211 protein-coding genes, 1 tRNA gene and 2 pseudogenes (1 of these 214 running past the window's edge) are annotated in these 225,311 nt (G+C 75.3%); 116 read left to right on the forward strand and 98 right to left on the reverse strand.

The genetic code is table 11. The features are described 5' to 3' along the window. The coding region (locus tag LPA54_RS03185; protein WP_228973535.1) for a polysaccharide pyruvyl transferase family protein at positions 1–1,226 on the forward strand (1,226 nt) is incomplete at its 5' end. Between the two features lie 79 nt (positions 1,227–1,305). Here the strand turns inward: LPA54_RS03185 and LPA54_RS03190 are convergent. The 8 genes and pseudogenes from LPA54_RS03190 to LPA54_RS42825 form a co-directional block, all read right to left on the reverse strand. Next, complete coding sequence (locus LPA54_RS03190; RefSeq protein ID WP_228973536.1) at positions 1,306–1,755, reverse strand: peptidase inhibitor family I36 protein; 450 nt, start codon at positions 1,753–1,755, stop codon at positions 1,306–1,308. 98 nt (positions 1,756–1,853) lie between these two features. Then, positions 1,854–2,294 carry a peptidase inhibitor family I36 protein gene (locus LPA54_RS03195; protein WP_228973537.1) on the reverse strand — a complete coding sequence of 147 codons (441 nt, stop codon included), beginning with the start codon at positions 2,292–2,294 and terminating at the stop codon, positions 1,854–1,856. 263 nt (positions 2,295–2,557) lie between these two features. Further along, positions 2,558–3,844, reverse strand: coding sequence for a hypothetical protein (locus LPA54_RS03200; RefSeq protein WP_228973538.1), 1,287 nt, complete (start codon positions 3,842–3,844; stop codon positions 2,558–2,560). A gap of 133 nt (positions 3,845–3,977) precedes the next feature. After that, complete coding sequence (locus LPA54_RS03205; RefSeq protein WP_228973539.1) at positions 3,978–4,793, reverse strand: CdaR family transcriptional regulator; 816 nt, start codon at positions 4,791–4,793, stop codon at positions 3,978–3,980. Between the two features lie 177 nt (positions 4,794–4,970). Next, on the reverse strand, positions 4,971–6,263 hold the full coding sequence (locus tag LPA54_RS03210; protein WP_228973540.1) for a CdaR family transcriptional regulator: 1,293 nt from the start codon (positions 6,261–6,263) through the stop codon (positions 4,971–4,973). 467 nt (positions 6,264–6,730) lie between these two features. Continuing rightward, positions 6,731–7,249, reverse strand: coding sequence for a GNAT family N-acetyltransferase (locus tag LPA54_RS03215; RefSeq protein WP_228973541.1), 519 nt, complete (start codon positions 7,247–7,249; stop codon positions 6,731–6,733). Beyond that, positions 7,246–7,848 carry a hypothetical protein gene (locus tag LPA54_RS42820; protein WP_228973915.1) on the reverse strand — a complete coding sequence of 201 codons (603 nt, stop codon included), beginning with the start codon at positions 7,846–7,848 and terminating at the stop codon, positions 7,246–7,248. The genes LPA54_RS03215 and LPA54_RS42820 overlap by 4 nt, the downstream gene beginning before the upstream one ends. Before the next feature lie 354 nt (positions 7,849–8,202). After that, positions 8,203–8,463 (reverse strand): annotated as a pseudogene (locus LPA54_RS42825) (hypothetical protein); the annotation flags it as partial. Positions 8,464–8,675: 212 nt separating this feature from the next. On the opposite strand from LPA54_RS42825, the gene gcl reads away from it, so the two are divergent. After that, entirely contained in the window at positions 8,676–10,460 is a 1,785-nt protein-coding gene (gene gcl, locus LPA54_RS03230; protein WP_228973542.1) for a glyoxylate carboligase, read from the forward strand. A gap of 139 nt (positions 10,461–10,599) precedes the next feature. Further along, on the forward strand, positions 10,600–10,761 hold the full coding sequence (locus LPA54_RS03235) for a hypothetical protein (protein ID WP_228973543.1): 162 nt from the start codon (positions 10,600–10,602) through the stop codon (positions 10,759–10,761). Between the two features lie 996 nt (positions 10,762–11,757). Here the strand turns inward: LPA54_RS03235 and LPA54_RS03240 are convergent. From LPA54_RS03240 to LPA54_RS03250, 3 genes are all read right to left on the reverse strand, one after another. Further along, entirely contained in the window at positions 11,758–13,215 is a 1,458-nt protein-coding gene (locus tag LPA54_RS03240; RefSeq protein ID WP_228973544.1) for a catalase, read from the reverse strand. Between the two features lie 230 nt (positions 13,216–13,445). Beyond that, positions 13,446–14,336 carry a 2-hydroxy-3-oxopropionate reductase gene (locus tag LPA54_RS03245; protein ID WP_228973545.1) on the reverse strand — a complete coding sequence of 297 codons (891 nt, stop codon included), beginning with the start codon at positions 14,334–14,336 and terminating at the stop codon, positions 13,446–13,448. Positions 14,337–14,368: 32 nt separating this feature from the next. After that, on the reverse strand, positions 14,369–15,226 hold the full coding sequence (locus LPA54_RS03250; RefSeq protein WP_228973546.1) for a TIM barrel protein: 858 nt from the start codon (positions 15,224–15,226) through the stop codon (positions 14,369–14,371). Positions 15,227–15,354: 128 nt separating this feature from the next. Between LPA54_RS03250 and LPA54_RS03255 the strand changes: the two genes are divergently transcribed. The 7 genes from LPA54_RS03255 (at position 15,355) to LPA54_RS03285 (ending at position 21,429) form a co-directional block, all read left to right on the forward strand. Continuing rightward, on the forward strand, positions 15,355–15,609 hold the full coding sequence (locus LPA54_RS03255) for a hypothetical protein (protein ID WP_058940227.1): 255 nt from the start codon (positions 15,355–15,357) through the stop codon (positions 15,607–15,609). Continuing rightward, positions 15,606–15,992 carry a helix-turn-helix domain-containing protein gene (locus LPA54_RS03260; RefSeq protein WP_228973547.1) on the forward strand — a complete coding sequence of 129 codons (387 nt, stop codon included), beginning with the start codon at positions 15,606–15,608 and terminating at the stop codon, positions 15,990–15,992. The genes LPA54_RS03255 and LPA54_RS03260 overlap by 4 nt, the downstream gene beginning before the upstream one ends. Positions 15,993–16,182: 190 nt before the next feature. Continuing rightward, positions 16,183–16,698: a 2-oxo-4-hydroxy-4-carboxy-5-ureidoimidazoline decarboxylase gene (gene uraD, locus LPA54_RS03265; protein WP_228973548.1), complete on the forward strand. Its 516-nt coding sequence runs from the start codon at positions 16,183–16,185 to the stop codon at positions 16,696–16,698. After that, positions 16,695–17,084 (forward strand): hydroxyisourate hydrolase, encoded by a 390-nt coding sequence (gene uraH, locus LPA54_RS03270; protein WP_228973549.1) that lies wholly within the window; start codon positions 16,695–16,697, stop codon positions 17,082–17,084. The genes uraD and uraH overlap by 4 nt, the downstream gene beginning before the upstream one ends. 8 nt (positions 17,085–17,092) lie before the next feature. Further along, the gene (gene pucL, locus LPA54_RS03275) at positions 17,093–18,016 is read left to right on the forward strand and encodes a factor-independent urate hydroxylase (RefSeq protein WP_228973550.1); all 924 of its coding nucleotides are present in this window, start codon (positions 17,093–17,095) and stop codon (positions 18,014–18,016) included. A gap of 167 nt (positions 18,017–18,183) precedes the next feature. Further along, complete coding sequence (locus tag LPA54_RS03280) at positions 18,184–19,569, forward strand: 8-oxoguanine deaminase (protein WP_228973551.1); 1,386 nt, start codon at positions 18,184–18,186, stop codon at positions 19,567–19,569. A 504-nt stretch (positions 19,570–20,073) separates the two neighbouring features. Next, on the forward strand, positions 20,074–21,429 hold the full coding sequence (locus LPA54_RS03285; RefSeq protein ID WP_228973917.1) for a nucleobase:cation symporter-2 family protein: 1,356 nt from the start codon (positions 20,074–20,076) through the stop codon (positions 21,427–21,429). A 188-nt stretch (positions 21,430–21,617) separates the two neighbouring features. Here LPA54_RS03285 and LPA54_RS03290 read toward each other — a convergent pair whose 3' ends face one another. The 3 genes from LPA54_RS03290 to LPA54_RS03300 all read right to left on the reverse strand — a co-directional run bounded on the left by LPA54_RS03290 (position 21,618) and on the right by LPA54_RS03300 (position 23,570). Then, entirely contained in the window at positions 21,618–22,214 is a 597-nt protein-coding gene (locus tag LPA54_RS03290) for an exonuclease (protein WP_228973552.1), read from the reverse strand. A gap of 72 nt (positions 22,215–22,286) precedes the next feature. Continuing rightward, complete coding sequence (locus LPA54_RS03295; RefSeq protein WP_228973553.1) at positions 22,287–22,910, reverse strand: TIGR03086 family metal-binding protein; 624 nt, start codon at positions 22,908–22,910, stop codon at positions 22,287–22,289. 78 nt (positions 22,911–22,988) lie between these two features. Beyond that, positions 22,989–23,570 (reverse strand): hypothetical protein, encoded by a 582-nt coding sequence (locus LPA54_RS03300; RefSeq protein ID WP_228973554.1) that lies wholly within the window; start codon positions 23,568–23,570, stop codon positions 22,989–22,991. Positions 23,571–23,819: 249 nt separating this feature from the next. Between LPA54_RS03300 and LPA54_RS03305 the strand changes: the two genes are divergently transcribed. Continuing rightward, positions 23,820–25,391: an NnrS multi-domain protein gene (locus LPA54_RS03305; protein WP_228973555.1), complete on the forward strand. Its 1,572-nt coding sequence runs from the start codon at positions 23,820–23,822 to the stop codon at positions 25,389–25,391. Positions 25,392–25,615: 224 nt separating this feature from the next. Here the strand turns inward: LPA54_RS03305 and LPA54_RS03310 are convergent, their stop codons facing one another. Together LPA54_RS03310 and LPA54_RS03315 are read right to left on the reverse strand one after the other, a co-directional pair. After that, positions 25,616–25,822 (reverse strand): DUF397 domain-containing protein, encoded by a 207-nt coding sequence (locus LPA54_RS03310; RefSeq protein WP_228973556.1) that lies wholly within the window; start codon positions 25,820–25,822, stop codon positions 25,616–25,618. Beyond that, entirely contained in the window at positions 25,819–26,676 is an 858-nt protein-coding gene (locus LPA54_RS03315; protein ID WP_228973557.1) for a helix-turn-helix transcriptional regulator, read from the reverse strand. Before LPA54_RS03315 ends, LPA54_RS03310 begins: the two co-directional genes overlap by 4 nt. Positions 26,677–26,812: 136 nt before the next feature. Here LPA54_RS03315 and LPA54_RS03320 point away from each other — a divergent pair, with 136 nt between their 5' ends. Continuing rightward, positions 26,813–27,262 (forward strand): ATP-binding protein, encoded by a 450-nt coding sequence (locus LPA54_RS03320; protein ID WP_228973558.1) that lies wholly within the window; start codon positions 26,813–26,815, stop codon positions 27,260–27,262. Between the two features lie 339 nt (positions 27,263–27,601). On the opposite strand, the gene aceB is transcribed toward LPA54_RS03320, so the two are convergent. Together aceB and LPA54_RS03330 are read right to left on the reverse strand one after the other, a co-directional pair. Then, positions 27,602–29,224 (reverse strand): malate synthase A, encoded by a 1,623-nt coding sequence (aceB, locus tag LPA54_RS03325; protein ID WP_228973559.1) that lies wholly within the window; start codon positions 29,222–29,224, stop codon positions 27,602–27,604. Between the two features lie 284 nt (positions 29,225–29,508). Further along, positions 29,509–30,135 (reverse strand): NTP transferase domain-containing protein, encoded by a 627-nt coding sequence (locus tag LPA54_RS03330; protein WP_228973919.1) that lies wholly within the window; start codon positions 30,133–30,135, stop codon positions 29,509–29,511. Between the two features lie 142 nt (positions 30,136–30,277). Here LPA54_RS03330 and LPA54_RS03335 point away from each other — a divergent pair, with 142 nt between their 5' ends. Further along, a complete protein-coding gene (locus LPA54_RS03335) occupies positions 30,278–32,203 on the forward strand; it encodes a serine/threonine-protein kinase (RefSeq protein ID WP_228973560.1) in 1,926 nt (641 codons plus the stop codon). 2 nt (positions 32,204–32,205) lie between these two features. Continuing rightward, the gene (locus LPA54_RS03340) at positions 32,206–32,529 is read left to right on the forward strand and encodes a DUF5955 family protein (protein ID WP_228973561.1); all 324 of its coding nucleotides are present in this window, start codon (positions 32,206–32,208) and stop codon (positions 32,527–32,529) included. A gap of 254 nt (positions 32,530–32,783) precedes the next feature. Here LPA54_RS03340 and LPA54_RS03345 read toward each other — a convergent pair whose 3' ends face one another. Beyond that, positions 32,784–33,413, reverse strand: coding sequence for a response regulator transcription factor (locus LPA54_RS03345; protein ID WP_228973562.1), 630 nt, complete (start codon positions 33,411–33,413; stop codon positions 32,784–32,786). Continuing rightward, positions 33,410–34,603: a sensor histidine kinase gene (locus tag LPA54_RS03350; RefSeq protein ID WP_228973921.1), complete on the reverse strand. Its 1,194-nt coding sequence runs from the start codon at positions 34,601–34,603 to the stop codon at positions 33,410–33,412. The genes LPA54_RS03345 and LPA54_RS03350 overlap by 4 nt, the downstream gene beginning before the upstream one ends. 282 nt (positions 34,604–34,885) lie before the next feature. Between LPA54_RS03350 and LPA54_RS03355 the strand changes: the two genes are divergently transcribed. Together LPA54_RS03355 and LPA54_RS03360 are read left to right on the forward strand one after the other, a co-directional pair. Further along, positions 34,886–35,959 carry an ABC transporter permease gene (locus tag LPA54_RS03355; RefSeq protein ID WP_228973563.1) on the forward strand — a complete coding sequence of 358 codons (1,074 nt, stop codon included), beginning with the start codon at positions 34,886–34,888 and terminating at the stop codon, positions 35,957–35,959. Next, positions 35,956–36,639 carry an ABC transporter ATP-binding protein gene (locus LPA54_RS03360; protein WP_228973564.1) on the forward strand — a complete coding sequence of 228 codons (684 nt, stop codon included), beginning with the start codon at positions 35,956–35,958 and terminating at the stop codon, positions 36,637–36,639. The genes LPA54_RS03355 and LPA54_RS03360 overlap by 4 nt, the downstream gene beginning before the upstream one ends. A 121-nt stretch (positions 36,640–36,760) precedes the next feature. On the opposite strand, the gene LPA54_RS03365 is transcribed toward LPA54_RS03360, so the two are convergent. Continuing rightward, on the reverse strand, positions 36,761–37,570 hold the full coding sequence (locus LPA54_RS03365; RefSeq protein ID WP_228973565.1) for an IclR family transcriptional regulator: 810 nt from the start codon (positions 37,568–37,570) through the stop codon (positions 36,761–36,763). Between the two features lie 349 nt (positions 37,571–37,919). Between LPA54_RS03365 and allB the strand changes: the two genes are divergently transcribed. The 3 genes from allB to LPA54_RS03380 all read left to right on the forward strand — a co-directional run bounded on the left by allB (position 37,920) and on the right by LPA54_RS03380 (position 41,269). Continuing rightward, positions 37,920–39,272 carry an allantoinase AllB gene (allB, locus tag LPA54_RS03370; protein WP_228973923.1) on the forward strand — a complete coding sequence of 451 codons (1,353 nt, stop codon included), beginning with the start codon at positions 37,920–37,922 and terminating at the stop codon, positions 39,270–39,272. Positions 39,273–39,277: 5 nt separating this feature from the next. Then, positions 39,278–40,399, forward strand: a complete 1,122-nt coding sequence (alc, locus tag LPA54_RS03375; RefSeq protein ID WP_228973566.1) for an allantoicase — start codon at positions 39,278–39,280, stop codon at positions 40,397–40,399. Between the two features lie 255 nt (positions 40,400–40,654). Continuing rightward, positions 40,655–41,269 (forward strand): dihydrofolate reductase family protein, encoded by a 615-nt coding sequence (locus LPA54_RS03380; RefSeq protein WP_228973567.1) that lies wholly within the window; start codon positions 40,655–40,657, stop codon positions 41,267–41,269. 88 nt (positions 41,270–41,357) lie between these two features. Here the strand turns inward: LPA54_RS03380 and LPA54_RS03385 are convergent, their stop codons facing one another. After that, the gene (locus LPA54_RS03385) at positions 41,358–42,374 is read right to left on the reverse strand and encodes a Gfo/Idh/MocA family oxidoreductase (RefSeq protein WP_228973568.1); all 1,017 of its coding nucleotides are present in this window, start codon (positions 42,372–42,374) and stop codon (positions 41,358–41,360) included. Between the two features lie 155 nt (positions 42,375–42,529). On the opposite strand from LPA54_RS03385, the gene LPA54_RS03390 reads away from it, so the two are divergent. The 12 genes from LPA54_RS03390 to LPA54_RS03445 all read left to right on the forward strand — a co-directional run bounded on the left by LPA54_RS03390 (position 42,530) and on the right by LPA54_RS03445 (position 54,078). Then, complete coding sequence (locus tag LPA54_RS03390; RefSeq protein ID WP_308112797.1) at positions 42,530–43,249, forward strand: GntR family transcriptional regulator; 720 nt, start codon at positions 42,530–42,532, stop codon at positions 43,247–43,249. A gap of 153 nt (positions 43,250–43,402) precedes the next feature. Next, on the forward strand, positions 43,403–44,422 hold the full coding sequence (locus LPA54_RS03395; protein ID WP_228973570.1) for a sugar ABC transporter substrate-binding protein: 1,020 nt from the start codon (positions 43,403–43,405) through the stop codon (positions 44,420–44,422). Next, positions 44,419–45,468 (forward strand): ABC transporter permease, encoded by a 1,050-nt coding sequence (locus LPA54_RS03400; protein WP_228973571.1) that lies wholly within the window; start codon positions 44,419–44,421, stop codon positions 45,466–45,468. The genes LPA54_RS03395 and LPA54_RS03400 overlap by 4 nt, the downstream gene beginning before the upstream one ends. After that, positions 45,465–46,334: an ATP-binding cassette domain-containing protein gene (locus LPA54_RS03405; RefSeq protein ID WP_228973572.1), complete on the forward strand. Its 870-nt coding sequence runs from the start codon at positions 45,465–45,467 to the stop codon at positions 46,332–46,334. Before LPA54_RS03400 ends, LPA54_RS03405 begins: the two co-directional genes overlap by 4 nt. After that, entirely contained in the window at positions 46,331–47,509 is a 1,179-nt protein-coding gene (locus LPA54_RS03410; RefSeq protein WP_228973573.1) for an ROK family glucokinase, read from the forward strand. The genes LPA54_RS03405 and LPA54_RS03410 overlap by 4 nt, the downstream gene beginning before the upstream one ends. Before the next feature lie 203 nt (positions 47,510–47,712). After that, complete coding sequence (locus tag LPA54_RS03415) at positions 47,713–48,189, forward strand: hypothetical protein (RefSeq protein ID WP_228973925.1); 477 nt, start codon at positions 47,713–47,715, stop codon at positions 48,187–48,189. Between the two features lie 420 nt (positions 48,190–48,609). Next, entirely contained in the window at positions 48,610–50,103 is a 1,494-nt protein-coding gene (locus LPA54_RS03420; protein ID WP_228973574.1) for a hypothetical protein, read from the forward strand. Between the two features lie 286 nt (positions 50,104–50,389). Next, a complete protein-coding gene (locus LPA54_RS42830; protein ID WP_228973951.1) occupies positions 50,390–50,695 on the forward strand; it encodes a hypothetical protein in 306 nt (101 codons plus the stop codon). Then, positions 50,677–51,030: a hypothetical protein gene (locus LPA54_RS42835; protein ID WP_228973927.1), complete on the forward strand. Its 354-nt coding sequence runs from the start codon at positions 50,677–50,679 to the stop codon at positions 51,028–51,030. Before LPA54_RS42830 ends, LPA54_RS42835 begins: the two co-directional genes overlap by 19 nt. Next, complete coding sequence (locus tag LPA54_RS03435; RefSeq protein WP_228973575.1) at positions 51,005–51,253, forward strand: hypothetical protein; 249 nt, start codon at positions 51,005–51,007, stop codon at positions 51,251–51,253. The genes LPA54_RS42835 and LPA54_RS03435 overlap by 26 nt, the downstream gene beginning before the upstream one ends. 189 nt (positions 51,254–51,442) lie before the next feature. Further along, positions 51,443–53,695 (forward strand): acetoacetate decarboxylase family protein, encoded by a 2,253-nt coding sequence (locus tag LPA54_RS03440; RefSeq protein WP_228973576.1) that lies wholly within the window; start codon positions 51,443–51,445, stop codon positions 53,693–53,695. A gap of 80 nt (positions 53,696–53,775) precedes the next feature. Further along, positions 53,776–54,078 carry a hypothetical protein gene (locus LPA54_RS03445; RefSeq protein WP_228973577.1) on the forward strand — a complete coding sequence of 101 codons (303 nt, stop codon included), beginning with the start codon at positions 53,776–53,778 and terminating at the stop codon, positions 54,076–54,078. 180 nt (positions 54,079–54,258) lie between these two features. Here LPA54_RS03445 and LPA54_RS03450 read toward each other — a convergent pair whose 3' ends face one another. Continuing rightward, on the reverse strand, positions 54,259–55,491 hold the full coding sequence (locus tag LPA54_RS03450) for a beta-ketoacyl synthase (protein WP_228973578.1): 1,233 nt from the start codon (positions 55,489–55,491) through the stop codon (positions 54,259–54,261). A gap of 211 nt (positions 55,492–55,702) precedes the next feature. After that, entirely contained in the window at positions 55,703–56,734 is a 1,032-nt protein-coding gene (locus tag LPA54_RS03455) for an acyl-CoA desaturase (RefSeq protein WP_228973579.1), read from the reverse strand. Between the two features lie 214 nt (positions 56,735–56,948). On the opposite strand from LPA54_RS03455, the gene LPA54_RS03460 reads away from it, so the two are divergent. The 4 genes from LPA54_RS03460 (at position 56,949) to LPA54_RS03475 (ending at position 61,879) form a co-directional block, all read left to right on the forward strand. Next, positions 56,949–58,265, forward strand: coding sequence for a cytochrome P450 (locus LPA54_RS03460; RefSeq protein WP_228973580.1), 1,317 nt, complete (start codon positions 56,949–56,951; stop codon positions 58,263–58,265). A 41-nt stretch (positions 58,266–58,306) separates the two neighbouring features. Further along, positions 58,307–59,902 carry a peroxidase family protein gene (locus LPA54_RS03465; RefSeq protein ID WP_228973581.1) on the forward strand — a complete coding sequence of 532 codons (1,596 nt, stop codon included), beginning with the start codon at positions 58,307–58,309 and terminating at the stop codon, positions 59,900–59,902. A gap of 323 nt (positions 59,903–60,225) precedes the next feature. Then, entirely contained in the window at positions 60,226–60,522 is a 297-nt protein-coding gene (locus tag LPA54_RS03470; protein ID WP_228973582.1) for a PRC-barrel domain-containing protein, read from the forward strand. A gap of 295 nt (positions 60,523–60,817) precedes the next feature. Continuing rightward, the gene (locus LPA54_RS03475; protein ID WP_228973583.1) at positions 60,818–61,879 is read left to right on the forward strand and encodes an ABC transporter permease; all 1,062 of its coding nucleotides are present in this window, start codon (positions 60,818–60,820) and stop codon (positions 61,877–61,879) included. A gap of 249 nt (positions 61,880–62,128) precedes the next feature. Here the strand turns inward: LPA54_RS03475 and LPA54_RS03480 are convergent, their stop codons facing one another. Then, entirely contained in the window at positions 62,129–63,577 is a 1,449-nt protein-coding gene (locus LPA54_RS03480) for a sodium:alanine symporter family protein (RefSeq protein ID WP_228973584.1), read from the reverse strand. 367 nt (positions 63,578–63,944) lie between these two features. Here LPA54_RS03480 and pcaC point away from each other — a divergent pair, with 367 nt between their 5' ends. The 4 genes from pcaC to LPA54_RS03500 all read left to right on the forward strand — a co-directional run bounded on the left by pcaC (position 63,945) and on the right by LPA54_RS03500 (position 67,305). After that, the gene (pcaC, locus tag LPA54_RS03485; protein WP_228973586.1) at positions 63,945–65,240 is read left to right on the forward strand and encodes a 4-carboxymuconolactone decarboxylase; all 1,296 of its coding nucleotides are present in this window, start codon (positions 63,945–63,947) and stop codon (positions 65,238–65,240) included. 42 nt (positions 65,241–65,282) lie between these two features. After that, positions 65,283–65,915 (forward strand): MBL fold metallo-hydrolase, encoded by a 633-nt coding sequence (locus LPA54_RS03490; protein ID WP_228973588.1) that lies wholly within the window; start codon positions 65,283–65,285, stop codon positions 65,913–65,915. A 36-nt stretch (positions 65,916–65,951) separates the two neighbouring features. Next, positions 65,952–66,731, forward strand: a complete 780-nt coding sequence (locus LPA54_RS03495) for an exodeoxyribonuclease III (protein ID WP_228973590.1) — start codon at positions 65,952–65,954, stop codon at positions 66,729–66,731. Between the two features lie 130 nt (positions 66,732–66,861). Next, on the forward strand, positions 66,862–67,305 hold the full coding sequence (locus LPA54_RS03500) for a DUF6278 family protein (protein WP_228973592.1): 444 nt from the start codon (positions 66,862–66,864) through the stop codon (positions 67,303–67,305). A gap of 383 nt (positions 67,306–67,688) precedes the next feature. Here LPA54_RS03500 and LPA54_RS03505 read toward each other — a convergent pair whose 3' ends face one another. The 3 genes and pseudogenes from LPA54_RS03505 to LPA54_RS03515 form a co-directional block, all read right to left on the reverse strand. After that, complete coding sequence (locus tag LPA54_RS03505) at positions 67,689–69,290, reverse strand: alpha/beta fold hydrolase (protein ID WP_228973593.1); 1,602 nt, start codon at positions 69,288–69,290, stop codon at positions 67,689–67,691. Positions 69,291–69,430: 140 nt separating this feature from the next. Continuing rightward, positions 69,431–70,624: an Ig-like domain-containing protein gene (locus LPA54_RS03510; RefSeq protein ID WP_228973595.1), complete on the reverse strand. Its 1,194-nt coding sequence runs from the start codon at positions 70,622–70,624 to the stop codon at positions 69,431–69,433. A 381-nt stretch (positions 70,625–71,005) separates the two neighbouring features. After that, a pseudogene (locus LPA54_RS03515) lies at positions 71,006–71,710 on the reverse strand (hypothetical protein); the annotation flags it as partial. 81 nt (positions 71,711–71,791) lie between these two features. Between LPA54_RS03515 and ggt the strand changes: the two are divergent. The 9 genes from ggt (at position 71,792) to LPA54_RS03560 (ending at position 80,723) form a co-directional block, all read left to right on the forward strand. Next, positions 71,792–73,612, forward strand: a complete 1,821-nt coding sequence (gene ggt / locus LPA54_RS03520; protein WP_228973598.1) for a gamma-glutamyltransferase — start codon at positions 71,792–71,794, stop codon at positions 73,610–73,612. A 325-nt stretch (positions 73,613–73,937) separates the two neighbouring features. Beyond that, a complete protein-coding gene (locus LPA54_RS03525) occupies positions 73,938–74,780 on the forward strand; it encodes a nitrilase-related carbon-nitrogen hydrolase (RefSeq protein WP_228973600.1) in 843 nt (280 codons plus the stop codon). An 83-nt stretch (positions 74,781–74,863) separates the two neighbouring features. After that, on the forward strand, positions 74,864–76,078 hold the full coding sequence (locus LPA54_RS03530; protein WP_228973928.1) for an aspartate aminotransferase family protein: 1,215 nt from the start codon (positions 74,864–74,866) through the stop codon (positions 76,076–76,078). A gap of 34 nt (positions 76,079–76,112) precedes the next feature. Further along, the gene (gene hydA / locus LPA54_RS03535; RefSeq protein WP_228973602.1) at positions 76,113–77,516 is read left to right on the forward strand and encodes a dihydropyrimidinase; all 1,404 of its coding nucleotides are present in this window, start codon (positions 76,113–76,115) and stop codon (positions 77,514–77,516) included. An 11-nt stretch (positions 77,517–77,527) separates the two neighbouring features. Continuing rightward, a complete protein-coding gene (locus LPA54_RS03540) occupies positions 77,528–78,529 on the forward strand; it encodes a TIGR03842 family LLM class F420-dependent oxidoreductase (RefSeq protein WP_228973605.1) in 1,002 nt (333 codons plus the stop codon). Positions 78,530–78,929: 400 nt separating this feature from the next. Then, the gene (locus LPA54_RS03545) at positions 78,930–79,316 is read left to right on the forward strand and encodes a hypothetical protein (RefSeq protein WP_228973607.1); all 387 of its coding nucleotides are present in this window, start codon (positions 78,930–78,932) and stop codon (positions 79,314–79,316) included. An 86-nt stretch (positions 79,317–79,402) separates the two neighbouring features. Beyond that, on the forward strand, positions 79,403–80,131 hold the full coding sequence (locus LPA54_RS03550; protein WP_228973608.1) for a DUF6766 family protein: 729 nt from the start codon (positions 79,403–79,405) through the stop codon (positions 80,129–80,131). A gap of 156 nt (positions 80,132–80,287) precedes the next feature. Further along, positions 80,288–80,479: a hypothetical protein gene (locus tag LPA54_RS03555; protein ID WP_228973610.1), complete on the forward strand. Its 192-nt coding sequence runs from the start codon at positions 80,288–80,290 to the stop codon at positions 80,477–80,479. 67 nt (positions 80,480–80,546) lie between these two features. Beyond that, on the forward strand, positions 80,547–80,723 hold the full coding sequence (locus tag LPA54_RS03560; RefSeq protein WP_228973612.1) for a hypothetical protein: 177 nt from the start codon (positions 80,547–80,549) through the stop codon (positions 80,721–80,723). 177 nt (positions 80,724–80,900) lie between these two features. Here the strand turns inward: LPA54_RS03560 and LPA54_RS03565 are convergent, their stop codons facing one another. Then, the gene (locus tag LPA54_RS03565) at positions 80,901–81,806 is read right to left on the reverse strand and encodes a polysaccharide pyruvyl transferase family protein (protein WP_228973614.1); all 906 of its coding nucleotides are present in this window, start codon (positions 81,804–81,806) and stop codon (positions 80,901–80,903) included. Between the two features lie 346 nt (positions 81,807–82,152). On the opposite strand from LPA54_RS03565, the gene LPA54_RS03570 reads away from it, so the two are divergent. Continuing rightward, the gene (locus tag LPA54_RS03570; protein ID WP_228973616.1) at positions 82,153–83,589 is read left to right on the forward strand and encodes an amidase; all 1,437 of its coding nucleotides are present in this window, start codon (positions 82,153–82,155) and stop codon (positions 83,587–83,589) included. Here the strand turns inward: LPA54_RS03570 and LPA54_RS03575 are convergent. Continuing rightward, positions 83,561–88,189 (reverse strand): hypothetical protein, encoded by a 4,629-nt coding sequence (locus LPA54_RS03575; protein WP_228973618.1) that lies wholly within the window; start codon positions 88,187–88,189, stop codon positions 83,561–83,563. The two genes, LPA54_RS03570 and LPA54_RS03575, sit on opposite strands and share 29 nt — an antisense overlap. A gap of 218 nt (positions 88,190–88,407) precedes the next feature. On the opposite strand from LPA54_RS03575, the gene LPA54_RS03580 reads away from it, so the two are divergent. From LPA54_RS03580 to LPA54_RS03590, 3 genes are all read left to right on the forward strand, one after another. Continuing rightward, the gene (locus LPA54_RS03580) at positions 88,408–89,241 is read left to right on the forward strand and encodes an inositol monophosphatase family protein (RefSeq protein WP_228973620.1); all 834 of its coding nucleotides are present in this window, start codon (positions 88,408–88,410) and stop codon (positions 89,239–89,241) included. Between the two features lie 157 nt (positions 89,242–89,398). After that, positions 89,399–90,820 carry an NAD(P)/FAD-dependent oxidoreductase gene (locus LPA54_RS03585; protein WP_228973622.1) on the forward strand — a complete coding sequence of 474 codons (1,422 nt, stop codon included), beginning with the start codon at positions 89,399–89,401 and terminating at the stop codon, positions 90,818–90,820. A 28-nt stretch (positions 90,821–90,848) separates the two neighbouring features. After that, positions 90,849–91,364, forward strand: a complete 516-nt coding sequence (locus tag LPA54_RS03590; RefSeq protein ID WP_228973624.1) for an O-acetyl-ADP-ribose deacetylase — start codon at positions 90,849–90,851, stop codon at positions 91,362–91,364. A 171-nt stretch (positions 91,365–91,535) separates the two neighbouring features. On the opposite strand, the gene LPA54_RS03595 is transcribed toward LPA54_RS03590, so the two are convergent. Next, entirely contained in the window at positions 91,536–93,017 is a 1,482-nt protein-coding gene (locus LPA54_RS03595) for a trypsin-like serine protease (RefSeq protein WP_228973627.1), read from the reverse strand. 408 nt (positions 93,018–93,425) lie between these two features. Next, a complete protein-coding gene (locus tag LPA54_RS03600) occupies positions 93,426–94,058 on the reverse strand; it encodes a TetR/AcrR family transcriptional regulator (protein WP_228973628.1) in 633 nt (210 codons plus the stop codon). Between the two features lie 119 nt (positions 94,059–94,177). On the opposite strand from LPA54_RS03600, the gene LPA54_RS03605 reads away from it, so the two are divergent. The 3 genes from LPA54_RS03605 (at position 94,178) to LPA54_RS03615 (ending at position 97,005) form a co-directional block, all read left to right on the forward strand. Continuing rightward, on the forward strand, positions 94,178–94,741 hold the full coding sequence (locus LPA54_RS03605) for an NAD(P)H-dependent oxidoreductase (RefSeq protein ID WP_228973630.1): 564 nt from the start codon (positions 94,178–94,180) through the stop codon (positions 94,739–94,741). A 283-nt stretch (positions 94,742–95,024) separates the two neighbouring features. Beyond that, entirely contained in the window at positions 95,025–96,500 is a 1,476-nt protein-coding gene (locus LPA54_RS03610) for a DNA-3-methyladenine glycosylase 2 (protein WP_228973631.1), read from the forward strand. Positions 96,501–96,510: 10 nt separating this feature from the next. Next, positions 96,511–97,005, forward strand: a complete 495-nt coding sequence (locus tag LPA54_RS03615; protein WP_228973632.1) for a methylated-DNA--[protein]-cysteine S-methyltransferase — start codon at positions 96,511–96,513, stop codon at positions 97,003–97,005. Between the two features lie 45 nt (positions 97,006–97,050). Here the strand turns inward: LPA54_RS03615 and LPA54_RS03620 are convergent, their stop codons facing one another. Continuing rightward, positions 97,051–97,767 carry a Sir2 family NAD-dependent protein deacetylase gene (locus tag LPA54_RS03620; RefSeq protein ID WP_228973634.1) on the reverse strand — a complete coding sequence of 239 codons (717 nt, stop codon included), beginning with the start codon at positions 97,765–97,767 and terminating at the stop codon, positions 97,051–97,053. A 70-nt stretch (positions 97,768–97,837) separates the two neighbouring features. Between LPA54_RS03620 and LPA54_RS03625 the strand changes: the two genes are divergently transcribed. Continuing rightward, positions 97,838–98,038 (forward strand): type II toxin-antitoxin system VapB family antitoxin, encoded by a 201-nt coding sequence (locus LPA54_RS03625; RefSeq protein WP_228973637.1) that lies wholly within the window; start codon positions 97,838–97,840, stop codon positions 98,036–98,038. A gap of 33 nt (positions 98,039–98,071) precedes the next feature. On the opposite strand, the gene LPA54_RS03630 is transcribed toward LPA54_RS03625, so the two are convergent. Both LPA54_RS03630 and LPA54_RS03635 read right to left on the reverse strand, forming a co-directional pair. Further along, positions 98,072–98,563 carry an NUDIX hydrolase gene (locus tag LPA54_RS03630; protein ID WP_228973640.1) on the reverse strand — a complete coding sequence of 164 codons (492 nt, stop codon included), beginning with the start codon at positions 98,561–98,563 and terminating at the stop codon, positions 98,072–98,074. Between the two features lie 277 nt (positions 98,564–98,840). After that, entirely contained in the window at positions 98,841–100,547 is a 1,707-nt protein-coding gene (locus tag LPA54_RS03635; protein ID WP_228973642.1) for a BCCT family transporter, read from the reverse strand. Between the two features lie 112 nt (positions 100,548–100,659). On the opposite strand from LPA54_RS03635, the gene LPA54_RS03640 reads away from it, so the two are divergent. Next, complete coding sequence (locus tag LPA54_RS03640) at positions 100,660–101,814, forward strand: glycerate kinase (protein WP_228973644.1); 1,155 nt, start codon at positions 100,660–100,662, stop codon at positions 101,812–101,814. A 162-nt stretch (positions 101,815–101,976) separates the two neighbouring features. Then, complete coding sequence (locus tag LPA54_RS03645; RefSeq protein ID WP_306806452.1) at positions 101,977–102,636, forward strand: GNAT family N-acetyltransferase; 660 nt, start codon at positions 101,977–101,979, stop codon at positions 102,634–102,636. 189 nt (positions 102,637–102,825) lie between these two features. Here LPA54_RS03645 and pssA read toward each other — a convergent pair whose 3' ends face one another. From pssA to LPA54_RS03695, 10 genes are all read right to left on the reverse strand, one after another. Beyond that, a complete protein-coding gene (pssA, locus tag LPA54_RS03650; protein WP_228973646.1) occupies positions 102,826–103,701 on the reverse strand; it encodes a CDP-diacylglycerol--serine O-phosphatidyltransferase in 876 nt (291 codons plus the stop codon). Continuing rightward, the gene (locus LPA54_RS03655) at positions 103,688–104,344 is read right to left on the reverse strand and encodes a phosphatidylserine decarboxylase (protein ID WP_058940172.1); all 657 of its coding nucleotides are present in this window, start codon (positions 104,342–104,344) and stop codon (positions 103,688–103,690) included. The genes pssA and LPA54_RS03655 overlap by 14 nt, the downstream gene beginning before the upstream one ends. Positions 104,345–104,527: 183 nt before the next feature. Further along, a complete protein-coding gene (locus tag LPA54_RS03660; protein ID WP_228973648.1) occupies positions 104,528–105,733 on the reverse strand; it encodes an acyl-CoA dehydrogenase family protein in 1,206 nt (401 codons plus the stop codon). Between the two features lie 2 nt (positions 105,734–105,735). Continuing rightward, positions 105,736–106,248 carry a MaoC family dehydratase gene (locus tag LPA54_RS03665; protein ID WP_228973650.1) on the reverse strand — a complete coding sequence of 171 codons (513 nt, stop codon included), beginning with the start codon at positions 106,246–106,248 and terminating at the stop codon, positions 105,736–105,738. 4 nt (positions 106,249–106,252) lie between these two features. Then, entirely contained in the window at positions 106,253–107,233 is a 981-nt protein-coding gene (locus LPA54_RS03670) for a CoA ester lyase (protein ID WP_228973652.1), read from the reverse strand. Then, the gene (locus tag LPA54_RS03675) at positions 107,230–109,278 is read right to left on the reverse strand and encodes a protein meaA (RefSeq protein WP_228973653.1); all 2,049 of its coding nucleotides are present in this window, start codon (positions 109,276–109,278) and stop codon (positions 107,230–107,232) included. Before LPA54_RS03675 ends, LPA54_RS03670 begins: the two co-directional genes overlap by 4 nt. A gap of 30 nt (positions 109,279–109,308) precedes the next feature. Then, a complete protein-coding gene (ccrA, locus tag LPA54_RS03680; protein ID WP_228973654.1) occupies positions 109,309–110,646 on the reverse strand; it encodes a crotonyl-CoA carboxylase/reductase in 1,338 nt (445 codons plus the stop codon). A gap of 367 nt (positions 110,647–111,013) precedes the next feature. Further along, positions 111,014–112,723: a hypothetical protein gene (locus LPA54_RS03685; RefSeq protein WP_228973656.1), complete on the reverse strand. Its 1,710-nt coding sequence runs from the start codon at positions 112,721–112,723 to the stop codon at positions 111,014–111,016. A gap of 302 nt (positions 112,724–113,025) precedes the next feature. Next, positions 113,026–113,853, reverse strand: a complete 828-nt coding sequence (locus LPA54_RS03690) for a TetR family transcriptional regulator (RefSeq protein WP_228973658.1) — start codon at positions 113,851–113,853, stop codon at positions 113,026–113,028. Between the two features lie 124 nt (positions 113,854–113,977). Next, entirely contained in the window at positions 113,978–115,762 is a 1,785-nt protein-coding gene (locus tag LPA54_RS03695; protein WP_228973659.1) for a 3-hydroxyacyl-CoA dehydrogenase family protein, read from the reverse strand. Positions 115,763–116,114: 352 nt separating this feature from the next. Here LPA54_RS03695 and LPA54_RS03700 point away from each other — a divergent pair, with 352 nt between their 5' ends. Further along, entirely contained in the window at positions 116,115–116,687 is a 573-nt protein-coding gene (locus LPA54_RS03700; protein ID WP_228973660.1) for a HEAT repeat domain-containing protein, read from the forward strand. 128 nt (positions 116,688–116,815) lie between these two features. On the opposite strand, the gene LPA54_RS03705 is transcribed toward LPA54_RS03700, so the two are convergent. The 4 genes from LPA54_RS03705 to LPA54_RS03720 form a co-directional block, all read right to left on the reverse strand. Further along, positions 116,816–117,349 carry a GNAT family N-acetyltransferase gene (locus LPA54_RS03705; RefSeq protein ID WP_228973661.1) on the reverse strand — a complete coding sequence of 178 codons (534 nt, stop codon included), beginning with the start codon at positions 117,347–117,349 and terminating at the stop codon, positions 116,816–116,818. Next, positions 117,346–117,756 (reverse strand): RidA family protein, encoded by a 411-nt coding sequence (locus tag LPA54_RS03710; protein ID WP_228973662.1) that lies wholly within the window; start codon positions 117,754–117,756, stop codon positions 117,346–117,348. Before LPA54_RS03710 ends, LPA54_RS03705 begins: the two co-directional genes overlap by 4 nt. Positions 117,757–117,793: 37 nt before the next feature. Further along, positions 117,794–119,380 (reverse strand): alpha/beta hydrolase, encoded by a 1,587-nt coding sequence (locus LPA54_RS03715; protein ID WP_228973664.1) that lies wholly within the window; start codon positions 119,378–119,380, stop codon positions 117,794–117,796. Between the two features lie 155 nt (positions 119,381–119,535). Beyond that, entirely contained in the window at positions 119,536–120,579 is a 1,044-nt protein-coding gene (locus LPA54_RS03720; RefSeq protein ID WP_228973666.1) for an Rv2578c family radical SAM protein, read from the reverse strand. A 141-nt stretch (positions 120,580–120,720) separates the two neighbouring features. Here LPA54_RS03720 and LPA54_RS03725 point away from each other — a divergent pair, with 141 nt between their 5' ends. Both LPA54_RS03725 and LPA54_RS03730 read left to right on the forward strand, forming a co-directional pair. Continuing rightward, positions 120,721–121,164 (forward strand): SRPBCC family protein, encoded by a 444-nt coding sequence (locus LPA54_RS03725; RefSeq protein ID WP_228973668.1) that lies wholly within the window; start codon positions 120,721–120,723, stop codon positions 121,162–121,164. Between the two features lie 435 nt (positions 121,165–121,599). Continuing rightward, positions 121,600–124,014 (forward strand): MFS transporter, encoded by a 2,415-nt coding sequence (locus LPA54_RS03730; RefSeq protein ID WP_228973932.1) that lies wholly within the window; start codon positions 121,600–121,602, stop codon positions 124,012–124,014. Between the two features lie 192 nt (positions 124,015–124,206). Here LPA54_RS03730 and LPA54_RS03735 read toward each other — a convergent pair whose 3' ends face one another. Beyond that, positions 124,207–124,770 (reverse strand): hemerythrin domain-containing protein, encoded by a 564-nt coding sequence (locus tag LPA54_RS03735; RefSeq protein WP_228973669.1) that lies wholly within the window; start codon positions 124,768–124,770, stop codon positions 124,207–124,209. A gap of 131 nt (positions 124,771–124,901) precedes the next feature. Here LPA54_RS03735 and LPA54_RS03740 point away from each other — a divergent pair, with 131 nt between their 5' ends. Then, complete coding sequence (locus LPA54_RS03740) at positions 124,902–125,411, forward strand: hypothetical protein (RefSeq protein ID WP_228973933.1); 510 nt, start codon at positions 124,902–124,904, stop codon at positions 125,409–125,411. Between the two features lie 121 nt (positions 125,412–125,532). Here LPA54_RS03740 and LPA54_RS03745 read toward each other — a convergent pair whose 3' ends face one another. Together LPA54_RS03745 and LPA54_RS42205 are read right to left on the reverse strand one after the other, a co-directional pair. Beyond that, the gene (locus tag LPA54_RS03745) at positions 125,533–126,756 is read right to left on the reverse strand and encodes an aromatic amino acid transaminase (protein WP_228973935.1); all 1,224 of its coding nucleotides are present in this window, start codon (positions 126,754–126,756) and stop codon (positions 125,533–125,535) included. Next, positions 126,749–127,807: a DMT family transporter gene (locus LPA54_RS42205; protein ID WP_308112794.1), complete on the reverse strand. Its 1,059-nt coding sequence runs from the start codon at positions 127,805–127,807 to the stop codon at positions 126,749–126,751. The genes LPA54_RS03745 and LPA54_RS42205 overlap by 8 nt, the downstream gene beginning before the upstream one ends. Before the next feature lie 177 nt (positions 127,808–127,984). On the opposite strand from LPA54_RS42205, the gene LPA54_RS03755 reads away from it, so the two are divergent. From LPA54_RS03755 to LPA54_RS03775, 5 genes are all read left to right on the forward strand, one after another. After that, entirely contained in the window at positions 127,985–128,452 is a 468-nt protein-coding gene (locus LPA54_RS03755; RefSeq protein ID WP_228973670.1) for an Lrp/AsnC family transcriptional regulator, read from the forward strand. A gap of 70 nt (positions 128,453–128,522) precedes the next feature. Then, complete coding sequence (locus LPA54_RS03760; protein WP_228973671.1) at positions 128,523–129,356, forward strand: M55 family metallopeptidase; 834 nt, start codon at positions 128,523–128,525, stop codon at positions 129,354–129,356. Then, complete coding sequence (locus tag LPA54_RS03765; protein ID WP_228973673.1) at positions 129,349–130,776, forward strand: M20/M25/M40 family metallo-hydrolase; 1,428 nt, start codon at positions 129,349–129,351, stop codon at positions 130,774–130,776. The genes LPA54_RS03760 and LPA54_RS03765 overlap by 8 nt, the downstream gene beginning before the upstream one ends. A gap of 20 nt (positions 130,777–130,796) precedes the next feature. Further along, positions 130,797–132,785 carry a prolyl oligopeptidase family serine peptidase gene (locus LPA54_RS03770; protein WP_228973675.1) on the forward strand — a complete coding sequence of 663 codons (1,989 nt, stop codon included), beginning with the start codon at positions 130,797–130,799 and terminating at the stop codon, positions 132,783–132,785. Positions 132,786–132,943: 158 nt separating this feature from the next. Beyond that, entirely contained in the window at positions 132,944–133,843 is a 900-nt protein-coding gene (locus LPA54_RS03775) for an LD-carboxypeptidase (RefSeq protein ID WP_228973937.1), read from the forward strand. A gap of 66 nt (positions 133,844–133,909) precedes the next feature. Here LPA54_RS03775 and LPA54_RS03780 read toward each other — a convergent pair whose 3' ends face one another. Together LPA54_RS03780 and LPA54_RS03785 are read right to left on the reverse strand one after the other, a co-directional pair. Next, positions 133,910–135,007, reverse strand: a complete 1,098-nt coding sequence (locus LPA54_RS03780; RefSeq protein ID WP_228973677.1) for an adenosine deaminase — start codon at positions 135,005–135,007, stop codon at positions 133,910–133,912. A gap of 71 nt (positions 135,008–135,078) precedes the next feature. Further along, positions 135,079–135,825 carry a GntR family transcriptional regulator gene (locus LPA54_RS03785; protein ID WP_228973679.1) on the reverse strand — a complete coding sequence of 249 codons (747 nt, stop codon included), beginning with the start codon at positions 135,823–135,825 and terminating at the stop codon, positions 135,079–135,081. Between the two features lie 260 nt (positions 135,826–136,085). Here LPA54_RS03785 and LPA54_RS03790 point away from each other — a divergent pair, with 260 nt between their 5' ends. After that, positions 136,086–137,549 carry an MFS transporter gene (locus LPA54_RS03790; RefSeq protein ID WP_228973681.1) on the forward strand — a complete coding sequence of 488 codons (1,464 nt, stop codon included), beginning with the start codon at positions 136,086–136,088 and terminating at the stop codon, positions 137,547–137,549. Between the two features lie 28 nt (positions 137,550–137,577). Then, positions 137,578–138,159: a GNAT family N-acetyltransferase gene (locus LPA54_RS03795; protein WP_228973682.1), complete on the forward strand. Its 582-nt coding sequence runs from the start codon at positions 137,578–137,580 to the stop codon at positions 138,157–138,159. On the opposite strand, the gene LPA54_RS03800 is transcribed toward LPA54_RS03795, so the two are convergent. The 3 genes from LPA54_RS03800 to LPA54_RS03810 form a co-directional block, all read right to left on the reverse strand. Further along, positions 138,113–138,475, reverse strand: a complete 363-nt coding sequence (locus tag LPA54_RS03800; protein WP_228973684.1) for a DUF6204 family protein — start codon at positions 138,473–138,475, stop codon at positions 138,113–138,115. The genes LPA54_RS03795 and LPA54_RS03800 overlap by 47 nt on opposite strands. A gap of 402 nt (positions 138,476–138,877) precedes the next feature. Further along, entirely contained in the window at positions 138,878–139,228 is a 351-nt protein-coding gene (locus LPA54_RS03805) for a VOC family protein (RefSeq protein WP_228973686.1), read from the reverse strand. A gap of 25 nt (positions 139,229–139,253) precedes the next feature. Continuing rightward, positions 139,254–140,057 carry a methyltransferase domain-containing protein gene (locus tag LPA54_RS03810; protein ID WP_228973688.1) on the reverse strand — a complete coding sequence of 268 codons (804 nt, stop codon included), beginning with the start codon at positions 140,055–140,057 and terminating at the stop codon, positions 139,254–139,256. 137 nt (positions 140,058–140,194) lie between these two features. On the opposite strand from LPA54_RS03810, the gene LPA54_RS03815 reads away from it, so the two are divergent. From LPA54_RS03815 to LPA54_RS03825, 3 genes are read left to right on the forward strand one after another with little or no spacing between them, the layout of a single operon-like run. Continuing rightward, complete coding sequence (locus LPA54_RS03815; RefSeq protein WP_228973690.1) at positions 140,195–140,647, forward strand: hypothetical protein; 453 nt, start codon at positions 140,195–140,197, stop codon at positions 140,645–140,647. Positions 140,648–140,672: 25 nt separating this feature from the next. After that, positions 140,673–142,013: an NAD(P)/FAD-dependent oxidoreductase gene (locus LPA54_RS03820; protein WP_228973692.1), complete on the forward strand. Its 1,341-nt coding sequence runs from the start codon at positions 140,673–140,675 to the stop codon at positions 142,011–142,013. A 7-nt stretch (positions 142,014–142,020) separates the two neighbouring features. Then, complete coding sequence (locus tag LPA54_RS03825) at positions 142,021–143,865, forward strand: transketolase (RefSeq protein WP_228973693.1); 1,845 nt, start codon at positions 142,021–142,023, stop codon at positions 143,863–143,865. 109 nt (positions 143,866–143,974) lie between these two features. Here LPA54_RS03825 and LPA54_RS03830 read toward each other — a convergent pair whose 3' ends face one another. Further along, on the reverse strand, positions 143,975–145,138 hold the full coding sequence (locus tag LPA54_RS03830) for a Vms1/Ankzf1 family peptidyl-tRNA hydrolase (RefSeq protein ID WP_228973694.1): 1,164 nt from the start codon (positions 145,136–145,138) through the stop codon (positions 143,975–143,977). 132 nt (positions 145,139–145,270) lie between these two features. Between LPA54_RS03830 and LPA54_RS03835 the strand changes: the two genes are divergently transcribed. Beyond that, the gene (locus LPA54_RS03835) at positions 145,271–145,846 is read left to right on the forward strand and encodes a TIGR03086 family metal-binding protein (RefSeq protein ID WP_228973695.1); all 576 of its coding nucleotides are present in this window, start codon (positions 145,271–145,273) and stop codon (positions 145,844–145,846) included. A gap of 87 nt (positions 145,847–145,933) precedes the next feature. On the opposite strand, the gene LPA54_RS03840 is transcribed toward LPA54_RS03835, so the two are convergent. Genes LPA54_RS03840 through LPA54_RS03850 form a run of 3 tightly spaced genes read right to left on the reverse strand, consistent with a single transcriptional unit; the run spans position 145,934 to position 147,304 of the window. Further along, entirely contained in the window at positions 145,934–146,494 is a 561-nt protein-coding gene (locus tag LPA54_RS03840; RefSeq protein ID WP_228973698.1) for a type 1 glutamine amidotransferase domain-containing protein, read from the reverse strand. Between the two features lie 4 nt (positions 146,495–146,498). Continuing rightward, positions 146,499–146,990 (reverse strand): CBS domain-containing protein, encoded by a 492-nt coding sequence (locus LPA54_RS03845; RefSeq protein WP_228973700.1) that lies wholly within the window; start codon positions 146,988–146,990, stop codon positions 146,499–146,501. Then, on the reverse strand, positions 146,987–147,304 hold the full coding sequence (locus tag LPA54_RS03850) for a DUF2795 domain-containing protein (protein WP_306806453.1): 318 nt from the start codon (positions 147,302–147,304) through the stop codon (positions 146,987–146,989). The genes LPA54_RS03845 and LPA54_RS03850 overlap by 4 nt, the downstream gene beginning before the upstream one ends. A 387-nt stretch (positions 147,305–147,691) precedes the next feature. Between LPA54_RS03850 and LPA54_RS03855 the strand changes: the two genes are divergently transcribed. Both LPA54_RS03855 and LPA54_RS03860 read left to right on the forward strand, forming a co-directional pair. After that, complete coding sequence (locus LPA54_RS03855) at positions 147,692–147,919, forward strand: hypothetical protein (RefSeq protein WP_228973702.1); 228 nt, start codon at positions 147,692–147,694, stop codon at positions 147,917–147,919. A 512-nt stretch (positions 147,920–148,431) separates the two neighbouring features. Beyond that, the gene (locus LPA54_RS03860) at positions 148,432–149,223 is read left to right on the forward strand and encodes an RNA polymerase sigma factor SigF (RefSeq protein ID WP_228973703.1); all 792 of its coding nucleotides are present in this window, start codon (positions 148,432–148,434) and stop codon (positions 149,221–149,223) included. 9 nt (positions 149,224–149,232) lie between these two features. Here the strand turns inward: LPA54_RS03860 and LPA54_RS03865 are convergent, their stop codons facing one another. Then, entirely contained in the window at positions 149,233–150,555 is a 1,323-nt protein-coding gene (locus LPA54_RS03865) for a PAS domain-containing protein (RefSeq protein WP_228973706.1), read from the reverse strand. Between the two features lie 259 nt (positions 150,556–150,814). On the opposite strand from LPA54_RS03865, the gene LPA54_RS03870 reads away from it, so the two are divergent. Genes LPA54_RS03870 through LPA54_RS03880 form a run of 3 tightly spaced genes read left to right on the forward strand, consistent with a single transcriptional unit; the run spans position 150,815 to position 154,019 of the window. Next, positions 150,815–151,699 (forward strand): ANTAR domain-containing protein, encoded by an 885-nt coding sequence (locus tag LPA54_RS03870; RefSeq protein ID WP_228973709.1) that lies wholly within the window; start codon positions 150,815–150,817, stop codon positions 151,697–151,699. 35 nt (positions 151,700–151,734) lie between these two features. After that, entirely contained in the window at positions 151,735–152,994 is a 1,260-nt protein-coding gene (locus LPA54_RS03875) for an aminotransferase class I/II-fold pyridoxal phosphate-dependent enzyme (RefSeq protein WP_228973939.1), read from the forward strand. Next, a complete protein-coding gene (locus tag LPA54_RS03880; RefSeq protein WP_228973710.1) occupies positions 152,991–154,019 on the forward strand; it encodes an MBL fold metallo-hydrolase in 1,029 nt (342 codons plus the stop codon). The genes LPA54_RS03875 and LPA54_RS03880 overlap by 4 nt, the downstream gene beginning before the upstream one ends. A gap of 97 nt (positions 154,020–154,116) precedes the next feature. On the opposite strand, the gene LPA54_RS03885 is transcribed toward LPA54_RS03880, so the two are convergent. Both LPA54_RS03885 and LPA54_RS03890 read right to left on the reverse strand, forming a co-directional pair. Next, entirely contained in the window at positions 154,117–154,752 is a 636-nt protein-coding gene (locus tag LPA54_RS03885; protein WP_228973712.1) for a DedA family protein, read from the reverse strand. Beyond that, on the reverse strand, positions 154,749–155,516 hold the full coding sequence (locus LPA54_RS03890; RefSeq protein ID WP_228973714.1) for an MBL fold metallo-hydrolase: 768 nt from the start codon (positions 155,514–155,516) through the stop codon (positions 154,749–154,751). Before LPA54_RS03890 ends, LPA54_RS03885 begins: the two co-directional genes overlap by 4 nt. Before the next feature lie 358 nt (positions 155,517–155,874). Between LPA54_RS03890 and LPA54_RS03895 the strand changes: the two genes are divergently transcribed. The 4 genes from LPA54_RS03895 (at position 155,875) to LPA54_RS03910 (ending at position 160,337) form a co-directional block, all read left to right on the forward strand. Continuing rightward, positions 155,875–157,989: a phage holin family protein gene (locus LPA54_RS03895; RefSeq protein ID WP_228973715.1), complete on the forward strand. Its 2,115-nt coding sequence runs from the start codon at positions 155,875–155,877 to the stop codon at positions 157,987–157,989. A gap of 68 nt (positions 157,990–158,057) precedes the next feature. After that, positions 158,058–159,545, forward strand: a complete 1,488-nt coding sequence (locus LPA54_RS03900) for an amino acid permease (RefSeq protein WP_228973717.1) — start codon at positions 158,058–158,060, stop codon at positions 159,543–159,545. Between the two features lie 181 nt (positions 159,546–159,726). Next, entirely contained in the window at positions 159,727–160,086 is a 360-nt protein-coding gene (locus LPA54_RS03905) for a hypothetical protein (RefSeq protein WP_228973953.1), read from the forward strand. Between the two features lie 68 nt (positions 160,087–160,154). Further along, entirely contained in the window at positions 160,155–160,337 is a 183-nt protein-coding gene (locus LPA54_RS03910; protein WP_228973718.1) for a hypothetical protein, read from the forward strand. On the opposite strand, the gene LPA54_RS03915 is transcribed toward LPA54_RS03910, so the two are convergent. From LPA54_RS03915 to tdh, 3 genes are all read right to left on the reverse strand, one after another. After that, a complete protein-coding gene (locus tag LPA54_RS03915; RefSeq protein WP_228973720.1) occupies positions 160,334–161,305 on the reverse strand; it encodes a LysR family transcriptional regulator in 972 nt (323 codons plus the stop codon). The genes LPA54_RS03910 and LPA54_RS03915 overlap by 4 nt on opposite strands. A gap of 33 nt (positions 161,306–161,338) precedes the next feature. Then, a complete protein-coding gene (locus tag LPA54_RS03920; RefSeq protein WP_228973722.1) occupies positions 161,339–162,532 on the reverse strand; it encodes a glycine C-acetyltransferase in 1,194 nt (397 codons plus the stop codon). Between the two features lie 75 nt (positions 162,533–162,607). Continuing rightward, positions 162,608–163,636: an L-threonine 3-dehydrogenase gene (gene tdh, locus LPA54_RS03925; RefSeq protein ID WP_228973724.1), complete on the reverse strand. Its 1,029-nt coding sequence runs from the start codon at positions 163,634–163,636 to the stop codon at positions 162,608–162,610. A 354-nt stretch (positions 163,637–163,990) separates the two neighbouring features. On the opposite strand from tdh, the gene LPA54_RS03930 reads away from it, so the two are divergent. Next, positions 163,991–164,419 carry a hypothetical protein gene (locus tag LPA54_RS03930; RefSeq protein ID WP_228973726.1) on the forward strand — a complete coding sequence of 143 codons (429 nt, stop codon included), beginning with the start codon at positions 163,991–163,993 and terminating at the stop codon, positions 164,417–164,419. 66 nt (positions 164,420–164,485) lie between these two features. Here LPA54_RS03930 and LPA54_RS03935 read toward each other — a convergent pair whose 3' ends face one another. Further along, positions 164,486–165,307 (reverse strand): helix-turn-helix domain-containing protein, encoded by an 822-nt coding sequence (locus LPA54_RS03935; RefSeq protein ID WP_228973727.1) that lies wholly within the window; start codon positions 165,305–165,307, stop codon positions 164,486–164,488. A 111-nt stretch (positions 165,308–165,418) separates the two neighbouring features. Here LPA54_RS03935 and LPA54_RS03940 point away from each other — a divergent pair, with 111 nt between their 5' ends. The 4 genes from LPA54_RS03940 to LPA54_RS03955 all read left to right on the forward strand — a co-directional run bounded on the left by LPA54_RS03940 (position 165,419) and on the right by LPA54_RS03955 (position 168,902). Beyond that, entirely contained in the window at positions 165,419–165,724 is a 306-nt protein-coding gene (locus LPA54_RS03940; protein ID WP_228973729.1) for a 4a-hydroxytetrahydrobiopterin dehydratase, read from the forward strand. Positions 165,725–165,801: 77 nt separating this feature from the next. After that, on the forward strand, positions 165,802–166,656 hold the full coding sequence (locus tag LPA54_RS03945) for a trans-aconitate 2-methyltransferase (RefSeq protein WP_228973730.1): 855 nt from the start codon (positions 165,802–165,804) through the stop codon (positions 166,654–166,656). Between the two features lie 156 nt (positions 166,657–166,812). After that, positions 166,813–168,099, forward strand: a complete 1,287-nt coding sequence (locus LPA54_RS03950) for a VWA domain-containing protein (protein WP_228973732.1) — start codon at positions 166,813–166,815, stop codon at positions 168,097–168,099. Then, the gene (locus LPA54_RS03955) at positions 168,099–168,902 is read left to right on the forward strand and encodes a hypothetical protein (RefSeq protein ID WP_228973733.1); all 804 of its coding nucleotides are present in this window, start codon (positions 168,099–168,101) and stop codon (positions 168,900–168,902) included. The genes LPA54_RS03950 and LPA54_RS03955 overlap by 1 nt, the downstream gene beginning before the upstream one ends. A gap of 97 nt (positions 168,903–168,999) precedes the next feature. On the opposite strand, the gene LPA54_RS03960 is transcribed toward LPA54_RS03955, so the two are convergent. Further along, positions 169,000–170,799, reverse strand: coding sequence for a long-chain fatty acid--CoA ligase (locus LPA54_RS03960; RefSeq protein WP_228973940.1), 1,800 nt, complete (start codon positions 170,797–170,799; stop codon positions 169,000–169,002). A gap of 552 nt (positions 170,800–171,351) precedes the next feature. On the opposite strand from LPA54_RS03960, the gene LPA54_RS03965 reads away from it, so the two are divergent. Next, positions 171,352–171,753 carry a (2Fe-2S) ferredoxin domain-containing protein gene (locus tag LPA54_RS03965; protein WP_228973735.1) on the forward strand — a complete coding sequence of 134 codons (402 nt, stop codon included), beginning with the start codon at positions 171,352–171,354 and terminating at the stop codon, positions 171,751–171,753. 29 nt (positions 171,754–171,782) lie between these two features. Here the strand turns inward: LPA54_RS03965 and fdhD are convergent, their stop codons facing one another. After that, a complete protein-coding gene (fdhD, locus tag LPA54_RS03970) occupies positions 171,783–172,634 on the reverse strand; it encodes a formate dehydrogenase accessory sulfurtransferase FdhD (protein WP_228973737.1) in 852 nt (283 codons plus the stop codon). A gap of 253 nt (positions 172,635–172,887) precedes the next feature. Here fdhD and LPA54_RS03975 point away from each other — a divergent pair, with 253 nt between their 5' ends. The 4 genes from LPA54_RS03975 (at position 172,888) to LPA54_RS03990 (ending at position 176,511) form a co-directional block, all read left to right on the forward strand. Further along, positions 172,888–173,832: a beta-ketoacyl-ACP synthase III gene (locus LPA54_RS03975; RefSeq protein ID WP_228973739.1), complete on the forward strand. Its 945-nt coding sequence runs from the start codon at positions 172,888–172,890 to the stop codon at positions 173,830–173,832. Between the two features lie 185 nt (positions 173,833–174,017). Then, positions 174,018–174,102: transfer RNA gene (locus LPA54_RS03980), tRNA-Leu, on the forward strand. 161 nt (positions 174,103–174,263) lie between these two features. Beyond that, positions 174,264–175,214 carry a hypothetical protein gene (locus LPA54_RS03985; protein WP_228973741.1) on the forward strand — a complete coding sequence of 317 codons (951 nt, stop codon included), beginning with the start codon at positions 174,264–174,266 and terminating at the stop codon, positions 175,212–175,214. A 157-nt stretch (positions 175,215–175,371) separates the two neighbouring features. Beyond that, the gene (locus tag LPA54_RS03990) at positions 175,372–176,511 is read left to right on the forward strand and encodes a hypothetical protein (protein WP_228973743.1); all 1,140 of its coding nucleotides are present in this window, start codon (positions 175,372–175,374) and stop codon (positions 176,509–176,511) included. Between the two features lie 38 nt (positions 176,512–176,549). On the opposite strand, the gene LPA54_RS03995 is transcribed toward LPA54_RS03990, so the two are convergent. Continuing rightward, the gene (locus LPA54_RS03995; RefSeq protein ID WP_228973745.1) at positions 176,550–177,398 is read right to left on the reverse strand and encodes a class I SAM-dependent methyltransferase; all 849 of its coding nucleotides are present in this window, start codon (positions 177,396–177,398) and stop codon (positions 176,550–176,552) included. 77 nt (positions 177,399–177,475) lie between these two features. After that, the gene (locus tag LPA54_RS04000) at positions 177,476–178,180 is read right to left on the reverse strand and encodes a hypothetical protein (protein ID WP_228973746.1); all 705 of its coding nucleotides are present in this window, start codon (positions 178,178–178,180) and stop codon (positions 177,476–177,478) included. 306 nt (positions 178,181–178,486) lie between these two features. On the opposite strand from LPA54_RS04000, the gene LPA54_RS04005 reads away from it, so the two are divergent. After that, entirely contained in the window at positions 178,487–178,657 is a 171-nt protein-coding gene (locus LPA54_RS04005) for a hypothetical protein (RefSeq protein ID WP_228973748.1), read from the forward strand. Here the strand turns inward: LPA54_RS04005 and LPA54_RS04010 are convergent. Beyond that, on the reverse strand, positions 178,644–179,162 hold the full coding sequence (locus LPA54_RS04010; RefSeq protein ID WP_228973750.1) for a pyridoxamine 5'-phosphate oxidase family protein: 519 nt from the start codon (positions 179,160–179,162) through the stop codon (positions 178,644–178,646). The genes LPA54_RS04005 and LPA54_RS04010 overlap by 14 nt on opposite strands. Positions 179,163–179,502: 340 nt before the next feature. On the opposite strand from LPA54_RS04010, the gene LPA54_RS04015 reads away from it, so the two are divergent. After that, positions 179,503–179,751: a hypothetical protein gene (locus LPA54_RS04015; protein WP_228973753.1), complete on the forward strand. Its 249-nt coding sequence runs from the start codon at positions 179,503–179,505 to the stop codon at positions 179,749–179,751. Between the two features lie 34 nt (positions 179,752–179,785). Here the strand turns inward: LPA54_RS04015 and LPA54_RS04020 are convergent, their stop codons facing one another. The 6 genes from LPA54_RS04020 to LPA54_RS04045 all read right to left on the reverse strand — a co-directional run bounded on the left by LPA54_RS04020 (position 179,786) and on the right by LPA54_RS04045 (position 184,874). Beyond that, complete coding sequence (locus LPA54_RS04020) at positions 179,786–180,835, reverse strand: aldo/keto reductase (protein WP_228973754.1); 1,050 nt, start codon at positions 180,833–180,835, stop codon at positions 179,786–179,788. 133 nt (positions 180,836–180,968) lie between these two features. Continuing rightward, the gene (locus LPA54_RS04025; protein ID WP_228973756.1) at positions 180,969–182,132 is read right to left on the reverse strand and encodes an oxygenase MpaB family protein; all 1,164 of its coding nucleotides are present in this window, start codon (positions 182,130–182,132) and stop codon (positions 180,969–180,971) included. Between the two features lie 14 nt (positions 182,133–182,146). After that, positions 182,147–183,202, reverse strand: a complete 1,056-nt coding sequence (locus LPA54_RS04030; RefSeq protein ID WP_228973757.1) for a polyprenyl synthetase family protein — start codon at positions 183,200–183,202, stop codon at positions 182,147–182,149. Further along, positions 183,186–183,470 carry a polyprenyl synthetase gene (locus LPA54_RS04035; RefSeq protein ID WP_228973759.1) on the reverse strand — a complete coding sequence of 95 codons (285 nt, stop codon included), beginning with the start codon at positions 183,468–183,470 and terminating at the stop codon, positions 183,186–183,188. Before LPA54_RS04035 ends, LPA54_RS04030 begins: the two co-directional genes overlap by 17 nt. Before the next feature lie 221 nt (positions 183,471–183,691). After that, a complete protein-coding gene (locus tag LPA54_RS04040; protein ID WP_228973761.1) occupies positions 183,692–183,904 on the reverse strand; it encodes a hypothetical protein in 213 nt (70 codons plus the stop codon). 259 nt (positions 183,905–184,163) lie between these two features. Then, complete coding sequence (locus LPA54_RS04045; protein ID WP_228973763.1) at positions 184,164–184,874, reverse strand: Clp protease N-terminal domain-containing protein; 711 nt, start codon at positions 184,872–184,874, stop codon at positions 184,164–184,166. A gap of 435 nt (positions 184,875–185,309) precedes the next feature. Here LPA54_RS04045 and LPA54_RS04050 point away from each other — a divergent pair, with 435 nt between their 5' ends. Continuing rightward, positions 185,310–185,804, forward strand: a complete 495-nt coding sequence (locus LPA54_RS04050; RefSeq protein WP_228973765.1) for a hypothetical protein — start codon at positions 185,310–185,312, stop codon at positions 185,802–185,804. A gap of 82 nt (positions 185,805–185,886) precedes the next feature. Here the strand turns inward: LPA54_RS04050 and LPA54_RS04055 are convergent, their stop codons facing one another. Continuing rightward, positions 185,887–186,975 carry a LacI family DNA-binding transcriptional regulator gene (locus tag LPA54_RS04055; RefSeq protein WP_228973767.1) on the reverse strand — a complete coding sequence of 363 codons (1,089 nt, stop codon included), beginning with the start codon at positions 186,973–186,975 and terminating at the stop codon, positions 185,887–185,889. 274 nt (positions 186,976–187,249) lie between these two features. Further along, positions 187,250–188,164 carry a homocysteine S-methyltransferase gene (mmuM, locus tag LPA54_RS04060; protein ID WP_228973768.1) on the reverse strand — a complete coding sequence of 305 codons (915 nt, stop codon included), beginning with the start codon at positions 188,162–188,164 and terminating at the stop codon, positions 187,250–187,252. Positions 188,165–188,291: 127 nt separating this feature from the next. Between mmuM and LPA54_RS04065 the strand changes: the two genes are divergently transcribed. Then, positions 188,292–189,416 (forward strand): family 43 glycosylhydrolase, encoded by a 1,125-nt coding sequence (locus tag LPA54_RS04065; RefSeq protein WP_228973769.1) that lies wholly within the window; start codon positions 188,292–188,294, stop codon positions 189,414–189,416. Positions 189,417–189,611: 195 nt separating this feature from the next. On the opposite strand, the gene LPA54_RS04070 is transcribed toward LPA54_RS04065, so the two are convergent. Then, complete coding sequence (locus tag LPA54_RS04070; RefSeq protein ID WP_228973771.1) at positions 189,612–190,055, reverse strand: hypothetical protein; 444 nt, start codon at positions 190,053–190,055, stop codon at positions 189,612–189,614. Next, positions 190,049–190,594, reverse strand: a complete 546-nt coding sequence (locus LPA54_RS04075) for an ATP-binding protein (RefSeq protein WP_228973774.1) — start codon at positions 190,592–190,594, stop codon at positions 190,049–190,051. Before LPA54_RS04075 ends, LPA54_RS04070 begins: the two co-directional genes overlap by 7 nt. A 215-nt stretch (positions 190,595–190,809) precedes the next feature. Here LPA54_RS04075 and LPA54_RS04080 point away from each other — a divergent pair, with 215 nt between their 5' ends. The 3 genes from LPA54_RS04080 (at position 190,810) to LPA54_RS04090 (ending at position 192,941) form a co-directional block, all read left to right on the forward strand. After that, the gene (locus LPA54_RS04080) at positions 190,810–191,676 is read left to right on the forward strand and encodes a helix-turn-helix transcriptional regulator (protein WP_228973776.1); all 867 of its coding nucleotides are present in this window, start codon (positions 190,810–190,812) and stop codon (positions 191,674–191,676) included. Further along, a complete protein-coding gene (locus tag LPA54_RS04085) occupies positions 191,677–191,913 on the forward strand; it encodes a DUF397 domain-containing protein (RefSeq protein ID WP_228973777.1) in 237 nt (78 codons plus the stop codon). 197 nt (positions 191,914–192,110) lie between these two features. After that, positions 192,111–192,941, forward strand: a complete 831-nt coding sequence (locus LPA54_RS04090) for an SAM-dependent methyltransferase (protein WP_228973779.1) — start codon at positions 192,111–192,113, stop codon at positions 192,939–192,941. A gap of 264 nt (positions 192,942–193,205) precedes the next feature. On the opposite strand, the gene LPA54_RS04095 is transcribed toward LPA54_RS04090, so the two are convergent. Together LPA54_RS04095 and LPA54_RS04100 are read right to left on the reverse strand one after the other, a co-directional pair. Continuing rightward, the gene (locus LPA54_RS04095) at positions 193,206–194,549 is read right to left on the reverse strand and encodes a 6-phospho-beta-glucosidase (protein ID WP_228973781.1); all 1,344 of its coding nucleotides are present in this window, start codon (positions 194,547–194,549) and stop codon (positions 193,206–193,208) included. Between the two features lie 135 nt (positions 194,550–194,684). After that, on the reverse strand, positions 194,685–196,472 hold the full coding sequence (locus tag LPA54_RS04100; RefSeq protein ID WP_228973783.1) for an FAD-dependent oxidoreductase: 1,788 nt from the start codon (positions 196,470–196,472) through the stop codon (positions 194,685–194,687). Positions 196,473–196,613: 141 nt separating this feature from the next. Between LPA54_RS04100 and LPA54_RS04105 the strand changes: the two genes are divergently transcribed. Then, the gene (locus LPA54_RS04105) at positions 196,614–197,069 is read left to right on the forward strand and encodes a YchJ family metal-binding protein (RefSeq protein ID WP_228973784.1); all 456 of its coding nucleotides are present in this window, start codon (positions 196,614–196,616) and stop codon (positions 197,067–197,069) included. 92 nt (positions 197,070–197,161) lie between these two features. On the opposite strand, the gene LPA54_RS04110 is transcribed toward LPA54_RS04105, so the two are convergent. After that, on the reverse strand, positions 197,162–197,422 hold the full coding sequence (locus LPA54_RS04110; protein ID WP_228973786.1) for a hypothetical protein: 261 nt from the start codon (positions 197,420–197,422) through the stop codon (positions 197,162–197,164). Positions 197,423–197,594: 172 nt separating this feature from the next. Between LPA54_RS04110 and LPA54_RS04115 the strand changes: the two genes are divergently transcribed. Then, positions 197,595–197,807 (forward strand): hypothetical protein, encoded by a 213-nt coding sequence (locus LPA54_RS04115; protein WP_228973788.1) that lies wholly within the window; start codon positions 197,595–197,597, stop codon positions 197,805–197,807. A 152-nt stretch (positions 197,808–197,959) separates the two neighbouring features. On the opposite strand, the gene LPA54_RS04120 is transcribed toward LPA54_RS04115, so the two are convergent. After that, positions 197,960–199,024: an ATP-dependent DNA ligase gene (locus LPA54_RS04120; protein WP_228973790.1), complete on the reverse strand. Its 1,065-nt coding sequence runs from the start codon at positions 199,022–199,024 to the stop codon at positions 197,960–197,962. Between the two features lie 65 nt (positions 199,025–199,089). On the opposite strand from LPA54_RS04120, the gene ligD reads away from it, so the two are divergent. The 3 genes from ligD to LPA54_RS04135 all read left to right on the forward strand — a co-directional run bounded on the left by ligD (position 199,090) and on the right by LPA54_RS04135 (position 201,380). After that, positions 199,090–200,097 (forward strand): non-homologous end-joining DNA ligase, encoded by a 1,008-nt coding sequence (ligD, locus tag LPA54_RS04125; RefSeq protein WP_228973791.1) that lies wholly within the window; start codon positions 199,090–199,092, stop codon positions 200,095–200,097. A 6-nt stretch (positions 200,098–200,103) separates the two neighbouring features. Then, positions 200,104–200,910 (forward strand): VOC family protein, encoded by an 807-nt coding sequence (locus LPA54_RS04130; protein WP_228973793.1) that lies wholly within the window; start codon positions 200,104–200,106, stop codon positions 200,908–200,910. 173 nt (positions 200,911–201,083) lie between these two features. Further along, a complete protein-coding gene (locus tag LPA54_RS04135) occupies positions 201,084–201,380 on the forward strand; it encodes a WhiB family transcriptional regulator (RefSeq protein WP_228973795.1) in 297 nt (98 codons plus the stop codon). A gap of 140 nt (positions 201,381–201,520) precedes the next feature. Here LPA54_RS04135 and LPA54_RS04140 read toward each other — a convergent pair whose 3' ends face one another. The 3 genes from LPA54_RS04140 to LPA54_RS04150 form a co-directional block, all read right to left on the reverse strand. Then, positions 201,521–202,495 carry an acyl-ACP desaturase gene (locus tag LPA54_RS04140; protein ID WP_228973797.1) on the reverse strand — a complete coding sequence of 325 codons (975 nt, stop codon included), beginning with the start codon at positions 202,493–202,495 and terminating at the stop codon, positions 201,521–201,523. Positions 202,496–202,601: 106 nt separating this feature from the next. Continuing rightward, entirely contained in the window at positions 202,602–204,215 is a 1,614-nt protein-coding gene (locus LPA54_RS04145; protein WP_228973799.1) for an ABC-F family ATP-binding cassette domain-containing protein, read from the reverse strand. Between the two features lie 317 nt (positions 204,216–204,532). Next, the gene (locus tag LPA54_RS04150) at positions 204,533–204,949 is read right to left on the reverse strand and encodes an SsgA family sporulation/cell division regulator (protein WP_228973801.1); all 417 of its coding nucleotides are present in this window, start codon (positions 204,947–204,949) and stop codon (positions 204,533–204,535) included. A 141-nt stretch (positions 204,950–205,090) separates the two neighbouring features. Here LPA54_RS04150 and LPA54_RS04155 point away from each other — a divergent pair, with 141 nt between their 5' ends. The 3 genes from LPA54_RS04155 (at position 205,091) to LPA54_RS04165 (ending at position 207,393) form a co-directional block, all read left to right on the forward strand. Next, entirely contained in the window at positions 205,091–206,218 is a 1,128-nt protein-coding gene (locus tag LPA54_RS04155) for an oxidoreductase (protein ID WP_228973803.1), read from the forward strand. Between the two features lie 93 nt (positions 206,219–206,311). Continuing rightward, entirely contained in the window at positions 206,312–207,019 is a 708-nt protein-coding gene (locus LPA54_RS04160; RefSeq protein WP_228973805.1) for an endonuclease V, read from the forward strand. Then, the gene (locus LPA54_RS04165) at positions 207,016–207,393 is read left to right on the forward strand and encodes a VOC family protein (RefSeq protein ID WP_228973807.1); all 378 of its coding nucleotides are present in this window, start codon (positions 207,016–207,018) and stop codon (positions 207,391–207,393) included. Before LPA54_RS04160 ends, LPA54_RS04165 begins: the two co-directional genes overlap by 4 nt. Before the next feature lie 228 nt (positions 207,394–207,621). Here LPA54_RS04165 and LPA54_RS04170 read toward each other — a convergent pair whose 3' ends face one another. After that, positions 207,622–208,815 (reverse strand): trans-acting enoyl reductase family protein, encoded by a 1,194-nt coding sequence (locus tag LPA54_RS04170; RefSeq protein WP_228973808.1) that lies wholly within the window; start codon positions 208,813–208,815, stop codon positions 207,622–207,624. A 179-nt stretch (positions 208,816–208,994) separates the two neighbouring features. Between LPA54_RS04170 and LPA54_RS04175 the strand changes: the two genes are divergently transcribed. From LPA54_RS04175 to LPA54_RS04190, 4 genes are read left to right on the forward strand one after another with little or no spacing between them, the layout of a single operon-like run. Beyond that, a complete protein-coding gene (locus tag LPA54_RS04175) occupies positions 208,995–210,257 on the forward strand; it encodes a CaiB/BaiF CoA-transferase family protein (protein WP_228973810.1) in 1,263 nt (420 codons plus the stop codon). Beyond that, positions 210,254–211,396, forward strand: coding sequence for an acyl-CoA dehydrogenase family protein (locus LPA54_RS04180; RefSeq protein WP_228973811.1), 1,143 nt, complete (start codon positions 210,254–210,256; stop codon positions 211,394–211,396). The genes LPA54_RS04175 and LPA54_RS04180 overlap by 4 nt, the downstream gene beginning before the upstream one ends. Before the next feature lie 51 nt (positions 211,397–211,447). Next, entirely contained in the window at positions 211,448–212,662 is a 1,215-nt protein-coding gene (locus tag LPA54_RS04185) for an acetyl-CoA C-acetyltransferase (protein ID WP_228973813.1), read from the forward strand. A gap of 48 nt (positions 212,663–212,710) precedes the next feature. After that, complete coding sequence (locus LPA54_RS04190; RefSeq protein WP_306806454.1) at positions 212,711–214,891, forward strand: 3-hydroxyacyl-CoA dehydrogenase NAD-binding domain-containing protein; 2,181 nt, start codon at positions 212,711–212,713, stop codon at positions 214,889–214,891. Between the two features lie 57 nt (positions 214,892–214,948). Here LPA54_RS04190 and LPA54_RS04195 read toward each other — a convergent pair whose 3' ends face one another. Both LPA54_RS04195 and LPA54_RS04200 read right to left on the reverse strand, forming a co-directional pair. Beyond that, entirely contained in the window at positions 214,949–215,689 is a 741-nt protein-coding gene (locus LPA54_RS04195; RefSeq protein ID WP_228973814.1) for a MerR family transcriptional regulator, read from the reverse strand. Positions 215,690–215,776: 87 nt separating this feature from the next. Further along, positions 215,777–216,106, reverse strand: coding sequence for a hypothetical protein (locus tag LPA54_RS04200; protein ID WP_228973817.1), 330 nt, complete (start codon positions 216,104–216,106; stop codon positions 215,777–215,779). A 107-nt stretch (positions 216,107–216,213) separates the two neighbouring features. Here LPA54_RS04200 and LPA54_RS04205 point away from each other — a divergent pair, with 107 nt between their 5' ends. Further along, positions 216,214–216,990 carry a GNAT family N-acetyltransferase gene (locus tag LPA54_RS04205; RefSeq protein ID WP_228973819.1) on the forward strand — a complete coding sequence of 259 codons (777 nt, stop codon included), beginning with the start codon at positions 216,214–216,216 and terminating at the stop codon, positions 216,988–216,990. Positions 216,991–217,055: 65 nt separating this feature from the next. Here the strand turns inward: LPA54_RS04205 and LPA54_RS04210 are convergent, their stop codons facing one another. Then, on the reverse strand, positions 217,056–218,018 hold the full coding sequence (locus LPA54_RS04210; protein WP_228973821.1) for a DMT family transporter: 963 nt from the start codon (positions 218,016–218,018) through the stop codon (positions 217,056–217,058). 250 nt (positions 218,019–218,268) lie between these two features. Here LPA54_RS04210 and LPA54_RS04215 point away from each other — a divergent pair, with 250 nt between their 5' ends. From LPA54_RS04215 to LPA54_RS04225, 3 genes are all read left to right on the forward strand, one after another. After that, the gene (locus tag LPA54_RS04215) at positions 218,269–218,880 is read left to right on the forward strand and encodes a GNAT family N-acetyltransferase (RefSeq protein WP_228973823.1); all 612 of its coding nucleotides are present in this window, start codon (positions 218,269–218,271) and stop codon (positions 218,878–218,880) included. Between the two features lie 111 nt (positions 218,881–218,991). Continuing rightward, positions 218,992–219,609, forward strand: a complete 618-nt coding sequence (locus tag LPA54_RS04220; RefSeq protein WP_228973824.1) for a dihydrofolate reductase family protein — start codon at positions 218,992–218,994, stop codon at positions 219,607–219,609. Between the two features lie 4 nt (positions 219,610–219,613). Further along, positions 219,614–220,456 carry an alpha/beta fold hydrolase gene (locus LPA54_RS04225; protein WP_228973826.1) on the forward strand — a complete coding sequence of 281 codons (843 nt, stop codon included), beginning with the start codon at positions 219,614–219,616 and terminating at the stop codon, positions 220,454–220,456. 166 nt (positions 220,457–220,622) lie between these two features. On the opposite strand, the gene sph is transcribed toward LPA54_RS04225, so the two are convergent. Next, on the reverse strand, positions 220,623–221,585 hold the full coding sequence (gene sph / locus LPA54_RS04230) for a sphingomyelin phosphodiesterase (RefSeq protein WP_228973945.1): 963 nt from the start codon (positions 221,583–221,585) through the stop codon (positions 220,623–220,625). A gap of 332 nt (positions 221,586–221,917) precedes the next feature. Here sph and LPA54_RS04235 point away from each other — a divergent pair, with 332 nt between their 5' ends. Next, positions 221,918–222,823 carry an oxygenase MpaB family protein gene (locus tag LPA54_RS04235; protein WP_228973828.1) on the forward strand — a complete coding sequence of 302 codons (906 nt, stop codon included), beginning with the start codon at positions 221,918–221,920 and terminating at the stop codon, positions 222,821–222,823. Here the strand turns inward: LPA54_RS04235 and LPA54_RS04240 are convergent. The 3 genes from LPA54_RS04240 to LPA54_RS04250 form a co-directional block, all read right to left on the reverse strand. Continuing rightward, the gene (locus LPA54_RS04240) at positions 222,795–224,195 is read right to left on the reverse strand and encodes a GH1 family beta-glucosidase (RefSeq protein WP_228973830.1); all 1,401 of its coding nucleotides are present in this window, start codon (positions 224,193–224,195) and stop codon (positions 222,795–222,797) included. The genes LPA54_RS04235 and LPA54_RS04240 overlap by 29 nt on opposite strands. A gap of 120 nt (positions 224,196–224,315) precedes the next feature. After that, positions 224,316–225,152: a carbohydrate ABC transporter permease gene (locus LPA54_RS04245; RefSeq protein ID WP_228973831.1), complete on the reverse strand. Its 837-nt coding sequence runs from the start codon at positions 225,150–225,152 to the stop codon at positions 224,316–224,318. Continuing rightward, on the reverse strand, positions 225,149–225,311 hold the final stretch of the coding sequence (locus LPA54_RS04250) for a carbohydrate ABC transporter permease (protein ID WP_228973947.1). 734 nt of this gene lie beyond the right edge of the window; 163 of the gene's 897 nt are visible here — the last part of the coding sequence; its start codon lies off the right edge, out of view; it ends in the stop codon at positions 225,149–225,151. The genes LPA54_RS04245 and LPA54_RS04250 overlap by 4 nt, the downstream gene beginning before the upstream one ends.

The raw sequence follows: 225,311 nt of genomic DNA on the forward strand, positions 1-225,311 counted from the left end.
GCCCCGATACCGCCCCCGCCCCCGCCCCCGCCCCGGACCCCGGTACCGTCCCAGGCCCCGGTACCGCCCCGGGTGACGTGCCCGCTCCCGACCCGGGCGACGCCCCCGACCCTTCGGCCGTGCGCCACCAGCTCCGTCGTCTGCTGCGGGACCGGCCCGCGCGCCCGTGGCCCGGCCGTCCAGCCCGCCCCGCCCGCGCCCTGCTGGTGGGCAACTACGGCAACGGCAACGCCGGTGACGAGTCCATCCTCGCCTCCCTCGCGGACCTGGCGGGCGGCCACCGCGACCGGCTCACCGTCGTCAGCCGCGACCCGGACGCCGTCACCGCCCTCCACGGCCTGCGCGCCGTCCGCACCACGTCCCCGGGCGCCGTGGCGGCGTTCCTCCGGGCGGACGCCGTCGCCGTCGGAGGGGGCGGCATGTTCGGACGCGGACTCCCGCCGCTCGTACGGGTCCTGCCCGCCGTGCTGCTCGCCGCCAGGCTCCTCGGCAAGGAGGTCCACCTGGTCGCCCTGGGCGCGTACCCCGACACACCGCCCGCGACCCGGTACCTCCTGCGGCGCGCCGCCCGCGGCGCCGCCGCCGTGACGGTCCGGGACACGGCCACGCGCCGGGTGCTGTCCAGCGGTCCGGCGCGGCGGGTGCGCCCCGTCCTCGTGCCCGACCCGGCGACCGCACTCGCCCCGGCGGAACCCGCCCGGGTCGAGGCCGACACCGGTGTCGACCCCGCGTCCCGCCCCCTGGTGGTCAACCTCAAGGCCATGCCGGACCGTACCGCCCTGGACCAGGCGGTCGACGCGCTGGCGCGGGCGCTGGCGGCGTGGGGCGGCGAGGTGCCCGTGGTGCTCCTCGGGATGTCCGACCGGGGCGACTACGGGCTAGGGCCCGGCCACTGCGACCTCGCCCTGGCCGCCGAACTGGCGCGGCGGGCCGGCTGGTCCACCGGACGCGGGGGGCGCGCGGTGGGCGGGGGGCGACGGGTGACAGCCGTGGGGCCCGGCCTGCACCCGTCCGTCACCAAGGCGCTGCTGGGCGCCGCGCGCGGCGTGGTCGCCATGCGGCTGCACGCCCAGATCCACGCCGTCGCGCAGCACACGGCGCTCTTCGCCGTCGCCTTCGAACCCAAGTCGTTCTCCTTCCTGTCGGCCGCGGGGGTGCCGGCCCACCGGCCCGGCCGGTTCTCGACCGCCGACGTCGCGGCCTGGCTCGACGCACTGCCCCGCTGACACGGCGGAGGGCCGCCACCCCGTCGGGGGTGGCGGCCCTGGTGCGTGCCCGGCGTGCCGGCGCGGCCGGCGGGGCGGGTCAGCGGCAGTGCATCTGCTCGCGCGTGGCGACCGACGAGATCCGCCTGTCGAGCGCCAGTTCCTTCAGCCGCGGCTCGCTGGAGTACGCCTGGAGGTCCGCGCAGCGCCCGCGGAAGTCGGAGTCCTCGTAGAGGTGGACCGCCTTGCGGGTGTTGTTGAAGACCGAGGACGCGCGGTCGTCGGCGCTCCGGTCCATCTCGTAGACCGTCCCGTAGTAGGCCCAGACGGCGCCGCCTCGCGGGTTGTCCCGGTTGAAGTTCTCGAACTCGTACAGGCAGTACGCGTCGACCGGGCAGACGGCCAGGCCGCGGCCGCGCAGCGTCTGGTCCGGCGGCTCCTCCGCCGCCGCGACCGCGGAGGCGGTGGCCGGCAGGAAGGCGGCGGCGGCCAGGGCGACGCCGAGCACCGAGGCGAGGCGCGAGCGGCGGGGGGTGGGGTTGGTGCGCATGTGGTGTCTCCTTCTACTGGTTCGGTGGGTGTGCGGGGTCCTTCCCGGGGCCCGCCCCGCGGGGCGGCGGCCGGGTCCGTGCCCCCGGAGGGACGGCCTCAGGAGCGGCAGGACAGGGAGGGCAGCGTCGACGTGGACGAGATGCTGTCGGCGATGTCCAGGACGCGCAGGTCGCGGTGGACCGAGAAGGGCGGCAGGGTCAGGCACTGGGTGGTCGAGTGCAGCCAGTCGCGGAAGACGCTGACGGTGCCGTCGGTGTTGTTGTAGATCGAGGCGGCCGCGTCGTGTCCGACCGGCAGGGACTTGAAGGTGCCGGTGAAGTACCAGATCTTGCCGCCGTTCGGGACGTCCTTGTTGAAGTCCGCGTGGTCGAACAGGCAGTACGTGTTCTCGGGGCAGGCGTCCGGGCCGATGCCGGTCTTCTCGCCCCAGGTGGCGGCCGGAGGGCCGATCTCCGCGACCGCGGGCGCGGCGGCGGCTCCGGCGCACAGGAGAGCGGCTCCGGCGGCCAGGGCCAGCCTGCGCAGTGAGCTTCCCATGGGAGGGTCCTTCCTCTTGGAGGTCGCGGCCGGTGGCCCGGCCGCGCTTGCTCCCAGGAGAAGGCTCCGGCCGGGGACGCGCCAAGGAACGGCCGCCCGCACGGGCCGACATGGCCAACGCCCCGGCCCGGCCGTCGGCGGCCTTCCCGCCGCGGCGGGCGTGCCGCGGGACTGCCGCGGCCCCGGCGGCACGGCGGCGGCCCGGACCCTCACGGGGCCCGGGCCGCCTGCCGTTCCCGCGCCGGGACGGGTGTGGCGCTCGCCTACTTCTCGGTGCCACCCGGCACGTTGTACTCGCTGTCACCGCGGGCGAAGGCGGGCGAACCCAGCTCGAAGGTGGCCTTCAGCTGGGTGCCCGGCTTCACGTCGCTGTTCACCTTGGTGGTGACCCACAGCTTCGCCTTGACCCGCGGGTCGATGTTCAGCGGCACCTCGTCGCAGGTCAGCTTCGTCTTGTCGGCGGAGCGGACGCACTCGTGGCTCGTCTGGCCGCCGTTGACCCACCACGACAGCTTGGTGCCGGCGATCAGCGTGCCCGGCCCGGCCGTCACCACGACCGGCTCTGAACCGATGCGCCGCGCACCGGTGTTGGTGACCTTCACCGCCGGGTGGGCGAACTCGCCGGGCTTGGTGGCGCCGGCGCCCTCCGACGTCACCTCGGCCGTGTGCCGCACCGGCGGGGCCGCCAGGTGGTCCACCGCCCACAGCTTCGCGTTGCCGCTGCCGTTGGTGGTCAGGTGGAGGCGGCCCTTCTCGTCGAGCGCCAGGCCGTCGGCACCGTCGAGGTTGACGGCCACGTCCGACGTGGCGCCCGTCTTCAGGTCCACCTTGACGATCTTGTCTCCGTCGTGGGAGGCGACGAACGCCTGGCCCGCTCCGTCGAGGACCAGTCCGTCCGGGTCCTTGAGGCCGCTGGCGACGGTGGTGAGGCGGCCCGACTTCAGCTCCACCCGGTAGAGCTTGTCGTCGTCGTAGGTGGTGACGTAGGCGTTGCCCGCGTCGTCGAGCTTGAGGCCGACCGCGTCGATGTTGGTGGCGACCTTGACCGTGGCGCCCGTCTTGAGGTCCACCTCGTACAGGGTGTTGTGCGAGGGCGAGGAGACGTACGCCTTCGAGCCGTCCCCGCTCACGGCCACGCCGTAGGGGTCGCTGATCTCGGAGGTGACCGTGGTGAGCCGACCGTTCGCCAGGTTCAGCTCGTGGAGCTTGTCGGTGTCCTGGTCCGTGACGAACAGCGTGTCCTTCCCGTGCAGGGCGACGCCGTAGGCGTCGAGCTTCTCCTTCACCTTCTTCTTGGTGCCGGAGGCCACGTCCACCTCGTAGACGATGTTGTCGTAGGCATCGGCCACGTACGCCTTCCCGCCCTGCGGGTCCACCGCCAGCCCCTGCGGGTTGCCGAAACCGCTCGCGACCTCGAAGCAGGCCCGCGCGGGGCAACGGTAGGCGGGGGACTCCGCCGCCGTGACCGTGCTCGCGCCCGCGGTGAGGACGGCCCCCGCCGCCAGTGCGGTGGCCAGGGCGGTGGTGCTCCGCCGGTAACGCTTACCCATGTCCGACTCCCATCGGTCCGTCCGTGCCGCTCCCTGCGGCACGCTCGCAGGATGCGGCGCGGGGCGATACGAGCGGAATGCCGGGAAAGGGACGCTGGCCGACCTGGCGGGTCGACCCGCCACCCGGGCCGCCTCAGTCGCCGGTCATCAGGAGGGCGAGCTCCGCCCGCAGCCGGTGGAGCGGGTGGCCGAGGTCCAGTCCGGTGAGGTGCCGGACGCGGCGCAGCCGGTACTCCAGGGTGTGACGGTGGACGAACAGGCTCCGTGCCGCGGCCGCCGTGCACATGCCGTGCCGGAGGTAGGCCGCGAGGGTGGCCAGGAGGTGGGCGTGCCGGCGCTCGTCCCGCAGCGGGCCCAGGCACTGCGAGAGGAAGGTCTCGCGCTCCCGGTCGCCCTGCGACAACACGCTGAGCAGGGGCATGACCTCCCCCGCCTCCAGGTTGTCGAGCCGGTACGCGCGGGCGACGGCGAGCGTCTGCAGCGCCGTACGGTACGCCTGCGCGGTGTCGCCGTCCCGTACGGGGGCCACCGCGTACACGGCGCGCAGGGCGTCGCACGCGGGCGGGGCCGCCCGGTACATCACGAGGCGGCCGCCGAGCGCGGCGGTGAGCGCGCGCGGGTTGTCCGCGCGGAGCCGGGCCAGGGCCGGGCCCAACTCGGCGTCCTCCAGTACCCCGCTCACCAGGCAGTGGGTGAGGCCGGCGGCGGCGTCCTCATGTGCTGCCCGCGGCGCGCCCGCCATCGGCCGTTCCCGACCGCCCGCCGCCGATCCGTCCGGGGCCGCCGGGGCGGGCCGTTCCCCGCCGCCGCCCGCCGCCGCGACCAGTCGTTCCTCCCGGGGGCCCGGTGCCCTGCTCGCGGTGGCGCCGGCAAGGGAGCGGACGACTCCGGTGAGTTCGTCGTCCCCCGTCGGTGGCAGCTGTTGTCCGGGGGGACATGCGCTGAGCATGGCTTCACCTCTCACTCGACTGTTCTGGCGTGACGTGTGGGGGGAGGCGCCGTACCCGTGCCCATCCACGGGGCAGGCGCGGCGCCTCGGGCGCCGGTCACTACGATAAGTGACTTCGGTCACTGATTGTGAGGGCCAATCGAGTGTGTTAGCGAAGTGGGCAGAGGTGATCGGCCGTCAGGCGGACCGCTGCCGGGGCACGGTCCACCCCGACGACCGGCTGAGGATGAGCGTGAGTTCGGCCCGCATGCGGTCGAAGGCGTTGCCCAGGTCCAGCCCCGTCAGGTTCTCGATGGTCCGCAACCGGTAGGTGAGCGTGTGCCGGTGGACGTACAGGCTCCGCGCGGCGGCGGTGACGCAGAGGTTGTGCGCGAGGTACGTGCTGAGCGTCTCCAGCAGGTAGCGGTGGCGCACGTCGGTGTGGAGCGGGCCGAGGCACGCGGCGACGAACGTCTCGCGCTCCTCCGGCGGCAGGTCGAGGGCGGCGATGAGCGGGAGCGCCTGGCGGGTGTCGACGCGCACCCCGTAGTGCCGGGCGACGATCGCCGCCAGGGCCGCCCGGCGCGCGGCCCGCGCGGTGTCGCCGTCCTCGATCGCCACCACGCCGTAGGGGCCCAGCACGTCGGGCATGTTGGGGTGCTGGTGGGTGAAGGCGGTGACGTTGGTCCCCGTGACGGCGATCAGCGCCTGCGGGTTGGCGGCTCGGAAGCGCTGGAGGGCGGCCTTGGCGCCGTGGCCGAGCTGGGTGGCCGCCAGGCACCACCGGGGGGCCGGTGCGGAGCGGGAGGTGGTGCAGGACCTGGCCGTTCCCGCCGGGGCGGACGTGTGGGACGGGCGGGCCGTGCGTGTCGGGTGCTGCGCGGGATGCGCGGAGCGGTTCGGGTGCGCCGGATGCGTCGGGTGGGGCGGGTGTACGGGATGGGACGCGCATGCCTGATGGGCCGTGCGCGATGTGGACGCCGGCGGACGCGGGTGGTGCTCCGGGCCGTCGGTGCAGGAGTCGGCGGCGTCCTCCGCGGGGGTGCGGTAGTACCGGACGACGGCGGCGGTCGCGATCCGCAGGGCCTCCAGGGCCCGTTCGCGCAGGACGTGCGGTGCGGGTCCGGGCCCGGCCGCGCCGGGCGCCTCGCCCGTCATCGCGTGCAGCAGGACGGTGGCGCAGGCGTGCTGCTGGAGGACGGCCTCCTCGCACCGCAGGCCGAGGGCGGCGTGGGCCGTCGCCCGGGCCTGGAAGACACGCTCCACCTCCTCGGCCGACGGCGGGTCGGCGAGGGCCACCGTCCACACGCGGAGGTCGTCGCCCACCACCCGCTCGTGGTCCGGGCGGATCGGCATGCCGGTCAGCGACGGATCGGCCAGGACCTCCCTGGCCAGCTCGGCGGTCCGCTCGTCGAGAGCGGGGACGGCGTCGTCGGCGGCCGGGTCTTGTCCTGCGGTGGCCGCGGCGTCCGGGCGTTCCGTGAATTCCATGGGTGACTCCCTGTGGGGGGTACTGCGTTCGTCAACCAGCCTGGGTTCATCCGTCACGGAAGAGCAATGGACACTGTGCAGCAAACCATGGTCGGGGAAAGCGACACTTTCCGACACCCTGTCCCAAGCCCGCTGTTCATCCCGCGGCGATTCCACGCGGCTCGCATGAACGACGCAATCCCCGGGAAGCACTGCTGGGTTGCCGACCCCCAGGGCCTGTCCCGGCGGTCGGGTCGCCGCCGGCCGGGTACGCGGGGCGGCCTCGGGCGGCCGGTAGGGCCGGGCGTGGGCGAAATCCGGTGGGGAATTTCCCGCGAAGGAAGTGAGGAAAGCATTCTGCAAGGAATGGCGACCCGTATTGCGGAAGTCGGCGGCGGGTGATTTCCCGCCGTGCCCTTCCCTTCCCTTCCCCCTCCCGTGCTCCTGCCGTGTCCTGGACGCGTCGGCTGCCGGCGGGGTGCGGGGCCTCAGAGGCGGGACAGTTCGCGGCGCATGCAGACGCGGGGCCACCGGTCCAGGCCGTGCGCCGCCTCGGCGTCGCGGATCCGGCGCAGGCCCTGCGTCAGCTCCGCCTCCACCAGGACGCGGAAGCCGATGCGGGCGTAGTACGGCGCGTTCCACGGTACGTCCCGGAACGTCGTGAGCGTCAGCGCCGCGACGCCCCGGCCCGCCGCTTCCGCCGCCAACGACTCGATGAGCGCCCGCCCCAGCCCCCGGCGGGCGGCGTCCGGGTGGACGCTCACCTGCTCGATGTGGGCGGCGCCGTCCACCTCGTCCCACAGCAGGTACGCCACGGCGGGACCCCCCTCGTCGCCGACGAGGGCCCGGCCGGAGGCCCGGTACTCCTCCAGGGAGGCGAGCGGCGGCGGGGCGTCGTCGGCGACGGCGTCCATGCCGAGGGCGCGGAACGGTTCGCCGGCGGCGAGCTCCACGTCCCGCAGGCGCGGCAGGTCGGTCCGGTGGGCGGGGCGGATCCGCACGGTCACGCCCCGCGCGCGAGGAGGTCGTCGGCGGGGGAGTTGACCGGCTGGGGCATGCCCGTGAGGTCCATGACGAACAGGGGCAGCCCCACCCCGTCGGCGCGGGCGCGGGCCTTGTCCTCGTACCCGGCGAGGGAGAAGCACACGGCGACCGCCGCCGCGGCCAGTCCTTCCAGCCACAGGCACTCCACGGCGCGCAGGGAGACGGGCCGGGTGGTCGGGTCGACCTGCGCGACCAGTCCGGGCCCGCGCAGCTCGATGCCGGTCGACACGGCCGCGCGGCGCTCCTCGGGCTGGACGACCTCCCGGAAGCCGAGCCACCGCAGGTACAGCGCGGCCGTGCTCACCGCGTCCCGGGCGGTGCGGATGGTGACCGGGTGGAAGGCGGGACGGATGACGGGCGGGGGCGGGGCCGGTACGGGGGCGGCGGCGCGGACCGTGGAGACGCCCGTGGTGGACGCGGTCGCCTCGGGAGGCCCGGCCGGCTCCTGGCCGGCGCTCGACGCCCCGGAGCCACCGGAGCCGCCGCCGACGCCACTGGCGGTACCGCCGGCGGCGTCCCCGGCGGTCGCCGGTCCGGCCGCGGTGGCGTCGGGGCCGGTCACCGCGTCGGGGCCGGGCGCGTCGGGGCCGGTCGGCCCGCGCTCGCCGGCGGACCCGCGCCGGGCGGCGGACCCGGCCGAATCCCCTCCCGCGGACGCGCCCGCGGACCTGTCCCGTCCGGCGGACGTGCCCCCGGGCCGATCCCGCTGCTCCGGTGCGCCCCCGGCCGCATCGCGTCCCGCGCGGTCCTGTCCGGTGGGCCTCCCCGCGGCCGGGTCGCGACCCGCCGCACCGGCGTCCTGGGGGTCGAAGCGCACGGCCGCACCGGGTCCGCCCAGTGCCCCGGGCCCGCCCGGCCCGCAGAATCCGCCCGTCCCACCGCCCCCACCGGGGCGCGGCGCCGGGCCCGTCGCCGTGACCGGCCGTACCGGAATCCGCAGCACGGCCCCGCAGGGGCAGCCGAGCTCCGGCTGCGGCCACTGGCCCAGTCGGCGGCAGGCGCCGCAGCGGACGGTGACCCACTCGTCGGTCCAGGTGCGGCGCGTGATCGGCTCGGCGGGGGCGCCGCGCACCAGGGGAGGCGCCACCGGCGCCCCGCAGGCGCACGGATAGACGGGTGCTGTGTACGCGTGTGCGCGGCGGCAGGCCGGGCAGCGCACCGGCACGTTCTCTCCCACGGCGATCGGCCCCCTTCTTCGCGCCCCCCATGGTCCACCACGCGCCCGCGCTTGGGGAGCCATTCGGCCATCCCTTGACGGGTTCCGGCGACCCCGCCTACATTGCTTCCGTATAACAGAAACAGTATTCCGCAATACGGAAGACGAGAACGGATCGACGCTCTCAGGTGGCGCGACAGAGCCGGATCCGCCAGGCCGAAGCAGGAGCACCCATGCCTCGAATGACCGCCGCCCGAGCGGCAGTTGAGATCCTCAAGCGCGAAGGCGTCACCAACGCGTTCGGTGTGCCGGGCGCGGCGATCAACCCCTTCTACAAGGCCCTCCAGGCGGGCGGCGGGATCGACCACACCCTCGCCCGCCACGTCGAGGGCGCCTCGCACATGGCCGAGGGGTACACCCGCACCCACCCGGGCAACATCGGCGTCTGCATCGGTACGTCCGGCCCCGCCGGCACCGACATGATCACCGGCCTGTACTCGGCCATCGGTGACTCGATCCCGATCCTCTGCATCACCGGCCAGGCCCCCACCTCGGTGATCCACAAGGAGGACTTCCAGGCCGTCGACATCGCGTCGATCGCCAAGCCGGTCACCAAGGCGGCCACCACCGTCCTGGAGGCCGCGCAGGTCCCCGGCGTCTTCCAGCAGGCGTTCCACCTCATGCGCTCCGGACGCCCCGGGCCGGTCCTCATCGACCTGCCGATCGACGTGCAGCTCACCGAGATCGAGTTCGACCCCGACACGTACGAGCCGCTGCCGGTCTACAAGCCGGCCGCGACCCGCGCGCAGATCGAGAAGGCCCTCTCCCTCTTCCTGGAGTCGGAGCGCCCGGTCATCGTCGCCGGCGGCGGCATCATCAGCGCCGACGCCTCCGACCTGCTGGTCGAGTTCGCCGAGCTGACGAACACACCGGTCATCCCCACCCTCATGGGCTGGGGCACCCTCCCCGACGACCACGGCCTCAACGCCGGCATGGTCGGCGTCCAGACCTCGCACCGCTACGGCAACGCGAACTTCCTGGAGTCGGACTTCGTCCTCGGCATCGGCAACCGCTGGGCCAACCGCCACACCGGCTACAAGCTCGACGTGTACACCCGGGGCCGGACGTTCGTCCACGTCGACATCGAGCCCACCCAGATCGGCAAGATCTTCGCCCCGGACTACGGCATCGCCTCCGACGCCAAGGCGGCCCTGGAGCTCTTCGTGGAGGTCGCCAAGGAGCTGAAGGCGGCCGGCAAGCTCCCCGACCGCTCGGCGTGGGTCGCCTCCACGCAGGAGCGCAAGGCCACGCTGCTGCGCCGTACGCACTTCGACAACGTGCCGCTGAAGCCGCAGCGCGTCTACGAGGAGATGAACCGGGCGTTCGGCCCGGAGACCCGCTACGTCACCACCATCGGCCTCTCCCAGATCGCCGGCGCGCAGATGCTGCACGTGTACAAGCCGCGCCACTGGATCAACTGCGGCCAGGCCGGCCCCCTCGGCTGGACCATCCCCGCCGCGCTCGGCGTCGCCAAGGCCGACCCCGAGGCGCAGGTCGTCGCGCTCTCCGGCGACTACGACTTCCAGTTCATGATCGAGGAACTGGCGGTCGGCGCGCAGCACCGCATCCCGTACGTCCACGTCCTGGTCAACAACTCCTACCTGGGCCTGATCCGCCAGGCGCAGGCCGGCCTGGACATCAACTTCCAGGTGAACCTGGAGTTCGAGAACCTCAACTCCCCGGAGCTCGGCGTCTACGGCGTCGACCACGTGAAGGTCGTCGAGGGCCTCGGCTGCAAGGCGATCCGCGTCACCGAGCCCGACCAGCTGCTGCCGGCCTTCGAGGAGGCCAAGAAGCTGGCCGCCGAGTACCGGGTGCCGGTCGTCGTGGAGGCGATCCTGGAGCGGGTCACCAACATCTCGATGAGCCGCACCATGGACATCAGCGACATCACCGAGTGGGAGGAGCTGGCCACCGAGCCCGGCCACGCCCCGACGGCGGTCCGCCCCCTCGCCTGACACACCCGTCACACGGGTGGCCCACGGCTCCCGTCCCCGGCACGACCGGGGGCGGGAGCCGTGGCGTTTCCCCGGCCCTCCGGGGCGGCCGTGCCGGGTCCGCGCGCGACAACCCGCGAATCCGGGGTACCCGCCTCCCATGGCAGAGGTAGTGGACGCTGACGAACTGCTCCGCCGCATCCGGGTGACCCGGGACTGGGCGCACCGGCAGGAGCAGCAAGCACCGGACGAGATGACGGCGGCGGCGTACGAGGCGGTCCGGAGGGCCCTGGACAAGCTGATCGACCCGTCCTCCCACTAGGTCCCGTCCGGAAGGTCCCGCCCGGGCCGCGACCCGGACGGCGCCGATCTCCGGACAGGAGCCAGGACCTGCCGCGCACCGCGGACGGATGGGCGGCAGCCGTGGCCGCCGTGTGCGGAGGACGGAGCCCCGGCCCTCCGGCGCCGTCGACGGCCCCCAGCCGGGCGGTACGGGCCCCGCCCGCGCGGGCCGGCGCGGAGCCTGGCGGGCGGGTGCGCGGCCGGGTCCTCGGCAGGCCCTCGGCACCCCCATGCCCGCCGCGCCCTCCGGGCGGGCGGCGAGCGCCGGCGCGCCCGGCCGCCCCGAGCCGACCACGCCCCGAGCCGGCTGCGCACCGCCCGCGTACCCGCGCCCGCCGTCCCGGCTGCGCACCGCCCGCGTACCCGCGCCCGCCGTCCCGGCTGCGCACCGCCCGCGTACCCGCGCCCGCCGTCCCGGCCGCGCACCGCCCGCGTACCCGCGCCCGCCGTCCCGGTCGCGCACCGCCCGCGTACCCGCGCCCGCCGTCCCGGTCGCGCACCGCCCGCGTACCCGCGCCCGCCGTCCCGGTCGCGCACCGCCCGCGTACCCGCGCGCCCGGCGCCCGCCCGCGCACTCTCCCGTCGCCCCGCCCGCTCCCGGCCCGCGCCGGACATGGCTCGACGCCGGACGTGGCTCCGCGCCGGACACGACTCCGCGCCCCCCGCAGGAGCGGGGGGCGCGGTGCGTGGAAACCGTCCGACGGTGCGAGGCTGGCGCGACAGGACGTTCGCGCCGCCGGACGGCGTCATGGGGGAGGTTGTGGGACCGCGGCGGTGACCCCGGGATCCGGGCGCCCCCCTTCAGGTCAAGGAGACGACCGGCTCCGCTCACCACCGCACTGGCGTGTACACCGCCGCGGTCCTCACCTGTCCGTACCCGCGGCCACCCCTCATCCGGGCCACGGTCCGGACCGCGTACGGCGGCCGACCTCCCGTCAGCCGCCGTACGCCGTCAAGGCGTCGACGTCGTCGGCGCTCAGTCCTCGCGCAGGGCGCGGACGGCCTCCTCCACGCGCCGGCCGTACTCCGGGTCGGCGGCGTGGAAGTGGGCGAGGTTCTTCTCGATGACGTCCTCGCGGGACACCTGGGACAGGCCGCCGGCGATGTTCGCGACGAGGCGGGACTTCTCGTCCTCCGACATCAGGCGGTACAGCTCGCCCGCCTGGAAGAAGTCGTCGTCCTTCACGTGCGCCGGGGCCGCGTGGGTGCCGGTGTACCCGGCGACCGCCAGCGGGGCGGAGAGCGCCGCGTCGGTCTGGGACGGGCCGGCGTAGGAGTTGGGCTCGTAGTTGCGGTCCTGGCGGGCGCCGTTGCGGGTGGCCATGAGGCCGTCGCGGCCGTAGTTGTCCGCAGCGGCGGCCTTCGGGGAGTTGACCGGCAGCTGCGTGTGGTTGACGCCGAGGCGGTAGCGCTGGGCGTCCGCGTAGGCGAACAGGCGGCCCTGGAGCATCTTGTCCGGGGACGGGCCGATGCCGGGGACGAAGTTGTTCGGCGAGAACGCGGCCTGCTCGACCTCGGCGAAGACGTTGTCCGGGTTGCGGTCGAGGACGAGGCGGCCCACCCGCTGCAGCGGGTAGTCGGCGTGCGGCCACACCTTGGTCAGGTCGAACGGGTTGAAGCGGTACTCCGCCGCCTCGTGCGCCGGCATGATCTGCACGTACAGCGTCCAGGACGGGTTCACGCCGCGCTCGATGGCCTGGAGCAGGTCCGTCTGGTGCGAGTTGGCGTCCTGGCCGACGATCTCGGCGGCCTGCTCGGACGACAGGCAGCGGATGCCCTGGTTCGTCTTGAAGTGGTACTTGACGAAGAACGCCTCGCCCTGCGCGTTCGTCCACTGGTAGGTGTGCGAGCCGTAGCCGTTCATGTGGCGGTACGAGGCGGGGATGCCGCGGTCGCCCATCAGCCAGGTCACCTGGTGCGTCGCCTCGGGGGCGTGCGCCCAGAAGTCCCAGACGTTGTCCGGCTCCTGCTTGCCCGTGAACGGGTCGCGCTTCTGCGAGTGGATGAAGTCGGGGAACTTGATCGGGTCCTTGATGAAGAACACCGGGGTGTTGTTGCCGACGAGGTCGTAGTTGCCCTCCTCGGTGTAGAACTTCACAGCGAAGCCCCGCGGGTCGCGCACCGCGTCCGCGCCGCCGAGCGAGTCGGCGACGGTGGAGAAGCGGAGGAACAGCTCGGTGCGGCGGCCGACCTCGCCCAGGAAGTGTGCCCGGGTGAAGCCGGTGACGTCGTCGGTGACCTCGAAGTGGCCGTACGCGCCGGAACCGCGGGCGTGGACGACGCGCTCCGGGATGCGCTCCCGGTTGAAGCGGGCGAGCTTCTCGATCAGGTGCTGGTCCTGGATGAGGAGCGGGCCACCGACACCGGCGGTGGCGGAGTTCTGGTTGTCGGCGACCGGGGCGCCGGACTCGGTCGTAAGCACGCGCTTCGCCATTTTCGTCGGTTGACCTTCCGTGCGGAGCTGCTGGCGGGTGCTCAGGAGCGTAGGTACGCCCCGAGGAGAACGTCAACAGTTTGTTGAAAGCGGAGAAAGGGATTCCGGGCGGCGCCGACGCCTGGGCGCGACAGGACAGGTTGTCAGCGCCGGCGCCGTCCGGAAGTCGGGCCCGACCCGGGCCGGTCAGGAGCGGGAATCCGGGTCGGGAGAACAGGGGGTGGTGCGGGTCAGACCTGCGAGCCGGAGAGGCGCTCGACGGCGCGCAGCAGGGCCGAGTGGTCCAGGCCGCCGTCGCCCTGGGCGCGCAGGGAGGCGACCAGCTGGGCGACCACGGCGCCGACCGGCAGGGCGGCTCCGACGTTGCGGGCCGCGTCGGTGACGATGCCCATGTCCTTGTGGTGCAGGTCGATCCGGAAGCCCGGGGCGAAGTCGCGGTCGAGGAAGTTGTCCTTCTTGCGCGTCAGCACCGTGGAGCCGGCGAGGCCGCCGTTGAGGACGTCCAGGGCGGCCCGCAGGTCGACGCCGGACTTCTCCAGGAAGACCACGGCCTCGGCGCACGCCTGGATGTTCACCGCGACGATCAGCTGGTTGGCGGCCTTCACCGTCTGCCCCGACCCGTGCGGGCCGCACAGGACGATGGTCTTGCCGAGCGCCTCCAGCAGCGGCAGCGCCGCGTCGAAGTCGGCCTGCTCACCGCCCACCATGATGGAGAGCACGGCCTCGATGGCGCCGGCCTCGCCGCCGGACACGGGGGCGTCCAGGACGCGCACGCCCTTGTCGGCCGCCGCCTTGGCGAGGTCGACCGAGGTCTGCGGCGTGATCGACGACATGTCGATCAGCAGCGTGCCCTCGCGGACGTTCTCCAGGATGCCGTCCGGGCCGTAGGCGATGGCCTCCACCTGCGGCGACGCCGGGACCATCGTGATGACGACGTCCGCGTCGCGGACGGCCTCGGCGATCGACGCCGCGGCGGTGCCGCCGGCCTTGGCCAGCCGGTCCAGCTTCTCCCGCTCCAGGGTGTAGCCGGTGACCTGGTAGCCCGCCTTCAGCAGGTTCTCGGACATGGGCGAGCCCATGATGCCGAGTCCGATCCACGCGACCTTGGGGAGGGTGGTCATGAGGGTTCCTCTTTCCGTGCTCGTAACGGGGGTCAGTCGGCGGCGCGCAGCGGGCGGGGCAGCCAGTCGAAGGCGTCCGCGCCGGGGCGGTCGCCGGACTTGTACTCCAGGCCCACCCAGCCGTCGTAGCCGGCGCCGCGCAGTCGCGTCAGCAGGCCGGAGAGGTCGAGGTCGCCGGTGCCCGGAGCGCCGCGGCCCGGGTTGTCGGCGATCTGGACGTGGCCGGTCTTCGCCGCGTACGCGTCGATCACCGCGTCGAGGTCCTCGCCGTTCATCGACAGGTGGTACAGGTCCAGCAGGAACTTCGCGTTGCCCAGCCCCGTCGCCTCGTTGACCCGGTCGACGACCTCGATGGCGGCCGGGGCGCTCACCAGCGGGTAGCGGGGCGACTCCGGCTTGTTGAGGGCCTCGACCAGCAGGATCGCGCCGATCCGGTCGGCCGCGCGGGCCGCCAGGGCCAGGTTCTCCAGGGCGAGCGCGTCCTGGGCGGCCGGGTCGACGCCGTCGACGCGGTTGCCGTACAGGGCGTTGAGCGCGGTGCAGCCGACGGAGGCGGCGAAGTCCGCGGCCACCTCGACGTTGGCCCGGAAGCGGTCGGACTCCTCGCCCGGTACGGACAGGGCGCCGCGGTCCGGGCCGGGGAGCTGCCCGGCGTAGAAGTTCAGGCCGACGAGCCGGGTGCCGGCGTCGTCCAGCGCCTTCTTCAGCGCGTCCAGTTCACCGCGCGGGGGCGTCGGGGTGTCGATCCAGGGCCACCACAGCTCCACCGCGGTGAAGCCCGCCGCGGCGGCCGCCGCGGGGCGCTCCAGCAGCGGGAGCTCGGTGAAGAGGATGGACAGGTTCACATCGAAGCGCTGGGCCTTGCCTGCGTCTTCCGAGAAGCGGGCCATGAGGGCGGCGCTCCTTCCGTATTGCGGAAGTTGGTTTCTGCGTGATGGAAGAGTGCAAGTGGAACGCGGTCCTTGTCAAGGGGCACCCGCCAGGTGGACGACGCCGCGCGCGGCGCTACCGTGAGCCCATGGAGCGATTGAGGGTCGAGTTCACGACCGAGCCGTTCGACCTCGACGAGGCACCCGCCCACGCGGTCGTCGCGCGCGAGGTCATCCAGGGCGCCCAGCTGGACGCCGTCGACGTCGGGCCGTTCGGCAACACCGCGGAGGGCCGCCCCGAGGCCGTGCTCGCCGCCGTGGACGCCCTGCTGCGCCGCTCCCTGGAGGCCGGGGCCACCCGGGTCTCGCTCCAGGTGAACGTCATCGGGAAGGGCGAGCGGTGACCGCGCCGGGCGACCACCCGCTGGTCACCGCCGTGAAGCCGCTCGTCGACGCCATGGGCGGCCGGGTGCTGCCGCCCGCGGAGGCGGGGCCCGACGACGTGGTGCTCGCCTGGGAAGGCGAGGAGGTATTCGCCGTGCGGCTGCCCCAGCTCGCCGACTCCCTGGAGCACATCCTGGCCGCCCTGGAGCGGCGCCACGGGATGCCGCTGTCCGCGCTGGACCGCAAGGCCAAGCAGGAGGTCGTGCGCGGCCTGGAGGCGCGCGGCGCGTTCTCCGTGCGGCACGGCGTCGAGACGGTGGCCGGGGCGCTGGGCGTCAGCCGGTTCACCGTGTACAACTACCTGAACAGGGAGAACGGCGCCAGGAACCCGTCCGGGAAGTAGCCCCGCCCCTCCGGCGGGACCGCACGGACGGGCGCCCGGGGGCAAGACGAACACCAGCCGTCGTCCGGATGTCCGGGCGGCGGCTTTCGTGCCACAGGATTTTCAACAAAGTGTTGACGTGGCGTCGCCGCAGGGCGTTAGCTATCCGCAGCCCGTCCGACGACAGCGAAAAACAGCCACGGAGGCTCCCGTGACTTCGAGTACCTCGACACCGGGCCTCTCCCGGTTCAACACCTCCCCGGACGGCGAAGCACTCGCCGCCCTGCACGAGGTGTGCGCCAGCTCGGCGTGGGGGGCCGCGCTGCTCGCCCAGCGCCCCTACGCCACCGCCGAGGACCTCTTCCGCGCCAGTGACGCCGCCATGGCCGAGCTGACCGCCGAGGACCTGGCCGAGGCCATGGCGGGGCACCCCCCGATCGGCCGGCCCAAGCCCGGCGACCCCACCTCCGCCCGCGAGCAGCGCGGCATGGCAGGGGCCTCCGACGAGCTCAGGGCCGAGCTGCTCGAACTGAACCTGGCCTACCAGGAGAGGTTCGGCCACGTCTTCCTCATCTGCGCCACCGGCCGGACCGGCGAGCAGATGCGCGACGCCGTCCGGGAGCGGATCGTCAACACGCCCGAGCGCGAACGTGAGATCGTCCGCGCCGAACTGGGCAAGATCAACAGGATCCGGCTCAACCGTCTGGTGGAGGAAGACCCCGCATGAGTACCGACACGACCGCATCGGTGTCCACGCACATCCTGGACACCAGCGCCGGCCGCCCCGCCGAGGGCGTCGCCGTCTCCCTCGCGGCCCGCGCCGGCCGCGCCGCGGAGTGGGTGGCGCTCGGAGCCTCCGCGACCGACGCGGACGGGCGGTGCAAGGACCTCCCGGCCCCGCCGGCAGGCACGACCCACGTACGCCTGGACTTCGAGACCGAGGCGTACTTCGCCAAGAAGCAAGCCGAGGCACAGCAGGACGCCCCCGCGACACGGGACAGCGGCGTGTTCTTCCCCGAGGTGGCGATCACCTTCGCCGTCGTACCGGGCGAGCACTACCACGTACCGCTGCTGCTCAACCCGTTCGGCTACTCCGTTTACCGAGGGAGCTAGCAGCCACCATGCCCACGATTCTCGGCCAGAACCAGTACGGCAAAGCAGAGAACCGCGTCGTGAAGATCACGCGGGACGGCGCGACCCACCACATCAAGGACCTGAACGTCTCCGTCGCCCTCTCCGGCGACATGGACGACGTGCACTACTCCGGCTCCAACGCCCACGTCCTGCCGACCGACACCACCAAGAACACGGTGTACGCGTTCGCCAAGGAGTACGGCATCGAGTCCGCCGAGCACTTCGGCATCCACCTGGCCCGCCACTTCGTGACCAGCCAGGAGCCCATCCACCAGGCCCGGATCCGGATCGAGGAGTACGCCTGGGAGCGCATCGCCACGTCCGACGCCAACTCGAAGTTCATCGGCGCCGACGAGGTCAAGCACTCCTTCGTCCGCAAGGGCCAGGAGACCCGCCTCACCGAGATCACCTACGACGGCGAGAAGTGGCAGGTCATCTCCGGCCTGAAGGACCTCGTCGTCATGAACTCCACCAACTCGGAGTTCTGGGGCTACGTCAAGGACCGGTACACCACCCTCCAGGAGGCGTACGACCGCATCCTGGCGACGCAGGTGGCCGCGCGGTGGCGGTTCAACTGGACCGACGACGAGCAGCGCCCGCCCCACTGGGAGAAGTCCTACGAGCAGGTCAGGAAGCACATGCTCCAGGCCTTCGCCGAGACCTACTCCCTGTCGCTCCAGCAGACGCTGTACCAGATGGGCTCGCGCATCATCAACAACCGTTCGGAGATCGACGAGGTCCGCTTCAGCCTCCCGAACAAGCACCACTTCCTCGTGGACCTGGAGCCCTTCGGCCTCAAGAACGACAACGAGGTCTACTTCGCGGCGGACCGCCCCTACGGCCTGATCGAGGCGACCGTCCTGCGCGACGGCGCGGACGCCCTCATACCCGTCGACATGACCAACCTCTGACCCCCGCGCACGGCCGTCCGCCCCACCCCGGCGGGCCGGGACGGACGGCCGGCCGGTCAGCCCCACTCCACCACCTCGGCACCCGCGGCCACCGGGCCGCGGCACTCAAATCCCCCCAGGGTCCTGCCGTGCCCGCCCTCGCCACCCCAACCCAAGAAGGACGCACCATGGCACCTTCGGCAGCCCAGCGCATCGTCATCGAGAACTGCGCGATCGCGACCGTCGACGCCCAGGACACCGAGTACGCCTCGGGCCACGTCGTCATCGCGGACAACAGGATCGAGTCGATCGGCGCGGGACGGGCCCCCGAGGGCCTCACGGACGTGGTCCGCCGCATCGACGGGACCGGGCACCTCGTCACGCCCGGCCTGGTCAACACCCACCACCACTTCTACCAGTGGATCACCCGCGGCCTCGCCACCGACCACAACCTCTTCGACTGGCTCGTCGCGCTCTACCCCACCTGGGCGCGGATCGACGAGCAGATGGTCCGCGCGGCCGCCCAGGGATCCCTGGCGATGATGGCCCGCGGCGGCGTCACCACCGCCATGGACCACCACTACGTCTTCCCCCGCGGCTCCGGCGACCTGTCCGGCGCGATCATCGGCGCCGCCGCCGAGATGGGCGTGCGCTTCACCCTGGCCCGCGGTTCCATGGACCGCAGCGCCAAGGACGGCGGCCTGCCGCCGGACTTCGCGGTCGAGACCCTCGACGGCGCCCTCGCCGCGACCGAGGAGACCGTCCGCGCGCACCACGACGCCTCCTTCGACGCGATGACCCAGGTCGCCGTCGCCCCCTGCTCGCCCTTCTCCGTCTCCACCGAACTGCTCCGGCAGGGCGCCGAACTCGCCCGCCGCCTCGGCGTGCGCCTCCACACCCACGGCTCGGAGACGGTCGAGGAGGAGAAGTTCTGCCACGAGCTGTTCGGCATGGGCCCCACCGACTACTTCGAGTCGACGGGCTGGCTCGGCGAGGACGTGTGGATGGCGCACTGCGTCCACATGAACGACTCCGACATCGAGGCGTTCGCCCGGACGCGGACGGGCGTCGCGCACTGCCCCTCCTCCAACGCCCGCCTCGCCGCCGGCATCGCCCGCGTACCCGACATGCTTAAGGCCGGCGTACCCGTCGGCCTCGGCGTCGACGGCACCGCCTCCAACGAGTCCGGCGAACTCCACACCGAGCTGCGCAACGCCCTCCTCGTCAACCGGCTCGGCGCCCACCGCGAGGCCGCCCTCAACGCCCGCCAGGCCCTGCGCCTCGGCACGTACGGGGGCGCCCAGGTCCTCGGCCGCGCCGAGCAGATCGGCTCCCTCGAAGCGGGCAAGCTCGCCGACCTCGTGCTGTGGAAGCTGGACACGCTCGCCCACGCCTCCATCGCCGACCCGGTCACCGCGCTGGTCTTCGGCGCGGCGGCCCCGGTCACCGCGTCGTTCGTCAACGGCCGGCAGATCGTCGAGGACAACCGCCTGCTGACCGCCGACGAGAACGCCATCGCGCGGTCCACCAGGGACGAGGCCCAGCGCCTCGCCCGCATCGCCGCCCAGGGCTGAGCCCCGGCGTCGATCCACGAAGTCCGGCCGGGGGGGACGGCCCCCGGCCGGTCACCGCGGACCCGAGCGGGGTCCGCGGGAGCCCGACCGGGGGGTGCCGTACCGCATCCGGTACGGCACCCCCCGGGACGGTCCGCGCGCCCGCACGTGCGACAACCCCTCCGGCCCCGGCCGACGGCCCCGCCGCCGCACCCTCCGACCGCGACGCCCCTCGTCGCCGCACCCCTCCACCGCCGCACCCCCTCACCGACCTCCCGCATCACCTCAGCACCTCCCTGAAACCCGTGTCACACCGCCGACGCGTTAACCGACCGGAGGAACCCCGTGGCCGCCATGCCCAGGTCCCACAATGATGCAGGCAACCAGACCCCCGCCCACAGCACCGACCGCCCCGCCCCCAGCACCGCTCCCGACCCCGGTCCCGACGCACCCGGCGCCCCCGACCCCGGGACCGCCCCCGCGGGCGGCAAGCACCCGGTCGACGAGACGCTCCCGCCCCTGCGGATGGTCACCAGCGGCCTCCAGCACGTGGCCGCCATGTACGCGGGCGTCGTCGCCCCGCCCCTGATCGTCGGCGCCGCCGTCGGCCTCTCCGCCACCGAGCTGACCTTCCTCACCGGCGCCAGCCTCTTCACCGCCGGCCTCGCCACCTTCCTCCAGACCCTCGGCGTCTGGAAGATCGGCGCCCGGCTGCCCTTCGTCAACGGCGTCACCTTCGCCGGCGTCGCCCCCATGCTCGCCATCGTCGACACGACCGAGGACAAGGCCGACGCCCTGCCCGTCATCTTCGGCGCGATCATCGTCGCCGGCCTGCTCGGCTTCCTCGCCGCCCCCTGGTTCAGCAAGCTCGTCCGCTTCTTCCCCCCGGTCGTCACCGGCTCGGTCATCACCCTGATCGGCGTCTCGCTGCTCCCGGTCGCGTTCGGCTGGGCGCAGGGCCCGAACCCCGCCGCCGACGACTACGGCTCCACCACCTACCTCGGCCTGGCGGCGGCGACCCTCCTCATCGTCCTCCTCATACGCCGGTTCACCCGCGGCTTCGTCAAGCAGGTCGCCGTCCTCATCGGCCTCGTCCTCGGCACCCTGCTCGCCATACCGTTCGGCGTCACCGACTTCACCCCGGTCCTCGACGCGGACCTGGTCGGCTTCCCCAGTCCCTTCCACTTCGGGGCCCCGCAGTTCGCCGTCGCCGCGATCATCTCCATGTGCGTGGTGATGCTCGTGTCCATGACGGAGTCCACCGCGGACATGCTCGCCCTCGGCGAGATCGTCGACCGGCCCGCCGACGAGCGGACCATCGCCGCCGGCCTGCGAGCCGACACCCTCGGCTCGGCGATCAGCCCCCTGTTCAACGGTTTCATGTGCAGCGCCTTCGCCCAGAACATCGGCCTCGTCGCGATGACCCGGATCCGCAGCCGCTTCGTCGTCGCCGCGGGTGGCGGCTTCCTCGTCCTCATGGGGCTCTGCCCCGTGGCGGCGTCCCTGATAGCCGTGGTGCCGCGCCCGGTGCTCGGCGGCGCGGGCGTGGTCCTCTTCGGATCGGTCGCCGCGAGCGGCATCCAGACCCTGGTCAGGGCCGGTCTGGAGAAGGACAACAACGTCCTCATCGTGGCCGTGTCGCTGGCCGTCGGCATCATCCCCATCACGGCGCCGCGGTTCTACCACGCGTTCCCGGAGACCGCGAAGATCATCCTGGACTCGGGGATCTCGACCGGCTGTGTCGCCGCCGTCCTGCTCAACCTCGTCTTCAACCACCTCGGAGGCGGCGCCCGCCGCGACTGCGACGAGGTGACGGCGCCGATGGAACCGGGCGACGACATCACCGAGACCCGCGCCACGAAGCCGGCCCCCGCCCACTGATCCCCTCCTTGGCGGCGGGTACGGCCGCCGGTACCGGCGTCCTTCACGGGTCCGGCCCCACGCGCCTTCGTCGCGTGGGGCCGGACCCGCCGCCGTACGCGCCGGAACCCGGACCCGCCGGCCCGCCGGACCGCACCAGGTCGGGCCGCACCAGGTCGGACCGCCCCACCGGCCGGCCCGGGCCGGGTTCATCCGGCGGCGGGTCCCTCCCACGCCATCAGGTTGCTGAACAGCTCCGCCTGCTCGATCGCGTCGTCCCGGGCGTGGTGGGTGTGCCGGCGGCTCGACAGGAGTTCACGCGGCATCCTCCGCTTGGCGACGGCGCGCAGCGGCACGCGCGCCTTGGTCGCGTACAGCGTCTTCATGTCCAGGCACCCGGAGTGCCCGAACGGGCTGCCGCCGGTGAAGCGGATCAGGTACCAGTACAGGAACGTCCAGTCGTACGACGCCGGGTACCCGCACATCACCGGCTGCGCGTCGTCGCTCACCTGCCGCACCCAGGCGGTGAACTCCCGCATCGCGCTCCGGGGGTCGGCGCCCTCGATCCGCAGCCGGTCCCGGTCGAGGCCGCTGACGGCGAGCGCCTCCGGGACGAAGTCGTTCGCGACCGGCCGCAGTTCGCGGTAGAAGGTCGCCGCCTCGGGGTCTGCCGGCGTGTAATCGTCGGCGTCCTGCCGCCCCGCGACGGCGGCGCCGACGCTGAGCATCGAGTACGGACCGGGAATGGGGCCGTCCGCCTCGATGTCGACGGAGATGTACAGACTGGGGCGGGGACGCTGGACCATGCCGTGGAGCATGCCACGGCGGACCTCCGTTCCCCACTGGATATAGCCGCACGCCCCGGTACGGGCGGGGAGCTATCCGGTGCGGCCCCCCGCTCGGGTGGCGCCCGCCGGCCAGTCCGGCCGGCGCCCGCTGAGGCCGATGACCCGGTCCAGGAGCGGCGCGCCGTCCGGTACGGGCACGGGCGGGCCGAACGGGCCCTTGCCGTCGACCCGTTCGGCGGCGGACGGTGCCTGGAACGCGTACGACACCCGCAGCTCGTCGTCGTCCGGCGCGTACGGCAGGCCGGTCGCCCGCGCCAGGTCCCAGCCATGGACCAGCAGCTCGTCGAAGGCGACCAGCCCTGCCACGCTCCCCGGCAGTTCGACGCCGCCCGCCCGCGTCACGCCCTCCCAGGCGCCCGGCTCCCGCCACGCCTCCGCCAGCTCCTCCAGCCGCCGGGGGATCGAGGTCCGCCACTCCTCCGCGAGCACCGGCCGCGCGTCACCGGGATCCGTGTCCGTGGTCGGCCCGAACTCCTTGCGCGCCGTGTCCCGGAAGGCGAGGGCGAGCCCGCCGATGTGGGCGAGCAGCTCCCGTACCGCGTAGTCGGGGCAGGGCGTGGGCAGGTCGAGCCACCTGTCCTCGGTCCGGGACACCAGCCCGGCGACACGGCGGGCCACGGGCCCGAGGTCCACTCTCTCGATCGATGTCTCCATACACGTGCAGACCGCCGCCACCCCCGGAACTCATCGCTGCCTCCGCTCCTCCTCCAGGCGCCGCCGCCCCTTCGGCGGTCACCGCCCTCCCCGTCCCCCCTCCAGGCGCCGCCGGCACTCGCCGGTGAGCCACGGGTAGGCCCGCGCGATCGCCACATAGACCCGCTGCCGCAGCAGCCGCTCCGCCTCCGCCCGCCCGGAGGCGGCGAACAGGCCGTCCAGCAGGGCGTCGTACGACCGCAGCGCGCTTCGCAGGTAACCGACCTGCCATCGCGCCAGGTCCCCGGCCGCCCCGTCGTCCTCCCCGGTCCCGCCGACCTCCCGCCGGTACCGCACCGCCCGCCGCTCCAGCTCCGCGGGCGACAGGATCGGCACCCGGATCGGCTCCGCCCGCAGCGTCGCCAGCACCGCCCGCCGCCTCCGCTCGGCCGCCGCCCGCACTCCCGCCGTCCCGCCGGCCCGCGCGCACGACCCGAACTCCCGTGTCCGCTCGACGGCCTCCACCCGCGCCAGCAGGTAGAGCCGCACGGGCGCCCCGACGCCCCGCCGCGGATCGCGCCCCTGCACGTCCGGCTCCCCCAGCACGTCCCGCACCATCCCGTCGGTCCACCCCCGCGACCGCAGCCCCTCCAGGGACACGAAGGTCGTACGATCCGTCACGATTCCCCCTTGTTCGACTACTCAGAGTGACGAATCCAGTGAAGCGCATCCCACTGACAACACCTGCCGACGGCCCGCCCGGGCTCGTACGGGACGCCGCCGTCCGTCTCCGGCCCCGTACGGCGGGAGCCGGCCCGGGACGTGACGGGGCGGGCCCTCCCAGCCGGCCGGGCGCGTGCCGCCGATAGCCTCGTGGCCGCGAACCGACGACTTGGGGGAGAGTTGCAGAGGGCACGGTACGACCAGAGGGTGCTGACCCTGGTGGAGGTGAGGGGCCCGGAGCGGGACCACGACGAGGCGCAGGAGTGGTTCGGGCGGCGCGATTGGCCCGTGCTGGGCCGCTGGCCCTTCGGCGAGGGTCCCACGGTCGGGGTCCTGCGGGCCCGTCCCGACAGCGTCGTGTTCCTCGTGGAGGTGCGGTTCTTCGGGGCGCGCAACGCGCGGACCGGGCAGGCCGCCGCCTGGCGCGTCGACGGCCTGGCCAGGACCGCCAAGCTCCGGATGTACGTACGCCGTACCGAACTCGTCGACCCGGACCGGGAGCTCCTGCCGCACTGGCGGGTCGTCACGACGCGCCACCGTCCGGCACCGCCGCCGGCCCCCCGCACCCGAACGTCGGCCGCCCGCTTCCGCCTCCGCGCGCGCCGCGCGCGGATCACGGAGTCCCTCGGCCGTCACGACACCGGCGAGTTCGCCTCGGGAACGCCCTCGGAGGCCCGCAGGCTCGCCCGGCTGGCATTGGAGCCCGGCGCGCCGCCGCCGGCCGGCGTGGACGTCCGGCCGACCGACGGCAGGGGGCGGAAGGACCGCCCCCTCGACCGGGAGGAGCAGATCGAGCGCGGGGTGCTGCGGCTCGCCCCCTGGCTGGGCCTGTGGCTCCTCGCCACGTTGCTGGCGCGCGCGGCGCATGGCGGGGTGGTGGTGTTCTGGCTGCTGGTGACTGCCGGCTCCCTCCTCGGCGTCCTGCGCGCGGCCGGCCGCATCACCCCGCACCGCAGGGCGGAGGGTCGCGTGGCCGGTGTGGTCGCGGCCGCCGTCCTGGCGGTGCTGCTCCACACCGACTACCTGTCAGGAACCTCCGTCGCGCTCACACCGTTCCAGGCACTGGTCGTCTGCGGGACGCTGTTCACCGTCGCCGGGTGCTATCTGCTGGTGCGGCAGTGGACCTGGGGCGACTGGCTGAGCTGGGGGGCGCCCCTGGTGGGGTCGCTCGTCATCTCCGGTGTCGTCGCGTCCGGTTCGGTGCTCCATGCCTTCTACGCGGACGGACTGGACCTCAACCCGCAGGACCTCGACGTTCCCGGACTGTGGCAGGCGGCCTCGGCTGTGAAGCTCCTCGGCTTCCTGGCCCTCGTCCTCCTGGCGCCGGCGGCGTGGGGCATGATGAAGCACTTCCACCGCATCCCCCCGCGTGACGGCTCCAACGTCGCGCTGTACGCCCTGTTCCTCGTCGCGATCGTGGCGAGCGTCGGCGGCCTGGCGGCCCAGTCGGCGGCGAGCGCCGCCGAAGCCACCAAGGCGGCCGCTCACGACCGCCGCACCCCGCCCCCGTACTTCGGCGTGAAGCCCAAGTGGACTTGCGTCCGCCCCGTCGTCGCGGCGGACCGCCTCCCCACCGACGGCGGTGTCCTCGCCTCCCCGGCGACGCGCCCCTACCTGCTGATCTCCGTCGCCGGCGGCAACGCGGTCCTGTGGGACGCCGACGCCGTCCCGGAGCCGGGCGCCTTCAAGGTCCCCGCGAACCGCGTCCAGCTCGTCCCGGCGCCCTCCCCGGACGCCGACTGCCGCCCGGGAAGGCCGGAAGGCGCGGGCCGGCTGTGACCTCCCGGGCCACGGGAGTGCGCTGTTCCTCCGTGACCCACTCGCGGAGCTTCTCGCGCGTCTCGGCATCCGTCGAGTGGATGACGGTGCCCGTCATCCACGCAGCCGATCTTTCCGAGGCCGGCGGGGCCGGCGGGGCCGGCGGGGCCGGCGGGATCCGTGGTCCACAGGTGTCCCGCCACCGGATCGCGACCGGTGGCGGGGCACCAGGATGACCGAGGCGGTCAGGCTTTCCTGGTGTACGCGACGAAGGACGCCCACTGGTCATGGCCGAACGACAGCGGTGGCCGCGCCGTGTCTTTGGAGTCCCGCACGTGCACGCTGCATGACTGGGCTGCAACTTCGACGCACTGGCCACCTTCGCCACTGCTGTAGCTGCTCTTGCACCAGGCCAGCTCCTGGATGTCTATCGTGTTCCTGCGGTCCTTCATAGTTCTCCCAGCAACCTCTCGATGAAGACCATCGACTCACGCGGGGTGAAAGCCTGCGCTCGGATGATTCCATACTGCGCTTCGAGGTCACGTACCTGCTTCCGCTCGACGTGAAGACGGCTGACGTTCTGGACCTCCACGTAGGCCACTCTCTGGCTGCTACTGGTCTCCATCAGCGTGAAGGCCCCGCTGAGCCCGGCGTGGTCCTCTCGGTCCAGCGGCATCACTTGCAGCTCCACGTTCCTCTTCTGACCCAGGAGAAGAAGCTGTTCCAGTTGGCCGCGGTGTACGGCACCACCGCCGACAGGTCTCCGCAGCACCGACTCCTCGATCACCGAGCTCATCAACGGCGCCGACCCCCGTGACAAGATCTCCTGCCGGGCCAGTCGCGCGGCGACGCGCTGCTCGATCGTCTCCTCGTCGAGCAGGGGGCGGCGCATGCCGAACACCGCGCGGGCGTACTCCTCGGTCTGGAACAGGCCGTTCACCACGTGCGTGTCGTAGAAGTGCAGCTCGACCGCCTGCGCTTCAACCCGCGCCGCGTCGCGGAAGAAGCTCGGGTACCGGACGCGCGCCACCTCCTCCTTCCGCGCCGCCAGGATGCCCTTCGCGCCCAGCACCTCGTCCGCCTTCTCGATGAAGTGCTCCGTGGGAATGCGGCGGCCCTGTTCGACGGACGCCACCAGAGCCTCGCTGTACCCGAGCCGTTCCCCGAACTCCACCTGCGACAGCCCGGCCAGCGTCCTGAAGATCTTCAGTTGCTTCCCGAAGGACCTCAGTACCTCCGCTCCCGCGTCGTCCCCGTCGTGCTCGCCACTGCCCGTCGGCCCCGCCGGCCGACGTTCCTCCGCCATGCTCCCCACCTCCGTATGCCCGTCGCCGGGGTAACGGATCGACGCCCCGACAGGCCACGCCCCGTACCCGTACAGCGATCGTCCGTACCTGTGGCACCGCTGGTGAGCCCACGGACGGGCCAAGATCCTCGTAGGCATGACGATCGGAACTCCCCCTCCCGCCGCCGGTGCCGTCCGCGAGTTCGCCATGAGGTTCACCTCGACCCCGCGCGGCGCGCGCCTCGCCCGCCGGTTGGTCTCGCACCGGCTGCACGACTGGGGCCACCCCTACGACGGTTCCGTCAACGAGACCGTGACGCTGATCGCCGCCGAACTGACCGCGAACGCCGTGCGTCACGGCCACGTACCGGGTCGGGACTTCGCGTTGCGGCTCCTGGTCGCAGAAGCGGTCGTCCGCATCGAGGTCGCCGATACCCGCGCGGAGCGTCGGCCTTCGTCGGAAAGGCCCTGCCGACCGGGGCCCGACGAGGAGTCCGGCCGTGGCCTGCTGCTCGTCGCCGAACTCGCCGGCCGGTGGGGCGTCGTGCCGCGGACGGGAGCACCCGGCAAGAACGTCTGGGCGGAACTCGACCTCGTCTCGCGGTGAAGCCCGTTACCCGTCCGGCAGCCGGGCGGGAACGTCCGTCCCCTGGTTGGGCGCACCGGCGGCGCACTCCGACGGCGGGGCCCTCCTCTGGGCAGCGCGGTCGGCGGCCGGGTCACATTCGCTCAGGTGCCGTCCTGTGGGAGGAAGTCGTAGTAGTGCTCGCCGCCGACCAGGGCCGAGGTGACGCAGACGGGCAGGCCCCCGCGGATGCGGGGTACCTCCTGGGACGTCATGCGGGTGAAGCCGGCGAGATACCGGGGACATGCGGGTCCGCCCCCGGCGCCGGGGGCGTCGGGGGCGGAGGGGGCCGTGGGAGGGGCCCGTCGGCTGCTGTGCGGGTCAGTCGACGAGCGCCTCGTAGGCGGGCAGGGTGAGGAAGTCGGCGTAGTCGTCGTCCAGGGCGACCTGCAGCAGCAGGTCGTGGGCCTGCTGCCAGCGGCCGGACGCGAACGCCTCCTCGCCCAGTTCGGCGCGGATCGACGCCAGTTCCGCGGCGGCGACCTCGCGGGCCAGCTCCGGGGTGGCGCGCCGGCCGTCCTCGAAGACGACGCCCGCGTTGATCCACTGCCAGATCTGGGAACGCGAGATCTCCGCCGTCGCCGCGTCCTCCATGAGGTTGAAGATGGCGACGGCGCCGAGGCCGCGCAGCCACGCCTCGATGTAGCGGATGCCGACCTGGACGGCGTTGACGAGGCCGTCGTACGTCGGCTTGGCGGCCAGGGCGTCGATGGCGATGAGGTCGGCGGCCTTCACGTCGACGTCCTCGCGCAGGCGGTCCTTCTGGTTCGGGCGGTCGCCGAGGACCGCGTCGAAGGACGCCATGGCGATCGGGACCAGGTCGGGGTGGGCGACCCATGAGCCGTCGAAGCCGTCCGCCGCCTCGCGGTCCTTGTCGGCCTTGACCTTCTCGAAGGCGACCTTGTTGACCTCGGCGTCCTTGCGCGACGGGATGAACGCCGCCATGCCGCCGATCGCGTGCGCGCCGCGCTTGTGGCAGGTGCGGACGAGGAGTTCGGTGTACGCGCGCATGAACGGGGCCGTCATCGTGACCGCGTTGCGGTCGGGCAGGACGAACCGGGCGCCGCCGTCGCGGAAGTTCTTGACGATGGAGAAGAGGTAGTCCCAGCGGCCGGCGTTCAGCCCGGAGGCGTGGTCGCGCAGCTCGTAGAGGATCTCCTCCATCTCGTACGCGGCGGTGATGGTCTCGATGAGGACGGTCGCGCGGATGGTGCCGCGGTCGATGCCGAGGTGGTCCTGGGCGAAGACGAACACGTCGTTCCAGAGGCGGGCCTCCAGGTGCGACTCCGTCTTCGGGAGGTAGAAGTACGGGCCCTTGCCGAGGTCGAGCAGCCGTCGGGCGTTGTGGAAGAAGTAGAGGCCGAAGTCGACGAGGGCGCCCGGCACGGGGCGGCCGTCGACGTGCAGGTGGCGCTCCTCCAGGTGCCAGCCGCGGGGCCGCATGACGACGGTCGCGAGCTCCTCGGCGGGGCGCAGCGCGTACGACTTGCCGGTGCGCGGATCGGTGAAGTCGATCCTCCGCTCGTACGCGTCGATGAGGTTGAGCTGGCCGAGGACGACGTTCTCCCAGGTGGGGGCGGAGGCGTCCTCGAAGTCGGCGAGCCAGACCCGCGCGCCCGAGTTGAGCGCGTTGATGGTCATCTTGCGGTCGGTCGGACCGGTGATCTCCACGCGGCGGTCGTCGAGCGCGGCCGGCGCCGGGGCGACCCGCCAGCTGTCGTCCTCCCGGATGTGGGCCGTCTCCGGGAGGAAGTCGAGCGTGCTGGTGCGGGCGATCTCGGCGCGGCGCTCGGCGCGGCGGGCGAGGAGCTCGTCACGCCGGGGGGTGAACCGCCGGTGCAGCTCCGCCACGAAGGCCAGGGCGGCGTCCGTGAGGACCTCTTCCTGCCGGGGCAGGGGCTCGGCTTCGACGATGGCCAGCGGAGACGGCGCTGGTGCGGACATGAGCTGTCACTTCCTTCAGCGGGCTTGCGAGGGCGGCGGTGCTGGCGGCCGCCGGGCCCATACGCGGGTGGCACGGAGTGCCCCATGAGCCGCGGTGCGGTCGCGGGCGCCTGTGGACTGACAGGTGCTTCTGATCAGTGGATAGTAGTTTCCTCATGGTGGAAGTTCAATGGTTTGTTGATGTCGAGATTCTTTGGTTCGACACAACGTGGCGCTCGGTGCCTCGGCGCGCACGGCGCGTCCGCGCCGCGCCCCCGGGCCCGCCGCGGGCGCGACCCCGGTCCCTACCGCTCCAGCCGCGCCAGATCCGCCTCCGTGTCGATGTCGTACGGGTCGGCCACGTCGTCGCACGGGACGAGGACGATCTCCGCCTCGTGCGCCCGCAGGTAGGCGCGGGCGCCCCGGTCGCCCTCCGCGCTCCGCGCCACCCCCGCCCACCGGTCGGCGCCCAGCAGCACCGGGTGCCCGCGCCTCCCGCCGTACGCCGCCGAGGCCAGCGTCCCGGGCCCGCGGTAGGCCCCCGCCACCCGGGCCATCGCCTCCGCGCCGATCCCCGGCTGGTCGACCAGCGCCACCAGCGCCGCGTCCGCCCCGCCACCCGCCAGGGAGTCCAGACCCGCCCGCAGCGACGAGCCCATGCCCTCCTCCCAGTCGGGGTTGCCGACCAGCACGCACCCCTCCAGCGCCGCCCGCTCCCGCACGGCCCCCTCCGCGGCGCCCAGCACCACGTGCACCACCCCGCAACCGGCCGCCCGCAGCGCGGCCACCGCGTGCTCCACCAGCGGCCGCCCCCGGTGCTCCAGCAGCGCCTTCGGGCGCCCGCCGAGCCGCCGCCCGCCGCCCGCCGCGAGCAGCAGACCGGCGGTCAGGGGCGGCGCGGGCGGGCCGGGTCGGGGCTCGTTCCTCGTCATGCGGTCCATGGGGAAGGAATACCGCACGCGCCCACGCGTGGAGCCGAGGCGCCCCGCTTGGATAGGGTGCGGGTCCGGCACACGAGTGCCGCCGACGTACGCACACGGCGCGCGTGAAGTCCTGTTCAGGAGACATGGGTTGATGAGTGGTGGTCCGCACCATGGGGGAACCGTCTTCCAGCCGCTGGAGGAGGACGACCCGCGCTCCGTCGCGGGGTACCGGCTCGCCGCCCGGCTCGGCGCCGGCGGCATGGGCAAGGTCTATCTGTCGTACACACCGGGCGGTCGCCCCGTCGCCATCAAGGTGATCCGGCCGGACTTCGCCCAGGACGCCGAGTTCCGGCGCCGGTTCGCCCAGGAGGTGCAGTCGGCGCAGCGGGTGCAGGGCCTCTACACCGCCCCCGTCATCGACGCCGACACCGACGCGCGCGAACCGTGGCTCGCCACCGCGTACGTCCCCGGCCCCTCGCTGGCCGACGCGGTGCAGAAGCACGGCCCGATGCCCGTCGACACCGTCCTGCTGCTCGTCGCCGGCGTCGCCGAGGCGCTCCAGGTCATCCACGGCGCCGGCATCGTCCACCGCGACCTCAAGCCGGGCAACGTCCTGCTCGCCTCCGACGGCCCGCGCGTCATCGACTTCGGCATCGCCCGCGCCGCCGACGCGACCTCCCTGACCAGCAGCGGCGTCACCATCGGCACCCCGGCCTTCATGGCGCCCGAGCAGGCGGCCGGCAGCACGGTCACGCCCGCGACGGACGTCTTCGCGCTCGGCCAGGTCGCCGCGTACGCCGCGCTCGGCAGCCCCGCGTTCGGCGAGGGCACCTCGCACGGTGTGCTGTACCGCATCGTGCACGAGGAGCCCTCCCTCGACGGGCTCCCCGAGCGGCTGCGCGAGCTGGCCACGCGCTGCCTCGCGAAGGACCCCGCCGAGCGGCCCTCCGTCGCCGACGTCCTGTCGCTGTGCCACCAGGCGAGCGACCAGACGGCGCTGCGCCGCCCCGACGAGTGGCTGCCGGGGGCCGTCGCCGCCGACATCACCACCCGGGCGGCCGCCCCCGCCCCCGCCGCGGCCACCACCCCGCCCCCGCCGGCCGCGCCGCCCGGCGCGGCGGCGACTGGGCAGCCGGGGCAGCCGGGGCAGGCCGTGGGCGGCGCCGCCGCGCCCACGCACCCGGCCACCGCCCACGCCGCGCCCTCCGCGCCGCCCCAGGGCTTCGGCCCGCCGCAGACCGTGGGCCCCGGCCACCAGCCGACGCCCCCGCCGCACCACCACACGCCCCCGCCGCAGCCCCACCACCAGACACCCGCGCCGCACCCGTATACCCACCCGGTCGTGACCGGAGCCCCGTACGGGCCCGACGGGACCGCGCCCACGCCCCCGGTCCAGCCCAAGCGCAAGTCCCGCGCCGGCCTCGTCGCCGTCGCGGCGATCGTCGCCTTCGCCGTCGCGGGCGGCGCCACGGCGTCGCTGCTGAAGGACCGCGGCGACGGCGGCGACCGCGCGCAGGGCGGCGACCGCGTCTCGACCGGGCCGCGCACACCGTCCGCGAGCACCGGCACCGGCACCGCCGGCGAGGGCGACCAGACCGGTGACGCCACCGGGACCGGCGCCGGCGCCGGCGCGGACGGCTCGGCGGCGCCGGACGGAGGCGCCACGGGAGGCGCCCCCGCAGCGCCGCCGGAACCCGTCGAGTACCAGGGCATCGACCTCACCTCGGGGTACGAGCTGGCCCTCGTCGACCACCCGGTCAAGCCGAAGAAGGACGGCGGTGACCTCCACTACGGCGTCTCCGGCATCTCCACGTCTGGCAGCGGCGGCGGCCGTCTCGTCCTGCTCCGCACCGGCCAGGAGGGCAGCCTGGACACCTGCCTCAAGGAGACCCGCTACGCCAGCGTCATCGACGACGACCAGCTGACGCGCGGCTCGCGGGTCTGCCTGCAGAACGGCGCGGGCGATGTCGCCCTCCTGACGGTCAAGGGCTTCTCCCCGGAGTCGGACCCGAGCGACTACATCAGTCTCGACCTCACGGTGTGGCGGGGCGCGATGGACGGGGAGCAGTCGAGCTGACCGTGACCGGGGAGGCCGATCCGAGGGGCGTGCGGCTCGGTGCCGCCGTCTCCCGGCTGCGGCGGGAACTGGCCGCCGTGCGCGGCGAGTTGCTCGACCGCGGCATCGCGGAGGAGGAGCTCGCCGCGCTCGCCGCGATGGCCGTCGGCGGGCTGCCGCCGGAGCCGCGCCGGCTCCGGCGGTCGCTGCTGCTGGTCGCGGGCGCGATCGGCTCGGTCAGCGCCCTGGCGGCGGCCCTGGGTGCGGTGCGCGAGGCGATCGACGACTTCGGCGACGCCCCCCGCCCCCGTCCCTGTTCCGGCACGGAGCCCGGTCCCGTGCCCTGAAGCGTGGCCTGAGCCGGGCGGGGCGTCGCGATCGTCCGGCCCCAGCCCCATCCCGTCGTCGGGTCCCCGCCCCGGCGCCCGGGGTGGTCCGTAGGTTTCCGCGGTCCGGTCGTGGGGGTCGGGGCCGCGGCGGGTCATCTCCTCGGGGTCGGCGGCCTCGGGTACCTCGGAAGTGAACCCGCTGTCGCCGCCGACCCCTGCGGGGGCGGCCCGCCACGGCCCCTCCCGATGTTGCGGTTCGGCGGTTCGGCGGCTCAGCGGCGCAGGAGGCCCCGGGAGCGGGCCTCCGCCACCGCCGCCGTACGGGACTCGACGCCCAACTTGGCGAAGACGTGCACCAGGTGCGACTTCACGGTGGCCTGGCTCAGGAACAGCCGCCGGCTGATCTGCTGGTTGGACAGCCCCTCGCCGACGAGTTCCAGCACCTCCAGCTCCCGGCGCGTCAGCGTCCGCGCGGGCGCCCGCATCCGGTGCATCAGCCGGTGCGCGACCGCCGGGGCGAGCGCCGACCGGCCCGCCGCGGCCGTGCGCACGGCCGCCGCCAGCTCCTCGGGCGGCGCGTCCTTCAGCAGGTAGCCGCTGGCGCCCGCCTCCACCGCGGCCAGGATGTCCGCGTCGGTGTCGTACGTGGTCAGCACCAGCACCCTCGGCGCGCCGGCGCGCGCCGTGATCGCGGCGGTCGCCGCCGAGCCGTGCATGCCGCCCGGCCCGAACTGCAGGTCCATCAGGACGACGTCCACCCCGCCCGCCGCCGCGCGTGCCACGGCCGCCTCCGCGGTCGCCGCCTCGCCCACCACCGTGAAGTCGGCCTCCGTGTCGAGCACGGCGCGCAGCCCAGCCCGGACGACGGGGTGGTCGTCGGCGAGCAGCAGCCGGACGGTCACGGCGCCCCACCCACCAGCGGCGGCAGGCACGGGGGCGCCACGGGCGGCGGGTCGGGCGGGGCCGGGGCGGGCAGGGGGAGGGCGACCGCCACCGCCGTGCCCTGGCCGGGCGCCGACTCCACCGCGAACGTACCGCCCAGCGACTCGGCCCGCGCCCGCATCGCGGGCAGACCGAAGCCGCCGTCCGCCGAGGGCGCGGCGGGGGAGCCGGGGTCGAAGCCCGCGCCGTCGTCGACGACGTCCAGGGTGACGGAGGCGTCCATGAAGGTGAGCGTGACGCGGGCGCGTCCCGCCCCCGCGTGCCGCACGGTGTTGGCCAGCGCCGACTGGGCGATGCGCAGCAGCGCCACCTCGTACGGCGTGGGCAGCGGGACCGGGGTGCCGCTCAGCGCGAACCGCACCCGAGGGCCGTCCTCCCCGACCGCCGTACCGGGCTCGCACAGCCGCCGCAGCGCCGCCACCAGCGAGTCCCGCTCCAGGTCGGGCGGGGCGAGCGCCCGTACGAAGCGGCGCGCCTCCGCCAGGTTGTCCCGCGCGGCGCGCCGGGCCCGCGCGACGTGGGGCACGGCGGGCGACGTGGGCGGCAGGGCGCGTTCGGCGGCGCCGAGCAGCAGGTGGATGGAGGACAGGCCCTGGGCCAGGGTGTCGTGGATCTCGCGGGCGAGGCGCTCGCGCTCGGCGAGCGTCCCGGCGTGGCGTTCGGCGGCGGCGAGCCCGGCGCGGGTCGACACCAGCTCCTCGATGAGCTGCCGCCGCCGTTCGTTCTCCCGGTACAGCGTCTGGTAGCCGAGGACCGTCGCCACGGCCACGGCGGCCCCGAGCGGCGGCCCCACGAACACGCCCGGGCTGACCGGAGCCCCGTGGGCCACGTGGGCGAGGACCGCCGCTCCCGCCGTCACCGCCACGGCGGGCAGCGCCCGGCGGGCCGGCAGCAGGTGGAGATGGAGGAAGTACAGCGGGAACGCCGCCCACAAGCCGTCCGGCGTCAGCGCCAGCAGCACCAGCCACGTCGCCCCGAGCGCGCCGAGCCACACCGTCGCGGCCGACCGGGAGGCGCGTACGGACCGCAGGGCGGGGCCGGCCCCGTACACCGCGCCCATCAGTGCGGCCGCCCCCGTGACCGCGACCGCGTGCGCCGGATCCCCGGCCGCCAGGGCCCGCACGGCCGCCAGGGCGAGCAGGCCCGCCATGAGCAGGTGCAGGCCGGCGCGCAGCACCCGAGGGGCGGGCACCCGCGAACCGGGGACCGGCGCGCGGGGACTCGGCACGGCCGCGCCCGGGGCCGGGGCGGAGTCCGGGTGCGCGGCGGGCGCGGGGGAGGGGCCGCGGGGGCGGGTACGGGGGCGGGGGCGTGGGTCCATGGCCCGTCCAGCGTAGGCCGCCCGAGTGGGCGCGCCCTCAACCGAAAGTTCGATTCGGCACCCATCCGCGGCGCGATGCCGGGGGCGGGCGCCGCCGACACTCTGGTCGTCATGTTCGTGGCATGGAGGGACCTGAGATTCGCCAAGGGGCGGTTCGCGCTCATGGGTACGGTGATCGTGCTGCTCACCCTGCTCGTCGGGTTGCTGTCGGGGCTGACGGCCGGGCTCGCCCGGGAGAACGTCTCGGCGATCACCGGGCTGCCCGCCGACCGGCTCGCCTTCGGGGCGCCACCGGCCAGCGGGGAGCTGTCGTTCACCGCGTCGGTGGTGCCGGAGGGCGCCTGGCGGGCGTGGGCGGGACGACCGGGGGTGACGGCCGCCGAACCCCTGGGCATCAGCACGGTGAACGCCTCCGCGGGGAAGCGGACGGCGGCGGTCTCCGTCTTCGGTACGCGGCCGTCCGCCGGGATCGCCCCGCGCGGCGACCGGCTCGGCGCCGGGCGGGCGGTGCTGTCCCGGGCGGCGGCCGAGGAGCTGGGCGTACGCCCGGGGGACGCCGTACGCGTGGGGCGGGACCGCCGGTTGACCGTCGCCGCGGTCGAGGGCGACGCGTCGTACAGCCACACGCCGGTCGTGTGGACCTCACTCGACGACTGGCGGGGTCTCGGCGGTCCGGCCGAGGACGGCGCCACCGTCGTCGTGCTGCGCGGCTCCGGCGTCGACCACGCGGCCGGGGACCGGGCGGCGGGAACGCGCAGCCGCACCGTCGAGGAGTCGCTCACCGCGCTCGCCTCCTACCAGGCGGAGAACGGCTCCCTCCAGCTCATGCGGGGCTTCCTCTTCGTGATCTCGGCGCTCGTGACGGGGGCCTTCTTCACGGTGTGGACGATCCAGCGCGCCGCCGACGTGGCCGTGCTGAAGGCCCTCGGCGCCTCCACCGGGTACCTGCTGCGGGACGCGCTCGGGCAGGCCGTGGCGGTGCTCGTCGCCGGCACGCTGCTCGGTACGGCGCTCGCCGCCGGCGCGGGCGCGCTCATCGGCGGCGACGTGCCGTTCGTCCTGGAGCCGCTGACGGTGCTGGGCCCGGCCGCCGTGACGGTCGTGCTCGGACTGCTGGGCGCGGCCCTGTCCATCCGGCGGATCACCGCCGTCGACCCCCTCACCGCGCTGGGGAGCGCCCGATGACCCTTCTCCTGGACGACGTGACGCTGACCTACCCCGACGGCGAGGCCCGGCTGACGGCGCTGGACGCCGTGGGCCTGAGGGTGGGCGCGGGCGAGCTGGTGGCGGTGGTGGGCCCGTCGGGGTCCGGCAAGTCCAGCCTCCTCGCGGTGGCGGCGACGCTGGTGACACCGGACGCGGGCCGCGTGGTCGTGGACGGGGCCGACACCGGGTCGCTCGACCGGTCCGGCAGGGCGGCGCTGCGGCGTGAACGCGTCGGCATCGTCTTCCAGCAGCCGAACCTGCTGCCGTCGCTGACGGCGGTCGAGCAGCTGGAGGTGATGGCGCACCTCGCGGGCCGGCGCGGCCGGGACGTGCGGCGGCGGGCGCTGGAGCTGCTGGACGCGGTGGGGCTCGCCGACCGGGCCGGCCGGCGGCCGCACCAGTTGTCGGGCGGGCAGCGCCAGCGGGTCACCATCGCCCGGGCGCTGGTCAACGACCCGGCGGTGCTGCTGGTCGACGAGCCGACCAGCGCGCTCGACCACGAGCGGGGGGCCGCGGTGCTGGACCTGCTGGCGGGGCTCACCCGCACCCGGGGCACGGCCACGCTGCTGGTGACGCACGACCCGGCGCACCTGGCCCTCGCCGACCGCACGGTCACGGTCCGGGACGGCCGGCTGACGGCCCCGGTGCCGGGGCGCTGAGCGCGGGCCCGGCCCGCCGTGTGCGGCGCCCCGGCCCGGTTCCGCGTGCCGCGGCGGCGCCCGGCTCCGTACGGGGCCGCGTGCCGCGCCCCCGCCTCCCCGGCGAGGGGCGGCGCCGCCGTCAGCCCTGCGGGGCCGTGGTGGTCGTCAGGGCGGTGGAGAGGTCGCGGGCGACCTCCTGGAGGATGGGCACGATCCGGTCCGTGGCCGTCTCGGTGACCCGTCCCGCCGGGCCCGAGATGGAGACGGCCGCCGGGGTGGGGGAGTCGGGCACGGACACCGCCAGGCAGCGCACCCCTATCTCCTGCTCGTTGTCGTCGACGGCGTACCCGGCCGCCCGTACCTGCTCCAGCGCGGCGAGGAAGCCCTCGGGCGTGGTGATGGTCTTCTCCGTCGCGGCCGGCATCCCGGTCCTGGCGAGCAGCGCCCGCACCTCCTCGGGCGGGGTGTGCGCGAGCAGGGCCTTGCCGACGCCCGTCGAGTGCGGCAGCACCCGACGGCCCACCTCGGTGAACATGCGCATCGAGTGCCGCGACGGCACCTGCGCCACGTACACGATCTCGTCCCCGTCGAGCAGCGCCATGTTGGCGGTCTCGCCGGTCTCCTCGACGAGCCGCGCGAGGTAGGGGCGGGCCCAGGTGCCCAGGAGGCGGGAGGCGGACTCGCCGAGGCGGATGAGCCGGGGGCCGAGCGCGTACCGGCGGTTGGCCTGCTGGCGGACGTACCCGCAGGCCACGAGGGTGCGCATCAGCCGGTGGATGGTGGGCAGGGGCAGGCCGCTGCTGGCGGACAGCTCGCTCAGGCCCACCTCGCCCCCGGCGTCGGCCATCCGCTCCAGGAGGTCGAAGGCACGCTCAAGGGACTGCACACCACCGGTCCCGCCCGCGGGCTTGGCGGCGGCGTCGGTGGTGCTGGCGCTGGACGTCGGCACGTCAACGGTCCTTTCGAGGCGGATGGACAAGGCAGCAGCCTACCGGGCCGGTCCGTGCGGCACAGCGTGCGCGTCACGGCATCCCGGCCGGTCAGGGACTGTTTGTCCGTGGTTCCGCGGCCTTGCGCGGGAGGTGCGGTACCCCCGTCCTGTGCGGAGCTACGTTCTTCTCTGTGGAATTGTATTTCCACTTTGTGGAATCTGCCAAGGGGAACTTCGCGCTCCGGGCGGCTCTTGACGAGGGCCGACGGCCGGGTGAAGACTCCTTCAACAGTTCGTTGAAGTTTTCTTGCGGCTCGCCGAAGTGGACGGTCATGACGGAGGTATCGGTAGTGGAAAGAGCGTGGACGTGAACGCGGACGGCAACGCGGTCGTGGACCTGGTGCTGCGCTCGACGCGGGTCGTCACCCCCGAGGGCACGCGCGCCGCGGCCGTCGCCGTGGCGGGCGGCACCATCGCGGCGGTCCTGCCGTACGACGCCGAGCCGCCCGCCGGAGCGCGCCTGGAGGACGTCGGCGACGACGTGGTCCTCCCCGGCCTGGTCGACACCCACGTCCACGTGAACGACCCCGGACGCACCGAGTGGGAGGGCTTTTGGACCGCCACCCGCGCCGCGGCGGCCGGCGGCATCACCACCCTGATCGACATGCCGCTCAACTCGCTGCCGCCCACGACGACCGTGGGGAACCTGCGGGTCAAGCAGGACGTGGCCCGGCCCAAGGCCCATGTCGACGTCGGCTTCTGGGGCGGGGCCCTCCCCGACAACGTCAAGGACCTGCGCCCGCTGCACGACGCCGGCGTCTTCGGCTTCAAGTGCTTCCTGTCGCCGTCGGGCGTGGAGGAGTTCCCGCAACTCGACCAGGAGCAGCTCGCCACCTCCCTCGCCGAGGTCGCCGGCTTCGACGGCCTGATGATCGTCCACGCCGAGGACCCGCACCACCTCGACGCCGCCCCGCAGCGCGGCTCCGCCCGGTACGCCGACTTCCTCGCCTCGCGGCCCCGCGACGCCGAGAACACCGCCATCGAGAACCTGGTCGCGCAGGCCCGCCGGCTGGACGCCCGCGTCCACGTCCTGCACCTGTCCTCCGCCGACGCGCTGCCGCTCCTGGCCGCCGCCCGCGCCGAGGGCGTCCGCGTCACCGTCGAGACGTGCCCGCACTTCCTCACCCTCACGGCCGAGGAGGTGCCCGACGGCGCCACCGAGTTCAAGTGCTGCCCGCCCATCCGCGAGGCCGCCAACCAGGACGCCCTGTGGCAGGGACTGGCCGACGGCGTGATCGACTGCGTCGTGTCCGACCACTCGCCGTCCACCGCCGACCTCAAGACGTCCGACTTCTCGACCGCCTGGGGCGGGATCTCCTCCCTCCAGCTGGGGCTGCCCGCCATCTGGACGGAGGCCCGCCGCCGCGGGCACACCCTCGACGACGTCGCCCGGTGGATGTCCACCGCCCCGGCCGCGCTGGCCGGACTGGACCGCAAGGGCGCCATCGAGGCGGGCCGCGACGCCGACTTCGCCGTGCTCGCCCCGGACGAGACCTTCACCGTCGACCCGGCGCGGCTGCACCACCGCAACCGCGTCACCGCCTACGCGGGCCGCACCCTGCACGGCGTCGTCACCTCCACCTGGCTGCGCGGCGTACGCATAGCCGACCGCGGCACCCCCGCCGAGCCGAGCGGGCGACTGCTCGAAAGGAACAAGTGAATCCCGTGACCGACACCGGCATCCCCCGCCACACCGGCGACGCCAGCCCCTACGGCGGCGGTGACCCGTACGCCGACTACCGCACCGCCGACCTGCCCTTCACCGGTCTCGTCGACCTCGCCGACCGCCGGCTCGGAGCCGGTGTCGTCGCCGCCAACGACGAGTTCTTCGCCGAGCGGGAGAACCTCCTCAAGCCCGGCCCCGCCGAGTTCGACCCCGAGCACTTCGGCCACAAGGGCAAGGTCATGGACGGCTGGGAGACCCGCCGCCGCCGCGGCGTCTCCGCCGACCGCCCCCACCCGACCACCGAGGACCACGACTGGGCGCTGGTACGGCTCGGCGCGCCCGGCGTGGTCCGCGGCATCGTCGTCGACACCGCGCACTTCCGCGGCAACTACCCGCAGGCCGTCTCCGTCGAGGCCGCCTCCGTACCGGGCTCCCCGTCGCCCGAGGACCTCCTCGGCCCCGACGTCGAGTGGACCGTCCTCGTCCCCCGCACCGCCGTCGGCGGGCACGCGGCGAACGGCTTCGCCGTCGACGTGGAGCGCCGCTTCACCCACCTGCGCGTCAACCAGCACCCCGACGGCGGCATCGCCCGGCTCCGCGTGTACGGCGAGGTGGCCCCCGACCCGGCGTGGCTGGGCGCGCTCGGCACCTTCGACGTCGCCGCCCTGGAGAACGGCGGCACCGTCGAGGACGCCTCCGACCGCTTCTACTCGCCCGCCACCAACACCATCCAGCCCGGCCGCTCGCAGAAGATGGACGACGGCTGGGAGACCCGCCGCCGCCGCGACCAGGGCAACGACTGGATCCGCTACCGCCTCGCCGAGCAGGCCGAGATCCGCGCCGTCGAGATCGACACCGCGTACCTCAAGGGCAACAGCGCGGGCTGGGCCGCCCTCTCCGTACGCGACGGCGCGGGAGGGGAGTGGACGGAGGTCCTGCCGCGGACCCGTCTCCAGCCCGACACCAACCACCGCTTCGTGCTGCCCGCCCCCGCCGTCGGCACCCACGTCCGCATCGACATCTACCCCGACGGCGGCATCTCCCGCCTGCGCCTCTTCGGGTCCCTGACGGAGGAGGGCGCCAAGCGCCTCACCGCCCGTCACCAGGAGCTCGGGGGCTGACCACCCCGGGCGCGGGCAGCGACGACACCTGCCCGCGCGGGCGGGGCGGCCGACCCGACAGCACCGGCCGCCCCGCCCGTCACCGCCGCGCGACCCCGCGCCACCGCCCCGCCCCACCCGTCCGGAGTGGTCCGTCGGCGGGAGGGCGCGGTCCCGGTCCCCGCGCGCCGATGAGTTCCGGGCGCCCCGCGGGTCCGATCTGGTGACGGAACCCGCGAACGGCGCTGGTGCCCGGACCCGCGAAAGGCGCTCACCATGGCTCAGCTCACCCTCACCGCCTTCCTCTCCCTCGACAGCGTCATGCAGGCGCCGGGGGGCCGGGAGGAAGACCCCTCCGACGGCTTCGACCACGGCGGCTGGCTCGCCCCCTTCGCCGACGAGGACATGGACCGGTTCATGGCCGAGGTCTTCGACCGCGCCGACGCCTTCCTCCTCGGCCGGCGCACCTACGAGATCTTCGCCGGGTACTGGCCGAAGGTCACCGACCCGGACGACCCGATCGCCGGCCGCCTCAACGCCCTGCCCAAGCACGTCGTCTCCCGGACCCTCGACCGCGTCGACTGGCACGGCTCCCGGCTCGTCGAGGGCGACCTCGTCGAGGCGGTCACCCGGCTCAAGGAGGGCCCCGGCCGCGAGGTCCAGGTGCACGGCAGCACCCGCCTCGCCCGGACCCTGCTCGCGCACGGCCTCCTCGACCGGCTCGACCTGCTGGTCTTCCCCGTCTTCCTCGGCAGCGGCCGCCGGCTCTTCCCCGAGGGCGGCACGCCCACCGCCTTCGAACTCACCGGCCACCGCAGGACGGCGGCCGGCGCGAGCATCCAGACGTACCGCCCCGCCGGCCCCGCCACCTTCGGCACCATCGGCGAGTGACCCGCGGCCGGCGCCCCCCGCTCCGGCCCCCGACACCGAGCGCCGACGACCGGACCCGGCCCGGGCCGGGTCTCGTCCCCGCCCTGCCTCAGGCCGCCGCTGCCAGGCCCGGGACCTCCTCCAGCCGCACGGCCCGCCGCTCCCGGCGCGACAGCTCGCACGCCTCGGCGACGCGCAGCGCCTCCAGCGCCTGCCTGCCGTCGCAGGGGTTGTCGCGCTCGCCCAGCACGAAGCGGACGAACGCGTCGAGCTCCGCCTCGTAGGCCGGGGCGAACCGCTCCAGGAAGCCGGTCCAGGGGTGGGTGGCGGCGGGTGGCCCCAGGGGCTCGGCGGAGGTGATCGGCGTACGGTCGTCCAGGCCGACGGCGAGCTGGTCGAGCTCCCCGGCGAGTTCCATGCGCACGTCGTACCCGGCGCCGTGGCACCGGGTGGCGGTCGCGGTGGCCAGTGTGCCGTCGTCGAGGGTGAGCAGCGCGGCCGCCGTGTCGACGTCGCCCGCCTCCCGGAAGAGCGCCGGGCCGGCGTCGGACGCGGCGGCGTACACGTCGACCACCTCGCGGCCGGTGACCCAGCGGACCATGTCGAAGTCGTGCACGAGGCAGTCGCGGTACAGGCCGCCCGAGAGCGGCAGGTACGCGGCCGGCGGCGGGGCGGGGTCGGAGGTGAGGGCGCGCACCGTGTGGAGCCGGCCGAGCCGACCGGCGCGCACCGCCTCGCGGGCCGCCCTGTACCCGGCGTCGAAGCGGCGCATGAAGCCCAGCTGGAGCGGGGTGCCGGCGGCGGTGACGGCGCGCAGGGCGCGGAGCGTGGACGGCAGGTCCGCGGCGATCGGCTTCTCGCAGAAGGCGGGCAGGCCCGCGCGGGCGGCGCGGGTGAGAAGGTCGGCGTGGGCGGACGTCGCGGAGGTGATCACCACGGCGTCGACCCCCCAGGTGAAAATCTCGTCGACCGTGGGCGCGACCGTGGCGCCGACCGCCCGGGCGAGCCGTCCGGCCCGTTCGACGTCCACGTCGGTGAGGACCAGACCGCCCACCCGTGCGTGCCGACTCAGCACCTTCGCGTGGAAAGTGCCGATACGCCCGGTTCCGATCAATCCGATACGCATGTCCCAAAGTGGGGCACGGCGGAACCGCCGTGTCAAGCAGGTGTCCTGACAACCGGACGTCCTGACTTCCCGCCGCCCGGGGACGCGGCTACGCTCCCTGCGTGCCCAAGCAGCCCAGCGACCGCACCGGCTCCGCCGCCGCACTGCCGCTCGCCGTGGACCGCACCAGTCCCGTACCGCTCTACTTCCAGCTCTCCCGGCAGCTGGAGGCCGCCATCGCGACCGGCGCGCTCACCCCCGGCAGTCTGATCGGCAACGAGATCGACCTGGCCGACCGGCTCGGCCTCTCCCGCCCCACGGTCCGCCAGGCGATCCAGGCGCTCGTCGAGAAGGGCCTGCTCGTCCGCCGGCGGGGCGTCGGCACCCAGGTCGTGCACGCCAAGGTCAGACGCCCCCTGGAGCTCAGCAGCCTCTACGACGACCTCGAGGCGGCCGGGCAGCACCCCACCACCCGCGTCCTGGACCACCGCGTCGAACCGGCCGACGCCCGCACCGCCGCCGCCCTGGACGTGCCCGAGGGCAGCGAGGTGCTCCGCGTCGAGCGGCTGCGCAGCGCCCGCGGCGAGCCCGTGGCCAGGCTCCGCAACCACCTGCCCGCCGGGGCGGCCGACCTCGACGCCGCCCGGCTGGAGTCCACCGGCCTCTACCGGCTGTTGCGCGCCGGCGGCGTCACCCTGCACAGTGCCCACCAGTCCATCGGCGCCCGCGCCGCGACCCGGCACGAGGCTGCGCTGCTCGACGAGGCGGAGGGCGCCCCGCTGCTGACCATGGAGCGCACCACGTACGACGACACCGGCCGCCCGGTGGAGCTGGGCTCCCACCTCTACCGCGCCTCCCGCCACTCCTTCGAACTCCACCTCCTGGCCCGCCCGTAGGGGCCCGCCCGGAAGGTCCCGGCCGGCCGGCGGCGCCCCGGTGGGTGGCCCCGGCGGCGACATGCCGGATACTTGGCCAGTCGGTAAGGGGCGAAACGCCCGGTCCGGCAGTGGCACGGACGGCACGGGGCAGCGAGAAGGGGCGACGAGGTCGTGGCAAGGGTTCGGACAGGACTACGCGCGGTGGCCGCCGTGTTGGCGGCGGCACTCGGCATGACCCTCACGGCCTGCAGCGCCACGGGCGGCAAGCGCGCCGAGGACGCCCGCAGGGCGGCCGCGGAGGCCGCCGAGGGCCGGGCCAACGTCACCACGCCCCGCTGGACCGTGGCCATGGTCACGCACTCCGGCGACGGCGACTCCTTCTGGGACATCGTGCAGAAGGGTGCCCGCCAGGCCGCCGCGAAGGACAACATCGACTTCCTCTACGCGCACAGCGACGAGGGCCAGCAGCAGGCGCAGCTCGTCGACTCCTACGTCGACAAGAAGGTCGACGGGCTCATCGTCACCCTCGCCAAGCCGGACGCGCTGAAGGCGTCCGTGGCCCGCGCCGTCGCCGCCGGCATCCCCGTCATCACGGTGAACTCCGGCTCCGCCCAGTCCAAGGCGTTCGGCGCCCTCACCCACATCGGGCAGGACGAGACCGTCGCCGGGCAGGCCGTCGGCGACGAGCTGGACCGGCGCGGCCGCAAGAAGGCCCTGTGCGTCCTGCACGAGCAGGGCAACGTCGGCCACGAGCAGCGCTGCGACGGCGTCCGCGAGACCTTCGGCGGGCAGCTGCAGAACCTCTACGTCGACGGCACCAACATGCCCGACGTGCAGGCGTCCATCGAGGCCAAGCTGCAGAGCGACCCGACCGTCGACGCCGTCGTCACCCTCGGCGCGCCCTTCGCCGACGCCGCCGTGCAGGCCAAGCGCACCTCGGGCTCCCGCGCCGAGGTCGACACCTTCGACCTCAACGCCAAGGTCGCCGCAGGACTCGGCAGCGGCGACCTCGGCTTCGCCGTCGACCAGCAGCCCTACCTCCAGGGCTACGAGGCCGTCGACCTGCTGTGGCTCTACCGCTACAACGCCGACGTCCTCGGCGGCGGCCGCCCCGTCCTCACCGGACCGCAGATCATCACGCGCCAGGACGCCGCCGCCCTCGCGCAGTACACCAAGCGGGGCACCCGGTGACCGCCGCCGCGCCGCCCGCCGTCCCCGACCGGGACGAGCGGCTGACCCCCGCCTCCCCGCTGCGCAGGCTGCTGGCCCGCCCCGAGCTCGGCTCGGTCGTCGGCGCCGCCGCCGTCTTCCTCTTCTTCGCGGTCGTCGCCGACGGCTTCCTGCGCGCCGCCAGCTTCGGCACCGTCCTGTACGCCGCGTCGACCATCGGCATCATGGCCGTCCCCGTCGCCCTGCTCATGATCGGCGGCGAGTTCGACCTGTCCGCCGGTGTCCTCGTCACCACGGCCGCGCTGGTCTCGTCGATGGCCAGCTACCAGCTGACCGCCAACGCCTGGGTCGGCGTCGCCCTCTCCCTGCTGGTCACGCTGGGCATCGGCTGCTTCAACGGCTTCGTCCTCACCCGCACCCGGCTGCCCAGCTTCATCGTCACGCTCGGCACCTTCCTGATGCTGACCGGGCTGAACCTCGGCCTCACCAAGCTCATCAGCGGCACCGTCTCCACCAAGACCATCGCCGACATGGAGGGCTTCGACTCGGCGCGGGCCCTGTTCGCCTCCGAGGCGACCCTCGGCGGCGCCACCCTCAAGGTGACGGTCCTGTGGTGGTTCGGCCTCGTCGCCGTCGCCACCTGGATCCTGCTCCGCACCCGCTTCGGCAACTGGATCTTCGCGGTCGGCGGCAACGCCGAAGCGGCCCGCGCCGTCGGCGTGCCCGTACAGCGCACCAAGACGCTCCTCTACATGGGCGTCGGCTTCTGCGCCTGGGTCTCCGGCCAGCACCTGCTCTTCTCCTACGACGTCGTCCAGTCGGGCGAGGGCGTCGGCAACGAGCTGATCTACATCATCGCCGCGGTCATCGGAGGCTGCCTCATCACCGGCGGCTACGGCTCGGCCGTCGGCGCCGCCGTGGGCGCCTTCATCTTCGGCATGACCAGCAAGGGCATCGTCTACGCCGAGTGGAACCCCGACTGGTTCAAGTTCTTCCTCGGAGCGATGCTGCTCCTCGCGACCCTCCTCAACGCCTGGGTCCGCAAGCGCGCGGAGGCCACCTCATGACGACCGCCCTCGTGGAACTCGACGGCGTGAGCAAGCACTACGGCGGCGTCCGCGCCCTCCAGGACGTCTCACTGCGGGTCCACGCCGGGGAGATCACCTGCGTCCTCGGCGACAACGGAGCCGGCAAGTCCACCCTCATCAAGATCATCGCCGGGCTGCACCGCCACGACTCCGGCACCCTGCGCGTCGACGGGGAGGAGACCGCCCACTCCTCCCCGCGCGAAGCCCTCGACCTGGGCATCGCCACCGTCTACCAGGACCTCGCCGTGGTCCCCCTGATGCCGGTCTGGCGCAACTTCTTCCTCGGCTCCGAGCCCACCACCGGCAAGGGCCCCTTCAAACGCCTCGACGTGGCCCGCATGCGGGCGACCACCCGCGCCGAGCTGCTGCGCATGGGCATCGACCTGCGCGACGTCGACCAGCCCATCGGCACCCTCTCCGGCGGCGAGCGCCAGTGCGTCGCCATCGCCCGCGCCGTCCACTTCGGCGCGAAGGTCCTCGTCCTGGACGAGCCCACCGCCGCGCTCGGCGTCAAGCAGTCCGGGGTCGTCCTCACCTACGTGGCCGCCGCCCGCGACGCCGGCCTCGGCGTGGTCCTCATCACCCACAACCCCCACCACGCCCACCTCGTCGGCGACCGCTTCGTCCTGCTCAAGCGGGGCGCCATGGCCGGCAGCCACACCCGGGACTCCGTCACCCTCGACGAGCTCACCCGCCAGATGGCCGGCGGGAGCGAGCTGGAGGCGCTGCGCCACGAACTGGAACGCGCACCCGCGGCTGGCAGAATCGAAGACGGCGGGCACCGTCCGCCGCCGGACCCGCGGCGCGGCCGGCCCACCGACCCGCAGGGACGACAGGACCCGTGAGCACGCACCGCGACACCCCCCGCGTCCCGGAACGCGGCACCGTCCTGCGCACCGTCGGCAGCCGCGAACGCCGCTCCCACCTGAGCGCGCCCCGTGTCCCGACCGTCGGCATCGACATCGGCGGCACGAAGGTGATGGCGGGCGTCGTCGACGCGGACGGCGGCATCCTGGAGAAGATCCGCGCCGAGACCCCCGACAAGTCCAAGAGCCCCCAGGTCGTCGAGGACACCATCGTCGAGCTCGTCCTCGACCTGTCCGACCGGCACGACGTCCACGCCGTCGGCATCGGCGCCGCCGGCTGGGTCGACGCCGACCGCAGCCGGGTCCTGTTCGCCCCGCACCTCGCCTGGCGCAACGAGCCCCTGCGCGACTCCCTCCAGGCGCGGCTCGCCGTCCCCGTCATGGTCGACAACGACGCCAACACCGCCGCCTGGGCCGAGTGGCGGTTCGGCGCCGGCCGCGGCGAGGACCACCTCGTCATGATCACCCTCGGGACCGGCATCGGCGGCGCCATCCTGGAGGACGGCCGCGTCAAACGCGGCAAGTACGGCGTCGCCGGCGAGTTCGGCCACATGCAGGTCGTCCCCGGCGGCCACCGCTGCCCGTGCGGCAACCGCGGCTGCTGGGAGCAGTACAGCTCCGGCAACGCCCTGGTCCGCGAGGCGCGCGAACTGGCCGCCGCGGACTCCCCGGTCGCGTACAACATCGTGGAACGCGTCAAGGGGAACGTCCCCGACATCACCGGCCCGCTCATCACGGAGCTGGCCCGCGAGGGCGACGCCATGTGCGTCGAGCTCCTCCAGGACATCGGCCAGTGGCTGGGCGTCGGCATCGCCAACCTCGCCGCCGCCCTCGACCCCTCCTGCTTCGTCATCGGCGGCGGTGTCAGCGCCGCCGACGACCTGCTGATCGGCCCGGCGCGGGACGCCTTCCGCCGCCACCTCACCGGCCGCGGCTACCGCCCCGAGGCCCGTGTCGCCAAGGCGGAGCTGGGTCCCGAGGCGGGTATGGTCGGGGCGGCCGACCTGGCCCGGCTGGTCGCCCGCCGCTTCCGCCGCGCCAACCGGCGCCGCGTCGAGCGCTACGAACGGTACGAACGGTACGCGCAGGTCCTCCGCCCCGGCGGCGGACGCACCACACGTGCCCGCGGCACCACCGAGGAACCAGGAGCATGAGCCCCACCGCCGACTCCCGCACCGACCACCCGACCCCCGACCAGGACCGGACCGAGGGCCGGGGCCAGGGCGGGGCCGACGACCAGGACCGGGCCCGGCACCGGACCGGCTCCCGGTCGGCCCGGCCCGCCGCTGGGGCCGCCGGCCCCCCGGGCGAGACCCACCGCGAGACGGTCCGCCGCCGCTGGTTCACCGCCCTCGTCATCGTCCTGCTGATCGGCGTTCCCGCCGGCTACCTCGCGATCTCCGCCGAGCAGAGCCGCTCCAGCGGCCGCGACAAGGAGGCCGAGTCCTCCGTCAGCGGCCTCCAGGACAGCTGGCCGTCGAAGATGAAGCGCCGCGTCTTCGAGGTGCCGATCCCCGCGCGGTCCCGGGACGTCGCCTACTTCGAGACGAGCAACTGGAAGACGAGCCGGCTCTACGTCCGCTTCACCACCACCGGCGCGGGCCTCGACGCCTTCCTCGACGACGTCGGCACCAGCCGCTCCCGGCTGGCGCCCGGCGCCGTCACGGTCAACGCCCGCGACGCCGCGACCGTCGACTGGACCTTCCCCGCCCACCGCGACTGGTCCGGCACCACCCACCGGCAGGACCGCCCCCGGCCCACCCGTGACATCACCGTCGACCTGACCGACCCGGCCGCCCCCCGCGTGTACGTCGTCTCCACCGCCACGCCGTGACGCGACGCCGCCCTGCGGTGAAGGGGCGTCAGCACACCCTGCCCCGGGGCCCCCGCCCGGCCGACTGAGCCGCGCCGCCACGGATCGGCCGCGCTGCTACGCGGGCCGCGCAGGCCCCGCCGGATCCCCGCGCCCCGCCCCCGCCGGGCGCCGGCGGGCCGCACCGCCGGAGGGGGGCGCGGGTGGCGCGAACACCGGCGTGGGCGTGCCGGCAACGCGCCGCTGCGCCACCACACCACCGATACGCCCGGGGAAAGCGCTTGTCGGCGCCGTGGGGAGAGGTCACGCTCATTGCGCACCGCGTGGACCGGGCAGGGCCACCGCGGACGCCGGCGAGCCGTGGGAGCGGCAGCGGCTCACGCGCGAGGTCTGGTCCCGGACGGGCTCGCCCCCCGGGGCGATCGTTCCGGAGGGGCGCGAATGGCTTGGCTCGCGTGCGGATACTTCCTTTCCTACATCCCCTACGTCCTCCTTCTGAAGGCACTGACCAGCGGCATCCCCCCGTTCGCCGGCGCTCCGGTCGACGGGCCGGTGCTGCTGCCGGCGGCGGCTCTCGGGCAGCTCGCGGTCATGCCCGTCCTCCTGCTGGCCACCGGGTGGTGGCGCCACGCGCGTCGACCCGCGGACCCGGACGCCGCCCGCACCGCGCCACCCCTGGCACAGGTGGTGTGGGCGGGCTTCTTCACCTCCCTCGTCATCGGCACCACCGCGCTCAACTTCACCTTCACCCACGTGTCCGTGCTGTTCGTCCTGCTGCTCATGCGCGGCGGCGTCCTGATCACCTCGCCGCTCGTAGACAAGGCCCGTGCCCGGCACGTGCCGCGCTCGGCGTGGACGGCGCTGGCGCTGAGCCTGGTGGCGGTCCTGGTGGCGGTCGGCGGCGTACGCGACTTCGACCTCCCCGCCGCGGCGGCCGTCAGCGTGTGCGTCTACCTCGCCGGGTACGCGGGCCGGTTCGAGATCATGAGCCGCGTGGCGAAGTCCGGGGTGGCCGCGACCGACCGCCGGTACTTCGTCCTGGAACACGCGACCGCCCCCCTGTTCCTGGTCGCCCTGCTGGCCGCCGGGGCCCTGGCCGGCCAGCCGGGGCTGCGCGCCGGCTTCACCACCTTCCTCACCACGCCCACGGCCTGGACGGCGGCCGGCGTCGGGGTCGCCTACGAGGTCCTGTTCGTCTTCGGCACCCTCATCTACCTCGACCGCCGCGCCTTCTCCTGGTGCGTCCCGGTGAACCGCTGCGCCAGCCTCCTGTCGGGCCTGGTCGCCGCCTACACGCTGCACCACCTGGCCGGGCTGCCGGCCCCGACCGACGCCGAACTGCTGGCGCTGGTCCTCGTCGTCGCGGCGATCGCGGCCCTGAGCCATCCGGCGCTGGCGGCCCGGCGGCGCCGTCCGGCCGGTCCGGCACGGCTGGTCCTGTTCGTCTGCGGCGGCAACACCTTCCGGTCGCCGCTGGCCGAGCTGATCGCGCGCAGCGAGGTGGCGCGGTACGGCAGGACCGCGCCCGCCGTGCGGATCACCAGCGCGGGGGGGTCGCAGGTCACGGCGGGGCGGCCGGGGGCGCGCATGTCCCCGCACACCGGCACCGCCCTCGCCGCCCTCGGCATCCGCCCGGCACCCGGGCCGGGCCACCCCCGCCTCCGCCGCGCCCGCCCGCTGACGCCGCGGCTGTGCCGGAGCAGCACCCTCATCTACTGCATGACCCGCGACCACCGGGACGCGCTCCTCGCGCTCGTGCCCGACGTGGAGGGCCGCACCCTGTGCCTCGACCCGGACCGCGACATCCCCGACCCGCACGGCGGGTCGGCCGAGGCCCACCTCCGCTGCGCCCGGCACATCCAGCGGGCGGTCAGGCAGCGGCTCCACCAGTTCCTGGCGGCCGATCCGCACCCCTCCACCCCCGGCATCGACTGACCGCGGCCGTCCGCGACCCCCGCCCCGCCCCCGCCTGCCCGCCTCGCCCCGCCCGTCCGCCTCCTCCCGCACCGCCCGACGTGTTCCCCGACGCCCCCTCAGCGCCCCGTTCCGGCGGTGGAGCCGAGCCGGCCGGACCACATCCGCCCGCGCACGGCGCGGCTGCCGCGCGCTGTGGGGGAGGGGCGCCTGCCGGGGGGACAGCAACCGGTGCGAGGGGACCGTCATGCGCAACAGAGGTACGTGGCCCACCCCGCGTGCCGCGGTAGCGGTAACGGCGGGCCCGGTGCTCGCGTCCGCCGCGGCCGTCCCGTCGGCGGTCGCCGACGGGACGGCGGCGGTCGCCGACGCCGCCCCGGACACCCGGTCGGACCACTGGCCGCTCGACGCCGGCCCGCTCGACGTCCACCACTCCCCGGGCGTCGGCCACCACATCATCCAGCTGCTGAGCGAGGGCAGCGGCGCCAAGACCGCCAAGGGCGCGGCGTACGACAGCCCCGCCCACGACGGCTCCACCCTCACCGGCACACGACGGCTACCCTCACCGGCATCGGCAACGGGAAGGCCGCCGCCATCCGGTACCGGGCCGTGACCACGTACATGACCTCCACCATCGACTACCGGGCGCCGCGTGCGGCGACGCCGGGCGCGGCGAAGGACCTGTACGGGGACGCGGCACCGAGTACGCGGCCGTGCGGGCCGCCCGGACCGCCGTCAACGTGCGGTGACCGCCCGCCGGGGCCGCCCCCTGGGGCGGCCCCGGGCGGGCGGCCGGGCCGTGTCGCGGCGGGCGCGGTCGGCATGGTTCCGGCCGGCCGGGTGATGATCCCAGGACGGGCGTCCGGCGGTCCGGACGCACAGGACGGCCGAGCGGCCGAGCGACCAGGGAGGCGGAACACGCATGATCGACGAGAACCACGTCCGTGAGCTGCTGGACAAGCCCGACGACGAGGCGGCCCTCGTCCTGGTGGAGGGGCGGGCGCACGTGGTCGGGCCCACCGACCTCGCCTCCGCCCCGTATCGCGGGGCAGCCGTGCTGGTCACCCGCGCCGACCTCGTGGAACGGCTCGGCGGCGACGCCCCGTCGCCGGACGAGGTGCGGACCGTCGCGTCGGCCCTCCGGACGGCGACCCGCGACCTCGGCGCCTGACGGGCCCGCCCCCGCCCCCTCCTGTCCCTCCCCGCCCGCCCGTCGGCCACCGGCGGGGGCGGGGCGGCCCGCGACCGGTACGGGCGCGTCCCCGGCGGCTCCGGATGCGCGGGCGGGTACGAGGCAGCAGGATCGGCCCGGAGGGGCCGAACCGGTCGGCCCGGCGTTCACGTCCCTAGCGAGGCCGCCATGGCGTCCCAACACCACACCGGTGCGGAGCACCCCGGCGAGCCCGGCCCGGCCGACACCGCGCTCCTGCTGCGCCAGGCGGCCCTGGAGGTGTCGCGCAGCGCCCGGGAGGTGCGGAGCGTCGCCGCCCGGACCGGCGCGGTGCTCGGTTCGTCCCGGTTCGCCCGGTCGACCCTGCGCCACCCCCGCACAGGCGTGCCCGCGCAGTGGGCGCTCGTACGGGCGTTGACGAACGGCGCGGGCCTCGGCTTCGCCCTGGGCGCCGGTGACGGGGCGCTGCGGCGGATGGGACAGGCCGGCGAGGTCTGCGGCCGGGAGAGCCTGGCCAACCGGGTCGCCGTGACGTCGCTGCGGCTGCGCGCCGCCGCCGTCCTGGCGCACCACCCGGAACTGGCGCGGGACCCGGGGATGCGGCGGCTGATGGACGCGGTCACCGGCGACCAGGACGTGGAGGCGCTGCGCGCCCTGCGGGCCCTGCTGAGGGACAGGGGCGCCGAGCGGGCCATGTCCACGATCGCCCCCCTCTTCGCCGAGCTCTCCGCCATTCGCGCGCTGCTCGACGAGAACCCGCTCAACGACGAGGTGGGGTGGCAGATCGCGACCGGCGAGGCGCTGCACGCCGACCCGTGGTTCGGGATCTCGGCCCGCCACCTGGCGGCGTTCGACGCGGGGGAGGGGGCCGCCGTACCGGTGGAGCCCGCGGGCGGCGAGCCGTGGCCGCTCGCCGCCGAGGGTTCGCTCATGGGCTTCCTGCGCAACATCGACGCCCTCGGCACGGAAGGCCGCATCCTGCTCCAGGACGTCCGCGGGCCCGACGGCGTCGTACGGCACGTGCTCCAGGCGCCCGGCATGGCCCCGGGCAAGCCCCGCAACGACTCGCCGCAGGACTTCGTCGGCGCGTGGAGCAACCTGTTCGATCCCGAGTCCCCCTACACGCGCGGCATCCTGCTGGCCATCGACGAGTACGGGCTGCCGGCCGGCGCCGACCTCGCGCTCGTCGGCCACAGCGAGGGCGGCATCGCCCTGATGAACCTGGCGCAGAACGACGGCTTCTGCCGGCGCTTCCGCGTGACGCACGTGGTGGCCGTCGGCTCCCCCATCGACAACAAGCGGCCCGCCGACCCCCGCACATGGGTGGCGAGCGTCACCAACCAGCACGACCTCGTCCCCACCCTGGACGGCCGCGGCGCCGGCTCCGGCGCGGTGTTCACCCCGCACCCCGACTGGTACGAGGTGGACTACGCCGACTCCAGCCACGACTTCCCGCTCTGCCACTCCCTCGGCACGTACCTGGAGAACCTCCGGGACGACCTGCCCGACGCCCGGCGCGACATCGACGAGGCCCTGACCCCCTACCGCGGACCCGTGCTGCGCTCGCGGGTGTACCAGCTGAAGGACCGGGCGAACCCGCCGCAGGGCTACCCGCTGCTGACCGTGCCCGTCACCCCGGTGGCCACCTCGGCGGGCCCGGCGGAGCTACCCGTGCGGTACTACGACTCGACGGCCGTCGTCGCGCTCTTCGCGGTGGCGCCGGAGCGGGCGGCCGCCCTGCTGTCCGACGCGTCCTGGATGAGCCCCAGCCGGATCGGCCGGCGTGTACTGGTGGCGCTCTCCGCGTACGAGCACCGCTGCACGAGCCTCGGCCCCTACAGCGAACTCAGCCTCGCCGTCCTCGTCAACGACCTGTGGCGGCCCCGCGCCCACGACGTGCTGCGCGAGCTGCTGCGCCGCGCCGACACCCGCCGCACCGGGCGCCAGGTGACGGCCCTGGCCGTCACCACGCCCGAGGCCGAGGCGGTCAGCCGGGAGGTGTGGGGGCAGCCCGCCACCCGAGCCTCGCTCGACGTGCGGCTGACGGCCAACCGCCTGCACGCCGTGCTCGCCGCGCCCGCCTCGGGAGGAGCGGGGGAGGCGGCGGAGGCGGGACGACCGCTCGTCGCCCTGACCGGCGACCTCGGCCCGTACGTCCCCGCCCCGCACCTGGACTCCGTCCTGTACGGGCGCACGGCCGACGCGACGCTGCGGTCGATGGTGCACTGCGCGGGCCGCCAGCGGTTCCACGCCGCGCCCCGGGTACGCCTGCGCTGCGCGCCGGGGGACGCGGCGGAACCCGGGACGGGGGACGCGGCGGGAGGCGCGTCGCTGGCGCGGCAGGTCCGGGAGCTCGGGCTGGACGGCGCACGGCCGCTGTGCGTGCTGAGCGCGCCGGAGTACCAGGCCCGGCGCGGCGCGGGAGCGCCGCTGCCCCGCTGAGCGACGCGGCGGCCGGGGACCGGGGGCCGGGGGCCGCGGGCCGGGTTCGGGGGACGACGCCAGGAGAGCGAGGGAGCAGCATGAGCGTGGACGCCGTACGGCACGACCGGCACGACGACGGACCGCCCGCCCACGAGGAGCGTCTGCGCGCCGACGCGGAGGTGCTCGCCGGCGCCGCGCGGCGCCTGCTGGCGCAGGCCGCCGCGCTGGAGGGACGGGCGGGGGTGCCCGACTGGTGCGTGCCCACGCTCCGCCGGCAGGCCGAGTGCTGCCGGGTGGCCGCGCGGGACGTCCGCGACGCGGCGGACCTCCTCGGCCGGCATGCCGCCCGCGCCGGGGACGGGCGCGTCACCACCCCGCCGGCGCGCCCGTCGGCGACCTGACGACGGCACGGCCCCGGCCCCCCGCGACCTGTCGGCGGCACGGTGGCGCGCCCACCACCGGCCCGACCGCCGTACGACAGCGGCCTGACGCACCGTCGGCCGAGCCGTGGGCTTCCCACCGGCCGACGCACCGGCCGACGCACCGGCCGAGCCGTCGGCCGAGCCGCCGGTCGGGGCGTCTCAGGGTGCGCGCAGTACCAGTGCCGTGTTCTGGCCGCCGAAGCCGAACGAGGTGCTGACCGCCGTCCGCATCCGCGGGACCCGGCGGGGTGCTCCGGTGACGACGTCCAGCTCCGCCCCCGGCTCCTGGCGGGTCAGGTTGGCCGTCGGCGGGACCGTGCCGTGCTGGAGGGTCAGCACCGTCAGCACCGCCTCGATGGCGCCGGCCGCGCCCAGCGCGTGGCCGATGACGCTCTTGTTCGCCGTCACCGGCGGGTCGTGCCGGAAGAGGCGGCGCAGCATGCGTGCCTCGGTGACGTCGTTGAGCGGGGTGGAGGTGGCGTGCGCGTTGACGTGGTCGACGTCGTCCGCGGAGCAGCCGGCGTCCTGGAGCGCCGCGACGACCGCGGCCTCGGCGCCGCGGGCCTCCGGGTGCGGGGCGGCCGGGTGGTGGGCGTCCGCGCTGGCCCCGTACCCGGCGAGGTACCCGCGGACCGCGGCGCCGCGCCGGTGGGCGTCCTCGGCGCGCTCCAGCACCATCACGGCGGCCCCCTCGCCCGGGACGAACCCGTCGCGCTCCACGTCGAAGGGGCGGGACGCCGTGGCCGGGTCGGAGCGGCGCGAGGACATGGCCCGCATCTGGCCGAAGCAGGTGGTCGTCATCCTGCTGCGCGCCGACTCGCTCCCGCCGGCCAGCACGATGTCGCAGCGTCCCGCGCGCAGCAGGTCCAGCGCCGTGCCGAGCGCGGTGGCCCCGGAGGCGCAGGCGCTGCTGGTGGTGAAGTTGACGCCGTGCGCCCCGAGGTCGAGGGCCACCTCCGCCGCGGCCATGTTCGGCACGCTGCGGGTGACCTGGTAGGGCGAGACGCGGTGGCCGCGGTCCTCCCGGAGCAGCCGGAACGCCTCCTCGTAGGAGTGCAGGCTGTTGCTGCCCACGCCGAGCACGACGGCGACGCGGTCGCCCCGCCACTCCCCGGGGTCGAGACCGGCGTCGCCGACGGCCTGCCGGGCGGCGACCACGGCCATCTGGGCGTACGGGTCGAGGCGCCGCGCCGTGGCGTGGCCGAGCGCCGTGCGGACCACGAAGTCCGGCACCGCGCACGAGAAGTCGGTCCGCAGCCCGGCCAGCACAGGGTCGGGGCGCGCCACCGACACGCCGCGCAGCAGGGTGGCCCAGGTCGTGTCGGGGCAGGTCCCCGCCGGGGTCAGGAGCCCGACGCCGGTGACGGCGACGTCGCGCGTACGAGGGTCCAACGGGGAACCTCCGGTGTCGGGCGGGCACGGCCCGCCTCCCCGTCCGCCGGCCGGCACCTGCCCGGCGGGGGCACGGGCGGGCGGGGGCCGTTCGGGCAGGACGGTGCGCGGTGCGGTGCGGGGGTGGTGTACGGACGGGTCCCTGCCTACCACCACCCGGGCCCGCCGCGGGGACTGCCGCCGACCGCGACACGCACGGCGAGCTCACCGTTCACTCCATCGTGGGGCGGACCCGGGGGGCGGTGCCGGGCAGCGCGCGGCCGGCGAGCCGGTCCGGGTCCGGCCAGCGGACGTCGTGGGCCCACCCCCGGCGTTCGAAGAACCGGATGAGGGCGGCGGTCGGGTCGGGCTGTCCGCGCAGCGCGCCGTGCCGGGCGCTCGTCGGGTCGGCGTGGTGCAGGTTGTGCCAGCCCTCGCCGAAGGTGAGGAGGGCGACCCACCGCACGTCGCGGGACTGGTCCCGGCTCCGGTAGTGCTGCGGGCCGAAGGCGTGGGCGACGGAGTTCACCGACCAGGTGACGTGGTGGACGACGGCGTAGCGCACCAGGCTCCCCCAGAAGAACGCCGTCGCGGCGCCGGCCCAGGACTGGGTCCACACGCCCCCGACCAGCGGCGGCAGCGCGAACGACACGGACACCGTGAGCCAGTACCAGCGGTCCAGCCGCCCGATGTCGGGGTCGGCCAGCACGTCCGGCGCGTAGTGCGCGAGGTCCGCGCGTCGCCGCCGCGCGAACCAGCCGATCTGCGCGTGCCACAGCCCGCGCAGCAGGGCGCGGCGCCCGGTGCCGAACGCCCAGGGGGAGTGCGGGTCGCCGGGGCGGTCGGAGTACTGGTGGTGGCGGCGGTGCTCGGCGACCCAGAGGGCGACCGGCCCCTGCACCGCCATGCCGCCGGCCAGCGCGAGAGCGATGCGCAGGGGCCGCTTCGCCTTGAACGACTGGTGGGTGAAGAGCCGGTGGTAGCCGGTGGAGATGCCGGCGATCGAGACCGCGTACATGACCACGGCCAGCGCCACGTCGAGGCCGCTCGCGCCCCACCCCCAGGCGAAGGGCAGGGCGGCGGCGAGCACGACGAACGGCAGCACGATGATCCCGACCAGATAGCCCGTGTACTCGGCGCCCGACACGGGCACCGTGCCGGCCCACGTCCCCGCGGGCGGTCCGCCCGGCCCGGCGGGGGCGCCGGCGGGGGTGCCGGCCGGGTCGCCGGTGGCCGAGGCCGGGGGTTCGCCTCGTCGAAGCATGCTGTGCGGCCTCCTGTCTGCGCCGGGTGGGGTCCCGGCCCATGCTGGGCCGTCACCGGTCCGGCGGGGGCGGCGGCGCGCGGTCGCGCCCATGTGCCGCGGTCAGGTTCACACCGACAGCGCGGCCCGGGTGCGGGTGGACGGCCCCCGTGCCGTAATGGGGAGGAATCCACCGGCGGCCCGTCGTGTCGCCCCGCCACGTCTGGGTGATCCCATGGAGTTCCTCGCGGAGTACGACGCGATCCCGCAGTCCGACGCCAAGCGGCGCGTGGGCCTGCTCAGGCAGCGGATGAAGGCCGACGGCCCCGCCCTGCTGCGCGAACTGCGGGAGCGGCGGCCCGTGTTCGCCACACCCGTCGGGGTCTTCGTCACCCGGATGGCCGATGTGGTGGAGGTGCTGTCCACCCCCGACGTCTTCACCGTCGGCGTGTACGGGCCGGTCCTGGAGGAGGCCCTGCACGGGCCGTTCATGCTCGCCCGGGACGGCGCCGACGTGCACTGGCACGACCGCGCCCACGCCCAGCTGATGCTGCCCGCCGAGGACTTCGGGCCGGTGCGCCGGCTGACCGCCCGGATCGCGGACGACGCCCTGGACCGGGCGGTCGCGGTGGCGCGCATCGAGGGCCGCACGACGTTCGACTACGTCCAGGAGTACGCCGCGCCGGTCGCCGCCCGCGTCGCCCGGGAGTACCTGGGCTTCACCGACGTGCCCGAGGAGACCCTGCACACCCTGTCCCAGCGCGTGCAGCGGGCCGTCTTCGTCAACCAGGAGAGGGACCCGGAGGTGCACGCCGCAGGCGTGGCGGCCGGCAAGGAACTGCACGACCTCGTGGCCGGCGTCATCGCCCGCCGCCGCGCCGGGGGCACCGCCCCGGGCGGCCCGGCCCCGGCCGACGGCCCCGACGACGTCCTCGGGCGGATGCTGCGCGCCTCCCTCCCGCCCGGCACCGGCCGGGAGATGGACGACGAGCGGATCAACCACCAGCTCGTCGGCTACCTGATCGGCTACCAGCAGAACGCCACCCAGTGCGCGGCCACCGCCCTGAAGGAGCTCGCCTCGCGCCCCGACGAGCTGGCCCGCGCCGAAGCGGCGGCCGCCGACGAGGACCCCGCCGTCTTCGACGGGTACGTGTGGGAGGCGCTGCGGTTCCACCCCTTCGTCCCGTCGACGCCGAGACTCTGCGTCCGCGACCACGTCCTGGCCGCCGGCACGCCCCGCGCGACCCGCCTCGCCCCGGGCACCGTCGTCCACGCGCACCTGGCGTCGGCGATGTTCGACGAGACGGTCGTCGACGAGCCGTACGCCTTCCGCCCGGACCGCACACCCGTGCACAACCTGGTGCTCGGATACGGCGCGCACGACTGCGTGGGCAAGTACCCGGCCCGGGCCGTCCTCCCGGAGGCCGTCCGCCGCGTCCTCCTGCGCCCCGGCGTACGCCCCCTGCCCGACGCCGTGCGCGACCTCGACTACGCGGGCAGCCCCTACCCCCAGCACTACACCGTGACGGCGGGCGCGACGGCGTCGTCATGACGCACCCGCGCACCGACGCGACCAGGAGAGGGCCAGCACGGATGACCACCACCCCGCGCCGCGTCGCGCACACCGGGGCCGGCGACGGCCGCGACCCCTCCAGGGACGGCTGGCGCAACCGCGTCGAGGCGCACGTCCTCACCCACTACGCCCCCCTGTGGCGGGCCGTGCAGAGCAACCGGTGGCTCTACCGCAGGACCAACGCCGCCCTGACGGACCTCGCCATCCTCAAGGCGCCGCCGCGCCCGAACCCGCTCAGCACCCTGGCGCCCTACACCTCCTGGGCCTCCCTGACGGACCGCTCGTACGTGGGCCGCCACCTCCCGCCCGACACCGCCCCCCACCCCGGCCGCCCCGCCCCGGCCGTCGCGGCGGAGCTCTTCCGCCGCGACGGCGAGGGCGCCACCTGCGCCCGCTCGACGGCGCTCCTGCCCGCCTTCGCCCAGTGGTTCACCGACGGCTTCCTGCGCGGGCACGGCCGCGGCGGCGACCCGCGCCGCACCGACTCGCCGCACACCATCGACATGGTGCAGCTGTACGGCGCGAACGCGGAGGTGACGGCGTGCCTGCGCCAGTTCGAGGGCGGGCGGCTCAAGAGCCGTACCGTCGGCGGGGGCGAGTTCCCGCCGCTGCTGTGCGACCAGGGCCGGATCAGGGCGGAGTTCGAGGCGCTGAAACCCGTACGCTGGGAGGACGTCCCGGAGCAGCTGCGCGACACCGTGTTCGCGGCCGGCGGCGACCGGGCGCACGCCCACCTCGGCCCCATGCTCGTCAACGTGCTCTTCCTCCGCGAGCACAACCGGATCGCCGGACTCCTGGCGCGCGCCCACCCGAGGTGGGACGACGAACGCCTCTTCCAGACCACCCGCAACATCCTCGTGGTGATGACGATCCGGCTGGTGCTGGAGGAGTACATCAACCACCTGACGCCCTTCCACTTCCGCTTCCGCCTCGACCCGCGGCGCACCATCAGGTCGAGCTGGTACCGGGAGAACTGGTCGACGATCGAGTTCAGCCTCGTGTACCGCTGGCACAGCCTGATCCCCTCCACGTACCGGATCGGCGGCAGCGACGTGCCGCTGCTCCACACCCTCGCCAACGGCCGGCTCATCGAGGAGCGCGGCATGGGGCCCCTCTTCGACGACCTGTCCCGCCAGCCGGCCGGCCGCATGGGCCTGTTCAACACCGACCCGCTGCTCCTGCCCATCGAGGAGCGCAGCGTGGAGGTGAGCCGCGAGCTCCAGGTCGCCCCGTACAACGACTACCGGGAGCACTTCGGCTTCCCCCGGGCCACCTCCCTGCGCCAGGTGACCGGCGACCCGCAGGTGCTGGAGGCGCTGCACGACCTGTACGGCGGTGTCGACGAACTGGACCTCTACGTCGGCATCTTCGCCGAGGACGCCCGCCACGGCAGCCTCTTCGGCAACCTGCTCGGGCGGATCATCGGCATCGACTCGTTCTCGGAGGCGCTGACCAACCCCCTGCTGACGCCCCGGCTCTTCACCGCGGAGACCTTCTCCTCGGAGGGGATGGACATCCTGCGCCGCACGCGCACCCTCTCCGACGTCGTCCACCGCAACATCCCGGAGGACGACGGCCGGTACCTCGTCTCCCTCGGCACGAAGCCGACGCCGTAGCGGCCGGGGCCGGGGCCGGGGCCGGGGGCCGTCGCGGGTGCGACGGGTGTGGCGGAACACGTTTCACCTCACCCGCAGCGGCAACCCCTCCCCGGAGGGCGGCGACGCCCGCGTCGGCCACCACTCGGTCCACGACCCACGGCCGACGCACGGAGCACGGCGCAGCGAGCACGACGCACGACAGGGAGAGGCGACGACACCATGAGCGCGGACAGCATCCCGGCGCTGAAGAAGATCAGCGAGTCCGACCAGGTGGTGGCCGCCCCGGACCAGGACGTCCGAGGCCGCAGCGTGGCGACCCCCACGGCGAGGAGCTGGGCACGGTGGAGGACCTGCTCATCGACGAGCACGAGGAGAAGGTCCGGTTCCTCCTCGTCGAGCACGGCGGCTTCCTCGGCATCGGGGAGAAGAAGACGTTCATCCCCGTCGACGCGGTGACGGGGGTCGAGGCCGACCTGGTCCGCATCAGCTCCTCACGCGAGCACATGGCCGGTGCCCCCGCGTACGACCCCGACCTGGTCGACGAACCGCGGTACTCCGACGACGTCTTCCGCGACTTCGGCACGGCACCCTTCTGGGGCCACGGGTACGTCCACCCGCCGTTCCCGCGCCACCCCTGACGGAGCCGGCCGGCTCCCGAGGCGGACGCCGTCCGTGCGCCCCACCCGGCTCCCCGGCATGCGGAGCGCCCCGGGACTGCCGGTGGACGGCAGTGCGGGCCGCCCCGTGCCGCACCAGGGTTGTTCGCCGACGGCGGTCTGAACCTCCGCCGGGCCGACGCGTGATTCCCGGGCCCGGGCTCACACCGCGCTCGGCGAGCGGTCGGCACGCCGCCCACCCGAAGGGAGCGCCCCCTCGTGCCGGGTCCGTACACATGTGCCAGGGTCGTGCCTGGCGGGAAGGAGGGTGCGCGCGATGGCCGACACACCCCACGGCGGTCACGGCAGGCCGTCCACGCCCGGACAGCGCTGGGCCGCGGTCCGGCGGTCGCCGCTGCTGCCGGCCGTCGTCCTGGTACTGATCCTCGGGGCTGCCGCCGGGCTGTTCGCCGGCTCGTACACGTACTCCATGGCCAAACCGACCCCGCACTCGATCCCGACCGCCGTGGTCGGCGCGTACCGGGAGGACCGGGGCACGGCGTTCCTCGACGGCATGGAGGAGGCCCTGGGCGCCGCGGTGAAGGCGCGCACGTACGACAGCGTCGCGCAGGCGCGGCGAGCGGTCGACGAACAGGAAGTGTTCGCCATCCTCGACGTGCGCGACGGCGGGCGCCGCGTGGTGCTGGACGTCTCGGGGGCCTCGGGCGTCTCGGTGGCCCAGGTACTGGCCGAAGCCGCCCCCGCGGTGGGCCGCGAGACCGGGGTCGCGGTCACCGTCCGCGACGTCAACCCGCTCCAGCCGGGCGACCCCCGGGGGCTGGCCATCTTCTACATCTCGCTCGCCGCCGTGATCATCGGTTTCGTCGGCGCCATCCAACTGAGCGTCCACGCCCGGGAGCTCACCCCGCCGGAGCGCATCGCCTTCACCGCCGCGTACGCGCTGCTCGGCGGCTTCGCGATCGCGGCGGCCGTGGACTGGCTGCTCGGCGCGCTCGACCTCCCGTTCGTCGAGTCGTGGCTGATCCTCGCGCTGACGATGTTCGCCAGCGGCATGGTCTTCACCATGTTCAACACGTTGATCGGCCGCTGGGCGATGCTGCCGACGTGGGGGCTGATGGTGCTGCTGGGCAACCCCTCGTCCGGCGGCGCGGTGTCCTGGCCGCTGCTGCCGTCGGCGCTGGGCGCGATCGGCCGGTGGCTGCCGCCCGGCGCGTCGGTCAGCGCCCAGCACACGGCCGTCTACTTCCCCGGCCACCAGCACGCGATGCCGTTCCTGGTGCTGGCCGGTTGGGCGCTGGTGTCCTGCGCGGTCTTCTGGACCTGGCGCCACCGCCACCCCGGCGGCCGCGAACACCACCCGGCGCACGCCGGTTCGTGAACCCCGGCCACCCCGCCGGCGCGGCGGACACCGCCGTCGCCGACCGCGGCTTCGGTCGCCGTCCGCGGTCTCGTCGCCGACACCGACACCGACACCGACACCCGTCCGCGACACCTGCCTGAAGTGCGCGCGCCGCACGATGCCGACGGCGTGGCCGAACCCGGCCGCCCGGCCCCGCAGACGCCGAGGGCGGCACCCTGGAAGGGTGCCGCCCTCGGGCGTCCGCGGTCGTGCCGGGACGCGTGCGTGTCAGAGCGAGCCGACGGGCGTCCGCTCCTTCGCGGTGGACTCCTCGTCCGACGTGCCCCAGCACTCCACCTCGCCGCGCAGGCCCGGCACCTGGTCCTTTCGGAAGACCGGGTCGAGGCCCTGGCGGCGCTGGGCCGTGTAGTCGTCGAGGAGGCGGAAGGCGACCGCGCCGAGGGGGATGATCGCGATCAGGTTGACCAGGACCATCGCGCCCATCGTGACGTCCGCGAGGCTCCAGACCAGCGGGACCGAGCCGATCGCGCCGAGGACGGCGCAGGCGACGACCACGGCGCGGTACGAGCTCATCACGCTCTTGCTGCGGGTGATGAACCGGATGTTGGACTCGCCGTAGTAGTAGTTGCCGATCATGGAGCTGAAGGCGACCATGAAGACCACCAGGGTCAGCAGGTGACCCGCCCAGTCGCCGAGCGCGCCGGTGAAGGCGGACTGCGTGACGTCCGCGCCGCCCCGCTCACCGAGGGTCGGGTTGGCGGACAGGATCACGAAGGCGGTCATGGTGCAGATGACCAGGGTGTCGAAGTAGACGCCGAGGGTCTGGACCAGGCCCTGCTTGACCGGGTGCGTGGTCTCCGCGGCCGCGGCGGCGTTCGGGGCGGAACCCATGCCCGCCTCGTTGGAGAACATGCCGCGCCGCACGCCCTGGAGGATGGCCGTGCCCACGGCGCCACCCGCGACCTCGCGGAAGCCGAAGGCCCCGCCGATGATGTCGCCGAGCATGCCCGGCACGCTGCCGAGGTTGAGGAGCACGATGACCAGGCCGACCAGCAGGTAGATCCCGGCCATCACCGGGATGATGACCTTGGTGACGGCCGTCAGGCGCTTCACGCCGAAGAACACCGCGAGTGCGAGCAGCACGGCGAGCACGACGCCGAGGGCGGGGTCGAACCAGGAGGCGTCCGAGCCGAAGGAACCCTTCGCGGCCACCGTGATGGTGTTGGACTGCACCGCGGTCAGCACGAACCCGAACGTCAGCGTGATCAGAACGGCGAAGACCACGCCGAGCCAGCGCATTCCGAGCGCCTTCTGCATGTAGTAGGCCGGGCCGCCCCGGTAGGTGCCGGGCTCGGTGTCGCGCACCTTGTAGAGCTGGGCGAGGACCGACTCGACGAACGCCGAGGCACCGCCGACCAGGGCCATCATCCACATCCAGAAGACGGCTCCGGGGCCGCCCATGGTGATCGCGGTGGCCACGCCGGCGATGTTGCCGGTGCCGATCCGCGCGGCGGCGGAGATGGTGAAGGCGCCGAAGGGGCTGACACCGGACTGCGGCTTGTCCTTGAGGACCCGGAACATCTCCGGTATCAGGCGGATCTGCACGCCCTTGGAGCGCACCGTGAACCAGACGCCGGCGACGGCGACCAGCGGGATCAGCAGATATGTCCAGAAGACGTCGTTGAGGTCGACGACCCAGGCTTCCAACGTGCTCATGCGAATGCTTCCCGGTTCCTCGTGAGTCGGGGAATCGGCCCGGTTCCCGCGTGCGCGTACAGGTCGTGTACGGAGCGGACGGCCGGACCGGGTGGTGCGGAGGCAAAGGCTCCGCAAACCCCAGGACTCTAGGCTGGCGTCGCCGTCCCTGCCTATGGTTCCTGAAAGTGGTCTGTCTCACACGAATCCGATCGGCGGCGTTCTCGCTTCCTCCGGGTCAGGCGGATCCGGCGTCAGCCTGTCCATCGCTCGGTGGGGCCCCCGGTGCCCGGGCCGTATGCCGCCCGAGAGGTCGGTGAGCCGGTCGGGACGACCTCCGGCGTCCCTCGTCACCGGGGCGTCCGCGGGACGTGAGAGGGTCTGGGTCGTGAGTGAGACACCGTCGAACACGCTGCAATACCGCTTTGACGGGCCAGAAGAGGCCCCGGTCCTGATCCTCGGTCCCTCACTGGGCACCACGTGGCACATGTGGGACCGGCAGACGCCCGAGCTCACCGCGCGGTGGCGGGTGCTGCGCTTCGACCTGCCGGGGCACGGCGGCGCGCCCGCCGAGCCGGCCTCCTCCGTCGGCGAGCTCGCCGACCGGCTGCTCGCCACCCTCGACGACCTCGGCGTGGGGCGCTTCGGGTACGCCGGATCCGACCTCGGCGCGGCCGTCGGCGCCGACCTCGCGCTGCGGGCCCCGCAGCGCCTCGCCTCCCTCGCGCTCGTCGCGGCCTCGCCCCGCTTCGCGACCGCCGACGAGTACCGCCAGCGCGGGGTCGTCGTCCGCGCCAACGGCATGGAGCCGATGGCCCGCCTCACCCCCGGCCTGTGGTTCACGCAGGCCTTCGCCGCCGCCCAACCGGCCATCGTCGACTGGGCCGTGCAGATGGTCCGCACCACCCACGCCGGCTGCTACATCGCCGCGTGCGAGGCGCTCGCCGCCTTCGACGTCCGCGCCGAACTCGGCCGGATCGGCGTGCCGACGCTCGTCCTCGTCGGCGCCGACGACCGGGTGACCGGGCCGGCCGAGGCGCGCACCCTCGTCGCGGGCATCCCCGACGCCCGGCTCGCGGTCGTCCCCGGCGCCGCCCACCTCGCCCCCGTCGAGCAGCCGGCCGCCGTCACCGACCTGCTGGTACGGCACTTCTCCAGCGCCTGGCACGACACGCTCGCCGCCGTCCCCGTACCGCCCCAGGCCGCCGCCGTGCCCGCCCCCGCCGCGCCCGCCGGGGCGGAACCCGCCGCGCCGCCCGCCGCAGCGCCGGCCGCCGCCGCGGAGCAGCCGCCCGCCCACCGCCCCGACCCGTACGACGCGGGCCTGCGCATCCGCCGCGAGGTGCTCGGCGACGCCCACGTGGACCGCGCCCTGGCCGCCGCCGACGACTTCACCGGCGACTTCCAGGAGCTGGTGACCCGCTACGCCTGGGGCGAGGTGTGGACCCGCGACGGCCTCGACCGCCGCACCCGCAGCTGCGTCACCCTCACCGCCCTCGCCGCCCGCGGCCACCTCGACGAACTCGCCTTCCACACCCGCGCCGCCCTGCGCAACGGGCTCACCCCGACGGAGATCCGCGAGGTGCTCCTCCACACCGCCGTGTACTGCGGCGTCCCCGCCGCCAACTCCGCCTTCCGGGTGGCCGCCCGGGTCATCGCGGAGGAGACCACCCTCGAACCCTGACTCCCGCCCACGGGGCGGCCGGGGCCGGGGCAGGATGGGTGCATGAAGCTGACCAAGAAAGCGCACGCCTGCGTACGGCTGGAGAAGGACGGGCGGACCCTCGTCATCGACCCGGGCGGGTTCAGCGAGGAGGACGCGGCGCTCGGCGCCGACGCGATCCTCGTCACCCACGAGCACGCCGACCACTTCGACGAGGGACGGCTCCGCGCGGGCCTGGAGGCCAACCCGGCCGCCGAGATCTGGACGCTCCGCAGCGTCGCCGAGCAGCTCGTGGCCGCCTTCCCCGGCCGGGTGCACACCGTCGGCGACGGGGACGCCTTCACCGCCGCCGGCTTCGACGTGGAGGTGCACGGCGAGCTCCACGCCGTCATCCACCCGGACATCCCGCGCGTCACCAACGTCGGCTACCTCGTCGACGGGGCCGTCTTCCACCCCGGCGACGCCCTGACCGTGCCGGGGCGGCCCGTCGACACGCTGTTCCTGCCGGTCATGGCGCCGTGGAACAAGATCAGCGAAGTGATCGACTACGTGCGGGAGGTGAAGCCGCGGCGGGCGATCGACGTCCACGACGCGCTGCTCACGCCGCTCGCCCGGCCGATCTACGACCGGCAGATCGGCGCCCTCGGCGGAACCGACCACCGGCGGCTGACGGCCGGGGCGTACACCGAGCTGTGAGGCCGGTTGTCGGACCCCGCCGTTAGGCTGTCCGACATGCGTATCGCCACCTGGAACGTCAACTCGATCACCGCTCGGCTGCCGCGCCTGCTGGCCTGGCTGGAGAGCAGCGGCACGGACGTGCTGTGCGTCCAGGAGACCAAGTGCACCGCCGAGCAGTTCCCCGCCGCGGAGCTGCGGGAGCTGGGCTACGAGTCGGCGGTGCACGCCACGGGCCGGTGGAACGGCGTGGCCGTGGTCTCCCGGGTCGGCCTCGACGACATCGTGCGCGGCCTGCCCGGGGGGCCGGCGTACGAGGGCGTGGAGGAGCCCCGGGCGGTCTCCGCGACCTGCGGCCCGGTGCGCGTCTGGTCGGTGTACGTGCCCAACGGCCGCGAGGTCGCCCACGACCACTACGCGTACAAGCTGCGCTGGCTCCAGGCGCTGCGGGACGCCGTCGCCGAGGACGCGGCGGGCCCCCGGCCCTTCGCCGTGCTCGGCGACTTCAACATCGCCCCCACCGACGACGACGTCTTCGACCGCTCCCTCTTCGAGGGGTCGACGCACGTCACGGAGCCCGAGCGCGCCGCCCTGGAGGGGCTGCGCGGCGCGGGCCTGAGCGACGTCGTCCCGCGCCCCCTGAAGTACGACCACCCGTACACGTACTGGGACTACCGCCAGCTGTGCTTCCCGAAGAACCGCGGCATGCGCATCGACCTGGTCTACGGGAACGAGCCGTTCGCCTCGGCCGTCGGCGACAGCTACGTGGACCGCGAGGAGCGCAAGGGCAAGGGCGCCTCCGACCACGCCCCGGTCGTCGTGGACCTCAAGCTCTGAGGCAGGGGCCGCCCGCGGGGCCCGCCGGTGCGCACGCGCTCGCGGACCCGCCCCGCGAGGGGTGCTCTCCCGGGGCCGTCCGGCGCGCGCCCTGTGGTGCGCCGGGCGCGGGGAGTGCGACGCTGGCGGTATGAACATCCCCTTCCTGGACTCCTGGCGCAGACGGCGCGGCGGCGACCGGGCCCCGGTGCTCGTCTCCGCCTTCGAGCGCGACCCGGAGGGCGCCGCGGGTCTCCTCGCCGAGTGCGCGCTGCTGCGCGCCCGCGCCCAGGAGGCGGGTGTCCGCCTCGACGACACGCCCCGCTCCCTGGAGGCGCTCGACCAACTCCCGCCGCGCTGGCGGGAGGACCCCGAGGAGCTGCCGTGGGTCGGCAACGACGCCGGCCTCTACCTCGGCACGGTCATCGTGCGCACGGTGCCGGGCGCCGTGTGGGACGTGCTGCCGGGCGGCCGGGCCGTCGTCCGGCTCGCCTCCGGCCGGGAGGTCGACGTCGTCGGGGCGGGGCTGGACTGGGCGATCACCGGGTCCCCGCAGCTCTCCCAGACGTACGGCGAGGCCGCCGAGGGGCGGTAGGGCGGTGAGCCTTCCGCCCGTATCGCCCCACTTCATCATCCAATACCGCTAATGCCCGATTGCCGTGTCGGGTGGTGAAGTGCCTTGCTCCGCTGGATAGTTTGCGCTGACCTCGACACCTGGGAATGGGGCAGGCAGCGCATGGCCGAGCGGCGCACCGCGGAGTACCGCACCCTCCGCACCCCCCGCGTTTCCGTGGAAGTCCGCCCCTGGGGGTCGGGCCGCCGGGCGCGGGGAGCCTCCTGTCCGAGCCGCGCCCGCTGAGCGGGCCCGGGACCCCGGCCGCGCGCGCCCGCGCGCCGACGGGGCCGACGGACGCCGCCGCCCCTCCCGCGGAGGGGAGGGGCGGCGCGGGGCCGAGCCCGCCCGGCAGCGGCCGGTGATCACTCCTCGCGCAGCGGGACCGACACGTACGAGGGGTCGGACGGCGGTGAGGAGAAGGTCAGCCGCGCGCCGGACGGGTTGTGCTCGATGTACAGCGGGTCGACGGTGTCGACGACCAGGGCGAGCCGGTGCCCGGCGGGGACGTCGTACGACGTCGAGAACAGCTCCAGGTCCACCGCGAAGGGCCGGCCCGGCGTCCTGTCGTGGAAGGTGAAGGGGGCGTTGCTGACCAGCTTGCCGAGACCGAGCGGGCCGACGTCGTACAGGCAGGCGACGAGGGTGCCGCTGGACGCGGTGCTGGTGACCGTCGTGTGGAGCTTCGCCGTCCCCCGGACCCGCTGGACGGAGCCGTACCGCTCGGACTGCCAGACGGCGGCGTAGGAGCGGGGCAGGAGGGGGATCGAGGCGGTGGGCGGGAGCCTGAGGAACTGGTCGAGCAGGTTGGACAGCATCAGGACGCCGCCGTTGGCGCCCGAGTCGACGTTCGCGCGCACCCCCTGGGTGTCCGTGAGCGGGATCCTGCGCTCGTCCGCGCCGACCGACTTCCAGTCCGGGTAGCCTTCGTAGCCGCCGCCCGTGCGGGACTTGAGCTGGACGGGCCGCTCGCGGTCGATGCCGTTGTCGACGCCCTTGAGGTGGTGGTCGAACCAGCGCTGCGCGTTGGTCCAGGTGTCGTTGGGCAGGCCGAGCAGACCGGTCGCCTCGGCGGTGGCGTGGTCGCCGGGGCGCAGCTCCAAGCGCTTGGGGCCGGTGAGCTTCTCGTAGAACGAGGCGTACTGGTTGGGCGGGAAGATGGTGTCGCCCCAGGCGTTGCCGAGCATGACGGCGGCGCCGTTGGCGTTGATCCGGTCGACCTGGAAGGCGGGGGAGCGCTTGGCGCCCCACGCGATCATCTCGTCCTCCTGGTCGAGGTTCGAGGCGAGGAAGTCCTTGAGGACCTGCTGGAGTTCGGGGCTCGGGCGGCCCGTGAGCAGGCCGGTGCCGCCGAGCATCGCGGCGGCCTGGAGGTGCTGCGTGCGGCCGCTGTAGATGGAGTCGATGAGGTCGGCCCAGCCGCTCATCGCGACGACCGCCTTGACGCGCTCGTCGTTCGCGGCGGCGAGGAGGCTGATGCCGGCGCCGTAACTGACGCCCGCCATGCCGACGCGCTCGGGGTCGGCGGGGGTGTTCGCCAGGGCCCAGTCGATGACCTTGGAGGCGTCGGCGACGTCCGGCGGGCCCGCGACCTCGATGTTCCCGCCGGACTGCCAGAAGCCGCGGGAGTTGTAGCTGACCACGACGTAGCCGGCGTCGGCGAGCTTGCGGGCCTGGGCGAGGTACTCGATCTGCGGCATGGACCAGCTGGTGGGCAGGACGACCAGCGGGTGGCGGCGGTTCGCGTCGGCGCCTGCCGGGGTGACGACGTTGGCCTTGAGGACGGTGCCCCCGTCGCCGGCGATGTCGACGAAGCGGACCCCCGCCGCGGTGGCGGCGGAGGCGGCGACGGCGTCGGCGGTCCCGGCCGACGCCGCCGGGGCGAGCCCGAAGGCCGCCCCGGTCGCCAGGACGGCCGCGGCCGTACCGGCGGCCGCGGCCCGCTTGGCTGAGCGCACGTGTCCCACGGGTCACTCCTCACTCGCGTGTCACGCGTGGTTGAAAGTGAACCGAAGGTATCCGTGTGGGCTTACCTGGGGTAACTCCCCGGTAAGTTACGTGACGGTAACAATTGTTCGCGAGACCGCGGCCGACCCGGCCGGGCGGGTCAGCGCAGCGCGCTCTTCGCCTGCCAGTCGCTCCAGGAGAGGTTCCACTCGCCGTAGCCGTTGTTGAGGGCCTGCGTCCCCTTGGCGTCGTCGCCCTCGATCTCGAACGGGTCGCCCACCTGCACCTGCTCGTACACCCACCGGGCGTTGCCGTCGGTCATGCCGATGCAGCCGGAGCTGCGGTTGGCGCTGCCCATGTACTTGGCGTTCCACGGCGCGGCGTGCGCGTACATGCCCGACCAGGTGAGCCGCATCGAGTAGTCGACCATCTTGTCGTACGCGTCGCCGAGGCCCACCGTCTCGGAGCGCATGTTGATGGTGCCCTCCTTCGACATCAGGACGGTCCTGCCCCGCCACGACGCCTTCTCGCCGCCCGGCGTGCCGGCCGACATCGGCACGTCCTTGACGACCTGGCCGTCGCGCAGCAGCTTCAGCCGGTGGCCGTCCAGGTCGACCTTGACGACCTGGTTCCGGCCGACGGTGAAGTTGGTCGTGTAGTCGCGGACGAACCAGCCGCCGTCGGGGCCGGAGTCCACGCCGTTGAGGCGCGCGTCGAGGGTGACCTTGGTGCCGGACTTCCAGTACTCCTTCGGCCGCCAGTCGACGCGGTCCTTGCCGGACCAGTCCTGCATCCAGCCCCAGGAGCCCTCGGTGCCGTTCGAGGTGGTGACCTTGAGGGCCTTCTCCACCGCCGCCTTGTCCTTGACCGGGTGGTCGAAGACGATCGACAGCGGCTGGGCTATGCCGACGGTGGTGTTCTTCCCCGGGGCGAGGGTGAGCTTGTTGACCTTCTCCGGGGCGGCGGTGGCGAAGTCCGCCTTGGCGCTGCCGCCGCCCGCGTCGCGCGCCTCGACGGTGTACCCGGTGCCGGGGGCGGCGTTGCGGACCGACGTCCAGGACCTGCCGTCGGCGGACACCCTGCCTTCCAGCGTGGCCCCCTTCGAGTCGGTCACGGTCACCTGGGTGAGCCTGCCGTCGGCGAGGGTGACCCGCACCGGCTCACCGGGCTTCGCCGCCTTGCCCGTCAGGTTCACCGAGATGCGCGTCTCCGGCTTCGCCTTGCCGTCCCCGCCGGCATCGCCGGTCGAGGAGCCGCTGCCGCCGCCCGAACACGCGGTCAGCGCCGCGGTCAGAACCGCGGTACCGGCGAGGGCGGTGGTGCGGAGCGTGGTGCGGGCACGTGTGCGGCTCAACTGGAAAACCTCCGATGCGTTCTTCGTCGCTGGGAGAGAGGGCGAACGACCGCTTCGGGTTGCGGGGCGACCGGGGTTTTCCGGGGCCCGCGATGTGATGCGCCCGACACCGCGCGCCGAGGGGGTGCGCCGGGGCGCGCGCACGCGGGCGCGACCGGCGGCCGCGGGCGCGGCCCGATGACCCTCCCGGTGGGCCGACCCCGCGGCCCGCGACGGTCAGGAGGCGCCGGCCGCGCGGTCCTCGGCGCGCTCTTCGGTACGCTCCCGGCCCCGGTCCTCGGCGCGGTCCTCGGCGCGGTCCCGGCCGGGCTCCTCGCCCCCCGCCGCCTCCGGGCCCCCCGGGTCCGTCGCCGCGTCGGGCGCGTCCGGCGCCGGGGGCCGGGCGGGCGCGGGGTCCAGGGCCGCCGACGTCACGTCGGCCACCAGTTCGACCACGTCGGGCCCGTACGCCTGCGAGTTGACCACCTTCAGCAGCAGGACGAAGGGGCGGCGGCCGTGCTCGCGCGCCAGCCGCTCCTGATGGCGGACCAGGTAGCGGGTGGCCGCCTGGTTCGTTATGGCCCGCTGCCCGCAGAAGAGGAACACCGGGTGCCGGCCCTCCCCGGCGGTGAGCCGCGCGAGGACCACGTACTCGCTCAGGCCCAGCTCCGCCCGGTACTCCCGCGTCCCGAACCGGTAGACGTCCGGCTTCTTGCCCGGCCCCTCCTCGACCCGCATGCCCGGCAGGAGCGTGCGCAGGTGCGCGGCCATGCGCCGGTTGGAGGTCGGGCCGCCGAGGCAGAACTCCGTGCGGTCCCCGAAGCCCTGCACCGCCTGGTCGTGCCGGACGATGCGGGCGTGCGCGCCGCAGTCCCGGATCAGCGCGGACAGCTCCAGCAGCGCGAACACGTCGTTGCGGTGGACGCCGTCCCCGCCGGCCTCGCGGTTCACCACGAGGAGGCACTCCGCGTTGCCCGGCAGCCCGAGGAAGCGCTGCTTGCGGCGGAGCCGGCGGCGGGTGAGCGCCGTGCGGGCCAGCCATCCGAGTGACGCACTGAGCCCACTGGCGGCCACGCCGAGCACGATGTTCCACAGGTCGTCGTCCATGGGCGCGCATGCTAGCGGTCCTGGTACCGCGGGCGGTGTGAAGTTACGCTGCGCGGACGGCCGTTGACTGGAGGAGCCCGCATGCGTCGGTCCACCGTACGGAACGTCTCCCTCGCCGCCGTCGCCGCGACGGTGCTCGCCGTCGGCGGTGCGGCGCCGCCGACCGGGGCGGCCGTCGCGGCGCCGCCACCGGCGCCGGTCAAGGAGGCGGTCGCCGCCGGGTACGGGGGCGCCGTTTCCAGCGTGGACGCCGACGCGTCCGCCGCCGGCATCGAGGTCCTGCGCCGCGGCGGCAACGCCGTGGACGCCGCCGTCGCGACCGCCGCCGCCCTCGGCGTCACCGAACCGTACTCGGCGGGCATCGGAGGCGGCGGGTACTTCGTCTACTACGACGCCCGCACCCGCTCCGTCCACACCGTCGACGGGCGCGAGACGGCCCCCCGCTCGGCCGACGCCTCCCTCTTCCTGGAGGACGGCGAGCCGATCCCCTTCACCGAGGGCATGACCAGCGGCCTGAGCGTCGGCACCCCCGGCACCCCCGCCACCTGGGACACCGTCCTGGGCACCTGGGGCAGCAGGCCGCTGGGGGAACTGCTGCGTCCCGCCGTACGGCTGGCCCGGGAGGGCTTCGTCGTGGACGGCACGTTCCGCGCCCAGACGCGCGACAACGAGGAGCGCTTCCGGGACTTCCCGGCGAGCGCGGAGCTGTTCCTGCCGGGCGGCGCCCTCCCCGCCGTCGGCTCCACCCTGCGCAACCCCGACCTCGCCCGCACCTACGAGGAGCTGGGCCGCCACGGCGGCGCGGCGCTCTACCGGGGCGGCCTGGCCCGCGACATCGTCCGTACCGTCCGCACGCCGCCCGTGCGCGCCGGCGCGACGCGCACCGTGCGCCCCGGCGACCTGACGACCCGTGACCTCGCGGCGTACCGGACGCTGCGGCACCGCCCCACGAAGACCGAGTACCGCGGCCTCGACGTGTACGGGATGCCGCCCTCGTCCTCGGGCGGCACCACGGTCGCCGAGGCGCTCAACATCCTGGAGCGCGGGAACCTCGCCGGCGTCTCCCGGCAGACGTACCTGCACCGCCTGATCGAGGCGAGCCGGATCGCCTTCGCGGACCGCGGCCGCTGGGTGGGCGACCCGGCGTTCGAGGACGTGCCGGTCGAAGGGCTCACCTCGCAGCGGTTCGCCGACGCGCGCGCCTGCCTCGTCCGCGACGACCGGGCCCTGACCAGTCCGCTCGCCCCCGGAGACCCGCGCGACCCCCGGCCGTGCGCGGCGGGCGCGGCGGCGGCGCCGACGACGTACGAGGGGGAGAACACCACGCACCTGACGGCCGCCGACCGGTGGGGCAACGTCGTCGCGTACACCCTGACCATCGAGTCGACCGGCGGCAGCGGCATCACCGTGCCCCGCCGCGGCTTCCTCCTCAACAACGAGCTGACCGACTTCTCCTTCGCCCCGGCGAACCCGGCGGTCCACGACCCCAACCTCCCGGGCCCCGGCAAGCGGCCGCGCTCCTCCATGTCCCCGACGATCGTCCTGGACCGCCACGACCGGCCGGTCCTGGCCCTCGGCTCCCCGGGCGGCGCGACCATCATCACCACCGTCCTGCAGACCCTGACGGGCGTCGTCGACCGCCGGCTGCCGCTCGTCGACGCGATCGCCGCCCCGCGCGCCAGCCAGCGCAACCAGCCCGTCACCGACCTCGAACCCGCCCTGTACCGCAGTGCGCTGCGGGCCCGCCTCGCCGAGCTGGGCCACGCCTTCCGCGAGAACCCGGAGATCGGCGCCGCCACCGGCATCCAGCGCCTCCCCGACGGCCGCTGGCTGGCGGCCGCCGAGCGCACCCGGCGCGGCGGCGGCGCGGCGATGGTGGTGCGCCCGGCGGGCCGGCCGTAGCACGGCCGTCCGGGACCGGCGGGGCGGCCCGCGCCTCCGGGCCGGTCCGCACCCCGGGCCCGCGGGCGCGGACCGCCGTCCGGACCGCCGTCCGCGGGCGCCGTCCGCGGGCACCCGGACCGCCCTCCGGAACGCCCTCCGGACCGCCGTCCGCGGGCGTTCGGAAAGGCGCCCGTTGTGGACCACTTGGGTGCGATACGTGATCGACTCCCGCTGTTGACGGCGGCGGTCTTGCTCCGCGATGTGACGAGGCTTACGTTCTCCTCCTACGCGCACCGCTCTACGTGCGTAGAGGCTCGTCGACGCCGTGCCGAAGGAGCAACCCATGTCCCACACCGTGCGCGCCGCGCTCGTCCAGGCATCCTGGACAGGCGACACCGAATCGATGATCGCCAAACACGAGGAGCACGCCCGCGAGGCCGCCCGCCAAGGAGCGCGGGTGATCGGCTTCCAGGAGGTGTTCAACGCCCCGTACTTCTGCCAGGTACAGGACGTCGACCACTACCGCTGGGCCGAGCCCGTGCCCGACGGCCCCACCGTCAGCCGCATGCGCGACCTCGCCCGTGAGACGGGCATGGTGCTGGTCGCCCCGGTCTTCGAGGTCGAGGGCCCGGGCCTCTACTACAACACCGCCGCCGTCATCGACGCCGACGGCACGTACCTCGGCAAGTACCGCAAGCACCACATCCCGCAGCTCAAGGGGTTCTACGAGAAGTTCTACTTCCGCCCCGGCAACCTCGGCTGGCCCGTCTTCGACACCGCCGTCGGCCGCGTCGGCGTCTACATCTGCTACGACCGCCACTTCCCCGAGGGCTGGCGCCAACTCGGCCTCAACGGGGCGCAGCTGGTGTACAACCCGTCGGCCACCCACCGCAGCCTCTCCGCCCACCTGTGGCGGCTGGAGCAGCCCGCGGCCGCCGTCGCCAACGAGTACTTCGTCGCCGCGATCAACCGGGTCGGCCAGGAGCACTACGGGGAGAACGACTTCTACGGCACCAGCTACTTCGTCGACCCGCGCGGCCGCCTCGTCGGCGACACCGGGTCCGACAAGGAGGACGAACTGCTCGTGCGCGACCTCGACTTCGACCTCATCGAGGAGGTGCGCCGGCAGTGGGCGTTCTACCGCGACCGGCGACCCGACGCGTACGAGGGGCTGGTGCGGCCGTGAACCACCCGCACGCGCACCGGCGGCTCCACGACCGCCACCGGGCCGTCCTGCCCGACTGGCTCTCCCTCTACTACGACGACCCCATGGAGATCACCCACGGCGAGGGCCGCCACGTCTGGGATGCCGAGGGCAACCGCTACCTCGACTTCTTCGGCGGCATCCTCACCACGATGACCGCCCACGCCCTCCCCGAGGTCACCAAGGCCGTCGCCGAGCAGGCCGGGCGGATCATCCACTCCTCCACCCTGTACCTCAACCGCCCGATGGTGGAGCTCGCCGAGCGCGTCGCCGCCCTCTCCGGCATCCCCGACGCCCGCGTCTTCTTCACCACCTCCGGCACCGAGGCCAACGACACCGCGCTCCTCCTCGCCACCGCGTACCGCCGCACCAACCAGGTCCTGGCGATGCGCAACAGCTACCACGGCCGCTCCTTCTCCACCGTCTCCGTCACCGGCAACCGCGCCTGGGCCGCCACCGGGCTCTCCCCGCTGCGCACCCTGTACGTCCACGGCGCCGTCCGCGGCCGCGGCCCCTTCGCCCACCTCTCCGACGCGGACTTCACCGCCGCCTGCGTCGCCGACCTCGAGGACCTGATCGGGCACACCGGCGACATCGCCGCGCTCATCGCCGAACCCATCCAGGGCGTCGGCGGCTTCACCTCGCCCCCCGACGGGCTGTACGCCGCGTTCCGCGAGGTGCTGCGCCGGCACGGCATCCTGTGGATCAGCGACGAGGTGCAGACCGGGTGGGGCCGCACCGGCGAGCACTTCTGGGGCTGGCAGGCCCACGCCGCCGCCGGCCCGCCGGACGTCCTCACCTTCGCCAAGGGCATCGGCAACGGCATGTCCGTCGGCGGGGTCGTCGCCCGCGCCGAGGTCATGAACTGCCTGTCCGCCAACTCCATCTCCACCTTCGGCGGCTCCCCGGTCACCATGGCCGCCGCCCTCGCCAACCTCACCTACCTGCTCGAACACGACCTCCAGGGCAACGCCCGGCGCGTCGGCGGCCTCCTCGCCGAGCGGCTGCGCGCCATCGCCGCGGGCGTCGACCGGGTACGGGAGGTGCGCGGCCGCGGCCTGATGCTCGGCATCGAACTGGCCGACCCGCACACCGGCGCCGCCGACCCGCGGGCCGCCGCGGCCGTCCTGGAGGCGGCCCGAGGCCGCGGACTGCTCATCGGCAAGGGCGGCGGCCACGACACCAGCGTCCTGCGCGTCGCCCCGCCGCTCTCCCTCACCGTCGCCGAGGCCGAGGAGGGCGCCGCCCTGCTCGAACAGGCCCTCCACACCCTCCGGTAAGCCACCCACCCGCACGCAAGGGGGCCGCCAGGCCATGAGCACCCGCACCCTCGTCCGCGGCGGCCTCGTCATCACCGCCGCCGAGGAGACCCACGCCGACGTCCTCGTCGAGGACGGCCGCGTCGCCGCCCTCGCCGCCCACGGCAGCGGCATCGCCGACTCCTGGACCGCCGACCGCACCATCGACGCCACCGGCCGCTACGTCATCCCCGGCGGGGTCGACGCCCACACCCACATGGAGCTGCCCTTCGGTGGCACCTTCGCCTCCGACGACTTCGAGACCGGCACGCGCGCCGCCGCGTGGGGCGGCACCACCACCATCGTCGACTTTGCCGTGCAGTCCGTCGGCCACACCCTGCGCGAGGGCCTCGACGCCTGGCACGCCAAGGCGGACGGCAAGTGCGCCGTGGACTACGCCTTCCACATGATCCTCTCCGACGTCGACGAGCACGCGCTCAAGGAGATGGACCTGCTGGTCGAGGAGGGCGTCACCTCCTTCAAGCTGTTCATGGCCTACCCCGGCGTCTTCTACAGCGACGACGGCCGCATCCTGCGCGCCATGCAGCGCTCCGCCCTCAACGGCGGGCTGATCATGATGCACGCCGAGAACGGCATCGCCATCGACGTCCTCGTCGAGCAGGCCCTCGCCCGCGGGGAGACCGACCCGCGCCACCACGGGGAGGTACGCAAGGCGCTCCTGGAGGCCGAGGCCACCCACCGCGCCGTCCAGCTCGCCCGCGTCGCCGGCGCCCCCCTGTACGTCGTGCACGTCTCGGCGGAGGAGGCCGTCGCCGAGCTGGCCGCCGCCCGCGACCTGGGCCTGCCGGTCTTCGGCGAGACCTGCCCCCAGTACCTCTTCCTGTCGGCGGACAACCTCGCCGAGCCCGACTTCGAGGGCGCCAAGTACGTGTGCAGCACCCCCCTCAGGCCCCGGGAGCACCAGGCCGCCCTCTGGCGGGGCCTGCGCACCGACGACCTCCAGGTGGTCTCCACCGACCACTGCCCGTTCTGCTTCAAGGGCCAGAAGGAACTGGGCCGCGGCGACTTCTCCCGCATCCCCAACGGCCTGCCCGGGGTCGAGCACCGCATGGACCTCCTCCACCAGGCGGTCGTCGACGGGCACATCAGCCGCCGCCGCTGGATCGAGATCGCCTGTGCCGCCCCGGCCCGCATGTTCGGCCTGTACCCGAAGAAGGGCACCATCGCCCCGGGCGCCGACGCCGACCTCGTCGTCTACGACCCCGCGACGACCCAGACGATCTCCGCGCGGACCCACCACATGAACGTCGACTACTCGGCGTACGAGGGCCGCACCGTCACCGGCCGGGTCGAGACCGTCCTGTCGCGCGGCGAGGTGGTCATCGACCGGCGCACCTACACCGGCCGCGCCGGGCACGGCGTCTACACCCCGCGCGCCACCTGTCAGTACCTGACCTGAGGAGGCCCCGTATGGACTTCGGACTCGTCCTGCAGACCGACCCGCCCGCCTCCGAGGTCGTCGGGCTCATGCGGCGCGCCGAGCGCAACGGCTTCCGGCACGGCTGGACCTTCGACTCCGCCGTGCTCTGGCAGGAGCCGTTCGTCATCTACAGCCGGATCCTCGAACACACGACGAAGCTGCGCGTCGGCCCCATGGTCACCAACCCGGGCACCCGCACCTGGGAGGTCACCGCCTCCACCTTCGCCACCCTCAACGACATGTACGGCAACCGCACGGTGTGCGGGATCGGGCGGGGGGACTCCGCGATGCGGGTCGCCGGACGGCAACCCGACACGCTCGCCCGGCTCGGCGAGGCCATCGACGTCATCCGGGACCTCGCCGAGGGCCGAGAGGCGCTCGTCGACGGCAGGCCCGTGCGCATCCCCTGGATCAGGGACGGCAGGCTGCCGGTGTGGATGGCGGCGTACGGCCCCAAGGCACTGGCGCTCGCCGGGCGGAAGGCGGACGGGTTCATCCTCCAGCTCGCCGACCCGTTCCTCACGGAGTGGATGGTCAGGGCGGTGCGGAAGGCGGCCGAGGACGCCGGACGCGACCCCGCGTCGATCACGATCTGCGTCGCCGCGCCCGCGTACGTGGGCGAGGACCTGGCGCACGCGCGGGAGCAGTGCCGCTGGTTCGGCGGCATGGTCGGCAACCACGTCGCCGACCTGGTCGGCCGGTACGGCGAGCACTCGGACCTGGTGCCCGAGGCCCTCACCGCGTACGTCAAGGGACGCCGGGGGTACGACTACAGCCACCACGGCCGCGCCGGCAACCCGTCGGCCGACTTCGTCCCCGACGAGATCGTCGACCGCTTCTGCCTGCTGGGCCCGCCCGCCGCCCACGTCGAGAAGCTGCGGAACCTGCGCGACCTGGGCGTCGACCAGTTCGCCGTCTACGCCATGCACGACGCGAAGGAGGCGACGATCGACCTGTACGGCGACGAGGTCATTCCGGCACTGGCCGGCTGAGCACCGCCCGTGGCGGCGGGGGACGGGCCCGGTGGCCGACCCGCCCCCCGGGGACGCGGACGGCGCGGCGAGCGGGCCGTGTCCTCGTGGCCGGGTGACCACCGGAGCGGACGCGGCGGTAGCGGTCGGGCTGCGAGCGCCGGGCAGGAGCACCTTCTGCCAACGGTGCCCGTCCGGCCGGTACGCGCCGGTCGACGAGGCCGCCTCCCGCGGGGCGGCCGTGACGGAGCGCCGTGTCGACGGCGCCCGGGGGACGGCCCCCCGTTTGCGCGCCTCTCCGCATGAGGTTCCCATGAGCGGGTAGCTGCACGTCCTTGATCAAGGCGGTGGATGCCCTGTCCGCCCAGACCGCGCGGGAGGCACAGTGCGAGGACGGTGGTTCGGGCGGGGGGCCGGGGTGGTGGCGGTCCTGGTCTCGATCGGCGCCTGCGGCACGCTGCCCGAGCGGCGTGACGAGGTGACCTCGGAAGTCACCCGTTTCCAGCAGGCCCTGGGCGCCGGGCGGCACGAGCAGCTCTGCGCTGCGCTCGCGCCGGCGACCAGGGAGGAGCTGGAGCACACGGCCGAGAGCCGCTGCGAGCGGGCCATCGGCCGGGCGATCGCCGAGCGGGAGGTCCCCGCGGCGGGCGCCGTACAGGGAGTCGACGTCTACGGCGACCAGGCCCGCGTGGTGCTGGAGCGGGACACCTTGTTCCTGGCGCGCTTCCCCGCCGGCTGGAAGGTGACGGCCGCCGGATGCGTGCCACGCCCGGAGCGGCCCCACCGGTGCGCGGTCAAAGGAGGGTGAGGAGCCATGAGGACCATGTTCGTCGGGACCCTGCTGATCATCGCCGTCGGGCTCGCCTACTTCACGGCCCTGGGGCTGATGCACCGATGAGCGGCACCGAAGGGCGAGCGGACGGGCACCTGACGCCGGGCCGGCGCCGCGTACGGCGCTTCCTGCGCGACAACGGCCTCGGGCTGGCCTTCCTGGCCCTGTTCCTCGTCGCTCTGGTCGGCCAGGCCGTGGCGGGGCACGCGCAGTTCAACAACCAGCTGACCGGCGACGGGATGGCCCCCGTCGGCCTCGGTGCCTACGTCACCTCGTCGGACTTCGCCGTCGACGTCACCGAGAACTGGCAGTCGGAGTACCTGCAGTTCTTCCTGTACATCTTCGGCACCGTCTGGCTCGTGCAGCGAGGGTCACCGGAGTCCAAGGAGCTCGACAAGGCCGGCACCGAGTCCGACGAGGACCAGAAGGTCGGGGAGCACGCCAGGAAGGACTCGCCCCGTTGGGCCCGGCACAGGGACTGGCGCGGAACCGTCTTCTCCCGCTCGCTGGGACTCGTCATGGGGACCGTCTTCCTGCTGTCGTGGCTGGCCCAGTCCATCACCGGCGTCGCCGCCTACAACGAGGAGCAGCTGCGTCGCCTGGAGGGGCCCACGACGTGGGCCCACTACGTCTCCTCCGCGGACTTCTGGAGCCGAACGCTGCAGAACTGGCAGTCCGAGCTGCTGGCGGTCGCGTCCATGGCGGTGCTCGCCATCTACCTGAGGCAGCGCGGATCACCGGAGTCCAAGCCCGTCGGCGCCCCCCACTCCGCCACGGGCGTGGAAGGCTGAAACGGCTCCCACTCCGACCCCCCGCTCCGGAGCCCCGCCTTCCGCCGATGCCGGTCGTCCGCGTAACGGTCGCAACCTGCGTGTTTCGCACCCGGCCGGCGCGGCTACCCGAATGATCGACACACCGTGGAGGACCTCCTGAAAGGAGCGGCGCCGATGCCGAATCCGCAACAGCCCGAGCTGCGACGCAACGACAAGGGGGCCGGCACCCCCGAGGACAGCCAGGCCCTCAAGGCCGCCGAGCCCACCGGTTCCGGTGGCCGCGCCCACGGCACGGACCGCGGGAACAAGGGCGGCGGCAAGGGCGGCGGCACGCCTCCCGAGCAGCAGCCCGACCACCCGGCCTGATCCCGTCCCCGACCCGCCGAGTACCGGCGGAGGCCCCGGCCGGGGCCCTCGCCCGCAAGGAGAGACCGTGACCGTTCCGGAGGAGAACCGCCCCAAGACGACGTCCACCGACGATGTCGTCCAGACGCCCGGCGACCCCGCGTCCACCGGGCAGGACAACGGCGCCACCGGGCGCACCATGCGCGAGGCCATCGAGGAGGCCGGCCTCACCCCGGACGACGTGCGGGACGACGACGGGGCCTGACGCCCCGGCCCTCTGTCGGGCTCCCCTCGCAGCCGCGCGGCGCAAGTCCGCGCGGCTGCGAGTGCTGCGCGCCGTCCCGGGCGCCGCCGCTCCTCCTCGGGGCGACCGCTGCTCCCCGCCTGTCGGGGAGCACGCCGAGGTCGGCCATGACCGGCCCCTCGCCCGGGTCCCGCGCGTTCACCCGTCGCCGGGGCCTGCCTCCAGCAGCCCGAGGAGCGGGTCGGTGAGCCGGCGTTCCGGGGCCTCCAGGAACCGCCTGCGGCTTTCGGCCGCCCGGAGGCGGCCCTCGCCGAGGCACCACGCCCACCAGTGGTCGAGGGTGGCGTCGTCCACCGCGTCCGCCGGCACCAGGGCGGGCCACCGGCACGCCCGTGCCTGCGCGGTGACCTTCGCACCGCCGCGGACCGGGTCGACCGCGACGGCGGGCGTGCCCGCGCGCAGGGCCAGGACCAGCCCGTGCAGCCGGTTGGTGACCACCACGTCGAGCCGGGCCAGGACGCTCAGGAGCTGCTCCGGCGTACGGAAGTGGTGCGGGTCGTCGTGGGCGAGGCGGGTGTCCAGGGGTACGTGCGCGATGTCCCGCCGCCCCAGCCACCGCCGGACGCCGTCCGTGACCTCGTCGTGCCTGCGGCGGGCCCCGTACTCCCGCTGCCCGTGCGTGAGGACGACCCCCGCCACGGGCGGTGGGGGCCGCTCCGCGGCCGAGGCGGCCAGGTCGACCGACGGCGGGCCGTGGCCGCCGCTGCGGGCCAGGACGTGGTGGAAGCCGGTCACGGCGGGCGACCGCGGGTCGATGACGCTCGTCCCGACGGCGATGCGGGTGCAGTGCGAGAACCGGTGGTGCAACTCCTCGACCTGCGGCCCGTGCAGCGGGCCGCAGACGAACAGCAGGGTCCGGTACCGCTGCGGCGAGACCTCGTCGAGGTGCAGGTCGTCGGGCCGGTACCCGCGACTCCACGCCGTGTCGTGGGGATGGCCCCAGCGGTCGAGCAGCTCCGCGACCCGGCGCAGCGCCAGTTCGTCACCGGCGGTGACCTCGCCGTGGAAGAAGCTGAACCAGCCGGTGAGCAGGATCCGACTCATGGCAGACCTTCCCGCGCGCCTGTTCCGGACGTCCCCCGCCGCGGCGACTACCCGGTCCTGCCCGGCCGACACGGGCCGTCCCCGGTGGCCGTCCGCAGCGCGCGCAGGCGTCGGGGGGACGGTACGATCCGCGCCGCCGCGGCGGCCCGGTGCGGCCCGGCGGGGCGGGCGTTCCGCGCCCGCGCCCCCGAACGGCGGATCCGTGGGGACGGAAGACGGGGCCGGGCCCGGCGAGGGCCGAAGCCGCGCGCGTCGGGGCCGGCGCCCGGTGGGGTGGCCGGCACACCGTGACGGTGGCCGCCGACCCCCCTGACACGAGGGTTACGCGCCAGTAGGCTCCGGCGGTATGACCCCTCACGCGGCGGTGGCGGACCTCGGGTTGGTGGAGCAGGCACGGCTCCTGCGGGAGGGCGGGGTCACCTCGACCGCCCTCGTGGGGGCCTCGCTCGACCGGATCGACGCGAGCCGCGACACCCTCAACGCCTTCCGCTGCGTCCGCGCCGACGCGGCCCTCGCCGACGCGGAGGCCGCCGACCGGCGCCTCGCGGCGGGGGAGCGCGCGCCGCTCCTCGGCGTGCCCGTGGCCGTCAAGGACGACACCGACGTCGCCGGGCTGCCGACCCGGTTCGGATGCGCGGGGGACATCCCGCCGGCCGCCTCCGACGGGGAGGCCGTACGCCGGCTGCGCGCCGCCGGGGCGATCGTCGTCGGCAAGACCAACTCCTGCGAACTGGGCCAGTGGCCGTTCACCGAGGGGCCCGCCTTCGGCGCCACCCGCAACCCCTGGGACCCCGCGCACACGCCGGGCGGCTCGTCCGGCGGGTCGGCGGCGGCCGTCGCCGCCGGGCTGGTGCCTGCCGCCCTCGGCTCGGACGGCGCCGGTTCGATCCGCATCCCCGCCGCCTGGACCCACCTCGTCGGCATCAAACCGCAGCGCGGCCGCGTCTCCGTCCACCCGTACGACGACTGCTTCGAGGGCCTCACCGTCAACGGGCCCCTCGCCCGCACCGTCGCCGACGCCGCGCTGCTGCTCGACGCCGCCTCCGGCGCCCACCCCCGGGAGGGGCTGCGGCTGCCGGCCCTCGACGCGTCCGCCGCCGCCCGCCGCGACCCGGGCCGCCTGCGGATCGCCCTGGCCTGGCAGCCGCCGTTCACCGGCACCCGCGCGCCCCTGCACCCCGGGGTGCGCCGCGCGGTCACCGCGCTCGCCGAGACCCTCGCCCGGCTCGGGCACACCGTGGAGGAAGCCCGCCCCGACTACGGCCTCGTCGGGCTGGGCTTCCTGCCCCGCGCCGCCGCCGGCATAGCGGCGTACGCCGACCGCCACCCCGACCCGGCCCTCCTCGACCCGCGCACCCGCGGCGCCGCCCGTACCGGGCACCGGCTCGGCGGCCGGCTCCTGCGCGCCGCCCGCGCCCTCGAACCGCGCCAGCACCGCAGGATCGGCGCGCTGTTCACCGCGTACGACGTCGTCCTCACCCCCACGACGGCCGCGCCGCCCCCGAGGATCGGCGCCTTCGACGGGCTGCCCGGGTGGCGCACCGACCTGGCCATCGCCGCGGCCTGCCCCTACGCCTGGCCGTGGAACGTCCTCGGCTGGCCCGCCGTCAGCGTCCCCGCCGGCCTCACCGCCGACGGCCTGCCCGTCGGCGCCCAACTGCTCGGCCCCGGGGGCGGCGAGGAACGGCTCGTCTCCCTCGCCGCCCAGCTGGAGGACGACCTGCGCTGGTACGAGCGCCGCCCGCCGGCGCCCGCTACGGGCGCGCCGCCCACGCCCGGCTGAACAGCTCGTGCGGCGGCGCCACGGGCAGCAGCCGCAGCCACGCCGCCGACACCCGCCGAGGGGAGACGGACGCCCCGTACGAGGCCAGCTTCGCGGTCTCCAGGGGCAGCTCGGGGGCCTTCAGGTCGGTCCACGGCCCCGGGACGAACACGGTCCGCCCGGCCCGCGCCCGCCGGCCGGTCTCGACCACGCCCGCGGCGACCAGCTCCTCGCGGGCCGCCTCGTGCCGGGCGGCCGTCCAGCCGTTCCAGCGGCGGACGTTGCGGTCGGTGGGACGGGCGAGCGTCAGGAGCTGCAGGTACAGCGCCGCCGCGTCCGGGCCCACCCCGAGCTCCGCGGCGGCCACCGCGACGAGGTCGGGCACGCTGAGCGCCGGATTCGCCTCGTACCCCCCGGGCGGCACCGGCGTCGAGGCGGCCCGCGCCACCATGCGGGCCACCCCGCCGTCGCGCACCTCGCGCAGCAGCCCGATCCGCTCCGCCACCCACGTCAGCCCCAACTCCCCGCAGCGCCGCAGCGCGCGCTCCGTCTTCTCCGGGTCGCCCAGCGCGGCCGTCCTGAGGAACGCGTCGCCGCCGGGTGCGGCGACCACGAACACCCCGTCGTCGTACACCCCGGTCGTCGCGACGGCGTCCGGGAGCCGGGGCTGCGCACAGGGGAGCACGGGACCCGTGTACACCTGCGCGCCCGGGTCCCCGGCCAGCGCCTCCGCGAGCCGGCTCCACCCGAAGAGCGGGGCCAGCGTGCGCGGGTCGTCCAGCAGCCGGCGCAGCCGCCCGTGGAACGCGGCCGCGGCCCCGGCGGACGGATCGCCGACCGGCCGCTCGCACAGCGCCCACACCACCAGCGAGACGAGCCGCTCGTCCGGCAGCCCCGAGGTCGTCAGCCACGCCCCCGCCGCCCCCTCCGCGGTCGCCTCGTGGACCCGGAGGCCGCCCCGGGGGCCCGCCGCGAGGACGCACCCGGCGCCGGAGAGACCGGCCACCCCCTCGGGCGGCTCACCCGACACCAGGCTGCGCGCCCACGCCGCGCCCAGGCCGAGGCCCTCCTCCAGCGCCGCCGCGGCCTCCTCGTCGACGTACTCCGTCGTCCCCAGCAGGCGGGCCCACACCTCCGCCATGCGCTCGGCGGCGGCGACCGCCCCGCCGTCGGCCCACAGCTCGGCCGGGTCGTCGGGGACGCCCGCGGCGAGCACCGCGAGGCGCCCGCGCCACCCGAGCCGGTGCCACAGCGACACGTACTCGTCGACGGCCGCCTTCGAGGCCCGGTAGGGCCTGCCGCGCAGCATGCGCCGGTCGTCGTCGTACCGCTCGCGGCGCGGCAGCCCCCCTAGGACGAGCGCCGCCACCGCGCGCCGCACGCCGGTCCGCCGCGCGAAGGCGTCGACGGCCTCGGGCGGCACGGTCAGCGGGCCGTGCGCGCCCACCGGCTCCGGCAGCCGCCGCAGACGCCCGGCGTCGTCCCTCCCGACGGTGAACGTCACCGTCTCCTCGGCCCCCGACGGCGCGGGCTCGTCCTCCCGCTGGAGGAACCGCGCCGTGCCGCCGCGCTCCGCGCCCGAGGCGAGCACTCCGCCCGCCGCGCGGCACGCCACCACCGCCTCCTGCGACGCCCGGCCGGTACGCCACCGGCCCTCCCGCTCCGCGAACGGCTGCCCGCTCCACACCTCCAGCAGCGCCGCGAGCGCCCGCCGCTCCTCCTCCGGCGTGGTGGCGACCACCGCCCGCCAGACCACCGCGTCGATCGAACCGGCCAGCGCCGCCCACTCGGCGGGCTCCGCCGGCAGGGCCAGGCGCCGCGTCCCGTCGTCGATCTCCCCGCGCAGGTGGCGCCCGTCCGCCGCGACCGACGTCAGCGTCGCGGGCTGCGGGCGGGCCGTGTGCGCCTCGAACGGCCGCAGCTCGGGCAGCAGCCCGTACAGCGCGGGCACCAGCACCGTGTCCGGTACCGGCTCCGGCAGCGACACCACCGGCCCGGACCGCATGACGCCCACTCGCCGCGACAGCTCCTCCCGCCGCCGCAGCGCCCCGGCGGCGAGCAGCACGACGCGCACCACGCCCGCCACGACGCGGGGCTCCGCCACCCCGGGCAGCACACGTGCCGCCTCGGCCCGCACCGCTCGCGCGGCGTCGTCACCGGTCAGGCCGCCGGCAGCGGCGAGGAGGGCTCGCGCGGCGTCGCCGCCGGCCGCCCGCAGCGCCCGGGACGACGCCTCGTCCCTGGGGCGCAGGAAGTGCCAGAAGGCGGGCGGGGGGAGGGGGCCCACGGCGTGCCCGGACGGCTTGCGCCACCGGTTCCGTTCACCGCCCGGGAAGCCGTGCGCCTCCCACAGCAGCGAGCCGTCCTCCACCGCGTGCACCCGTACGTCGTCCGGCTGCACCAGGACCGCGTCCTCGCCGCCCGCCGGCATCCGCAGCACGCCCCACGGGTGGCGGCCCGGCTGCCGGGCGCGGAACCGGGCGCGGCGCCCGTCGACGCCCTCCAGCAGGAAGTCCGTCGGCGACGGCCCCGCGTACGGCGTGCGGTGCAGCACCCGGCAGCCCACCAGCCGCCCGTCCTGGCCCAGCGGCGAGGCGGGCGCGCCCTCCGGCAGAGCCGCCAGGGTGAGGGCGTCCGCGTGGAGCGCCAGGCCCGGCGGCACGTCGCCGTCGCGGTGGAACGCGGGCAGTTCCCGGTCGCCGCCGCGCTCCTCGGTCGCCGGGTCGACGCGCCGCCAGTCGTCCCCGTACACCCGGGCGCTCCAGAACCGGGTGCCGTCGCTCATCTGGAGCTCCCGGCAGTCGACGCCCTCCCGGCCACCGGGCCGCAGCACCCGGCTGCCGTCGTGCCGGCCGCCGCCGTCCGGCGTGGCGAACTGGAAGCCGAACGCGCCGTCGATGATCCCGTCGAACGGGCGCAGGCCGGTGCGGTGCTCCGGGACGAAGACGTCGTCGGGCCGGTCCGCCCAGAAGGCGTGCGTGGCGAAGGAGCCGCGCTCCTCGTCCGTCCAGGCGACCTGGAACGAACCGCCCACGAAGTGCACGACGTGCAGCGTCGCGCCCTCGGGCACCCGGAACGCGCACGCGCCGCGCCGCCCTGCGTGGTCCACCGCGACGGCCCGGTCCGCGCCGTACACGGTGAGCACCGGCCATGTGCTCGTCACGCCGCGCACCCCGCCCGGCCCGAACTCCGCCACCGCCTCGTCCAGGGCGGGCCAGCCCAGCTCCTCGGGAAGCCCCGCGCGCAGCGCCCGCCCCAGCGGACCCACGAGGTCCACCGCCGCGAGGGCCTCCTCGACGCCCTCCAGGGCCGTGGCCGTGGGCCGGTCGAGCAGCTTCGCCAGCTCGTCCACCGCCTCGTCGGCGGCCGCGACGCCACCGCCGAGCGCCTCCGCCAGCAGCGCCTCGACCCGCGCGTGCACCTCGGCCGCGATGCCCGCGTTCTCCGGCAGACGCGTGATCGCGGTACCGCCGCCGCGCAACCCGGCGTGGACGGTGCCCTCCAGGCGCCGCCCGAAGACCGGGTCCGCGGCGAGCGCCCGCAGGTCGCGCCGCGACCGGTCGCCCCAGAACTCAAGCCGGACCGCGTCACCCGGGTCCTCCACCGCGATCCCCTCGGCCAGGCAGGCGTCCAGGAGGTCGGCGTCCAGGCCCGGGTAGCCGTACCGGTCCTCGTGGACACGCACCGGAACCCCGGCCGCGCGCAGCAGCGGCGCCCACCGGGCCACCAGCGCGAACAGCTCCTGCGGCATGGGCTGCCGGTACACGCCCCCGCCCCGCCGTCCGTGCCCGTACAGGCGCGCGTACCCGCCCAGCCAGGCGGCGGCGCCACCCTCGGGCACCACCCGCCCGGCCGCCACGGCGTCGGCGGCCCCGGACCGCAGGAGCAGCCGCAGCCAGGACGACGCGTCACCTCGCGAGTCCGGGAACAGGTCGACCAGCGGAGCGTGGACCGCGTCGTCCTGGGGGTGCTCGGCCAGCAGCCCGGCGACCGCGTCCAGCAGCGCGTCCGGCACCGCCCTGCCGCGCGCCCCGCCGACGATCCGTGCCAGTACGCGGGCGTCCTCCGCCGTGTCGAGGCCGGCGGCGCGCGCCGACGCGCGCACCCGCCGCGCCAGGTCGGCGGGGAGCTCGCCGGGGGAGGCCGCCCAGGCGGTGAGGACCCGCAGGTACTGCTCGTGCGCCTCCGCGGGCTCCAGCGTCCGCGCCAGCCACCGCTGGTGCTCGCTCAGCTCCTTGGCGGGCAGCGCGCCCCGCGCGGCGAGCAGCAGCACGTTCCCCGTCCGCCACGCGGGGTCCGCCGGCAGGGTGTGCTCCCGCTCCGCTTTCCGCGCCAGGGCGTACGCGCGGCCCGCGTATCGCTCGCTCGTGCCGCACAGCCGGTGCGCCACCGTGTCCCAGAACCAGGGCAGGTGCGCGGGCGGCAGCCGCCGGGCCCGGGCCTCCATCGCCTCCAGGAACCGCCCGGGCTTCTCCCGCGCCCGGCCGAGGCCGGCCCGCACCTCCTCCAGCAGGGCGACGGCCGCCGGCTCCGCGCCCGGGTCGTGGGCGCGTACCCAGTCGACGTAGACGGCGGACGTGTGCGGCTTCGCGGGGAGCGCAGGGGCGGCGTTCGTGACCATGGCGGCGATCCTGGCAGCCGCCACCGACAAGCGCCGCGCCCGGGTCCCCGATCCGCGCCCCGGCCGGCGGGGACGCGGGGAAGCGGGGACGCCCCGCGCCCCGGCCGCGCGTCGTGGCGAACGCCGGGGGAACGCGGGGTGGCGCCCGAGGCCGCCGGCGTCCCCGCGCGTCACGCCGCGGAACCCGGAGTGTCGGCGGGCCGTGGTGTGATGGACGCATGATCGACGACGACCTGCTGGACGACACCGCGTTCCTGTCCGCCGCCGGTGAGGCGGTCCTCGCCGCCGCGGCCGAGGAGGTGACGCCTCGCTGGCGGCGGCTCGCCGCGCACGAGGTGGACGAGAAGGCCGGCCCGCACGACCTGGTGACGGTCGCGGACCGGGCCGCCGAACTCCGGCTGACGGAGTCCCTGACGGCGCTGCTGCCCGGCTCCGTGGTGGTCGGCGAGGAGGGCGTCCACGCCGACCCGGGCCGGTACGACGCCGTGCGCGGCGACGCCCCGGTGTGGATCGTCGACCCGGTCGACGGCACCCGCCAGTTCGTCCGGGGCGAGCCCGGCTTCTGCACCCTCGTCGCCCTCGCCCGGCACGGGCGGCTGCTGGCGTCCTGGACGCACGCGCCGGCGCTCGGCGAGACGGCGGTGGCGGTGCGCGGCCGCGGCGCCCGGCTGAACGGCGCGGAGCTGCGGGCGGGTTCGCCCGCGCCCGGGGCGCCCCTGCGCGTGTCCACGGCCCACCCCGACTACGCCACGCCCGCGCAGGCGCGCGCCATCGCCGGCCTGCGCGTGGCGGGTGTGGAGCCCCGGCCCTGCGGATCGGCGGGCCTCGCGTACCTGTCGGTGGCGCGCGGCGACTGCGACGCCGTCGCGTTCACCTGGGAGTACGCCTGGGACCACGCGGCGGGGCTGCTCCTGGTCGAGGAGGCCGGCGGGGCCCATGTCACGGTCGGCGACGCCCCGTTCCGGGTCACGGGCGGCAACACGCTGCCGTTCACGTGTGCCCGGGACGCGGCGACGGCGGCACGGGTCAGGTCCCTCCTGCGCCCGCAGTGACCGCGGTGGGCCACCGCGCCCGGTGAGCGGCCCTCCACGGGAAGCGGCCCTCCTCGCGGGGCGCGGCCCTCCGCAGCGAGCGGGCCTGCGCGCCGAGCGGCCCTCCGCGGTGCCTATCCTGACTGTTCAGGCCGCCGGCAGACGAAGGAGTGCGAACGTGCCGTCGATGCTCGATGCCGTCGTCGTGGGGGCGGGCCCCAACGGGCTGACCGCCGCGGCCGAACTGGCCCGCCGCGGCTTCTCCGTAGCCGTGTTCGAGGCGAAGGACACCATCGGCGGCGGAGCGCGCACCCAGGAGCTGACCCTGCCCGGCTTCCGGCACGACCCGTGCTCCGCGGTCCACCCGCTGGGCATCGGTTCGCCCGCCTTCCGCGCCATGCCGCTGGACCGCCACGGGTTGGAGTGGCTCCACGCGCCGCTCCCCATGGCGCACCCCTTCGACGACGGCACGGCCGCCGTGCTGTCCCGGTCCGTCGCGGAGACGGCCGCGTCGTTCGGGCCGCGCGACGCCGGGGCCTACCGGCGCCTGGTCGCGCCGTTCGCGGGCCGGTGGGACGCGCTCGCCCGGGACTTCATGTCCCTGCCCCTGACCGCCCTGCCCCGCGACCCGGTCACCCTCGCCCGCTTCGGCCTGGCCGGCCTGCCCCCGTCGACGTGGCTGATGCGCCGCTTCCGCGACGACCGGGCCCGCGCCCTCTTCGCGGGTCTCGTCGCGCATGTCATCGCACCCCTCGACGGGCCGGCGACCGGGGCGATCGGCCTCGTCTTCGCCCTCGCCGCGCACGCCAACGGCTGGCCGCTGCCGCGCGGCGGCTCCCAGGCGATCTCCGACGCCCTGGCCGGCCTCGTGCGGGAGCACGGCGGCGCGATCCACACGGAGTACGAGGTCAAGCGGCTGGACGACCTGCCGCCGGCCCGCGCCTACGTCTTCGACACCTCCCCCACGGCCCTCGCCCGCATCGCCGGACTGGGCGGCCACTACGACGGCTACCGCTACGGCGCCTCCGTCTTCAAGATCGACTACGCGCTGGACGGCCCCGTCCCCTGGACCGCCGAGGAGCCCCGCCGGGCCGGCACCGTCCAGATCGGGCCCGGCAGCCGCGACATCGCCTCCGCCCTGCGCGGCGTCTCCCGCGGCACGGCCCCCGAGGCGCCCTTCCTGATCACCGCCCAGCCGAGCGTGGCCGACCCGGGCCGCGCCCCGGCCGGCAAGCACGTCTTCTGGGCGTACGGACACGTCCCCAACGGCTGGCGGGGAGACCTCACGGACGCGATCGAGCGGCAGATCGAACGCTTCGCGCCGGGCTTCCGCGACCTGGTGCTCGCCCGCGCCACCGCCGGCCCGCCGCAACTGGCCGCGCACAACGCCAACTACGTCGGCGGCGACATCGCCTGCGGCGCCGCCACCGGCCTGCAACTCCTGCTGCGCCCGCGGCTGACGGCGTTCCCGTACAACACGCCGCACCCCGCGGTGTTCCTCTGCTCGTCCGCCACCCCGCCGGGCCCCGGCGTCCACGGCATGTCCGGCCACAACGCCGCCAAGGCGGTCTGGCGGCACCTGCGGCGCGCGCCCCGCTGAGGACGGGGGCGGGTGACAGGATGAGGCCATGACCGCACCGTCCCTGTCCCTCGTCCTCGGCGACATCACCCGCCAGAGCGTCGACGCCGTCGTCAACGCGGCCAACTCCTCGCTGCTGGGTGGCGGGGGAGTCGACGGCGCGATCCACCGGGCGGGCGGCCCGGAGATCCTCGCCGAGTGCCGCCGGCTGCGCGCCTCGCGGTACGGCCGGGGCCTCGCCACCGGTCAGGCGGTGGCCACCACCGCCGGACGGCTCCCGGCCCGCTGGGTCATCCACACCGTCGGACCGGTCTTCTCCGCCGAGGAGGACCGCTCCTCCCTCCTCGCCTCCTGCTACCGGGAGTCGCTGCGCGTCGCGGACGCGCTGGGCGCCCGCACGGTGGCGTTCCCCGCCGTCTCCACCGGCGTCTACGGCTGGCCGATGGACGACGCGGCCCGCATCGCCGTGGCGGCGGTGCGGGCCGCGAGGACCGCCGTGGAGGAGGTCGTCCTCGTCCTCCACGACGAAGCGGCGTACGAGGTGTTCGCCGCGCGGGTGCGCTGACCGCGCCACCGCCCCCCCCGGGAGCCGCCGGCCCGACCGCCGCCGGCCCGACGACCCCCGGCGGTACGAGCCCGGCGTGGGACGAGCCCGGTGGGCGCGCGGTCGGGGCGGGGGGCGGCCGCCGTGCGGGTGCCCGGCGTGCGGGGTGTGCCCGCACGCCGGCGTGCCGGGTCAGAGCGTGGTGTGGGTGGCCCACAGGGCCTTGCCGTCGGGACCGTACATGACGAGGTTGGCGTCGTCCTGGAGCAGCAGGTGGGAGCCGGCGACGAAGGTGCCGGTGTTCCACAGCGCCCCGCCCTGGGTCGGGCCGCCGTCCTTCGCGTACAGGACGAAGTTGCCGTCGGTCTGCATCGTGGCGTAGGCGCCGGGGTGGTACTCGCCGACCGTCCACAGCTGCTTGCCGGTGGCGCGGTCGCGCAGGGAGAGCCGTCCCTGCGCGTCCATGGCCAGGACGGCGCGGGCGCTCTGCGCCCAGGCGCCCGGCATGAGCCGCTTGCCCTCCGTGACCTTGCTGTCGCGCATCCAGGTGTCCGTGTGCCACAGGGCCGCGCCGGCGCCGCCGGTGGTGGAGGGCCCGTACACGACGAGGTTGCCGTCGCTCTGCAGGGAGGCGTACGCGCCCTCGTTGCCGTGCGTGCGGGTGCTCCACAGGGCGCCGCCGGTGCTGGGGCCGCCGTCCTTGCCGTAGACGACGAGGTTGCCGTCGGTCTGCATCACGGCGTACGCGCCGGGGTTGCCGTGTGTGCGGCTTCCCCACAGGGCGGCGCCGGTGTTGTGGTAGGCGACCAGGTTGCCGTCGGTCTGCATGACGACCTTGACGTGGTTGGACGCCAGCATCTGCCCCGGCAGCAGCTTCTGACCGGGCGTCAGCAGAACGGGGCGGTTCGTCGTGGCGGACACCCACATGCCCAGGCCGTCCGTACGGGTCTCGAAGGCGCCCGTGCGCGTGGCGGTGCTGCCGAAGCAACCGCCCTGCCAGGAGCGGCTCGTCACGCCGGCGAGGGTGGGCACGCCGTTCTCGGTGCGCAGCGCGGGACCGCCGGTGTCGCCCTGGCAGACGGACGCGTCGGCGGGCGACTTGGCGGCGATCTCGAGCTCGGTGGCGGTGGTGGCGCCGATGGTGAAGACGGCGGAGTGGAGCCGGTCGGGGACCCAGGTGGTCTTCGTGCGGCCGAAGCCGGCGACCGTCAGCTCATCGCCCGCCGTGGGACCCTGCACGCTCACCTTGACCGGGGTGATCCCGGTGGCGGGCCGGTCCAGACGGGCCATGACGAGGTCGCGGCCGGGGCGCGGCACCAGTTCGACGATGTTCGCGGTGTGCCCGCCGGCGGCGTTCAGGTCGGTCCTGCCCACGGTGACCGTGGTCTTGACGGCCGGCGCGCCGGTGGGGATGTCGATGCTCTGGGCGGGGTTCGGGGCGAAGCAGCTCTTCGCGGTGAGCACCCAGCGCGCGTCGACCAGGGCGCCGGAGCAGGCCCGCGTGTGCGGCTCGTCGCCGATGACGAGGCGGGCGGCGAACGCGTACTGGCCGGCCGGGACCGGCTGGCCCACGGCGGCCTGCGCCGCGCCGGGCGCGAGGAGGGTGGCGCCGAGGGCGGCGCAGGCGGCGAGGACGCCGCCCGGCCGGAGGGCGCGGGGACGGATACGGGACATGGTCTTCCTCGGGGAACGGGTGCCGGCGTGGCCGGCGTCAGCGGCTGGGACGAGAACGGACGGGCCGGTCCTCACGGGATCGGCGCGGGACCGGCTCGGGCCGGCACGCGCTCGCGCGCGGCGGGAGGACCCGCTGCGGCGGCCGGGTGCCGGACCGGGCGGGGGAGCGGGTCAGAAGTACGCGTCCGAGGGCCGCGCGGAGCGGTCCGCGCTGCACGCGGAGCCGTCTGAGGACGGCGCGGATCGGCGCGGACACCGCGCAGAACGGATCATGAGATGCGTCAACTCCCCCCGGACACGACGCGCCGGTCCCCCCGGGCCGGCCGACGATCATTCTTGTCGTCCGCATCCGCTCGCGCAACCGTTCGGGAGGAACGCCGCCCGAACGTGTGGTGTACGCGCCGCGGGTCAGCCGGGCGCGGGCGGCAGCAGTCGTGACACCAGATCGTGCCAGCCGGCCTCCAACCGCTCCAGCGACATGCCGCGCCGGGTGAGGAGGTGCTGCACGAGGCTCGTGTCGAGACTGCCGAGGAGGGTGTGCGCGGCCGGCTCCACGTCGGCGTCCGTACCGGACTGCCGCAGCAGCAGCGTGAGGTGGGTGAGCCGCACGACGCGGGCGGGTACGAGGTACCGGCGCTCGGGGGCGGGCTGGGCGGCCAGGTACAGGTCGAGGTGGTCCTGCTCGTGGCGGAGTACCGCGGGGCCGAACGCGTGCAGCCGCTCGCGGGGCGGGGCGCCGGGGCCGAGCGGTGCGGGGCCCGACATGAACGCGGCCTGGAGCCGCTGCTCCTGGTGGTCCAGGAGCGCGAGCAGCAGTCCGGCCCGGTCGCCGAAGCGGCGGAAGACGGTCCCCTTGCCGACGTCGGCGGCGCAGGCGACGGCGTCCATGGTCACGTTGGCCGCGCCGTGCTCGGCGGCGAGGCGGGCGGCGGCCTCCAGCAGGCGGGCGCGGTTGCGGGCGGCGTCGGCGCGCAGGGGCGGCGGCGCGTCGGCGGGGGTGAGGGACAGCTCCGTGCGTCCGTGCGGGGGCGGAGTGGTCATGGCAGCAGCCTAACGCCGTCGGAAGAAAGTGGACCGTGGTCCGGTTAACTGCTACAACTATAAACGGACCCCGGTCCGGTTAGTCGGAAGCCATTACACCGTCCCCTCCAGGAGTCACCATGTCCGCTCGTATCGTCGCCCTCGTCGGCAGCCTCCGCTCCGGCTCGCACAACCGCCAGCTCGCCGAGGCGGCCGTCGGCCTCGCCCCCGAGGGCGTCACGGTCGAGGTGTACGAGGGCCTCGCCGACGTCCCCTTCTACAACGAGGACATCGACAACGAGGCGGACCTCCCGCGGGCCGCCGCCCGCCTGCGCGCCGCCGCCGCCGACGCGGACGCGCTGCTGCTCTTCACCCCGGAGTACAACGGCACCATGCCGGCCGTCCTGAAGAACGCCATCGACTGGCTGTCCCGCCCCTACGGCGCCGGCGCGCTCCAGGGCAAGCCGGTCGCCGTGATCGGCACCGCCTTCGGCCAGTACGGCGGCGTGTGGGCGCAGACCGAGGCCCGCAAGGCCGTGGGCGTGGCCGGCGGCACGGTGGTGGAGGGTGTCGAGCTCGCCATCCCCGGCTCGGTCACCCGGTTCGCCGAGACCCACCCGTCGGAGGACGCCGAGGTCATGACCGGCCTCTCCGCGGTGCTGACCGGACTGGTCGCCGCGACGGCCGCCGAGGCCACCGCCTGACCGTCCCGCCCCCGGCCCCGGCCGCCCGGTACCGCTCCCCGGACGGCCCCCGGCACGCCCCTCCACGGCGGCCGCCCCGCGCTCCCCGGCGCCGGACGGCCGCCGCGGCGTATCCGAGAGAGCCCCGCGCATCCCCGCGCCCCGCACCGCCCGCCGTCCTCAGCCCCGCCCCTGAACCCAGGGCCCCACCGCCCGCACGGGGGCGCGCCACGCCCCAGGCCGGGGGAGGCTCATGTCGGAAAACCGCCAGCGGTGACCCGCCCCGCTGCCCGATGCTGGGACCATGCACACCGACACCGAGCGCTGCGTACGGGCGGTCCGGTCGAAGGACGCCCGCTTCGACGGCTGGTTCTTCACCGCCGTCCTCACCACCCGCATCTACTGCCGCCCCAGCTGCCCGGTCGTGCCCCCCAAGGCCCGGAACATGGTGTTCTACCCGAGCGCCGCCGCGTGCCAGCAGGCCGGGTTCCGGGCCTGCAAGCGCTGCCGGCCCGACACCAGCCCCGGCTCGCCGGAGTGGGATGTACGGGCCGACGCCGTCGCCCGGGCCATGCGCCTCATCCGCGACGGCGTCGTCGACCGCGAGGGCGTCCCCGGGCTCGCCGCCCGGCTCGGCTACTCCACCCGCCAGATCGAGCGGCAGCTGCGCGCCGAACTGGGCGCCGGGCCACTCGCCCTCGCCCGCGCCCAGCGCGCGCAGACCGCCCGCGTCCTCATCGAGACCACGGCCATGCCCATGGCGGACGTCGCCTTCGCCGCCGGGTTCTCCTCCGTGCGCACCTTCAACGAGACGGTCCGCGAGGTGTACGCCCTCGCCCCCGGCGAACTGCGCGCCCGCGCCACCGGCCCCCGCGCCACCCCCTCGCCCACCCCCGGCGTCATCGCCCTGCGACTGCCCTACCGCACCCCCCTCGACCCCTCCAACCTCTTCGGGCACCTCGCCGCCACCGCCGTCCCCGGGGTCGAGGAGTGGCGCGACGGCGCGTACCGGCGCACCCTCGCCCTGCCGAGCGGGCCCGGCATCGTCTCCCTCGCCCCGGCCGCCGACCACATCGCCTGCCGGCTGCTCCTCACCGACCCGCGCGACCTCTCCCACGCCATCAGCCGCTGCCGCTGGCTGCTCGACCTCGACGCCGACCCCGTCGCCGTGGACGAGCAGCTGCGCGCCGACCCGCTGCTCGCCCCGCTCGTCGACGGGGCGCCCGGCCGCCGCGTGCCCCGCACCGTCGACCCCGCCGAGTTCGCCGTCCGCGCCGTCCTCGGCCAGCAGGTCTCCACGGCGGCCGCCCGCACCCACGCCGGGCGCCTGGTGACCGCGCACGGCACGCCCGTCGAGGACCCCGAGGGCGGGCTCACGCACCTCTTCCCCGCACCGGGGGCGCTCGCCGCGCTCGACCCCGAGGCACTCGCCCTGCCGCGCGCCCGCCGCACCACGCTCACCACCCTCGTCGGCGCCCTCGCCGACGGCACTCTGCGGCTCGGCCTGGACACCGACTGGGACGAGGCCCGCGCCCGTCTCCTCGCCCTGCCCGGCCTGGGCCCCTGGACCGTCGAGGCCATCGCCATGCGCGGCCTCGGCGACCCCGACGCCTTCCTCCCCACCGACCTCGGCGTCCGCCGGGCCGCCGCCGGCCTCGGCCTGCCGTCCACCCCCGCCGCGCTCACGGCCCGCGCCGCCGCCTGGCGCCCCTGGCGGGCCTACGCCGTCCAGTACCTCTGGGCGACCGACAGCCATCCGATCAACCACCTCCCGTCCTGAGGAAGCCCGCATGCACCGGCAGCACACCGTCGTCGACAGCCCCTACGGCCCGCTCACCCTCGTCGCCACCGACGGGGTCCTCAGCGGGCTGTACATGACCGACCAGCGCCACCGGCCCGCCGACGAGACCTTCGGCGACCCCGACCCGCGCCCCTTCACCGAGGCCGTCCGCCAGCTCGACGCCTACCACGCCGGCGAGCTGACCGCCTTCGACCTGCCCCTGCACCTGGCTGGCACGCCGTTCCAGCGCCGCGTCTGGGACGAGCTGCGGAGGATCCCCTACGGCGAGACCCGCACCTACGGCGACCTCGCCCGGACCCTCGGCGCGCCGCGGGCGTCCCGCGCGGTGGGCCTCGCCAACGGCCGCAACCCCGTCGGCATCATCGTCCCCTGCCACCGGGTGATCGGCGCGAGCGGCAGCCTGACCGGCTACGGCGGCGGCCTCGACCGCAAGCGCCGACTGCTCGCCTTCGAAAGCGGCGCCCGCGCCGGCGCACTCTTCTGAGCCATGCTGTCCGCGCCCCGAGACGAACGCCCCCGCCCGGGGCGGTCAGAGGCGTTCGAGCAGCTCCGGCAGCGCCGTGCCGATCGGTTCGCGCACCACCTCGTCGGCGAGCGCGTCGTACGGGGTGGCCTCGGCGTTCACCACGACGAGCCGCGCCCCGTGGTCGGCGGCGACCCGCACCAGCGACGCGGCCGGCTGGACCCGCAGCGACGAACCCACCGCGAGGAACACGTCGCAGGCGGAGGCGACCGCCACCGCCTCGCCCAGCACCGCCGGGTCCAGCCGCTCGCCGAACATCACCGTCGCCGACTTCAGGATCCCCCCGCACGCCCGGCACTCCGGGTCGTCCTCGCCCGCCGCCACGCGCTCCAGCGCGGCGGCCATCGGGGACCGGGCGCCGCAGCCCGTGCACAGCGCGGTCCGTGCCGAACCGTGCAGCTCGACCACCTTGCGCTCCGGCACGCCGGCCAGCTGGTGCAGCCCGTCGACGTTCTGCGTCAGCACCCGCACGGCGAAGCCCGGCCTGCGTTCCAACCCGGCGACGGCCAGGTGCGCGGCGTTCGGGCGCGCTCGCAGGACGGGACCGTCCAGGCGCATCCGCCAGGCGCGCCGCCGGATCTCCGGATCCGCCATGTAGTACGCGTACGTGACCAGCTTCTCGGCCTCCGGGTCGCGCCGCCACAGCCCGTCGGGGCCCCGGTAGTCGGCGATCCCCGAGTCGGTGGAGACCCCGGCGCCGGTGAGGAAGGCGACCGTCGTCATACGCCGAGCGTACGCAGCGGTTCCCCCGAGGGGCCAGTGGGCGCCCGCACCACCCTGTAGGGTCCCGGCCATGGCCAAGGTGACAGTGAGTCTGGACGCGGAACTCGTCGTGGAAGTCATGGTGCTGGCGGGCGTCGGCAGCCCGCAGGACGCCGTCGAACTCGTCGTGCGCGACTACATCCAGCGCGGGCACCGCACGGAGGAGCGGGTGGTGCGCGAGGACACCGCGCGGGTCCCGGAGCCCAAGCCGCAGGACCACCACCACGGCTGACCCGGCCGGCGGCACCCCCGGCCCCGGCCGAGGTCAGGACACGGGACGGCCGTTCTCCAGCTCGACGGGCCCCCGCCCCGCTTCCAGGGCGTCCAGCGCCGCCGCCACCCGCGAGGCGAGCGCGCCGAGCAGGTGGTCCCCGATCTCCTCGCGCGGCACCAGCCGCCAGGAGAGCAGCTCCGTCTCCTGGAGGCGGATCCGCCCGAACGACTCCGCGTCGAGGACGCCGCCGTCGTACACGTACGCGACCAGCGGCGGCCTGCCCGGGCCCAGCACCCAGTCGACGGCCAGGAGGGGACCGGGCGGCACGTCCAGTCCGATCTCCTCCAGCGTCTCGCGGCGGGCCGCCCGGCGGGGCGTCTCGTCCGAGTCGGACTCGATCGTCCCGCCGGGCAGGGCCCATCCCTCGCGGTAGTTCGGCTCGACGAGCAGGACGCGCCCCATCGGGTCGCGCACCAGAGTGGCGGCGCCCGCGAGCACCTTGGGCAGCCCGGCGATGTACGTGGCGTAGTCGGTCGTGGTCATACCGGCCAGCCTAGGGGGGTGTCTCGTCGATCATGCCGGTCTCCCGACGCCCGGTGCCGCGCCTCGCCGCGTTGTCGTCGGTCGCCGATGCTCCGCATCGGCTCCCTCCTCCGCCTTGCGATCCACGACACCGGACGCCGCTCGCTGATCCGGCCTGATCGACGAGACACCCCCTAGGGGGCGCCGGGACCGGCCCGGCCCGGCTGGGCACACCGCCGGGACCGCCCGGACGCCCCGGACCGACCGCGCCCGGCCGGCCACACGACCAGGGCGGGCCCTACGGCGTCCCCGTATCGTCACCCTCGACCTCCGAGCGCGACCGCGCCGCCCGGCGCAGCCGGTGGTGGCGGGTCGCGCCCTGCTCCGTGACCGCGTCGCCGACCATCGTCCGCACGACGTCCCGCAGCCCGTGCAGTGCCTGGTGGCGGACCGAGCCGGCCCCCGGATCCTCGCGCAGCTCCCGCACCAGCGCCCAGCACAGGCACAGCATCACCACGACGAACGGCAGCGCCACCAGGATCGTCGCCGTCTGGAGCGAGTTCAGCCCGCCGACCACCAGCAGCACCGCCGCGACGGACGCCATCAGCACGCCCCACCCGACCACCAGCCAGGTCGGCGGGTGCAGCGCGCCCCGGCTGCTGAGCGAGCCCATCACCAGGGACGCGGAGTCGGCGCTCGTCACGAAGTACGTCATCACCAGCACCATCGCCACGACCGCCGTGACCGCACCGCCCGGCAGCGCGTCGAGCATCGCGAAGAGCGACGCCTCGGCGCCGTCCTTGACCGCGCCGGCCAGGTCCGCCGCGCCGGTCGACTCCAGCCGCAGCGCCGAACCGCCCATCACGCAGAACCAGAACACCGTGGCGCCGCTCGGCACCAGCAGCACCCCGACGAGGAACTCGCGGATCGTCCGGCCGTGCGAGATACGGGCGATGAACGTGCCCACGAACGGCGCCCACGACAGCCACCAGGCCCAGTAGAAGATCGTCCACGAGCCCAACCACGTGTGGTCCGAGAACGCGCCCGTCCGGCTCGCCATCGGCAGCAGGTTGTCCAGGAAGCCACCGACCGACGCCGGGATCGTGTCCAGGATGTAGACGGTGGGCCCGACGAGGAAGACGAACGCCATGAGCGCGGCCGCCAGCACGATGTTGAGCGTCGACAGCCACTTGATGCCCCGGTGCAGCCCGGAGAACGCCGACAGCACGAACGCCGTCGACAGCACCAGGATCACGAGCAGCTGGGTCGAGCGGTTCGCCGTGACGCCCGCCGTCAGGTCCAGCCCCTCCGCCACCTGCAGCGCGCCCAGCCCGAGGCTCGTCGCGGTGCCGAACACCGTCGCGAGCACGGCGAGCAGGTCGATCAGCCGACCCGGCCAGCCGTTCGCGCGGCGCGTCCCGATCAGCGGGACGAACGCCGCGCTCAGCCGGGTGCCGCGGCCCTTGCGGAAGGCCGCGTACGCCAGGGCGAGCCCGGCGATGCCGTAGATCGCCCACGGGGTCAGCGTCCAGTGGAAGAACGAGTACTCCATCGCCGTGCGGGCCGCTTCGGCCGACTCGGCGCGCACCCCGCTCGCGGGCGGCGGGGCCAGGTAGTGCGTGAGCGGTTCCCCGACCCCGTAGAACATCAGGCCGATGCCCATGCCGGCGCTGAACATCATCGCGATCCAGGCGAGGTTGCCGAACTCCGGCTCCGCGTCGTCCGCGCCCAGCCGGATCCGGCCGAACCTGCTGAACGCGATGACGAGGCAGAGGACCAGGAAGACGTCGGCGGCGACGACGAACAGCCACCCGAAGTCGTCCAGCACCCACGACAGGGCGGCGGCGGACGCGCTGTCGAAGGAGTCCCCCCACAGCCAGGCCCACACCACCACGCACAGGACGGCCGTGAAGCCGATGCCCACCAGCGCGAGGTCCGGCGCGCTCTTCACCGGGGCGCCCGGGGGAGCGCCGGACGGGGATTGATCGATCGGTTCCGTGCTCATGATCCAAGACTATGGGCCCACGGCGGGGGCCCCGGTGGGGTGGCACGCCGTCCGACGCTCCGGATAGGGTCGGCAGCGGCGCGACTGCCTGTTCGATAGCAAGGGATGCAAGGTGACGGACGGAGCAGTTACTGAGGCCGCGCACGTGCTCGTCGCGGCCGACAAGTTCAAAGGGTCGCTCACGGCCGTACAGGTCGCCGAGCGCGTGACCGCGGGGATCCTGCGCGTCGTCCCGGACGTCCGGGTCGAGGCGCTGCCCGTCGCGGACGGCGGCGACGGCACGGTCGCCGCGGCGGTGGCCGCCGGGTTCGAGCGGCGCGAACTGCGCGTGACCGGCCCGCTCGGCGAGCCGGTGACGGCGGCCTTCGCGCTGCGCGGCACCACCGCGGTCGTGGAGATGGCGGAGGCGTCGGGCCTCCAGCTGCTGCCCGACGGCGTCTTCGCCCCGCTCGCGGCCACCACCCACGGCTCCGGCGAGCTGCTGCGCGCGGCGCTCGACGCGGGCGCCCGCACGATCGTCTTCGGCGTCGGCGGCAGCGCCACCACCGACGGCGGCGCCGGCATGCTCACCGCGCTCGGCGCGCGCTTCCTCGACGGCGACGGCCGGCCCGTCGGCCCGGGTGGCGGCGGTCTGCGCGACCTGGTGACCGCCGACCTGTCCGGGCTGGACCCGCGCTTCGCCGAGGTGGACCTGGTCCTCGCCAGCGACGTGGACAACCCGCTCACGGGCCCGAAGGGCGCGCCCGCGGTCTTCGCCCCGCAGAAGGGCGCCACCGAGCAGGACGTGGAGGTCCTCGACGCCGCGCTCACGCACTACGTCGCTGTCTTGGAGAAGGCGATCGGCCCGCGCGCGGCGGAGGCCGCCGCCTCGCCGGGTGCCGGCGGTGCGGGCGGCATCGGCTACGGGGCGCTCGTCGGCCTCGGGGCGAGCTTCCGCCCCGGCATCGAGCTGATGCTGGACATCCTCGGCTTCACCGACGCCCTGGGGCGCGCCACGCTCGTCATCACCGGCGAGGGCTCGCTCGACGAGCAGACCCTGCACGGCAAGGCGCCCGCGGGCGTCGCCGCCGCGGCCCGCGCGGCCGACGTCGACGTCGTGGCCGTCTGCGGCCGCCTGGCGCTGCCGCCCGAGGCCCTGGGCCGGGCCGGCATCCGCCGGGCGTACGCGCTGACCGACCTGGAGCCGGACACGGCCCGGTGCATCGCCGAGGCGGGCCCGCTCCTGGAGCGGCTGGCGTCCCGGCTCGCCGAGGACTTCCTCCGCTGACCGCCCTCTCCTGACCGCCCGGCTCCGGCCGCCCACCCCTGCCGGCCGTCCGGGCTGCCCGCCCCGCCGGGTCGCGCACTCCGTGCGCGGCTCACCGCGGGGCGGCGGCGCCGGGGAGCTCCCCGTCATCCGGGCGCAACACCCGGCTGCCACGATCCGATCATGGACACGGACCGGGACACCACCGCGTCGGGCGGGTACGCCCGCACGGACACGCACACAGGCGGCGGGAACGGCGGGGACGCCGGCACCGCCGGGCACACGGCCCCGGGCGGGGACGCCCGCACCGGTGAGCGGGACATCCGGATCGGTCCGCTCACCGGCGACCGCGTGCGCGCGGAGGCCGGCGGCGCGCTGTCCGCCCTGCTGCGGGACGCCGTGCACCACGGGGCGTCCGTCGGGTTCCTCGCGCCGCTGGAGGCCGCCGAGGCGGCCGCCTGGTGGCGCCGTGCCGCGGCGGAGGCCGACACGGGCGCCAGAACCATCTGGGCGGCCCGCGGCGCCGACGGTGAGCTGCTGGGGGTGGTGTCGCTGGTGCGGGCGGCCCCGTCCAACCAGCGGCACCGCGGCGACGTCTCCAAGCTGCTCGTCCACACCTCGGCGCGCGGCCGGGGCGTCGGGCGGCGGCTGCTGGCGGCCGTCGAGGCCGGGGCGGCCGAAGCGGGGCTCACGCTGCTGGTCCTGGACACCGAGACGGGCAGCCCGGCGGAGGGGCTCTACCGCTCCGCCGGCTGGACCCGCGCGGGCACCGTACCCGGATACGCGACCGACCCGGCCGGGGTGCCGCGCGCCACCGCGTACTACTACAAGGCGCTCGACTGAGCCCGCAGCCCGCAGCCCGCAGCCCGCAGCCCGAGGCCCAGCAGCCCCAGGCCCCCCGCCCGGAACCCGGACGGCGGCCGGCAGCCCGCAGCCGGCGAGGGTCCCAGGTGGACGGGTCAGGAGCCCGCACACGGCGAGGGGCCCGGGTGCGTCCCACGCACCCGGGCCCCTCGAAACCGATCCCGTCCGCTACGGCAGCTGCGCCGCCCGCGCCTCCCGGCTCTCACGCCGGTTGTCGCGGAAGGTGTTCACCCGCCGCGCCGTCGCGAAGAGCGGGATCACCGCGCCCAGCACGACCTGGAGCGCGCAGCCGGTCTGGAGCAGCAGCTGCCCGCCCGGGGCCTCGAAGGCCCACGCGGCCAGCAGGCCCATCGCACCGACGATCCAGCTGAGCATCGCCACCGCGAGGATGCCCCGCGGCTTGGGGTACTCGACCCGGCTGACCATGAGCCACGCCGTACCGATGATCGCCAGCAGCGTCGGGATGAACGGCAGCTCCAGCAGCACGATCGACACGATCGTCAGCGCCCCGAAGGGGCTCGGCATGCCCTGGAACATGCCGTCCTTCATGGTCACGCAGGAGAATCTGGCGAGCCGCAGCACCACCGCCAGCAGCACCACGATGGCCGCCACCGCGGAGACCCGCTGGTGGGCGTCGTCCGCCACCATCCCGTAGACGAGCACGAAGTACGCCGGGGCCAGACCGAAGCTGATCAGGTCCGACAGGTTGTCCAGCTCGGCGCCCATCGGGGACGAGCGGAGCTTGCGCGCCACGAGCCCGTCGAAGAGGTCGAAGACGGCCGCGCAGAGCATGAGGATCACGGCGGTCGCGGCGGAGTGCCGCGCCATGCCGGTCTCCTCGCTGCCCACGAGGTGCGGGATGAGGATCCCGGTGGTGGTGAAGTACACCGCCATGAAACCGCAGGTGGCGTTACCCAGCGTGAGCGTGTCCGCTATCGACAGGCGGAGCGACAGCGGCATCTCCTCCTGCTCCTCCTCGGCGGAGGTCTGCAGCTCGCCCTCGGCGACCCAGCCGGTCGGCCTCTCAGGGTCAATCACGGTCAATGCGAGTCACCCCCGCAGTCGTGGTCTGACCGACCTCGACGGCGACGTCCACACCTTCCGGGAGGTAGATGTCGACCCGCGAGCCGAAGCGGATCAGACCGATCCGGTCGCCCTGCTCCACCTTGGCGCCCTGCGACAGGTAGGGGACGATGCGCCGCGCCACGGCACCGGCGATCTGCACCATCTCGATGTCGCCGAGCTCGGTGTCGAAGTGCCAGACGACGCGCTCGTTGTTCTCGCTCTCCTTGTTGAACGCCGGCACGAACCCGCCGGGGATGTGTTCGACGGAGGTGACCGTGCCCGCGAGGGGGGCGCGGTTGACGTGGACGTTCAGGGGGCTCATGAAGATGGCGACCCTGGTGCGCCCGTCCTTCCACGGCATGATGCTCTGCACCACCCCGTCGGCGGGCGAGATGACCCTGCCCTGCGCGATCTCGCGCTCGGGGTCGCGGAAGAACCACAGCATGCCCGCCGCGAGTGCGGTGGTGGGCACAGCGATGGCCGCGGCGCGCTTGGAACGGCGCGAGCGGGCAAGACTGAGTGCAGCGGTGGCGACGGTCGGCAGGAGCCACGGCGATGCTCCGCGCGCGAGGCGTACGCCGGTGCGGCTGTCGCGAGGTGCAGAGGTTTGGCTGTGGGGCATGGATGACCTTCGTAGCGGATGAGGCCGCGCTCGGGAACGGGGGGACGGCGGCTTTCTGGCGATGCTATCGGTTGCGGGCCGCAACTGGGCAAGCCAGAAGCCGAGTCGACGACCGGAAGAAGATGACTGGGTGTGATCTTCTTCGCGGTCCATTACCGTCGAAAACCCCTGTAAGCCCGACAATCAGCCCTGGACCCGGTACTCCTCCAGCAGCCGGCGGCCGATGATCATCTTCTGGATCTCGGCCGTGCCTTCGCCGATCAGGAGCATCGGCGCCTCACGGTACAGGCGCTCGATCTCGTACTCCTTGGAGAACCCGTATCCACCGTGGATACGGAAGGCGTCCTCCACGACCTCCTTGCAGTACTCGGAGGCCAGGTACTTGGCCATGCCCGCTTCGAGGTCGTTTCGCTCCCCGGAGTCCTTTTTGCGAGCTGCGTTCACCATCATGGCATGAGCGGCCTCCACCTTGGTAGCCATTTCGGCCAGTTTGAACTGGATGGCCTGGTGCTGGGCGATCGGCTTGCCGAAGGTGTGGCGCTGCTGGGCGTACCCGACGCCCAGCTCGAAGGCGCGTTGTGCGACGCCACAGCCCCGCGCCGCGACGTTGACCCGGCCGACCTCGACGCCGTCCATCATTTGGTAAAACCCTCGGCCGGTGACCCCGCCCAGGACCCGATTGGCCGGAATGCGCAGCCCGTCCATGATCAGTTCGGTGGTGTCGACCCCCTTGTACCCCATCTTGTCGATCTTCCCGGGGATGGTGAGGCCGGGCCGGACCTCGCCGAAGCCGGGCTCCTTCTCCACCAGGAAGGTCGTCATCGACCGGTGCGGGGCCGTGCCCTCGGGGTGTCCTTCGTCACTGCGGACCAGCACGGCGACGAGCGTGGACGTGCCGCCGTTCGTCAGCCACATCTTCTGGCCGTTCAGGACGTACTCGTCGCCGTCCCGCACCGCCTTCGACGTGATGGCCGACACGTCCGAGCCCAGGGCGGGCTCCGACATCGAGAACGCGCCGCGCACCTCGCCGGCCGCCATCCGCGGCAGGAAGGCGTCCTTCTGCTCCTGGGTGCCGTGCTGCTTGAGCATGTACGCCACGATGAAGTGCGTGTTGATGATGCCCGACACGGACATCCAGCCGCGGGCGATCTCCTCCACGCACAGCGCGTACGTCAGGAGCGACTCGCCCAGGCCCCCGTACTCCTCCGGGATCATCAGGCCGAACAGGCCGAGCTCCTTGAGCCCGTCCACGATCTCCTGCGGGTACTCGTCCCGGTGCTCCAGCTCCGTCGCGACCGGGATGATCTCCTTGTCGACGAACTCCCGGACCGTCGAGACGATCTCCTGCTGGACGTCCGTGAGGCCGGCGGTCTGCGCGAGTCGGGCCATGGCTACTTCTCCTGCGCCTTCGGTTCCGGGCGGCCGGGCTGCTCGCCGCCGCGCTCCTTGATGTACGTCTCGGTGGGCACCATCACCTTGCGGCGGAACACGCACACGAGCGTGCCGTCCTGCTTGTAGCCCTTGGTCTCGACGTACACGATCCCGCGGTCGTTCTTCGACCTGGACGGGGTCTTGTCGAGGACGGTGGTCTCGCCGTAGATGGTGTCACCGTGGAACGTCGGCGCCACGTGGCGCAGCGACTCGATCTCCAGGTTGGCGATCGCCTTGCCGGAGACGTCCGGCACGGACATGCCCAGCAGCAGGGAGTAGACGTAGTTCCCCACGACGACGTTCCTGCCGAAGTCCGTCGTCTTCTCCGCATAGTTGGTGTCCATGTGGAGCGGGTGGTGGTTCATGGTGAGGAGGCAGAAGAGGTGGTCGTCGTACTCGGTGACCGTCTTCCCGGGCCAGTGCTTGTAGACCGCCCCGACCTCGAACTCCTCGTAGGTGCGTCCGAACTGCATGGTCCTACGCCTCCGGGGCTTCGAACGTGCTGGTGCGCCGCATGCCGGCGGCCCGTCCCTTGCCGGCGATGACCAGCGCCATCTTCCGGCTGGCCTCGTCGATCATCTCGTCGCCGAGCATCGCCGAGCCCTTCTTGCCGCCCGCCTCGGACGTGCAGTAGTCGTACGCGTCGAGGATCAGCTCGGCGTGGTCGTAGTCCTCCTGCGAGGGGGAGAACACCTCGTTGGCGGCCTCGACCTGGCCGGGGTGCAGCACCCATTTGCCGTCGAAGCCCAGCGCGGCCGCGCGGCCCGCGACGGCGCGGAAGCCGTCCACGTTCTTGATCTGCAGGTAGGGGCCGTCGATCGCCTGGAGGTCGTTGGCGCGGGCCGCCATCAGGATCTTCATCAGGATGTAGTGGTAGGCGTCCGCCGGGTAACCGGGCGGCTGCTCGCCGACCACCAGGGACTTCATGTTGATCGACGCCATGAAGTCGGCCGGGCCGAAGATGATCGTCTCGATGCGCGGCGACGCCTGGGCGATCTCGTTGACGTTGTTCAGGCCCCGGGCGTTCTCGATCTGCGCCTCGATGCCGATCCGGCCGACCTCGAAGCCCATCGTCTTCTCGATCTGCGTCAGCAGCAGGTCCAGCGCGACGACCTGGGCGGCGTCCTGCACCTTGGGCAGCATGATGCAGTCCAGGTTCGGGCCCGCGCCCTCGACGACCGTGACGACGTCCCGGTACGTCCAGTGGGTCGTCCAGTCGTTCACCCGTACGACCCTGGTCTTGCCCGTCCAGTCGCCCTCGTTGAGGAACTTCACGATGGTGTGCCGGGCGTCCGGCTTGGCGAGGGGCGCGCAGGCGTCCTCCAGGTCCAGGAACACCTGGTCGGCCGGGAGGCCCTGGGCCTTCTCCAGGAACCGGGGGTTGGAGCCGGGCACCGCCAGGCAGGAGCGGCGCGGGCGCAGCCGGTTCACGGAGCCGGCGGGGGTGGTCGCGGTCATGCGGGGACCTCCGTGCTTGCAGGGGTTGCGGGGTGTGCGGGGTTGTCGAGCGGTTCGAGCTTGTTGGCCTTGCGGATCTCGTCGACGATACGGCCGATGATCTCCGTGATGCCGAAGTCCTTCGGCGTGAAGACGGCGGCCACGCCCGCGCGCCGCAGCTCGGCGGCGTCGGCGCCCGGGATGATCCCGCCGACGACGACGGGGATGTCCGCGGCGCCGGCCTCCCGGAGCCTGACCAGCACGTCGGGCACCAGCTCGGCGTGCGAGCCGGACAGGATGGAGAGTCCCACGCAGTGCACGTCCTCGGCGAGCGCGGCGTCGACGATCTGCTCCGGGGTGAGCCGGATGCCCTGGTAGACCACCTCGAACCCGGCGTCGCGGGCCCGTACGGCGATCTGCTCGGCGCCGTTGGAGTGCCCGTCCAGGCCCGGCTTGCCGACCAGCAGCCGCAGCCGTCCCGAGCCCAGGTCGTCGGCGGTCCGCGTGACCTTGTCCCGGACGGCCGCGAGCGGGGTGCCCGCCTCGGCCGCCACCGCGAGCGGGGCGGACGAGACGCCGGTCGGCGCGCGGAACTCGCCGAACACGTCCCGCAGCGCCCAGGCCCACTCCCCGGTGGTGACCCCCGCACGGGCGCAGTCCAGGGTGGCGGCGAAGAGGTTGCCGTCCCCGGCGGCCGTCGCCTTGAGGGTGGCGAGCGCCTCCTGCGCGCGGGCCTCGTCGCGGTTGTCGCGCCACTCGTGCAGCGCCGCGACGACCCGTGCCTCGTTCGCCGGGTCCACGGTCTGGATGGCGGTGTCCAGATCCGCGGTGAGCGGGTTCGGCTCGGTCGACTCGAAGCAGTTCACACCGACGATCTTCTCCTCGCCGGCCTCGATCCGGGCCCGCCGCTCGGCGTGCGAGGAGACGAGCTGCGACTTGAGGTAGCCGGACTCGACGGCGGCCATCGCACCGCCCATCTCCTGGATCCGGTCGATCTCCGCCAGGCACTCGTCGACCAGGGAGCCCACCTTCGCCTCGACGACGTGCGAGCCCTCGAAGATGTCCTCGTACTCCAGCAGGTCGCTCTCGTGCGCCAGGACCTGCTGGATGCGCAGCGACCACTGCTGGTCCCAGGGGCGGGGCAGGCCCAGCGCCTCGTTCCACGCCGGCAGCTGGACGGCCCGCGCGCGGGCGTCCTTGGACAGCGTCACGGCGAGCATCTCCAGGACGATCCGCTGGACGTTGTTCTCCGGCTGCGCCTCGGTGAGACCGAGCGAGTTGACCTGCACCCCGTAGCGGAAGCGCCGCTGCTTGGGGTTCTCGATGCCGTACCGCTCCCGCGTGACCTTGTCCCAGATGCGGCCGAAGGCGCGCATCTTGCACATCTCCTCGACGAAGCGGACGCCCGCGTTCACGAAGAAGGAGATGCGCGCGACCACGTCGCCCCGCCGCTCCTCGGGGACCTGCCCGGAGGCGAACACCGCGTCGAGGACGGCGATGGCCGTCGACATCGCGTACGAGATCTCCTGGACCGGTGTGGCGCCCGCCTCCTGCAGGTGGTAGCTGCAGATGTTGATCGGGTTCCACTTGGGGAGGTGGTTCACCGTGTAGGTGATCATGTCGGTGGTCAGCCGCAGCGACGGACCGGGCGGGAAGACGTGCGTCCCGCGCGACAGGTACTCCTTCACGATGTCGTTCTGCGTCGTCCCCTGGAGCCGGGAGATGTCGGCGCCCTGCTCCTCCGCCACCACCTGGTAGAGCGCCAGCAGCCACATGGCCGTGGCGTTGATGGTCATGGACGTGTTCATCTGCTCCAGGGGGATGTCCTGGAACAGCCGCCGCATGTCCCCGAGGTGGGAGACCGGCACGCCGACCCGGCCGACCTCGCCGCGGGCGAGGACGTGGTCGGGGTCGTAGCCGGTCTGTGTGGGCAGGTCGAACGCGACCGACAGACCGGTCTGCCCCTTGGCCAGGTTGCGCCGGTACAGCTCGTTGGACGCCTCGGCGGTCGAGTGACCGGCGTACGTCCGCATGAGCCAGGGCCGGTCCTTCTGACGCTCTGTCATGACGCTGGTGTCGCCTCTCGGACGTTCCGGTCAGATGTTCCGGAAGCGGTTGATGGCGTCGAGGTGCTTGGCGCGCATCTCCGGGTCGCGGACGCCCATGCCCTCCTCGGGGGCCAGGCAGAGCACGCCGACCTTGCCCTGGTGGAGGTTGCGGTGGACGTCGTACGTGGCCTGGCCGGTGTCCTGGAGCGAGTAGACCTTCGACAGGGTGGGGTGGATCTTGCCCTTGGCGATCAGGCGGTTGGCCTCCCACGCCTCGCGGTAGTTGGCGAAGTGCGAGCCGATGATCCGCTTCAGCGACATCCACAGGTAGCGGTTGTCGTACTCGTGCATGTAGCCCGAGGTCGAGGCGCAGGTGGTGATGGTGCCGCCCTTGCGGGTGACGTAGACGGAGGCGCCGAAGGTCTCGCGGCCGGGGTGCTCGAAGACGATGTCGATGTCCTCGCCGCCGGTGAACTCGCGGATGCGCTTGCCGAAGCGCTTCCACTCCTTGGGGTCCTGGGTGTGCTCGTCCTTCCAGAACCGGTAGCCCTCGGCGTTCCGGTCGATGATCGCCTCGGCGCCCATGGACCGGCAGATGTCCGCCTTCTGGTCGCTGGAGACGACGCAGATCGGGTTGGCGCCGCCGGCCAGCGCGAACTGGGTGGCGTACGAGCCGAGGCCGCCGCTGGCGCCCCAGATGAGCACGTTGTCGCCCTGCTTCATGCCGGCGCCGTTGCGGGAGACCAGCTGGCGGTAGGCGGTGGAGTTGACCAGGCCCGGGGCCGCGGCCTCCTCCCAGCTGAGGTGGCCCGGCTTGGGCATCAGCTGGTTCGACTTGACCAGCGCGATCTCGGCGAGGCCGCCGAAGTTCGTCTCGAAGCCCCAGATGCGCTGCTCGGGGTCGAGCATCGTGTCGTTGTGGCCGTCCGAGGACTCCAGCTCGACCGACAGGCAGTGCGCGACGACCTCGTCGCCGGGCTGCCAGGCGTTGACGCCGGGGCCGGTGCGCAGCACGACGCCGGCCAGGTCGGAGCCGATGATGTGGTACGGCAGGTCGTGGCGCTTGGTGAGCTCGGAGAGCCGGCCGTAGCGCTCCAGGAAGCCGAACGTCGACAGCGGCTCGAAGATCGAGGTCCAGACCGAGTTGTAGTTGACCGAGCTGGCCATGACGGCGACGAGCGCCTCGCCCGGGCCCAGCTCCGGCAGCGGCACCTGGTCCAGGTGGAGGGACTTGCGGGGGTCCTTCTCCCGGGTGGTCAGGCCCTCGAACATCTCGGTCTCGTCCTTGTGGACGGTGACGGCGCGGTACGACTCGGGCAGGGGAAGGGCGGCGAAGTCGGCGGACGTCGTGTCCGGGGACTGGATCGCGTCCAGGATTTCCTTCACGGTGGTGCCTCCGGCGATGCGTGCGTCTCGGGGACGCTGAAGGGGGTACGTCGGGGTGCTGCTGTGGAGGTGTGCCGTCGGTTCGGCCGGTGGTGCTCGGCGGCGCGGGGTGCTGCGCGGAAGTGCCTGTGACGCAGGCGTCCGGGCGCGCGGCCCCGGGAAGGGCCGCGGGGACAGCCGGCGTACGAGAAGGTCTCTGCACGCCGGCCGCCCGGACGACATCAACGTATGGCACCGCGTGCCAGCTGACAAGACACTGCGTGCCAACAATTTCTCTCACTTGTCATCCGCGCGACACGGATGAGCGGCAACGGCCGCCCCATGAGGAGCGGCCGTCACAGCGTGTGTTCGATTGTGTGGGATCGTGTCAGCGCGGGTCGCGGGCCTCCGGAGCGGCGGCGCGGCGCCGGACGACCAGCAGCACGCCCGCGGCCGTCAGCGCGGCGGCGACGCCGAGCAGGACCGGGGCATTCCCCGTGCCGGTGGCGGCGAGCGAACCCGAGGACGGCACGGCCGCGGCCGTGGTGGGCGCCGTGGTGGGCGCCGCGACGGGGGAGGAGGTCGCGGTGGGGTTCGGGGACGGGGTCGCGCTCGGGGACGGGCCCGCGGTCGCGGCCGCCGTGGCGGTCACCGAGAGGAAGGCGACCTTCGTGCGGTGGGAGCCCTCGTACGGGCCGGGCGTCGGGTGGAACACGACGCCCTTCGCCCCGTCGAGGACCTGGGTGGGCCGCAGCGCGAACGAGAACAGCCGCCGTCCGCCCGGGGCCAGGCCGGCCGGATCCGTGCAGCGGTGGACCGTCCCGGTCGGCACCGGGGCGGCGTCGCCGGGATGGTCGCCGAACGTGGGCCGGACGTCCGTGGTGCGCCAGGGCAGCGCCCGCTCCGGGCGGCACCGGGGGTCGGGCCGGACGACCTCCACGCCGCGCGGCACCTCGACCAGCACGGACGGAGCGGCGAGGGGCGCCCCACCGCGGTTCTCCACGCCGACCCGGGCCGTGACCTCCCGGCCGACCTCCGTACGGACGGAGGCCCCCACGGCCGCGCCGTCCGCGGCGTGCTCCCCGCGCACGGAGACCACCGGCGGCACGTCCGCGGTGTACGCGTCGACCGGCACCGGGACGCGCGGCGGCAGGGGCGAGGTGGCGGGGACGAGGACGAGCGGGGCGGAACGGCCGGCCACCCCCTTCCCCGCGGGCGCGCCCACCGACGCGGTCAGTTGGACGCGGCCGTGCTCGGCGAGCCCCGCCATGGCCACCGAGAGGCCGGGCGCGGTGCGGTACGTGGCGCCCGGCTCGACGGCCGTGGCGAACTCGCAGCTCATGCCGGTCCGCGCGGACGCCGGGTCCTTGGGGTCCTTGGTGGTGTAGCGGCAGTTGCGGTGGTCGCCCGGGAAGACGACGGTCTCGTCGCCGTCGAAGCCGTCGGCGGTGAGCGTGACCCGGCCCAGCGGCCGGGCGCCGGTGTTGGTGAGGACGAAGGGAAGCGCCGCCCGGCCGCCCGGCGGGACGGTGAGCGACGGCGGGTCGGGGAAGCCGCCGAGGACCACCCGGTCGCGGTCGGCGACGGTGATGGGCAGCTCGGTGGGGGCCGTGAGCGCCGGGCGGGCGTTGTCCGCGCGGACGGTCGCCCGGACGAGGCCGCGGGCGCCCGCCGCGGTGCCGAGCTTCGGCCGGACGAGGAACGGGACGTACGCCTCGGGGTCGCCGGAGCCGTCCGGCATCGTGACGGGGCAGGTCGCGAGCGTGCCGGCGACCCGGCACTCCGAACGGAACCGGAACTCCGCCACGTCCGCCGCGCCGCCGAAGTCGACGGTGATCTCGGCGCCGGTGACGCGTGCGCCGTCCGGCCGCTGGCCCGACAGCGAGAACTGGTGGGTCAGGAAGTGCGCCTCGGTGAGCGCCCCGGCGGGCCGCGGCAGAGCGCCGGGGGAGAGGAAGCCGACCTCGATGACGGCCGGGGGCGCCTCCTCGGCCAGGGCGGGCGCGGCGGCGGCGCTCGCGCCGGCCGCGAGGAGCACGGCCAGCGCCGCGCCGCCGCCGGCGGCGCGGCGTAGGGGGAGGGGCGGGAGAAGGGTCATCCGAGCACGGGTCCTTTCGGGAACTGACGACCGCCGGGACCGCTTGTCACCGTCCGGTCCCCGACGTACCGGTCGTTGGACCTCCACCAGGCCCGAAGGGTTGTACGAACCGGGCCGGCGGCCGTCACCACGGAAGCGACCCGGACCGCGACCACGCCCCCGGCCGGGCTCCGTGCCCGGTGCCGGGCCCGTCGCGGCCGCCCGGGCGGCCGCGGAGGGTGCCTCGTCGACCAGGCCGGATCACCGGCGCCGCCCGCCGCCGCGGCGGGGCGGGACGGCGGGGGCGGGTGGCCGGTGCCGGGTCAGGACCCCTCGTGGCCGAGCGCCCGGGTGATGGTCCGCATGACCTGCTCCAGCGGCGCGTCGGTGCGGGCCACCGCCACGAGGACGTCGCCCTCGTGCGACGCGGTGACCGGGGCCGGCTCCGTGCCGGTCCTGGCCGCCGTGGACCGCCCGGCGCCGATGCCGGTGCCGAACGTCCTGCGGACGATCGCGAACGCGTGGTCCAGCTGGGTCTCCACGTCGCCCTTGCCGCCGGCCCGCAGCCAGCGGCGCAGCACGTGGTTGTGCGCGGTGACGACGGCGGAGGCGGCCACCTCGGCGAGCAGCGGGTCGTCGTTGCCGTCGTGGTGGTCGCGCTCGTCGAAGTGGCCCAGCAGGTAGCGGGTGAACAGCCGCTCGTACCGTGCGACGGAGGCGATCTCCCGCTCCCGCAGGGTGGGCACCTCGCGGGTCAGCCGGTAGCGCGCCACGGAGACCGCGGGGGAGGCCGCGTACATCTTCATGACCTCCTTGATGCCCCGGCAGACCGTGTCGAGCGGGTGCTCGTGCGCCGGTGCCGCGTTGAGGACCGCCTCCGCCCGGACCAGGGTGTCGTCGTGGTCCGGGAAGATCGCCTCCTCCTTGGAGCGGAAGTGGCGGAAGAAGGTCCGGCGGGCGACCCCGGCGGCCGCGGCGATCTCGTCGACCGTCGTGGCCTCGTACCCCTTGGCGGCGAAGAGCTCCATCGCGGCGGCGGCCAGTTCCCGGCGCATCTTGAGCCGCTGCGCGGCGGCGCGACCGCCGGCGGGGCTCTCCGGGGTGTCGGTCGGGGTGCCGGCACGGGGTGTCGTCTTGGCGGGCTGGGACATGCCCCGAACGTACTGCATCGGTGCAGGGGAGCGCGCCCGAGGGGGAGAGCCGCCCGAGGGTCCGAGCAGCCCGCCCCACTCGTCGTGCGGCCCGTGTGGCCCCGGGCCGTACGTCTCCCCTGGCTCAGCGCCGCGCATACTCGCGGAAGCCGCGCCCCGTCTTGCGGCCCAGGCAGCCGGCGGCGACCAGGTGCTCCAGCAGCGGCGCCGGCGCGAGGCCCGGCTCGCGGAACTCGCGGTGCAGGACCCGCTCGATGGCGAGCGAGACGTCGAGGCCGACCACGTCGAGCAGTTCGAACGGGCCCATCGGGTAGCCGCCGCCCAGCTTCATCGCCGCGTCGATGTCGTCGAGCGTCGCGTAGTGGTCCTGCACCATCTTGATCGCGTTGTTCAGGTAGGGGAAGAGCAGCGCGTTCACGATGAAGCCGGCGCGGTCCCCGCAGTCCACCGGGTGCTTGCGGATCCGCGCGGTGACCGACCGGACGGTGGCGTGGACGTCGTCGGCGGTGAGGACCGTGCGGACGACCTCCACCAGCTTCATCGCCGGGGCCGGGTTGAAGAAGTGCATCCCGACGACGTCCTGCGGGCGCGAGGTGGCGCGGGCGCAGGCGACGACCGGCAGCGAGGACGTGGTGGTGGCCAGGACCGCGCCCGGCTTGCAGACCTTGTCCAGCGCCGCGAACAGCTGCCGCTTGACGTCCAGGTCCTCGGCGACCGCCTCCACCGCGAGGTCCACGTCGACGAAGGCGTCGAGCGAGCCGGCGGGGGTGACGCGGGCGAGCGTCTCGTCGCGGGCCTCGGCGGTCATCCGGCCCTTGTCGACGGAGCGGGCCAGGGACTTGATGATCCGGGCCTTGGCGGCGTCCGCCTTCTCCTGCGAGCGGGCGGCGAGGACCACGTCGTACCCGGCCTTCGCGAAGACCTCGGCGATACCGGAGGCCATCGTGCCGGACCCGGCGACGCCGACGGAGCGGACCGTGCGCGGCTCGGCGCCGCCGGCGGCCTCCTCCCGAGGGGTGAGCGCGTCGGGCACCACGGTGCCGCTGTCGGGCGCCTCGTACGTGTAGAAGCCGCGCCCCGCCTTCCGGCCGGTCAGCCCCGCCTCGCTCAGCTGCTTCAGGATCGGCGCGGGGGCGTGCAGCCGGTCGCGCGACTCGGCGTACATGGCCTCCAGGACCGTGCGGGCGGTGTCGACGCCGATCAGGTCCAGCAGCGCCAGCGGGCCCATCGGCAGGCCGCAGCCGAGCCGCATCGCCGCGTCGATGTCCTCCCGGGAGGCGTACTTCGACTCGTACATCGCGGCGGCCTGGTTGAGGTAGCCGAACAGCAGGCCGTCCGCGACGAAGCCCGGGCGGTCGCCGACGGAGACGGGCTCCTTGCCGAGGGCGTGCGCCAGGTCGGTGACGGCGGCCACGGCCTGCGGCGCGGTCAGCACCGACGACACGACCTCGACCAGCTTCATCGCCGGGGCCGGGTTGAAGAAGTGCAGGCCGAGGACGCGCTCGGGGTGGGCGGAGTCGGCGGCGAGCCGCGTCACGGAGAGCGCGTTGGTGCCGGTGGCGACGATCGCGGAGGGCCGGACGATGCCGTCCAGGGCGCGCAGCACCGCCTGCTTCACCTCGTACGACTCCGGGACCACCTCGATGACGAGGTCGGCGTCGGCCGCGGCCTGGAGGTCGGAGAACGTGCGGAAGCGGGAGAGGATGTCGCGCCGCTCCTCCTCGGTGATCCGCTCGCGCGCCACGGACCGGGCGGTGGCGGCCTCCAGCGCGGCGACCGCGCGGCGGGCGGCGGCCTGGCTGGTGTCGATGCCGACGACCTCGCGGCCCGCGCGGGCCAGGACCTCGGCGATACCGGCGCCCATGGTGCCGAGGCCGACGACGGCGATGGTGGAGAGAGGGGTGTCCATCACGGGACTCCAGGGATGAGTGACGGCTGATGAGGGTGCCGGGGCGCGGAGGCCGGGGGCGCACGCGCGGGGCGTGGCGTCAGGGGCGTACCGCGCGCTGAGCGCGCCGGGCGGGCGCTTGCCGCGCGCCGCGCGGTGGAGAGCCGACGGACCCTGTCCCGGAGTCACGTCGTGAAAGGTGCCGAACCGACGGGCACTCGGGGCGGCTGCGTCACCAGGCCGCCCGGAGGAGTGCGGGGGTTGACCCCGCTCACATGAGGTTAACCGGTGGGTAATGAGCGCGCCAGCCCCCAGGGGTGAGCCATCCGGTGTGATCTGGATCGCAACCCGTCCCGTCGCTACCCTGACCGCCATGGACCCGGAGTTCGGCTCGCTCACCGACCGGCTGGCGGACGAGGCCGGGGACACCGCCGCCTTCCGACGGCTGGCGTCCACGCCCGACCACGAGGAGCTCGCCGCGGTCCTCACCGCGCCCGGCCGGGAGCTGTGGGCCCGCGAACTCGCCGCGTTCCGGCTGGGCCTCGCCGGCGACCGGCGCGCCTTCGAGGCGCTGGTGCTCCTCCTCAACCACCGCGACCCCGAGCGCTGCGTCTCCGCCGCGCACGCGCTGCGCCGCCTCGGCGACCCGCGCACCGCGCGCGCCGCCGCCGCGCTCGCCACCAACGAACTGCGCGTCGCCTACGCGCTGGTGCCGGTAAGGCTGCTGGCCGCGCTGCGCGCCCCCGAGTCCGTACCGGCCCTGGTCACCGTCCTCGGCCGGCGGCTCGCCCCCGACGACCCGCACTGGCGCGTGGGCGTCGCCTGCGCCGAGGGGCTCGGAACCCTCGCCGACGCCCGCGCGCGGCCCGTCCTGGAGGCCGCCCGGCGCCATCCGCGCATCGCCCCGGCGGCGGCCGCCGCGCTGGCCCGGCTCCCGGCGTCCTGACCGATCCGGCTCCCGCCCGCCCGGCCGACCCGACCGACCCGCCCGCCCGACCGACCCGCCCGCCCGGCCGACCCGACCGCCAGGCCGACCCGCCGACCCGGCCGTCCGCCGTCGCGACGCCGGGGCGGTCAGGCGGGGGAGGGGGGCAGCGGGCGGGTGCAGCGCAGCTCCATGAGGGTGGTGCCGCCCACCTTCCACGGCTCGCGCGTGCCGTCCGGCGTGAACCCGGCCTTCGCGTAGAAGCGGCGCCCCAGCGCGTTGTCCTCCAGCACCCACAGGGACAGCGACCCGTACCCGAGGGACGAGGCCCGCGCGGTCACCTCCTCCATCAGGGCCCGCCCGACCCCGGTGCCGACGACCTCGGGGAGCGCGTACAGGGCGTACAGCTCGGCCTCGCCCGGACCGGCCCCGGGACCGCGGTCGGGGCCGAAGGCCGCCCAGCCCACCACGTCGCCGCCGCGCTCCGCCACCAGGTGCACCACGTGGTGCTCCCGGGCTCGCGCCAACTGCTCGCGCCGGGCGGCCGTGTCCTCCTCGACGTCCAGCGCGGCGAGGTACGCCACGGGCAGCAGCCCCCGGTAGGCGGAGCGCCAGCCCGCCACCCGGACCCGGGCCACCGCCGGGCAGTCGGTCTCCACCATCTCCCGCACCCGGGCGCTCACGGCCGCCCCTCCGGCAGGACCGCGAAGGCCTCGACCTCCAGCAGCAGTCCGGGGCGGAAGAGCGCCGCCACCTGGACGGCCGTGCTCGCCGGCGGGGCCGCAGTGTCGACCACCGCGTCCCTGGCCTCCCGCACCGCCGGCAGGTGCGCCACGTCCGTCACGTAGTACGTCAGCTTCACCACGTCGGCGAAGGTCGCGCCGGCGGCGTCGAGGCAGCGGCCCAGGTTCGCGAAGACCTGCCGGGCCTGGGCCGCCGGGTCGCCCTCGCCGACGATCCGGCCCGCCCCGTCCAGGGCGCACTGCCCCGACACGGCCACGAACCGGCCCGTCCCCCACACCACATGGCTGTAACCGGACCCGGGTGCGACCCCCTCGGGGGCCGCCACATGCGTCAGATGCGTCGTCATGCGGCCATCGTGGGGGACGCCCCGGCTCCGGCGCGCGTCAGTTTCCGCGCGGGAGCGCCCCGCGCGCCCCGTGCACGGGGACGGGAGCGGGGGCGGGCGCCCGCCGGGCGGCGGCGGGTGCGGGCTCCGGTTCCGGCGCGGCCGGGCACCACGCGTCCGCCCCGGCCCCGCGGTCCCCGGGCGGGACCTCGCCGGTCGCCAGGTACCGGGCGAGGATCCGGTCCGCGCAGGCGTTGCCGCGCAGGGTCACCCCGTGGTTGCCGCCGCCCCGCTCGACCACCAGCCGGGAGCCCGGCAGCAGTCCGCGGGTGGCCACGGCGCCCTCGTACGGCGTGGCGGCGTCCTGGTCGGCCTGGAAGAGCAGGACCGGCCCGAGCGCGTCGTTCGCCACGTCGACCGGGGTCAGCGGCGGCACGGGCCAGAACGCGCACGGGGCGTTGTACCAGGCGTTGTTCCAGGTGGAGAAGGGCGACTTGGCGTGGGCGGCCCAGTGGTCGCGGTGCCACACGTCCCACGACGTGGGCCAGCGCGCGTCGCGGCACTCCACGGCCGTGTACACCGCGTAGCCGTTGTCGCTCGCGGCGTCCGGCCGGGCGATCGACTCGTACGCGTCGACCAGCGGGCCGGCGTCCCCGTCGACCGCGTACGCGGCGAACGCCGCGGCCAGCACCGGCCAGTGGCCGTCGTGGTAGGCGCCCGGCAGGTACGTGTCCTCCAGCTCGGCCGGTCCCACCGTGCCGCCCGCCGGCTCCGCGCGCAGCGCCGAGCGCATCGCGTACCAGCGCGCCTCGACCCGCGCCGGGTCGGTGCCCAGCCGGTACACCGCGTCGTGCCGGGCCACCCAGGCGAGGAACGCCTTGTGGCGGGCGTCGAAGGCGTGATTCTGCGCCATGTTCGCGTCGTACCAGACCCCGCCCGGGTGCACGACGGAGTCCAGCACCGCCCGCCGCACGCGGTGCGGGTAGAGCTTGGCGTACACCGCGCCGAGGTAGGTGCCGTACGAGTAGCCCAGGTAGTTGATCCGGGGCGCGCCGAGCGCCGCGCGGATCGCGTCCAGGTCGCGTGCGGTGCTCACGGTGTCCATGAACGGCAGCAGCCGGCCGTGCTTCCCGTCGCACGCCCGGGCGAACGCCGCCGCCCGGGCCAGGCCGGCCCGCTCCTCGCGCTGGTCGCGCGGGACCGAGTCGGGGCGCACGGGCGCGAAGTGGCCGGGCCGGCAGTCCAGGGCCGGCCGGCTGGCGCCGACGCCCCGCGGGTCGAACCCGATCACGTCGTACTGCGCGGCGACGGAGGCCGGCAGGGACGACGCGACGAAGCCGGCCAGCGTGCGGCCGCTCCCGCCGGGGCCGCCGGGGTTGACCAGCAGCGGTCCCTGCGAGGTGCGGGCGGTGTGCCGGATCCTGGAGAGGGCGAGCGTGATCCGCTCGCCCTCCGGTGCGGCGTGGTCGAGCGGCACCGGGAGGGTGGCGCACTCCAGCTTCGGGTACTGCTGCGTGGCGCACGCCGACCAGCGCAGCGGCGTGCGGGGCTCCGGCGCGGACGGTTCGGCGGCCGACGGCGCGGCGGTGACGGCCCCCGCGACCAGCGCGCCGGCGGCGATGAGTACTCCTGCGCGTTTCTGCATCCGGCCAGTCTCGGGGGCGCGGCGGCCCGTTCCCGTCCGGACGTCCTCGATCCACCCGGACGTGACCCGATCGGGGGCGCGCCCGCGCGCCCCCGGACCCGCCCCGGGCGGCGCACCGGGCCCGCGCCGCGTGCGAGGTCGCCCGCTCGCGCGGGTCAGAGGAGGGTGAGCTGGGTGGGCTCCGCGGCCGGGGCATCACCGCGCCCGGGTGCGGTGATGCGGCGCGCCTCGCCCCGCCCCGCCGGCCCGATCCCGAACTCCGCGGCGAACTCGTGCACCTGACGCGTGATCCGGCGCTGGTACCACGTCGGCGCGTACGCGCCCCCGGCGTACATCCGCTCGTAGCGCGGTACGAGGTGCGGGTGGTGGCGGTGCAGCCACTGCGTGTACCACTCGCGGGCGCCGGGGCGCAGGTGCAGCGCGAGCGGCGTGACCGAGGTGGCGCCCGCGTCGGCGACGGCCCGGACGGTGGCGCGCAGCTGTTCGGGGCTGTCGCCGAGGAAGGGGATGACCGGCGCCATCAGCACCCCGCAGCCGATGCCGGCGTCCGCGAGGGTCCGCACCACGTCGAGGCGCCGCTCGGGGGCGGGCGTGCCGGGCTCGACCGTCCGCCACAGCTCCCGGTCGGTGAAGCCAACCGACACCGACACCCCGACGTCGGTCACCTCGGCCGCCTGGCGCAGGAGGTCCAGGTCCCGCAGGATCAGGGTGCCCTTGGTGAGGATCGAGAAGGGGTTGGCGCGGTCGCGCAGCGCCTCGATGATCCCGGGCATGAGCCGGTAGCGGCCCTCCGCCCGCTGGTAGCAGTCGACGTTCGTGCCCATCGCGACGTGCGCGCCCTGCCAGCGGGGCGAGGCGAGCTGGCGGCGCAGCACCTCCGGGGCGTTGACCTTGACCACGATCTGGGTGTCGAAGCCGACGCCCGTGTCGAGGTCGAGGTAGGCGTGCGTGCGGCGGGCGAAGCAGTAGACGCAGGCGTGGGTGCAGCCGCGGTAGGGGTTGACGGTCCACTCGAAGGGCATGCGGGAGGCGCCGGGCACCCGGTTGAGGATCGAGCGGGCCCTGACCTCGTGGAACGTGATGCCGCGGAACTCCGGCGCGTCGAACGTGCGGGTGGTGACCGCGTCCGTCCCGAAGAGCGCGGCCTCGCCCGCCCCGGCCGCGTCCTCGGGGCGGTCCCCCAGGTTGTCCCAGCGCATGGCGGCCTCCTCGGTCGGTCGTGACGTACGACCTCACAATAGAACAACTGTTCCCATGATCGCCGCATGGCCGGATTTGGGTCCCCGTGCCGCAGGTGGTTGGCTGGAGCCTCCGAAAGACGATTGCTGGAGGTCAAAGCGATGGCGCAGGTCGAGGCCACGACGGAGCGGGTCATCGCGGCGGACGCGGAGACCGTGTTCGACGCGCTGGCCGACTACAAGGACACCCGCGCGAAGCTCCTGCCCGAGCAGTTCAGCGCGTACGAGGTGCGCGAGGGCGGCGACGGCGAGGGCACCCTCGTCCACTGGCGGCTCCAGGCCACCAGCAAGCGCGTCCGCGACTGCCTGCTGGAGGTCACGGAGCCCACGGACGGGCAGCTCGTGGAGAAGGACCGCAACTCCTCCATGGTCACCACCTGGACGGTCACCCCCGCCGGGGAGGGCCGCGCCCGGGCCGTCGTCACCACGGTGTGGGACGGCGCCGGCGGCGTCGGCGGCTTCTTCGAGCGCGCCTTCGCCCCCAAGGGCCTCGGCCGGATCTACGACGCCGTCCTGGCCAACCTCGCCGCCGAGGTCGAGAAGTAGCCGCGACGGCGTGACCGGTGCGGGCGGCCGCTCCTCGGAGCCTCCCGCCCGTCACCGGTTCGAGTGGACTTCTCCCGCCTCTTGCCCGGCGCCGGGCAAGGGTCCACCGGGGCACGGCACCCCCGAAACCGCAGGACCGGCGGGGCGCCGCCCATCCGCCGACGACCCCGACCCGACCCGCCCGCCGCCCTCCCGTCTGCAATGCCCCACTTGATCACCCTCCGCGTGTGATGCGAACAATGGCGCCCCGGACGTGAGCGGCGAGACGAGGGGAGCGGTTTCGTGGGTGGGATCACGCTGGCGCAGGACGAGCAGACCGTACGGACCGCGGCGCCCGATGCCGCCGCGCCGCCGCCGTCCGCCGACGGCCCGCCGCACCACCCCGGCCCGGCGCTCCCGCCGCCGGCGCCCGGCCCGCGCCGCGCGGGCCTCGCCCTGACCGGGCTCGCCCTCGCGGTGCTCCTCGCCGCACTCCAGCAGCTCGCCCTCGCGCCCGTCCTCCATGCCGTCACCGCGGACCTGCCCGGCCGGCCCGACCGCGCGACATGGGCCGTCACCGCCTTCCTCCTCACCGCGACCGCCGCCCTGCCGCTGCACGGCAAGCTCGGCGACCTCTACGGCCGCAAGCCCGTCTTCCAGTGCGCCCTCGCCCTGTTCGTCGCCGCCACCGCCCTGGCCGGCTGGGCCCGCACCCCGGACGAACTGGTCGCCCTGCGGGCCCTGCAGGGCGTCGGCGCCGGGGGAGTCCTCACCGGCGCGCAGGCCCTCGCCGCGGACCTCGCGCCCGCCCGCCGGCGCGGCCGCCACCTCGGCCTCCTGGCCGCCGCCTTCACCGTCGCGACCGTCTCCGGCCCCCTCCTCGGCGGGTACGTCACCGAGACGGCCTCCTGGCGCTGGACGTTCCACCTCGCCGTGCCCGGCGGGCTCGTCGCCCTCGCCGTCGTCGGCGCCGCCCTGCGCCCCCCGGCCGCCTCCGGGCGCGGCCGCGGCTCGGCCGCCGCGCACCGCCGGGCCCGCCCCGACCTGCTCGGCGCCCTGCTCCTGACCGCCGCGACCACCTGCCTGGTCCTGCTGCTCACCTGGGGCGGCACCGCCCACGCCTGGACCTCCCGGACCATCCTCGGCCTGGCCTGCGCCGCCGCCGGCAGCGCCCTCCTCCACCTCGTCGTCGCCCACCGGGCGCCCGAGCCGGTCATCCCGCTGCGGCTGCTGCGCGACCCGGTCCTCCTCGTGTGCGCGGTCGTCGGCGCGGTCGTCGGCGTCGCCCTCCTCGGGGTGGCCGTATGCCTCCCCGCGCTCCTCCGGCAGGACGGCGGCGCGCGCGGCGCCCTCGACACCCTGCTGCTGATCCTGCCCCTCCTCGGGGCGCTGGCGGCGGCCTCCCTCGTCTCCGGACACCTCGTCAGCCGCACCGGCCACTACGCCGTCCACGCGGTCATCGGCGCCGCCGTCGCCGCCGTCGGCATGTGGCTGCTCTCCCAACTCGACGCCGACACCCCCCGCCTCGACCACAGCGTCTGGCAGGCGGTCCTCGGCACCGGCATCGGCCTGGTCCTGCCCGTCCTGGTGCTGGCGGTGCAGAACGCCGCCCGCCCCGGCGACATCGGCGCCGCGACCGGCGCCCTGACCCTCTGCCAGCAGCTCGGCGCCGGCGCGGGCGTCACCCTCCTCGGCACGCTCTTCGCCGAACCGCACTCCCTGCCGCCCACCCTGCGCCACGGCTACGCCCACGTGTACGCCGACGCCGCGCCGCGGATCCTGCTCCACCTGGTGCCGGTGCTCGCCCTCGGCCTCTTCGTCGCCTTCTTCCTCAAGGAGAAACCGCTGGTGTCCGACCCCCACCCCGCCGCGGGCGCCGTCCCCCCGGCGCGCGGACCCCGCCCGGTACCGCCCCCGGGCCCCGCCCCCGCCCACGCCGGCCCCGTCCCGGCCGGCCCCGCCGACGCCGCCCCGGCCGACGCGGTGCCGCACCACGCCGCCCCCGCCGACGGTGTGCCGGCCGCCTCGCGGGACTCGGCGCCGCGCGTCGGGCGGCCGTCGCCGCCGCCCGAGGCCGCGTACGGTCCGGCCTCGCTGCCCGGGCCCGGCGCGCCCGTCTGCGGCACGGTCCGCCACCACGACGGCTCGCCCGTCCCCGGCGCCGCCCTCACCCTGATCGACGTCCGCGGCCGCCAGACCGGCCGCGGCGCGAGCGGCGCCGACGGGCGGTACGCGCTGAGCACGCCGGCCCCCGGCGCGTACGTGCTGATCGCCTCGGCGGCCGGCCACCAGCCGCGGGCCGTCACCCTCACCGCGGGCGACCGCCCCGACGGCACCGTCGAACTGGACGTCGTCCTCGGCGGGGCCGGCCGCCTCTCCGGTGCCGTCACCACCCCCGACGGCTCACCCGTCCACGACGCCGGGGTCACCCTCACCGACGTGCGCGGCGACGTCGTCGCCACGGCCCGCACCGGGCCCGACGGCGGCTACCTGCTGACGGAGCTGATCGCCGGCGAGTACACCCTCACCTGTGGCGCGCCCGGACTGCGGCCCACCGCCGCCCCGGTCACCGTCCAGGCGGCCCGCGAGACCCGCCAGGACGTCGAGCTGGCGGGCGGCGCCGTCCTGTGCGGCACCGTCCGCGCCCCCGGCGGCCGTCCCGTCGAGGACGCGCGCGTGACGCTGCTCGACGCCCTCGGCAACGTCGTCGACACCCTCACCACCGGGCCGGACGGCATCTTCCGCTTCGTCGACCTGCCCTCCGGCGCCCACACGGTCATCGCCACCGGCTACCCGCCCGTCGCCACGGCCTTGGACGTGGCGGGCGGCGGGCGTACCGAGCGGGACGTGCTCCTCGGCCACGACGCCTGACGCCCCGCCCCTCCGCCCCCTGCGCCCTCGGCCCCTACGCCCTCCGCACCCTGCCCCTTGAGCGCCGCCGCGGTCCCCGGCCCCTGGCGGGGGGCGCCCGTACGACGGTCGGGGCGGGCGATGGATCCGTGGTCCGCCGCCCGCCCCGAGTCCCGCTCCTCCGCGCCGCCGCGCGGGGGAGGCACCGGTCCGTCAGCCCTGCTTGCCGCGGCCGGTGACCGCGTCCCGCAGCCGGTCGACGATCCCGGCGCCCGGGTCGAGCAGCTTGTTCGCCGGCGGCTTGTCCGGCGCGGCCGGGTGCGGCCGGGTCGGCGCGACCTGCTTCGCCCTGCGGACCTTGTCGCCCAGCTCCTCCAGAGCCTCCGGCGGGCAGGCCGCGCGCAGGCGCGGGAAGAGGTTGGCCTCCTCGTCGTCCACGTGCCCGCGGATCTCCGCCATCAGCTGCGTGACCAGCGCGTCGAACCGGACGTCGCCCGCGTCGCACGCCTCCAGCTCCTTCATCGTGCGCTCGGCGGACGCGTGGTCCGCCAGCTCCCGGTCGGCGATGGCGTCGCCCCCCGGCACGTGCTCGCGCACCGCCGGGTACAGGTACTCCTCCTCGGCGACCGCGTGCCGCACCAGTTCGATCGTGACCTGGTCCGCCAGCTCCTTGCGCTCCGCGGCCCCCGAAGGCAGCCGCTCGATGCGCTTGAAGAGCTCCTCCACCTCGCGGTGGTCGGTGACCAGCTCGTTGATCACATCGCCGCCGTGTCCCATGGCCTCTCCTCCTGTTCGGGTGATCGTCCACGGTGCGGTTACCACCGGAGGCGGGTGATATGCGTCATTACGCCGGATGGCCGCGCCGGGGTACCGTGCTGGCCACCATCCCGACGGCCCCCGGACCGGCAGTGCACACGGAGCTCCCCTCGATCGTCGCGGCCACCGCGCAGTGGCTGACCCGCGCCTACCCCTCCGGCGGCGGCGCCGTCGACCGCGCCCTCGCGGAGGCGCAGGCACGGCAGGCCGCGGGCGTGGCCGCCGCGCTGCGCTACCCGACGGAGCTGGACGCGGCGCTGGTCTCCGTGACCGGCGCGGGCGGCGCGCACCGGCTCGACTGGCTCACCGGCGCCGACGGCGGCGGCGACGAACCGTGGCGCACGTGGGTGGACGAGGTCGTCGCCAGCTGGGCGGCCTGCCTCCTCGGCGAACCGGAGCTGGCGGCCGCGGCCGTCGCCGCCCTCCGCGGCCCGGCGCCCGCCGGCAGCCGCCGTCTGCTCTCGCCCGGCGACGCCGACCGGCGCGCCGCCGCCCTGCTGCGCCACCCGGACCTGCTGGCCCCGGTCGCCGACCTCCACCGCGCCGAACTGGCCCGGCTGCTGGCCGTCCCGGGCCCCAGGCGCCCGGCCCTGCCCGCCTGACCGGACCGGACCGTACGACCTGACCCGACCGGCGGGACCGTACGACCTGACCCGACCTTGCGGCACCGAGCACCGACGGGGCCGGTGGGCCGCGCACCTGCCGGCGCCGGCGCGGCCGGGGTCAGACCGGTACGGCCTGGCTCGGCAGCGCCCGGTCGGGCGCGGCCCCGACGGCCGGGGCCGCGGTGAGGACCGCGGCGATGGCGCCGGCCAGCTGGTCCACCCGGTCGGCCGGCAGTCCCGCGATGTTCAGGCGCCCCGACGTCGTGCCGTACACGGCGTGGTCCCGGCGCAGCGCCCGCATCCCGTCCGGCGACAGCGGCAGCCCCGCGAACATGCCCTTCTGCCCGGCCAGCGGCTCCGCCCAGGCGCCGCAGCCCAGCTCCGCCAGCCGGGCGACGAGCGCGGCGCGGTTCGCGGCGACCCGGCGCCTCATCACGTTGAGCTCGGCGTTCCAGCAGCTGCGCAGCGCGTCGTCCTCCAGGACCGTCGCCACGATCGCCGCCCCGTGCTCCGGCGGCATCGAGTACAGCGTGCGGGCGGCGTTCTGCAGGGCCGTCTCGGCGTGGGCGAGGACCCGCCGGGAGGAGCCGACGACGATCGCGCAGCCGGTGCGGTCGGCGTACAGTCCGAAGTTCTTCGAGCAGCTCACCGCGACCAGCACCTCCGGCAGCCGCTCCGCCAGCATGCGGGTCGCCCACAGGTCGGCCTCCAGGCCGTCACCGAGGCCGTGGTACGCCAGGTCGACGAACGGCACCCAGCCGGCGTGCTCCGCCATGGCGGCCAGGGCCTCCCACGTCGCGTGGTCGGGGTCGACGCCCGTCGGGTTGTGGCAGCACCCCTGGACCAGGACGACGTCGTCGCGGCCGGCGCCGCGCAGGTCCTCCAGCAGCCCCTGCGGGTCGGTCCAGCGGTACGGGCGCACCGCCAGGCCGGCCGCCTCCAGGATGGGCCGGTGGTTGACGTAGGCCGGGTCGCTGATCCACACCGTCGTGCCGGGCCGGGTCCGCCGGACCAGGTCCGCCAGGAGGCGCAGCGCGCCGGTGCCCGCGACGGTCTGCACGGCGGTCGCCCGGGCCGCAGCCGGGCCGCCCCCGAGGACCTGCGCCACCATGGCGTGGTTGAAGGCGGTGTTGCCGGACAGGCCCCGGTACTCCTTCGACGCCGAGCGCTCCGCCAGGCGCAGCTCCGCGTCCCGCACCGCCCGCATCACCGGGGTCACGCCGGTGTGGTCGCGGTAGACGCCCAGCACGAGGTTCAGCCGCTCGGGGCGCGGGTCGGCGCCGAACTCGGCGGCCAGGTCCCACAGCGGGTCGGCCGGCGGGGGAGGGAGCAGCTCAAGCATCGGGGGAGACCTCCGGGTCACGATCGGTACGGGCGGCAGGGGCGGCAGGGGAGGTGCCGGCGGTAGCGGTGGGGCACGCGGCGCCGCCGGTACCGCTGGGGCGAGCGGTACGGGGGAGGCGAGGGCGGCGGTTGGCCAGGACCACACCCGCGGTGATGAGGGGGACGCCGACGAGCACGGCCGCCGTCGGCCGCTCGCCGAGGAGCGGCACCGCCAGCAGCACCACGGCCACGGGGCTCAGACTGCCGACGACGGAGCTGCGCTCGGCACCCAGCCGCCGTATCGCGAACGCGTACAGCAGCCCGGCGCACAGGCCGACCCCGAGGCCCTGGACGACGAGGAAGAGGAGGACGTCGCCGGGGGCCGCGCCGGCCAGCCCGCTCGGCAGCGCGCCCAGCGCCACCAGGGCCGCGACGACCGCGAAGGACGGCACGCACAGCAGCCCGATGGAGCCGACCGGGTCGAGGTCCACCTCCCGCAGCCCCACCGTGTACAGGGCCCACAGCCCGCTCGCCGCGAGGAGCGTCCCGGAGCCGAGCATCACGTCGGAGTCGAACGGCACCGCGTACCGCGACACCAGGGCGACGACGCCCAGCGCGATCAGCGCCAGCCCGGCCGCCTGCGTGCCGCGGGGCAGGCGCCCGCCGCGCGCGACGACCAGCGCGGAGACGAACAGCGGGACCATGCCCGGCACGATCGCCCCGACGAACGAGGCCGAGGTCAGCGAGCCGCCGTACATGGCGGCCAGGAAGAACGGCACCCCCGCCCCGCACACGATCTTGACCGCCGGTCCGGGCCGCACCGCGGCCAGCGCCCGCCGGCGCCGCCACAGTGCCACCGCCAGGAGCGCCGGCGGCACGCCGAACCGCAGCAGCGCCGCGTCGGCGGGCAGCAGCGTCGAGGCGCCCAGCGCGCGGGCGCTCAGGGCGAACGCCGCCCAGATCGCCACCGTCAGCAGCAGCGCGGCCATGCCCACCGCCGCCGGGGACAGGACGGGGAGCCCGCGTCCCCGGCCGACCGCGGGCGCGCCCACGGTGCTCGTCGCGACCACGAAACCTCCACCCGTACGGATCCCACCTCTGTGCGCCGCAACAGTAGGGCCAACGCCGGGGCAGCCGATTGCCAGTTCTGCCGCTCGCACCTATGTTTGGGGCAGGATCTGCCAAGAACGGCCGTCGCGGCCGCTCAGGGGGCCGTACGAGCGGCCCGGAGGGAGGTGGGGGAGGCGTTGGACGCCACCGATCTGCGGATCATCCGCGAGCTCCAGGCCGACGGGCGCCTGTCCAACCAGGACCTGGCCGACCGGGTCCGCCTCTCCCCGTCCCCCTGTCTACGGCGGGTCCGCCGCCTGGAGGAGGCCGGGCTGATCCGCGGCTACACCGCGATGGTCGACCAGGTCGCCTACGGGCTGCCGATCACCGTCTTCGTCCGCATCCGCCTCGAACGCCACACGGCCGAGGCCGTCGCCGTCTTCGAGGAGCGGATCGGCGGCATCGAGCACGTCCAGGACTGCTACCTGATGGCCGGCAGCAGCGACTACCTGCTGCGCGTGGTCATCGAGAGCCTGGAGGCGTACGAACTCCTCGTCCGCAACCAGGTCCACGCCATCCCCGGCATCGCCTCCATCGAGTCGAGCTTCGCCTTCGGCAGCGTCAAGCAGTCCCGCACCTACCCCCGCCCGGCCCCGCCCCGGTGACGGGGACGCGCACCCGGTGCCGGCCCGCGCGCACCTGGTACCGGCCCGCACCGCCGCGTAACGTGTGGGCATGAAGATCCTCATCAGCGCCGACATGGAGGGCGCCACCGGGGTCACCTGGCCCGCCGACGTCCTGCCCGGCACCCCCCAATGGGAGCGCTGCCGGGCGATGTTCACCTCCGACGTCGACGCGGCCGTCCTCGGCTTCCTCGACGGCGGCGCCGACGAGGTCCTGGTCAACGAGGCGCACTGGACGATGCGCAACCTCCTCCTGGAACGGCTCGACCCCCGCGCCCAGATGCTGACGGGCCGGCACAAGTCGCTCTCCATGGTCGAGGGCGTCCAGCACGGCGACGTCGACGGCGTCGCCTTCGTCGGCTACCACACCGGGGCCGGCACGGAGGGCGTGCTCGCCCACACCTACCTCGCCAACTCCATCACCGGCGTCTGGCTCAACGGCACCCGCGCCTCCGAGGGGTACCTCAACGCCCACGTCGTCGCCGAGTACGGCGTGCCCGTCGTCCTCGTCACCGGCGACGACCGCACCTGCGAGGACGCCCTCGCCTACGCCCCCGAGGCCCGCAAGGTCGCCGTCAAGGACCACGTGTCGCGATACGCGGCGGTCTGCCGCACCCCCACGCGGACGGCCGCCGACATCCGCGCAGCGGCGAAGGACGCGACCTCCCTGGCGGTGCGGCACGAGCCGGTGCGCGGCGGACCGTTCACCGTGGAGCTGGAGTTCGACGCGGAGCACCTGGCCGCCGCCGCCACCGTCGTCCCCGGCGTGGTGGTCTGCGGCGAGCGCCGCGTCGCCCACACCGGCGCCACGATGTACGAGACGATCCGGACCTTCAAGGCGGTCACCACGATCGTCTCGGCCGCAGTGGAGGAGCAGTATGGCTGACCCGACCCGCCTGGACCCGACCCGCCAGGACCCGCCGTACGCACAGGGTCCGACCCGCCAGGACGCGCCGCGCGGCGCGGAACCGGGGCGCGAGCGGGAGGTGTCCGACGGACCGGCGTTCGACGAGGTGGTGGCGTTCACGTCCGACCTCATCCGCATGGACACCACCAACCGCGGCGGCGGCGACTGCCGGGAGCGCCCCGCGGCCGAGTACGTCGCCGAACGCCTCGCCGACGCCGGCCTGGAACCGCTCCTGCTGGAGCGGACCGCGGGGCGCACCAACGTCGTCGCCCGCATCGAGGGCACCGATCCGTCCGCCGACGCGCTCCTCGTCCACGGCCACCTCGACGTGGTCCCCGCCGAGCCCGCCGACTGGACCGTGCACCCCTTCTCCGGCGAGGTCCGCGACGGCGTCGTGTGGGGCCGCGGCGCCGTCGACATGAAGAACATGGACGCGATGGTGCTCGCCGTCGTCCGCGACTGGGCCCGCCGCGGCGTCCGGCCGCGCCGCGACATCGTCCTCGCCTACACCGCGGACGAGGAGGCGAGCGCCGAGGACGGCGCGGGCTTCCTCGCCGACCGGCACGCCGAACTGTTCGAGGGGTGCACCGAGGCGGTCGGCGAGTCCGGCGGCTACACCTTCCACGCGGGCCCCGGCATGACGCTCTACCCGGTCGCCGCGGGCGAGCGCGGCACCGCCTGGCTCCGGCTCACCGCCCGGGGGAGGGCGGGGCACGGCTCCAAGGTGAACCGGGAGAACGCCGTCAGCCGGCTCGCCGCCGCCGTGACCCGCATCGGCGAGCACGAGTGGCCCGTCCGGCTCACCCCCACGGTCCGCGCCGCCCTCACCGAACTCGCCGCCCTGCACGGCCTGCCGGCCCCCGACCCGGACCGGCCGGACTTCGACGTGGAGGAGCTGCTGGGCAAGCTCGGACCGGCCGCCTCCCTCGTCGAGTCGACCCTCCGCAACAGCGCCAACCCCACGATGCTCGACGCCGGCTACAAGGTGAACGTCATCCCCGGCACCGCCACCGCCCACGTCGACGGGCGCACCGTGCCCGGCGGCGACGAGGAGTTCGCCGCCACCCTCGACGAGCTGACCGGCCCCGGCGTCGACTGGGAGTTCGTGCACCGGGAGGTCGCCCTCCAGGCGCCGGTCGACTCCCCGACGTACGCCGCCCTGCGCTCCTCGGTCGAGCGCTTCGACCCGGACGCGCGGGTCGTGCCGTTCTGCATGTCGGGCGGCACCGACGCCAAGCAGTTCTCCCGGCTCGGCATCGTCGGCTACGGCTTCGCCCCGATGAAGCTGCCCGTCGGCTACGACTACCAGCGCATGTTCCACGGCGTCGACGAGCGCGTCCCGGTCGACGCGCTGCACTTCGGCGTCCGCGTCCTCGACCACTGTCTGCGTACCGCATAGCCCACGAGGGGGAGTCGTCCATGGTGCCCACGGGCCCCTACGGAACCTGGCCGTCACCGATCGACGCACGGCTCGCCGCCGCGCACGACGGACACCCCGAGTACGTCGGGACGGTGGGCGAGGAGGTGTGGTGGACCGAGCCGCGGCCGGCCGAGGGCGGCCGCCGCGCCCTGGTCCGCCGCACCGCCGACGGCACGGAGGAGACGGTGCTGCCGGCCCCGTGGAACGTCCGCAGCCGCGTCGTCGAGTACGGCGGCCGGCCGTGGGCGGGCACGGCGCGGCCCGACGGCACGGCGCCCCTCGTCGTCTTCTGCCACTTCCCCGACCAGCGGCTGTACGCCCACGAGCCCGGGGGGACGGCCGGGCCTCGCCCCCTCACCCCCCTCTCGCCGACCGGCGCGGGCCTGCGCTGGGCCGACCCGGTCGTCCACCCGGACGGCCGCGAGGTGTGGTGCGTGCTGGAGGAGTCCACCGGCGAGGGCCCCGGTGACGTGCGGCGGGTCATCGCCGCCGTACCCCTCGACGGTTCGGCCGCCGAGGACCGCTCCGCAATCCGCGAACTCACCGACGACCGGCACCGGTTCGTCACCGGACCGCGGCTCTCCCCGGACGGGCGGCGGGCCGCCTGGCTGGCCTGGGACCACCCGCTCATGCCGTGGGACGGCACGCTCGTCATGACCGGCGAGGTCGTGGACGGCGGCCCCTTCGCGGCGGTCGCGCCCGTCGCCGGGGCCGTCGACGAGTCGGTGTGCCAGGTCGAGTGGGCTCCCGACGGCTCCCTGCTGTACGCCTCCGACCGGAGCGGCTGGTGGGAGCTGTACCGGTGCGGGCCCGGCGGGACGGCCGCGACGCCGCTGTGCCCGGGCCGCGAGGAGGAGTTCGGCGGGCCGCTGTGGCACATCGGCTCCAGCTGGTTCCGGCCGCTGGACAGCGGGCTCGTCGCGGTCGTCCACGGCCGCGGCGCCACCGCCCTCGGCATACTCGACCCCGAGACCGGCGAGCTGGTCGACGCGGCCGGGCCCTGGACGGAGTGGGAACCGACCCTCGCCACCCACGGCACCCGCGTCTTCGGCGTCGCCGCCAGCCCGCGCAGCGGCCACGAGGTCGTGGAGCTGGACACCGGCACGGGCCGCGCCCGCGTCGTCGGCGCCGCCCACCGCGACCCCGTCGACCCGGCGTACTACCCCGAGCCGCAGCTGCGGACCTTCACGGGCCCCGACAACCGCGACGTCCACGCCCACGTCTACCCGCCGCACAACCCCGACCGGGCCGCCCCCGACGACGAACTGCCGCCCTACGTGGTGTGGGCGCACGGCGGCCCCACCGGGCGCGCGCCGCTCGTCCTCGACCTGGAGATCGCCTACTTCACCTCGCGCGGCATCGGCGTCGCCGAGGTGAACTACGGCGGCTCCACCGGCTACGGGCGGGCCTACCGCGAGCAGCTGCGGGAGCAGTGGGGCGTCGTCGACGTCGAGGACTGCGCCGCCGTCGCCGAGGCACTCGCCGCCGAGGGGACCGCCGACCCGGCGCGGCTCGCCATCCGCGGCGGCAGCGCCGGCGGCTGGACCGCCGCCGTCTCGCTCGCCGCCACGGACGTCTACGCCTGCGCCACCGTCCGCTACCCGGTGCTCGACCTGGACGGCTGGGCGACCGGCGGCACCCACGACTTCGAGTCCCACTACCTGGAGTCCCTCGTCGGACCGCGCGCGGAGGTCCCCGGCCGGTACCGCGAGCGCTCGCCGCTCGGCCGGGCCGACCAGGTCCGCACGCCGTTCCTGCTCCTCCAGGGGCTGGACGACGTGATCTGCCCGCCCGAGCAGTGCGAGCGGTTCCTCGCGCGCATGGCCGGAAGCGGCGTCCCGCACGTGTACCTCGCCTTCGAGGGCGAGGGGCACGGCTTCCGCCGCGCCGACACCCTCGTCCGCGCCCTGGAAGCCGAACTGTCCCTGTACGCGCGGACGTTCGGCATCGCCCGGACGGACGTGCCCGCACTGGAGACGCGGACGTGACGGCCGCCCGCACCCCTGCCGGGGGCGGGGCCCCGGCTCGTACCGCCGGGGGCGGCCACCCGGCCCGTACCGCCGCCGGGGGCGGCCACCCGGTCCGTACCGCCGGGGGCGGGGGCCCCGCCCCCGCCGCCCTCGCGCCGCTCACCCGCCCGCCGCGCCTGCGGCCGGGCGCGCGGGTCGCCGTCGTCGCGCCGAGCGGTCCGGTCGCCGAGGAGCGGCTGCAGGTGGGCCTCGACGTGCTGCGCGGCTGGGACCTCGACGCGGTGGCGCTGCCGCACGCCCTGGACCGCCACCCCACCGCCCGGTACCTCGCCGGCGGCGACGCGGACCGCGCCCGCGACCTCCAGACCGCCTGGTGCGACCCGGGCGTCCACGCGGTCGTGTGCGCCCGCGGCGGGTACGGCGCCCAGCGGGTCGTGGACCTGCTGGACTGGGAGGCCATGCGGGCGGCCGGGCCGAAGGTGTTCGTCGGCTTCAGCGACGCGACGGCGCTGCACGAGGCGTTCGCGCAGCGGCTCGGCCTGGTCACCCTGCACGGCCCGATGGCGGGGGCGGCCGCCTTCCTGAAGGACGCCGCCACGCAGGACGCCCTGCGGACGGCGCTGTTCACGCCGGAGGCCGCGCGCGTGCTCGGAGCCGGTACCGCCCGGCCGCTGGTGCCCGGCCGGGCCCGCGGCGTCACCGTCGGCGGCTGCCTGAGCCTGCTCGCCGCCGGGCTCGGCACACCGGACGGGCGGACGTCGCTGCGCGGCGGGCTGCTGCTCCTGGAGGACGTGGGGGAGGAGCCGTACCGGATCGACCGGATGCTGACCCAGCTGCTGCGGGCCGGGCTCCTCGACGGCGTGGCGGGCGTCGCGCTCGGCTCGTGGGAGGAGTGCGGCCCGTACGGGGCGGTCCGCGCGGTGCTGCTCGACCGGCTCGGCGGACTGGGCGTGCCCGTCGTGGAGGAGCTGGGCTTCGGCCACGGGGTGCCCGCGCTCACCGTGCCGCTCGGCGTACCGGCCGAACTGGACGCCGACGCCGGGGTGCTGCGGCTGGCGGAGCCGGCGCTGCGCTGAGGCCCGGCGGGGGGCCCGCCGGCGGGGCGGCGCCGTCCCGCCGGCGGCACCGCCCCGCCGTCGCCGTCAGCGGGAGGACGCGGCCAGGGCGGCGTAGCCCGGCCGGATCACCTCGTCGACGAGGCGGCGGCGCTCCGGCAGCGGCAGGAAGGCGGCCTCCACGGCGGCGACGGTGAACTCCTCGAAGACCTCCGGGCCGTAGCCGAAGGCGTCCGCCATGTGCTGGAACTCCTCGCTCATGGTGGTGCCGGACACCAGGCGGTTGTCGGTGTTCAGGGTGACGCGGAAGCCGAGGCGGCGCAGCAGGTCCAGGGGGTGCGAGGCGTAGTCCTTCGCGGCGCCCGTCTGGAGGTTGGAGGTCGGGCAGACCTCGAGGGTGATCCGGTTGTCGCGGACGTACGCGGCGAGGTGGCCCAGCGTGCCGTCCTCGGCGATGTCGTCGGTGATGCGCACGCCGTGGCCGATCCGCTCGGCGCCGCACACCTGCACGGCCTCGTGGATCGACTCGGCGCCCACGGCCTCGCCGGCGTGGATCGTGAAGTGGCAGTTGTGCCGCTTCAGGTGCTGGAAGGCGGGCAGGTGGCGGGCCGGCGGGTTGCCGATCTCGCCGCCCGCGATGTCGAACCCGGCCACGCCGCGCTCGCGGTGGGCGACGGTCAGCTCGGCTATCTCCAGGGAGCGGTCCGTGTGGCGCATGCCCGTGAGCAGGGTGCCCACGGTGATGCGGCCGCCGGCGCGGCGCTCGCCCTCGCGGAAGCCCTCGTTGACGGCCTCGACGACCTCGTCCAGGGTCAGCCCGGCGGCGAGGTGCTGCTCGGGCGCGTACCGCACCTCGGCGTAGACGACGCCGTCGGCGGCCAGGTCCTCGGCGCACTCGGCGGCCACCCGGAACAGGGCCTCACGGGTCTGCATCACCGCGCAGGTGTGGGCGAACGTCTCCAGGTAGCGCTCCAGCGACCCGGAGTCCGCCGCGTCCCGGAACCACACGGCCAGCTCGGCCGGGTCCTCGGTGGGCAGTCCGCCGTAGCCGCAGTCGCGGGCCAGCTCGATGATCGTGGCGGGGCGCAGTCCGCCGTCCAGGTGGTCGTGGAGGACCGCCTTCGGGGCCTGGCGTATCCAGTCGGCGACGGCACGGGACGAGGCGAGGTTGTCAGACAAGTGCATGACCGGAGTGTAGGGCACCCCGACGGCGGCCGCCGTGACCCGCGCGACACCCCGGCCCGGGTGCGGCGGGCTCAGTTCGACTGGAGCAGCGGCAGGGCGGGGGCGCCGGTCGGCAGCATGTGCTTCGCCGCCAGCACCGGCGTCTCGCCGACCCGCACGACCTGCGTGACCAGCACCGCCGGGGTGTCGGCCGGCCGGTCCAGCTGCTCGCCGCGCCGCTGGCCCAGCAGTGTCGCCGTCACGGCGCTGTGCGCGGCGAGCGCCACCCCGCGCGAGGCCGCCACCAGCACGGACAGCATCGAGGTGCGCTCCGGGGCGGCCGCCTGGCGCAGGGCCGCCGCGAAGGCCGGGTGGACGCGCTCCAGTGTCTCGTCGGGCGCCGCCCACTCCTGGCTGAGGGCGGCCGCCGTGCCCTCGGCGGCCAGCAGGGACTCCCAGAACCGCAGTCCGGCCCGGACCGGCGCCAGCAGGTGCTGGGTGGTGAAGTCGGTCGGCTCCTCCACGGTCCGCAGCAGCGCCCGCACCCGGACCGGCGCCCCGGCGCCCAGCAGCTCCTCCAGCGGCCGCACGTACTCGAAGCCGCGTCTCGGCGGCCGGTCGTTGACCGTGCGCCCCACGCCCCGGCGGACCGACAGCAGCCCGTCCTCCTGGAGGAGCAGCAGCGCCTCGCGCAGCGCGGGCCGGCTCACGCCGAGCTCCCCGGCCAGGCGCGGCTCGGACGGCAGGGTGGAGCCGGGCGGATAGGTGCCCGCGTGGATGGCGTTCACGATCCGCTCGTACAGCACCACGACCGGACGCCGCCGCTCCGCACTGACCACCGCTGTACCTCCCGGGCTCACCTGTCAGCAGGTCATGGCGCACCGTATGCCGGGCCTCGGCCGCCCGGCAATCCCCGCCAGGCCGGTGGCGCCGGGCGGGAGCGGGGCGCGGCGGGCCGGTACGGCGCACATCACACCCCGGGAACCCTTGACGTTTTACGCGCGTAGACCACAGGGTGTGATCCGGCACTTGTCTGACAACTGACGGGCGGGTGTCCACGGACACTGCACGAGATGACATCCCAGGCAAAGGGGCCGACATGTCAACCACGCTCGGCCGGACCCGTTCCGGAGCCGAATCCGACCTCGCGGGCCGCGGCCCCATGCTGCTGGCGATGGTCCTGGCCGTCCTCGGCTACCAGATCAACGCCACCATGCTCAGCCCCGCGCTGCCGGACGTGATCGAGCGGCTCGGCACCACCACGGCCGCCGCCGGCCTCTCCCAGACGCTGTTCTTCCTCATGGCGGCCATCGGCCAGGTCACCCTCGCCCGGCTGAGCGACCAGCGCGGCCGCAAGCCCATGATGCTCGTGTGCGCCGCCGTCCTGATCGTCGGCAACGTGCTCTGCGTCGTCGCGCCGAACATCGAGGTGTTCATCGCCGGCCGCATCCTCCAGGGCGTCTCGGCCGCGATGTTCACCCTCGCCTTCCTCACGCTGAACCAGCTGCTCACCCCGGCCGGCTTCGGCAAGGCGGCCGGCATCATCACCGCCGTCAACGGCGGCCTCGCCGGCGTCGACGCCATCGCGGGCGGCCAGATCGCCGACACCATCGGCTTCCGCGGGATCTTCGTCTGCTCCACCGTCATCGCCGTCGCCGGCCTGATCGGCGTGCGCCGCTACGTCCCCGACGTACCGCCCACCACGGAGCCCGGCGCCCGGTTCGACTCGCGCGGCATCACCGCCCTCGCCCTCGGCCTCACCGGCATCCTCGTCGGCCTCGCCCAGGGTGCCGCCTGGGGCTGGACCTCGGCGCTCACCGCCGCCTTCCTCCTCGGCGGCCTCGCCTCCCTCGCCTTCTTCGTCGTCTCCCAGAAGAGCGCCCCCAACCCGGTCATCGACCTGGACGTCCTCGCCTCCCGGCGCGCCTGGCCGCTGCTCCTCACCACGATCTGCACCCTGGGCGGCGCGTTCGGCGCCATCGCCCTGACCATCCCGCTGTTCTCGCAGGACGCGCGGGTCGGCCTCGGTCTCACCGCCGTCACCTCCGCGATCCTCTTCCTCACCCCGATCCAGCTCATCGGTGTCGTCTCCGCCCCGCTCACCGGGCGGCTCGGCCCGCGGATCGGCTGGCGCAGGATCGTCGTCACGGGCGCCGTCGCCAACTTCGCGATCTTCCTCGTGGCCACGCTCTTCCTGCACAACGAGTGGGTCCTCGTCGCCACGCTGGCCGCGCTCGGCGTCACCTACGGCGGCTTCATGCTCACCGGCCTCAACGGCCTCGCCGTCACCACCGCCCCGAAGGACAAGCCCGGCTCCCTCTCCGGCCTCAACGGCGCCTGCTTCGGCATCGGCGCGTCCCTCGGCATCGCCCTGGCCTCCGCCATGATCACCGCGGGCAGCGACGCCGGCGGCGTCACCGAGGCCGGCTACCAGAACGCCATGTACACGGCGCTCGCCCTGCTCGCCGTCGGCGTGGTCACCTCGCTGCTCATCCAGCGCCCGCCGGCCGAGGAGTCCGCGGCCGAGCGGGACGACCGCCCCGTGGTCGTCAGCCACCACTGACCCGCCCCCGCACCCCTACGCTGGCCGGATGCCCGAGAACCACAGCATCCGGCCGGCCGCGTACCTGGCCGAGGGCCCCCGCGTGGGGCTGCGCCCCTTCCGGTACGAGGACGCCGAGGAGTTCACCGCCAGGGCGCGCGAGAGCAGGGACCTGCACCGCCCCTGGCTCTTCCCGCCCGACGACGCCGCCACCTACGCCGCCTACGCGCGGCGTCTCATCGAAGCCCCGGACCGCCGCGGGTACCTGGTCTGCGAGCGCGACGGCGGCGCCGTCGCCGGCTTCGTCAACGTCAACAACATCGTCCTGGGGGCCTTCCGCAACGGCGCCCTCGGCTACGGGGCCTTCGCCCACGCCGCCGGCCGGGGACTGATGGCCGAGGCGCTCGGCCTCGTCGTCCGCCACGCCTTCGGCCCCCTCGGGCTGCACCGCCTGGAGGCCAACATCCAGCCCGGCAACGCCGCCTCGATCGCCCTCGTGCGCCGGGCCGGGTTCCGCAAGGAGGGCTACTCCCCGGCGATGCTCCTCGTCGACGGGGAGTGGCGCGACCACGAACGGTGGGCGCTCACCGCGGACGAGCCGGCCGCGCGGGGCGCCGGCCCCGGTCGTTGACCTTCATGGTGTCCATGTCCGTGGCGGTGGAGGTCAGCGACCGGTACCCCAGGCCGAGCGCGGCGAGCGCCGCCTCCGCCCGCTCCTCGGCGAGCAGCGCGGCCATCTCCTCGCCGTCGTCCGCGTCGGAGACCACCGTGAAGCGGTAGCTGAAACGCCTCAGCGCGGTGTCGTAGGTGAGCGAGCCCTCCTCCGTGAACCGCATCGAGGAGAGCCCGTGCCGGTCCGCGCCGGCGAGGAGGCGTTCGCGGTCCTCCGCCGTCAGGCCGTCCCAGACGCCCCGCACGATCACCCGGTAGGTGTGCCGCGCCCCCATGCCGATACCGCCTTCCGCCCCGCTCCGCCGGGCCCGCGCCGGAGGGCGCGGGCACCCCTCACCCTAGGGAAGCCGGGCGGGGGCGCCCAGCGAATAACGGACGGGCCGGGGTTTCGCCCGCCCTCCGGGCGGACGGCCCCGCCTGCCGGGCGGGGCCCAACCGGCGCCGCCGGCCCGCGTACCAGGCGGGGTCCGGCCGGCGCGCCGGTCCGCGTACTGCGCGGGGCTAGGCCCTGTCCGGAAAGTCCCGCCTGGGCCGCGACGTCCGGCACGCACGCTCGCCGCGTTGCCGGGGTGCCCGAGTGGCTCCGCCACGAGGGCACCCCGGCGCCTTGCGATCGCACGCACCGGACGCCGCGGCCCCTGCCCTCCGGGCAGACGGCGCTACTTTCCGGACAGGACCTAGCCGGCGCGCCGGTCCGCGTACTCGAAGACCGAGCCGTCCGGGTGGACCGCGATGAGGTTGCGGCCCACCGGCGTCGGGACGGGGCCCGCCAACACCCGCGCGCCGACCGCCGTCAGCGCCTCGTGCGCCGCGTCCACGTCGGAGACCGCGATCGTCGCCGACACCTTCCGCAGCACCTCCAGCTCCGGCTCCGGGCCGCTCATCAACAGGAAGCAGCCGACGGCGGCGACGCGGACACCGCCGCGCTCGAACCGCAGTGCCGGGCCGCCCGTGAGCCGCTCGTAGAACGCCACCGAGGCGTCCAGGTCGTCGACGCAGATGCGCAGTGTGGTGCCGAGGTTCTCCATACCGGACCAGGGTAGTCAGGAGGCGTCACGCCCGGCAGAGGATCTCGCCGTGCGGCACCGCGAACCACCCGTCCTCGCTCGCGCCCCACTCCCGCCACGCCCCCGCGGCCGCCGCCAGCCCCTCCGGCGTCGTGTGGCCGCCCTCCACCGCCTGCCGCGCGTACGCCGACTGCGTGGTGCGGTCCGCCCACAGCGCGCTCCACCACGCGCGTTCCTCCGGTGTGGCGAAGCACCACACGGCGGCGCTCGACGTGATGTCGGTGAAACCGGCCCGCCGCGCCCACGCCGACAGCCTGCGGCCGGCGTCCGGCTCACCGCCGTTGGACCGCGCCACCCGCCGGTACAGGTTCCGCCACTCCTCCAGCCCCGGCAGCTCGGGGTACCAGGCGAACGCCGCGTAGTCGCTGTCCCGGGCCGCGACGACGCCGCCCGGACGGCACACCCGCCGCATCTCGCGCAGCGCGGCCACCGGGTCGCCCACGTGCTGGAGCACCTGGTGGGCGTGGACGACGTCGAAGGAGCCGTCGGGGAAGTCCAGCGCGTGGACGTCGGCGACCGCGAACCGCACGTTGTCCCGGCCGCGCTCCTCGGCGACCGCCCGCGCCTGCGCCAGCACGCCCTCGGCCGCGTCCACCGCCGTCACGCGCCCCGGGGCGACCAGCGCGGCCAGGTCCGCGGTGATGGTGCCCGGACCGCACCCGACGTCCAGCACGTCGAGCCCCGGGCGCAGGGACCCCAGCAGGTACGCGGCCGAGTTGCCGGCCGTGCGCCACCGGTGCGACCGCAGCACCGACTCGTGGTGCCCATGTGTGTAGACGGCGTCCGCCATCGCCCTACTCCGCTCTCTCGGGACCGGGACAGGGCCGTCACGCTACGGCAACCAACCGCATCGCGAGACGGCTTTCCCAGCATGCGGACAAGGGTGGCGGGGCGTTATCCGCGGGGGCGCCCGGGTACCCGCCGCGCATGACGACGAAGACCCCGCGGTCCCGGAAGCCGGTACGGGCGACCACCGCGGCGCTGGGCGCTGCCCTGCTGACCGTGGCGGTCGCCAAGGCACGCCGCCGCGGCGCCCGCACGACAGACGGCCGCCCGCACCGCGCCGAGGACCCCGCGACCACCCCGCCCCAGGACGACTCCGCGCCCGGCCACCGGGCCGCCGGCGAACTGGACGACGTGCGCGTCGTCGCCCCCGGCACCCCGCCCTCGCCGGTGGTCCCGCCGCCGACCGCGACGCCGCCACTGCCCCATCCGCCGGCACAGCCGCCGGGAGCGCAGGAGCCACCCGCCGCACAGGAGTCGGCAGAGCCGCCCGCCGCACAGGAGCAGCAGGAGCAGCAGGAGCCGCCGGACCGGCCCGCCGACCCGACGCCGCCGGCACCGCCCGCCGACCCGGAGGCGCCCCACCACCGCGCCTGACCGCAACCACCCCACGGGAGGCCCAGTGACCACCGCGACGAGGCGCCGTCCGCGCGTCCTGATCGTCGGAGCCGGCTTCGCCGGCTACCAGACCGCACGCACACTGTCCCGCACCCTGCGCGGCCGCGCCGAGATCGTCCTGCTCAACCCGACCGACTACTTCCTCTACCTGCCGCTGCTGCCCCAGGTCGCCGCCGGCATCCTCGAACCGCGCCGTGTCACCGTGTCCCTGCCCGGCACCCTGCGGGGCGTCCGGCTCGTCCTCGGCTCGGCGGAGCGCATCGACCTCGACGCGCGCACCGTGCACTGCACCGACCCCGAGGGCAAGTCCGGCCGCATCGAGTACGACCGGCTCGTCCTCGCCGTCGGCAGCGTCAGCAAGCTCCTGCCCATCCCGGGCGTCGCCGAGCACGCCACCGGCTTCCGCGGCCTGCCCGAGGCGCTCTACCTGCGCGACCACGTCACCCGGCAGATCGAGCTCATGGCCGCCGGCGCCGACGACGCGGCGACGGCCGAGGCCCGCCGCACGTTCGTGGTGGTCGGCGCCGGCTACACCGGCACCGAGGTCGCCGCACACGGCAAGATGTTCACCGACGCCCTGGTGCGCAAGCACCCCCACTGGCCGCGCGACCACACACCCCGCTGGCTGCTCGTCGACGTCGCCGACCGCGTCCTGCCCGGCCTCGACGAGCGCCTCGCCGCCACCGCCGACCGGGTCCTGCGCGACCGCGGCGTCGACGTGCGCACCGGCACCTCCGTCAAGGAGTCCACCGCCGACGGCGTGCTGCTCGACGACGGCGAGTTCGTCCCGACGCGCTCGCTGATCTGGTGCGTCGGCGTCCGCCCCGACCCCTTCGTCTCCCAGGTCGGCGTCCCCCTCCAGCAGGGCCGGATCGTCGTCACCCCGGAGCTCAACGTCCCCGGCCACCCGGAGGTCTTCGCGTGCGGCGACGCCGCCGCCGTGCCCGACCTCGCCCGCCCCGGCGAGATCACCCCCATGACGGCGCAGCACGCGTCACGCCAGGGCAAGGCCGCCGCCCGGAACGTCGCCGCGTCCCTCGGCCTGGGCGCGCCCGTCGCGTACCGGCACGACGCGCTGGGCTTCGCCGTGGACCTCGGCGGGGTCAAGGCCGCGGCCAACCCCTTCGGCGTCCCCCTCTCCGGCCCGGTCGCCGGCGCCGTCACCCGCGGCTACCACCTGGCCGCCATGCCCGGCAACCGCGTCCGGGTGGCCGCCGACTGGCTGCTCGACGCCGCCCTGCCCCGGCAGGCCGTCCAACTCGGCCTGGTCCGTTCCTGGCAGGTCCCCCTCGACACCGACGCACCCGAGCTCGCCCACACCCGCGGCGCGCCCGGGAAGGAGTGAACGACGCATGCAGTACGAGGAACTCGCCGAGCTGGCGCAGCAGTTGCGCGTCGACGCGGTCCGCACCGCCGACGCGGCCGGCTCCGGCCACCCCACCTCCTCCATGTCCGCGGCCGATCTCGCGGCCGTCCTCCTCGCCCACCACCTGCGCTTCGACTTCGACCACCCCGAACACCCCGGCAACGACCGGTTCGTCCTCTCCAAGGGCCACGCCTCGCCCCTGCTGTACGCCATGTACCGGGCGGCCGGCGCCATCGACGACGAGGAGCTGCTCGGCTACCGCACGCTCGGCAGCCGCCTCGAAGGGCACCCCACCCCGCGGCTGCCCTGGGTGGACACCGCCACCGGCTCCCTCGGCCAGGGGCTGCCCGTGGCCGTCGGCATGGCCCTCGCCGGGAAGCGCCTGGACCGGCTCCCGTACCGGGTGTACGTCCTGTCCGGCGACAGCGAGATGGCGGAGGGCTCCGTCTGGGAGGCGGTCGAGCACGCCGCGTACAACCACCTCGACAACCTGACCCTCGTCGTCGACGTCAACCGGCTCGGCCAGCGCGGCCCGACCCGCCACGAGCACGACCTCGACGCGTACGCGCGGCGCCTGCACGCCTTCGGCTGGCACACCGTCGAGGTGGACGGCCACGACGTCCAGGCGGTCGACGCCGCCTTCGCCGAGGCCCGCTCCACCACCCGGCAGCCCACCGCCATCCTCGCCCGCACCCGCAAGGGCCGCGGCGTCGAAGCCGTCGAGGACCGCGAGGGCCTGCACGGCAAGCCCCTGCCGGACGCCGACGAGGCGATCGCCGAACTCGGCGGCGTACGCCGTGCCCGCGTCACCGTCCAGGCACCGCCCGACGGGAAGGTGACGACGGCCGTCGGCGACACCACGCCCGAACCGCCGCGCTACGACGCGGGCGACGAGGTCGCCACCCGCGACGCCTTCGGCAAGGCCCTCGCCGCGGTCGGCTCCGCGCGCGGCCGGGTCGTCGTCCTCGACGCGGAGGTGGGCGACTCGACCCGCGCCGAGGACTTCGCCAAGGAGCACCCGGAGCGGTACTTCGAGTGCTACATCGCCGAGCAGCAGCTCGTCGCCGGCGCCGTCGGCCTCGCCGCGCGCGGGTACGTCCCGTACGCCGCGACGTTCGCCGCGTTCCTCACCCGCGCCCACGACTTCATCCGCATGGCCGCCGTCAGCCGCGCCGGGATCAACCTCGTCGGCTCGCACGCCGGCGTCGCCATCGGCCCCGACGGTCCGTCCCAGATGGGCCTGGAGGACCTCGCGATGCTCCGGTCCGTCCACGGCAGCACCGTCCTCTACCCGTGCGACGCCAACCAGACGGCCCGGCTCACCACCGCCATGGCCGACCTGGACGGCATTCGCTACCTGCGGACCAGCCGCAGCGCCACACCCGTCATCTACGGGCCCGACGAGGAGTTCCCCGTCGGCGGCAGCAAGGTGCTGCGCCGCCACGACGACGACAAGGTGACCATCGTCGCCGCGGGCGTCACCGTCCACGAGGCGCTGAAGGCGGCCGACCGGCTCGCGGAGAGCGGCATCCGGGCGCGCGTCATCGACCTGTACTCGGTCAAGCCGGTGGACGCCGACACCCTGAACGAGGCCGCCGGTCAGACGGGTTGCATCCTCACGGTGGAGGACCACCACCCGGAGGGCGGCATCGGCGACGCCGTGGCCGAGGTGTTCGCCGACGGCCGGCCCGTGCCGCGCCTCGCCCGCCTCGCCGTGCGGAACATGCCCGGCTCGGCGACGCCGGAGGAGCAGCTGCACGCGGCGGGCATCGACGCCGACTCCATCGCCGCGGCCGTGACGCTGCTGGTGGAGCGGGTCGTGGCGCACTGACCGCCACGACCCCCGGGCCGGTGGCGGCCACCACCGGCCCGGGGGACGTACGACGGCGCCCGCCGACCCCGTGGGGGGCCGGCGGGCGCCGTCGTACGTCTTGCCGCGGTCACCTGGCCGCGGCGTCGGTCTCCTGCTCGTCGTACGGCCACCGCAGCAGCGCCCCGAGTCCGCCGACCGGCACCCGGTCCTCGACCTCCGGCCTGACGCGCAGCACCTCCGCCCCCGTCGCCAGGGCCGACCGCAGCAACGCGTCGTCCGCCCGGGCCGGCAGCGGCTCCGTGTCGCCCAGGTACTGGGTCTCCGTGCGCCGCACCGCCACCTGGTCCGGCTCGGCCCCCACCCACACCTGGCGGTGCGCGTCGGGCCCGTCCGGGCGGATCAGCAGCTCGGCGATCCGGTGCTCGCGGGCCGCCTCGACCAGTGCGGGCACCCCCTCGCAGGCCGCCGCGCCCGCCGGGCTCGCGCCCTCCGGCGCCCGCGCCGCCCGGAACCGGTCCAGCTCCTGCTCCGCGGTACGCCGCAGGAACGCCTCCTTCGCGGCCCGCACGTCCTCGTCGAGCCGCTCCCGGGACGCGCCCGCGGCCCGGCCGCCGTGTTCGCTCTCCACCACGTCCGCCTTCAGGCCGACGGGCAGCCGCTCGTGGACGGAGCGCCGCTCGCGCGGATCACCGGCGAGCACCACGAGGTCCGCGCCCAGGTCCTCGGCCGTGTCGGCGACCGCGTCGGCGATCTTGGCGGCGTTCTCCTCCCAGGTGTTCTCCACGCTGAGTTGGAAGTGCCGCTCGGACCAGGCGCCGCTCGCCGTGCGGTGCACGGGCCAGTCCCGGCCCTCCACCTGCCCGGCGGGCACCGCCCCGACGGGGCTGCGCAGCTCCAGGTCGGCGCCGACGCGGTCGATGTAGGCGACCAGGCACACCGGGTCCCCGGCGGCCAGGTCGATCAGGGGGCCCAGACGCGGCAGCGCCGACCAGGACGCCTGGGTGGGCGCGAGCGGGCGGGCGGCCAGCGGCAGGTCGAGGACGACCTCCCCGCGCGCGGCGAACACCGCGCGCCCGACCTCGCCCGACGGGCGTGGCCAACGGCTCAGCGCCTCGTGCAGGGCGCGCTCGGTCGCCTCGTCGCACCCCTGCGCGGAGAGCTCCTCGCAGGCGTTGCGCGCCGTGAGCTCCTGCCGCCACTCGGCGGACTCGTCCCTCCACGACGTGTCGAGGTACACGCTCGCCCACGGTCCGGGGCGGTCGTAGAGGCTGGTCAGAAAGGCGAGTTGCATGGCTCCCTCCCGGAAGGCCGGTTCGTCGGTCCGCGACGGGTACCCGTGGGGCCGGGCGGCACACGGCCGCCCTCCCGTCGCGCGGAACCGCGCCCGCGCCCAGAGTGGGACCCACACACGCGGAGGTGGTCCATGTCCGGCAGCCCGCTCCTCGACCGGCACGCGGAGGCGCTCGCCCTCTTCTCGTCACGCGTCCACGCGGTCCGCGAGGACCAGTGGGACGCGCCCACGCCCTGCTCCGAGTGGACCGTACGGGACCTCGTCGGGCACCTGGCCGGCGAACAGCTCTGGGTCGTCGACCTGGTGCGCGACGGCCGGACCGTCGCCGAGGTCGGCGACAGGTACGACGGGGACGTCCTCGGCGAGGACCCCGTCGCCACCTGGGACCGCGCCGCTGCGGGCGCCCTCGACGCCTTCCGCGAGGAGGGCGCCCTCGACCGGACGGTCAGCCTGTCCTCCGGCGACACGCCGGCCACCGCCTACTGCTCGCAGATGACGGCGGACGCCGTGGTCCACGCGTGGGACCTGTCGCGGGCGATCGGCGCGGACGAGCGCCTGCCGCGGCGGCTGGTCGACTTCGCCCTCCAGGAGTTCACGCCCTACGCCGACTCGCTGCCGTCCACCGGCCTCTTCGACGGGCCGCTCGACGCCCCGGCGGAGGCCGACGCCCAGACGAGGCTCCTCGCCATGCTGGGCCGCCGCGCGTAGGGGGTGTCTCGTGTGCGCGTACGCACGCGCCTGCCGGGACACGATCGGTCCCGGCAGGCGCGCGCGTGTGCGGGGTCGGGTGGGCCGTCAGGCGGCCCGGCTGCCCTGCCCCGCCTTGTGGAACTCGGCGGTGAAGGCGGTGCAGAACGCCTTCAGGTCGTCGGGCTTGCGGCTGGTGACGAGCGTGCTGCCAGAGCCGTCACCCGAGACGACGACCTCCTCGTCCACCCACTCGCCGCCGGCGTTGCGGATGTCGGTGCGCAGGCTCGGCCAGGAGGTCAGCCTCCGGCCGCGCACGACGTCGGCCTCCACCAGCGTCCACGGGGCGTGGCAGATCGCCGCGACCGGCTTGCCCGCGTCGAAGAAGCCCCGGACGAACGCGACGGCCCCCTCGTCCATCCGCAGGGCGTCCGGGTTGGCCACGCCGCCGGGCAGGACCAGCGCGTCGTAGTCGTCCACCGACACCTCCTCCACGGTCCGGTCGACGGGGAAGGTGTCGGCCTTGTCCAGATGGTCGAACATCTGGACGTGCCCGGACGCGGTCGAGACCAGCTCGGGCGTGTCGCCGGCGTCGGCGACCGCCTGCCACGGCTCGGTCAGTTCCACCTGCTCGACGCCCTCGGGCGCCACCAGAAACGCGATGCGCACGTTCTCAGGTCCTTTCGTCCATCGCTGTGTCGTTCTCGTTGTCGGGTGCGGCCCTGCTGATGTCGGCCAGGACCGAGCGGGGTTCCTCCGCGACGGCCAGGTCGCCGAGGCTGACCACGCCCACGGGGCGTCCGGCCTCCACGACCGGCAGCCGCCGCACGGCGTGCCGCCGCATCAGGCCCACGGCCGTCGCCACGTCGTCGTCGGGCCCGACGACGACCGGGTCCGGGGTGCACACGGTCCGGGCGCTCACCGTCGACGGGTCGGCGCCCTCGGCGACCGCCCTGACGGTGATGTCCCGGTCGGTCAGCACGCCGACGACCAGGTCCCCGTCGGCGACGAGCACGTCGCCGACGTCCTGGGCCCGCATCAGCTGGGCGGCCTCGACGAGTGAGGCGTCGGGGCGGACGGCGGCCACTCCCGCGGTCATGACCTCGCGGACGAGCCGCGCCGTACCGTCCGGCGCCGCCGCCGTACCGCCCGTCGGGCCTGTCATCGGTCGTGCAGGGCCACCGCGACGTCCTGCACGCTGCGGTAGGTCCGGTCGCCGGGCAGCTCCTCCACGCGCTCCGTCAGCGGGTCGGGGGCGTGCCGCTCGCGCATGACGCGCAGCAGGTCCCCCCGGTGGGCCGGGAACGGCGTACGGGCGAGGTGCCGGGCCAGTTCGAGGCGCAGCGCCTCGAAGGCGTCGGACGGGCCGCGACCGGTGGCCAGCTCCGGGTCGTCGTCGGCCACCGGCTCGGGGTCGTGCCACTCCTCCGTGCGGGTGGGGTGGCCGGACCGGAGCAGCCCCTGGAGCTCGTGTTTCATCGCGTCGTCCTGCCGCCGGCTGAGCCGATCGCTGCCTCGCTGCATGAGTCCTCCACGGTGCCGCGTGTGTCGGTCGCCGGGCGGGTACCCGGCGCGGCCGCCGCAAACCACCACTTCACGGGCGATCCGGCGGCCCGGGGGAAGCGCGCCACCCGGCCCGCCGCCCGGCCCCGGTCGGGGGTCCCGGGCGGGGGTCCCCGGCCGGCCCGCTGGTTTGGCGGGGGGCGTCGCGGGGACTCGCCGACGCGGCCGGGTGGCTGAGCGGCCGGACGGCCGAGGGGTGAAGGGCGGGGAGCGGACCGGGACGCGCGGACGGCGGTCCGCCCGGGCCGCTCCCCGCGTCCGCGCCGGACGGCAGGACACCGCCCGCGGAGGAAGGACGATGCGATGGACGTCACGACCGCACTGCTGGCCCTGTCGCTGCCGCCCGCCCTGCTCGGCGTGGTCCTCGCCATGGCCCACTACGAGGACCGCATGCTGCCGGCGCCCCCCGAAGAGCCCGACGACGCCGCGGTGGGGGCGTCGGTCCCGGCCGAGCCGCTCGCCCCCGCGCCGGCCGTCGAGCCGACCGCCGTGGCGGCGCCCCTCGCCGCCGAGCAGCCCGACGCCGCCTGACGCGGCCCGACGCACCGCTTCGCCCCGCTGCCCCGGCGGCCCGCCCTGGTACCGGCGCGGCCGGCCCGGCCGCGCCGGTACGTCCACTCCCCGCCGGGCCCCGGGCCCCCCGCTGCTCGCCCACGCGCACCGCCCCGCACCCGCGTCGCTCACCCGGACAGCCGAACCTCCGCCACCCCGCGAACGTCCCCGGATGCACCCGCCAACTCCCCGCCACACCCGTCCCGACCTGCGGGAACGCCACCGCTCCCGCGCCGCGGCGGCGGGCCGGGGCCGGGGCCGGACGGCCGGGGCGCGTGTCCCTCGGGAAGCCGAACGGCGCAATCGGACGGACAGTGGGATCAAGGCGTTTGCCATCAAGGCCCCCGGGCAGGCGCATTTCGTGCTTCGGACCGGAGGCACGTCCGTGGGAGCGGATCGCCGCTCCGGGCGTGTCCGCGCCCGGTTCCGGCGGCGGCGCTTCCCGGGGTGACAGCCAACCATCAGCGCCGCTCAGGGAGCTGAACACGATCATGCCTACCCTCGCTCACTCCAAGCACCCGCACGACGACGCGCCCGACACCGCCGAGGCGTTCCGGCGTCTGGCGTCACTGCCGCCCGGAGAGGAACGGGACCGCCTGCGCCAGGACATCGTCAGCGCGTGGCTGCCCATGGCCGACCGGCTGGCCGGCCGGTTCCGCAACCGCGGCGAGGCGCTGGAGGACCTCAAGCAAGTCGCCGCCCTCGGCCTGGTCAAGGCCGTCGACCGGTACGACCCGGCGCGCGGCGCGGCCTTCGAGAGCTTCGCCGTGCCCACCATCACCGGAGAGATAAAGAGGCACTTCCGCGACCACATGTGGACCCTGCACGTGCCGCGCCGGGTGCAGGACCTGCGGGGCCGCGTCCGCACCGCCTACCAGGAACTCTCGCACTCCGTCGGCGGCCGCGCCCCGACGGTCGCGGAGATAGCCGAGAAGGCGGGGATGACGGAGGAGGAGGCCGTCGCCGGCCTCGAAGCCCTCGACAGCTTCACCGCCCTGTCGCTCGACGCCGAACTGCCCGGCACGGAGGACGGCTACACCCTCGTCGACGCGCTGGGCGGGCCCGACCCGGCCCTCGACGTGGTCGTCGACCGGGAGGCCGTCAAGCCGAAACTGCGCACCCTCCCGGAGCGGGAGCAGAAGATCCTGTACATGCGGTTCTTCCGCGACATGACGCAGAGCAGCATCGCCGAGGACCTCGGCATCTCCCAGATGCACGTGAGCCGGCTCATCAGCCGCTGCTGCTCGCGGCTGCGCGAGGACATCATGCGGGACGCCGCGTAACCGCCGGTGTCACCCCGGGCGGCACATCGCGAGCCCCACATGCCGGGCGGCCACGTCGGCCGCCCGCGCCTCCGCCATCGAGAAGGCCCGCCGCGCGTCGACGCGCAGCAGGGTCAGCACGCCGAGGACCCTCGGCGCCCGCGTCCCGTCCACCGGGCCGCCGCCGTCGAGGACCGGCAGGCACAGCAGCGAGCCGGCCCCGGCGCGCGCCAGGACGGCCGTGCCGGCGGCGTCCGTGCCGAGGACGAGCGGGTCCTCGGGGCGTACCTGGAGGGACGCCGACGCGCTCCGGGCGACCTCGGCGACGAGGGGGCAGCGGGCCGGGTCCTGGGCGGCCAGCTCGCCCGCGAGGGACGCCTCGCCGGCCGGGCCCAGCGCCGCCACCCGGCGCGGCCGCGCCCGCCCCGCGGCCGAGCCGCCCGCCGCGCGCGCCGCCCCCCGCGGCGTCGGGTCGCCTTCGGGTGTGAGGTCGGCGAGCACCCAGTCGGCGAACCGGCCGCGCAGTACCCGCGCCGCCGCCTCCAGCGCGCCCGGGGCGTCCCCCGGAGGGCGGCTCAGCAGCGCGGTGGCGACCGCGTCGACCACGTCCAGGGCGGCGGCCCCGGCGGTGGCCCCTGCCAGGTCGCCGGCCCGGCCCGGGACGGGGGCGGCCCCCACGGGGCCCGCCTCGCCGCCCTCGGCCGGCACGGCCCCGCCCCGTGCCGTCTCACCCGGTAGCGCGGCCCCCGCCGCTTCAGCCGCCCCCGCCGCCGCTACCGCCGAGTCCGGCGCCTCCCCGGTGCCGGCGCCCGGCTGGAACACCGCAAGCACCGCCGGCCCCGGCTCGTCGGGCAGCGGCAGCTCCGCCAGCGTCACCCGTACGGACTCCTCCGTACGCGGCGGCAGCCGCACGGACAGGCTCCGCCCGCCCTCGCCGCGCGCCACCGCCGCCACCTGCGAGCGGAAGGCCGCCCGGTCGCCCGGCGCGAGCAGCGCCGCCAGCGGCCGGCCCGTGGCGTACCCGGCCGGGACCCCGGTCAGCGAGGTCGCCGCCTGGTTCATCCGCCGCACGGCGGTGTCCCCGTCGACCAGGACGACCGGCAGCGGGAGCCGCTGGAAGACCGCCTTCAGCAGCCGGACCTCCTGCCGCTCCGCCGACCTGCCCGCCGGGGCGCCGGCCGCGAGCCGCTCGTACCGCGGCCACAGGGTCTCCGCCGCGTGCTGGAGCTCGAACAGGGCCGCGTCCAGGGCTCCCCGCCGCTCCTCGGAGGGGAGCGCGCGGGCGGCACGCAGCTCGCCCACCCGCCGGACGAAGTCCGCCAGGTCCCGGCCGAAGGCGTCGCTCCCGCTCATCCGCCGGCCCTCCCGCCGCACCGCCCCGCGCCCCGCGCCCCACCCGCGCCCCGCGCCCCCGCCCCGTCGCCGTACCGCGCTCCCGGCCCCCGCCGCCGTCGTCCGTCGCAGTGCCGCGCCGCGCACACCCGCGCGCGCTCCCGGGTCGCCCGCACCGTCGTCCGCATGTAGGCACGGTAACCGGGTGTACGCCGCACACGCCCGGCCGTTTCGTGCGGCTCGCGGCGGGAAACCGCACGTCGAGAGGAGCCACCCCCCGATGCCGATCCACCACGAGGACGACGGACCGGTCCCGGTGTCCGCCGCGCGCCGGCTCCGGTCGCTCGCCGAGGAGTGCGTCCGCTCCGTACCCGCCTGCTGCGGCGCCGCCGCGACCCTCGGCGGCGAGGCAGGGGAACCCGAGCCCGGCCCGGAGGCGGGGCCGGGGCCGACGTTGGGGCAGGGACAGGGGCGCCGGCCGGGCCGGGAGCGGCGCCACGGGCCCGAGGCGGACGAGCGCCGCACGGCGGCCACCCATCCGGACCTGGCCGCCCTGGTGGCCGTCCAGTTCGCCGCGGGCGAGGGGCCCGTACGGGCGGCCCTCGACGGCGGCCTGCCCGTCGAGGTGCACGACCTCCTCCACGACACCAGGTGGCCCGCCCACCGGGCCGCCGCGCTCCGCGCCGGGCTGCGCACGAGCGTGACCCTGCCCTTCCGCCGTCCGGGCGGCGAGGTCACCCTCACGCTGTACGGGTTCCACCCCGGGTCCCTCGCCGGCGCGGCCCACGGCCCCGCCGCCGCCCTCGGCGAGGCGGCCGCGGCCGCGCTCGCCCGCGACGACCTCCACCGCGCCGCACTCGCCGAGATCGGCCACCTGGAGGCGGCCCTGCGGTCCCGGCCGGTCATCGACCAGGCGGTCGGCGTCGTCGTGCACGCCCTCGGCTGCGGCCCCGAGGAGGCCCACGCCGTGCTGCGCCGCGTCTCGCAGCTCACCAACCGCAAGCTGGCCGACGTCGCGGCAGCCGTCGTCCGTGCCCGAGGCCGCGGCGTGGAGAAGGAGCTGGCCCGCCTGGCCGCCCGCTCCCCGACCACCCGCTCCCGAACGGCGAACCCCCGGGAATCTCCGTATAAAGGCAGTGCACAGAGGAACCGGAGCGAAGCGTGACGAAACGGCACGAGAGGTCCCGGGAGGTCGAGGCGATGCACAGCTCCGCCCCCCAGGGGCACGGCCAGGTGCGCCACGCCCCTCCCGCCCCCGACACCGGCCTGCCCGTCCTCCCGGAACTCGCCGGCCTCCTCGCCGCCGCGGCCGGCCGCACCGACGCCGAACCCCCCGGCGGCGGCCCGGTGCTGCGGGAGGCCGCCTGCGGCTACTGGTCCCGACGCGGCCTGGACTGCCACCCCGAGGACCTCGCCGCCGCCCCCGGCGCCGGCCCGCTCCTCACGGCGCTGCTCGCCGCGCACGGCGGGGACGTCCTGATGCCGCGCCCCTGCCCGCTCGGCTGGACCCCGCAGGCCCGGCTCCTCGGCCGGCCCGCCTACCACGTGCCCACGCCCGCCGAGTGCGGCGGCGTCCCCGACCCGTACGCCCTCCTGGAGACCGTCCGCCGGGTGCGGGCCGAGGGCGGCCGGCCGGCCGTGCTGCTGCTGTCGGTCGCCGACGACCCCACCGGCACCGTCGCGCCCCCCGAACTGGTCCGCGAGGCGTGCGAGGCGGCCGTCGCCGAAGGGCTGCACATCGTCAGCGACGAGACGTGGCGCGACACCGTCCACCACCCCCGCGACACGGTGTTCGTCAGCCCCGCCGAGATGTGCCCCGGCGAGGTCACCGTCGTGTGCGACCTGGCCGGCTCGGTCGCTCCCGCCGCCTGGCCCGCGGCCGTCGCCCGCTTTCCCACCGGGCCCCGCGCCGCCCCCCACCGCGCCCGTGTCCTCGACGTGCTCACCGCGCTCGGCGCCGACCTGCCCGGCCCCCTGGCGACCGCCCTCGCCCACGCCCTCGACGAACCGCAGACCCTCACCGCGCGGACCGCCGCCGCGACCGCGCTGCACGCGCGCGTCGCCGCCGCGGCCCACCGGGTGGTGCTCGCCGCCGGCGCCCTGGCCCTCCCACCCGAGGCCGGCCGCCACCTCTACGCCGACCTCGGCCCCCTGCGCGGCCACCTCGCCGAGCGGGGCGCCACCGACTCCATCGAGCTGGAGGAGCACCTGACCGCGCGCCTGGGCACACCCGTCCCCGGTGGCCACCGCTTCGGCGACGAACTCGGCGCGCTGCGCGTACGCCTTGCCACCACCCCGCTGCTCGGCCGCACCCCCGCCGAGCGGTCGGAGGCCCTCGCCGCGGCGGACCCCCTGGACCTGCCCCACGTGACGGAGGCGCTGCGCGCGCTGTCGGCCGCACTCGGCGGCGACGCGGCGCGCACGGACCGCGCCGACACCGGTGAAGGAGCCCGCACATGACGGACCCGACCCACGCGGACCCCGCCACCGAGCCCCGCCCCGGCCCGCCACCGGCCCCCCGGCCGGCCCCCAGGCCCCTCGGGGAGGCACGCCGCTGGCCGCGCTCCTTCGCGGACCGCCTCACCGCGCCGCTGCCCGGCGTCCGCGCCTTCGCCCGGCTGGCCCGCGAGGGCGCGGCCGCGGTGCGCCCCGGCGCCGACGGGCTGCGCGACGTCCCGAAGCTGCCGTTCGCCCCCGGCCCGCTGCCGCCCGCCGACCCGGACACGCTCGCCGTCACCTGGGCCGGGCACGCCAGTTGGATCCTGCGCGTCGGCGGACTGACCGTCCTCACCGACCCCGTCTGGTCCCGGCGCATCCTCGGCACCCCCGCGCGCGTCACGCCCGTCGGCGTCCGCTGGGAGGACGTGCCCCCGGTCGACGCCGTCGTCATCAGCCACAACCACTACGACCACCTCGACGCGCCGACGCTCCGCCGGCTCCCGCGCGACACCCCCGTCTTCGCCCCCGCCGGACTCGGCCGCTGGTTCCGCCACCGCCGCTTCTCCACCGTCACCGAGCTCGACTGGTGGGAGGGGGCCGAACTCCACGGCGTCCGCTTCGACTTCGTACCGGCCCACCACTGGTCCAAGCGGCGCCTCACCGACACCTGCCGCACGCTGTGGGGCGGCTGGGTCCTCAGTGACGGGCGCGGGCGGAGCGTGTACTTCGCCGGCGACACCGGGTACGGCCACTGGTTCCGCCGGATCGCCGAGCACCATCCCGCAATCGACCTGGCGCTGCTGCCCATCGGCGCCTACGCGCCGCGCTGGTGGCTCGGCGACGTCCACACCGACCCCGAGGAGGCCGTCCGCGCCTTCCGGGACCTGGGCGCCCGGGTGATGGCCCCCATGCACTGGGCGACGTTCGTGCTGTCCTCCGAGCCGGTCCTGGAGCCACTGACCCGGCTCCTGGCGGCGTGGGACGCGGCCGGCCTGCCCCGCGAACGCCTCTGGGACCTGGCCGTCGGCGAGTCCCGCGTCCTGTGACCGTCCCGCCCGGCGTCACCGCCCGCCTCCGCCCCGACATCCCCGCCCCGACGCCGCGCCCGGGCACCCCCGCCCGGGCCGCGACGCCCCGTGGCCGTCAGCCCGCCGGCTCCCGCCGCCCCCGGCCGCCCCGCGCCCGGCGCCACAGCGGCGGCACCGCGCTCACCAGCAGCGTCAGCCCGACCACGGCCGCCACCCCCTGCCACGGGTACGGGAAGAGCGAGCCCCCCGCCACGCCCACCAGCTGGTACGCCACCGCCCAGGCCAGCACCGCCGGCACGTCCGCCCGCACGAACCGGCCCAACGGCATCCGCGCCACCAGGCACGCCACCATCACCGGGATCCGCCCCGCCGGCACCAGCCGCGACAGCACCAGCACCGGGACCCGGTGCTGCCGCAGCCGCTCCTGAGCCCGCTCCAGGCGGTCCGGCGCCGCCCGGGCCCGCAGGGAGGCCAGCCACCGCGAGCCGTTGCGCGACCCGGCGCCGCGCCCGCCCAGCCAGTACAGCGCCGCGTCCCCGGTGAGTGCCCCGGCCGACGCCACCAGGAACACCCACAGCAGGGCGGTCGGCGCCGTCTGGTGGTACGCCACGACCGCCACCGAACCGACGATCGCCCCCGTGGGCAGCACCGGCACCAGCGCCCCCAGCGCCACCAGCAGGAAGAGCGCCGGGTACCCGACGGCCCGCTGCGTGTGCTCGGCGGGCAGCTGCCCGACCAGGTCCGCGATCACCGGACCGCCCCGGGCCGCACCCGCTCCCCGTGCCGGGGCACGTGCACCTCCACCCCCGGCGCCAGCCGCGCCGCGAGCCGGGCGAACTCAGCGCCCGGGGCGTGGAACTCGTGCGGCCGCACCGCGCCCATCCCGATCGGCCAGAACGTGCCGTAGTGCACCGGCAGAGCGGCGCGCGGCGCCAGCGCGGCGAGGGCCTGAGCCGCGCGCCGCGCGTCGAGGTGGCCGTGGCCCAGGTACGGGCCCCAGCCGCCCACCGGCAGCAGCGCGAGGTCCACCGCGCCGACCGCCTCCGCCATCCCGTCGAACAGGCCCGTGTCACCGGCGAAGTACGTCCGCGCCGCCCCCCGGACCACGTACCCGAGCGCGGGCGAGCGGTGCGGCCCCACCGGCAGCCGCCGCCCGTCGTGGGCGGCCGGCACGGCCCGCACCACCACGGGGCCGACCTTCACCTCGTCGCCCGCGCCGACCTCCGTGACGCGCAGCCCGCGCAGCCGCCGCAGCCCCGGCACCGACCGGGCCGCACCGCGCGGCACCACCAGCCGGGTGCCCGGCGCCAACCGGGCCAGCGACGGCAGGTGCAGGTGGTCGGCGTGCAGGTGCGACACGAGCGCCACGTCGGCCCGGGCCGCCTCGGCCGGCGGCGGAGCACCGCGGCGCCGCCGCAGATGGGCGACGCGGCGCACGAACAGCGGGTCGGTCAGGACCCGCACACCGGAGTCCTCGACCGTGCAGGTGGCGTGACCCCACCAGGTGACCTCCATGCCTACGAGACTAGGGGCTGCCCCGCCGGACAGGACGGCGCCCGGACGGGACGGCGCCCGGACGGGACGGCGCCCGGACGGGACGGCGCCCGGACAGGACGGCGCCCGGACGGGACGGCGCCCGGAGAGACCGAAGCCGGACGGACCGCCGGCGGACGGACCGAGGTCCGGGCGCTCCGACTCCCGGCGGCGCGGCTCGGCGGGCGGTCCGGCGCTCGGCGGCGGTCCGGGCTCCGGCGGTCCGTGCCTCCGGCGGTCCGGGCTCCGGCGGTCCGCCGGCCGTCCCGACGCGCGCCCGTCCCGCCGCGGCACCGTGTGCCACGCTGGAGCGGGAGGGCACGGGCGAAAGGCGGAGGTCGTGGGCGTCGGGCGGTGGAGGGCGGCGGGCGCGGCCCTGCTGCGGGTGGTCGTCGTGTGGGCCGTGTCGACGCTCACCCTCCTCGCCCTCGCCGGGGCCCTGCCCGACGTCCAGCTCCAGTCCGACGACGGCGACAGCATCACCCGCACGGCCGTCACGGCGGCCTGGGCCGCCGGTGCCTTCGGCCTGCTCGGCGCGCTGGTGTGGCCGCTGGTCGTCCGGGCGCTGCTGCTCGTCCCGGCGCTCGTCCTCGGCGTGCTGGTGTTCGCCCTGAACGGCTCGCTGCTGCTGGTCGTCCTGTGGCTGATCCCCGACGGGCGGGGCGAGGCCGACCCGCAGAACGCCGTCGTCGTGGCCGCCGTCATGTCCGCCGTCGCCTCGGCGACCTCCACCGCGCTCGCCGTCCGCGACGACGACGCCTACCGGCGCCGCCTGTACCGCCTGGCCGGGCGGCGCCGCACCGCCGCCGCGCCGGGCCCCGGCAGCCCGCCCGGCACGGTCTTCCTGCAACTGGACGGCGTGGGGCACCGGGTCCTGCGGGAGGCCGTCGACGCCGGCCTCATGCCCACGGTCGCCGCCTGGGCGGCCACCACGCACCGGCTCACCCCGTGGCGCACCGACTGGTCCAGCCAGACCGGCGCCAGCCAGCTCGCCCTGCTGCACGGCACCAACCACGACGTGCCCGCGTTCCGCTGGTACGAGAAGGACACCGGCCGGCTCATGGTGAGCAACCGCCCCTCCAGCGCCGTCGAGCTCCAGCGCCGCGCCGCCGAGCGCACCGGCGACCCGGGGCTCCTCGCCGAGGACGGGGCGAGCCGGGGGAACCTCTTCGGCGGCGGCGCCGACCAGCTCGCCCTGGTGCTGTCGGTCTCCGCCCGCCGCGGCCCCGGCACCCGCTCGCGCGCCGGGTACTTCGCGTACTTCCGCGACCCAGCCAACGCCACCCGCACCGCGATCTCCTTCGTCGCCGAGGTCTGCCGCGAGCTGGTCCAGTCGCTGCGCGCCAGGCTCCGCGGCGACCTCCCGCGCGTGCCGCGCGGCGGCCTGTACCCGTTCGTGCGGGCCTTCGCCACGGTCGTGGAGCGGGACGTCGTCCTCGCCGCCGTCATGGGCGACGTCCTCGCGGGCCGCACGGCCGTCTACGCCGACCTCGTCGCGTACGACGAGGTCGCCCACCACTCCGGGCCCCGGGGCGGGGACGCCGCGCAGGTCCTCAGGCGCCTCGACCGCTGCGTCGCGGCGATCGCCGACGCCGCCCAGCACGCCCCCCGCCCGTACCGGATCGTGCTCCTCTCCGACCACGGGCAGAGCTTCGGCGAGACCTTCGAGAGCGCCTACGGCCTCACCCTGCGCGACCTCGTCCGGGCCGGCTGCGGCCTGCCGGTCTCGCGCCGCGCCCGGCACAGCGCGAGCGGAGCCGAGGCCCGCAACGCGCTGCGCAGCGCGCTGCACCGGCCGGTGGAGGGGGAGCGGCGCGACGAACGCCCGGCGAGCGGCGCCGGTCCCGTGGTGCTCGCCTCGGGGAACCTGGGGTTGGTGTACTTCCCCGACGTGCCGCACCGGATGACGCGCGAGGAGATCGACGCCCGCCACCCCGGGCTGCTGCGGACGCTCGCCGGGCACCCCGGCGTCGGCTTCCTGCTGGTCCGCACCGAGCGGCACGGGTCGGTCGTGCTCGGCCGGGACGGGTTCGAGGCGCCGGTCCGCGACCTCACCGACGACCGCGGCCCGCTCGCCGTGTTCGGCCCGGGCACCGCCGACGCGATCCGGCGCACGGACACCTTCCCGCACGTCGCCGACATCATGGTCAACTCGATGTACGACCCGCGCACGGACCGGGTGCACGCCTTCGAGGACCAGATCGGCTCCCACGGCGGTCTCGGCGGCGGCCAGTCGGACGCCTTCCTGCTGTGGCCGCGCGACTTCTCACCGCCGACCCCCGACGGTTCGCCGCCGGTCGGCGCGGAGGCCGTGCACCGGGTGCTGCGGCGCTGGCTGGCGGAGAGCCGCGGCCCGCAGGTGCCGATCGGCCATGTGCAGGAATCGCCGTCGGAGCCGCTGGTGGGCGAAGCATTTCCGGTGCCCGACCGGCTCGCGCCGGACAAAGAGGGGTGATTTGGAGCGCTGTTTCGCCGTACGTGAGCATGTTCGACGTTTGTACGGAGAAAGGCGCACCACCCCTCATGACCACGGTCAGCACCCCGGACGCCGGGCAGGACGCAGCGGACGCCGGGCAGGACGCAGCGGACGCCGGGCAGGACACCCCCGCGCAGAGGGTCCCCGCACCGGCGACCGCCCCCGGGCGGGGCACCGCGACCGGGCCGGCCACCCCGGGGGCCGCGTCTCCCGGCGACGGCGGCCCGCACGCGCGGCGCTTCGGACTCCCCGTCGCCACCGCCCTGGTCATGGGCAACATCATCGGCGGCGGCATCTTCCTGCTCCCCGCGTCCGTCGCCCCCTACGGCACCATCAGCCTCGTCGCGTTCGCCGTCCTCACGGCCGGCGCCATCGCCCTCGCGCTGGTCTTCGGACGGCTCGCCGAGCGCCACCCGCGCACCGGAGGCCCGTACGTCTACGCCCGCGAGGCGTTCGGCGACTTCGCCGGCTTCCTCTCGGCCTGGTCGTACTGGATCACCACCTGGGTCTCCAACGCCGCCCTCGCCGTGGCCGCGGTCGGCTACCTCGACGTGCTGCTGCCGCTGCACGGCTCCGTGGCCGCGACCCTCACCGCCGCCCTCCTCGTCCAGTGGCTGCCCGCCCTGGCCAACCTCGCCGGCACCCGGTACGTCGGCGCCGTGCAGCTGGTCGCCACCGTGCTGAAGTTCCTGCCGCTGCTCCTCGTGGCGGTGGGCGGGCTCTTCTTCTTCGACGCCGACAACCTCGGCCCCTTCCAGGCGGGCGGCTCCGGGGCGCTCGGCGCCGTGTCGGCCTCGGCCGCGATCCTGCTCTTCAGCTACCTCGGCGTCGAGTCCGCCGCCGTCAGCGCGGGCGAGGTGCGCGACCCGCGCCGCAACGTCGGCCGCGCCACGATCCTCGGCACCCTGGGCGCCGCCGCCCTCTACCTGCTGGGCACGGTCGCGGTCTTCGGCACCGTCGCCCACGACCGGCTCGTCGACTCCTCCGCGCCCTTCTCCGACGCCGTCGACGCCATGTTCGGCGGCACCTGGGGCGGTACGGCCGTCGCGTGCATGGCCCTCGTGTCGATGGTCGGCGCGCTGAACGGCTGGACGCTGCTGAGCGCCCAGACCCCGTACGCGGCGGCCCGGGACGGGCTGTTCCCGCAGGTCTTCGCGCGCCGCAAGCGGGGCGTGCCGACCGCGGGAGTCCTCGTCACGGTCGTCCTCGCCTCCCTGCTGACCGTCTACAACCACACGGTCGGCTCCGAGGGCGTCTTCGAGACCCTCGTCCTCGTCACCACCTTCACCGCGACGGTGCCCTACCTGCTGTCGACCGCCGCGCAGATCCACTTCCTGCTCTCCGGCAGGCGCGAGCGGGTCCACACCCCCCGCCTCGTCCGCGACGGCGTGCTCGCCGCCCTCGCGTTCGGCTTCTCCCTGTGGCTGGTCGCCGGAGCCGGGTACGCGGCGGTCTACCAGGGCGTGCTGTTCCTCTTCGCGGGCGTGCTCGTGTACGCGTGGCTGTCCGCCCGCCGGGACCGCGCCGCGACCTGACCCGGGACCGCGCCCCCTCCTGCCCCGGGACGCCGCCGCCACCCGCGCCGGCCCGCGCCGCGGCCGTCACCGGCCGTCACCGCAACGGCGCAATGCCCTGCTCCGGCCGGGTGGTCCCCGCCCGCCGAGGGCGTGCCGGGCGGCGCGCACGGGCAAAGGATCGGGTCCAGGAGGTCCCGCCATGTCCCGCACCAGCCCCTCGGCCGCCGCCCGCGCGTCGGCACTCGCGGTGCTGCTGCTCCTGGTCACCCTCTTCGGTGCCTTCGTCGGCGCCGCGTCCGGCTCCGCCGCCGAGCCCCGGCCCGCCGCCTCGGCGCAGCCGGAACCGGCCGGCGAAGGGGCCTGCGCCCCGGCCGAGACGGACCTGACCCCGCCGTCCCGCGCGCCGCGGGGCAAGGGCCGTACGTCCACCGGCCCCGCCCGGCCGGCTCCGGCCGACCGCTCGGTGCCGGCCGGCCCGCCGCCGCAGGGCGTCCCCGCGGCGGCGCCGCTCCCCGACCCGGCGGTACGCACCGTGCGCTGCGTGGTGCTGCGCCGCTGACCGTGCCGGGCCCCCGGTGTCGGGGCCCCTCCGCGACGTCAGCAGCCGACCGCACGAGGAGCGCAGCCATGCCCATCGACCCGTTCGCCGCCCTGACCGCCCTGGTACGGGCGGAAGCGTCCCGCAGCCGCCCGGCGGAGGCGGACAAGGACCGCCGTCCCGCCCCCGAACCCCCGGCCGGCCCCACCACCGCCAGGACCCCGGAACCCGGGACGACCCCCCGGGACCCCATGCGAGGCCCCGTGGCCTAGGCCCTGTCCCACCGCGGGGAGGCCACCGGCCGGGCGTCGTCCGCCGCCCGGCCGTCCGCCGGCGCCATCGTGGCCGCCGACTCCGCCAGCGCGTCCAGCACCGGGCGGATCAGCGGGTGGTCCTCGGCGCCCCGGCGCACCGCCGCGAAGACCCGGCGGAACGCGGCGGGGCCCGTCACGGGCCGTACCACCACGTCCTTCAGCTCGATGCCGCGCAGCGCCGAGCGCGGCACGAGAGCCACCCCGGCGCCCGCCCCGACGAGCGCCGTCACGGCGCGGAAGTCGTCCGAGACGTGCACGATCCTCGGCTGGAAACCGGCCAGCTCACAGGCGAAGAGGACCATGTCCTGGCAGGGGTTGCCGGGGGACTGGCCGATCCAGTCGCTGTCGGCCAGCGCGGCGAGCGCCACCTCCGGCTCCGGCACCAGCGGGTGCCCGGCGCGGAGCACCGCGTCGAACGGCTCCGCGTACAGCGAGACCCGAGCCAGCCGCCGGTCGTCCTCGCGGGGGGCGCCCCGGTACTCCACCGCCAGCGCCACGTCGGCCCCGCCGTCCAGCACCAGCGGCAGCGACTCGTCACCCTCGGCGTCCCGCACCCGCACCCGGATCCCGGGGTGCCGCCGGGCCAGCCGCCCGATCGCCGGGGCCAGCACCTCGGCGATGCCGGTGGCGAACGCGGCGACCGCCACCTCGCCCGCGGTGCCGTCCGCGTACGCCGCGAGCTCGGCCTCGGCCCGCTCCAGCTGCGCCAGCACCTCGTTCGCGTGCTCCAGCAGGATCTCCCCGGCCGGGGTGAGCCGCACGCCCCGGCCGCTGCGGGTCAGCAGGGTGTGCCCGGTCTCCTGCTCCAGCGCGGCCAGCTGCTGGGACACGGCGGACGGCGTCAGGTACAGCGCTGCGGCCGCGGCGGTCACCGTACGGTGGTCCGCCGCGGCCCGCAGGATGCGCAGCCGGCGGGGGTCGATCACCCTGCCATTGTCACCCGCCGGCGGTGGCCGGCGTCACGCGTCCAGCACGGCCCGGGCGTCCACGAACGCCGCCACGGCGCGCTCCACGTCCGCCGTCGAGTGGGCCGCCGACAGCTGCACCCGGATCCGGGCCTGGCCCATCGGCACGACCGGGTACGAGAAGCCGATCACGTACACGCCCCGCTCCAGCAGCAGCTCCGCCAGGCGGCCCGCCCGTGCCGCGTCGCCGATCATCACGGGCGCGATGGCGTGGTCGCCGGGCAGGATCTCGAAGCCCTCCTCCGCCATGCGCGTGCGGAACAGCTTCGTGTTGGCGGTGAGCCGCTCGCGCAGGTCGCCCGCCGACTCCAGCAGGTCGAGGACCTTCAGCGACGCGGCGGCGATCACCGGCGCGAGCGAGTTCGAGAAGAGGTACGGGCGGGAGCGCTGGCGCAGCAGCTCCACGATCTCGGCGCGCGCCGCGACGTAGCCGCCGGACGCGCCGCCCAGCGCCTTGCCGAGGGTGCCGGTGACGATGTCGACGCGGTCCATGACCCCGTGCAGCTCGGGGGTGCCGCGGCCGCCCGCGCCGACGAAGCCGACGGCGTGGGAGTCGTCGACCATGACCATCGCGTCGTACCGGTCGGCCAGGTCGCAGATCTCCTTGAGCGGGGCGACGTAGCCGTCCATGGAGAACACGCCGTCGGTGACGATCAGCCGGCGCCGGGCGTCCGCCGCCTCCTTCAGCCGCGCCTCCAGCTCGCCCAGGTCGCGGTTGGCGTACCGGTACCGCCGGGCCTTCGACAGGCGGATGCCGTCGATGATCGACGCGTGGTTGAGAGCGTCGGAGATCACCGCGTCCTCGGGGCCGAGCAGGGTCTCGAAGACGCCGCCGTTCGCGTCGAAGCAGGACGAGTAGAGGATCGTGTCCTCCTGCCCGAGGAACGCCGACAGCCGGCCCTCCAGCTCCTTGTGGATCTCCTGCGTGCCGCAGATGAAGCGGACGGACGCCATGCCGTAGCCCCAGCGGTCCAGGGCCTCCTTGGCCGCCGCGACGACCTCGGGGTGGTCGGCGAGCCCGAGGTAGTTGTTGGCGCAGAAGTTCAGCACCTCGCCGGCCGCGCCGCCCGCCGTGACGGCGACGGACGCCGACTGCGGCGTGCCGATGACCCGCTCGGGCTTGTACAGCCCGGCGTCGCGGATCTCGTCGAGGCTGGCGCGGAGGTCGTCACGGACGGACGCGAACATGAAGGGTGCTCCTAGGGATGCGGGGCGGGCGATGAGGTGCGGGGCGGTGCGGGGCGGCGGGAGCCGCGGGTGGCGTCAGGCCGTCCAGTCGAGGATGATCTTGCCGCTGCGCGCGGTCGCGGCCTCGTCGAACGCGGCGTCGAAGTCCTTGGCCGCGTACCGGCCGGTGACCACGGGACTCAGATCGAGACCGCCCTCCAGGAGCACTGTCATCGCGTACCAGGTCTCGTACATCTCCCGGCCGTAGATGCCCTTGATGGTGATCATCGAGGTGACGATCTTCGACCAGTCGACCGGGAACTCGTCGGCGGGCAGGCCGAGCATCGCGATCCGGCCGCCGTGCGTCATGTTCGCGACCATGTCGCGCATCGCCTCGGGCCGCCCGGACATCTCCAGCCCGACGTCGAAGCCCTCGCGGAGCCCCAACTGCCGCTGCGCGTCGGCGATGCCGCTGTCGGCGACGTTCACCGCGAGCGTCGCTCCGACCTTGCGGGCCAGCTCCAGGCGCGGCTCGCTCACGTCGGTGATGACGACGTTGCGGGCGCCGGCGTGCCGGGCGACGGCCGCCGCCATGATGCCGATCGGACCGGCGCCCGTGATCAGCACGTCCTCGCCGACGAGCGGGAAGGACAGCGCCGTGTGCACGGCGTTGCCGAACGGGTCGAAGATCGCGGCGATGTCCAGGTCCACCTTCGTGCGGTGCACCCAGACGTTCGACTCGGGCAGCGCGACGTACTCGGCGAACGCGCCGTCCCGGCCCACGCCCAGGCCGACCGTGGCCCGGCACAGGTGCCGGCGACCCGCCAGGCAGTTGCGGCACCTGCCGCACACCAGGTGGCCCTCGCCGCTGACCAGGTCGCCGACCGCGACGTCCCGGACGTCGGAGCCGACCGCGGCGACCTCGCCGACGAACTCGTGCCCGAGGACCAGCGGCGCCGACACGGCCTGGCGCGCCCAGTTGTCCCACGAGCGGATGTGGAGGTCGGTCCCGCAGATGCCGGTGCGCAGCACCCTGATGAGCACGTCACCGGGGCCCGTCTCGGGCTCGGGGACGTCCATCAGCCACAGGCCGGGCTCGGCCTTCTGCTTGACAAGGGCCTTCATCGCGGCGACTCCAGGCGGGGAGAGTGGTCAACGCGACCAATGTGCCGAGAGCGGCCCGCCGCGTCCATCGAGGTTTTCTTAAGCGGCCCCACAGCGCAGCTTCACGCGCCGCGCCGACCGGGTGAAGCACGCCCCTGCACAACCCCGCCGGCCCCCGCCGCCCCGCCACCGTTCCGGACGTGGCCCCGGCATTACCTCGGACGTAATCGACCCGCGCGCCCCCGCCCGGCAGGCTTCTGCACACCGGGGCCCGCCCCGGGCCCCCGGGGCGCACTACCCGGGGTGCTCGGCGGCGGGCCGCGGCCCCCTACCACCGCCCCTTTCCCGCACCACCTCGACGGAGGGTGACCCGCCATGTCCCACGCCCTGCTCACCGGTCTTTCCCGCACCACCGAGCCGCGGACCGCGCTGCGCCGCTTCCTCGCCCTCGACGCCGTCGTCACCGGGGCGAACGGCCTCGCCTACGTCGCGGCCTCCGGGCCGCTCGGCCGGCTGCTCGGCGTCGAGCCGGCGCTCCTGCTCGGCCTGGGCGCGTTCCTCACCGCCTTCGCCGCCGGCGTCGGCGCGCTCGCCGCCCGGCCGCGGCCCTCCGCGACCGCCGTGAAGGCGGTCGTCGACGCCAACGCCGGGTGGGCCGTGCTCAGCGTCGTCGCGCTCGCGGCCTGGCTGGAGCCGACCACCGCGGGCACCGTGTGGATCCCGGCGCAGGCCGCCACCGTCGCCGCCTTCGCCGCCCTGCAGTGGTCCGCCCTGCGCGCCACCGCCGGTGCCGCGGCCCGCTGAACCCCGCCCCGGGCCCCGGGCCGCGGCCCGGGGGTGCGGGGCAGGCCGCACACGGGTCCGGTCCGGTCAGTGCGGCAGGGAGCGCAGGAAGTCGGCGGTCGCCGCGTCGGCCGGGACGAAGGTCTCGATGGCGAGCTCGGCCACCGTCACGTCCATCGGCGTGTTGAACGTCGAGATCGACGACACGAACGACAGCACCCGCCCCCGGACCTCGATCCGCAGCGGCAGCGCGAAGTACGCGTACGGCCCGGGCCGCTCTCCGTCCTCCCCACCGCCCCCGTCCGCCCCGGCGGCCTCCGGCACCGGGTACGCGGCGACCTCCTCGTACAGCGCGCGCAGCCGCGCGGAGCGGTCCAGGGCGATCTGCCGCTCCATCTGCGCCAGCAGGTGGCCGCGCCACTCCGGCAGGTTGCGGATGCGCGGCGCGAGCCCCTCCGGGTGGAGGGTGACCCGCATGGCGTTCGGCGGCGGGCCCAGCAGGTGGTCGGGCACCCCCTCCAGCAGCAGCCCGGCGCCCCGGTTCGCCGCCAGCACCGCGTACGAGCCGTCCACGACGATCGCCGGGTACGGGTCGTACCCGGCGAGCAGCCGCTCGACGCCCTCGCGCAGCGGGCCCAGCTCGGGGCCGTCGAGCGCCGACTCCGTGTACCGGGGCGCGTAACCGGCCGCCAGCAGCAGCGTGTTGCGCTCGCGGACGGGCACGTCCAGGTGCTCCGCCAGCCGCAGCACCATCTCCTCGCTCGGCCGGGACCGGCCCGTCTCGACGAACGACACGTGCCGCGCCGACGAGTTCGCCCGCAGCGCCAACTCCAACTGGCTCAGCCGGCGCCGCTCCCGCCACTCCCGCAGCAGAGCCCCCACGCCCGTGACCGTCGCGACCGTCGTCATACCGCAGACGGTAGCCGAGACCGCCGTGTTGACCACCGGCGGCGGCGCCCGGGACCGTAGGGTCGGCACCGCCGCCACCCCGCCGGCGCCGAACCGGAAGGAGCACGGGTCATGCCCACCGAACCGCTGTCGCAGAAGGAGATCGAGGACCGGCTGCGCGAACTGCCCGGCTGGAGCCTGGCGGGCGACCGGATCTCCCGCACGTACCGCCTGGCCACGCACTTCGCGGCCACCGCGATGGTCGTCCACGTCGCCCGCGTCCAGGACGAGCTGAACCACCACTCCGACCTCACCCTCGGCTACGACACCGTCGCCCTGTCGGTGCACACCCACGACGCGGGCGGCGCCGTCACGCACCGCGACTTCGACCTCGCGACCCGGGTGGAGGCCATCGCCGCGGCCCACGGCGCCGACTGACCTGCCCGCGGGCGCGGGGCGTTGCCGGAACGGCACGGTTCCTCGCCCCGCGGCGCCGTACCGCGCACGCTGTCCCCATGACCCACCACCACTCCACCCGGATCGACTGGTCCGAGATGCTGCCGCTGCTGGAGCAGGGCGCCGAGATCCGCATCCCGATGTACCGGCAGGCCGCGTCCTGGCTCACCGAGCTGCTGTCACCGGGCTCGGTGCAGCGGGTCCTCGACGTCGGCAGCGGCCCCGGCGTGCTGTCGTGCCTCCTCGCCGAGACCTTCCCGTACGCGGAGGTCGTCGCCGTCGATCCGACGCCCGAGCTGCTGGAGCGCGCCCGGGAACGGGCCGCCGAACGGGGCGGCCGCGTCACCACGCTGGCCGCCGAACTCCCCGACGGCGTCGACGCGCTGGGCGAGGCCGACCTCGTGTGGGCGGGGGAGTCCGTCCACCACATCGGCGACCAGCTCGGCGCCCTGACCGACCTGGGCCGCAGGCTGCGCCCCGGCGGGCTGCTCGCCATCGCGGAGGGCGGCCTGCCGCCCCGGTACCTGCCCCGCGACCTCGGCTTCGGCCGCCCCGGGCTGGAGGCCCGGCTGGAGGCGGTGACGGCCGACTGGTTCACCACGATGCGGACCGAACTGCCCGGCTCCCGCCGGGAGACCGAGGACTGGCGGGCGCTCCTCGCCGCTGCCGGCCTCGCCCCGGCCGGTACGCGCACCTTCCTGCTGGACATCCCCGCCCCGGTGCCCGCCGTGGTCCGGGAGCACGTCGTCATGGCCGTGGACCGGCACCGCAGGGTCGCCGACGACCTCACGGAGGAGGACGCGGCCACCCTCGACCGCCTCCTGGACCCGGCCGACCCGGCGAGCCTCCACCACCGCCCCGACGTCCACTTCCTCACCGCCCGCACCATCCACACGGCCCGACGCGTCAACTGACCCCCGCGCCCCCCTGGCCGGCCCGCGCCGACGCACGCCCGCACCGGGCGGCGGACGGCGCGGGCGCGCCGCCGTCCGAGCCCCTCGGCGCCGGCCGGCTCCGCCCGCGCGCCGGGGAAGTTGGGCGCGGCGCCGCGCCCTCCATATGATCCGGCGATGATCACACGAAAGCGACTGGCTGCCGCGGTGTGCGGCCTGCTGGTCACGTTGACGGGCGGGCTCGGCACGACCGCCGCCCTCGCCGACGCGGGGGAACCCGCGGGCGAGGCACCCAAGGTCGAACTGGTCCTCGACGTCAGCGGGTCCATGCGCGCCCGCGACATCGACGGCCAGTCCCGCATGGCCGCCGCGAAGCAGGCGTTCAACGAGGTGCTCGACGCCGTCCCGGCGGACGTGCGGCTCGGCATCCGCACCCTCGGCGCCGACTACCCCGGCAAGGACCGCGAGCGGGGCTGCCGGGACACGCAGCAGCTGTACCCGGTCGGCCCGCTCGACCGGACCGAGGCCAAGGCCGCCGTGGCGACGCTCGTCCCGACCGGCTGGACGCCCATCGGCCCCGCCCTCCTCGGCGCGGCCGACGACCTCGAAGGCGGCGACGCCACCCGCAGGATCGTCCTCATCACCGACGGCGAGGACACCTGCGCCCCCCTCGACCCGTGCGAGGTCGCCCGGGAGATCGCCGCCAAGGGCATCCACCTCACCATCGACACGCTCGGCCTCGTCCCCGACGCCAAGACCCGCGCCCAGCTCGTCTGCATCGCCGAGGCCACCGGAGGCACGTACACCTCCGTCCGGCACACCGCCGAACTCTCCGAGCGGGTCAGCCAACTCGTCGAGCGGGCCGCCGCGCCGGTCCTCACCCCGGTCGCGACCGAGGGCGCCGACCGGTGCGCCGCGGCGCCCGTGCTCGCTCCCGGCCTGTACACCGACCGCGAGGTGATCGGCAGCCACCGCTGGTACCGCGTGGAGGTCCCGCCCGGGCACGAGCTGCGCGCGGCCGTCAGCATCGCCGCCGACCGGGCCGTGAACCGTGACTACGGCGTCCTGCTGCGGGCGTCCACCCCGGCCGGGCGGGAGATCGTGCGGGGCGAGGCGGCCGGGGACGGCCGCACCGACGTGATCTCCACGGGCCTGCGCCACCCGAAGCCGCCCGCCGACGACGCCGACGCCGACACCGGATCCGGCAAGCCGGCGGAGGAGACCGTCTGCCTGCGCGTCAGCAACTCCTTCTCCGTCCCCGCCGGCGTCAAGACCACCCCGGGCCTGCCGGTCGAGCTGAGCATCGCCCTCGTCGACGGCCCGGACGAGGCGTCCGACACCGCCTTCCTCGGACTCGCCCGCGGCTGGTGGGCGCTGGGCGTCCTCGTGCTCGCCGGCTTCGTCGCCGGGCTCCTGTGGGGCTGGCTCTCGCGCTGGCGCGTCACCGTCTGGAGGACCAACTGATGCGTACCGTACGCTCCTCGCGCCCCCGGCCGCGGTCAGCCGCCGCCGTCCTGCTCGCCGGGGCCGCGTTCCTCGGCCTCGCCGCCCCGGCCGCCGTCGCCGCGAGCCCCTCGCCCACCCCGTCGGCGCGGGACGGGGAGGCGGCCGCGCCCACCGAGGCGGGCACCTCCTTCCGGGCCGCCACCGCCGTGCGCCCCGGGCAGCGCGCCACCGCCCAGGCGTCGACCGGCGACTACCTGTACTGGCAGTTCCCCGCGGACGCCGGCGACCGGACGACCGTACGGGCCGTGGTCACGCTCCCCGAGTCGTCCGCCCGCCGCTCGGGCGGCACCTGGCGGATCGACGTGTACGACGGACTGCGCCGCCGCCAGGCGTGCCGGTACGGCAGCGACGCCCGCGCGCTCGCCGCGGACGCCCGCACCGCCGAACTCACCTGCCACCTGCGCACCGTCCGGGCGTGGGCCGAGCCGTGGTCCGACGACCCGCTGCCCGGTGCGTACTACGTCCGGCTCACCGCCGTGGGGGTGGCCGCCACCGACATCGGCCTGCCCTTCGACGCGGCGCTGGACGTCACCGTCGAGGACGCGGGCGGCGCGGCGGCGGTCGACGGCCGCCTGGCCGCCCCGCTCGTCCAGGGTTCGTCGGCCACCGTCGAGCCCGAGGACGGCTGGTCGTCCGGCTGGTGGTCGACGCGCTGGCTGTGGACGGCGGGCGGCGCAGCGCTCGCGGCGCTGGCGGGCGTGTGGGGGTACACCCTGACGCGCGGCCCGGGCCGCCCCGCGGGGACGCCCGGCCGTCCCTGACCGGCCCTGCGGCGGCCGGGCCCCGCACGCGGGGTGTCCGGCCGCCGGGCGGACCGGCCCGGTGGCCGGGCCCGGCCACCGGCCACCGGCCGGCCGGTCAGCGGTACAGCGCGTCGACCTCCGCCGCGTACACCGTCTCGATCGCCCGACGCTTCAACTTCAGCGACGGGGTGAGCAGCCCGTGCTCCTCGCTGAACGGGTGCGCCAGTATCCGGAAGGTGCGGATCGACTCGGCGTGCGACACCAGGGTGTTGGCGGCCACGACCGCCCGCCGGATCTCCTTCTCCAGGGCCGGGTCGCGGACCAGCTCGACCGCCGGCAGGACCGTCCTGCCCTGCATCGCCAGCCAGTGCTCGACCGCCTCCTGGTCCAGGGTCACCAGCGCCGCCACGTACGGCCTGTCGTTGCCGACCACGACGCACTGGGCGACCAGCGGGTGGGACCGCACGCGGTCCTCCAGCGCGAGCGGCGACACGCTCTTGCCGCTCGTCGTCACCAGGATCTCCTTCTTCCGCCCGGTGATCGTCAGGTACCCGTCCTCGTCGAGCGCGCCCAGGTCCCCCGTGGCCAGCCAGCCGTCGCGCAGGACGGCGTCGGTCGCGGCCGGGGCGTTGAGGTAGCCGGAGAAGACGTTCCGGCCCCGCACCCACACCTCCCCGTCCTCCGCGAGGCGCACCGACGTCCCCGGTACGGGCTGCCCGACGGTGCCGTACCTGATCCGCTCCGGCGGGTTCGCGGTCGCCGCCGACGCCGTCTCGGTCAGCCCGTACCCCTCGTACACGGTCACGCCCGCGCCCGCGAAGAACAACCCCATCCGCCGGTCCATCGCCGAGCCGCCGGACATCGCGTGCCGCACCCGCCCGCCCAGCGCCTCGCGGACCCTCCCGTAGACGACCTTCTCGAAGAACTGGTGCTGCACCCGCAGCGCCGCGGACGGGCCCGGCCCGAGCCCGAAGTCCCGCTGCTCCAGCGCCTCCGCGTACCGCACCGCCACCTCCACCGCCCGGTCGAAGGCCCCGCCCCTGCCCTCGGCCTCCGCCCGCCGCCGCGCCGCGTGGAAGACCTTCTCGAAGACGTACGGGACGGCCAGCACGAACGACGGGCGGAACGCCGCCAGGTCCGGCAGCAGCGCGCCCGCCGACATCAGCGGCTGGTGGCCCAGCTTCACCCGGCCGCGCACCGCCGCGATCTGCACCATGCGGCCGAAGACGTGGGCGAGGGGGAGGAAGAGCAGCGTCGACGCCTCCTCGCCGGGCCGGGGGCGGAACACCGGCTCCCAGCGCTCGACGAGGGTGTCCGCCTCGAACATGAAGTTGCCGTGCGTCAGGACGCACCCCTTCGGGCGGCCGGTCGTCCCCGACGTGTAGATCACCGTCGCGATCGACTCGGGCGTCACCGCCCGCCGGTGCCGGTGCACCACCTCGTCGTCGATCCGGGCGCCCGCCGCGACGAGCTCGGCCACGGCCCCCGTGTCCAGCTGCCACAGCCGCTTCAGCAGCGGCAGCCGGTCCACGACGGAGCCGACGGTCATGGCGTGGTCCTCGTGCTCCACGAGGCAGGCGGTGACGCCGGCGTCGTGCAGCATCCAGTGCACCTGGTCGGCGGAGGACGTGGGGTACACCGGCACCGGCTGCGCCCCCACGGTCCACAGCGCGAAGTCGAACAGCGTCCACTCGTAGCGCGTGCGCGACATGACGGCGACCCGGTCCCCGAACCGCACGCCCTGCGCGAGCAACCCCTTGGCGAGCGCCAGCACCTCGTCGCGGAACCCCGCGGAGGTGACCTCGCCCCACCGGCCGGACGCGTCCTTGCGTCCCAGGGCGACGCGGCACGGGTCGCTCGCGGCGTGGTCGAACACGGCGTCGGCCAAGCCGCCGACCAGCGGAGCGGTCGCCAGGGGTGGCACGGTCATCTCGCGCAATGGCCTGCTCCTTGTGGCGCTCAGCACAGCGGAGGGTGACGGTACCCCACGGAGAGTGGGTGCGGGAGGGGGTCGTCAAGGTCTGGACAAGGCCCGTCGGCACTGGTCAGACAGGCGAGCGCGTGGTCACGGGGGCAGGGGCCCGGCCGCTACTGACCGGCGGGTAAGGAGCGGCCGCCGGAATCTCCACCGAATCTGTACGGGCCGGCCACAGCCACCGTGGCCGAGACCTGCTCCACCCGTTTCCGCCGCCGGTCACCGCCCCCGGTGGCGGGGAGCCGCCCCACCGCCCCGCCACCAAGATCAAGGCCGTTACGGTGAGGGCATGCCCGCACCCGCACCCGCGTCCCGGTCGCTCCCGCGCACACCCCCGCACCGCACGTCCCCGCGCCGCGGCACGTCCGTCCCGCACCGCGCGCCCCTCCCGAGCGGCCCGGCCGCGCCCCGCGGGTCCTCGTCCCGCGCGGCCGCGCCCCACCCCGCGACCCCCACTGCCGCGCGCCCGCGCGCCGGGGGCGGTGGCGCCCGGTGAGCCGCTGGATACGGCCCGGCGCGGACCGGCCCTGCTCGCTCGTCGTCTGCCGGGGCTGCTGCTGCGGCGACGCGCGCAAGCACCCGGGCACCGACCACGCGGGCCAGCTGGCGCGGCTGCGGCAGGCGGCCGCCGCGTCCGGCGGCCGGCTGACCGTCCGTACCAGCGACTGCCTCGGCCCCTGCGGCCAGGCCAACGTCGTGGTCGTCCAGCCCTCCGGCGAGGCCCGCAGGAAGGGTGCCCGCGCCGCCTGGATCGGCTGGACGCTGGACGACGACTGCCTCGACGACATCCTCGCCTGGGTCGACGCGGGCGGCCCCGGCCTCGCCGAACCCCCGCCGACCCTCACCCTCCAGATGATCGACCCGCCGGTGGAGGCCCGCCGCCGCGCCCGCTGACCCGCGCACGCCCCGGACGCGGCCCGGGTTCAGACGCGCAGGGCGGCCCCGTCGGCCCCGACGAGCCGGTGCTCACCCGCGTACACGTTCATCGACCCGCCCCGCAGGAACCCCACCAGGGTGAGCCCGGTCTCGGCGGCCAGGTCCACCGCGAGCGACGACGGCGCCGACACCGCCGCGAGCACCGGCACGCCCGCCATGACCGCCTTCTGCGCCAGCTCGAACGACGCCCGACCGGACACCAGCAGCACCGCGCCGGCCAGCGGCAGCCGACCCTCCCGCAGTGCCCGGCCCACCACCTTGTCCACGGCGTTGTGCCGCCCCACGTCCTCCCGAACGTCCAGCAGCTCACCGGACGGGGAGAACAGCGCCGCCGCGTGGAGGCCCCCGGTCCGCTCGAACACCCGCTGCTCCGCCCGCAGCCGGTCCGGCAGCCCGGCGAGCGTGTCCGTCCCGACCGTCAGGGGCGGGGCGTCCGCCAGGGAGAACCGGGCGGTCGTGCGCACGGCGTCGAGGCTCGCCTTGCCGCACAGGCCGCACGACGAGGTGGTGTAGACGTTCCGCTCCAACGAGATGTCGGGCACGGGCACGCCCGGCGCCAGCCGCACGTCCACGACGTTGTAGGTGTTGACGCCGTCCTCGCGCGCCCCGGCGCAGTACACGATGGACCGTACGTCGTCCGCCGAGGCCAGCACCCCCTCGCTCACCAGGAAGCCGGCCGCCAGCGCGAAGTCGTCGCCCGGGGTGCGCATGGTCACGGCGAGCGGTTTGCCGTTCAGCCGGATCTCCAGCGGCTCCTCGGCCACGAGCGTGTCCGGCCGGGTGGCGACCGCCCCGTCCCGCACCCGGATGACGCGCCGCCGCTCCGTGACCCGTCCCATGTGCCCGTCCCCTCCGTCGCCCCGCGGTACCGTCCCGGTGGGCATTCTCGCGCACGGCCGCCCCACCCGCCCCGCCCGACCCCGGCGTCGCCGTCACGCAGGGTCGAGCACCGGTCACCGCGGCGATGTGGCGGACTCTCCAAGTGGCGGGCGGGAATCCTGTCGGGTCACGCGACGGGTTACCGGTGAGTCGCTGACCAGACTGGGGAACTCCTGACCGTTCGACAACCGACAGCCAAGGGGGTTCCCGGGCATGACGGGCACTCGTATCGCCGCGCTCGGGCACCACCAGCCCGCCAAGGTGCTCACCAACGACGACCTGGCCGCACTGGTCGACACCAGCGACGAGTGGATCCGCAGCCGCGTCGGCATCCGCACCCGGCACGTCGCCGGGCCCGACGAGCCGGTCGACGAGATGGCCGCCCGCGCCGCCGCCAAGGCCCTCGCCTCGGCGGGCCTCGCCCCCGCCGACATCGACTACGTCCTGGTCGCCACGTCCACCGCGATCGACCGCTCCCCGAACATGGCCGCCCGGGTCGCCGCCCGCCTCGGCATGGCCTCCCCGGCGACCCTCGACCTGAACGTCGTCTGCGCCGGCTTCACCCACGCCCTGGCCACCGCCGACCACGCCGTCCGGGCCGGCGCCGCCCGCCGCGCCCTGGTCATCGGCGCGGACAAGATGACCGAGATCGCCGACTGGACCGACCGGACGACGTGCGTCCTCCTCGGTGACGGCGCCGGCGCGGCGATCGTCGAAGCGGCCCCCGACGGCGCCCCGGGCATCGGGCCCGTCCTGTGGGGCTCCGTCCCCGAGATGGGCCACGCCGTCCGCATCGAGGGCACCCCGCCCCGCTTCGCCCAGGAGGGCCAGGCCGTCTACCGCTGGGCCACCACCCAGCTGCCGCCCCTCGCCCGCCGGGTCTGCGAGAGGGCCGGCCTCGCCCCCGAGGACCTGGCGGCGGTCGTCCTCCACCAGGCGAACCTGCGCATCATCGAACCCCTCGCCAGCCGCATCGGCGCCGTCAACGCCGTCGTCGCCCGCGATGTCGTCGACTCGGGCAACACCTCCGCCGCGTCCATCCCGATGGCCCTGTCCAAGCTCGTCGAACGCGGTGACGTGCCCTCGGGCGCCCCGACCCTCCTCTTCGGCTTCGGCGGCAACCTCTCCTACGCGGGCCAGATCGTCCACACCCCCTGAACACCCGGCGCCCCCGCAGGCTGCCCGCACCCTCCGTGACCCCCCGGGAGCGGACCGCACCCGACCGCCGGCGCCCTCGCCCGCACCTCCCTGACCACGGGATATGCGGGTGAAGGGCACCCGGAACCCCTGGTAGAGTTATCCATGTCGCCGCGGGGAACACCCCGCGAGCGGCGAGACACCTGGTCCGGGTGGCGGAATGGCAGACGCGCTAGCTTGAGGTGCTAGTGCCCTTTATCGGGCGTGGGGGTTCAAGTCCCCCCTCGGACACCGGTCGAAAGACCCCACAGTGATGTGGGGTCTTTCGCGTTCCCGGGACCCGCCGCGACGGCGGCGGTCGGCGGACGCACGCCACGCCCTCACCCCGTCCGTAGACTCCGGGGGCAGGCGGGCGTCGGCGCCCGCCGCGGGGGACGGACGGGGGCGCGGACGTGGACGCGGACGGCGGCGTGGTCGGCGGCGGGCTCAGGGCAGTGTGGAGGGCGCCCGTCGCGGAGCGCTGGGCCGGTCGCCGGCCGCTGTGGTGGACCGTCGGCCCGGCGGGCGACCTCGCCGTCCTGCTCGTGCGCCGCCGCCACCTCCGCCGCGGACGGCACGTCAAGGGCTGGGTCGGGTGGAGCCCCCGCACCCCGTTCGACGGGCTCCTGCTGATCCGCCGCGCCGACGGGTCGAGCGAGCGCCGGTCACTCGCCGGCGTCCCCCTCGCCCCCGCCCACATCGCCCTCCTGCCCGACGGGCGCCTCCTGACCGCCGCCGGTCGGGCGCGGCGGGACGACACCACGGGGGAGTGGCGGCCCAACGCCCTCCTGTGGGCCGCCGACGGCGTGCCGCGCGGCGCCGGCTGCCTCGGCGACGACATCGAGGTCCTCGTCACCGACCGCGGCGGGCGCGTCTGGACGGCCCACGGCGACGAGGGGATGCGCGGCGGGCATCCGGAGTCGACGGCCGGGCTCGCCGGGTGGAGCGCCGAGGGCCGCCCGGTGTGGGGGCCGCGAGGGCGGCTCCCCGACGTGCCGCTGCGAGGCCGCGCGGCCGCCACCGAGGGCGAGCACGTGTGGTTCGTCCGGTCCTCCGGCGGCGGCGACGGGGAGACGTACCTGACGCGCGTCACCCCCGCCACGGGGGAGACGACCAGCCGGCGCAGCCCCGTGCCCGCCCCGGACGGGTTCGCCGTGCGGGGCGCCCGCGCGGTGTTCACCCGGCGCGAGCACGGCCGGCACGCCGTCGAGGTGGTACGCGCCCGGCTGGTCGACGGAGCGTGGACCGTGACGGGGTGCAGCCGCGCACGGGTACCCGGACGGGTGGTCCCGCACTGCGGCCAGGGCCGCGACGGGGCCCTGTGGCTCCGTGCCGGGGACGCCTGGCTGAGCGTCGACGCCTGAGAGGCGGGAGGGGCGGCGGCAGGGTGAGGGCGCGGTGGCGGCCGGGGCGGCGCCGGAGGGGCGGAGGCGGGCGCCGAGCCTGGGCGAGCGGGGCCGGGGCCGGGGCGGAAGCGTGACGCGTTGGCTGCCGGGCGTGCCCGGGTGCCAGGATCGCGGCGTGAAGGAGACGGGGGACGTACGGATCGACTCGGTGCCGCTCGGTGTGACCGAGGCGACCGGCAGGGTGCGCGCGGTCGCCGGGGGCCTGCTGTCCCTGCGGACGGCCGGCCGGCTGGAAGTGCACGAACGTGCCGCGTTCCTCGCCGGCGTCCGCGCCCCGGTCGACACCCTCGACCTGCCGCCCGGCGCGCACGCCGCCCCCGCGCCGGGCGGCGGGTTCGTCGTCGCGGAGGCCGCCCGCGTGCGGGCCCTGGCTCCCGGCGGGGCGACCCGCTGGGAGCTGCCGCACGACACCTGGCACGGCGGGCACCGCCCGCCGCGGGCACCCGGCGCGCCCGCCCCCGACCCGTGCGGGCGCCTCGTCGCGGTGACCGTCCCGACCCTGCTGCCCGAGGAGGAGGTCGCCCGGCGTGCCGTCGCCCTCCAGGACGGTCCGCCCCGGCGCGGCTACGGGGGCGACCGCCTGCTCCTCCTCGACGCCGGGACCGGCACCGTCCGCGCGGAGCGGCCCGTCGCGGCGGTGGCGGGGGCGCTCGCCCTGGAGTGGCACGCGGGCGGCGCCCTCCTCGCCGCCTCCTTCCGGACCGCCTGGTACGGCTGGGCGGGGTACTGGACGGAACCGTCCGACGACGGGTTGCGGATCCTCGGCGCCGCCGCCGACCGCCATGAGGTGGCCGGCTTCGTCCCCGGCTCAGCCCGGTTCGTGACCCTGCGGCGCGCCGAGGGGATGGCCCTCGACGACGACCGGTACGAGCTGGACCTCCACGACGCCCGAGCCGCCACCACCCCGTGCCCGGTCGCGTCGCTCGACCTCAACGACCTCTCGTGGGACGTCGAGAACGACGACTTCACCGGCGCGCACGTCCTGGACGGGGCGCACTTGCTCGTCACCGCCGACTGGGTGCCCCGCGAAGGCCCTCTGGAGCACACCCACTGGCTGCTGTCGGCGGACGCGCTGCGCCCGCTGGGGCGGCTGCGTTACCCCTGCCCGGTCGGCGACACCGTCGTCCCCCTCGGCGACGGCACCTGGCTCACCCGCGACGGGGCACGGCTGCGTCACTGGCGTCTCGACCAGGCGTTCGCGGCCCCGGCCCCACCCCCACGACCGGGGCCCGTCAGCGGGGAGCGCGCGGACTGACCCGCCCGGAGGAGGCCGGGCCGTACGCCCGGCGGGGGTCAGGCGGCCGGGGGGCGGGTGGCCGTGACGAGGTAGTAGTCGAGGAGTCCGTCCCGGTACGCGCCGAGGAAGTTGCGCGGCCAGGTCGCGGGCAGGTCCACCCCGGCGAGGAAGCGGTCGAAGCCGGGCCACACCCGCTCGCCGAGCGACTCGGCCCGTACGCCCGCGAGTCCCGCGTCGGTCAGCGCCCCGGTCAGCTCGGGCAGCGGGTGTGCCACGTCCAGCCCGGACTGGAAGCTGTCCAGGCGCCGGGCCAGTTCGGGCGCGGCGTCCCCGCGGCGCTCCGGGACGAAGAAGCTCGCGACGGCGACCCGGCCCCCCGGGCGCAGCACGCGCGCGGCCTCCCCGGCGAAGGCGCGCAGGTCGCGGAAGTGCTGGGCGGCCTCCACCGAATAGAGGTGGTCGAAGCTCCCGTCGGGGAGCGGCAGCCGCTCGGCGGCGCCGCGAACGAAGCGCAGCCGGTCGGGGGAGGACGCCAGCAGCTCGGCGTTGGCGCGGCGGGCCCGGTCCAGCTGGTCGGGGTGGATGTCGACGCCCGTCACCGCGGCGAAGGCGCACTCCTCCAGCGCGAGGGCGCAGCCGAGGCCGAGCCCGCAGCCGACCTCCACGGCCAGGCCCCGCGGCCGGCCGCCGCTCAGCGCCCCGAGCACCCTGCGGTACAGGTTCCGCTCGCTGCGGACGCGGTCGTCCGCCGTGAGGGGCCGGTCGAGCGGGATGCCGTCCCAGTAGCCGAAGTTGATGAAGCCACCACCGAAGGCGGGTACGGAACTCAGGTCGTCGGGCCCGTAGACCGCCCGCACGCCGGACGGCACGCCGTCCACCACCGCCACCTCGTCGTCACCAGTCATGCGCGTACGGTAACCCGGCGGGTGGCGTACCGGACCCCCGCCGGGACGGATCCGGCCGACGGCGGGCAGCAGGGCGGTCAGCTGCCCCAGTTGGCGATCGACGCGGCGCGGTCGCCCCAGCCGAACCGGTTCAGGTCCGGGACGTTGCAGCCCTTGCGGGCGAAGAACTCGTTGCCCTGCCAGTCGAAGGCGTCGAACAGGGAGACGTCGAAGCGGCACCAGCTGAGCGAGGAGATGACGTCGTTCCAGTTCTGGGTGGAGAGGAAGCCGCGGTGCACCCGGCTCAGGTTCGGGTAGCCGAGGCCGGGCCCGAGGCACTTCACGTCGCCTCCCTCGCCCGCGTCCTCGAAGAAGCACACCCGGTCGGGGAGCGAGTCGGGGTTCGAGGTGCACACCCGCTCGAAGGAGCCCCGCGCGCGGTCCGCCGCTTCCCGCGGCGGTCCGTCCCCGACGGCGCGGCGGGCCTCGGCGAGCATCGACCCGCGGTCGGTGAAGCCGGCGAGCACCAGTTCGTCCCCGCTGCCGAGCGGGGTCAGGTGCAGGGGTCCGGCGAGGTCGGCGTGCAGGCGCTCCTCGTCCTCGACGGCCTCCCCGTCGACGACGAGCGGCACGGACGCCGAGAACCCCCGGACCAGCCCGAGCGGGGCCCGCTCGGCGAACAGCTCACGCGCCGAGGACTCCGTGAGGGGCCGCGGCTCCGGGTCGTCCGGGGCGACGGCCCCGGGCGTACGCTCCGCCCCGTGTTCCGGGCTCCGGCCCGGTCCGTCGGTCCGGTGGGCCATGGCGCCACCTCCGTCCGTCCCCTCCAGGCTATGCCCGCCGCCACCCGCGCGCCCGCGGCCCGCCGTGACGGCCGCCGCCACGGGGCGCCGGGAAGCTCGGCGGAGCGGCCGGAAACGTGCTGGTGGGCGGTACCGGCCCCGCACCAGCGTGAACGATCATGCAGGACGACACGAGCGGCACGGACCGCTTCACGGGTGTGCGGCGCACGGTGTGGCGGCGGGAGGACTCCGCCTGCGGACGGAGGAGTCCGGCGATCCGGACGCTCCGGCGGTGCTGCTGATGCGGGCGGGTGCCCAGGGCGTGCAGTGGAACGACGGTCTTCCAGCGGCTGGTGGCGGGGGCGCCGCCGCGTCATCCGGTACGACCACCGCGACACCGGCCTCTCCTCCACGGTGGACTTCGCCGCCCACCCGTACACGGTCGCCGACCCGGCGGACGACGCCCTCGTCGACCGGCCCGGCGTCACGTGCCGGTGAGCTTGTCGAGGTCGGGGGCGTAGACGGTCATCCAGTGCGGGTTCAGCCGGTAGTAGACGACCTCGCGGTTCCAGTCGAAGGTGTCGTCTCCGTAGAAGTCCTTCAAGTAGGCGAGGAGTTCCTGCCAGTCGGCCGTGGTCTCGGCGGCCTCGGGATTCATCACCTCCACCGTGCCGTGGGTGAACACGCCGAGGTCCTCGCCGCGCATGTGCGCGACGCTGGCGGCCGGACGGGCCGCGAGATGACGGGCCTTGGCGGCGTTGCGCGCCGTGCCGAAGTGCCACCGGCCGTGCAGGAAGTGCCCGTCGGCGCCGCTGATCCGCGGTTCGCCCTTTGCGGTCACCGTCGAGAGGGCGAGCGTGCACATGCCGGTGAGGACCCCGGTGAGCTGCGCCGCCGTGATGGTGCGGCCCTCGACGATCGAGCGGAGGTGTGCGGTCGAGCCGGAGAGGGACGAGTCGAGGAGGGACTGGAGCTTGTCGAGTTCTTCTGGGGTTTCGCGCATACGCCCATCGTCGGCCGTAAACCCGACACCCTCTGTCGTCATTGATGAAGCAGCGGTGAGGTTGCTCCGCGCGGGTCGCGCTCGGTGCTGCGTGGGTGGTGACAGGCGGGGGACGAACGCCGGGACCGGTTCATGTGTTCGCTGATCGACCAGCCATGATGTGCCGCCGCGACGGATGTCGTGGTCTCTCTCGCCATCGCGGTGATCGGGTCGGTGGCAACCGTGACCCGCGCGCGGCCCCGTGCGGTGTCACCGCGGGTGTCCCGCCGCCCGGGGTGGTAGACCGGGAGGGGCGCCCCGGTACCGGGCGGCCGCCGTCCCGGAGCGAAGGAGACCCGCCGTGCCGACCGACGACCCCGCCGAGACCGAAGGCCCGCCGCCCACCACCCCGATCGTCGTCCTCGGTGTCGTCCCCGCCGACCCGCCGTACCGGGTGGTCGAGATCCGCGGCGAGGTCGTCGGGACGGCCCGCGACGTCCTGGACGTCATCCGCCTCGCCCACCACGCCGGCCTCACCCACGTGGACCTCGACGACCCGGCCGTGGTGCGGTGGGTGGGCGGCGGGAAGTACCGGTGGGGCCCCCGGTGAGCCGCCCGGCCCCCGCGTCCGTGCCCGCGGCCCGTCAGGCGGCGGAGCGGGCGGCCCGCGGCCTGCGGCGCAGTCCCGGGTCGGTCAGGGACGGCGGGCTCCAGACCCCGTCGGCGCGGTAGAGGTCGGTCCCCGGCGGGACGATCGCGTCGATCCGGTCGAGGACGTCGTCGTCCAGGACGAGGTCGGCGCCCTTCAGCGTGGCGTCCAACTGCTCCCGCGTGCGCGGACCGACGATCACCGACGTGACGGCCGGGTGCGCCGGCGGGAAGGCGACCGCCAGCTCGGGCAGCGTACGGCCCAGGTCGTCGGCGACCGCGACCAGCTCCTCGACGGCTTCGAGCTTGGCGGCGTTCACCGGCAGCGCCGGGTCGAACCGCCCGGGCGTCAGCGCGGCCCGTCCGCTGCCCAGGTCGATGGGACGGCCCTTGCGGTACCTGCCGGTCAGGAACCCCGAGGCCAGCGGGGACCACGTCAGCGCCCCCATGCCGAGCCGCTCCACGACGGGCAGCACGTGCGCCTCGACGCCCCGGGCCAGCAGCGAGTACGGCGGCTGCTCGGTGCGGAAGCGCATCAGGCCCCGGCGCTCCGCGACGTGGTGCGCCTCGACGATCTCCTCCGCCGGGAACGTCGAGCAGCCGAAGGCCCGCACCTTCCCCTGCCGCACCAGGTCGCCGAGGACCGACAGCGTCTCCTCGACGTCGGTGGCGCGGTCCGGCCGGTGCACCTGGTACAGGTCGATCCAGTCGGTGTCCAGCCGCCGCAGGCTGTCCTCCACCGCCCGCAGGATCCAGCGGCGGGAGTTGCCGCCGCGGTTGCGCCCCTCGCCCATCGGGAAGTGCACCTTCGTGGCGAGCACCACGTCGTCCCGCCGGCCGCGCAGCGCCTTGCCGACGATCGTCTCCGACTCGCCGGCCGAGTACATGTCGGCGGTGTCGACGAAGTTGACCCCCTGGTCGAGCGCGGCGTGGACGATCCGTACGCAGTCGTCGTGGTCGGGGTTGCCGACGGCGCCGAACATCATGGTGCCGAGGCAGTAGGTGCTCACCTCCATGCCGGTGCGGCCGAGGCTGCGGTAGCGCATGCTCATCTCCTGGGGACGGGCCGACGGGTCGGCCGGGCGGGCGCGGCGCGGTGCCGCCGCGACGCCGGTGACGCTACGAGCTGGAGCGCACTCCAGCGCAAGACCCGCCGCCCCGCGCCCGGCCGCCCGTCCGTCAGGGGACGGTCGGTGCGGGGGGCGTCCAGCGGCGGGCGGGGGACGGGCGCGAGGTGACGCCGAAGTCCTTCTTGAGGTGCTCGGGGATGGCGTAATGCATGACCCGCCCGCGGGTGAGGGAGCTCAGCTCGAACAGGGTGGTGAAGTGGCCCAGGCGGTCCAGTGCCCAGCCGGCGAAAGGCGACCGGTCCTCGATGGTCTCCAGTACGCCCAGCAGCGCCGGCACCGCCTTGGCCACGCCGTCCCACGCGCTGCGCGGCACGTCCAGCCAGTCGGCGCAGGTGTCGCCGATCAGGTACCGGACGAGCGCGCCGACGACCGGGTCGAAGAACGTGCCCGGCACCACCTCCTCGTACAGCTCGACGAGTTGCCGGGTGAGGTGCGCGCCCTCCTCGCTGGGGCCCATGTACCGGACCATGTACAGGTCGAGGAAGCGGCGGGCGTCCTCCAGGTTCTCGGGGGAGTGCGCCTGGTCCACGCCGAGCATGGCGCCGACGACCCGCCAGGCGTAGTAGTACGCCTCCGCCCCCTCGGCGCTCATGTGGATGTTGAGCCGGTGGAGGCTGTCGAGGACGAGCAGCGAGAAGAGCATCTGCCCGCCGATCATGTCCTCCTGACAGATCGGCGTGCCCAGCCGCGCCGTGTCCCAGTGCCCGTCGCGCTTCAGGTGGTGGCGGATCGACGCGTGCAGCAGCCGCACCTTCTGCGCGGCGGGCACGAAGCGGCTGCCCGCCTCGAACGCGTCGGGCTGCATCAGGTGGACGGTGAACTGCCCGGTCTCCGCCATCCGCTTGGACGGGTAGGCCAGCGAGTGCGTGGTGCTGAGCAGCTTCGCGACGTGCGGGATGACGTAGCAGGCGGGCATGGAGGCGAAGGACAGCGCCGTGGAGATGTGCACGTTGTTGTCGATGAAGAACAGCCGCGCCTTCTCCATCATGTCCCAGTCCACCCAGTGCGGTGGGGTGCTCGTCGCGTTCAGGTACTCGCGCGCGACGTCCGGCAGCCCCTCGGGGAGGGGCGCGCCGGCCGTGGAGACGTAGCGCATGAGGGTGTTGAACGTGCCGACCTGCCCGCGTTCGAAGAGGGTCGCGACCGTGGCGTCGGCCAGTTCGTCCCCGGCCTCCCGAAGGGCGTCGAGGGAGGCGTCGGTGTAGTGCGTCATCGGGTCCCCTTGCGTCAGTGGTGGCGGTCCGTGGCGCCGTGCGCCAGATCGGTCAGGGCGCGCGCGGCGTGCGGCGGGAGGTCGGCGTCGTCCAGGGCGTGCCGCGCCTCGGTCACCCGCGCGAGGATCATCCGCTCGACGCGGTCGGGCGCGCCCGTGCGCCTCATCACGGCTCGTACCGCGTCGAGGTCGGCGTCGTCGCACGGGCGCCGCCCCAGCAGCCGGCGCAGCTCCCGGCGGCCGGCGTCGTCCGCGGCGTGCCAGGTCTCGGCGAGCAGGGCGGTGGGGCGGCGGGCCCTGATGTCGTCGCCGTTCTCCTTGCCGGTGCGGTCGCGCTCGCCGAACAGCCCGAGCAGGTCGTCGCGGAGCTGGAACGCCTCGCCGAGCGGCAGCCCGTACGCGGTGAACGCCTCCCGCAGGCGCGGGCCCGCGCCGCCCAGGGCGCCACCGATGTGCAGCGGGTGCTCGACGGTGTACTTGGCCGTCTTGTACCGGATGACCTTCAGCGAGTCGGAGGTGTCGGGGCGGCGGCCGGTGTGCAGGATCTCCAGGCACTCGCCCGCGACGAGCTCCCGGGCGAGCGTCGCCCACAGGGGGCGGGCGCGAGCGAGGTAGGCGGCGGGCAGCCCGCTCGTGGTGAACAGCCGGCCCGCCAGCGACATCAGCAGGTCGCCGACGAGCATCGCCAGCCCGCGCGCGGCGGCCGCGGCGTCCTCCCGGTCCGGTGCCAGGCTCGCGCGCAGGGCGACGTGCGCGGTGGGCAGGCCGTGCCGCAGGGGGCTGTCGTCGATCAGGTCGTCGTGCACGACGGCGGCCGCGTGCACCAGCTCCATGGACGCCGCCGCCCGGACCAGGGCGTCGCTGTCGGGTTGGCCGGCCGCGCGCCACCCCCAGTAGCAGAACGCCGCGCGGAGCCGCTTGCCGTGGGCGACGGCGGCCTCCAGTTGATCGGCGACCGGCTTCAGCTCCGCGTCGACGGCGACCAGTTCGTCCGCCTCGTGGGCCGTGAACCGTCCGAGCACCTCGTCGACGCGCGCCTTGAAGGCCACCGGGTCATGGCTGCCGGTCATCGCCGCCCTCGGCGCGGCGCGCGGCGGCGTGCCGGGCGAGCGTCTCCAGGTGGGCCGGCGGCACGGTCGCGTACCGGTCCAGCACCAGCCGGCCGCGGGCCTTCAACTCCTCCTGCGCGTCACCGGCCAGCCCGTCGCCGTCGGTGCGCCGCAGCGCCCCGCGCACCCCGCCCAGCAGGGACGCCACCCCGCTCGCCGCCACCTCGGCCAACCCCGCCACCAGCAGCACCGCGTCACCCGCGGGGCTCGTGCGCCCTGTCTCGTCCACCGTGAGTCCTCTCGTCCCCGCCGAGAGTGGCGGATGGTGATCCGGAACGCCCGGGGAACTCACCTTCGGACGAAAACCGCCCGACTTCCGGCAGACGGCGGCCACTGCCTGCTAGGGGCCGCGCCGACCGGCGGCTGTCCGCCCCTCCGGCCGCACGCGCGGGAGCCGCCGGGGACCGGTGAGGGTCCCCGGCGGCTCCGGGTGTTGCCGGGACGGCGGAATTACTCGACCGTCATGTACGCGCCCTCGACCGCGCCGCCGCTGGCGATGACGGCGCCGCCCTGGGACTGCAGGTAGTGCCCCTCCATGGCGCTGAACTCCGCCGCGTGGAACCTGCCGCCGTTGTCGTCGTACTCGCCGGCGGCGGCGGGGGCTGCTCCGATCGCCATCGCGGCAGCGGCCAGGGCGGCGCAGGCAAGGGCCTTCTTGATCATGTGTTCCTCCGGGTCGCGGGGCACGCCGCCCGGTCGTTCCGGGCGGTGGCTTCTCGCAGGGGAGGGTTCCCGTCCGGCCGGGCGGGGCAGCGCACCGCGCGGGGAGCCCACCCTTTCGAGCGGCAGCCGCCTGGCCGGTACCACGGCTGCGGGTCCGCCGGGGCCCCGGCGCGCCCGCAGCCGCCCCGTCGGCCCGCCGGGTGCCGTGGCGGTTGCTCCGTCCGGCCGCCCGGGTGCGCCGGGCGGGTGAGGCGGGCGGTCAGGGGGCGGCGGTGATGTACGCCTCGGCGGCCTGCTTGCCGATGCCGAGGCCGCTGAGCGGCCCCTCACCGTTCTCGAACTCCAACTGCGCCAGCAGCAGGTGCCCCGGGCCGACGTACTGGTGGCCGAGGCGCAGCGCCTCGCGCAGGGTCAGCTCCAGGACCTTCTTGGCGTCCTGGCCGTACGGGACGAGGGACGGCGGCTCCTCGACCGCCGGGGGCAGCGCCGCCGTCGCGGCACGCCGCACGTCCTCCACCGACACCCCCTGCGCGGTGATGGCGCGCACGGCCACGGTGTCCGGCTCGCCGACCAGCCCGAGGGCGAGGTGGGCGAGGCCGATCTCGGCGCTGCCGGCACCCTGGGCGGCGGTGTGCCCGGCCATCACGACCTTGCGGGCCTCGTCGTCGAACCGGCCGAACCCCTGGCCGGGGTCCACGTCGGAGGGCTCGCCGGGCCCCTTGGGGACGAACCGCTTCTGGGCGGCCTGCCGCGTGACGCCCATGCTCCTGCCGATGTCGGTCCAGGAGGCTCCCGAGCGCCGGGCCTGGTCGACGAAGTGCCCGATGAGGTGGTCGGCGATCTCGCCGAGGTGGTCGGCGGCGATGACGGCGCTGGACAGCTGGTCGAGGGTGTCGGGGTGGGTCTTCTTGATGGCGCTGATGAGGTCGTCGAGGCGGATGGACGAGGTGGCGCCTTCCGAATGCGTCATGTGTCAACGGTAGGTTGACACCCCCTCCCCGTCAACCTCGGGTTGACATCCGTATGGTGCCGACGAGTACCGGTCGCCGCCGCCCCCTCCCCGCCTCCGTCGCGCCGCCGCAGGCCGCGGGCGCGGCCGAGCGCCCCCGTCCGGTCGGGCGCCGGCGCCGCGCGGGGGGGCGTCACCGTCCCCACGCTCGGCGCGTTCACGGCGGCCGTCGCCGGCGACCACCCGAAGGCGGTCCGCGCCCCCCGTCCGGGCGGGTCGGCAGCGGCTCCTTCGCTGCCCCGCCGTACACCTACGGCGCCGCACCGGCCTCGTCGGTCGTCGCGTCGACCACGCGGGCGGCGCCGGAGGCCGGGGAGGTCCGCTGTCGGGGGCGGGGGCTAGAGTGCCCGTGCGCATGTGCGTTCGACGCGCGTGCGTCCTGGCGAAGGGGAGGGCATGCAGAGCCAACTCAAGGACGTGGCCACCGACTTGGCGGCAGTCCTCTGGCGGCAGCACACGCTGTACCGCGAACGGTCGGGGGCGGTCGTCATCCGGGGGGAGCACGTCCGGCGCTGGATCAGCCTCTCGCCGAGGGGCACCCGCGACGAGGTCCTCATCCGCGCGGGCCGCATCCTCGACGGCGGCACCACCGCCCCGGCCCGCTCCGAGGTGGTGGTGCGCCTCGCGGCCGGTCGCGACGAACTGGCCGCCGTGTGCCGCCGCCTGTTGGCCGAGGCCGCCGCGGAGCCGACGCCCGCACGGGCGGAGCGCGCGGGCACCCGCGCCGGTGCCCGCCGCCGCGGCGGCGCGGCGGCGCCCCCCGCCGACCGGGGCCGTGCCGCGAAGGGCGGCCGCTCCCGGCACACGGGCCTGCGGTCCTGGGTGATCCTCCTGGGTGTGATGGGGCTCGTCGGCGTGTACGCGTACCACGTCTCCGCCGCCTACCGCTGACCTCCGACGGCCCGCCGTCCGCCCCGGCGCCCGCCCACCAGCGCCCACCGGGCCCGCCCGCCCCCGCCCGCCTGTCGCCCGGTCACGGGCCCGGTGGCGCGGCGGTGCTGGAGCGGACCACCAGCTCCGTGGGCAGCTCCAGCGGGCCGTCCGGCCGTTCGCCCGCCGCCAGCCGTACGAGCAGCCCCACCGCCGCGGCCGCCATCCCGGCCTCGGGTCGACGTACGGTCGTCAGCCCCGGGACGGCCCACCGCGCGCCGGGCGCGTCGCCGTAACCCAGGACGGACACGTCCGCGGGCACGCGCAGGCCCCGTTCCGCGAGCGCCGCGTAGACGCCGGGGGCCATCGCGTCCGAGCAGACGAAGACGGCCGTCGGAGGCTCCGGCAGGTCCAGCAGTTCCCCCATGCGCAGCCGTGCGCCGAGCTCCTGCGGCGTGCCGGGGGAGAGGGCGCGGTGGTACTCGGGGCGGTGCGGGAGCCCGGCGGAGGCGAGGGCCGCGCGCCAGCCGGCGAGCCGCCCGCCGCCGGCGCGTTCCGCGGCGCGGTCACCGCCGACGCCCGCGTCCGCCTCCCCTTCCCCGGCGGCCGTCCCGGACGCGTCCCCGGGACCGGCGACCGCCGCGATCCGCACGTGGCCGAGCGCCAGCAGGTGGCGGGCCACCGCCGCTCCGCCCCGCCGGTCCGCCGCTCCGACCGACGCGGTGTCCGGCGGCGGCTGCCGTACCGGATCGAGCAGCACGTACGGCAGCCGGTGGCGGACCAGGCGCGCGGCCGAGCCCGCCGCCACCGCGTCCCGGTGGAACAACACGCCCGTCGTGCCCCGGGAGGCGATCCGGTCGAGCCGGTCGGGGCCCAGGTGCCGGCCGGCCGAGACGACGAGTTCGAGGCCGGCGGCGCGGGCCGCGCGCTCGGCGCCGCGCAGCACCGCCGCCGTCCCCGGGCCCTCCAGGGAGGCCAGGGCGAGGTCCACCATGCCGTACCGCCGGGGCGCGGCGACCCGCCGACGCGGTACGTACCCCAGCCGGTCGAGTACCTCCGCGACCCGGCGCCGGGTCTCGGGTGCCACGTCCTCGCGGCCGTTGACGACCTTCGACGCGGTGGGCACCGACACGCCCGCCTCGCGGGCCACGACCGCCAGCGTCGGTCCGGCGGGGCTCGCTGTGGGCGTCATGGCACCTCCCGGATCGGCGTAGCAAGCGCTTCCTACCCTAGGCGGCGCCGCCCCCCGACCGGCCCGAACCGGCCAACCGGCAGACCTCGGCCGACGGCGGCCCGCAGGCGCCGGACGGCGGTCGGAGGGGCCGTGGCGGGTCGCCCCCGCAGGGGTCGGCGGCGTCACCGGGGTGCCTTCCGTGGTACCGGGGGCCGCCGACCCCGAGGAGGTGACCCGCCACGGCCCCGACCCCACCCACCGGTGTGGCGCCCCGACCCCGAACGCCGTGAGGCTACGGCCGGAGCCGGGCCGCCACGTCCGTGATCGCCGCCGGCCCCACCCGGCAGCAGCCGCCGACCAGCCGCGCCCCGGCGCGCCGCCACGCCTCCGCCAGGTCGGCCGAGAACGTCGGCCGACCGCGCCAGGCGCGTGCCCGCGCGTCCCACACCTCACCGCTGTTCGGGTAGGCCACCACCGGCTTGCCCGTCACCCGCGCCGCGAGCGCGACCGCCCGCTCCGTCTCCTCCGGGGCGCAGCAGTTGACGCCGACCGCCACCACCTCCTCCGCGTCCGCCGCGAGCCCGAACGCCTCCTCCAGCGGCCGGCCCGCCCGGGTGAGCCCGCCGGCGACCGTGTACGACAGCCAGGCCGGCACGCCCAGGCCCCGTACCGCCCGCAGCAGGGCGCGCGCCTCGTCGGCGTCGGGCACGGTCTCCAGGGCGAGGACGTCGGGCCGGGCCGCGGCGACCACCTCCAGGCGCGGACGGTGGAACGCCTCCAGCTCGGCCGTGCCCAGCCCGTAGCGGCCGCGGTACTCCGAGCCGTCGGCCGGCATCGCTCCGTACGGGCCGACGGACGCGGCCACCCACAGCGGACGGGTGGCGCCGGCGGCGCGGGCCCGGCGGGCGGCCTCGCGGACCAGGTCCACGCTCCGGGTGAGGAGCCGCGCCGTCCCGGCCCGGTCGACGCCGCGCCGGGCGAACCCCTCGAAGGTGGCCTGGTACCCGGCGGTGGTCACCACGTCGGCGCCCGCCCGGTAGTAGGCGAGGTGGGCGGCGACCAGGGCCTCCGGGTCCTCGGCGAGCAGCCGGGCCGACCACAGGTCGTCTCCCAGGTCGTGGCCCTGGGCCTCCAGTTGGTTGGACAGGCCGCCGTCGAGGACCAGGGCGGCGGTCGGGGAGGTGAGGGCGGTGGTGAACGGGGTCATGGCGGTGAAGGTAGCGAAGCGCGTCCCGTCCGCCCCGTTGACCTCTCCGCGTCACGCCTCTACGGTTTCGCCGTTCGGAATCACAGATACTGTTCGACATCACGAACGTAAGGCAGGCGAAGACCCCATGAACCCCCGTCACGTCCTCGGCCGTCGACTCCTCCTCCAAGGCGCGGTGGCCACCGGCGCCCTCGCGGCCGCACCGGGCGCGGCCCGCGCCGCCGACGGACCGCTCCCGGCCGCCCCCACGGCCCCCGCCGCCCACAGCGCCCCCACCTCCTCCGCCGCCCGGGCTCCAGGCCCGCTCCCGGGCCGCCCGTACGCGAATCCGCTGGTCCGCAACCGCGCGGACCCGCACATCCACCGTCACACCGACGGCCGGTACCACTACACCGCGACCGTCCCCGAGTACGACCGCATCGTGCTGCGCCGGTCACGGACCCTGCGGGGCCTGGCCACCGCGGACGAGGCCGTCGTGTGGCGCCGGCACACCAGCGGCGACATGGCCGCCCACATATGGGCGCCGGAGCTGCACCACATCGACGGCCGCTGGTACGTGTACTTCGCCGCCGCTCCGGCCCACGACGTCTGGCGCATCCGGATGTGGGTGCTGGAGAACCGGCACCCCGACCCCTTCCGGGGGACGTGGACGGAGCGCGGAATGATCACGACCGCCTGGGACACCTTCTCGCTCGACGCCACCACCTTCACCCACCGCGGCAGCCGCTACCTGGCGTGGGCGCAGCACGAGCCCGGCACGGACTCCAACACCGGCGTCTTCCTCTCCCGGATGGCCGACCCGCTGACCCTGACCGGCCCGCAGGTGCGGCTGACCACGCCGGAACACCCCTGGGAGTGCGTGGGCTTCAAGGTCAACGAGGGAGCCGCGTTCCTGCGGCGCAACGGGCGGGTCTTCATGACGTACTCGGCCAGCGCCACCGACAGCAACTACTGCCTGGGCCTGCTCACCGCGGACGACCGCGCCGACCTGATGGACCCGGCCTCCTGGACGAAGTCCCCGGTGCCGGTGTTCACCAGCGACGACACCACCCGCCAGTACGGTCCGGGCCACAACAGCTTCACCGTCGCCGAGGACGGCCGGACGGACGTGCTCGTGTACCACGCCCGGCAGTACCGGGAGATCGTCGGGGATCCGCTGCACGACCCGAACCGGCACACCCGGGTGCAGCGGCTCGGCTGGAAGCCCGACGGCACCCCTGACTTCGGAGTCCCGGTCCCCGACCACACCTGAGGCCCCCTCGACGCCCACTCCACCGGACCCCGGAAGGCACCCACCCGAACCCACCCCGCCCCGGCAAGGCCCGACACCCACCCATGCACCACACCCGACCCGACCCGACCCGACCCGACCCGACCCGACCCGACCCGGCCCGGCCCGGCCCGGCCCGGCCCGGCCCGGCCCGGCCCGGCCCGGACGAGCGTCGACTCAGAGCCGGGACCCGACCCCGGGTACGGTCCAGGCCGGCGCGGTCCCGGTCAGCTGGCAGATCATCAGGTACAGCGGGATGGGCGGGGTGTAGGGGGAGGTGCCGCCGGGGCGGCGCAGCAGCCGCGGCCGCCGGTCGGGGACGAACCCGCCGGGCGCGTAGCAGGCGGGCAGGGGCCAGCGCAGGTCGGCGTCGGAGCCGGACGGCACGAGCCACCACCACCAGTCGGAGTCGGCGAACACGCAGCCGTCGCCGGGCAGCCGGCTGAGCAGCCGCATCCCGTGCCGAGCCGGCACCCCCACGGCGTCGTACCCGAGGGCGGCGGGGAGGTGGGGCGGCGGGGCCAGCTGGACCTCGCCGAGCGCGTCCTCCCCGTGGGCCCCGCCGCCCCGCTCCCCCTGCCGGCCGCGGGTGGACAGCAGGGTGACCATCGACCTCAGCACGGGTCCGCCGTGTCGTGGAGCAGTTCCGCCCAGACGACGCGGCCCGCCCCGTGGCGGGTGCCGTGGCTGCCCCAGGCGCTGCTGACGGCGTCGACGAGTATCAGGCCGCGGCCGCATTCCTCCCGGTCGGTCGGTCGGGGGCGGGTGCCGGCGCAGCCCTCGTCGTGGACGGCGATCCGCACGTGCGCGCCGCGGTCGCGCAGCTCGCACACGACGCGGCCGCTGCCGGTGTGCACGACGGCGTTGGTGAACAGCTCGGAGACGACCAGTTCGGCGGTCTCGCCGACCTGCCCGGCCAGGCCCCACAGGGCGAGCCGCTCGGCGACGAGTCGGCGGGCGCGGCCGACGGCCCGGGCCTGTGCGGGCAGCTCGAAGGCGAATCGACGCAGGTCGGGGGCGTCAGGGGCGTCGGCGGCGTGGGGGTGCGGGGCGGCCGGCCGGTGGCGCGGCGCGGGCGGGGCGTCGGGGTGCCGGTGGGGATGGGCGGTCAGCGGTCGCGCGGCCATGAGCTGGGGGGTGAGCGCATTACCAGGTGCCACGACCGATTCCTCACATGGGAGCGGCGCCGTGCGCCGCATCTCCCCGGGGCAGAGCGCGCGGCAGCCGCGTGAACTGGTTCACCGACTGGTTCATCGGAATACTTTCCTCCCGTCGGAGACACTTGGCAAGTGGCACTCTGAAATTTGCAGAGTGCCGTGTGCTGTCTGGCGTTCCCATGGCACACTCGACGAAAAAGCGCGTGGGGAGGTCAGAAGTGAGCGAGCCGCGGTCCGCCCCCACCGTGGGACAGGTCGTTCTCGGCAAGCGACTCCAGCATCTGCGGGAGAGAGCGGGTCTGAAGCGGGAGGAGGCCGCCAGGGTCCTGCACGTCGCCCCGGCCACCATCCGCCGCATGGAGACGGCCGAGGTCGCGCTGAAGATCCCGTACGTGCAGCTGCTCCTCCAGGCGTACGGCGTCGAGGACGAGGAGGCGGCCGGCTTCGTGCAGCTGGCCGAGGAAGCCAACCGGCCCGGCTGGTGGCAGCGCTTCCACGACGTCCTGCCGACCTGGTTCAGCATGTACGTCAGCCTGGAGGGCGCCGCCGGCCTCATCCGGGCGTACGAACCGCACTTCGTCCCCGGGCTCCTCCAGACGGAGGACTACGCCCGCGCCGTGCTGCGCGCGGGGGCGGTCGGCCGGGTCACGCCGGAGGACATCGAACGGCATGTGGCCCTGCGCATGGAGCGGCAGGCGCTGCTGACCCGTCTCGACCCCCCGAAGTTCTGGGTGATCATGGACGAGACGGTGCTGCGCCGCCGGCCGCCCGGTACGGGCCCGGCGGTCATGCGCGCCCAGGTCGACCGGCTCGTCGAGGCGGCCGAGCTCCCGCACGTCACCCTCCAGGTCGCCGAGTTCGCGACGGGGCACCACCCCGGCACGTACGGCCCCTTCGTGCTCTTCCGGTTCGCGGTGCCCGAACTCCCCGACATGGTCTACAGCGAGTACCTGACCGGCGCGGTCTACCTCGACGCGCGCCCCGAGGTGGCCTCCCACCTCGAGGTCATGGACCGCATGGCGGCGCAGGCCGCCACCGCGCAACGTACGAAGGAAATCCTCCGGGCTTTCCGCAAGGAGCTGTGAATGGTTCGCATATACAACGGCATGCCCGCCGCCGAACTCGGCGCCGAGGGGTGGCACAAGCCGTGGAGCGGCGGCAACGGCGGCAACTGCATCGAGGCCATGAAGCTGGCCGACGGCAGGGTCGCGGTGCGCCAGTCCGCCGACCCTGACGGCCCCGCGCTCATCTACACCCCGGCCGAGATCGCCGCCTTCATCCAGGGCGCCAAGTCGGGGAAGGCCGACTTCCTCCTCACCTGAGCGAGCGTCATATGCTGTCGACCGCCCGGCGGTCGACCCCGCGGAGCCGCGGCCCCGCGGGCCACCCCGCCGCCCCGGCGCGCCCCGTCCGGCCACCGGCACCGCCCCGCCGTCGGCCCCGTCCGGCCGCCGGCACCGCCCGGTGCCGACCACGTCCGACACTGACCACGTCCGACCCCCGACCCCTGGAGCAGCCGATGACCGGGAACGACACCGCCACCGAGGGCGCCCCCGCCGACGGCGTACGGATCGACACCAGCAAGCCCCATCCCGCCCGGATGTACGACTGGTTCCTCGGCGGCAAGGACAACTACCCCGTCGACGAGGAGATGGCCCGCCGGCTGCTCACCATCGACGCCCGCGGCCGCGACATGGCCCGCGTCAACCGCGCCTTCATGCACCGCGCGACCCGCTGGCTCGGCGCGGCCGGCGTCCGCCAGTACCTCGACATCGGCACGGGCATCCCCACCGAGCCCAACCTGCACCAGATCGCCCAGCAGGTGGCGCCCGAGTCGCGGATCGTCTACTGCGACAACGACCCGATCGTCCTGGCCCACGCCGCGGCGCTGCTGCGCTCCACGCCCGAAGGCGCCACCGCCTACATCCAGGCCGACGCCCGCGACCCGCGCACCATCCTGGAGCAGGCGGGCGAGGTCCTCGACTTCACCCGTCCGGTGGCCCTGTCCATGCTCGCCCTGCTGCACTTCGTCGACGACGAGGACGGCGCCTACGAGCTGCTCGCCCGGCTGGTCGAGCGCCTGGCCCCGGGCAGCTACGTCGTCCTGTCGCACGTGACGAGCGAGTTCGACCCCGAGGGCGCCGCCAAGGCACGTGCCGTCTACCGGGAGCGCGGCCTCACCCTGCGGCCCCGCAGCCGCGAGGAGTTCGGCCGCTTCTTCGACGGTCTTGAGCTCGTCGAGCCGGGCGTCTCGCTGACGGCGGAGTGGCACCCCGAACTCGGCGAGCCCGTCCCGGTGGCGGGCGACGAGCCCATCCCGGGGTACGCGGCGGTCGCGCGCAAGCCCTGAAAGCCCCGGCCCCCGACACCCCCGGCCCCGACACCCCCCCGCCCCCGCACCCCCCTCGGCATCCCCGTCCGCCCGGCACTCCCGTCCGCCCCGCGTCCCCGAGCCGCCACCGGCGCCACACGGCGGCCGCACCCCGGCGCGGGGCACCCCAAGCCCGGCACCCCAAGCCCGGCGCCCCACCGCGGGGCGCCCCGGTGAACCGGAGGTGCTCCGCGACCGTGATGAAGGAGGGCCGTGGCGGCGTCGGGGGGCGCCGCCGCGCCTTCAGCCGAGGTACGCCAGCTCGGGGTGCTCGGCCCGGTAGGCGTCCAGCAGTCGCCGGCCCACCGCCACGGAGTCGACCAGCGGGTGCAGCGCGAACGCCTTGACCGCCGCCTGCCGCGAACCGCTCTCCGCCGCCGCGAGCACCTCCCGCTCGACCGCCTTCACGGCCGCAACCAGCCCCACGGCGTGGTTCGGCAGCGGCGCCGCGGCCATCGGGTGGGCGCCGTTCGCGTCGACCAGGCACGGCACCTCGACCACGGCGTCGACGTCCAGCACCGACAGCGTCGACCGGTTGCGGACGTTCAGGATCAGCGTGGAGCGCTCGTCCCGCGCGACGGCGCGCATCAGCGCGAGCGCCACCTGCTCGTAGCCGCCCGGCACCAGGTCCTCCTCGGCCCGGCCCGCCTCGTCGCCGGCGGCCGTGCGGTTGGCCGCCATGTACGTGGCCTCCCGCTCGGCGAGGGTGTGCCGCCACGCGTCGAAGGCGCGCACCTCCGGGCGGGCGGCCGCCGCGTAGAACCCGGCCTGCTGGTCGCGCAGGTACGCCCCGCGGGTGCGCACGGCCTCCCGGTAGGCGCGGACCGTCTCGCGGTTGAAGTAGTAGTAGTGCAGGTACTCGTTGGGGATCGCGCCGAGCGAGCGGAGCCAGTCGGCGCCGAACAGCCGGCCCTCCTCGAACGAGCCGAGCGCCGCCTCGTCGGCGAGGAGCCGCGGCAGCACGTCGCGCCCGTCGACGCGCAGCCCGCGCAGCCAGCCGAGGTGGTTCAGGCCCACGTAGTCGACCCACGCCCGTGCCGGGTCCGCGCCCAGCACCCGTGCCACCCGGCGGCCCAGCCCCACGGGCGAGTCGCAGATGCCGACGACGCGGTCGCCCAGCACCCGTGACATCGCCTCCGTGACGAGGCCCGCCGGGTTGGTGAAGTTGATGACCCAGGCGGCCGGTGCCAGCTCGGCCACCCGCCGGGCCACGTGGACGGCCACCGGTACCGTCCGCAGCCCGTACGCGACCCCGCCCGCGCCCACCGTCTCCTGCCCGAGCACCCCTTCGGCCAGCGCCACCCGCTCGTCCGCCGCGCGTCCCGCGAGGCCGCCGACGCGGATCGCCGAGAAGACGAAGTCGGCGCCCCGCAGCGCCTCGTCGAGATCGGTGGTCGTGGTCACGGCCGGTGCGTCCGGCACGCCCGCCGCCTGGTCGGCCAGCACCCTGCCGATCGCGGCGAGCCGCGCCCCGTCCACGTCGTGCAGGACGACGCGGGTGACCCGGCCCTCCCCGTGGTCGGCGAGCAGCGCCCGGTACACCAGGGGCACCCGGAACCCGCCGCCGCCCAGAATCGTCAGCCTCATGCCCCGTACGCTACTGCGCGGTCATCCCGGACCGGGGCCGCGCCGCAGCATGGGCCCGGGCCCCACCGCCGGCCGCGCCGCGGACCCGGCCGCCCCACGGGCCGGGGCCCCGAGGGCCGGGGGCGGAGCCGGGCCTCAGCCCAGGTCGAGCGCGTTGGGCAGACCCAGGCGGTGGCGGAACAGGTCGTGCCGCCGCAGGGACTCGATCTCCGGTGCCCGGAACAGCGGGCGCACCACGCAGCGCGGCGCGTCCGAGCCGGACCGGTCCAGCAGCGCGTTCACGGCCTGACGGGCCGCCGCGTTGGCGCCCTCCATCGTCGCCAGGTCGATGTCGACGGAGACGTAGTCGCCCGCCAGGTACAGGTTCGGCACGCGCGTCCGCGCCTGCGGCCGGTCGTGGAACGTGCCGACGGGGTGGATCAGCAGCTCGTCCTCGTTCGTGGGGTGCGGGGTGCCGAGCCCGTCGACACCCGGGTCCAGGAACCACGAGTGCAGCGCGCCGTCCTTCAGCGCCTGGTGCCCGGTGTCGTTCAGCGCGGCCTTCAACTGCGCCCACACCTCGCGCGCGACCTGGTCCCGGGTGCACTGCTTCGCGGTCCGCCCGTACAGGATCCCCGGCCGGTCCCACTCCGAGACGTCCACCGACAGGCAGTCCACGACCACCCCGTCGCCGTACCGTGCGGCGAAGTCCCCGCCCGTCCAGTGGTGGGCCTGCGCGATGGCCGTCAGCGACCAGGGCGAGTCGATGCAGTTGACGTGCCCCCGCACCAGCGGCGGACGCTCGGTCAGGTAGAACTGGATGCCCGTCATCCAGTCGGTCCGCAGCCGGTCGCAGCGCGCCAGCTGCGGGTCGGCCGCCCGCAGCGCCGGGCCCCAGGTGCGGCGGGCGTGCTCGACGGGCAGCGCGCAGACGTAGTGCCCGGCGGTGACCTCGTGACGCGCGCCCCGCGCGTCGTCGACCAGCGCGGCGCTGATCCGCCCGTCGCCGTACCGCAGTTCCCGCAGCGTCCAGCCGATCCGGAACTCCACGCCCAGCGCCCGCAGGTGCGCCACCCACGGGTCGATCCACGCCTCGTTGGTGGGCGCGTTGAGGATCCGGTCGGGCGGGCCGTCCGCGCCCCGGCCGAGCGCGTTGAGGACGAACGCCTCGCCGAGCGTGCCGACCGTGCGGGTGCTGGCCTCCTCGGCCTTGGTGGCGACGATGTTGCGCGTCACGCCGATCGCGAGGATCCGCTGGTAGTCCTCCGACATCCGGGCCGCCCGCGTGAACTCCCACCAGGGCGTGCGCTCCCACACCTCGTCGCGCCGCTCCTGGCAGCTGGTGAGGAAGACGAGCGCCCGGTTGACGAAGTAGGCGGTCTCGTGGAGGGGCAGGTTCAGGGCGGTGTCGAGCAGGGCGGTCAGCGCGCGGCGCAACTCGTCGAGGGTGAGGCGTTCGGGCCGGTGCCCGGGCCAGGGGATGGGGAAGCGCAGGTCCTCGCGGCCGGTGCGGGCGAACATCATCTCCCCGGGCGCGACGAGGTTGTCGAAGACCCCGTTCGGGTTGCCGGGGAACGGGATCCGCCGCATCGTGTCGGGCAGGTTTTGGTAGATGCCCGGGATGAAGCGGAAGCCGTGTTCCGCGGGGAGCGGTCTGCGTCCGCCCCGGGCGCTGCCGGGCACGTCCATGCTGCGGGCCTTCCCCCCGAGCGCGCGCCGCTCGTAGACCGTGACGTCGAAGCCCCGCTCGGCCAGCTCGTGAGCGGCCGTCAGCCCCGCGACGCCGCCGCCCAGCACGGCCACGGAGCGGTCCGGGGCGTCCGCCGGCCCGGGGGAGCGGGGCGCGGCGGCCCGGGCGGTCGGCGCCACGCCGGCGACCCCCGCCCCGGTGACGGCGGCGGCGCCCGCCACGAACGTGCGTCGCGTCGTACCCGTACGGTTCATGCCCGTCCCCTTTTACCGGCGGTAACTACCACGTCCGGCGCAGGACGATAGGGCCGCCTCCCATGACCCGGAAGCACCGTGCGGCCCCCGCCGCACAATGGCCGGAAACCGGCCCCGGGCGGCGCCGGGCAGAATGGGCGCATGTCGCCACGCAAGCCACGCCCCCGTACCGCCCCCGCCCGTGCCGCCGCGCCGGCCCCCGCTCCGGCCGTCGGGCCGGACGCGCCCTGCCCGTGCGGGTCGGCGGCGGCGTACGGGCGGTGCTGCGGACGCTTCCACTCCGGCGCCGAGCGGGCCCCGACGGCGGAGCGGCTGATGCGTTCGCGCTACAGCGCCTTCGTCCTGCGCGACGAGGCGTACCTGCTGCGCACCTGGGCGGCGGCGACCCGCCCCCGCACGGTCGACTTCGACCCGGAGACCCGCTGGACGGGCCTGGAGGTCCTGGACACGACGGACGGCACGCTCTTCCACACCACCGGTACGGTGACCTTCGCGGCCCACTACACCCACGCCGGGGAGCCGGGCGCGCTCCGCGAGCGCAGCCGCTTCGAGAAGGACGGCGGGGCGTGGGTGTACGTGGACGGGACGTTCGACTGACGGAGCGTCCGGACGGCCCCGGGGCGGCCGTCCGGCGGGCGGCGGACGGCCCCGGGGGACCCGCGGCCGCGGACGGCGGGCGGGTCGGCGGGTCAGCGGATGCCGCCGCCCGGGCGGAGCACGAGGCCCGGGTTGTAGGCGGCCAGCACCTTGTTGGCGCGGGCCAGCGCCGCCAGGGCGTGCTCCCGGTCGGCCTGGTCCTCCTGGCACATGGGGCCGCGGAAGCGGCGCACCTCACGCGCGGCGCACTCGGCGTCGATCTCCGCCTGGAGCACCCCCATCGGCATGCAGGACCCGATCAGCGCGGCGACGTGGTCGGGGATCGGCACGGGGATGAGACGCGACACGGTCACGTGAGGTCCTTTACTGCTGTCCTGCTTGTGGCAGGCGTCCGGGTGCGGGATGTACCCCCCTATGGTGACGGCTCCCGGACGGTGGTCCGTCCCCGGGGCCGCCTCCCGGCCTCCGGCCGCCCGGTGTCCGGGGACGGCCGCGGGGTACCCGACCTGGTCGGAGGTGACCGCCATGCCCGAGCCAGGCAGCAAGAAATACGACATCCACCGCGCGCGACTCCGCAAGGAGGCGGAGAACCACGGCGTCTCCGACCGGGACGCCAACGACCAGGCGAACGCCACCCTCCAGGCGCGCCCCGAGTGGCGCTCCCGCGGCCCCCGCACCGAGCGCGGCCGCGGCCCCGAGGACGAGCGGGGGACCGGGGGCGAGCACCGGGGCGGATGACAGCCGGCCCCGTGCCGCCCCCGGCGGGGTGCGGCACGGGCCGGCCCGTGTCACGATCCGACCGGCCGCCGGCCGCCGGCCGCCGGCCACCAGTCATCGGCCGCCGGCCACGGCCCGCCACGCCTGCCGCCGCCGCCACCGCCCCGCGCCCGTCACGGGCCGGACAGCACCTCGTCCAGGTCGTAGGAGACCGGTTCCTCCAGTTGCTCGTAGCCGCAGCTCTCCGGCGTCCGGTCCGGGCGCCACCTGCGGAACTGGGCCGTGTGGCGGAACCGGTCGCCCTCCATGTGGTCGTAGCCCACCTCGCACACCCGCTCGGGGCGCAGGGCCACCCAGGACAGGTCCTTCTTCCCCGACCAGCGGCTCGGCGCCCCCGGCAGCCGGGCGCTCTCGTGCGCGGCGGCCTCCCCCCAGGCCGCCCACGGGTGCGCGTCGGGCGGGTCCATGACCAGCGGCGCCAGCTCCTCGACCAGCTCCGCGCGGCGCCGGGCCGTGAAGGCGGCGCACACGCCGACGTGCTGGAGCGCGCCGCGGTCGTCGAACAGACCGAGCAGCAGCGAGCCCACCACCGGGCCGCTCTTGTGGAAGCGGTATCCGGCCACCACCACGTCGGCGGTGCGCTCGTGCTTGATCTTGTACATGAGGCGGGTGTCCGGCCGGTAGGGCAGGTCGAGCGGTTTGGCGACGACCCCGTCGAGGCCGGCGCCCTCGTACTGCTCGAACCACCGGCGGGCCTCCTCCACGTCGGTCGTCGCGGGCGCCACATGGACCGGCGGCCGCACCTCCGCCAGGGCCCTCTCCAGGGCGGCGCGGCGCTCGGTCAGCGGCGCGTCCAGCAGGGCGGTGTCGTCCAGCGCGAGCAGGTCGAACGCGACGAACCGGGCCGGGGTCCGCTCGGCGAGCGTCCGCACCCGCGACTCCGCCGGGTGGATCCGCTCCGAGAGGCGGTCGAAGTCCAGCCGCCCGCCGTGGGCGACGACGAGTTCGCCGTCCACGACGCACCGCTCCGGCAGCAGCTCCCGCACCGCCGCCACCACCTCGGGGAAGTACCGGGTGAGCGGTTTGCCGGTCCGGCTGCCGATGACCACCTCGGCGCCGTCCCGGTGGACGACGGCGCGGAAGCCGTCCCACTTCCCCTCGTAGTGCATCCCGGGCGGGATGGTCTTGACGCTCTTGGCCAGCATCGGCTTCACGGGCGGCATCACCGGCAGATCCATGGCACGATTCTGCGCCCGGACCGACCCGATATGCGCGTTCTGTTCCCTCCGCCTACCGTGGCGGCATGGCAGAAGCGGTGGAGCTGGAGGCGGGCGGACGCACGGTGCGCCTGTCCAACCCGGACAAGGTGTACTTCCCGGAGCGCGGTTTCACGAAGCTGGACGTGGCCCGCTACTTCCTCGCCGTCGGCGACGGCATCACCCGGGCCCTGCGCGACCGGCCCACCACGCTGGAGCGCTTCCCCGACGGGGTCGGCGGCGAGTCGTTCTTCCAGAAGCGGGCACCGAAGAACCTCCCCGAGTGGATCTCCACCGCCCACATCGCCTTCCCCAGCGGCCGCTCGGCCGACGAGATCCGCCCCACCGAGGTCGCCGCCGTCCTGTGGGCGGCCAACCTCGGCACGCTCACCTTCCACCCCTGGCCCGTCCGGGGCGACGCCACCGACCACCCCGACGAACTGCGCATCGACCTCGACCCCCAGCCGGGCACCGGCTTCGCCGACGCCGTGCGCGCCGCCCACGAACTGCGCGCGCTGCTCGACGAGTACGGCCTGCGGGGGTGGCCGAAGACCTCCGGGGGGCGCGGCCTGCACGTCTTCGTCCCCATCGAGCCGCGCTGGACCTTCACCGGGGTGCGCCGCGCCGCCATCGCCGTCGGCCGCGAACTGGAGCGCCGCATGCCCGGCCGGGTCACGACCGCCTGGTGGAAGGAGCAGCGCGGCGAGCGGATCTTCGTCGACTACAACCAGACGGCCCGGGACCGCACCATCGCCTCCGCCTACTCCGTCCGCCCCCGGCCGCACGCCCCGGTCTCGGCCCCGCTGCGGTGGGAGGAGCTCGACGACGTCGAGCCGCGCGACTTCGACCTGATCACCATGCCCGTCCGGTACGCCGACCACGGCGACGTCCACGCCGACATGGAGGAGTACGCCTTCGGCCTGGAGGGGCTGCTGGAGCTCGCCGAACGCGACGAGCGCGACCACGGGCTCGGCGACCTCCCGTACCCGCCGGACTACCCCAAGATGCCCGGCGAGCCCAAACGGGTGCAGCCGAGCCGCGCCAGGAAGGAGTGAGCCCCCATGCCCACCCCCCGCCCCCTCCCCGGCTCGCCGGCCTGGATCGACCTCGGCACGCCCGACCTCGACGGGGCGCGGACGTTCTACGGGGAGCTGTTCGGCTGGGACCTCGCCCCGGCCGGCCCGGAGACGGGCGGCTACGGCATGTTCCGCCGCGCCGGCGCGAGCGTCGCGGGCGCCATGACCGTACCGCCGGAGCACGGGAACGGCGGCGGCTCGGCCTGGACGCTGTACTTCCGCACCCCGGACGCCGACGCGACCGCCACGGCCGTCCGCGCGGGCGGCGGCAGCGTGACGCTCGACCCCATGGACGTCCTCGACCTGGGCCGCATGGCCCTGTTCACCGACCCGACGGGCGCCGGCTTCGGGGTGTGGCAGCCCGGGACGCACCAGGGCCTCGACGTGGTGGGCGAGCCGAACGCCCTCACCTGGACCGAGCTGTACACCTCCGACCCGGTCGCCGACCTCTCCTTCTACGACCAGGTCTTCGGCATGGAGGCCCACACCGCGAGGCCGGGCGGCGCGTACACGCTGCTCCAGCCGCCGGGCGGCGGGCCCGACGCGCCCGCCGACGCCTTCGGCGGGGTCGTCCCGCTCGCCGCGGACCCGTCCGAGGAGGCCGACGGCCCCTCGTGGGCGCCGTACTTCGAGGTGGCCGACCTCGACGCCGCCGTGGAGCTGGCCGAACGGCTCGGCGGCGCGGTCCGCCGCGGCCCCGGCGCCCTCGCCGGCCTCGGCCGCGGCGCCAAGCTCACCGACCCCCACGGCGCCCGCTTCGCGGTCCTGGAGCGCGCGCCCGCCACCCCGTGAGGAGGGGCGCCGCGGCGGGGACACGCCCCGCCGGGGAACTCCTTGCCCGGCCGCGGCGCGCGGGCCCATCCTGAGGGGGAGGACGCGGGTCCGCCCGAGGGAGAGGGCACGGGTCCGCGGGCGTTGACCGGGCGTTGACCGGTCGTTTATCGCGGTGGGGCAGCGTGTGCGGCATGCCGATCAACGACACCGCAGAACGCACCGCCCTCCGCCCCGTCCCGGCCGGCACCGCCCCGTCGGACGGCGAGCTCTCCTGGCAGGAGACCGCCCTGTGCGCGCAGACGGGACCCGAGCTGTTCTTCCCGGAACCCGGGTCCTCCACCCGCGAGGCGAAGATGCTCTGCGGCATCTGCGAGGGCCGTGAGGCGTGCCTGGAGTACGCGCTCGCGCACGACGAGCGGTTCGGCGTGTGGGGCGGCCTCTCCGAGCAGGAGCGGTACGCGCTCAGGCGGCGCGCCGACCGCCGCTGAGCCCGCCGGGCCGGGCCGGGCCCGCCGGCACGTCCCGCCCGCCGGGCGGCACGCCGCCGACGGGCGACGCGCCCCCGCCCGAGCGGGGACCGGGCCGGGCGCCGGCCGGGCCCGGGGGGCCCGGTGCCGTGGCGCGGCCGTCAGCCGGCGGCGCGGGCCGCCATGCGGGCCTTGCGCGCGGCGAGCTTCTCGTCGAACTTGGACGCCTCGGTGTCCAGCCCGTGCATGTAGAGGCCGAGCTCCTCCTGCGCCTTCAGACCCTCCGGGCCGAGCCCGTCGATCTCCAGCACCTTCAGGAAGCGCAGCACCGGCTGCAGCACGTCGTCGTGGTGGATGCGCATGTTGTAGATCTCGCCGATCGCCATCTGCGCCGCCGCCCGCTCGAACCCCGGCATGCCGTGGCCCGGCATGCGGAAGTTCACCACCACGTCCCGTACCGCCTGCATCGTCAGGTCCGGGGCGAGCTCGAAGGCCGCACCCAGCAGGTTGCGGTAGAAGACCATGTGCAGGTTCTCGTCGGTCGCGATGCGCGCCAGCATCCGGTCGCACACCGGGTCGCCCGACTGGTGGCCGGTGTTGCGGTGCGAGATGCGGGTGGCGAGCTCCTGGAAGGCGACGTACGCCACCGAGTGCAGCATCGAGTGGCGGTTGTCCGACTCGAAGCCCTCGCTCATGTGGGCCATCCGGAACTGCTCCAGCTTGTCCGGGTCCACGGCCCGCGAGGCGAGCAGGTAGTCGCGCATGACGATGCCGTGCCTGCCCTCCTCGGCGGTCCAGCGGTGCACCCAGGTGCCCCAGGCGCCGTCCCGGCCGAAGAGCGTGGCGATCTCGTGGTGGTAGCTGGGCAGGTTGTCCTCGGTGAGCAGGTTCACCACCAGGGCGATCCTGCCCACGTCGGACACCTTCGACTGCTGCGGGTCCCACGCCTCGCCGTCCTCGAAGAGGCCGGGGAAGTTCCGGCCGTCGGACCACGGCACGTACTCGTGCGGCATCCAGTCCTTGACGACCTTCAGGTGCCGGTTCAGCTCCTTCTCGACGACCTCTTCCAGCGCGTACAGCAGTCGGGCATCGGTCCAGTCCGCCGAACTGCCGAGGTGGGGAGAGGTGAGGGTCACGTGGGCTCCTGGAAAAGCGATCAATACTTACGGGCTCGTAGGTTACGAGACCGTAGGTTAAGCGCGCCGTAAGCCCGCCGCCAAGCCCGTGCGGAGAACCGGCCGATCACCTTCCGTCATGCGCCGAGGTCACACCGTCCAGCGACACCTCCCGTGTGATGCCGATCGCGTCCAGGAACGGCACGTCGTGGCTGGCCACGAGCAGCGCCCCCTCGTACGCCTCCAGCGCGTCGACGAGACTGCGCACGCTCGCCGTGTCGAGGTTGTTCGTCGGCTCGTCCAGCAGCAGGAGCTGCGGCGCGGGCTCGGCCAGCAGCAGCGCCGCCAGCGTCGCCCGGAACCGCTCGCCGCCCGACAGCGTCCCCGCCGGCTGGTCGGCCTTCGCCCCCCGGAACAGGAACCGGGCCAGGCGCGCCCTGATCCGGTTCACGGAGGCGTCCGGGGCGAAGCGCGCCACGTTCTCCACGACGGTCAGCCCGTCGTCCAGGACGTCGAGCCGCTGCGGCAGGAAGCGCAGCGGTACCCGCGCCACCGCCTCGCCCTCCAGCGGCTCCAGCTCCCCGGCGACGGTCCGCAGCAGCGTCGTCTTGCCCGAGCCGTTGCGCCCCACCAGGGCGACCCGCTCGGGCCCGCGCACCGCCGACTCGCCGTCCAGCCGCGCCCCGTGCCGCAGGACCAGGTCCCGCAGCAGGAGGACGTTCCGCCCCGGGGGGACGGCGGTGTACGGCAGCTCCACGCGGATCGCGTCGTCGTCCCGTACGGCCTCCTCCGCCTCGCCCAGCCGCTCCCGTGCCTGCTCCAGCCGCTTGGCGTGGACGGCGCGGTGCTTGCCCGCAGACACCTCGGCGGCCCGCTTGCGCGCCCCGACGAGGATCGGCGGCAGGTTCTCGGCGGTCTTCTGCCCGTACTTCTTCCGCTTGGCCAGCTTGACCTGCGCCTCGGCGAGTTCCCGCCGCTGCCGGCGCACGTCGGACTCGGCGGAGCGGACCATCCGCTCGGCCGCCTCCTGCTCGGCGGCCACCGCCTCCTCGTACGCCGAGTAGGGCCCGCCGTACCAGCTGACGCCGCCCTCGCGCAGCTCGGCGATCCGGTCGACGCGCTCCAGCAGCTCCCGGTCGTGGCTGACCACGACGAGGACGCCCGGCCAGGCGTCGACGGCGGCGTACGGCCGGCGGCGGCCGCGCAGGTCGAGGTTGTTGGTCGGCTCGTCCAGCAGCAGCACCGCGGGGCGGGCCAGCAGCAGGGCGGCGAGCCGCAGCAGCACGCACTCGCCGCCCGAGACCTCGCCGGTGGTCCGGTCCAGGCCGATGCCGTCCAGGCCGAGCTGGTCGAGCGCGGCGCGCGCCCGCTCCTCCACGTCCCAGTCGTCGCCGACCGCCGTGAAGTGCTCCTCGCGCACGTCGCCCGACTCGATGGCGTGCAGGGCGGCCCGCGTGCGGGCGATGCCGAGGGCCTCGTCGACCCGCAGGCCGGTGTCGAGCGTGGCGTCCTGCGGGAGGTAGCCGATCTCGCCCGCGGCGCGGACCGTCCCGCCGGCCGGGGCGAGCTCGCCGGCCAGCAGCCGCAGCAGGGTCGACTTGCCGGAGCCGTTGCGGCCGACGAGGCCGGTGCGACCCGGACCGAAGCCCAGGTTCAGCCCGTCGAACAGGGGCGTGCCGTCCGGCCACGCGAAGGACAGGGCGGAGCAGGCGAGCGCGGGGGAAGGGGAAGGGTGTGCCATGAGCGTCTCCCGGTTGCGTGGAGGGGGTGGGGGCAACGGGTGAGACACCGGTGGGGCGACCGGGGAGGCGGGAACGGTCTGGTCGACCGGACCGACCGGCCCGCGCGGGGCGCGGGACGGGCGGGCGGGACGGGCTCGTACGCCGAGGTCGCACACGGCGGCGCGCACGGCGCGGGAACGCGCTTCGTGCGGCGGCACGGTGTCTCAGGACCTCAGACGAGCAATGTCCTACTCCGATCGACGGCTACAGGGCCGAGAGGAACGCTAGAGCGGGAGTCGGCCGGGCGGCAACGGGTTTTCCCCGCCGGGCGCGCGGCTCAGTACGCGTCGCGCAGGAGCCGCGCGAGGCGGCCGTCCAGGTCCAGGTGGAGGTGTTCGCGGCCGGCCGGCACCAGGTCCAGCGCCCGCCGCAGGAAGTCGCGCAGCTCACCGGTGCGCAGGTGGATCACGGCGACGCCCTCGCAGGCGTGGAACTCCACGACGGTCCGGCCGTGTCCGTAGGGCCGCACCCGTACGTCGCCCAGGCCCGCCGGCCCCTCCAGGCCCGCGGCGAGCAGCTCGCGGGAGAACTCCCACACGACCTCCACGCCCTCCAGCGTCGCCGCGGCGGGGAAGGTCATGCGCACGGTGTACGGGTCGGCGCACGCGTAGCCGAGGACGGCCGGGACGACGTCCATGCAGGGCGCGGACGCGACGAGGCGGGCTTCCACGGCCTGTTCGATGACGGCGGACACGTCCGGCTCCCCTGCTCGTTCTCCCTCTCACCGGGAAGGACGACGGATTCCGTCGCCGCGTGCACTCCGGTCCGTTGTGAGGTGCGTCACAAGGGGTGGCGGTCTGGACGCGGCGGGCGGCGGGCAGTACGGTCCGGCGCCATGACAGCCATGGGGAAGACGAGACGCCGGGTTTCATTGGTGCTGTGCGGGGCGGTCGTGGCGGCGACGGCCCTGGTGGCCGGCCCGGCGGCGCACGCCCGGGGAACCGCGCCGGCGCCGGCCCCCGAAGCGGGCGCGACGACGGCGGTGCCCGGCTGGCAGCCGGTCGGGACGGGGACGACCGCCCGCTTCCGCGGCCTGGCGGCGGTGAGCCGGCACACGGCGTGGGTCGCCGGCTCCGCGGGCACCGTCCTGCGCACCTCCGACGGCGGGCGCAGCTGGCGCGACGTCTCCCCGCCCGGCGCGGGAGCACTGGAGTTCAGGGACGTCGAGGCGTTCGACGGGCGCCGCGCGGTGGTCCTGGCGATCGGGGAGGGCGAGGCGTCCCGGATCCTGCGCACCGACGACGGCGGCGCCACCTGGACCGAGACCTTCCGCAACCCCGACCCGCGCGCCTTCTACGACTGCGTGACCTTCTTCGACCGGCGCCACGGCCTGGCCATGAGCGACCCCGTCGACGGCCGGTTCCGGATCCTGTCCACCGCCGACGGCGGGCGCAGCTGGCGGGTCCTGCCCGGCGCGGGGATGCCCGCGGCGCTCCCCGGGGAGGCCGGGTTCGCCGCCGGCGGCCAGTGCCTCGTCAGCGCCGGGCCGCGCGACGTCTGGCTGGCGACCGGCGGCGGAGCCGCCGGACGCGTCCTGCACTCCGCTGACCGGGGCCTGACCTGGACGGTCACCGAGACGGGGATACCGGCCGGCGACGCCGCCCGCGGCGTGTTCGGCCTCGCCTTCCGCGACCGCGCCCACGGCATCGCGGTCGGCGGCGACTACCGCGCCGACCAGCCCTCGCCCCGCGCCGCCGCCGTCACCCGAGACGGCGGCCGCACCTGGCGCACGGCAGCCACGCCCCCGCCCGCGTACCGTTCCTCCGTGGCGTGGCTGCCGCACAGCCGCACCGCCGCCCTCGCCGTCGGCCCGACCGGCACGGACCTCACCACGGACGGCGGGCGGACCTGGCGGACCGTCGACACGGGCTCGTACGACACCGTGGACTGCACCCCGGACGGCGCCTGCTGGGCGTCGGGCGCCCAGGGCCGCGCCGCACGGCTCACCCTGCGCGCGGGATGACGCGCGCCCCATCTCCCTACGGTGACCCGCGCCTCACCTCCGCGCCGGCCGAGGCGCACGCCCCCGGCATCCGCTGGCTAGGCTGACGGCACTATGACGATCATCGAAACGCCCGCCGGCTGGCCCGCCGACGAGGAGGAGGCCCTGGCCGTCCAGGACGCGCTGCGCGCCCGCGTGGTGCGGGACGAGCCGGGGCCCGCTCCCGGCACCGGCCTCGTGACCGGTGTCGACGTGGCGTACGACGACGAGCGCGACCTCGTCGTCGCCGCGGCCGTCGTGCTGGACGCCCGCACCCTCGACGTCGTCGAGGAGGCGACCGCCGTCGGCCGGGTCTCCTTCCCGTACGTCCCCGGCCTCCTCGCCTTCCGCGAGCTGCCCGCCGTCCTCGCCGCCCTGGACGCCCTCGCGGCCGAGCCCGGCCTCGTCGTCTGCGACGGCTACGGGCTCGCCCACCCGCGCCGCTTCGGCCTCGCCAGCCACCTCGGCGTCCTCACCGGGCTGCCGGCCGTGGGTGTGGCGAAGAACCCGTTCACCTTCACCCACGAGGACCCGGCACCCCGTCGCGGCTCCACCGCGCCGCTCCTCGCCGGTACGGAGGAGGTGGGGCGGGCCCTGCGGACGAGGGACGGCGTCAAGCCGGTCTTCGTCTCCGTCGGGCACCGCGTCACGCTCGACGCCGCCTGCGCCCACACCCTGGCGCTGACGCCCCGCTACCGGCTCCCCGAGACCACCCGGCACGCCGACGCGCTGTGCCGCCGGGCGCTGCGGGAGGCCACCGCGGGGCAGGGGAGCGCCGCATGATCGGCCGGCTCCAGTGCGTCGTCCTCGACTGCCCCGAGCCGCGGGCCCTGGCCGCCTTCTACCAGGGCCTGCTCGGCGGCGACGTCGACCGCCCGGACGGGCGCTGGTCCCTGGACGAGGAGTGGGCGACCCTCCACCTCGACGACGGCCGGGTGCTCGCCTTCCAGCGCGCCGACCCGTACGAGCCGCCGCGCTGGCCCGACCCGCGCCGGCCCCAGCAGTTCCACCTCGACGTGGGCGTCACCGACCTGGGGGCGGCGCGCGACGCGGCGGTGGCGCTGGGCGCCGAGGTCCTCGACGCGGGCGGGCCGCACCGGGGCTGGATCGTCTGCGCGGACCCGGCCGGCCACCCGTTCTGCCTCGTACGTGAGTGACGGGGGCGACCGCCGGGCCCGGGGCGCGGCGGCCCGTGCGGCGTCCCCGTGCCCGGCTGGGAGCGGGCGGCAACCGACCCCGCCCCAGGGGGTGTCTCGTCGATCGTGCCGGGCTCCCGGCGTCCGGTGTCGCGCCTCGCCGCGTTGTCGCCGGTCGCCGATGCTCCGCCTCGCGCCGCACGACACCGGACGCCGCTCGCCGATCCGGCCTGATCGACAAGACACCCCCTAGCGCGCGTCGGCGACCCTGAACCGGATCCCCGCCGTACGCAGCCGCTCCAGCAGCGCGTCACCCATCGCGACCGCCGTCGTCACCTGCCCCGCGACCGGCGGCAGTCCGCCGTCGAAGGCGAGGCACAGGGCGGACTCGGCGAGCATCTTCGCTGTCTCGTCGTACCCCGGGTCGCCGCCCGACACCTCCGTGCACACCCGGCGCCCGCCGCCCTCCCCGACGAAGCGGACCCGGAACCAGCTGCGCCGCCGCCGCTCCGCGTCCGGGCCGCTGCCCGGCGCGTAGCGCTCCGTCAGCCACCGGCGGGCCGGCGGCACCTGCGCCAGCGCCAGGCCGGCGCCCACGGCGGCCACCCCGCCCAGCGCCATCGGCAGCGTCCGCACCGCCGCGTAGTGCCGGTAGCGGAAGTCGGGGCCGTACTCGGGCAGCGCCGCCGCCGACCGCGCCACGACCCTCGGGTCCAGCGTCGGCAGCGGCAGCGCCCACGCGCCCGTCTCGCGGCTGAACCGCGGCCCGGCCAGCGGCGCCCGGGCCCGCCGCTCCACCTGTCGCGGCTCGTGCAGGCGCCGCTCCCGCGCGGCCCGCGCCATCTGCCGGCCGCGCCCCATCGCGGTGAGCGCCGAGGCGAGCGTGCCGCCGGAGAAGAGCGCGTCGGTCCGGACGAACCCGTCGACCCGCAGCGGCACGTCCCGCGGCAGCCGCCGCACCGTGTAGTACACGCCCAGGTCGTGGGGGACCGAGTCGAAGCCGCACGCGTGCACCAGCCGCGCACCCGTCTCCCGGGCCCGCGCGTCGTGACGTACGTACATCAGGTCGACGAACTCGGGTTCACCCGTCAGATCGACGTAGTCCGTCCCCGCGGCCGCGCACGCCGCGACGAGCGGTTCGCCGTACCAGACGTACGGGCCGACTGTCGTGGCGACGACCCGCGCCGACCCCGCGAGGTCGCGCAGCGCGGCCGGGTCGGCGGCGTCCGCCACCAGCAGCGGCAGCTCCGCGCAGCCGGGGTGGTCCGTGGCGAGGCGGTCGCGCAGCCGCGCGAGCTTCTCCCGCGACCGCCCGGCCAGCGCCCACCGGCACCCGGCCGGCGCGTGCGCCGCGAGGTAGCGGGCGGTCAGCTCCCCCACGAAGCCGGTCGCCCCGTAGAGCACCACGTCGTACGCCCGTGCCGTGCCGTCCCGCGTGTCCATCAGGTCCTCCGCCGCTGCTCTGGTGCGCTGCTGTAAGGAGGCAGAGGCTAGTGGCTGTCCCGTCGGGGCCGCGCGGCCGGTGCGGGACGCGCCGGAAGGGGGTTGTGCGCGGTGGAACACGTTCTTAACATCGTCACTGTTACAGCGGTAGTGTCACAGAGGCGTGGCGAGGGGACCGGATGACGGCGACGACGGGGAGCGGCCCGCTCGGCGGGGTGCGCGTGGTGGAGCTGGCCGGCATCGGGCCGGGGCCGTTCGCGGCGATGCTCCTCGCCGACCTGGGGGCCGACGTCGTCCGCGTCGACCGGCCGGGCGGCGCGGGCCTGGGCATCGACCCGGCGTACGACCTCACCAACCGCAACAAGCGCTCCGTCCTCCTGGACCTCAAGGCCGCCGACGGCCCGGCGCGCCTCCTCGACCTCGTCGCCCGCGCGGACGTCCTCATCGAGGGCTACCGGCCGGGCGTCGCCGAACGCCTCGGTGTCGGCCCCGACGAGTGCCTCGCCCGCAACCCCCGGCTCGTCTACGGCCGGATGACCGGCTGGGGCCAGGACGGGCCGCTCGCCCGGCGCGCCGGACACGACGTCTCCTACATCGCCGTCACCGGCACCCTCTCCCTCTTCGGCAGGCCGGACGAGCCGCCCACCGTCCCCGCCAACCTGGTCGGCGACTACGCGGGCGGCTCCCTGTACCTCGTCGTCGGCGTCCTCGCCGCCCTGCACCACGCGCGCTCCGAGGGCGGCACCGGCCAGGTCGTCGACGCGGCCGTCGCCGACGGCGCCGCCCACCTCGCCACGATGATCCACGCCATGCTGGCGGCCGGCGCCTGGCAGGACCGGCGCGGCAGCAACCTCCTGGACGGCGGCTGCCCCTTCTACGGCACATACGAGACCGCCGACGGCGCCCACATGGCGGTCGGGGCACTGGAGCAGCGCTTCTACGACGTGTTCACCCGGGTCCTCGGGCTCGACGACGCGACGGCGGCGGCCCGCCACGAACCGGCCCGCTGGGACGAGCTGCGCACCGCGGTCGCCGCCCGGTTCGCCACCCGCACCAGGGAGGAGTGGACGGCGCTCTTCGAGGACACCGACGCCTGCGTCGCCCCCGTCCTCACCCTGCGCGAGGCCCCCGCCCACCCGCACCTGGCCGCCCGCGGCACGTTCACCGAGCACGCCGGGCTCACCCAGCCCGCGCCCGCGCCCCGCTTCTCGGCGACCCCGGCCTCCGTACGCCGCCCGCCCGCGCGACCGGGCGCGGACGCCGAGGAGGTCGCCCGCGACTGGGACCTCCCGGCCCTCGCCACCGGCGACGCGGACACCGGCGGCCCGGGCGGCACCGCCGACACCCGCACCGCCGACACCGAAACCGCCGACACCCGCACCGCGGGCAGCCGCGCCGTCAGCCCCGTCAGCCCAGACAGCCCCGACAGGAGGCCCCGTTGAAGCGCCGGATCTTCAGCGCCGAGCACGACGCGTTCCGCGAGACCGTCCGCACCTTCCTCGCCAAGGAGGTCCTGCCGCACTACGCGCGGTGGGAGGAGGACGGCGTCGTCGCGCGCGACGCCTGGCGCGCCGCCGGCCGCCAGGGCCTGCTGGGCCTCGCCGTACCCGAGGAGTACGGGGGCGGCGGCACCCCCGACTTCCGCTACAGCGCCGTCCTCGCCGAGGAGTTCGCCCGCGCCGGCGCGCCCGGCCTCGCCGTGGGGCTGCACAACGACATCATCGGCCCGTACCTGACCGGGCTCGCCACCGACGAGCAGAAGCGCCGCTGGCTCCCCGGCTTCTGCACCGGCGAGACGATCACCGCCATCGCCATGACCGAGCCTGGCGCCGGCTCCGACCTCCAGGGCATCCGCACCACCGCCGAGGACCGCGGCGACCACTTCCTCCTCAACGGTTCCAAGACCTTCATCTCCAACGGCATCCTCGCCGACCTCGTCGTCGTGGTCGCGAGGACCACGCCGGAGGGCGGGGCGCACGGACTGTCCCTACTCGTCGTCGAACGCGGCACACCCGGATTCGAACGCGGCCGCAACCTCGACAAGATTGGCCAGAAGTCCCAAGACACCGCCGAGCTGTTCTTCCACGACGTCCGCGTCCCGAAGGGGAACCTCCTCGGCGAGCGCGACGGCGCCTTCGTCCACCTCATGACCCACCTCGCCCAGGAGCGCCTGACCATCGCCGTCGCCGCGGCGGCCGGCGCCGAGCACCTCCTGGAGACCACCAGCGCCTACGTCAAGGAGCGCGAGGCGTTCGGCAGGCCGCTCGCCAGGCTCCAGCACGTCCGCTTCGAGATCGCCGAGATGGCCACCGAGTGCGCCGTCACCCGCTCCTTCGTCGACCGCTGCATCGAGGAGCACACCGGCGGCAGGCTCGACGCCGTCCACGCCTCGATGGCCAAGTGGTGGGCGACCGAGCTGCAGAAGCGGGTCGCGGACCGCTGCCTGCAACTCCACGGCGGGTACGGCTACATGAGCGAGTACCCGATCGCCCGCGCCTTCACCGACGGCCGGATCCAGACCATCTACGGCGGCACGACCGAGATCATGAAGGAGATCATCGGCCGCTCGCTGCTCGGCTGACCCACTCCACCCCGTGATGCGACGACCACCGCGACGCGAAAGGCCCGACCTGTGACCACCGAAGCGTTCGTCTACGAAGCGATCCGCACCCCCCGGGGCCGCGGCAAGGCCAACGGCTCCCTGCACGGCACCAAGCCCATCGACCTCGTCGTCGGCCTCATCCACGAGCTGCGCGACCGGCTCCCGGACCTCGACCCGGCCGCCGTCGACGACATCGTCCTCGGCGTCGTCTCCCCGCTCGGCGACCAGGGCTCCGACATCGCCAAGATCGCGGCCATCGCCGCCGGACTGCCGGACACGGTCGCCGGCGTCCAGTCGAACCGCTACTGCGCCTCCGGCCTCGACGCGGTCAACACCGCCGCCATGAAGGTCCGCTCCGGCTGGGAGGACCTCGTCCTCGCGGGCGGCGTCGAGTCGATGTCCCGCGTGCCGATGGGCTCCGACGGCGGCGCGTGGATGTCCGACCCCATGACCAACCACACCACCCGCTTCGTCCCCCAGGGCATCAGCGCCGACCTCATCGCCACCGTCGAGGGCTTCTCCCGGCGGGACGTCGACGAGTACGCCGCCCTCTCCCAGGAACGCGCCGCCACCGCGTGGAAGGAGGGCCGCTTCGACCGGTCCGTCGTCCCCGTCAAGGACCGCAACGGCCTCGTCGTCCTCGACCACGACGAGCACCTGCGCCCCGGCACCACCGCCGACAGCCTCGCCGCGCTCAAGCCCTCCTTCGCCGACATCGGCGACCTGGGCGGCTTCGACGCCGTCGCCCTCCAGAAGTACCACTGGGTCGAGCGGATCGACCACGTCCACCACGCGGGCAACTCCTCCGGCATCGTCGACGGTGCCGCCCTCGTCGCCGTCGGCACCCGCGAGGTCGGCGAGCGGTACGGGCTGACGCCGCGCGCCCGGATCGTCTCCGCCGCCGTCTCCGGCTCCGAGCCGACCATCATGCTCACCGGGCCCGCCCCCGCCAGCCGCAAGGCGCTGGCCAAGGCCGGTCTCACCGTCGACGACATCGACCTCGTCGAGATCAACGAGGCGTTCGCCGCGGTCGTGCTGCGCTTCGCCCGCGACATGGGCCTGCCCCTCGACCGGATCAACGTCAACGGCGGCGCCATCGCCCTCGGCCACCCCCTCGGCGCGACCGGCGCGATGATCCTCGGCACCCTCGTCGACGAACTCGAACGCCAGGGCAAGCGGTACGGCCTCGCCACCCTCTGCGTCGGCGGCGGCATGGGCGTCGCCACCGTCGTCGAGCGCCTCTGACCTCCGCCGCCTGACGCCCCGCCCGCACCCCGTTACGGAGAAGCATCCATGACCGCCCTGCCGACGCGTTCCACCATCCGCTGGGAACAGGACGACACCGGTGTCGTCACGCTCGTCCTCGACGACCCGGAGCAGTCCGCCAACACCATGAACCAGGCGTTCCGCGAGTCGATCGCCGCGGTCGCCGAACGGGCCGAGGCCGAACGGGACTCCATCCGCGGCATCGTCTACACCTCCGCGAAGAAGACGTTCTTCGCCGGCGGCGACCTGAAGGACATGATGCGGGCCGGCCCGGCCGACGCCCGGCGGATCTTCGACGCCACCACCGACGTCAAGCGCTCGCTGCGGCGCATCGAGACCCTCGGCAAGCCCGTCGTCGCCGCCATCAACGGCGCGGCGCTCGGCGGCGGCTACGAGATCGCCCTCGCCTCCCACCACCGGATCGCCCTGGACGCGCCCGGCTCGAAGATCGGCCTGCCCGAGGTCACGCTCGGCCTGCTGCCCGGGGGCGGCGGCGTCGTCCGCACCGTCCGCCTCATGGGGATCGCCGACGCGCTGCTGAAGGTCCTCCTCCAGGGCCGGCAGTACCCGCCCCGGCGCGCCCTGGACAACGGCCTGGTCCACGAGGTCGTCGACTCGCCCGAGGCCATGCTCGCCCGGGCCCGCGCCTTCATCGACGCCCACCCGGAGTCGCGTCAGCCGTGGGACGTCCCCGGGTACCGGATCCCCGGCGGCACCCCGGCGCAGCGGAAGTTCGCGGCGAACCTGCCGGCCTTCCCGGCGAACCTGCGCAAGCAGCTGAACGGCGCCCCCTACCCGGCGCCCCGCAACATCCTCGCCGCCGCCGTCGAGGGCTCCCAGGTCGACTTCGACAACGCCTGCGTCATCGAGTCCCGCTACTTCACGGAACTCGTCACCGGGCAGACCGCGAAGAACATGATGCAGGCGTTCTTCTTCGACCTCCAGGCCGTCAACGCCGGACGGAGCCGCCCCCGGGGAGTGGAGCCCGGCACGGTCCGCAGGGCCGCCGTCCTGGGCGCCGGGATGATGGGCGCGGGCATCGCCTACGCCTGCGCGAAGGCGGGCATCGAGGTGGTCCTCAAGGACGTCTCCGCCGAGGCCGCCGCCAAGGGCAAGGCCTACTCCGAGAAGCTCTGCGCGAAGGCGGTCGAGCGGGGCCGGACCACCCGGGAGAAGGCGGACGCGCTGCTCGCCCGCATCCACCCGACGGCCGACGCCGCGGACCTCGCCGGGTGCGACGCCGTCATCGAGGCGGTGTTCGAGGACACGGCCCTGAAGCACAAGGTGTTCCAGGAGGTCCAGGACGTCGTCGCGCCCGACGCCCTGCTGTGCTCCAACACCTCCACGCTGCCGATCACCGTCCTCGCCGAGGGAGTGGAGCGGCAGGCCGACTTCGTGGGCCTGCACTTCTTCTCACCGGTCGACAAGATGCCGCTCGTGGAGATCGTCCGGGGCGGGCGGACCGGCGACGAGGCCCTGGCCCGCGCCTTCGACCTGGTCCGGCAGATCTCCAAGACGCCGGTCGTCGTCAACGACTCGCGCGGGTTCTTCACCTCCCGGGTGATCGGCCGGTTCCTGAACGAGGGCGTCGCGATGGTGGGGGAGGGCGTCGAGCCGGCCTCCGTCGAGCAGGCGGCGGCCCAGGCCGGCTACCCGGCCAAGGTGCTCTCGCTGATGGACGAGCTGACACTGACGCTGCCCCGCCGCATCCGCGCCGAGACGCGCCGCGCCGTGGAGGAGGCGGGCGGCACCTGGACCGCGCACCCGGCGGAGGCCGTCGTGGACCGCATGGTCGACGAGTTCGGCCGCACGGGCCGCGGCGGCGGAGCCGGCTTCTACGACTACGACGCGGAGGGAAACCGCACCGGCCTGTGGCCCGGGCTGCGCGAGCACTTCACCCGCGCCGGCACGGAGGTCCCCTTCGAGGACATGAAGGAGCGGATGCTCTTCTCCGAGGCGCTCGACGCGGTGCGCTGCCTGGAGGAGGGGGTCCTGACCTCGGTCGCCGACGCCAACATCGGCTCCGTCATGGGCATCGGCTTCCCCGCCTGGACCGGCGGCGTCCTGCAGTACGTCAACGGCTACGAGGGCGGCCTGCCCGGCTTCACGGCGCGGGCGCGGGAGCTGGCCGCGCGGTACGGCGAGCGGTTCGAGCCGCCGGCGCTCCTGGTGGCGAAGGCGGAGCGGGGCGAGACGTTCACGGACTGACCCGCCGGCCGGGCCCGCGCGGGAGCGGGCCCGGCCCCCCCGACCGGGCGCGAGCGGTCACTCCGGCGCGCGGAAGGCGGCCCGCAGCTCCTCGGTGAGCGACCGCTGGAAGGCGGTGACCAGCGCCTGCACCACGAGCGGCTGCATGTGGGCGGAGAGCGACTTCATCGCCCGCACGTGCTGCGGGTCCTCGGGGTCGGCCTCCCGCTCCCGGTAGGGGCTCCACACCTCGTCGCGGAAGAGCCGGGTCAGTTGGTGCGCCGCCTCGCGCGTGTGCTCCACCAGCACGGCGCGGGCGGCCACGATCGTGGCGTGCGGGATCGGCACGTCGAGCAGCTGCACGCCGAGGCGCAGCAGCCCGAGGTCGACGCGCAGGGTCCCGTCCTCGTCGGGGCCGCTCAGCACGTCCATCGCGGCCAGCAGGTCCATGTCGGCGTCGGTCAGCGTGCGCCCGGCCCGCCGCTCCAGTTCGGCGCGGGTCAACCGCTCCACGGAGTCCGGCGCCCAGGTCGCCACCAGCGCCCGGTGGATCGCCAGGTCGTGCGCGTCCACGTCGGGCGGCAGCTGCTCCAGGTACCGCTCGATCGCGGCGAGCGTCATGCCCTGGCGCTGCAACTCCTCGATCAGGGCCAGCCGCGCGAGGTGCTCGGGCCCGTACCGCCCCACCCGGCGGGGGCCGAGGACGGGGGGCGGGAGGAGTCCGCGCGTGCCGTAGAAGCGGATCGTGCGGACGGTGACGCCGGCCCGGGCGGCCAGCTCGTCCACGGTGAACGCCGGCTGCTGCGTCTCGGTCGCCACGGGCCCTCGCTTCTCCACTGGTGTCGCACTGCTGCAACAGTATTGCTGTCGCACCACCGCTGTGAAACCCCGCTGGGCGGGGCGCGGTCAGCGGGAGCCGGGGCCGGGGCCGACGGCGGGGGCGATCATGAGCAGTACCGCCGAGGGGAGGAAGAAGAACATCCCGGCCATGGCTCCGACGAAGCCCCACACCGCGAGGGCGAACCCGAGCAGGGCGCACGTCCAGGCGAAGGCCCGTCGGTGGCGCAGGAGCAGGAGCGGTACCGCGACGGGCAGGGCGGTGACGAGGAAGAGGCCGCCGAGGTCGGCGTCGAAGCCCAGGACGAGCGCGGGTAGGGTCGCCAGTGCGGCCAGGACCGCGACGAACAGCTGGATTCCGTGTACCCGCCGCGGCCGTCCGTCCAATGCGGTGTCCATGGTGTGTGCCCCCGGTCTCCGTAGTATTTGAACACGTTCAACGTACCCCATGGCGGGCGTCCTGAAAATCCGTTGCCCCGCCCGCCCCGCGGTGGTCGGCTGCGCCCATGGACGAGGAAGCGGTACGCGCGCTGTACGACCGGTGGATGCGGCGGGAGGCCAGGCCCGACGGGCCGGGGTGCCGCGTGGAGCGGGCGGGGGAGGTGGTCCGGCAGACGGGCCCCGCCGAGGCGTGGAACGGCGTGCTGTGGAGCGGCCTGACCGCCGGGACGGCGGACCGGGCCGTCGAGGAGCAGATCCGCCACTACACCGCCCTCGGCCGGGACTTCGAGTGGAAGCTGTACGCCCACGACGAGCCGGCCGACCTCGGTGACCGGCTCGAAGCCGCCGGGTTCCGGGCGGAGCCCCGCGAGGCGCTGATGGTCACCGGGACGGCCGGTGCCGCCACCGCCGCCGCGCCGCCCGACGGCGTGCGGATCCTCCCGGTCACCGACGCGGCCGGGATGGACCTCGTGGCGGAGGCGCACGAGGGCGCGTTCGGCACGGACGGCACGCTGCTGCGCCGGCGCCTGCTGGCGCAGCTCCGGGACCGGCCGGACACGCTCGCCGTCGTGGTCGCCGTGGCGGAGGGCCGGCCGGTCAGCTCGGCCCGCGTGGAGATGCTCCCCGGCGTGCCCTTCGCCGGCCTGTGGGGCGGCGGCACCGTACCGGAGTGGCGCGGCAGGGGCGTCTACCGCGCCCTCGTGGCCCACCGCGCCCGGGTGGCCGCGGCCCGAGGATACGACTGGCTGCAGGTCGACGCCTCCGCCGACAGCCGCCCCATCCTCCACCGCCTCGGCTTCACCACCCTGTCCACCACCACCCCGTACGTGTACGGGCCCTGACGCCCGCGGCCACGTGTGCGGGTGCGCCGCCGGGACCGGCCGCCCGCCCCGGCTACCGGCCCCGGCTACCGGCCCCGGCGGCCGGTCCCGGCCGGGACGGTGAGCAGCACCAGGCCCGCGGCCAGGGCGGCCAACCCGCACCAGGAGAGCGCCGGCAGGCGTTCACCGAGCACGGTGACGCCCAGGACCGCGGCGACGGCCGGCTCGGGCAGGGTCAGCGTCGTGGCCACCGACGCGGGGGTGCGGCGCAGCCCGTGCCCGTAGAGCCGGTAGGTGAGGTAGACGGTGAACAGGGCCAGGTACCCGGCCACCGCCGCGCCGCGCGCCGTCGCGAGCCACCGCACGTCCACGGCGAGGACGAGCGGCGACACGAGCAGCCCGGCCGCGCCGAACAGCACGCCCATCACCGCGCCGGAGGGCCGCCCGCGGCTGATGAGCCCGGCCGCCACCAGGGCGTAGACGGCGTACGACAGCCCGGCGCACGCGGCCAGCGCCACGCCCGTCGGGTCCACCGGCGTGGCCCCGGCGGTGAGCGAGGGGCCGAGCACCAGGAGGGCGCAGCCCAGGACGGCGGTCGCGGTGGCTCCCGTCCAGCGGGCGGTGGGCCGGACCCCTCGGGTGGCCCAGGAGAGCAGTCCGGCGAAGACGGGCGCGCTGCCCAGCGCGATCACGGTGGCCACCGCCACCCCGGTCCTGGCGGTCGCGGGGTAGAAGGTGACGGGGTACCCGGCCACCGCGAGCGCGCCCAGGGCGAGCAGCCGCCGTTCGCGGGGCGTGCAGGCGGCGGGCAGCGAGCGGGCGCCCTTCGCGGTGAGGAAGAGCAGGATGCCGCCGAGGACCAGACCGGCGCAGCCGATGGTCGCGGGTGACGCGCCGGCCGGGGCGAAGGACGCGGCGGTCCCGGTGCTGCCCCACAGGACGGCGGCGCCGAGGATGGGCGCGGGGCCGTCGAGGAGGGTGGTGCGGGAGGGGCGCGAGCCGGCGGTCGCCGGGCGCGCGGCAGTCAGGGGGGTCGTGCGGTTCGGCACTGTCGTGGTCTTCCGTCGTCGAATGCGTCAGTGGACTGATCCGAAACGGGCGCACGACAGGAACCCCGGACCGCCCTGCGGGTCGGTCGGGGACGGAGGTTCAGAGCCTTCGGTGTCCGCGCCCGGTCAGGCGCAGAGCGGCGGCAGCACGACGTGCCAGTAGGTGTTCACGGGCCGATGCTATCCCCGGGGCGGGACCGGTACGGCGGGTGGGGGGAATCAATCCTCCCGCCAAGATCGTTCCTCCGGTATGCAACGGCACCCTGACGACACGTCCGTACGCCCCCTCACCGACGCCGACGTCCCGACGGCGGTCGACACCCTCGCGCGGGCCTTCGCCGACTACCCCTACACGCGGCACGTGATCGCCGCGGAGGACCACGAGGAGCGGATCCGCCGCTTCCAGGAACTGTGCCTGACCCGCGTCGGCATGGTGTACGGGCGTGTCTGGGTCGCCGACGGGGGCCGGGCCGTCGCCGTCTGGACCACCCCCGACGGGGACCCGTCGCCCGCCTTCACCGAGCTGGGCCCCCTGCTCGGCGACCTCGCCGGCGACCGGGCGGCCGCCCACGAGTCCGCGGAGCGGGCCGTCGCGCCGCACCGGCCGCGCGAGCCGGCCTGGTTCCTCGACACGGTGGCGGTGGCCCCCGAGGCCCAGGGGCGGGGACTCGGCAGCGCGGTGCTGGCCCCCGGCATCGAGGCGGCCGCACGGGCCGGACACCCGGTGTTCCTGGAGACCTCCAGCGAGCGGAACGTGTCCTTCTACGAGCGCCTCGGCTTCAGGGTCACGGCGGACATCGTCCTCCCCGACGCCGGCCCCCGCACCTGGTGCATGCGCCGGGACCCCCGCCCGACCCGTTGACCGTCGACCTCACGCCCCGGCGCGGCCCTCCTACACCAGGCCCGGCCCGGGACGCGTCCGCCGGACCGTCCAGCAGCGATGAGTTCGGGCAGCGGATCGGGTCTGCCCTGTATGACGCGCACCATCGCCGACATCTCCGTCTCTCTCGACGGCTTCGTCACCGGACCCGACCCCGGCCCGGACAACGGTCTGGGCACCGGTGGCGAGGCCCTGCACACCTGGGCGTTCTCCGACGACCCCGACGACCGCCGGGTCCTGCGCGAGGGGACCGCCCGCTCGGGCGCCGTCGTCCTCGGCCGCCGCCTCTTCGACGTGGTCGACGGACCGGAGGGCTGGGACGACACCTGCGGCTACGGCGCCGGCGAGGTCGGCAGGCCCGCGTTCGTCGTCGTGACGAGCGTGCCGCCGGATTCGGTGCGGACCACCGGCCTCGACTGGACGTTCGTCACGACCGGTCTGCCCGACGCGGTCGCCGCCGCCCGCGAGCGAGCCGAGGCGGCGTCGGCATCCGGCGGCAAGGACCTCGACGTCGTCCTCATGGGCGGCGGCGCCACGATCGCCTCGGCGCTCGACGCCGGGCTGGTCGACGTGCTGACGCTGCACCTCGCACCCGTCGTGCTGGGCGCCGGGACACCGCTGTTCACCGGCGGAGCGCCACGCACCCTGGTGCAGCGGGGCGTGCTCCCGACATCGACCGCGACCCACCTCACCTACGACCTCTCCCGGTGATCCGATGACCACTGTCCACGCCAACGGGACCGCCCTCGGCATCGAGTCGTTCGGTGCGGAGGACGCGCCGCTCGTCCTGCTCGCGGGCGGGACGACGATGCTCTCCTGGCCCGACGCGCTGTGCGAGCGCCTCGCCGCCGGCGGACGCCGCGCGGTGCGCTACGACCTGCGCGACAGCGGCGAGTCGACGACGGACGATCCGGGGTCGCCCGCCTACACCCTGCGCGACCTCGCCGCCGACGCGGCGGCCCTCGTCGACGCGCTCGGCGGGGGGCCCGCGCACCTCGCGGGGATCGGCGTCGGCGGGATGGTCGCCCAGGTGGCCGCGCTGGACCATCCGGGCGCGTTCTCGGCGCTCACCCTGGTCGGCACCCGCGCGGTGGCCCCCGGCCCGCCCGACGACGACCTCCCCGACCACGACCAGGCGACGATGGGCCGGCTGTTCACCCGTCCGCTGCCCGACTGGGCCGACCGCGAGGCGGTCGCGGAGTTCGCCGCCGTCGGCGCGGAGATCCTCGGCGACGACCCCGCCGCCGCGCGCGCGGTCGCCGCGCGCGTCTGGGACCGCACACCCGGCACGTCGCCACCGGTCCAGACGGCCAACCAGCTGGGCATGGTCTTCTCCCGCCTCGACTGCGCACCCCGCTGGCGCGAGCGCCTGCCCGGGATCGAGGTCCCCGCGCTCGTGGTGCACGGCCGCCGCGACCCGTTCTTCCCCGTCGGCAACGGCGAGGCGATCGCGCGCGCGATCCCCGGGGCACGGCTGCTCGTCCTGGAGGAGGCCGCCACGGCGATCCCCGACGCGGCGGTCGGCGAGGTCGCCGAGGCGATGCTCACGCTCGGGTAGGTGACGGCGGGCGCCGCGCGGGCCCGGCCTCCGCGCGGCAGCGGACGTGGCGGACCCGACCGGGCCGACCGCCCGGCGCCCGGCGGCGGCCGGAGCCCGACGGCGGCCGGAGGCCGAGCCCGGCCGGACGACCGGCCGGTCGTCCGGGCCGGTCGGCCGGTACGGGTCAGGAGGCCGCGTACCCCGTCACCGGATAGTGGTCGGAGAGGTTGGTGTACGTGTACGCGCGGCCCCAACTCGACACCGTCCACGGCGCGCTGCGCTCCGCGAGGACGTGGTTCGTCCACCCCGCCGGACGGGCGTGGCCCGCCCGGTGCAGGACGTGGTCGAGGTCCTCGCGCGGGTCGTCCGGGTAGCGCTCCGCCGCGATGGAGTTCTCCGCCGTGTCGAACGAGTACGGGTGCCCCGTGCGGGCGTCCGCGCCCGCCAGTCCGGCGTCGGCGAGCATCGTCGCGTACTCCGGCGTCCGCGTGTCGACGTTCAGGTCGCCCGCCACGACGACCTGCTCGGAGGCCGGGATCGCCTTCGCGTCCAGGAAGGCGTCCATCGCCTTGAACTGCCGCGAGCGCACCCGGGCCGCCTCGCCCGCCGCGCAGCCGGGATCCGTCGACTGGGCGTGCGTGCCGACGACGTGGACGCGCGAGCCGCCGACGTCGAGGACCACGTAGACGAAGCCCTTGTTGGAGTACCAGTCCGCGCCGCACGCGTCCTTGTAGACGTACTGCTCCTTGCGGACGATCGGCCACTTGCTGAGCACCGCCACCCCGCCGTCCTCCGGCGTGGTCGACGAGTACGAGCCGCCCGTCGCGTCCCACCCGGAGGTGCCCCGGCCCATGACGGGCGTCTGGTGCGGGTACTGCGCGGAGGCGTCGCGGCGCAGCGCGTCCGACGAGGTGTTGTCGAACGCCTCCTGGACGACGACCACGTCGTTGCCCTGGAAGAACGGTGCCGCCGGTATGGCCTTGGCCCGGTGGTCCTGCCCCCAGTTGGGGTACAGGGCCCGGTTGAAGAGGAAGGCGTTGTACGTGAGGACCTTGAGGCGCGGCGTCGCCTCGGGAGCGGCGGCCGCCTGCGGGGCCGCGGCGGTCAGCGACAGCGCGGCGAGCGCGGCGGAGACCGCGCCCGCCAGGACGGCGCGCGGCGCGCGGCGCGGAGCGGGACGCGCGACGGGCGGGCCGGCGGGGCGCGGCGCGGACGCACGGGCGGGGCGCGGCACGGAGGGGTGGGCGGGACGCGGCACGGGGACTCCCGGAGGGCGTGGGGGCGGGTCTCGGCGCGGCACATCAAAGCAGCCGCGGTTACCCTCCGGTAGATCCCGGGTGGAGGAGATCTTGCGGAGACCCGGCGGGCCGGAGAACCCTCCCGTCCGGGGCCACCGGGGCCCCGGAACCGCTCCTACCGCCACCGCTCGCATACTGGAGGTCCACCCGGCGGACACCGAACGGACCTGGAGCGACACCCATGACGAGACCCCCCGCACCCCCGCAGCCGCCGCCCCCGGGCGGGGTCCTGTGGAGCCTCGCGGGGGACGTCAGGGGCCTGCTCATGCTGCCCGCCGCCCTCGCCCTCCAGGTCGCCCACCCGGCCGTCGGCGCCGGCGTCGACGAGCACTCCGTGTTCCGCACCGACCCCTGGGGCCGAGGGGAGCGCTCCCTGCGCTCGCTCCAGCTGTGGGTGTACGGCGGGGAGGCCGCCGCGGAGGAGGGGCGCCGCCTGCGCCGGCTGCACTCGGCGATCTCGGGCACGGACACCCGCGGCCGCCCGTACCACGCGCTGCGGCCCGAGACCTACGCCTGGGTCCACGCCACCGGCTTCCCCGTCCAGCACCACGCCCTGCGCTACCTGGTGCGGCCCATGACCCCCCGGCAGGAGCGGCAGCTGTACGCCGAGTGGCTGCGGGTGGGGCGGATCCTCGGCATCCGCGACCGCGACATGCCGCAGACCGTCGAGGAGTTCTGGCCGTACTACCGCCGGATGCTCGCCGAGGAGGTCGAGTGCACCGCCGTCGTGCGTGACCTGGTGGCCACCGGCGACCCGCTCCCGCCGCCCGACCGCGGGCCCCTGCCGCTGCGGCTGCTCCTGCGCGCCCTGTGGCCCCTGGTGTGGCCGCCCCTCGCCCGCTTCCGCGCCTTCGTCACCGTCGGGTTCCTGCCGCCCGAGGCGCGCGCGGCGATCGGCCTGGAGTGGTCGGAGGCCCAGGAGCGGCGGCTGCGCCGCTTCTCCCGGGTCGTGCGGGCGGTGGTGCCCGCACTCCCCGAGCGGCTGCGCTACCTGCCGCTCGCCCGCCGGGCCCACCGCGCCCACCGGCGCCGCCGGCCCGCCGGCCCGCCGGTTCCGCTCACCGCGGCAGACCGCCCCGCGCGATGACGTCCCGGTACCAGCGGGCGCTGTCCTTCGGCGTGCGCCGCTGCGACGCGAAGTCGACGTGGACGATGCCGAACCGCTTTCCGTACCCGTACGCCCACTCGAAGTTGTCCAGCAGCGACCACAGGAAGTACCCGCGCACGTCGACGCCGTCCGCGAGCGCCCGGTGCACGGCCGCCAGGTGCTGGTGCAGGTAGGCCACCCGCTCGGGGTCGTGGACCTGGCCCGACGGGTCGGCGTAGTCGTCGTACGCCGCGCCGTTCTCGGTGACCATCAGCGGGACGTGCGGGAGCTCGTCGCGCAGCCGCGTCAGCAGCTCGTGCAGCCCGTCCGCGTCCACCGGCCAGTCCATGGCCGTGCGCGGTCCCGGCGCGGGTTCGAACCGCACGTGCCGCTCCGCGCCCGGCCAGGGCGAGGGGCCCTCGTGGGTGCCGGCCGCGACGACCGTGGGGGAGTAGTAGTTGATGCCCAGCGAGTCGACCGGCGCCGACGCCACCGCCAGGTCGCCGTCCCGGACGAACGACCAGTCCGTCAGCTCCGCGGTGTCCGCGACCAGGTCCTCGGGCAGCCGGCCGTGGAACACCGGGTCCAGGAAGACGCGGTTGCCGAGCGCGTCGACGCGGCGGACCGCGTCCCGGTCCGCCGCCGACCCGGTCAGCGGCCGCACCGCGTGCAGGTTCAGCGTCAGCGACACCTCGGTCGACGCGGGCAGCGCCGCCCGCAGCGCCGCCACGGCGAGCCCGTGCGCCAGGTTGAAGTGGTGGGCGGCCCGCAGGGACGCGGCCGGGTCGGTACGGCCCGGGGCGTGCACGCCGGAGGCGTAGCCGAGGAACGCGGCGCACCACGGCTCGTTCAGCGTCGTCCAGGTGGCGACCCGGTCACCGAGGGCGCCGGCCACGAGTGAGGCGTACTCGCCGAACCGCTCGGCGGTCTCCCGGTGCGGCCAGCCGCCGGCGTCCTCCAACTCCTGCGGCAGGTCCCAGTGGTACAGCGTGGCGACGGGCCGGATGCCCGCCGCGCGCAGCTCGTCGACGAGCCGCCGGTAGAAGTCGAGGCCCTTCTGGGCGGCCGGTCCCCGCCCGGTGGGCTGCACCCGGGGCCAGGCGACGGAGAACCGGTAGTCGGTGACGCCGAGGTCGCGCATGAGGGCGACGTCCTCGGCCATCCGGTGGTAGTGGTCGGCGGCGATGTCCCCGGTGTCGCCGTTGCGGACCTTGCCGGGGGTGCGGCTGAAGGTGTCCCAGATGGACGGGGTGCGGCCGTCCTCGGCCGCGGCGCCCTCGATCTGGTAGGCGGCGGTGGCCGTGCCCCAGCGGAACCCGGTGGGGAAGGCGGGCCCCGTCAGCGGGCGGGGCCGAGCGTCGACAGCGGTCATGAGGGGGGAACTCCCGGAGGTGGTGTGAGGTGGGCGCCGGCGGAGCGGCGGAGTGCGGGCCGGGCGGGGCGCGGGGCGGTGTACGGGCCGGCTGTGCGGGGCGTACGGGCCGGGCGCGGGTCAGCCCTTGACCGCGCCCTGCATGATGCCGCCGACGATCTGTCGGCCCAGCAGGCCGAAGACGAGCAGCACGGGCAGCGTGCCGAGCAGCGTGCCCGCCATGATCACGGACTGGTCGTGGACGTAGCCGCCGCCGAGTTGGCGCAGCGCGACCTGGACGGTCGGGTTCTGCGAGGAGAGCGCGATGATCGGCCAGAAGAAGTCGTTCCAGGCGGCCATGAAGGTCAGCAGGCCGAGGACGGCCATGCCGGGCCGGGCGATGGGCACCACGATCGACCAGAAGATCCGCGCGGTGGACGCCCCGTCGACGCGGGCCGCCTCGATCAGTTCGTCCGGCAGCGCCTGCACCAGGAACTGCCGCATGAAGAACACGCCGAACGCCGACACCAGGCCCGGCAGGATCACCGACTGGAGCTGGTTCACCCAGCCCAACTCGGCGACCAGCATGAACAGCGGGATCACCCCGAGCTGCGGCGGGATCATCATCGTGCCGACGGTGACGGTCAGCAGGGCGCCCCGCCCGCGGAAGCGGAGCTTGGCGAAGGCGAAGCCGGCGAGCGTGCAGCACAGCACGGTGCCCACGGTGATGGACCCGGACACGACCAGTGAGTTGAGCAGGGCCGTGCCGATGTCCGCCTCCTCCAGCACCGCCCCGAGATTGTGCAGCAGGTCGGGGCCGGGCAGCAGCGTGGGCGGCACCTGCGCCAGGTCGGCGTTGGACCGGCTGGCGGCGACGATGGTCCAGTAGAAGGGGAAGGCCGAGACGAGGACGGCGACGGTCAGGAGGGCGTACGCGACCTTGCCGCCGTGCAGCGTGCGCCCCGCGCGGGTGGTCATCGACGGGCCTCCTTGCGGGTGCGGCGGCGCGCGAGGAGGGCGTTGGCCCCCACGAGCACCACGATGAGCAGGAACATGACCCAGGCGATGGCCGCGGCCCGGCCCAGGTGGAAGAAGCCCCAGCCCTGCTCGTACATGTACAGGCCGAGCGTCTGGTAC

This window comes from Streptomyces sp. DH12, assembly GCF_020873895.1.
GTDB lineage: Bacteria > Actinomycetota > Actinomycetes > Streptomycetales > Streptomycetaceae > Streptomyces.

Coding starts and splice junctions, on each gene's coding strand:
- LPA54_RS03190 (WP_228973536.1), bottom strand. CDS start 1,755: ATGCGCACCAACCCCACCCCCCGCCGCTCGCGCCTCGCCTCGGTGCTC.
- LPA54_RS03195 (WP_228973537.1), bottom strand. CDS start 2,294: ATGGGAAGCTCACTGCGCAGGCTGGCCCTGGCCGCCGGAGCCGCTCTC.
- LPA54_RS03200 (WP_228973538.1), bottom strand. CDS start 3,844: ATGGGTAAGCGTTACCGGCGGAGCACCACCGCCCTGGCCACCGCACTG.
- LPA54_RS03205 (WP_228973539.1), bottom strand. CDS start 4,793: ATGCTCAGCGCATGTCCCCCCGGACAACAGCTGCCACCGACGGGGGAC.
- LPA54_RS03210 (WP_228973540.1), bottom strand. CDS start 6,263: ATGGAATTCACGGAACGCCCGGACGCCGCGGCCACCGCAGGACAAGAC.
- gcl (WP_228973542.1), top strand. CDS start 8,676: ATGCCTCGAATGACCGCCGCCCGAGCGGCAGTTGAGATCCTCAAGCGC.
- LPA54_RS03235 (WP_228973543.1), top strand. CDS start 10,600: ATGGCAGAGGTAGTGGACGCTGACGAACTGCTCCGCCGCATCCGGGTG.
- LPA54_RS03240 (WP_228973544.1), bottom strand. CDS start 13,215: ATGGCGAAGCGCGTGCTTACGACCGAGTCCGGCGCCCCGGTCGCCGAC.
- LPA54_RS03245 (WP_228973545.1), bottom strand. CDS start 14,336: ATGACCACCCTCCCCAAGGTCGCGTGGATCGGACTCGGCATCATGGGC.
- LPA54_RS03250 (WP_228973546.1), bottom strand. CDS start 15,226: ATGGCCCGCTTCTCGGAAGACGCAGGCAAGGCCCAGCGCTTCGATGTG.
- LPA54_RS03255 (WP_058940227.1), top strand. CDS start 15,355: ATGGAGCGATTGAGGGTCGAGTTCACGACCGAGCCGTTCGACCTCGAC.
- uraH (WP_228973549.1), top strand. CDS start 16,695: ATGAGTACCGACACGACCGCATCGGTGTCCACGCACATCCTGGACACC.
- pucL (WP_228973550.1), top strand. CDS start 17,093: ATGCCCACGATTCTCGGCCAGAACCAGTACGGCAAAGCAGAGAACCGC.
- LPA54_RS03280 (WP_228973551.1), top strand. CDS start 18,184: ATGGCACCTTCGGCAGCCCAGCGCATCGTCATCGAGAACTGCGCGATC.
- LPA54_RS03285 (WP_228973917.1), top strand. CDS start 20,074: ATGGTCACCAGCGGCCTCCAGCACGTGGCCGCCATGTACGCGGGCGTC.
- LPA54_RS03290 (WP_228973552.1), bottom strand. CDS start 22,214: ATGGTCCAGCGTCCCCGCCCCAGTCTGTACATCTCCGTCGACATCGAG.
- LPA54_RS03295 (WP_228973553.1), bottom strand. CDS start 22,910: ATGGAGACATCGATCGAGAGAGTGGACCTCGGGCCCGTGGCCCGCCGT.
- LPA54_RS03310 (WP_228973556.1), bottom strand. CDS start 25,822: ATGAAGGACCGCAGGAACACGATAGACATCCAGGAGCTGGCCTGGTGC.
- LPA54_RS03315 (WP_228973557.1), bottom strand. CDS start 26,676: ATGGCGGAGGAACGTCGGCCGGCGGGGCCGACGGGCAGTGGCGAGCAC.
- LPA54_RS03320 (WP_228973558.1), top strand. CDS start 26,813: ATGACGATCGGAACTCCCCCTCCCGCCGCCGGTGCCGTCCGCGAGTTC.
- aceB (WP_228973559.1), bottom strand. CDS start 29,224: ATGTCCGCACCAGCGCCGTCTCCGCTGGCCATCGTCGAAGCCGAGCCC.
- LPA54_RS03330 (WP_228973919.1), bottom strand. CDS start 30,135: ATGACGAGGAACGAGCCCCGACCCGGCCCGCCCGCGCCGCCCCTGACC.
- LPA54_RS03335 (WP_228973560.1), top strand. CDS start 30,278: ATGAGTGGTGGTCCGCACCATGGGGGAACCGTCTTCCAGCCGCTGGAG.
- LPA54_RS03350 (WP_228973921.1), bottom strand. CDS start 34,603: ATGGCGGGCCTGCTCGCCCTGGCGGCCGTGCGGGCCCTGGCGGCCGGG.
- LPA54_RS03355 (WP_228973563.1), top strand. CDS start 34,886: ATGTTCGTGGCATGGAGGGACCTGAGATTCGCCAAGGGGCGGTTCGCG.
- LPA54_RS03360 (WP_228973564.1), top strand. CDS start 35,956: ATGACCCTTCTCCTGGACGACGTGACGCTGACCTACCCCGACGGCGAG.
- LPA54_RS03380 (WP_228973567.1), top strand. CDS start 40,655: ATGGCTCAGCTCACCCTCACCGCCTTCCTCTCCCTCGACAGCGTCATG.
- LPA54_RS03385 (WP_228973568.1), bottom strand. CDS start 42,374: ATGCGTATCGGATTGATCGGAACCGGGCGTATCGGCACTTTCCACGCG.
- LPA54_RS03405 (WP_228973572.1), top strand. CDS start 45,465: ATGACGACCGCCCTCGTGGAACTCGACGGCGTGAGCAAGCACTACGGC.
- LPA54_RS03420 (WP_228973574.1), top strand. CDS start 48,610: ATGGCTTGGCTCGCGTGCGGATACTTCCTTTCCTACATCCCCTACGTC.
- LPA54_RS03435 (WP_228973575.1), top strand. CDS start 51,005: ATGATCGACGAGAACCACGTCCGTGAGCTGCTGGACAAGCCCGACGAC.
- LPA54_RS03440 (WP_228973576.1), top strand. CDS start 51,443: ATGGCGTCCCAACACCACACCGGTGCGGAGCACCCCGGCGAGCCCGGC.
- LPA54_RS03445 (WP_228973577.1), top strand. CDS start 53,776: ATGAGCGTGGACGCCGTACGGCACGACCGGCACGACGACGGACCGCCC.
- LPA54_RS03455 (WP_228973579.1), bottom strand. CDS start 56,734: ATGCTTCGACGAGGCGAACCCCCGGCCTCGGCCACCGGCGACCCGGCC.
- LPA54_RS03460 (WP_228973580.1), top strand. CDS start 56,949: ATGGAGTTCCTCGCGGAGTACGACGCGATCCCGCAGTCCGACGCCAAG.
- LPA54_RS03465 (WP_228973581.1), top strand. CDS start 58,307: ATGACCACCACCCCGCGCCGCGTCGCGCACACCGGGGCCGGCGACGGC.
- LPA54_RS03475 (WP_228973583.1), top strand. CDS start 60,818: ATGGCCGACACACCCCACGGCGGTCACGGCAGGCCGTCCACGCCCGGA.
- LPA54_RS03480 (WP_228973584.1), bottom strand. CDS start 63,577: ATGAGCACGTTGGAAGCCTGGGTCGTCGACCTCAACGACGTCTTCTGG.
- LPA54_RS03490 (WP_228973588.1), top strand. CDS start 65,283: ATGAAGCTGACCAAGAAAGCGCACGCCTGCGTACGGCTGGAGAAGGAC.
- LPA54_RS03495 (WP_228973590.1), top strand. CDS start 65,952: ATGCGTATCGCCACCTGGAACGTCAACTCGATCACCGCTCGGCTGCCG.
- LPA54_RS03500 (WP_228973592.1), top strand. CDS start 66,862: ATGAACATCCCCTTCCTGGACTCCTGGCGCAGACGGCGCGGCGGCGAC.
- ggt (WP_228973598.1), top strand. CDS start 71,792: ATGCGTCGGTCCACCGTACGGAACGTCTCCCTCGCCGCCGTCGCCGCG.
- LPA54_RS03525 (WP_228973600.1), top strand. CDS start 73,938: ATGTCCCACACCGTGCGCGCCGCGCTCGTCCAGGCATCCTGGACAGGC.
- LPA54_RS03530 (WP_228973928.1), top strand. CDS start 74,864: ATGGAGATCACCCACGGCGAGGGCCGCCACGTCTGGGATGCCGAGGGC.
- hydA (WP_228973602.1), top strand. CDS start 76,113: ATGAGCACCCGCACCCTCGTCCGCGGCGGCCTCGTCATCACCGCCGCC.
- LPA54_RS03540 (WP_228973605.1), top strand. CDS start 77,528: ATGGACTTCGGACTCGTCCTGCAGACCGACCCGCCCGCCTCCGAGGTC.
- LPA54_RS03550 (WP_228973608.1), top strand. CDS start 79,403: ATGAGCGGCACCGAAGGGCGAGCGGACGGGCACCTGACGCCGGGCCGG.
- LPA54_RS03555 (WP_228973610.1), top strand. CDS start 80,288: ATGCCGAATCCGCAACAGCCCGAGCTGCGACGCAACGACAAGGGGGCC.
- LPA54_RS03565 (WP_228973614.1), bottom strand. CDS start 81,806: ATGAGTCGGATCCTGCTCACCGGCTGGTTCAGCTTCTTCCACGGCGAG.
- LPA54_RS03570 (WP_228973616.1), top strand. CDS start 82,153: ATGACCCCTCACGCGGCGGTGGCGGACCTCGGGTTGGTGGAGCAGGCA.
- LPA54_RS03575 (WP_228973618.1), bottom strand. CDS start 88,189: ATGGTCACGAACGCCGCCCCTGCGCTCCCCGCGAAGCCGCACACGTCC.
- LPA54_RS03580 (WP_228973620.1), top strand. CDS start 88,408: ATGATCGACGACGACCTGCTGGACGACACCGCGTTCCTGTCCGCCGCC.
- LPA54_RS03590 (WP_228973624.1), top strand. CDS start 90,849: ATGACCGCACCGTCCCTGTCCCTCGTCCTCGGCGACATCACCCGCCAG.
- LPA54_RS03595 (WP_228973627.1), bottom strand. CDS start 93,017: ATGTCCCGTATCCGTCCCCGCGCCCTCCGGCCGGGCGGCGTCCTCGCC.
- LPA54_RS03600 (WP_228973628.1), bottom strand. CDS start 94,058: ATGACCACTCCGCCCCCGCACGGACGCACGGAGCTGTCCCTCACCCCC.
- LPA54_RS03605 (WP_228973630.1), top strand. CDS start 94,178: ATGTCCGCTCGTATCGTCGCCCTCGTCGGCAGCCTCCGCTCCGGCTCG.
- LPA54_RS03610 (WP_228973631.1), top strand. CDS start 95,025: ATGCACACCGACACCGAGCGCTGCGTACGGGCGGTCCGGTCGAAGGAC.
- LPA54_RS03615 (WP_228973632.1), top strand. CDS start 96,511: ATGCACCGGCAGCACACCGTCGTCGACAGCCCCTACGGCCCGCTCACC.
- LPA54_RS03620 (WP_228973634.1), bottom strand. CDS start 97,767: ATGACGACGGTCGCCTTCCTCACCGGCGCCGGGGTCTCCACCGACTCG.
- LPA54_RS03625 (WP_228973637.1), top strand. CDS start 97,838: ATGGCCAAGGTGACAGTGAGTCTGGACGCGGAACTCGTCGTGGAAGTC.
- LPA54_RS03630 (WP_228973640.1), bottom strand. CDS start 98,563: ATGACCACGACCGACTACGCCACGTACATCGCCGGGCTGCCCAAGGTG.
- LPA54_RS03635 (WP_228973642.1), bottom strand. CDS start 100,547: ATGAGCACGGAACCGATCGATCAATCCCCGTCCGGCGCTCCCCCGGGC.
- LPA54_RS03645 (WP_306806452.1), top strand. CDS start 101,977: ATGGACACGGACCGGGACACCACCGCGTCGGGCGGGTACGCCCGCACG.
- LPA54_RS03655 (WP_058940172.1), bottom strand. CDS start 104,344: ATGCCCCACAGCCAAACCTCTGCACCTCGCGACAGCCGCACCGGCGTA.
- LPA54_RS03660 (WP_228973648.1), bottom strand. CDS start 105,733: ATGGCCCGACTCGCGCAGACCGCCGGCCTCACGGACGTCCAGCAGGAG.
- LPA54_RS03665 (WP_228973650.1), bottom strand. CDS start 106,248: ATGCAGTTCGGACGCACCTACGAGGAGTTCGAGGTCGGGGCGGTCTAC.
- LPA54_RS03670 (WP_228973652.1), bottom strand. CDS start 107,233: ATGACCGCGACCACCCCCGCCGGCTCCGTGAACCGGCTGCGCCCGCGC.
- LPA54_RS03675 (WP_228973653.1), bottom strand. CDS start 109,278: ATGACAGAGCGTCAGAAGGACCGGCCCTGGCTCATGCGGACGTACGCC.
- LPA54_RS03685 (WP_228973656.1), bottom strand. CDS start 112,723: ATGACCCTTCTCCCGCCCCTCCCCCTACGCCGCGCCGCCGGCGGCGGC.
- LPA54_RS03690 (WP_228973658.1), bottom strand. CDS start 113,853: ATGTCCCAGCCCGCCAAGACGACACCCCGTGCCGGCACCCCGACCGAC.
- LPA54_RS03695 (WP_228973659.1), bottom strand. CDS start 115,762: ATGGACACCCCTCTCTCCACCATCGCCGTCGTCGGCCTCGGCACCATG.
- LPA54_RS03700 (WP_228973660.1), top strand. CDS start 116,115: ATGGACCCGGAGTTCGGCTCGCTCACCGACCGGCTGGCGGACGAGGCC.
- LPA54_RS03710 (WP_228973662.1), bottom strand. CDS start 117,756: ATGACGACGCATCTGACGCATGTGGCGGCCCCCGAGGGGGTCGCACCC.
- LPA54_RS03715 (WP_228973664.1), bottom strand. CDS start 119,380: ATGCAGAAACGCGCAGGAGTACTCATCGCCGCCGGCGCGCTGGTCGCG.
- LPA54_RS03720 (WP_228973666.1), bottom strand. CDS start 120,579: ATGCGCTGGGACAACCTGGGGGACCGCCCCGAGGACGCGGCCGGGGCG.
- LPA54_RS03725 (WP_228973668.1), top strand. CDS start 120,721: ATGGCGCAGGTCGAGGCCACGACGGAGCGGGTCATCGCGGCGGACGCG.
- LPA54_RS03735 (WP_228973669.1), bottom strand. CDS start 124,770: ATGGGACACGGCGGCGATGTGATCAACGAGCTGGTCACCGACCACCGC.
- LPA54_RS03745 (WP_228973935.1), bottom strand. CDS start 126,756: ATGCTTGAGCTGCTCCCTCCCCCGCCGGCCGACCCGCTGTGGGACCTG.
- LPA54_RS03760 (WP_228973671.1), top strand. CDS start 128,523: ATGAAGATCCTCATCAGCGCCGACATGGAGGGCGCCACCGGGGTCACC.
- LPA54_RS03765 (WP_228973673.1), top strand. CDS start 129,349: ATGGCTGACCCGACCCGCCTGGACCCGACCCGCCAGGACCCGCCGTAC.
- LPA54_RS03770 (WP_228973675.1), top strand. CDS start 130,797: ATGGTGCCCACGGGCCCCTACGGAACCTGGCCGTCACCGATCGACGCA.
- LPA54_RS03780 (WP_228973677.1), bottom strand. CDS start 135,007: ATGCACTTGTCTGACAACCTCGCCTCGTCCCGTGCCGTCGCCGACTGG.
- LPA54_RS03790 (WP_228973681.1), top strand. CDS start 136,086: ATGTCAACCACGCTCGGCCGGACCCGTTCCGGAGCCGAATCCGACCTC.
- LPA54_RS03795 (WP_228973682.1), top strand. CDS start 137,578: ATGCCCGAGAACCACAGCATCCGGCCGGCCGCGTACCTGGCCGAGGGC.
- LPA54_RS03800 (WP_228973684.1), bottom strand. CDS start 138,475: ATGGGGGCGCGGCACACCTACCGGGTGATCGTGCGGGGCGTCTGGGAC.
- LPA54_RS03805 (WP_228973686.1), bottom strand. CDS start 139,228: ATGGAGAACCTCGGCACCACACTGCGCATCTGCGTCGACGACCTGGAC.
- LPA54_RS03810 (WP_228973688.1), bottom strand. CDS start 140,057: ATGGCGGACGCCGTCTACACACATGGGCACCACGAGTCGGTGCTGCGG.
- LPA54_RS03815 (WP_228973690.1), top strand. CDS start 140,195: ATGACGACGAAGACCCCGCGGTCCCGGAAGCCGGTACGGGCGACCACC.
- LPA54_RS03825 (WP_228973693.1), top strand. CDS start 142,021: ATGCAGTACGAGGAACTCGCCGAGCTGGCGCAGCAGTTGCGCGTCGAC.
- LPA54_RS03830 (WP_228973694.1), bottom strand. CDS start 145,138: ATGCAACTCGCCTTTCTGACCAGCCTCTACGACCGCCCCGGACCGTGG.
- LPA54_RS03835 (WP_228973695.1), top strand. CDS start 145,271: ATGTCCGGCAGCCCGCTCCTCGACCGGCACGCGGAGGCGCTCGCCCTC.
- LPA54_RS03845 (WP_228973700.1), bottom strand. CDS start 146,990: ATGACAGGCCCGACGGGCGGTACGGCGGCGGCGCCGGACGGTACGGCG.
- LPA54_RS03850 (WP_306806453.1), bottom strand. CDS start 147,304: ATGAAACACGAGCTCCAGGGGCTGCTCCGGTCCGGCCACCCCACCCGC.
- LPA54_RS03855 (WP_228973702.1), top strand. CDS start 147,692: ATGGACGTCACGACCGCACTGCTGGCCCTGTCGCTGCCGCCCGCCCTG.
- LPA54_RS03860 (WP_228973703.1), top strand. CDS start 148,432: ATGCCTACCCTCGCTCACTCCAAGCACCCGCACGACGACGCGCCCGAC.
- LPA54_RS03865 (WP_228973706.1), bottom strand. CDS start 150,555: ATGAGCGGGAGCGACGCCTTCGGCCGGGACCTGGCGGACTTCGTCCGG.
- LPA54_RS03870 (WP_228973709.1), top strand. CDS start 150,815: ATGCCGATCCACCACGAGGACGACGGACCGGTCCCGGTGTCCGCCGCG.
- LPA54_RS03875 (WP_228973939.1), top strand. CDS start 151,735: ATGCACAGCTCCGCCCCCCAGGGGCACGGCCAGGTGCGCCACGCCCCT.
- LPA54_RS03880 (WP_228973710.1), top strand. CDS start 152,991: ATGACGGACCCGACCCACGCGGACCCCGCCACCGAGCCCCGCCCCGGC.
- LPA54_RS03890 (WP_228973714.1), bottom strand. CDS start 155,516: ATGGAGGTCACCTGGTGGGGTCACGCCACCTGCACGGTCGAGGACTCC.
- LPA54_RS03900 (WP_228973717.1), top strand. CDS start 158,058: ATGACCACGGTCAGCACCCCGGACGCCGGGCAGGACGCAGCGGACGCC.
- LPA54_RS03905 (WP_228973953.1), top strand. CDS start 159,727: ATGTCCCGCACCAGCCCCTCGGCCGCCGCCCGCGCGTCGGCACTCGCG.
- LPA54_RS03910 (WP_228973718.1), top strand. CDS start 160,155: ATGCCCATCGACCCGTTCGCCGCCCTGACCGCCCTGGTACGGGCGGAA.
- LPA54_RS03920 (WP_228973722.1), bottom strand. CDS start 162,532: ATGTTCGCGTCCGTCCGTGACGACCTCCGCGCCAGCCTCGACGAGATC.
- tdh (WP_228973724.1), bottom strand. CDS start 163,636: ATGAAGGCCCTTGTCAAGCAGAAGGCCGAGCCCGGCCTGTGGCTGATG.
- LPA54_RS03930 (WP_228973726.1), top strand. CDS start 163,991: ATGTCCCACGCCCTGCTCACCGGTCTTTCCCGCACCACCGAGCCGCGG.
- LPA54_RS03935 (WP_228973727.1), bottom strand. CDS start 165,307: ATGACGACGGTCGCGACGGTCACGGGCGTGGGGGCTCTGCTGCGGGAG.
- LPA54_RS03940 (WP_228973729.1), top strand. CDS start 165,419: ATGCCCACCGAACCGCTGTCGCAGAAGGAGATCGAGGACCGGCTGCGC.
- LPA54_RS03945 (WP_228973730.1), top strand. CDS start 165,802: ATGACCCACCACCACTCCACCCGGATCGACTGGTCCGAGATGCTGCCG.
- LPA54_RS03950 (WP_228973732.1), top strand. CDS start 166,813: ATGATCACACGAAAGCGACTGGCTGCCGCGGTGTGCGGCCTGCTGGTC.
- LPA54_RS03955 (WP_228973733.1), top strand. CDS start 168,099: ATGCGTACCGTACGCTCCTCGCGCCCCCGGCCGCGGTCAGCCGCCGCC.
- fdhD (WP_228973737.1), bottom strand. CDS start 172,634: ATGGGACGGGTCACGGAGCGGCGGCGCGTCATCCGGGTGCGGGACGGG.
- LPA54_RS03975 (WP_228973739.1), top strand. CDS start 172,888: ATGACGGGCACTCGTATCGCCGCGCTCGGGCACCACCAGCCCGCCAAG.
- LPA54_RS03995 (WP_228973745.1), bottom strand. CDS start 177,398: ATGACTGGTGACGACGAGGTGGCGGTGGTGGACGGCGTGCCGTCCGGC.
- LPA54_RS04000 (WP_228973746.1), bottom strand. CDS start 178,180: ATGGCCCACCGGACCGACGGACCGGGCCGGAGCCCGGAACACGGGGCG.
- LPA54_RS04010 (WP_228973750.1), bottom strand. CDS start 179,162: ATGCGCGAAACCCCAGAAGAACTCGACAAGCTCCAGTCCCTCCTCGAC.
- LPA54_RS04020 (WP_228973754.1), bottom strand. CDS start 180,835: ATGCGCTACCGCAGCCTCGGCCGCACCGGCATGGAGGTGAGCACCTAC.
- LPA54_RS04025 (WP_228973756.1), bottom strand. CDS start 182,132: ATGACGCACTACACCGACGCCTCCCTCGACGCCCTTCGGGAGGCCGGG.
- LPA54_RS04030 (WP_228973757.1), bottom strand. CDS start 183,202: ATGACCGGCAGCCATGACCCGGTGGCCTTCAAGGCGCGCGTCGACGAG.
- LPA54_RS04040 (WP_228973761.1), bottom strand. CDS start 183,904: ATGATCAAGAAGGCCCTTGCCTGCGCCGCCCTGGCCGCTGCCGCGATG.
- LPA54_RS04045 (WP_228973763.1), bottom strand. CDS start 184,874: ATGACGCATTCGGAAGGCGCCACCTCGTCCATCCGCCTCGACGACCTC.
- LPA54_RS04050 (WP_228973765.1), top strand. CDS start 185,310: ATGCAGAGCCAACTCAAGGACGTGGCCACCGACTTGGCGGCAGTCCTC.
- LPA54_RS04055 (WP_228973767.1), bottom strand. CDS start 186,975: ATGACGCCCACAGCGAGCCCCGCCGGACCGACGCTGGCGGTCGTGGCC.
- mmuM (WP_228973768.1), bottom strand. CDS start 188,164: ATGACCCCGTTCACCACCGCCCTCACCTCCCCGACCGCCGCCCTGGTC.
- LPA54_RS04065 (WP_228973769.1), top strand. CDS start 188,292: ATGAACCCCCGTCACGTCCTCGGCCGTCGACTCCTCCTCCAAGGCGCG.
- LPA54_RS04085 (WP_228973777.1), top strand. CDS start 191,677: ATGGTTCGCATATACAACGGCATGCCCGCCGCCGAACTCGGCGCCGAG.
- LPA54_RS04090 (WP_228973779.1), top strand. CDS start 192,111: ATGACCGGGAACGACACCGCCACCGAGGGCGCCCCCGCCGACGGCGTA.
- LPA54_RS04095 (WP_228973781.1), bottom strand. CDS start 194,549: ATGAGGCTGACGATTCTGGGCGGCGGCGGGTTCCGGGTGCCCCTGGTG.
- LPA54_RS04100 (WP_228973783.1), bottom strand. CDS start 196,472: ATGAACCGTACGGGTACGACGCGACGCACGTTCGTGGCGGGCGCCGCC.
- LPA54_RS04105 (WP_228973784.1), top strand. CDS start 196,614: ATGTCGCCACGCAAGCCACGCCCCCGTACCGCCCCCGCCCGTGCCGCC.
- LPA54_RS04115 (WP_228973788.1), top strand. CDS start 197,595: ATGCCCGAGCCAGGCAGCAAGAAATACGACATCCACCGCGCGCGACTC.
- LPA54_RS04120 (WP_228973790.1), bottom strand. CDS start 199,024: ATGGATCTGCCGGTGATGCCGCCCGTGAAGCCGATGCTGGCCAAGAGC.
- ligD (WP_228973791.1), top strand. CDS start 199,090: ATGGCAGAAGCGGTGGAGCTGGAGGCGGGCGGACGCACGGTGCGCCTG.
- LPA54_RS04130 (WP_228973793.1), top strand. CDS start 200,104: ATGCCCACCCCCCGCCCCCTCCCCGGCTCGCCGGCCTGGATCGACCTC.
- LPA54_RS04135 (WP_228973795.1), top strand. CDS start 201,084: ATGCCGATCAACGACACCGCAGAACGCACCGCCCTCCGCCCCGTCCCG.
- LPA54_RS04145 (WP_228973799.1), bottom strand. CDS start 204,215: ATGGCACACCCTTCCCCTTCCCCCGCGCTCGCCTGCTCCGCCCTGTCC.
- LPA54_RS04155 (WP_228973803.1), top strand. CDS start 205,091: ATGACAGCCATGGGGAAGACGAGACGCCGGGTTTCATTGGTGCTGTGC.
- LPA54_RS04160 (WP_228973805.1), top strand. CDS start 206,312: ATGACGATCATCGAAACGCCCGCCGGCTGGCCCGCCGACGAGGAGGAG.
- LPA54_RS04165 (WP_228973807.1), top strand. CDS start 207,016: ATGATCGGCCGGCTCCAGTGCGTCGTCCTCGACTGCCCCGAGCCGCGG.
- LPA54_RS04170 (WP_228973808.1), bottom strand. CDS start 208,815: ATGGACACGCGGGACGGCACGGCACGGGCGTACGACGTGGTGCTCTAC.
- LPA54_RS04175 (WP_228973810.1), top strand. CDS start 208,995: ATGACGGCGACGACGGGGAGCGGCCCGCTCGGCGGGGTGCGCGTGGTG.
- LPA54_RS04190 (WP_306806454.1), top strand. CDS start 212,711: ATGACCGCCCTGCCGACGCGTTCCACCATCCGCTGGGAACAGGACGAC.
- LPA54_RS04200 (WP_228973817.1), bottom strand. CDS start 216,106: ATGGACACCGCATTGGACGGACGGCCGCGGCGGGTACACGGAATCCAG.
- LPA54_RS04205 (WP_228973819.1), top strand. CDS start 216,214: ATGGACGAGGAAGCGGTACGCGCGCTGTACGACCGGTGGATGCGGCGG.
- LPA54_RS04215 (WP_228973823.1), top strand. CDS start 218,269: ATGCAACGGCACCCTGACGACACGTCCGTACGCCCCCTCACCGACGCC.
- LPA54_RS04220 (WP_228973824.1), top strand. CDS start 218,992: ATGACGCGCACCATCGCCGACATCTCCGTCTCTCTCGACGGCTTCGTC.
- LPA54_RS04225 (WP_228973826.1), top strand. CDS start 219,614: ATGACCACTGTCCACGCCAACGGGACCGCCCTCGGCATCGAGTCGTTC.
- LPA54_RS04235 (WP_228973828.1), top strand. CDS start 221,918: ATGACGAGACCCCCCGCACCCCCGCAGCCGCCGCCCCCGGGCGGGGTC.
- LPA54_RS04240 (WP_228973830.1), bottom strand. CDS start 224,195: ATGACCGCTGTCGACGCTCGGCCCCGCCCGCTGACGGGGCCCGCCTTC.
- LPA54_RS04245 (WP_228973831.1), bottom strand. CDS start 225,152: ATGACCACCCGCGCGGGGCGCACGCTGCACGGCGGCAAGGTCGCGTAC.